Origin of the sequence: Wenzhouxiangella psychrophila (assembly GCF_042310375.1) — a bacterium.
Lineage (GTDB): Bacteria > Pseudomonadota > Gammaproteobacteria > Xanthomonadales > Wenzhouxiangellaceae > Wenzhouxiangella.
In genome coordinates, this window is the sequence record NZ_JBHJMQ010000001.1 from 195,001 (window position 1) to 425,686 (window position 230,686).

General features: G+C 62.3%; 184 protein-coding genes, 2 rRNA genes, 1 pseudogene and 1 riboswitch (2 of these 188 running past the window's edge). Of the genes and pseudogenes, 110 read left to right on the forward strand and 77 right to left on the reverse strand.

What is annotated here, in order from left to right; all coding sequences use genetic code 11:
- The 4 genes from ACDC66_RS00875 to ACDC66_RS00890 all read left to right on the forward strand — a co-directional run.
- Nucleotides 1-1,557 (forward strand): 23S ribosomal RNA (locus ACDC66_RS00875) (it extends 1,336 nt beyond the left edge of the window).
- 87 nt (nt 1,558-1,644) lie between these two features.
- Nucleotides 1,645-1,759: ribosomal RNA gene (rrf, locus tag ACDC66_RS00880) — 5S ribosomal RNA — on the forward strand.
- 297 nt (nt 1,760-2,056) lie between these two features.
- On the forward strand, nt 2,057-3,283 hold the full coding sequence (locus ACDC66_RS00885; protein WP_376694784.1) for a multidrug effflux MFS transporter: 1,227 nt from the start codon (nt 2,057-2,059) through the stop codon (nt 3,281-3,283).
- Between the two features lie 76 nt (nt 3,284-3,359).
- Complete coding sequence (locus tag ACDC66_RS00890) at nt 3,360-3,887, forward strand: TlpA family protein disulfide reductase (RefSeq protein ID WP_376694785.1); 528 nt, start codon at nt 3,360-3,362, stop codon at nt 3,885-3,887.
- A gap of 35 nt (nt 3,888-3,922) precedes the next feature.
- Here ACDC66_RS00890 and ACDC66_RS00895 read toward each other — a convergent pair whose 3' ends face one another.
- Complete coding sequence (locus ACDC66_RS00895) at nt 3,923-5,221, reverse strand: dicarboxylate/amino acid:cation symporter (protein WP_376694786.1); 1,299 nt, start codon at nt 5,219-5,221, stop codon at nt 3,923-3,925.
- Nucleotides 5,222-5,586: 365 nt separating this feature from the next.
- Here ACDC66_RS00895 and ACDC66_RS00900 point away from each other — a divergent pair, with 365 nt between their 5' ends.
- Nucleotides 5,587-7,281, forward strand: coding sequence for a glutamine--tRNA ligase/YqeY domain fusion protein (locus ACDC66_RS00900; protein WP_376694787.1), 1,695 nt, complete (start codon nt 5,587-5,589; stop codon nt 7,279-7,281).
- A 204-nt stretch (nt 7,282-7,485) separates the two neighbouring features.
- Here the strand turns inward: ACDC66_RS00900 and ACDC66_RS00905 are convergent, their stop codons facing one another.
- Genes ACDC66_RS00905 through aroK form a run of 4 tightly spaced genes read right to left on the reverse strand, consistent with a single transcriptional unit; the run spans nt 7,486 to nt 10,839 of the window.
- On the reverse strand, nt 7,486-8,166 hold the full coding sequence (locus tag ACDC66_RS00905) for a putative periplasmic lipoprotein (protein ID WP_376694788.1): 681 nt from the start codon (nt 8,164-8,166) through the stop codon (nt 7,486-7,488).
- Nucleotides 8,166-9,218, reverse strand: a complete 1,053-nt coding sequence (gene hemE, locus ACDC66_RS00910) for a uroporphyrinogen decarboxylase (RefSeq protein WP_376694789.1) — start codon at nt 9,216-9,218, stop codon at nt 8,166-8,168. Before hemE ends, ACDC66_RS00905 begins: the two co-directional genes overlap by 1 nt.
- Nucleotides 9,215-10,285, reverse strand: coding sequence for a 3-dehydroquinate synthase (gene aroB, locus ACDC66_RS00915; RefSeq protein ID WP_376694790.1), 1,071 nt, complete (start codon nt 10,283-10,285; stop codon nt 9,215-9,217). Before aroB ends, hemE begins: the two co-directional genes overlap by 4 nt.
- Nucleotides 10,282-10,839, reverse strand: a complete 558-nt coding sequence (aroK, locus tag ACDC66_RS00920; protein ID WP_376694791.1) for a shikimate kinase AroK — start codon at nt 10,837-10,839, stop codon at nt 10,282-10,284. The genes aroB and aroK overlap by 4 nt, the downstream gene beginning before the upstream one ends.
- Nucleotides 10,840-11,047: 208 nt before the next feature.
- Here aroK and xrtH point away from each other — a divergent pair, with 208 nt between their 5' ends.
- From xrtH to pdxH, 3 genes are read left to right on the forward strand one after another with little or no spacing between them, the layout of a single operon-like run.
- On the forward strand, nt 11,048-11,578 hold the full coding sequence (xrtH, locus tag ACDC66_RS00925) for an exosortase H (protein WP_376695136.1): 531 nt from the start codon (nt 11,048-11,050) through the stop codon (nt 11,576-11,578).
- Entirely contained in the window at nt 11,575-12,387 is an 813-nt protein-coding gene (locus tag ACDC66_RS00930; protein ID WP_376694792.1) for an SDR family oxidoreductase, read from the forward strand. Before xrtH ends, ACDC66_RS00930 begins: the two co-directional genes overlap by 4 nt.
- Nucleotides 12,384-12,980, forward strand: a complete 597-nt coding sequence (gene pdxH / locus ACDC66_RS00935) for a pyridoxamine 5'-phosphate oxidase (protein WP_376694793.1) — start codon at nt 12,384-12,386, stop codon at nt 12,978-12,980. The genes ACDC66_RS00930 and pdxH overlap by 4 nt, the downstream gene beginning before the upstream one ends.
- A 192-nt stretch (nt 12,981-13,172) precedes the next feature.
- Here pdxH and trmH read toward each other — a convergent pair whose 3' ends face one another.
- Nucleotides 13,173-13,775: a tRNA (guanosine(18)-2'-O)-methyltransferase TrmH gene (gene trmH / locus ACDC66_RS00940; protein ID WP_376695137.1), complete on the reverse strand. Its 603-nt coding sequence runs from the start codon at nt 13,773-13,775 to the stop codon at nt 13,173-13,175.
- A 73-nt stretch (nt 13,776-13,848) separates the two neighbouring features.
- Here trmH and ACDC66_RS00945 point away from each other — a divergent pair, with 73 nt between their 5' ends.
- Nucleotides 13,849-14,310, forward strand: a complete 462-nt coding sequence (locus ACDC66_RS00945; RefSeq protein WP_376694794.1) for a tellurite resistance TerB family protein — start codon at nt 13,849-13,851, stop codon at nt 14,308-14,310.
- On the opposite strand, the gene ACDC66_RS00950 is transcribed toward ACDC66_RS00945, so the two are convergent.
- From ACDC66_RS00950 to ACDC66_RS00965, 4 genes are all read right to left on the reverse strand, one after another.
- Complete coding sequence (locus ACDC66_RS00950) at nt 14,300-14,761, reverse strand: DUF4426 domain-containing protein (RefSeq protein WP_376694795.1); 462 nt, start codon at nt 14,759-14,761, stop codon at nt 14,300-14,302. The two genes, ACDC66_RS00945 and ACDC66_RS00950, sit on opposite strands and share 11 nt — an antisense overlap.
- A 200-nt stretch (nt 14,762-14,961) precedes the next feature.
- Nucleotides 14,962-15,501 carry a YggT family protein gene (locus ACDC66_RS00955; RefSeq protein WP_376694796.1) on the reverse strand — a complete coding sequence of 180 codons (540 nt, stop codon included), beginning with the start codon at nt 15,499-15,501 and terminating at the stop codon, nt 14,962-14,964.
- Nucleotides 15,501-16,313, reverse strand: coding sequence for a pyrroline-5-carboxylate reductase (gene proC, locus ACDC66_RS00960; protein ID WP_376694797.1), 813 nt, complete (start codon nt 16,311-16,313; stop codon nt 15,501-15,503). Before proC ends, ACDC66_RS00955 begins: the two co-directional genes overlap by 1 nt.
- A 232-nt stretch (nt 16,314-16,545) precedes the next feature.
- A complete protein-coding gene (locus tag ACDC66_RS00965; RefSeq protein ID WP_376694798.1) occupies nt 16,546-17,244 on the reverse strand; it encodes a YggS family pyridoxal phosphate-dependent enzyme in 699 nt (232 codons plus the stop codon).
- A gap of 95 nt (nt 17,245-17,339) precedes the next feature.
- On the opposite strand from ACDC66_RS00965, the gene ACDC66_RS00970 reads away from it, so the two are divergent.
- The 5 genes from ACDC66_RS00970 to ACDC66_RS00990 all read left to right on the forward strand — a co-directional run bounded on the left by ACDC66_RS00970 (nt 17,340) and on the right by ACDC66_RS00990 (nt 22,283).
- Nucleotides 17,340-18,377, forward strand: coding sequence for a type IV pilus twitching motility protein PilT (locus ACDC66_RS00970; protein ID WP_376694799.1), 1,038 nt, complete (start codon nt 17,340-17,342; stop codon nt 18,375-18,377).
- A gap of 33 nt (nt 18,378-18,410) precedes the next feature.
- Complete coding sequence (locus tag ACDC66_RS00975; RefSeq protein WP_376694800.1) at nt 18,411-19,538, forward strand: PilT/PilU family type 4a pilus ATPase; 1,128 nt, start codon at nt 18,411-18,413, stop codon at nt 19,536-19,538.
- 214 nt (nt 19,539-19,752) lie between these two features.
- A complete protein-coding gene (locus tag ACDC66_RS00980; RefSeq protein ID WP_376694801.1) occupies nt 19,753-20,445 on the forward strand; it encodes a response regulator transcription factor in 693 nt (230 codons plus the stop codon).
- Nucleotides 20,423-21,706 carry a sensor histidine kinase gene (locus ACDC66_RS00985; protein ID WP_376694802.1) on the forward strand — a complete coding sequence of 428 codons (1,284 nt, stop codon included), beginning with the start codon at nt 20,423-20,425 and terminating at the stop codon, nt 21,704-21,706. The genes ACDC66_RS00980 and ACDC66_RS00985 overlap by 23 nt, the downstream gene beginning before the upstream one ends.
- 232 nt (nt 21,707-21,938) lie before the next feature.
- On the forward strand, nt 21,939-22,283 hold the full coding sequence (locus ACDC66_RS00990) for a hypothetical protein (RefSeq protein WP_376694803.1): 345 nt from the start codon (nt 21,939-21,941) through the stop codon (nt 22,281-22,283).
- Nucleotides 22,284-22,310: 27 nt separating this feature from the next.
- Here ACDC66_RS00990 and ACDC66_RS00995 read toward each other — a convergent pair whose 3' ends face one another.
- Both ACDC66_RS00995 and ACDC66_RS01000 read right to left on the reverse strand, forming a co-directional pair.
- Nucleotides 22,311-22,835 (reverse strand): hypothetical protein, encoded by a 525-nt coding sequence (locus tag ACDC66_RS00995; RefSeq protein WP_376694804.1) that lies wholly within the window; start codon nt 22,833-22,835, stop codon nt 22,311-22,313.
- A gap of 188 nt (nt 22,836-23,023) precedes the next feature.
- Nucleotides 23,024-24,049: a hypothetical protein gene (locus ACDC66_RS01000; protein ID WP_376694805.1), complete on the reverse strand. Its 1,026-nt coding sequence runs from the start codon at nt 24,047-24,049 to the stop codon at nt 23,024-23,026.
- Between the two features lie 275 nt (nt 24,050-24,324).
- Between ACDC66_RS01000 and tkt the strand changes: the two genes are divergently transcribed.
- Both tkt and gap read left to right on the forward strand, forming a co-directional pair.
- Complete coding sequence (tkt, locus tag ACDC66_RS01005; RefSeq protein WP_376694806.1) at nt 24,325-26,334, forward strand: transketolase; 2,010 nt, start codon at nt 24,325-24,327, stop codon at nt 26,332-26,334.
- Nucleotides 26,335-26,655: 321 nt separating this feature from the next.
- A complete protein-coding gene (gap, locus tag ACDC66_RS01010; RefSeq protein WP_376694807.1) occupies nt 26,656-27,660 on the forward strand; it encodes a type I glyceraldehyde-3-phosphate dehydrogenase in 1,005 nt (334 codons plus the stop codon).
- Between the two features lie 348 nt (nt 27,661-28,008).
- On the opposite strand, the gene ACDC66_RS01015 is transcribed toward gap, so the two are convergent.
- Entirely contained in the window at nt 28,009-28,470 is a 462-nt protein-coding gene (locus tag ACDC66_RS01015; RefSeq protein WP_376694808.1) for a helix-turn-helix domain-containing protein, read from the reverse strand.
- Between the two features lie 355 nt (nt 28,471-28,825).
- Between ACDC66_RS01015 and ACDC66_RS01020 the strand changes: the two genes are divergently transcribed.
- From ACDC66_RS01020 to ACDC66_RS01030, 3 genes are all read left to right on the forward strand, one after another.
- Nucleotides 28,826-29,986, forward strand: coding sequence for a phosphoglycerate kinase (locus tag ACDC66_RS01020; protein ID WP_376694809.1), 1,161 nt, complete (start codon nt 28,826-28,828; stop codon nt 29,984-29,986).
- Nucleotides 29,987-30,014: 28 nt separating this feature from the next.
- The gene (locus ACDC66_RS01025; protein WP_376694810.1) at nt 30,015-32,387 is read left to right on the forward strand and encodes an NACHT domain-containing protein; all 2,373 of its coding nucleotides are present in this window, start codon (nt 30,015-30,017) and stop codon (nt 32,385-32,387) included.
- Nucleotides 32,388-32,987: 600 nt separating this feature from the next.
- On the forward strand, nt 32,988-33,764 hold the full coding sequence (locus tag ACDC66_RS01030) for a CPBP family intramembrane glutamic endopeptidase (protein WP_376694811.1): 777 nt from the start codon (nt 32,988-32,990) through the stop codon (nt 33,762-33,764).
- Between the two features lie 24 nt (nt 33,765-33,788).
- Here the strand turns inward: ACDC66_RS01030 and ACDC66_RS01035 are convergent, their stop codons facing one another.
- Complete coding sequence (locus tag ACDC66_RS01035) at nt 33,789-34,628, reverse strand: DUF6544 family protein (protein WP_376694812.1); 840 nt, start codon at nt 34,626-34,628, stop codon at nt 33,789-33,791.
- Nucleotides 34,629-34,951: 323 nt separating this feature from the next.
- Between ACDC66_RS01035 and ACDC66_RS01040 the strand changes: the two genes are divergently transcribed.
- Together ACDC66_RS01040 and ACDC66_RS01045 are read left to right on the forward strand one after the other, a co-directional pair.
- On the forward strand, nt 34,952-36,208 hold the full coding sequence (locus tag ACDC66_RS01040; protein WP_376694813.1) for an FG-GAP repeat protein: 1,257 nt from the start codon (nt 34,952-34,954) through the stop codon (nt 36,206-36,208).
- 65 nt (nt 36,209-36,273) lie between these two features.
- Entirely contained in the window at nt 36,274-36,519 is a 246-nt protein-coding gene (locus ACDC66_RS01045) for a YdcH family protein (RefSeq protein WP_376694814.1), read from the forward strand.
- A 126-nt stretch (nt 36,520-36,645) separates the two neighbouring features.
- Here ACDC66_RS01045 and ACDC66_RS01050 read toward each other — a convergent pair whose 3' ends face one another.
- A complete protein-coding gene (locus ACDC66_RS01050; protein ID WP_376694815.1) occupies nt 36,646-37,092 on the reverse strand; it encodes a hypothetical protein in 447 nt (148 codons plus the stop codon).
- 226 nt (nt 37,093-37,318) lie between these two features.
- Here ACDC66_RS01050 and katG point away from each other — a divergent pair, with 226 nt between their 5' ends.
- Nucleotides 37,319-39,481, forward strand: a complete 2,163-nt coding sequence (gene katG / locus ACDC66_RS01055; protein WP_376694816.1) for a catalase/peroxidase HPI — start codon at nt 37,319-37,321, stop codon at nt 39,479-39,481.
- 82 nt (nt 39,482-39,563) lie between these two features.
- Here katG and ACDC66_RS01060 read toward each other — a convergent pair whose 3' ends face one another.
- Complete coding sequence (locus ACDC66_RS01060; protein ID WP_376694817.1) at nt 39,564-41,639, reverse strand: bifunctional metallophosphatase/5'-nucleotidase; 2,076 nt, start codon at nt 41,637-41,639, stop codon at nt 39,564-39,566.
- 92 nt (nt 41,640-41,731) lie between these two features.
- A complete protein-coding gene (locus ACDC66_RS01065; RefSeq protein WP_376694818.1) occupies nt 41,732-42,640 on the reverse strand; it encodes a haloalkane dehalogenase in 909 nt (302 codons plus the stop codon).
- A gap of 91 nt (nt 42,641-42,731) precedes the next feature.
- On the opposite strand from ACDC66_RS01065, the gene ACDC66_RS01070 reads away from it, so the two are divergent.
- Entirely contained in the window at nt 42,732-43,025 is a 294-nt protein-coding gene (locus ACDC66_RS01070; protein ID WP_376694819.1) for a thiamine-binding protein, read from the forward strand.
- A gap of 44 nt (nt 43,026-43,069) precedes the next feature.
- Here ACDC66_RS01070 and ACDC66_RS01075 read toward each other — a convergent pair whose 3' ends face one another.
- Nucleotides 43,070-43,735, reverse strand: coding sequence for a DUF3047 domain-containing protein (locus tag ACDC66_RS01075; protein ID WP_376694820.1), 666 nt, complete (start codon nt 43,733-43,735; stop codon nt 43,070-43,072).
- Nucleotides 43,736-44,055: 320 nt separating this feature from the next.
- Between ACDC66_RS01075 and ACDC66_RS01080 the strand changes: the two genes are divergently transcribed.
- The gene (locus tag ACDC66_RS01080) at nt 44,056-45,936 is read left to right on the forward strand and encodes a choice-of-anchor D domain-containing protein (protein WP_376694821.1); all 1,881 of its coding nucleotides are present in this window, start codon (nt 44,056-44,058) and stop codon (nt 45,934-45,936) included.
- Nucleotides 45,937-46,001: 65 nt separating this feature from the next.
- Here the strand turns inward: ACDC66_RS01080 and ACDC66_RS01085 are convergent, their stop codons facing one another.
- Nucleotides 46,002-46,631, reverse strand: coding sequence for a DNA-3-methyladenine glycosylase family protein (locus ACDC66_RS01085; RefSeq protein ID WP_376694822.1), 630 nt, complete (start codon nt 46,629-46,631; stop codon nt 46,002-46,004).
- Nucleotides 46,632-46,739: 108 nt separating this feature from the next.
- On the opposite strand from ACDC66_RS01085, the gene ACDC66_RS01090 reads away from it, so the two are divergent.
- From ACDC66_RS01090 to ACDC66_RS01105, 4 genes are all read left to right on the forward strand, one after another.
- Nucleotides 46,740-47,282, forward strand: a complete 543-nt coding sequence (locus tag ACDC66_RS01090) for a HEAT repeat domain-containing protein (RefSeq protein ID WP_376694823.1) — start codon at nt 46,740-46,742, stop codon at nt 47,280-47,282.
- A gap of 42 nt (nt 47,283-47,324) precedes the next feature.
- Complete coding sequence (locus ACDC66_RS01095; protein WP_376694824.1) at nt 47,325-47,477, forward strand: hypothetical protein; 153 nt, start codon at nt 47,325-47,327, stop codon at nt 47,475-47,477.
- A gap of 116 nt (nt 47,478-47,593) precedes the next feature.
- Complete coding sequence (locus ACDC66_RS01100; protein ID WP_376695138.1) at nt 47,594-48,433, forward strand: DMT family transporter; 840 nt, start codon at nt 47,594-47,596, stop codon at nt 48,431-48,433.
- A 96-nt stretch (nt 48,434-48,529) separates the two neighbouring features.
- Nucleotides 48,530-48,916, forward strand: coding sequence for a DUF302 domain-containing protein (locus ACDC66_RS01105; RefSeq protein ID WP_376694825.1), 387 nt, complete (start codon nt 48,530-48,532; stop codon nt 48,914-48,916).
- 37 nt (nt 48,917-48,953) lie between these two features.
- Here the strand turns inward: ACDC66_RS01105 and ACDC66_RS01110 are convergent, their stop codons facing one another.
- Entirely contained in the window at nt 48,954-50,243 is a 1,290-nt protein-coding gene (locus ACDC66_RS01110) for a hypothetical protein (RefSeq protein ID WP_376694826.1), read from the reverse strand.
- Nucleotides 50,244-50,363: 120 nt separating this feature from the next.
- Entirely contained in the window at nt 50,364-51,230 is an 867-nt protein-coding gene (locus ACDC66_RS01115; protein ID WP_376694827.1) for a PA4780 family RIO1-like protein kinase, read from the reverse strand.
- Nucleotides 51,231-51,381: 151 nt separating this feature from the next.
- On the opposite strand from ACDC66_RS01115, the gene ACDC66_RS01120 reads away from it, so the two are divergent.
- Nucleotides 51,382-51,639, forward strand: a complete 258-nt coding sequence (locus ACDC66_RS01120; RefSeq protein WP_376695139.1) for a GlsB/YeaQ/YmgE family stress response membrane protein — start codon at nt 51,382-51,384, stop codon at nt 51,637-51,639.
- Between the two features lie 34 nt (nt 51,640-51,673).
- On the opposite strand, the gene ACDC66_RS01125 is transcribed toward ACDC66_RS01120, so the two are convergent.
- A complete protein-coding gene (locus ACDC66_RS01125) occupies nt 51,674-54,796 on the reverse strand; it encodes a ligand-binding sensor domain-containing protein (RefSeq protein ID WP_376694828.1) in 3,123 nt (1,040 codons plus the stop codon).
- Between the two features lie 514 nt (nt 54,797-55,310).
- On the opposite strand from ACDC66_RS01125, the gene ACDC66_RS01130 reads away from it, so the two are divergent.
- The 3 genes from ACDC66_RS01130 to ACDC66_RS01140 all read left to right on the forward strand — a co-directional run bounded on the left by ACDC66_RS01130 (nt 55,311) and on the right by ACDC66_RS01140 (nt 59,051).
- A complete protein-coding gene (locus ACDC66_RS01130; RefSeq protein ID WP_376694829.1) occupies nt 55,311-55,895 on the forward strand; it encodes an ECF-type sigma factor in 585 nt (194 codons plus the stop codon).
- A gap of 2 nt (nt 55,896-55,897) precedes the next feature.
- Entirely contained in the window at nt 55,898-58,513 is a 2,616-nt protein-coding gene (locus ACDC66_RS01135; RefSeq protein WP_376694830.1) for a tetratricopeptide repeat protein, read from the forward strand.
- Between the two features lie 169 nt (nt 58,514-58,682).
- Nucleotides 58,683-59,051 (forward strand): hypothetical protein, encoded by a 369-nt coding sequence (locus ACDC66_RS01140; RefSeq protein WP_376694831.1) that lies wholly within the window; start codon nt 58,683-58,685, stop codon nt 59,049-59,051.
- A 122-nt stretch (nt 59,052-59,173) separates the two neighbouring features.
- Here the strand turns inward: ACDC66_RS01140 and ACDC66_RS01145 are convergent, their stop codons facing one another.
- The 4 genes from ACDC66_RS01145 to ACDC66_RS01160 form a co-directional block, all read right to left on the reverse strand.
- Nucleotides 59,174-60,208, reverse strand: a complete 1,035-nt coding sequence (locus ACDC66_RS01145) for a sodium:calcium antiporter (protein ID WP_376694832.1) — start codon at nt 60,206-60,208, stop codon at nt 59,174-59,176.
- Between the two features lie 151 nt (nt 60,209-60,359).
- Complete coding sequence (locus tag ACDC66_RS01150; RefSeq protein WP_376694833.1) at nt 60,360-61,142, reverse strand: choline/ethanolamine kinase family protein; 783 nt, start codon at nt 61,140-61,142, stop codon at nt 60,360-60,362.
- Complete coding sequence (gene pnuC, locus ACDC66_RS01155; RefSeq protein WP_376694834.1) at nt 61,139-61,774, reverse strand: nicotinamide riboside transporter PnuC; 636 nt, start codon at nt 61,772-61,774, stop codon at nt 61,139-61,141. The genes ACDC66_RS01150 and pnuC overlap by 4 nt, the downstream gene beginning before the upstream one ends.
- Before the next feature lie 18 nt (nt 61,775-61,792).
- Nucleotides 61,793-63,913 (reverse strand): TonB-dependent receptor, encoded by a 2,121-nt coding sequence (locus tag ACDC66_RS01160; protein ID WP_376694835.1) that lies wholly within the window; start codon nt 63,911-63,913, stop codon nt 61,793-61,795.
- A gap of 76 nt (nt 63,914-63,989) precedes the next feature.
- A riboswitch (TPP riboswitch) is annotated at nt 63,990-64,092 on the reverse strand.
- Nucleotides 64,093-64,215: 123 nt separating this feature from the next.
- On the opposite strand from ACDC66_RS01160, the gene ACDC66_RS01165 reads away from it, so the two are divergent.
- Nucleotides 64,216-65,664, forward strand: coding sequence for a 1-acyl-sn-glycerol-3-phosphate acyltransferase (locus ACDC66_RS01165; protein WP_376694836.1), 1,449 nt, complete (start codon nt 64,216-64,218; stop codon nt 65,662-65,664).
- 34 nt (nt 65,665-65,698) lie between these two features.
- Here the strand turns inward: ACDC66_RS01165 and ACDC66_RS01170 are convergent, their stop codons facing one another.
- Nucleotides 65,699-66,568 carry a formylglycine-generating enzyme family protein gene (locus tag ACDC66_RS01170; RefSeq protein WP_376694837.1) on the reverse strand — a complete coding sequence of 290 codons (870 nt, stop codon included), beginning with the start codon at nt 66,566-66,568 and terminating at the stop codon, nt 65,699-65,701.
- Nucleotides 66,565-68,433, reverse strand: coding sequence for a hypothetical protein (locus ACDC66_RS01175; RefSeq protein WP_376694838.1), 1,869 nt, complete (start codon nt 68,431-68,433; stop codon nt 66,565-66,567). Before ACDC66_RS01175 ends, ACDC66_RS01170 begins: the two co-directional genes overlap by 4 nt.
- 208 nt (nt 68,434-68,641) lie before the next feature.
- Between ACDC66_RS01175 and djlA the strand changes: the two genes are divergently transcribed.
- The gene (gene djlA, locus ACDC66_RS01180; RefSeq protein WP_376694839.1) at nt 68,642-69,433 is read left to right on the forward strand and encodes a co-chaperone DjlA; all 792 of its coding nucleotides are present in this window, start codon (nt 68,642-68,644) and stop codon (nt 69,431-69,433) included.
- Between the two features lie 109 nt (nt 69,434-69,542).
- Nucleotides 69,543-70,358 carry an alpha/beta hydrolase gene (locus ACDC66_RS01185; protein ID WP_376694840.1) on the forward strand — a complete coding sequence of 272 codons (816 nt, stop codon included), beginning with the start codon at nt 69,543-69,545 and terminating at the stop codon, nt 70,356-70,358.
- Between the two features lies 1 nt (nt 70,359).
- Here the strand turns inward: ACDC66_RS01185 and ACDC66_RS01190 are convergent, their stop codons facing one another.
- A complete protein-coding gene (locus ACDC66_RS01190; RefSeq protein ID WP_376694841.1) occupies nt 70,360-71,649 on the reverse strand; it encodes a lactate 2-monooxygenase in 1,290 nt (429 codons plus the stop codon).
- A gap of 140 nt (nt 71,650-71,789) precedes the next feature.
- Between ACDC66_RS01190 and ACDC66_RS01195 the strand changes: the two genes are divergently transcribed.
- A complete protein-coding gene (locus ACDC66_RS01195) occupies nt 71,790-73,166 on the forward strand; it encodes a GntP family permease (protein WP_376694842.1) in 1,377 nt (458 codons plus the stop codon).
- A gap of 61 nt (nt 73,167-73,227) precedes the next feature.
- Here the strand turns inward: ACDC66_RS01195 and rraA are convergent, their stop codons facing one another.
- Complete coding sequence (gene rraA / locus ACDC66_RS01200; RefSeq protein ID WP_376694843.1) at nt 73,228-73,707, reverse strand: ribonuclease E activity regulator RraA; 480 nt, start codon at nt 73,705-73,707, stop codon at nt 73,228-73,230.
- A gap of 189 nt (nt 73,708-73,896) precedes the next feature.
- Here rraA and ACDC66_RS01205 point away from each other — a divergent pair, with 189 nt between their 5' ends.
- Together ACDC66_RS01205 and ACDC66_RS01210 are read left to right on the forward strand one after the other, a co-directional pair.
- Nucleotides 73,897-76,014, forward strand: coding sequence for a tetratricopeptide repeat protein (locus ACDC66_RS01205; RefSeq protein WP_376694844.1), 2,118 nt, complete (start codon nt 73,897-73,899; stop codon nt 76,012-76,014).
- The gene (locus ACDC66_RS01210; RefSeq protein ID WP_376694845.1) at nt 76,011-78,200 is read left to right on the forward strand and encodes a TPR end-of-group domain-containing protein; all 2,190 of its coding nucleotides are present in this window, start codon (nt 76,011-76,013) and stop codon (nt 78,198-78,200) included. Before ACDC66_RS01205 ends, ACDC66_RS01210 begins: the two co-directional genes overlap by 4 nt.
- Nucleotides 78,201-78,235: 35 nt before the next feature.
- Here ACDC66_RS01210 and ACDC66_RS01215 read toward each other — a convergent pair whose 3' ends face one another.
- Nucleotides 78,236-78,997, reverse strand: a complete 762-nt coding sequence (locus ACDC66_RS01215; protein WP_376694846.1) for an NUDIX hydrolase — start codon at nt 78,995-78,997, stop codon at nt 78,236-78,238.
- A gap of 231 nt (nt 78,998-79,228) precedes the next feature.
- Between ACDC66_RS01215 and ACDC66_RS01220 the strand changes: the two genes are divergently transcribed.
- A complete protein-coding gene (locus ACDC66_RS01220) occupies nt 79,229-79,963 on the forward strand; it encodes a ZIP family metal transporter (protein WP_376694847.1) in 735 nt (244 codons plus the stop codon).
- A gap of 34 nt (nt 79,964-79,997) precedes the next feature.
- On the opposite strand, the gene mgtE is transcribed toward ACDC66_RS01220, so the two are convergent.
- Nucleotides 79,998-81,383 carry a magnesium transporter gene (gene mgtE, locus ACDC66_RS01225; protein ID WP_376694848.1) on the reverse strand — a complete coding sequence of 462 codons (1,386 nt, stop codon included), beginning with the start codon at nt 81,381-81,383 and terminating at the stop codon, nt 79,998-80,000.
- A gap of 140 nt (nt 81,384-81,523) precedes the next feature.
- Here mgtE and ACDC66_RS01230 point away from each other — a divergent pair, with 140 nt between their 5' ends.
- The 3 genes from ACDC66_RS01230 (at nt 81,524) to ACDC66_RS01240 (ending at nt 85,510) form a co-directional block, all read left to right on the forward strand.
- On the forward strand, nt 81,524-82,276 hold the full coding sequence (locus tag ACDC66_RS01230; protein WP_376694849.1) for a nuclease-related domain-containing protein: 753 nt from the start codon (nt 81,524-81,526) through the stop codon (nt 82,274-82,276).
- A gap of 62 nt (nt 82,277-82,338) precedes the next feature.
- The gene (locus ACDC66_RS01235) at nt 82,339-84,393 is read left to right on the forward strand and encodes a prolyl oligopeptidase family serine peptidase (protein WP_376694850.1); all 2,055 of its coding nucleotides are present in this window, start codon (nt 82,339-82,341) and stop codon (nt 84,391-84,393) included.
- Between the two features lie 220 nt (nt 84,394-84,613).
- Nucleotides 84,614-85,510 (forward strand): patatin-like phospholipase family protein, encoded by an 897-nt coding sequence (locus tag ACDC66_RS01240; RefSeq protein WP_376694851.1) that lies wholly within the window; start codon nt 84,614-84,616, stop codon nt 85,508-85,510.
- Between the two features lie 92 nt (nt 85,511-85,602).
- Here the strand turns inward: ACDC66_RS01240 and ACDC66_RS01245 are convergent.
- Nucleotides 85,603-85,749 (reverse strand): annotated as a pseudogene (locus ACDC66_RS01245) (pseudouridine synthase); the annotation flags it as partial.
- A 386-nt stretch (nt 85,750-86,135) separates the two neighbouring features.
- On the opposite strand from ACDC66_RS01245, the gene ACDC66_RS01250 reads away from it, so the two are divergent.
- Nucleotides 86,136-89,576, forward strand: a complete 3,441-nt coding sequence (locus ACDC66_RS01250) for an Ig-like domain-containing protein (RefSeq protein WP_376694852.1) — start codon at nt 86,136-86,138, stop codon at nt 89,574-89,576.
- Nucleotides 89,577-89,720, forward strand: a complete 144-nt coding sequence (locus tag ACDC66_RS01255) for a hypothetical protein (RefSeq protein WP_376694853.1) — start codon at nt 89,577-89,579, stop codon at nt 89,718-89,720. It begins immediately after the preceding gene.
- A gap of 6 nt (nt 89,721-89,726) precedes the next feature.
- Here ACDC66_RS01255 and ACDC66_RS01260 read toward each other — a convergent pair whose 3' ends face one another.
- On the reverse strand, nt 89,727-90,254 hold the full coding sequence (locus ACDC66_RS01260) for a pseudouridine synthase (RefSeq protein WP_376694854.1): 528 nt from the start codon (nt 90,252-90,254) through the stop codon (nt 89,727-89,729).
- 166 nt (nt 90,255-90,420) lie between these two features.
- Between ACDC66_RS01260 and ACDC66_RS01265 the strand changes: the two genes are divergently transcribed.
- The 3 genes from ACDC66_RS01265 to ACDC66_RS01275 all read left to right on the forward strand — a co-directional run bounded on the left by ACDC66_RS01265 (nt 90,421) and on the right by ACDC66_RS01275 (nt 92,738).
- A complete protein-coding gene (locus ACDC66_RS01265; protein ID WP_376694855.1) occupies nt 90,421-90,885 on the forward strand; it encodes a hypothetical protein in 465 nt (154 codons plus the stop codon).
- Nucleotides 90,886-90,979: 94 nt separating this feature from the next.
- Nucleotides 90,980-91,966 carry a hypothetical protein gene (locus ACDC66_RS01270; RefSeq protein WP_376694856.1) on the forward strand — a complete coding sequence of 329 codons (987 nt, stop codon included), beginning with the start codon at nt 90,980-90,982 and terminating at the stop codon, nt 91,964-91,966.
- An 82-nt stretch (nt 91,967-92,048) separates the two neighbouring features.
- Nucleotides 92,049-92,738, forward strand: coding sequence for an ankyrin repeat domain-containing protein (locus ACDC66_RS01275; RefSeq protein WP_376694857.1), 690 nt, complete (start codon nt 92,049-92,051; stop codon nt 92,736-92,738).
- A gap of 629 nt (nt 92,739-93,367) precedes the next feature.
- Here ACDC66_RS01275 and yghU read toward each other — a convergent pair.
- Nucleotides 93,368-94,249 (reverse strand): glutathione-dependent disulfide-bond oxidoreductase, encoded by an 882-nt coding sequence (gene yghU / locus ACDC66_RS01280; RefSeq protein ID WP_376694858.1) that lies wholly within the window; start codon nt 94,247-94,249, stop codon nt 93,368-93,370.
- A gap of 179 nt (nt 94,250-94,428) precedes the next feature.
- Between yghU and ACDC66_RS01285 the strand changes: the two genes are divergently transcribed.
- The gene (locus ACDC66_RS01285; protein WP_376694859.1) at nt 94,429-95,433 is read left to right on the forward strand and encodes a class I SAM-dependent methyltransferase; all 1,005 of its coding nucleotides are present in this window, start codon (nt 94,429-94,431) and stop codon (nt 95,431-95,433) included.
- Nucleotides 95,434-95,693: 260 nt separating this feature from the next.
- On the opposite strand, the gene ACDC66_RS01290 is transcribed toward ACDC66_RS01285, so the two are convergent.
- On the reverse strand, nt 95,694-96,071 hold the full coding sequence (locus ACDC66_RS01290; protein ID WP_376694860.1) for a hypothetical protein: 378 nt from the start codon (nt 96,069-96,071) through the stop codon (nt 95,694-95,696).
- 82 nt (nt 96,072-96,153) lie between these two features.
- On the opposite strand from ACDC66_RS01290, the gene ACDC66_RS01295 reads away from it, so the two are divergent.
- Together ACDC66_RS01295 and pyk are read left to right on the forward strand one after the other, a co-directional pair.
- On the forward strand, nt 96,154-97,092 hold the full coding sequence (locus ACDC66_RS01295; protein ID WP_376694861.1) for an alpha/beta hydrolase: 939 nt from the start codon (nt 96,154-96,156) through the stop codon (nt 97,090-97,092).
- A 33-nt stretch (nt 97,093-97,125) separates the two neighbouring features.
- Nucleotides 97,126-98,550 (forward strand): pyruvate kinase, encoded by a 1,425-nt coding sequence (gene pyk, locus ACDC66_RS01300; protein WP_376694862.1) that lies wholly within the window; start codon nt 97,126-97,128, stop codon nt 98,548-98,550.
- On the opposite strand, the gene ACDC66_RS01305 is transcribed toward pyk, so the two are convergent.
- A complete protein-coding gene (locus ACDC66_RS01305) occupies nt 98,537-98,902 on the reverse strand; it encodes a hypothetical protein (protein ID WP_376694863.1) in 366 nt (121 codons plus the stop codon). The two genes, pyk and ACDC66_RS01305, sit on opposite strands and share 14 nt — an antisense overlap.
- A gap of 34 nt (nt 98,903-98,936) precedes the next feature.
- On the opposite strand from ACDC66_RS01305, the gene ACDC66_RS01310 reads away from it, so the two are divergent.
- The 5 genes from ACDC66_RS01310 (at nt 98,937) to ACDC66_RS01330 (ending at nt 104,267) form a co-directional block, all read left to right on the forward strand.
- The gene (locus tag ACDC66_RS01310; RefSeq protein ID WP_376694864.1) at nt 98,937-99,959 is read left to right on the forward strand and encodes a class I fructose-bisphosphate aldolase; all 1,023 of its coding nucleotides are present in this window, start codon (nt 98,937-98,939) and stop codon (nt 99,957-99,959) included.
- A 140-nt stretch (nt 99,960-100,099) separates the two neighbouring features.
- Entirely contained in the window at nt 100,100-102,409 is a 2,310-nt protein-coding gene (locus ACDC66_RS01315) for an NADP-dependent malic enzyme (protein ID WP_376694865.1), read from the forward strand.
- Nucleotides 102,410-102,557: 148 nt separating this feature from the next.
- On the forward strand, nt 102,558-103,331 hold the full coding sequence (locus ACDC66_RS01320; protein WP_376694866.1) for a class D sortase: 774 nt from the start codon (nt 102,558-102,560) through the stop codon (nt 103,329-103,331).
- Entirely contained in the window at nt 103,328-103,993 is a 666-nt protein-coding gene (locus ACDC66_RS01325; RefSeq protein ID WP_376694867.1) for a hypothetical protein, read from the forward strand. The genes ACDC66_RS01320 and ACDC66_RS01325 overlap by 4 nt, the downstream gene beginning before the upstream one ends.
- A gap of 73 nt (nt 103,994-104,066) precedes the next feature.
- On the forward strand, nt 104,067-104,267 hold the full coding sequence (locus ACDC66_RS01330; RefSeq protein ID WP_376694868.1) for a dodecin family protein: 201 nt from the start codon (nt 104,067-104,069) through the stop codon (nt 104,265-104,267).
- A 91-nt stretch (nt 104,268-104,358) separates the two neighbouring features.
- Here ACDC66_RS01330 and ACDC66_RS01335 read toward each other — a convergent pair whose 3' ends face one another.
- Nucleotides 104,359-104,517 (reverse strand): DUF3309 family protein, encoded by a 159-nt coding sequence (locus ACDC66_RS01335; RefSeq protein ID WP_376694869.1) that lies wholly within the window; start codon nt 104,515-104,517, stop codon nt 104,359-104,361.
- A 203-nt stretch (nt 104,518-104,720) separates the two neighbouring features.
- Here ACDC66_RS01335 and ACDC66_RS01340 point away from each other — a divergent pair, with 203 nt between their 5' ends.
- The 7 genes from ACDC66_RS01340 (at nt 104,721) to ACDC66_RS01370 (ending at nt 113,473) form a co-directional block, all read left to right on the forward strand.
- The gene (locus ACDC66_RS01340; RefSeq protein ID WP_376694870.1) at nt 104,721-106,220 is read left to right on the forward strand and encodes a diguanylate cyclase domain-containing protein; all 1,500 of its coding nucleotides are present in this window, start codon (nt 104,721-104,723) and stop codon (nt 106,218-106,220) included.
- 38 nt (nt 106,221-106,258) lie between these two features.
- A complete protein-coding gene (locus ACDC66_RS01345) occupies nt 106,259-106,651 on the forward strand; it encodes a PRC-barrel domain-containing protein (RefSeq protein ID WP_376694871.1) in 393 nt (130 codons plus the stop codon).
- A 99-nt stretch (nt 106,652-106,750) separates the two neighbouring features.
- Nucleotides 106,751-107,893: an acyl-CoA desaturase gene (locus tag ACDC66_RS01350; protein WP_376694872.1), complete on the forward strand. Its 1,143-nt coding sequence runs from the start codon at nt 106,751-106,753 to the stop codon at nt 107,891-107,893.
- Nucleotides 107,894-107,920: 27 nt separating this feature from the next.
- Nucleotides 107,921-109,372, forward strand: coding sequence for a M48 family metalloprotease (locus ACDC66_RS01355; RefSeq protein ID WP_376694873.1), 1,452 nt, complete (start codon nt 107,921-107,923; stop codon nt 109,370-109,372).
- A gap of 100 nt (nt 109,373-109,472) precedes the next feature.
- Nucleotides 109,473-110,069 (forward strand): PAS domain-containing protein, encoded by a 597-nt coding sequence (locus ACDC66_RS01360; protein ID WP_376694874.1) that lies wholly within the window; start codon nt 109,473-109,475, stop codon nt 110,067-110,069.
- 23 nt (nt 110,070-110,092) lie between these two features.
- Nucleotides 110,093-112,624 carry a chemotaxis protein CheB gene (locus ACDC66_RS01365; RefSeq protein ID WP_376694875.1) on the forward strand — a complete coding sequence of 844 codons (2,532 nt, stop codon included), beginning with the start codon at nt 110,093-110,095 and terminating at the stop codon, nt 112,622-112,624.
- Between the two features lie 195 nt (nt 112,625-112,819).
- Entirely contained in the window at nt 112,820-113,473 is a 654-nt protein-coding gene (locus ACDC66_RS01370) for a type III secretion system effector protein (RefSeq protein WP_376694876.1), read from the forward strand.
- Nucleotides 113,474-113,482: 9 nt separating this feature from the next.
- On the opposite strand, the gene ACDC66_RS01375 is transcribed toward ACDC66_RS01370, so the two are convergent.
- The 3 genes from ACDC66_RS01375 to ACDC66_RS01385 are packed head-to-tail and all read right to left on the reverse strand — an operon-like array spanning nt 113,483 to nt 118,139.
- The gene (locus ACDC66_RS01375; protein WP_376694877.1) at nt 113,483-115,153 is read right to left on the reverse strand and encodes a right-handed parallel beta-helix repeat-containing protein; all 1,671 of its coding nucleotides are present in this window, start codon (nt 115,151-115,153) and stop codon (nt 113,483-113,485) included.
- Nucleotides 115,150-117,435 (reverse strand): S8 family serine peptidase, encoded by a 2,286-nt coding sequence (locus tag ACDC66_RS01380; protein WP_376694878.1) that lies wholly within the window; start codon nt 117,433-117,435, stop codon nt 115,150-115,152. Before ACDC66_RS01380 ends, ACDC66_RS01375 begins: the two co-directional genes overlap by 4 nt.
- Complete coding sequence (locus ACDC66_RS01385) at nt 117,432-118,139, reverse strand: Crp/Fnr family transcriptional regulator (protein ID WP_376694879.1); 708 nt, start codon at nt 118,137-118,139, stop codon at nt 117,432-117,434. Before ACDC66_RS01385 ends, ACDC66_RS01380 begins: the two co-directional genes overlap by 4 nt.
- A gap of 325 nt (nt 118,140-118,464) precedes the next feature.
- Here ACDC66_RS01385 and ACDC66_RS01390 point away from each other — a divergent pair, with 325 nt between their 5' ends.
- From ACDC66_RS01390 to ACDC66_RS01415, 6 genes are all read left to right on the forward strand, one after another.
- Nucleotides 118,465-120,006: a TIGR03013 family XrtA/PEP-CTERM system glycosyltransferase gene (locus tag ACDC66_RS01390; protein WP_376695140.1), complete on the forward strand. Its 1,542-nt coding sequence runs from the start codon at nt 118,465-118,467 to the stop codon at nt 120,004-120,006.
- Nucleotides 120,003-120,974, forward strand: a complete 972-nt coding sequence (locus ACDC66_RS01395; protein WP_376694880.1) for a glycosyltransferase family 2 protein — start codon at nt 120,003-120,005, stop codon at nt 120,972-120,974. Before ACDC66_RS01390 ends, ACDC66_RS01395 begins: the two co-directional genes overlap by 4 nt.
- Nucleotides 120,974-122,041, forward strand: a complete 1,068-nt coding sequence (gene galE, locus ACDC66_RS01400) for a UDP-glucose 4-epimerase GalE (protein ID WP_376694881.1) — start codon at nt 120,974-120,976, stop codon at nt 122,039-122,041. The genes ACDC66_RS01395 and galE overlap by 1 nt, the downstream gene beginning before the upstream one ends.
- A complete protein-coding gene (locus ACDC66_RS01405; RefSeq protein ID WP_376694882.1) occupies nt 122,038-123,000 on the forward strand; it encodes a glycosyltransferase family 2 protein in 963 nt (320 codons plus the stop codon). Before galE ends, ACDC66_RS01405 begins: the two co-directional genes overlap by 4 nt.
- Nucleotides 123,001-123,161: 161 nt before the next feature.
- Nucleotides 123,162-124,112, forward strand: a complete 951-nt coding sequence (locus ACDC66_RS01410) for a polysaccharide deacetylase family protein (RefSeq protein ID WP_376694883.1) — start codon at nt 123,162-123,164, stop codon at nt 124,110-124,112.
- A 401-nt stretch (nt 124,113-124,513) separates the two neighbouring features.
- The gene (locus tag ACDC66_RS01415; protein ID WP_376694884.1) at nt 124,514-126,145 is read left to right on the forward strand and encodes a choice-of-anchor Q domain-containing protein; all 1,632 of its coding nucleotides are present in this window, start codon (nt 124,514-124,516) and stop codon (nt 126,143-126,145) included.
- Between the two features lie 14 nt (nt 126,146-126,159).
- Here ACDC66_RS01415 and ACDC66_RS01420 read toward each other — a convergent pair whose 3' ends face one another.
- From ACDC66_RS01420 to ACDC66_RS01430, 3 genes are read right to left on the reverse strand one after another with little or no spacing between them, the layout of a single operon-like run.
- Nucleotides 126,160-127,356 carry a GNAT family N-acetyltransferase gene (locus tag ACDC66_RS01420; protein WP_376694885.1) on the reverse strand — a complete coding sequence of 399 codons (1,197 nt, stop codon included), beginning with the start codon at nt 127,354-127,356 and terminating at the stop codon, nt 126,160-126,162.
- Nucleotides 127,357-127,358: 2 nt separating this feature from the next.
- Nucleotides 127,359-128,534, reverse strand: a complete 1,176-nt coding sequence (locus tag ACDC66_RS01425; RefSeq protein WP_376694886.1) for a DegT/DnrJ/EryC1/StrS family aminotransferase — start codon at nt 128,532-128,534, stop codon at nt 127,359-127,361.
- A complete protein-coding gene (locus ACDC66_RS01430) occupies nt 128,531-129,640 on the reverse strand; it encodes a GNAT family N-acetyltransferase (protein ID WP_376694887.1) in 1,110 nt (369 codons plus the stop codon). The genes ACDC66_RS01425 and ACDC66_RS01430 overlap by 4 nt, the downstream gene beginning before the upstream one ends.
- 107 nt (nt 129,641-129,747) lie before the next feature.
- Between ACDC66_RS01430 and ACDC66_RS01435 the strand changes: the two genes are divergently transcribed.
- Nucleotides 129,748-131,247 carry a right-handed parallel beta-helix repeat-containing protein gene (locus tag ACDC66_RS01435; RefSeq protein WP_376694888.1) on the forward strand — a complete coding sequence of 500 codons (1,500 nt, stop codon included), beginning with the start codon at nt 129,748-129,750 and terminating at the stop codon, nt 131,245-131,247.
- A 77-nt stretch (nt 131,248-131,324) separates the two neighbouring features.
- Here ACDC66_RS01435 and ACDC66_RS01440 read toward each other — a convergent pair whose 3' ends face one another.
- Nucleotides 131,325-131,447: a hypothetical protein gene (locus tag ACDC66_RS01440; protein WP_376694889.1), complete on the reverse strand. Its 123-nt coding sequence runs from the start codon at nt 131,445-131,447 to the stop codon at nt 131,325-131,327.
- Nucleotides 131,448-131,620: 173 nt separating this feature from the next.
- Between ACDC66_RS01440 and ACDC66_RS01445 the strand changes: the two genes are divergently transcribed.
- The 3 genes from ACDC66_RS01445 (at nt 131,621) to ACDC66_RS01455 (ending at nt 134,641) form a co-directional block, all read left to right on the forward strand.
- Complete coding sequence (locus ACDC66_RS01445; protein ID WP_376694890.1) at nt 131,621-133,066, forward strand: lipopolysaccharide biosynthesis protein; 1,446 nt, start codon at nt 131,621-131,623, stop codon at nt 133,064-133,066.
- Between the two features lie 118 nt (nt 133,067-133,184).
- On the forward strand, nt 133,185-133,403 hold the full coding sequence (locus ACDC66_RS01450) for a hypothetical protein (protein ID WP_376694891.1): 219 nt from the start codon (nt 133,185-133,187) through the stop codon (nt 133,401-133,403).
- Between the two features lie 35 nt (nt 133,404-133,438).
- Nucleotides 133,439-134,641 (forward strand): GNAT family N-acetyltransferase, encoded by a 1,203-nt coding sequence (locus ACDC66_RS01455; RefSeq protein WP_376694892.1) that lies wholly within the window; start codon nt 133,439-133,441, stop codon nt 134,639-134,641.
- Here ACDC66_RS01455 and ACDC66_RS01460 read toward each other — a convergent pair.
- The 12 genes from ACDC66_RS01460 to ACDC66_RS01515 are packed head-to-tail and all read right to left on the reverse strand — an operon-like array spanning nt 134,613 to nt 147,845.
- Nucleotides 134,613-135,353 (reverse strand): YdcF family protein, encoded by a 741-nt coding sequence (locus ACDC66_RS01460; RefSeq protein ID WP_376694893.1) that lies wholly within the window; start codon nt 135,351-135,353, stop codon nt 134,613-134,615. The genes ACDC66_RS01455 and ACDC66_RS01460 overlap by 29 nt on opposite strands.
- A 21-nt stretch (nt 135,354-135,374) precedes the next feature.
- Nucleotides 135,375-136,712: a nucleotide sugar dehydrogenase gene (locus ACDC66_RS01465; RefSeq protein ID WP_376694894.1), complete on the reverse strand. Its 1,338-nt coding sequence runs from the start codon at nt 136,710-136,712 to the stop codon at nt 135,375-135,377.
- A complete protein-coding gene (locus ACDC66_RS01470) occupies nt 136,706-138,004 on the reverse strand; it encodes a glycosyltransferase (protein ID WP_376694895.1) in 1,299 nt (432 codons plus the stop codon). Before ACDC66_RS01470 ends, ACDC66_RS01465 begins: the two co-directional genes overlap by 7 nt.
- Before the next feature lie 3 nt (nt 138,005-138,007).
- Nucleotides 138,008-139,126, reverse strand: coding sequence for a glycosyltransferase (locus ACDC66_RS01475; RefSeq protein ID WP_376694896.1), 1,119 nt, complete (start codon nt 139,124-139,126; stop codon nt 138,008-138,010).
- Nucleotides 139,123-139,941 (reverse strand): polysaccharide deacetylase family protein, encoded by an 819-nt coding sequence (locus ACDC66_RS01480; protein WP_376694897.1) that lies wholly within the window; start codon nt 139,939-139,941, stop codon nt 139,123-139,125. The genes ACDC66_RS01475 and ACDC66_RS01480 overlap by 4 nt, the downstream gene beginning before the upstream one ends.
- Nucleotides 139,938-141,227, reverse strand: coding sequence for an O-antigen ligase family protein (locus ACDC66_RS01485; RefSeq protein ID WP_376694898.1), 1,290 nt, complete (start codon nt 141,225-141,227; stop codon nt 139,938-139,940). Before ACDC66_RS01485 ends, ACDC66_RS01480 begins: the two co-directional genes overlap by 4 nt.
- On the reverse strand, nt 141,224-142,321 hold the full coding sequence (locus ACDC66_RS01490) for a glycosyltransferase (protein WP_376694899.1): 1,098 nt from the start codon (nt 142,319-142,321) through the stop codon (nt 141,224-141,226). Before ACDC66_RS01490 ends, ACDC66_RS01485 begins: the two co-directional genes overlap by 4 nt.
- The gene (locus ACDC66_RS01495) at nt 142,318-143,538 is read right to left on the reverse strand and encodes a glycosyltransferase (protein ID WP_376694900.1); all 1,221 of its coding nucleotides are present in this window, start codon (nt 143,536-143,538) and stop codon (nt 142,318-142,320) included. Before ACDC66_RS01495 ends, ACDC66_RS01490 begins: the two co-directional genes overlap by 4 nt.
- 10 nt (nt 143,539-143,548) lie before the next feature.
- A complete protein-coding gene (locus ACDC66_RS01500; protein ID WP_376694901.1) occupies nt 143,549-144,880 on the reverse strand; it encodes a hypothetical protein in 1,332 nt (443 codons plus the stop codon).
- Nucleotides 144,877-145,659 (reverse strand): CpsD/CapB family tyrosine-protein kinase, encoded by a 783-nt coding sequence (locus ACDC66_RS01505; protein ID WP_376694902.1) that lies wholly within the window; start codon nt 145,657-145,659, stop codon nt 144,877-144,879. The genes ACDC66_RS01500 and ACDC66_RS01505 overlap by 4 nt, the downstream gene beginning before the upstream one ends.
- Nucleotides 145,656-147,200, reverse strand: a complete 1,545-nt coding sequence (locus ACDC66_RS01510; RefSeq protein WP_376694903.1) for an XrtA system polysaccharide chain length determinant — start codon at nt 147,198-147,200, stop codon at nt 145,656-145,658. The genes ACDC66_RS01505 and ACDC66_RS01510 overlap by 4 nt, the downstream gene beginning before the upstream one ends.
- A gap of 9 nt (nt 147,201-147,209) precedes the next feature.
- On the reverse strand, nt 147,210-147,845 hold the full coding sequence (locus tag ACDC66_RS01515; RefSeq protein WP_376694904.1) for an XrtA/PEP-CTERM system exopolysaccharide export protein: 636 nt from the start codon (nt 147,843-147,845) through the stop codon (nt 147,210-147,212).
- Between the two features lie 317 nt (nt 147,846-148,162).
- On the opposite strand from ACDC66_RS01515, the gene ACDC66_RS01520 reads away from it, so the two are divergent.
- On the forward strand, nt 148,163-149,107 hold the full coding sequence (locus ACDC66_RS01520; RefSeq protein ID WP_376694905.1) for a PRC-barrel domain-containing protein: 945 nt from the start codon (nt 148,163-148,165) through the stop codon (nt 149,105-149,107).
- 90 nt (nt 149,108-149,197) lie between these two features.
- On the opposite strand, the gene ACDC66_RS01525 is transcribed toward ACDC66_RS01520, so the two are convergent.
- The 5 genes from ACDC66_RS01525 to ACDC66_RS01545 form a co-directional block, all read right to left on the reverse strand.
- The gene (locus tag ACDC66_RS01525; RefSeq protein WP_376694906.1) at nt 149,198-150,553 is read right to left on the reverse strand and encodes a hypothetical protein; all 1,356 of its coding nucleotides are present in this window, start codon (nt 150,551-150,553) and stop codon (nt 149,198-149,200) included.
- Nucleotides 150,543-154,262, reverse strand: coding sequence for a choice-of-anchor D domain-containing protein (locus ACDC66_RS01530; RefSeq protein WP_376694907.1), 3,720 nt, complete (start codon nt 154,260-154,262; stop codon nt 150,543-150,545). The genes ACDC66_RS01525 and ACDC66_RS01530 overlap by 11 nt, the downstream gene beginning before the upstream one ends.
- Nucleotides 154,263-154,586: 324 nt before the next feature.
- Nucleotides 154,587-156,116, reverse strand: a complete 1,530-nt coding sequence (locus ACDC66_RS01535) for a GTPase family protein (RefSeq protein ID WP_376694908.1) — start codon at nt 156,114-156,116, stop codon at nt 154,587-154,589.
- A complete protein-coding gene (locus ACDC66_RS01540; protein ID WP_376694909.1) occupies nt 156,113-157,345 on the reverse strand; it encodes a YcjF family protein in 1,233 nt (410 codons plus the stop codon). The genes ACDC66_RS01535 and ACDC66_RS01540 overlap by 4 nt, the downstream gene beginning before the upstream one ends.
- Before the next feature lie 135 nt (nt 157,346-157,480).
- The gene (locus tag ACDC66_RS01545) at nt 157,481-158,338 is read right to left on the reverse strand and encodes a matrixin family metalloprotease (protein ID WP_376694910.1); all 858 of its coding nucleotides are present in this window, start codon (nt 158,336-158,338) and stop codon (nt 157,481-157,483) included.
- Nucleotides 158,339-158,904: 566 nt separating this feature from the next.
- Here ACDC66_RS01545 and ACDC66_RS01550 point away from each other — a divergent pair.
- The 3 genes from ACDC66_RS01550 (at nt 158,905) to ACDC66_RS01560 (ending at nt 160,531) form a co-directional block, all read left to right on the forward strand.
- The gene (locus ACDC66_RS01550) at nt 158,905-159,084 is read left to right on the forward strand and encodes a CsbD family protein (RefSeq protein ID WP_376694911.1); all 180 of its coding nucleotides are present in this window, start codon (nt 158,905-158,907) and stop codon (nt 159,082-159,084) included.
- Nucleotides 159,085-159,167: 83 nt separating this feature from the next.
- Nucleotides 159,168-160,226: an NAD-dependent epimerase gene (locus ACDC66_RS01555; RefSeq protein ID WP_376694912.1), complete on the forward strand. Its 1,059-nt coding sequence runs from the start codon at nt 159,168-159,170 to the stop codon at nt 160,224-160,226.
- A gap of 59 nt (nt 160,227-160,285) precedes the next feature.
- Entirely contained in the window at nt 160,286-160,531 is a 246-nt protein-coding gene (locus ACDC66_RS01560; protein ID WP_376694913.1) for a hypothetical protein, read from the forward strand.
- A 64-nt stretch (nt 160,532-160,595) separates the two neighbouring features.
- Here ACDC66_RS01560 and ACDC66_RS01565 read toward each other — a convergent pair whose 3' ends face one another.
- On the reverse strand, nt 160,596-162,770 hold the full coding sequence (locus ACDC66_RS01565) for a PKD domain-containing protein (protein ID WP_376694914.1): 2,175 nt from the start codon (nt 162,768-162,770) through the stop codon (nt 160,596-160,598).
- Nucleotides 162,771-163,372: 602 nt separating this feature from the next.
- Nucleotides 163,373-164,563, reverse strand: coding sequence for an AI-2E family transporter (locus tag ACDC66_RS01570; RefSeq protein ID WP_376694915.1), 1,191 nt, complete (start codon nt 164,561-164,563; stop codon nt 163,373-163,375).
- A gap of 309 nt (nt 164,564-164,872) precedes the next feature.
- On the opposite strand from ACDC66_RS01570, the gene ACDC66_RS01575 reads away from it, so the two are divergent.
- The 4 genes from ACDC66_RS01575 to ACDC66_RS01590 all read left to right on the forward strand — a co-directional run bounded on the left by ACDC66_RS01575 (nt 164,873) and on the right by ACDC66_RS01590 (nt 167,758).
- Nucleotides 164,873-166,165: a cation:proton antiporter gene (locus tag ACDC66_RS01575; protein ID WP_376694916.1), complete on the forward strand. Its 1,293-nt coding sequence runs from the start codon at nt 164,873-164,875 to the stop codon at nt 166,163-166,165.
- A 185-nt stretch (nt 166,166-166,350) separates the two neighbouring features.
- Nucleotides 166,351-166,626, forward strand: a complete 276-nt coding sequence (locus tag ACDC66_RS01580) for an ElaB/YgaM/YqjD family protein (protein ID WP_376694917.1) — start codon at nt 166,351-166,353, stop codon at nt 166,624-166,626.
- A gap of 13 nt (nt 166,627-166,639) precedes the next feature.
- Nucleotides 166,640-167,086, forward strand: a complete 447-nt coding sequence (locus ACDC66_RS01585) for a phage holin family protein (protein ID WP_376694918.1) — start codon at nt 166,640-166,642, stop codon at nt 167,084-167,086.
- 516 nt (nt 167,087-167,602) lie between these two features.
- The gene (locus ACDC66_RS01590) at nt 167,603-167,758 is read left to right on the forward strand and encodes a lmo0937 family membrane protein (RefSeq protein ID WP_376694919.1); all 156 of its coding nucleotides are present in this window, start codon (nt 167,603-167,605) and stop codon (nt 167,756-167,758) included.
- A gap of 139 nt (nt 167,759-167,897) precedes the next feature.
- On the opposite strand, the gene ACDC66_RS01595 is transcribed toward ACDC66_RS01590, so the two are convergent.
- From ACDC66_RS01595 to ACDC66_RS01610, 4 genes are all read right to left on the reverse strand, one after another.
- Nucleotides 167,898-168,290 carry a hypothetical protein gene (locus tag ACDC66_RS01595; RefSeq protein WP_376694920.1) on the reverse strand — a complete coding sequence of 131 codons (393 nt, stop codon included), beginning with the start codon at nt 168,288-168,290 and terminating at the stop codon, nt 167,898-167,900.
- A 360-nt stretch (nt 168,291-168,650) separates the two neighbouring features.
- Entirely contained in the window at nt 168,651-169,367 is a 717-nt protein-coding gene (locus tag ACDC66_RS01600) for a Crp/Fnr family transcriptional regulator (RefSeq protein WP_376694921.1), read from the reverse strand.
- A gap of 104 nt (nt 169,368-169,471) precedes the next feature.
- A complete protein-coding gene (locus ACDC66_RS01605; protein ID WP_376694922.1) occupies nt 169,472-170,185 on the reverse strand; it encodes a Crp/Fnr family transcriptional regulator in 714 nt (237 codons plus the stop codon).
- 134 nt (nt 170,186-170,319) lie between these two features.
- Nucleotides 170,320-171,033, reverse strand: a complete 714-nt coding sequence (locus tag ACDC66_RS01610) for a Crp/Fnr family transcriptional regulator (RefSeq protein WP_376695141.1) — start codon at nt 171,031-171,033, stop codon at nt 170,320-170,322.
- Nucleotides 171,034-171,444: 411 nt separating this feature from the next.
- Here ACDC66_RS01610 and ACDC66_RS01615 point away from each other — a divergent pair, with 411 nt between their 5' ends.
- The 10 genes from ACDC66_RS01615 (at nt 171,445) to ACDC66_RS01660 (ending at nt 186,473) form a co-directional block, all read left to right on the forward strand.
- Nucleotides 171,445-172,674: an efflux RND transporter periplasmic adaptor subunit gene (locus tag ACDC66_RS01615; protein WP_376694923.1), complete on the forward strand. Its 1,230-nt coding sequence runs from the start codon at nt 171,445-171,447 to the stop codon at nt 172,672-172,674.
- On the forward strand, nt 172,671-175,787 hold the full coding sequence (locus tag ACDC66_RS01620) for an efflux RND transporter permease subunit (protein WP_376694924.1): 3,117 nt from the start codon (nt 172,671-172,673) through the stop codon (nt 175,785-175,787). Before ACDC66_RS01615 ends, ACDC66_RS01620 begins: the two co-directional genes overlap by 4 nt.
- A gap of 181 nt (nt 175,788-175,968) precedes the next feature.
- Nucleotides 175,969-177,255 carry an ATP-grasp domain-containing protein gene (locus ACDC66_RS01625; RefSeq protein WP_376694925.1) on the forward strand — a complete coding sequence of 429 codons (1,287 nt, stop codon included), beginning with the start codon at nt 175,969-175,971 and terminating at the stop codon, nt 177,253-177,255.
- Between the two features lie 138 nt (nt 177,256-177,393).
- Nucleotides 177,394-179,394: a hypothetical protein gene (locus ACDC66_RS01630; RefSeq protein ID WP_376694926.1), complete on the forward strand. Its 2,001-nt coding sequence runs from the start codon at nt 177,394-177,396 to the stop codon at nt 179,392-179,394.
- The gene (locus tag ACDC66_RS01635; protein ID WP_376694927.1) at nt 179,394-180,509 is read left to right on the forward strand and encodes a histone deacetylase family protein; all 1,116 of its coding nucleotides are present in this window, start codon (nt 179,394-179,396) and stop codon (nt 180,507-180,509) included. The genes ACDC66_RS01630 and ACDC66_RS01635 overlap by 1 nt, the downstream gene beginning before the upstream one ends.
- Before the next feature lie 69 nt (nt 180,510-180,578).
- Nucleotides 180,579-181,418 (forward strand): TraB/GumN family protein, encoded by an 840-nt coding sequence (locus ACDC66_RS01640; protein WP_376694928.1) that lies wholly within the window; start codon nt 180,579-180,581, stop codon nt 181,416-181,418.
- 185 nt (nt 181,419-181,603) lie between these two features.
- Nucleotides 181,604-182,854, forward strand: a complete 1,251-nt coding sequence (locus tag ACDC66_RS01645) for a choice-of-anchor Q domain-containing protein (RefSeq protein ID WP_376694929.1) — start codon at nt 181,604-181,606, stop codon at nt 182,852-182,854.
- A 157-nt stretch (nt 182,855-183,011) separates the two neighbouring features.
- Entirely contained in the window at nt 183,012-184,223 is a 1,212-nt protein-coding gene (locus tag ACDC66_RS01650) for a hypothetical protein (RefSeq protein ID WP_376694930.1), read from the forward strand.
- Nucleotides 184,224-184,281: 58 nt separating this feature from the next.
- Complete coding sequence (locus ACDC66_RS01655) at nt 184,282-185,961, forward strand: FAD-binding dehydrogenase (RefSeq protein WP_376694931.1); 1,680 nt, start codon at nt 184,282-184,284, stop codon at nt 185,959-185,961.
- A complete protein-coding gene (locus tag ACDC66_RS01660) occupies nt 185,958-186,473 on the forward strand; it encodes a GNAT family N-acetyltransferase (RefSeq protein WP_376694932.1) in 516 nt (171 codons plus the stop codon). Before ACDC66_RS01655 ends, ACDC66_RS01660 begins: the two co-directional genes overlap by 4 nt.
- Nucleotides 186,474-186,503: 30 nt before the next feature.
- On the opposite strand, the gene ACDC66_RS01665 is transcribed toward ACDC66_RS01660, so the two are convergent.
- Nucleotides 186,504-187,172, reverse strand: coding sequence for a c-type cytochrome (locus ACDC66_RS01665; RefSeq protein WP_376694933.1), 669 nt, complete (start codon nt 187,170-187,172; stop codon nt 186,504-186,506).
- Between the two features lie 162 nt (nt 187,173-187,334).
- On the opposite strand from ACDC66_RS01665, the gene ACDC66_RS01670 reads away from it, so the two are divergent.
- The 5 genes from ACDC66_RS01670 (at nt 187,335) to lpdA (ending at nt 194,527) form a co-directional block, all read left to right on the forward strand.
- Nucleotides 187,335-187,763: a membrane dipeptidase gene (locus ACDC66_RS01670; RefSeq protein ID WP_376694934.1), complete on the forward strand. Its 429-nt coding sequence runs from the start codon at nt 187,335-187,337 to the stop codon at nt 187,761-187,763.
- Between the two features lie 119 nt (nt 187,764-187,882).
- Entirely contained in the window at nt 187,883-190,558 is a 2,676-nt protein-coding gene (gene aceE / locus ACDC66_RS01675; RefSeq protein WP_376694935.1) for a pyruvate dehydrogenase (acetyl-transferring), homodimeric type, read from the forward strand.
- 55 nt (nt 190,559-190,613) lie between these two features.
- Complete coding sequence (locus tag ACDC66_RS01680) at nt 190,614-192,005, forward strand: dihydrolipoyllysine-residue acetyltransferase (protein ID WP_376694936.1); 1,392 nt, start codon at nt 190,614-190,616, stop codon at nt 192,003-192,005.
- Nucleotides 192,002-192,511 carry a retropepsin-like aspartic protease family protein gene (locus ACDC66_RS01685; protein WP_376694937.1) on the forward strand — a complete coding sequence of 170 codons (510 nt, stop codon included), beginning with the start codon at nt 192,002-192,004 and terminating at the stop codon, nt 192,509-192,511. The genes ACDC66_RS01680 and ACDC66_RS01685 overlap by 4 nt, the downstream gene beginning before the upstream one ends.
- 168 nt (nt 192,512-192,679) lie before the next feature.
- Nucleotides 192,680-194,527, forward strand: coding sequence for a dihydrolipoyl dehydrogenase (gene lpdA / locus ACDC66_RS01690; RefSeq protein WP_376694938.1), 1,848 nt, complete (start codon nt 192,680-192,682; stop codon nt 194,525-194,527).
- 53 nt (nt 194,528-194,580) lie between these two features.
- Here the strand turns inward: lpdA and ACDC66_RS01695 are convergent, their stop codons facing one another.
- A complete protein-coding gene (locus ACDC66_RS01695; RefSeq protein ID WP_376694939.1) occupies nt 194,581-195,849 on the reverse strand; it encodes an OmpA family protein in 1,269 nt (422 codons plus the stop codon).
- Between the two features lie 135 nt (nt 195,850-195,984).
- Between ACDC66_RS01695 and ACDC66_RS01700 the strand changes: the two genes are divergently transcribed.
- Genes ACDC66_RS01700 through ACDC66_RS01715 form a run of 4 tightly spaced genes read left to right on the forward strand, consistent with a single transcriptional unit; the run spans nt 195,985 to nt 204,926 of the window.
- Complete coding sequence (locus ACDC66_RS01700) at nt 195,985-196,962, forward strand: nitrilase-related carbon-nitrogen hydrolase (protein ID WP_376694940.1); 978 nt, start codon at nt 195,985-195,987, stop codon at nt 196,960-196,962.
- Between the two features lie 16 nt (nt 196,963-196,978).
- Nucleotides 196,979-200,275 carry an FG-GAP-like repeat-containing protein gene (locus ACDC66_RS01705; RefSeq protein ID WP_376694941.1) on the forward strand — a complete coding sequence of 1,099 codons (3,297 nt, stop codon included), beginning with the start codon at nt 196,979-196,981 and terminating at the stop codon, nt 200,273-200,275.
- On the forward strand, nt 200,275-203,055 hold the full coding sequence (locus ACDC66_RS01710) for a tetratricopeptide repeat protein (RefSeq protein WP_376694942.1): 2,781 nt from the start codon (nt 200,275-200,277) through the stop codon (nt 203,053-203,055). Before ACDC66_RS01705 ends, ACDC66_RS01710 begins: the two co-directional genes overlap by 1 nt.
- Nucleotides 203,052-204,926, forward strand: coding sequence for a CRTAC1 family protein (locus ACDC66_RS01715; RefSeq protein WP_376694943.1), 1,875 nt, complete (start codon nt 203,052-203,054; stop codon nt 204,924-204,926). The genes ACDC66_RS01710 and ACDC66_RS01715 overlap by 4 nt, the downstream gene beginning before the upstream one ends.
- 12 nt (nt 204,927-204,938) lie before the next feature.
- Here ACDC66_RS01715 and ACDC66_RS01720 read toward each other — a convergent pair whose 3' ends face one another.
- Entirely contained in the window at nt 204,939-206,117 is a 1,179-nt protein-coding gene (locus ACDC66_RS01720) for a DegT/DnrJ/EryC1/StrS family aminotransferase (RefSeq protein ID WP_376694944.1), read from the reverse strand.
- On the reverse strand, nt 206,044-207,249 hold the full coding sequence (gene neuC, locus ACDC66_RS01725) for a UDP-N-acetylglucosamine 2-epimerase (protein WP_376694945.1): 1,206 nt from the start codon (nt 207,247-207,249) through the stop codon (nt 206,044-206,046). The genes ACDC66_RS01720 and neuC overlap by 74 nt, the downstream gene beginning before the upstream one ends.
- Nucleotides 207,250-207,338: 89 nt before the next feature.
- Between neuC and ACDC66_RS01730 the strand changes: the two genes are divergently transcribed.
- Entirely contained in the window at nt 207,339-209,030 is a 1,692-nt protein-coding gene (locus tag ACDC66_RS01730) for a CRTAC1 family protein (RefSeq protein ID WP_376694946.1), read from the forward strand.
- A complete protein-coding gene (locus ACDC66_RS01735; protein WP_376694947.1) occupies nt 209,027-210,673 on the forward strand; it encodes a tetratricopeptide repeat protein in 1,647 nt (548 codons plus the stop codon). Before ACDC66_RS01730 ends, ACDC66_RS01735 begins: the two co-directional genes overlap by 4 nt.
- Here the strand turns inward: ACDC66_RS01735 and ACDC66_RS01740 are convergent, their stop codons facing one another.
- Nucleotides 210,674-211,960 (reverse strand): Nramp family divalent metal transporter, encoded by a 1,287-nt coding sequence (locus ACDC66_RS01740; protein WP_376694948.1) that lies wholly within the window; start codon nt 211,958-211,960, stop codon nt 210,674-210,676.
- Nucleotides 211,961-212,053: 93 nt separating this feature from the next.
- On the opposite strand from ACDC66_RS01740, the gene ACDC66_RS01745 reads away from it, so the two are divergent.
- From ACDC66_RS01745 to ACDC66_RS01770, 6 genes are all read left to right on the forward strand, one after another.
- A complete protein-coding gene (locus tag ACDC66_RS01745) occupies nt 212,054-214,210 on the forward strand; it encodes an alpha/beta hydrolase (RefSeq protein ID WP_376694949.1) in 2,157 nt (718 codons plus the stop codon).
- Between the two features lie 16 nt (nt 214,211-214,226).
- Nucleotides 214,227-216,110, forward strand: coding sequence for a DUF1302 domain-containing protein (locus ACDC66_RS01750; RefSeq protein WP_376694950.1), 1,884 nt, complete (start codon nt 214,227-214,229; stop codon nt 216,108-216,110).
- Nucleotides 216,111-216,123: 13 nt separating this feature from the next.
- Nucleotides 216,124-218,163, forward strand: a complete 2,040-nt coding sequence (locus tag ACDC66_RS01755; protein WP_376694951.1) for a DUF1329 domain-containing protein — start codon at nt 216,124-216,126, stop codon at nt 218,161-218,163.
- 71 nt (nt 218,164-218,234) lie between these two features.
- Nucleotides 218,235-219,320 (forward strand): WD40/YVTN/BNR-like repeat-containing protein, encoded by a 1,086-nt coding sequence (locus ACDC66_RS01760; protein ID WP_376694952.1) that lies wholly within the window; start codon nt 218,235-218,237, stop codon nt 219,318-219,320.
- A complete protein-coding gene (locus ACDC66_RS01765; protein ID WP_376694953.1) occupies nt 219,313-221,778 on the forward strand; it encodes an efflux RND transporter permease subunit in 2,466 nt (821 codons plus the stop codon). The genes ACDC66_RS01760 and ACDC66_RS01765 overlap by 8 nt, the downstream gene beginning before the upstream one ends.
- Before the next feature lie 74 nt (nt 221,779-221,852).
- Nucleotides 221,853-222,530, forward strand: coding sequence for a Dph6-related ATP pyrophosphatase (locus ACDC66_RS01770; protein ID WP_376694954.1), 678 nt, complete (start codon nt 221,853-221,855; stop codon nt 222,528-222,530).
- Between the two features lie 3 nt (nt 222,531-222,533).
- Here ACDC66_RS01770 and ACDC66_RS01775 read toward each other — a convergent pair whose 3' ends face one another.
- Genes ACDC66_RS01775 through ACDC66_RS01785 form a run of 3 tightly spaced genes read right to left on the reverse strand, consistent with a single transcriptional unit; the run spans nt 222,534 to nt 227,295 of the window.
- Entirely contained in the window at nt 222,534-223,343 is an 810-nt protein-coding gene (locus tag ACDC66_RS01775; protein WP_376694955.1) for a cobalamin-binding protein, read from the reverse strand.
- Nucleotides 223,344-223,389: 46 nt separating this feature from the next.
- On the reverse strand, nt 223,390-225,219 hold the full coding sequence (locus ACDC66_RS01780; protein ID WP_376694956.1) for an SLC13 family permease: 1,830 nt from the start codon (nt 225,217-225,219) through the stop codon (nt 223,390-223,392).
- 27 nt (nt 225,220-225,246) lie between these two features.
- A complete protein-coding gene (locus tag ACDC66_RS01785) occupies nt 225,247-227,295 on the reverse strand; it encodes a thioredoxin domain-containing protein (RefSeq protein ID WP_376694957.1) in 2,049 nt (682 codons plus the stop codon).
- A gap of 184 nt (nt 227,296-227,479) precedes the next feature.
- Here ACDC66_RS01785 and ACDC66_RS01790 point away from each other — a divergent pair, with 184 nt between their 5' ends.
- The 3 genes from ACDC66_RS01790 to ACDC66_RS01800 are packed head-to-tail and all read left to right on the forward strand — an operon-like array spanning nt 227,480 to nt 230,479.
- On the forward strand, nt 227,480-228,739 hold the full coding sequence (locus ACDC66_RS01790; protein ID WP_376694958.1) for a peroxiredoxin family protein: 1,260 nt from the start codon (nt 227,480-227,482) through the stop codon (nt 228,737-228,739).
- A 55-nt stretch (nt 228,740-228,794) separates the two neighbouring features.
- Nucleotides 228,795-229,649, forward strand: coding sequence for a prolipoprotein diacylglyceryl transferase (gene lgt / locus ACDC66_RS01795; protein WP_376694959.1), 855 nt, complete (start codon nt 228,795-228,797; stop codon nt 229,647-229,649).
- Nucleotides 229,646-230,479: a thymidylate synthase gene (locus ACDC66_RS01800; RefSeq protein ID WP_376694960.1), complete on the forward strand. Its 834-nt coding sequence runs from the start codon at nt 229,646-229,648 to the stop codon at nt 230,477-230,479. Before lgt ends, ACDC66_RS01800 begins: the two co-directional genes overlap by 4 nt.
- 35 nt (nt 230,480-230,514) lie before the next feature.
- On the opposite strand, the gene ACDC66_RS01805 is transcribed toward ACDC66_RS01800, so the two are convergent.
- Nucleotides 230,515-230,686 carry the 3' end of an MHYT domain-containing protein gene (locus tag ACDC66_RS01805; RefSeq protein WP_376694961.1) on the reverse strand. Its footprint extends 590 nt past the window's final position, so 172 of the gene's 762 nt are visible here — the last part of the coding sequence; its start codon lies beyond the right edge, outside the window; the stop codon is at nt 230,515-230,517.

A 230,686-nucleotide genomic window follows, 5' to 3' on the forward strand; every position in this document is an offset into this window, starting at 1 on the left:
CCTAAGGCGAGGCGGAAACGCGTAGTCGATGGGAAGCAGGTTAATATTCCTGCACCAATTGTTACTGCGATGGAGAGACGGAGAAGGCTATGTGCGCCGGGCGTTGGTTGTCCCGGTCCAAGCAGGTAGGCAGGTCCCTTAGGCAAATCCGGGGGATCAATGCCGAGACGTGATGGGGAGCCCCCTATGTGGGGCGAAGGTATTGATGCCATGCTTCCAGGAAAATCTTCTAAGCTTCAGGTAACAATTGACCGTACCGTAAACCGACACAGGTAGGCAGGGTGAGAATCCCAAGGCGCTTGAGAGAACTCGGGTGAAGGAACTAGGCAAAATGGTACCGTAACTTCGGGAGAAGGTACGCCTCTGGCGGTGACGAGACTTGCTCTCTGAGCTTCTGGAGGCCGCAGTGACCAGGTGGCTGCGACTGTTTATTAAAAACACAGCACTCTGCAAACACGTAAGTGGACGTATAGGGTGTGACGCCTGCCCGGTGCCGGAAGGTTAAGTGATGGGGTTAGTCTTCGGACGAAGCTCTTGATCGAAGCCCCGGTAAACGGCGGCCGTAACTATAACGGTCCTAAGGTAGCGAAATTCCTTGTCGGGTAAGTTCCGACCTGCACGAATGGCGTAACGATGGCCACACTGTCTCCACCCGAGACTCAGTGAAATTGAATTCGCCGTGAAGATGCGGCGTACCCGCGGCAAGACGGAAAGACCCCGTGAACCTTTACTATAGCTTCACATTGAACTTCGGTTATTCCTGTGTAGGATAGGTGGGAGGCTTTGAAGCGTGGACGCTAGTCTGCGTGGAGCCAACCTTGAAATACCACCCTGGGGTAACTGGAGTTCTAACCTCGAACCGTTATCCGGTTCAGGAACAATGTGTGGTGGGTAGTTTGACTGGGGCGGTCTCCTCCCAAAGAGTAACGGAGGAGCACGAAGGTACCCTCAGCACGGTCGGACATCGTGCGGTGAGTGCAAAGGCACAAGGGTGCTTGACTGCGAGATCGACGGATCGAGCAGGTACGAAAGTAGGTCTTAGTGATCCGGTGGTTCTGTATGGAAGGGCCATCGCTCAACGGATAAAAGGTACTCCGGGGATAACAGGCTGATACCGCCCAAGAGTTCATATCGACGGCGGTGTTTGGCACCTCGATGTCGGCTCATCACATCCTGGGGCTGTAGCCGGTCCCAAGGGTATGGCTGTTCGCCATTTAAAGTGGTACGCGAGCTGGGTTTAGAACGTCGTGAGACAGTTCGGTCCCTATCTGCCGTGGGCGCTTGAAACTTGAGGAAATCTGCTCCTAGTACGAGAGGACCGGAGTGGACGATCCGCTGGTGTTCCGGTTGTATCGCCAGATGCATTGCCGGGTAGCTACGATCGGCAGGGATAACCGCTGAAAGCATCTAAGCGGGAAGCCCATTCCAAGATTAGGTTTCACTGGACCCTTGAGGTCCCTGTAGGGCCCTGGAAGACGACCAGGTTGATAGGCTGGATGTGGAAGTACAGTAATGTATGAAGCTAACCAGTACTAATTGCCCGTGAGGCTTGGTCATATAACACCAAAGCCAATTGGAGAGTTGTTTACGCTCTCCTTGCGACGACACGACTGACGCTTTTGAACAGATTCCCGATTTAGCTTGCCTGGTGGCAATAGCGGCGTGGACCCACCCGATCCCATCCCGAACTCGGAAGTGAAACGCGCCAGCGCCGATGGTAGTGCGGCATTAGCCGTGCGAGAGTAGGTCACTGCCAGGCATTTATCCGGAAACCCCGGTGCTCCCCGCGAGCGCCGGGGTTTTTTTATGCCCGCACGGCATCCTCAGGGGCTGGCAGTGACCAACGGTCACGCGTGGCCGTCCTCCGCGACAAGGCTTCTTTCGCCTTTGGCTCAAGCCGCCATGCCGCTCCGGACTACGCTGCCAGGCATTTACGCTGTCGCGACCCTTCGGGTCGCGCGATTGTTTGAATTCATTAGCTGATCTTGCGAACTTCGCAACTCTCCTGTGATGGTGGATGTGGCAAGCTAATTGCTGATTCTCAACACTTCATTCCGTGTCCACCCTTCGCTTTGCCATACTTTTGGGCATAACTGTGGCTATCGGGCCGTTTGCGCTCGATACGTATTTGCCTGCATTTCCGGATATCGCCGCGGACCTGGGTGTGGACCTGCCGGCGGTGGGGCGTACGTTGAGTATTTACGTGTTCGCCCTCGGGCTGGCGCAGCTTGTGGCAGGGCCACTTTCCGATCGCTACGGGCGGCGGGTGGTCTTGTTCAGCGGGCTGGCTATCTTTGCCGTCGCCAGTGTGATGGTCGCCCTGTCCGATAGCCTCGGCGCGATGATGCTGTGGCGAATGGCGCAGGCGATTGGCGGGGCGTGTTGTGCGGTGTCCGTGCCGGCGATCGTTCGGGACCGAACCCATGGCCAGGCCTCGGCCAGCCTGTTTTCGCTCATCGGCATCGTGATGCTGGTGGCACCGGCGCTGGCTCCGGCGATCGGGTCGCTATTGCTCTATCAGTTCAGCTGGCCGGCGATTTTCCTGTTTCTGGCGCTTTACGCGTTGGTGGTGGCAGGCACCCTGCAGCGCTTCCTTTTTCGAAATCTGCCTGTCGCGGAAAAGACCCGAACCCCCGCGCGGACACTGGTGACCAACTACGTCCAGGTTGTCACCCACGGCACGACCATGCGTTTTATTGCCATCCAAACCCTGTCCTTCAGCGTGATGCTGGTATTCATCACGCACGCCTCGTTTATCTACCAGGACTGGTTCGGCGTGTCGAATCGGACATTTTCGCTGCTGTTCGCCGCTAATGTCGTCGCGATGGTCGCCGCCAATCTGCTCAATCGTCGACTGCTCCAGTCCTTCCACTCGACCCGGATCCTGCGTGCCGGTTGCATCATTCAGGCCGTTGCCGTGGTTTCCCTGATCGCCGTGCTCGCGACCGGGGGTGGACTCCTGTCCGTTGCGATCTGCCTGGTGGTGACAGGCGGATGTATGGGCGTGATCATCCCAAACAATATTGCCAATGCCCTGGAGTTCTTCCCTAGGCTTGGCGGGACGGCCAGCGCGCTGCTCGGTGCCACGCAGTTTGCGCTGGGCGGGCTGATCAGCGCGCTTTCGACCGTGCTCGTGGGTGCGACCCCCTTGCCCGTCGCACTGGTCATGGCCGCCTGTACGCTTTCGGCGCTCGCCTTTGCACTGGGTGCGCCGCGGGCCATGCGGAACGCCCTGGATATGCAGGCTAGCGAGCGCGAGACCATCGGTCGCGCCGGCTCGTAGGTACTTCCACTGATGGACATGCCACCCCGGCGATCCGGTAAGCTGAAGCTCGATTCCTTACCCATTCGGATATCCCATGCGAGCACTCGCTGCAGCCATCTGCCTGCTGGCCACCCTTGGGGTGCAAGCACAGGCGCCCGCCTCCTTCACCCTGGACAGTCTCGAGGGCGAGTCCTACACCCTGCCGGCCGAGCAGGAAGGCATTGGCATTTATCTCTTCTGGGCCAGTTGGTGCCCTTATTGCCAGGCCCTGATGCCGCATATCCAGAGCCTTCGGGACGAATACGGTGAAGCCATCACCGTTTACGCCCTGAATTTCCGCGACAAGAAGGACCCCGCGCATCTGATCGAGGAAAACGGTTTCGACTTCATTGTCTTCGCGGACGCGGACAAGGTCGCGGAGCAATGGGGTGTTCACGGCACGCCGGGTTTGTTTATCGTGGACCGCTCCGGCGAAGTTCAATTCAACCTCTACGAAGTCGTGGCCGAAAATCCTTCGGGCTACGAAGATCTCGGGCACGCGCAGAAGGCGGCGCGGCGGGCACCCTTCTGGGCTGCGCGGATCCGTGAAGCGCTCGACGGGTTGCCAGGCCTGGGGGAATAAATCCAGGCAACGCCCCGGAGGAGCCCTCGCGACGCCTACGTTTCCTGGCGCGCGGGCACTGCGCCGCTTCGCAGGTCATTGAAGCGATCCGTGTCCAGTTCGCCTTCGCTATTGGCCACAATGCAAGTCACGGTTGCGTCACCGGTGACATTCACCGCGGTCCGAGTCATGTCGAGTAGACGATCCACGCCCAGGATCAGCGCGATACCTTCGGTCGGCAGACCGACCTGGGCCAGCACCCCGGCCAGCAGTATGAGACCGACGCCCGGTACGCCGGCCGCGCCGATCGAGGCCATGACGACCATGAAGATCACCATCAGGTACTGCGTCAGAGACAAATCCACGCCGTAGTACTGGGCGATGAAGCCCACGGCAATGCCCTGCATGATGGCCGTGCCGTCCATATTGATGGTCGCACCCAGCGGGACCGTGAACGAGCTGATCCGGTTACTGGCGCCCAGGCGCTCCTGCACCGCCCTCAATGTGACCGGGATGGTTGCGCCTGAGGAAGCGGTCGAGAAGGCGAAGGCCATCACGTCGCGGAACTGGCGATAGAAGGTGATCGGGCTCAGGCCGGTGAAGGTCTTGAGAAGCAGCGGGTAGACCACGGCCGCGTGGATGATGAGCATGCCCAGCACCAGGAACACGTACTTCAGAACGCCTGCGAAAGTGCCCCAGCCCGTGGTGGCTGCCATACCGGCAATCAATGCGAACACCCCGTAGGGGGCGATCAGCATGACGATGCCGACGAGCTTCATGACCACTTCCATGAAGTCGTTGAAGAATTCGCCGATCCGCTTTCCGGACTCCCCGGCGAAGGACATGGCCAGGCCCAGCAGGATCGAGAAGATGATGATCGGCAGCATATTGCCTTCGGCCATCGCCTGCACCGGGTTGCTCGGCACCAGGTCGATGAGAACCTGTGCAAAGGACGGCGCCTCGGAAATCTCGGGCGTGTCCATGCCCACCGGGCTGGCGCCGACTCCGGTCTGGAACACCATGCCCGCCAGCAGTGCCAGTACGATCGCGATGCAGGTCGTGATCAGGTACAAGCCGATGGCCTTGGAACTGACCCGCCCCAGGCTCTTCGGGTCAGCCAGGGAAGCCACGCCGGAGATGAGCGACACGAACACGATCGGCACGATCAACATGCTGAGAAAGCGCACGAACATCTCGCCAACGACCTCGAAAACGCCGTTAACGAGCCATTTCTGGATCCAGCTTACGTCACCCAGAAAGAGGTTGATGACAAGGCCGGTCCCCAGGCCCAGAACCAGGGCGAATAGAATCTGCGTGCTCAGCTTGTGGTGGTCGAAGCGATATTCCTGGGTCATGCAATCGATTCCGGTATTTCGGGATGCGCAAACTGTAGCGTACCGGAACGGGGGGGTCCACCGTGGTTCGGGCAAACTTGTCGCCCCGGAAATCGCGTAGCGCAGGCAATGGAGGAAGGCCGGTTTCCGCCGCCAGGCGAAAGAAGGGCTTCCGTAATGCCGGTAGCGCGTGATTATCCGGAGCCTCGCACCGCTCGGGTGGCAGTGAGCATGACCGTGCCGGCGCAAATGTGCGAGGTCCCGGATCGGTGTCCGGGACGACGCTTCGCGTCGGCTCAGGGTTTCAGGAGCGGCAAAGCCGGGGCGGTACGGAGAATCCCTTGCTGCCGGTATAATGCGCGGCTCAGATCAAACGTGCCAATCCCATGACTAGCGATAGCCCAGCCGCGCCGACCAACTTCATTCGCAACCGGATCCGAAAGGAACTGGAGGCCGGTCAGTACGATGAAATCGTCACCCGCTTTCCGCCGGAGCCCAACGGCTACCTGCACCTGGGTCACGCCAAGTCCATCGTGCTCAACTTCAGCCTGGCCGAGGAGTTTGGCGGATACACCAACCTGCGCTTCGACGACACCAACCCGGCGAAGGAAGAGCAGCGCTATGCCGACGCCATCAAGGAAGATGTCGCCTGGCTGGGATTCGAGTGGAAGAACGAGTGCTACGCATCGGACTACTTCGAGAAACTGTACGAATATGCCCTGCACCTGATCGACAACGGCCTGGCCTACATCGACGGCCAGGACGCCGATGCCATTCGCGAGCAGCGAGGCACCCTGACCGAGCCGGGCACGCCGAGTCCCGACCGGGATCGCGACCCGGCCGAAAGCCGCGAGCTGTTCGAGCGCATGCGTGCCGGCGAATTCGAAGACGGCGCCTACGTGTTGCGCGCGAAGATCGACATGGCGGCAGCGAATATCAACCTACGCGACCCCGTGATCTATCGCATCCGGCACAAGGCCCATCCGCGTACTGGCGAAACCTGGTGTATCTACCCCAGCTACGACTTCGCCCATGGCCAGTCAGACGCCATCGAGCACATTACCCATTCCCTGTGCACGCTCGAGTTCGAGGATCATCGCCCGCTCTACGACTGGTTGATCGAGCACCTGCCGGTGCCCTCGCGGCCTTATCAGATCGAGTTCTCGCGGCTCAATCTCGACTTCACGGTTCTGTCCAAGCGCAAGCTGACCCGCCTGGTCGACGAGGGCCATGTCGACGGCTGGAACGACCCGCGCCTGCCGACCATCGCCGGTATTCGCCGCCGCGGCTTCACCCCCGAGTCGCTCAGGAATTTCTGCAACGAGATCGGGGTGACAAAGTCCGAGTCGATCATTCCCTTCGGCGCACTGGAACGAAACCTGCGTGACGACCTCAACGTGCGTGCTCCGCGCCGAATGGCGGTTCTGCGTCCGCTCAAGCTGGTCCTGACCAATTTCCCCGAGGGCGAGACCGAGTGGGTCGAGGCCGCCAACCATCCGCAGGACCCGGAGATGGGGACCCGCAAGGTTGCCCTTACCCGCGAGCTCTACATCGAGCAGGACGACTTCATGGAAGAGGCGCCGAAGAAGTTCTTTCGGCTCAAGCCCGGCGGCGAGGTCCGCCTGCGCAATGCCTTCATTATCCAGTGCGACGAAGTGATCAAGGACGAGGCCGGTAACGTGGTCGAGCTGCATTGCAGCTTCGACCCCGAAACGCGATCCGGCCAGCCGGGCGCCGACCGCAAGGTCAAGGGCACCATCCACTGGGTATCGGCCGACCACGCCGTCAAGACCGAAGTGCGCCTCTATGACCGCCTGTTCAAGGTGCCCCATCCGGCCGGCGACAAGGAACGTGACTTCGTCGAGCACCTCAACCCGGATTCGCTCGAGGTACTCGAAGACGCCCGCGTCGAGGCCGGCATCGACGATGCCGGGCCCGGCGAGTTCTTCCAGTTCGAACGCCTGGGCTATTTTGTGCCCGATCCCGAGACGTCGCCGGACAAGCCCGTCCTCAATCGCGCGGTGACCCTGCGCGATACCTGGGCCAAGCTGGAAAAACAACTGCGTTCTCAGGGCGGCTGAATGATGGCGGGCGGGCATCGGCGAGGGTGACCCGCCCGGGCGTCAGAGCGTTTCGCGCTCGTGGCGCACAGCAACTCGTCCGTTTAGATCATTCGAATTTCGGTTATTCGAATTTGTTTGGTACTTGGTACTTGGAATTTGGGATTTTCCGAGCACGGTTATTTTCCCAAACGAGGACGAACTCCGGATTACTCAATGCCAACCCTATAGCGGTTCCGCCAGCCGGCAGCCGCCGAAATCCGGATGCCCGCTGACGAAGTACACGTTGACCGCCGGGTCGGTGTCCAGCGGCGGTTCCAGTGACCACTCGGCGTCGCCGGACGTCGTCATGGCGTAGCCTGCGCCGCTCGGCGCCCAATCGCCGCGCTCATTGCCGGCATCGACCAGTGTGTAGTCGTCTTCCCATCTCTGCCGCTCCAGCCGATAGCTGCGGTCGACCCGCAGGAACAGTTCGAGCGGGCGGCCCTCGCAGGTGCCCGCCAGGTGGGCGCGTACCTTCAGCTGTGGTTTCCGATCTGAATCGGGCAGGTGGATGTAAATCCCGAGATTGCCGGCGGTGAAATGGTGATTGCCGTAGCCCTCGCGTTCGATGCGGATCGAATCGCCCGGCGCTGCAAACAGAGCCTCGAGTTCCTGCGCACGGTTGAAGGCGGAAGTGCTGTCACCGTGGACGATCACCGTCTCGGCTACTTCCAGCCCGCCGGGGGTTTCGGCATAGGTGATGCGGTGGCGGTAACCGGCGGCCTCGAGCTGCTCGCCGAGCGCAATCACCTCGGGGTGATCGGGCTGGTTGGAGAAGATGTGTACGGTAACGACATCGGCCGGCCGCGTGGCGCAGGCGGCCAGGAAGACCGCCAGCGACAACGCGATGAGCCGCCGCGCCATCACTGCTTGCGGCTGTACTCGCGCACGGTTTCGACCAGCACCGACACGTGTTCGGGCGGAACGTCGGGGGTGATGCCGTGGCCCAGGTTGAAGATGTGGCCGGGGCCGCTACCGAAGCTGTCGAGCACACGCTTCGTTTCCTCGGCGATGACCTCGGGGTTGGTCAGCAGCACCGCCGGGTCGAGGTTGCCCTGCAGGGCGACCCGGTCGCCCACGCGCACGCGCGCCTCGGACAGATCCAGCGTCCAGTCCACGCCCAGGCCGGTACAACCGGTCTCGGCCAGTTTTTCGAGATGCTGCCCGCAGCCCTTGCCGAACAGGATCACCGGCGTACCGGGGCAGCTTGCCTTGAGCTTCTCGACGATACGCTGCTGCGAGGCGAGCGAGAACTGCTCGTAGAGCCTCGGCGAGAGCACACCGCCCCAGGAGTCGAACACCATCAGCGCGTCGGCGCCGGCAGCGACCTGGGCGGCCAGGTAATCGGCGGTGGCGTCGGCCAGGTGGTTCATCAGCCGCCCGGCGGCTTCGGGTTCGGCCAGCAGCATTTTCTTGGCCCGTGCGAAGTCCTTGCTGCCCTTGCCCTCGATCATGTAGGTGGCCACAGTCCACGGACTGCCGGCGAAACCGATCAGCGGCGTGTCATCGGACAGTGATTCGCGGATCAGGCGCACCGCATCCATGACGTAGCCGGTATCGTCTTCCGGGTCGGGCATGGGCAGGCCGTCGATGTCGGCTACCGTTCTGACCGGACGCTCGAAGTACGGCCCCTCGCCCGGCTTGAAACCCAGCCCGCGACCCATGACGTGCGGCAGGATCAGGATGTCGGAGAACAGGATCGCGGCGTCAAAGCCGTAGCGCTCGATCGGCTGCAGGGTGACCTCGCAGGCGAGTTCGGGCGTGCCGGCCAGCTTGAGGAAACTGCCCGCCTTCTCGCGGGTGGCGAGGTATTCGGGCAGGTAGCGGCCGGCCTGGCGCATCAGCCAGATGGGAGTGCGCTCGACGGGCTCGCGCCGCAGCGCGCGCATCAGGAGGGAATCGGATCTCGGGGTCATGAACGTTCCAGTATTTCGCGGATGTCGTCCGCCGGACAGGTCTCCACGACGGCCCGCCCGATCTCCTCGAGCAGCACCACGCGAATCCGGTCGGCACGGTTTTTCTTGTCCAGTCGCATCAGGGCCAGCAGACGATCTCGATCGATGTCCTCCGGCAGCGTCGTCGGCAAACCGAGACGATCGAGCAGGTGCACCAGTCTTTCGGAAGTGCCCACCCGCAGCTTGCCCAGCAACTCGCTCAATCGCGCGCCCAGCACCATGCCGATGGCCACCGCTTCGCCGTGACGGTAACGCGTGTAGCCGGTAGCGGTTTCCAGCGCGTGGCCGAAGGTATGGCCGAAGTTCAGCAGGGCCCGCTCGCCGGCTTCGCGTTCGTCGGCGGCTACCACCTCGGCCTTGTGCGTGACCGAGGCGTGTACCGCTTCGAGCAGGGCATCGGGCATACGCCGGCTAAGTGGCTCGGCCCGGCTCTCCAGCCAGGAAAAGAATCGCTCGTCGCGGATCGCGCCGTACTTGACCACCTCGGCCATCCCGGCGCGATAGTCGCGATCGTCCAGGCTGATCAGTGTGTCGATATCGGCCACCACGGCGGCCGGCTGGTGGAAGGCGCCGATCAGGTTCTTGCCGCCGGGATGATTGACGCCGGTCTTGCCGCCCACGGCGGCATCCACCTGCGCCAGCAGGGTGGTGGGCATCTGGACGACGCGGATACCGCGCATGTAGCTGGCCGCGGCAAAGCCGGCCAGGTCGCCGATGACGCCGCCGCCGAGCGCCAGCACCGTCGCATCCCGTTGCGCGCCCATCTCGACCAGCTCGTCGAGCACGCGCTGCCAGTTGGCCACCGTCTTGGCCTCCTCGCCGGCGGGCAGCACCAGTGAGCGCCAGCGCCGATCCTCGTCGAGTACCCGGCCGATGCGATCGAGATAGAGCCCGGCTACGGTTTCGTCGCTGACCACCAGCACACGCCCCTCAAGGTGGCGCTGCCAGATGCTCGACATGGCCAGCAAACCCTGCCCGGCATAGACCGGATAGGTCCCGCCTGCGGTATGAACCTGGGTGACCTTCATGAAGCCCTCGCCTTTTGATGATGGTCGCGCACGCGCCGGGCCACATTGGCCGCCATGGCCGCGGGCGCGATGTCGGCCGAGCGGATGATCAGGTCGGCGCAGGATTCGTAAATCGGGTTTCGCCGCTCGGCCATTTCCACCAGTCGGCGCCGGCGGTCTGGCGCCTGCAGCAGCGGCCGCTGCTTGTCGCGTTCCAGTCGGCGAAGCTGTTGTTCGACGCTGGTTTGCAGGTACACAACCAGGCCGCGCTCGCTCAGTATCTTCCGGTTTCCCTCGTCAAGGACGCTGCCGCCGCCGGTTGCCAGTACCAGGCCGTCGCGCCGGCTCAGCTCGTCGAGCAGGGCCGATTCGCGCTGGCGAAAACCGGATTCTCCTTCGATGTCGAAGATGACGGCCACTTCCACGCCGCAGCGTGCCTGCAGCTCCAGGTCCAGGTCGATGAAGGCCATGCCCAGGCTGCGCGCGAGGCGTCGGCCCACGGTCGTCTTGCCCGAACCCATCGGCCCGACCAGGAAGATGCGATCGGGCGTGTCCTGCGCGGCCTTTTCCGTCATGCCGGAAGCAGGCTGGCGGACCGCCGCTCGGCGATGATCGGAATGTTCGATCGACTGTACATGCAAAGAGGAAACCGCCAGGAACAACCGGGTTTCAATGCTATCACGGCGACACGATTTCGACCCCGTGGCGGACCGCTTCTTCGCGCCCATGTCGCGGCGGTTTGGTACCATGACAGTCCACGCCTCGGATGGACCAGACCGGATCATGCTGCGCTTCTCGATTCTTTTCGTCGTCCTGCTGTTGGGCCTGTTCACCGTGGAGGTGCTGCAGCCCGTCCAGCAGCACGTCATATTGCCGTTCACCGCCGGCATCGCCAAAGTCAGCGTTTTCCTGATCGAGCTGTTCGACAGTGGTGTGGCCTCTTCCGGCAAGGTGATCCAGGACATCGAATCCGGTTTCGCCGTCAGCATCGAGCCGGGCTGCAACGGCGTCGAGGCGCTGATCATCCTGTTCGCTGCCATCTTTGCTTTCCCGGCGCCGTTCAAACACAAGCTAGTCGGGTTCGCGATTGGTTTCGTCGCCATCCAGGCGCTCAACCTGGTGCGGATCATCAGCCTGTTCTATCTCGGCCAGTGGAACATGACCTGGTTCGAATGGTTTCACCTCTACCTCTGGCAGGCGCTGATCATTCTCGATGCCCTGGTGGTGTGGCTGATCTGGCTGCGCAAGCTGCCGCCGCGCGACCTCGGCGGTGGAGACGATGACGGGCCGACACCGGAGCCCGCCCCGTCGTGAAGCGGCTGCTGATCGCCGGCTGCGGTGATCTCGGCATTCGCCTGGCCGGGCGGCTGGATCGCGACCAATGGCAGGTGAGCGGCCTGCGCCGCCGCGTCGAGGCCCTGCCGGAAACCATCATTCCCGTTTCCGCCGATCTGTCCGAGCCCGGAACCCTGGCCGCCGTCGCCGGCGACTGGGATGCCGTGGTCTACCAGGCCACGCCTGATCAGTACGATGAAGCCGGTTATCGACGCGCCTACTTTCAGGGGCTGGCCAACCTCTTCGAGCGGGTCCGCGCCCGCCGGCTGATCTTCGTTTCGAGTACGGCCGTCTACGGCCAGGACGAGGGCGAATGGGTGGACGAGGCCAGCGAGACCGAGCCGGCACGCTTCAACGGCCGCGTCCTGCTCGAGGCCGAAGCGCTTGCCGCGCGATCGGCGCCGGAAGCCGTGGTGGTGCGGTTTTCGGGTATCTACGGGCCCGGCCGCGACTTTCTCGTGCGCAAGGTGGCCGCCGGTGAGGCGAGCTGCCGCGAGAATCCGCCGCAGTGGACCAACCGCATCCATGCCGATGATTGTGCGGGCGTGCTCGCCCACCTGCTCACGCTCGAGGCGCCCGAAACGCTCTACTGCGCCACCGACAGCCGATCGGCACGGCGCTGCGAGGTGCTCGACTGGCTGGCCGGGCAGCTCCATGCCGCGGCCCCGTCGCGCGAGACAGGCAGCGGCGGACAGGGCAAGCGCGTGGCCAATGCCCGCCTGCTCGCCAGCGGCTACCGGCTGATTCATCCCGACTACCGCTCCGGTTACCAGGAGTTGCTGCAATGACCGAATTCATCGACATGACCGGCGCCATGGTCGAAAGATTCCGAAAGGGCTTCGACCGGGCCGTTGAGACCGGCATTCCCGAGCCCACGGCCATGACCCTGGCCACCGTCGACGAGCACGGCCGCCCGGCCGCGCGCACGGTGCTGCTCAAGGACATGGACGAGCACGGCTTTGTCTTCTATACCAATCTCGGTTCACGCAAGGGCCGGCACCTCCAGGCGCATGCCGATGTGTCGCTGGTGTTCTGGTGGCGCGAAACCGCCGAGCAGGTACTAATTGACGGTCATGCCGAGCCGGTCATCGACGCGGAAGCCGACACCTACTTCGCCAGCCGTCCCCGCGGCAGCCAGATCGGCGCCTGGGCCTCGCAGCAGTCGCGGCCGATGGAAAGCCGCGAGGAATTCCTCGAACGCTTCGCGTACTTTGAGAAGAAGTTCGAAGGCCGGGACGTTCCCCGCCCCGAGCACTGGTCGGGTTTCCGCGTCAGACCCCGCCGCGTCGAGTTCTGGTACGGACGGGAGTACCGGTTGCACGAGCGGGTGTGCTTTGAGCTGGTCGAGGGGGAGTGGGAGGAGTCACTGCTCTATCCCTAAGTGGAAGAGCAAATACGAAATTCGAAGCACCAAATCCGAAACAAATTCGAAAACCCAAATACGAAACGCGGCGGTCTGAAGTGTTTTTGTTTCGAATTTCGTGCTTCGTGCTTGTTTCGGATTTCGATATTCGTATTTCGGATTTCAGTGGATCGAGACTCTCCCTTGGCATGGAGTGTCTCTCGAGCTATTTCATCTCCCCTTGCGGCGCCTCTCCATCTCTCTCTCGATCCACTGTTCAGCAAGGCTCTTCCACGGTTCTTCCTCGAGCGAATGCGGCTTGTACAGGCCGGCGGCCTGGCGCTGGCGCTGGGCTTCGTAGAGGATCAGGGCGGTGGCGACCGAGACGTTGAGGCTCTGGGTCATGCCGGCCATGGGGATGAGGATTTCGCCGTCGCATTCGGCCAGGGCCTCGTCGCTGACGCCAAATTTCTCGGTTCCGAGCACGATCGCCGTCGGCTGCGTGTAGTCGGGCTGGCGAAAATCCACGGCCTCGTCTGAAAAGTGGGCCGCGTAAAGGCTGAAGCCCTTCTCTTTCAGCCCTCGGAGGCCCTCCACGGCGTCGTGGTGGCGGTGCAGTTTGACCCAGCGTTGCGCGCCCTGGGCGGTATGGTTGAGCGGCGGGATGCCGCCGGTGGGCGGTACGGCATGGGCTTCCATCACGCCCACGGCATCACAGGTGCGCAGGATGGCGGCTACGTTGTGGGCTTTGTGGACTCGCTCGAGAAAGACGGTCAGATCCGGCTGCCTGCCGGCGGCCACCTGTTCGATACGGGCCTTGCGTTCAGGAGTCATCACGCTATGTTACCCCTCTACTACCGAGTTCGTTGATCAACGATCTCGTTGGTGTGTGCGAGAATCTCTCACCATGACTGACTGGTTCGAACAACTGAGGGCCTGGGTTGCGCCGAGCGACGACGAGCCCATCGATCCCAAACTCATTGCGCGGGCGGCGGCGATCATCATGCTGGAGATGGCCGCCACCGACGAGCAACGCGATGATTCGGAGCTTGCCGTGATCCATCGCGCCATGCAGGACGCCTTCGGTATCGACGAGGCCGAACTGGACGAGCTGATCCGGGATGCCGAAGTCTTGCGCCGCGAGTCGGTCTCGCTTCATGACTTCACCCGCGATCTCAAGGCGCACCTGGACCGCGACGAGCGCGCCCAACTCGTCGAATGGCTGTGGCGCGTAGCCTGGGCGGACGGGCGTGTGGACCGATACGAAGAGCAGTTACTGCGCCGGCTGGCCGACCTGCTGGCCGTGCCTCATCCGGAGTTCATCCGGCGCAAGCATCTGGCCGCCGAGGCGGCCGGGATCAGTCCGTAAAGAACTGCTGCTGGAAGCTGAACTCCTGCGGCGGTCGATTGCTGCCTTCCGGTTGGACGCTGATGGTGAAGGTCAGCGATTCCTCGTCGTGAATGCGAAAGGTGCCGATGTAGTAGACCGCGTCGTCGTCCTCGACTTCCTGTAACTCGATTTCACGCCCCTGGCCGGTGAGGTTGGTCGCGCGGGCGCTGATCCTGGCGTGGGTCGGCGTGTCCATGCTGTCGGCGTTTTCAGCCTTGCGCAGCACGGCGATGTTGAGCATGGCGCGGCTGCCCGAGCGCTGGATGCCGTAGGCGCCGGCAACCTCGGGCGGCAGGGCGTTGGTATTGAGTGCGTTGTAGTGGACGCGATAATTGCCGATATCCTCGGCCTGCTGGGCCGGTGCCGTGGCGGGCGCCAGCAGCAGGGCAAATGCAGTGATGCAAAGGGCTGCAAGCTTGTGTTTCATCATTGGCGCCTTCGTCATTGAACTGCCTTCGATGCTACTCCCGCTCGCAAGGGGCCGGCAAGTGGGGCAATTACTTAGAAAGAATATTGAACCGCCAAGTTCGCCAAGAAAACATTGAAGCCACGGAATGCACGGAAAGACACGGATGAAAGCGCTTTTCCTTCCGTGAATTTCCGTGTTTTCCGTGGTTTAAGTGTTTTGACTCACACTCCCAGCAGGATGATCAAAAACTGGATGACGATGATGGCGATCAGGGGTGAGAGGTCGAAGCCGCCCAGCGGGGGCAGTACGCGGCGGATGGGGGCGAGTACCGGTTCGGTGAGCTGGTAGACCAGCGGCACGATGGGGTGGCGGAAGCCCTGGCCGACCCAGGACAGGATCACACCGACGATGATCAGTACCAGGTAGAGCACCAGCAGCATGCGAATCAGGCGCAGGACCGCCAGCAGCAACAGCACCGGCCATTCCATGGCCCAGCCGCCGAGGGCTGCCAGGATCACCAGCATCACCAGCTCCAGGATGTAGAGCCAGGTGATGCCGGCCAGGCTGACCGGGCCGACGCGCGGGATGATCTTCGACAGCGGTTTGACCAGCGGGTCGGTGACCCGGATCAGGGCCTGGCAGACGGGGTTGTAATAGTCCGCCCGCAGGGCCTCCAGCAGGACGCGCAGCATGAGTGCCGCCAGGTAGAGCTGGAACAGTGTTTCGATCAGGAAGGCGAACGCCTGGCTGGCTGAGCCCATCAGCCTTCTCCCAGTTCGCGGCCGCGCTGGACGGCGACCCGGACGGCTTCATCGACGATCCGCTCGAACTCGTTCTCGGCCAGGCTTTCCAGCGCGGCGGCGGTCGTGCCGCCGGGAGAAGTGACGCGCTTCCTGAGTTCTCCGGCCGGAACGTCGGACTTTGCCATCATGGTGCCGGCGCCGTAAGCGGTCTGCCGGGCGAGCTTTGCCGCTGTTTCTTCGGGCAGGCCGGCGCGCGTGCCGGCGGCGGTGAGCTGCTCGACCAGCGAGAAGAAATAGGCCGGGCCGGAGCCGGAGATGGCCGTGACCACGTCCATCAGCGCTTCGTCGTCGACCCACGCGACTTCCCCGGCGGCCTCGAGTACCTGGCTGGCGCGCTCGCGGTCGATTTCGGTCACGCCCTCGCTGGCCGCCAGTCCGGTCATGCCGGCCTGGTACAGCGCCGGGGTGTTGGGCATCGCGCGCACGATCCGGTCGTGCCCCCCGAGCGCCTTGCGGATGCGCCTGATGGGCATGCCGGCGGCCACGGAAATCACCAGGGTTTCGGCGTCGATGGCGTCAGCCACCGAGGCCAGCACATCGTCCATGACCTGCGGCTTGACGGCCACCACCAGCACGTCGGCGGCCCGCGCCGCCTCGGCGTTGTCGGCGTGCACCGTCACGCCCAGGTCGTCGGCCAGCGACCGGCGCTGCTCCTCGCTGGGGTCGGCCACGTGAATGGCCTCGGCCCGGGTGCCGCCGGCAACCAGGCCGCCAATCAGCGCGCGACCCATGTTGCCGCCGCCGATGAAGGTGATCGTTATGTTGTCCATGGCCTCTATTGTAGAAGGGTGTTGGTGGCGGGTGCCAGTAAGAAAGCCGTTGGCTGGTTGGCTTGTTAGCTTGTTGGCTGGTTCGGCAGCTGCCGAGTGGCGCGGGGCGGCTGCGCCGCGAGGTGAATGGTGGTTGTACCGCCTACCCGTTTGTCACCAGTTCCCTCGCGGTTTTGCCGGCCACCAATGTTTCCGGATGCCGAACAAGCGAACCAGCCAACCAGCCAACGATTTAGTCTCGCGGCCCAAAAAGCGCCGTCCCGATCCGGATCTCCGTCGAGCCCTCGGCGATGGCGGCTTCCAGGTCGGCGGTCATGCCTGCCGAAAGGGTGTCGGCTTCGGGGTATTTCTCCCTGAGCGCTTCGAAAAGCCGTCGCAGCCGGCCGAATACGGCGCGCTGGTCATCGAAGTCCTCGCGCGGGGCGGGGATGGCCATCAGGCCGCGCAGCTCGAGTCGCTCCGAGTCCGCGATCTGCTCGGCCAGTTCGGCGATCTGCTCCGGCGCGCAACCGGCCTTCTGGGATTCGTCGTCGAGATTGACCTGGATGAGCACCTTCAGCGGCGGCAGGTGGTCCGGGCGCTGGTCGGCGAGCCGCCGCACGATCTTGGCGCGGTCGATCGACTCCACCCAGTCGAAATGCGCGGCGATCAGCTTTGTCTTGTTCGACTGGATCGGGCCGATGTAGTGCCACTCGAGCGCCAGGTCGGCCAGCTCCCGGATCTTGCCCACGCCCTCGTCGACGTAGTTTTCGCCGAATGCGCGCTGGCCCAGTTCGTACAGCTCCCGGATCGCCTCGACGGGCTTGCGCTTGCTCACCGCCAGCAGTGCGACCGAGTCGGTGGAGCGGTCGGCGGACCGGCAGGCGGCGTCGATGCGCGCCCGGGTCTGTTCGAGGCGTTCGCGGGCTGTTTTCGGTGCGATTTGATTCATGGCCGAGTTACGCTAAGATCGGTGGGTGTGCTGGAAAGCTGGTTGCGTTTGCAATCGAGACCGGCAGGTCCGTGGCCATTGGCAGGGAGTTATTCATGGATATTACCGAGCTGCTCGCATTTACCGTCAAGAACAAGGCGTCCGACCTGCATATCTCCGCCGGCCTGCCGCCCATGATCCGCGTCGACGGCGACGTTCATCGTATCAACACGCCGGCGATCGAGAACAAGGAAATGGCCGAGCTCATCTACTCGACCATGAACGACCACCAGCGCCGTGACTACGAGGCCAATCTCGAGGTCGACTTTTCCTACAACATACCGGGCCTGGCGCGCTTCCGTGTCAATGCATTTCACCATCACCGCGGCATGGGTTCGGTCTTTCGTGTCATTCCCAACGACATCTGGACGCTCGAAGACCTGGACGCGCCCGCCATCTTCAAGGATATCGTGGAAGTGCCGCGCGGCCTGATCCTGGTCACCGGGCCGACCGGCTCGGGCAAGTCGACCACGCTGGCGGCAATGATGGACTATCTCAACAAGACCGTGCCCGGCCACATCCTCACCATCGAGGATCCGATCGAATTCGTCCACACCTCACAGCGCTGCCTGATCAACCAGCGCGAGGTCCACCGCGACACCCATGGTTTCAACCAGGCCCTGCGTTCGGCGCTGCGCGAAGACCCGGATATCATCCTGGTCGGCGAGTTGCGCGATATGGAAACGGTACGCCTGGCCCTGACCGCCGCCGAAACCGGCCATGTCGTCTTTGCCACGCTGCATACATCCTCGGCGCCGAAGACCATTGACCGAATCATCGACGTCTTCCCCGGCGATGAAAAGCCGGTGGTGCGTTCGATGCTTTCCGAATCCCTCCGGGCCGTCATCTCGCAGACCCTGCTCAAGAAGGTCGGCGGCGGGCGCGTGGCCGCACACGAGATCATGGTGGCTACCTCGGCCATCAAGAACCTGATTCGCGAAGACAAGGTCGCGCAAATGTACTCGGCCATCCAGACCGGGCAGAACGCCGGCATGACCACGCTCGACCAGTCGCTGATCGAGCTGGTGCGCCGCGGCGCGGTCAACAAGCAGGAAGCCGTGCGCAAGGCCCAGAACAAGTCGGCGCTGGCCTGATTCAGCGGCGCGCTTGAACATTAAGGAGACGGTATGAACAGCATCCAGGACTGGCTGCACAAGCTTCACGAATCCAAGGGCTCCGACCTGTTCGTGACCGTGGGCGCACCGCCCTGCATCAAGGTGCACGGCAAGATCAAGCCGCTCACGCGCGAGGCGCTGACCCACGAGATGGTGCACGACATCATCCAGTCGATCATGAACGCCGAACAGAGCGAGGAATTTCGTACCACCAAGGAGTGCCAGTTCGCCGTCTCGCTCGAGGGCGTGGCGCGCTTCCGTGTGTCGGCCTTTCATCAGCGCAACAGTGTCGGCATCGTCTGTCGCCGCATCGAAACCAAGATTCCCAGCTTCGAGGAACTCGACCTGCCCGAATCGCTTTCAGAGCTGGCGATGGTCAAGCGCGGCATCATCATCCTCGTCGGTGCGACCGGGACGGGTAAATCCACCACGCTTGCAGCCATGCTCGGCTATCGAAACATCAACGCATCGGGCCACATCATTACCATCGAAGACCCGATCGAGTTCGTGCACAAGCACCGCAAGAGCCTGGTCACCCAGCGCGAGGTGGGCATTGATACCGATTCCTTCGAGGTCGCGCTGAAGAACACCCTGCGCCAGGCGCCCGATGTCATTCTCATCGGCGAGATCCGCACGCGCGAATCGATGGAGCACGCCATCACCTTCGCCGAGACCGGCCACCTGTGCCTGACGACACTCCACGCCAACAACGCCAACCAGGCGATGGATCGCATCCTGCACTTCTTTCCGGAGGACCGGCACCCGCAGGTCCTGCTCGACCTGAGCTTCAACTTGAAGGGCGTCGTCGCCCAGCAGCTGCTGCCCTCGGTCGACGGCAGCCGCCGTCACGTGGCGCTGGAGATCCTGCTCAATACGCCGCTGATCCAGGAAAAGATCCGCAAGGGCGCCATCGAGGAGATCAAGGACATCATGAAGGACTCGCGCCACCACGGCATGGTGACCTTCGACCAGAGCCTGCTCGAGCTCTACCAGGAAGGCATGGTGACCTACGAGGAGGCGCTGCGACACGCCGACTCGCCCAACGACCTGCGCCTGGCGGTCAAGCTCAGCGAGGGCGGTGACGCCGACTCGCTCTCGGGCAAGATGGGCGATATGAACCTGGTCGACAGCGAGCGATAGGCTGCTCCTTAACACTTAAATGCCCGTTGTAACGGCATTTTCTGGCGCCTTTAACGCAGGATTAACGATTCCGGGCGTATTATTCAAACCGTTGGTGCGACGCGAGCAAGGTTTCAGCACTGACGGTTACGGGGCAATGTGGGCCCGGACGGAGTCGACCCCTCCGTCCGGGCATTTTTTTAACCGCATTTTCGAAAAGGGAACAAATCGGCTGATGCGGATCCTGATCATAGAAGACAACCGCGACATCGCCGCCAATCTGGGCGATTTCCTGTCCGACCACGACCACGAGGTCGACTACGCCTACGACGGCGTCACCGGGCTGCACCTGGCCGTGGTCAATGAATTCGACGCCATCGTCCTCGACCTGGCCCTGCCCGGCATGGACGGGCTCGAAGTCTGCCGCAAGCTCAGGGAAGACGGCCGCAAGGACACGCCGGTGTTGATGCTCACCGCGCGCGACCAGCTTGAGGACAAGCTCACCGGCTTCGAGTCGGGCGCCGACGATTACCTGGTCAAGCCTTTCGAGTTGCGCGAGGTCGAGGCTCGGCTTCAGGTCCTGGCGCGCCGCGGCCAGCGCGTCAAGCCGCGCGAACTCCAGGTGGGCGATCTCGAATTCAACCTCGAAACGCTCACCGTCAAGCGCGCCGACAAGTCCATCGACCTCAACCCCATCGGGCTCAAACTGCTCGAGAAGCTGATGACCGCTTCGCCGGCGGTGGTCACCCGACGCGAGCTCGAACACCACGTCTGGGGCGAAGAACTGCCCGACAGCGACAGCCTTCGTGTTCACATCCACAGCCTGAGGGCGGCCATCGACAAGCCCTTCGGTCAAGCGATGATCCAGACCCGTCACGGCATCGGCTATTGCCTGGTTGAACCGGATGAAGTATCGGCGTCGTCTTAGAAGCCGACTGATCTTCTCGTTTCTGTTGTTCGGCACGCTCCTGAGCGTGCTGTTCGCGGCGGCGGTGTTGCTGGTACAGAGCTGGCTGGTCGATGCGCTCATCTCGCGCACCCTGGCCGACGAAATCGACCAGTACATCGCCGACCTGCGCGAAGACCCCACGCTGGTCGAGCCCTTCTATACCCGCATCGAGGGCTACGTGACCCGCCCCGGGCGCGCCGATATCGTGCCCCAGCCTTTCCGCACCCTGTCCAGCGGGGTGCACGATGTCAGCACCGACGACGGCCAGTACAAGGCGGCGGTGCGCAAGGACGACGACTTCTGGGTGTTTCTGACCTACGACGTCTCCGAGAACCAGGAGCTGGCGCGTCGCCTGCAGATCGCCCTGGCTGCGGCCGTGGTGCTGTTCGTGCTGTTTTCGCTGGCGCTGGGTATCTGGTCGTCGAGCCGCGTCATGGCGCCGGTGACCGAGCTGGCCCGTCGCATCGAGGCGATGGACGAGCATTCGCCGCCCGGCGACCTGGCCCGGCACTTTCCCGACGACGAGGTCGGCCAGCTTGCCGCCGCACTCGACGACTACGCCCATCGCCTCAAGGACCTGGTCGAGCGCGACAAGGCCTTCAACGCCGATGTTTCGCACGAGTTGCGCACGCCGCTGGCGGTCATCTCCGGCGCCACCGAGTTGATGCTGGCCCAGCCCGAACAGGACGAGCGCACGAGAGAGCGCCTGCTGCGTATTGCCCGGGCCGCCCGCCAGTCCACCGACATCACCACGGCCCTGCTGCATCTGGTGCGGACCGAGCGCGACGCCGACGGCGAAGGGCGCGCCCACGACGTCGGCCAGATCGCCCGCCAGGTGATCGGCAACTACGAACCGCTGATCGGCGACCGCGAGCTCGAGCTGGTTGTCGACCAGCGCGAAGCGGTCAACGTGATCGCGCCCGAAGCGGTAATTGCCGTGACCCTGGGCAATCTCATCGGCAACGCCATTCGCTACACCACCGAGGGCGAGGTGCGCGTGCTGGTGGACGCCGGGCAGGTGAGTATTCTCGATAGCGGTCCGGGCATCGCCGAGGAAGAGCTACCGCATGTCTTCGACCGCCACTTCCGCGGCCGCCAGGCCAGCGGCACCAAAGGCTCGGGCCTGGGGCTGTCCATCGTCAAGCGCCTGTGCGATCTCTACGGCTGGCGCATCGAGTTCGCCAACCGCGACAAGGGCGGCTTGGCTGTCACGTTGCGGTTTTTCCCTGACCAGGGGTGACGCGAATTCCGTCGGGGCACCTTTCAGGCGCTGTTGGCTGGTTAGCTCGTTCGCTTGTTGGCTTGTTCGGCAGCCGTCAAGCATTGGGGGCGGCTGCGCCGCGTAGGCCTTTGCGGGTGACGGATACTATTGCCGAACCAGCGAACCAGCGAACCAGCTAACAAGCCAACAATCGAATCGAACCTCGCCCCCTACCCACGCAGCCTAAGGCTCACATCGCTACAATAGAGACATGGCAATCATCAACTGTCCCGGCTGCGGCCGGCGAATTTCGGACAAGAGCACGATCTGCGCCCACTGCGAACTACCGCTGGGTGAAATGACGCAAGAGGATGTCAGTCGGCACAAGCGCCGGCGCTGGCGCCGGCGCGTCTGGCAGTCGAAGAACGTAACTTACCTGGCGATGGCCGCGCTGGTGGTCGGCGCCCTGTGGTGGTGGCTGGCCGATCCGCAGGGGTGGACCCTGCCGCCGCCCTACCTGCCGGTCGGCCTGATCGCGCTCGGCGGCCTGGGGTACCTGGCCGGTCGCGCGTGGCTGTTCTGGCTCAGGTTGAAGCGCAACCGCCCGGAATTCTAGCGGCTTCCGGAGAAGCCGGCGCGCGCATCACTCGATGCGCTTGACCTTCAGACGGCGGTTCTGGCCTTCCACGACGAGCTGCCAGGTGCCAAAAAGGCCTGGCCGGATCTCGACCTCCGGTGATTCCATCGGCGGGACGTAGTGCGTGCCGTTTTCGTCCTGCTCCCAGACCATGCCGTTTTCCAGTTCGAACACCGTATCGCCTTGCCAGCCCTCGAAGGTGCCGACGATGCGGCTCTTGATCGGACGCTCGTCGTCGTCGTCGTCGCTGTCAGGCAGGCCGCGGCGATCCGCCGTGGCGGTCTCGCTGTCGCTGCCACTAGCGCGCCTTTGATTGAGCTCACGGGCTTCTTCCTCGGTCAGCGAGCGCTCGCGAATCCACTCGTTGAGCGCGGCCAGCTCGTCTTCGTTGAGCTTGTGCAGGCCGGTCTCCATGTACTCCTCGCCTGTCATGCGCTCCTCCAGCGAGGAGAAGTCGTCCTGTGCCGCTGGGGCGGTGCAGAAGGCGAGCGCGATCATCGCGATGCTGAAACGAATGACGGCAATGGGCATTTCTGGAATCTCCCGGTTCGATTCTTGATCAGGTTGGTGGGCGAATATTAACACCGTCACCGATCCTGCCCCATTGCAGCTCGTCGCTCGTGGCAACAAATCGGCGTGCAGTTAGTCGGGGCTGCCCGCGGGCGACAGGGGGCGAGCCCTGAATGGGGGCACGATGGATGACGGGGTTCGTCGTGCTCTTACAGGTCGTGCTTGTAGCGCACGTAGGGAATGCGACCGTAGACGCTTTCGAGCGGATCTTCAAGCGAGGCTTCGGCGCTGGGCTCGTCGGCCCGGGGGGCCGAGTCCATGACATTGCTCACGCCGACGGACAGCGAGGCGTTGCGTTGCGCGTGCCAGGAGAACTCCAGGTCGAAAGAGTTCAGGGTCGACGGTGCCTGATCGGCACCCATCCACAGAGGCAGTTCACGATGATGGCCGAGCATTTCCCCGCTGAAACTGCCGCGGCGCCATCCCAGCAGGAACTGGGCGCTGTTGCTGTACTGCATGTCATTCTGAAGTTCGCGTGGCTGGGCGGTCATGCCCAGCTCGGCCAGGCTCATGCGCTGGCGATAACGCGCCAGCTGCAGCCCGACCAGGAACTCACCGACGCGCTCGGTCTGGAGGCCGAAACTGACGTTGACGTCCAGGCCCTCGACGGCGCCCTCCGGGGTGCCGGCGGCGCGCTGGCGGGCAAGCAGCTCGGGGGCGAGATCGTAGGCGAAGGCGCGCTCGGCGCTGCCGTCGGCATCATCACCGCGAAAGGCGCTAATGCCCAGCTGCAGGCCGGGTGCGGCCATCCAGTCGCCGGAGACCTGCAGGAGGTTGACCGAGTCGCTGGGCAGGGGCTGGTCGACAAAACGACAGTCCTGCGCCAGGTAGGAATTCATGGTCATCGTGCCCTGGCTGCACTGGATGTGCGCCAGGCTGGCGGTGTTCATCTGCCATGCCTTCAGCGACCAGGAGAAAGCGCCGTCATCGCCGTCGTTATCGGCCGGGCCGCGGCGGTTCGACAGCGGCATGGCCAGCGACAGGCGCGGGGAATCGCCGGGCAATCCCAGCGGGGAACGATCGGCGATGACCTGGAGGACCGGCGCATCGGTCGAGGCCGGCGTGGCGGCGTTCTCGTCGGGCACAATCGACCACGGCACATCATCGCCCGTCTGGGCTTGGGCCCCGGCGGCGAGCAGCGCTGTCACAATTGCGATGTGCTTGAGGCGACCCATTTCCCTCGTATCCGATAGAAACGACCAGATTGCCCCTCTTTGACGTCGCTGGCCCGGTAAAGTTTTCGCTAATTTATAGTTTAGCAAAGCTTGGCGCAGGATGCACTCGCAAAAAATAACGCAAGTTCCCGGAATCCCCGCAATTGTTCGGGAATCGATCGCGCTTTGCCACGTTCCGGCGGCGGCGCGATGATCCGGTCTTGCCCCGCACCAGCCAGGGGACGGTAAAATGTGCGGCTTTCCCGCCCACATTACAAGCAGGCAGCAGAAGTTTCATGACCCAGCCCAGCCAGGATCGCCGCCAACTCGCCAACGCCGTACGGGCCCTGTCCATGGACGCCGTCGAGCGCGCCAACAGCGGCCACCCGGGCATGCCCATGGGCATGGCCGATATCGCCGAGGTGCTCTTCAACGACCATCACAAGCACAACCCAGCCAACCCCGACTGGTGGGACCGCGACCGTTTCGTCGTCTCCAACGGCCACGGCTCGATGCTGCTCTACAGCGTGCTGCACCTGACCGGCTACGACCTGCCGATGGAAGAGCTCAGGAACTTCCGCCAGCTGCATTCCATGACGCCGGGCCACCCCGAGCGCAAGGACGCGCCGGGCGTGGAGACCACCACCGGCCCGCTGGGGCAGGGCCTGGCCAACGGCGTCGGCATGGCGCTGGCCGAAAAACTGCTGGCCGCGCGCTACAACACCGACGAGCACACCATCGTCGACCACCACACCTGGGTGTTTGCCGGCGACGGCTGCCTGATGGAAGGCATCTCGCACGAGGCCTGCTCCCTGGCCGGCACGCTCGAGCTGGGCAAACTGGTCGTCTTCTATGACGACAACCAGATTTCCATCGACGGCGACACCGACGGCTGGTTCAACGACGACACCCCGGCGCGCTTCAAGGCTTACGGCTGGCACGTGGTCGAGGACGTCGACGGCCACAGCGCCGAGGCCGTCTCGGCCGCCATCGACCGAGCCGTGGCCGTCCATGACAAGCCCACGCTGATCTGCTGCAAGACCACCATCGGCTTCGGTGCCCCCAACAAGGCCGGCACCGCCGGCGTGCACGGCGCCGCCCTGGGCGAGGACGAAGTCGCCGCCGCCCGCAAGCAGCTGGGCTGGGACTACGAGCCTTTCGAGATTCCCGACGCCATCCGCGCCGGCTGGGACGCGCGCGAGAAAGGCGCGGCTGCCGAGCAGGAATGGAACGAGCGTTTCGAAGCCTACAAGGCCGCCCACCCGGACAAGGCCGCCGAGTTCGAGCGGCGCATGAAGGGTGAACTGCCGGACGACTTCGACGGCCTGGTCGAAAAGGTGCTGGCGAAGATGCAGTGCGACGACAAGAAGGTCGCCACCCGCAAGGCCTCGGGCGCCAGCATCGAGGCATTCGCCCCGCACCTGCCCGAGCTGATCGGCGGCTCGGCCGACCTGACCGGCTCGAACAACACCAACTGGTCCGGCAGCGTCGACGTGCTCGACGACGCGGCCAACGGCAACTACATCTACTACGGCGTGCGCGAGTTCGGCATGACCGCCATCGTCAACGGCCTGTACCTGCACGGCGGCTTCATTCCTTATTCGGGCACCTTCCTGGTGTTCAGCGACTACGCGCGCAACGCCGTGCGCATGTCCGCGCTGATCCCCACCGGCGCCATCCACGTCTATACGCATGATTCGATCGGCCTGGGCGAGGACGGCCCCACGCACCAGCCGGTCGAGCACACCACCAGCCTCCGCATGATCCCCAACCTGGACGTCTGGCGCCCGGCCGACAAGGTCGAAACCGCCGTCGCCTGGGCCGAGGCCCTCAAGCGCCGCAAGGACCCGACCGCGCTGGTGCTCACCCGCCAGGGCCTGCCGCACCTGGAAAAGGACGAGCAGCAGATCAAGGCGATCACCCGGGGCGGCTACATCCTCAAGGAGGCCGAAGGCGGCCAGCCCGAAGCCATCCTCATCGCCACCGGCTCGGAAGTCGGCCTGGCCATGGAAGCCGCCGAGCAACTGGCGCAGGACGGCAAGAAAGTCCGCGTCGTCTCCATGCCCAACCCCGGCCGCTTCCTCGAACAGGACGAGGCCTATCGCGAATCCGTGCTGCCAGCCGCCATCACCGCCCGCGTCGCCATCGAAGCCGGCGTCACCTACTACTGGTGGCCCTTCGTCGGCCAGCACGGCAAGGTCATCGGCATGGACACCTTTGGATCGTCCGCGCCCGCGGAGGATTTGTTCAAGGAGTTCGGTTTCACCACCGAGGCGGTTGTCTCCGCCGTCCGCGAAGTGCTCTAGCAGGCTTTGCGGGCGGTAGCCGTTATCACGCAGAGCCGCTGAGGAGCGGAGCCGCAGAGGAAAACAAAAGAGCGAGAAGGCGGGCTGAGGCCCGCCTTTTTCATTGCTGCTCAGTTGGAGTTCTCGGCTGGTTCAGAATCTGAGGCGTCTTCAGGAATCCCATTTTCTTTTTTCTCTCGCTGTTTTCCCTCTGCCCCTCCGCGGCTCTGCGTGGCAACCCCACGGCACCAAGCCCGAATAACCCCATAAGTTGGCCCGCAGGCCCGCACCGCAGTACAATTAGCGGATTCCCCAAATCCAAGACTTGCGGAGACTCCAGTCATGTCCATCAAGGTTGCCATCAACGGCTACGGCCGCATCGGCCGTAACGTGCTGCGCGCGCTCTATGAAGCCGATCGCACCAGCGAAATTCAGATCGTCGCCATCAACGACCTGGCCGACGTCGAAACCAACGCCCTGCTGACCAAGCGCGACACCGCGCACGGCCAGTTCCCGGGCGAGGTCTCGGTCGAGGGCGACCACCTGGTGGTCAACGGCGACAAGATCCGCGTGCTCGCCGAGCGCGACCCGGCCAACCTGCCCTGGGGCGAGATGGGCGTCGACGTGGTGCTCGAGTGCACCGGCATCTTCGCCAGCAAGGACAAGGCTTCGGCCCACCTGAAAGGCGGCGCCCGCAAGGTGCTGATCTCCGCGCCGGCCGGCAAGGACCTGCCGACCATCGTCTACGGCGTCAACCACGGCATCCTCACGGCCGACGACGACATCGCCTCCAACGCCTCGTGCACCACCAACTGCCTGGCCCCGCTGGTCAAGCCGCTGCACGAAGCGGTGGGCGTGGAATCGGGCCTGATGACCACGATCCACTCCTACACCAACGACCAGGTCCTGACCGACGTCTATCACAAGGACCCGCGTCGCGCCCGTGCCGCCGCCATGAACCAAATCCCGACCAAGACCGGTGCGGCCGCGGCCGTCGGCCTGGTCATGCCCGAACTCGACGGCAAGCTCGACGGCTACTCCATCCGCGTGCCGACCATCAACGTCTCGGTGGTGGACCTGTGCTTCATTGCCGGCCGCGATACCTCGGTCGACGAAATCAACGACGCGGTCAAGAAGGCGAGCGAAGGCGAGCTCAAGGGCATCCTCGGCTACAACACCGAGCCGCTGGTTTCGAGCGACTTCAACCACGACCCTCGCTCGTCCATCTTCGACGCCACCCTCACCAAGACCGCCGGCCGCCTGGTCAAGGTCTTCTCGTGGTACGACAACGAGTGGGGCTTCTCCAACCGCATGCTCGACACCGCGCTGGAGATGGCCAAGAAGTAAGCGTCCCGTGTCGTCCCGGAAGCCGCCAAGCGGCTATCCGGGACCTCGCGCTCACCAGATTGGCACGGCCTGCCTTATCGGCACCGATGATGTGCGAGATCCCGGATAACGGCTACCGCCGTTTCCGGGATGACAGTAGGAGATGTCGTCCCGGCCCCCGAGCCGGGACCTGCAAAAAAGGCCCGGTAAATCGCCGGGCCTTTTCGCATGCGGGTTTTGACTGGGCGTGGGAGCGATCTCCAGGTCGCGACAAACCATCAGCCGGGCAGTGCCCCTCGCGGCGAAGCCGCCCCGCACTGCTGCAAGGCCGCCGAACCAGCCAACAAGCTAACCAGCCAACCGGTACCGTCAGAGTTTCCGCCCGAGCCTCTTCTCCGCAATCCGCCGCTCCATGTTCTGGAAGGGCAGGCGAATGACCTCGTAGGCCATCAGCCCCTGAAACACCAGGCCCAGCCCGACGCCGCCGAACACGATGTACAGCAACGGCTTGTCGAATCCCCAGCTTGCAAAGAAAACGGTCGCCAGGATGAAATACACCACCACGCCGCTCAGGAAGTCCTTGACCCCCTTGGCGTATTCCATGGCCTCGATCTCGTCTCGCTTGATTTCTTCTTTTTCAGTCATGTCGTCTTGCTCCGAAGTGAAAGTTGAACAGTCCACCTCGAATACCGCCGCCAATGCCTTGGCCGTCTCCAGACTCGGTTTCTGCCCGCGCTCGAGCCGCTGAATGGTGCGTACCGTCACGCCGGTGAATTCAGCCAGCTGATCCTGCGACCAGCCGTTCCGGAGCCTGAGTTTTCGGACAATCATGGGCGGTTCCTTTGGTTTCGAGGTGGTCTCATCCTCGCTTCGGGCCGAGAAATTGAACACGACACCAACCCGAAATGTACCCGAAACCACCCCGACATGCCCCCGTGTCGCCCCGGCCTCCCCAATCTGTCGTCCCGGAAAGCGCAAAGCGCTTATCCGGGACCTCACGCGCCGAAATTTGGCACGGCCCGGCTTGGCCCCCGATGATGTGCGCGACCCCGGATAACGAATCCCGCCGTTTCCCGAACCCCGAACCCCGAACCCCGAACCCGAAACAACCCTTGAGCAACACCCCACCCCTCTCTAAACTGGCGCCATAAACGAGCCCCCAACAAGCCAACCAGGAAACCAAAAGATGAAAACCCTCGACCAGGTCGATATCCAAGGCAAACGCGTCCTCATCCGCGCCGACCTCAACGTGCCCATCCGCAACGGCCAGGTCACCTCGGCGGCGCGCATCGAAGCGGCCCTGCCCACCATCCGCCAGGCCGTCGACGCCGGCGCGGCCGTCATGGTCATGTCCCACCTCGGCCGCCCGGAAGAGGGCGGCTTCGATGAGGAATTCACCCTGGCCCCGGTGGCCGACAAGCTCGGCGAAATGCTGGGCAAGACCGTCGAACTCAAGCGCGACTGGATCGACGGCGTGGACGTCGACAAGGGCCAGGTCGTCCTGCTCGAGAACGTCCGCTTCCTGAAAGGCGAAAAGGCCAACGACGACGAGCTGGCCAAAAAGATGGCGAGCCTGGCCGATGTCCTGGTCTTCGACGCCTTCGCCACCGCCCACCGCGCCCAGGCCTCCACCGAGGGCGTGATTCGTCACAGCAAGGTCGCCTGCGCCGGCCCGCTACTGGCGCGCGAAATCGAGTCCCTGGAAAAAGCCCTGGCCGAGCCCGAGCGCCCGATGGTCGCAATCGTCGGCGGCGCCAAGGTATCCAGCAAGCTCACCATCCTCGAGGCGCTGATCGACAAGGTCGACCAGCTCATCGTCGGCGGCGGCATCGCCAACACCTTCCTGGTTGCCGCCGGCTACGACGTGGGCGGCTCCCTGTACGAGAAGGACCTGGTCGACACCGCAAAGGAACTGATCAAGCGCGCCGAGGACAAGGGCGCAGCCATCCCGCTACCTTCCGACGTCCTCACAGCCGAACGCTTCCACGAAGACGCCCACGCCACGCTGAGATCCGTCGGCCGCGTCCGCAAGGAAGAAATGATCCTCGACATCGGCCCCGAGTCCGCCGGCAAGCTCGCCGGCATCGTCCGCCAGGCCGGCACCGTCGTCTGGAACGGACCGGTCGGCGTATTCGAATTCGAGGCGTTCCACTCCGGCACCCAGGCCATTGCCCACGCTGTGGCAGCCTGCAAGGGATTCACGCTCGCTGGCGGCGGCGATACCATCGCGGCGATCGAGAAGTTTCATGTGGCGGATCGTATTGATTACATTTCGACGGCAGGTGGGGCGTTCTTGGAGTATGTTGAGGGAAAGGAATTGCCGGCCATAGAGGCACTAAATTCTTAATTGTTTCATTACGAGAATAGGGGCGAGTATGGATGTTGGCATAGATCAGAAATATAAATTCCTAAACTCTCTTTCGGAAGATGAGTTTAGGGAGAAGGTGGTGAGGCGGCTTTATCGCCGGGTCGGCTACTCGGATGGTCGCGATCTGGATGGCCCGGAAGAGCTGGGGAAGGACGCGGTGTTTTACGAGATAGATAGCTTTGGTGAGAAGCGCCACATGTTTCTCCAAACGAAGATTGGCAATATCAATATGGCAGCAAAAGCCAGTACAAACATTGCCAACATTGTGGCTCAACTTAGGACAGCGCTTGAAACCCCATTCAAGTGCATTTCAACCAAAAGCGATATCTATGCTAAAGAAGTAATCTTCTGTACGTCGGGCAGAATGAATGAGAAGGCAAGGGAATATGTCTTGGGGCAAGTTAGAGACGCCCGGCTTCGCTTCCAAGATCGAGACGACTTAATTCCCCTTATTGACAAGCATTGTCCAGAGATATGGATCGGTATTGAAACCGATCTATATCCATATCTACGTGCCCTATCAAACACTTTCGGTAATGTTGGGAATCTTAATAAATCAAAGAAGGGAAACCTGGTTGCGGCATTGGATTTTGATCAACAAATAGATCTTCACCTAATGAAGCGGACCGTCAATCCGCGGAGAAGGGTCGGCCAAATTAAGGATGTCATCGAAACTAGAGATTTCACCAGTACAAGTTTTATAGAGCATTTGCCATCTAGGGCGCTCATTACTGGTGACGCAGGAAGCGGGAAGACCGAGCTTGTTAAGAGGGTAGCCTATTCTCTGGCGCGCATGAGCGTAGGCAAAAGTAGAAATGCCAAGATCCCTCTTGTTGCCGAAGCGTGTGAGTTAGTCGGGGACTCGAATAAGACTCTTGAGACTCTCATGAACGACATAGCGAAGGATATATGTGAGTCTGATAACGATGTTTTTTCGTCAGAAGATCTAGATGAGGGGCGTTTAGTTTTTCTGATTGATGCCGTTGATGAGATCGGCTCCTCTCAGGATATAGATCTCCTGATGAAATCCATCGCAGATTTCATGAAGAAGTTCCCGAATAACAGCGTAATTGTGAGCAGTCGGCAGATTCAACACGTTCTGAGATCGCTTCGTGCACTGAACTTTGAGCAGTACGAAATAATGCCTCTTGAATTTAAGCAGGCTGAGAGGATCCTCAAGAAAATACAAAAGAAAGAAACCATACCTGCTTCCGAAACCCAAGAAACACTGCGAAGAATAAACTCCATCCATGGCATCGAATTGAATCCGTTATTGGTTTCCATATTCATTGCAACTAATAAACTTGTGAGGTCTGATGTCCCTGCAAACATTACGGAGCTCTTCAAAAAGTATACAGAGCTCATGTTGGGGCGATGGGATGAGTCGAAGGGCGTTGAGCAGCAGTATCAAGCGCCTTTAAAAGACAAGCTTTTATGTGGATTCGCGTTTATGCTCCACCGACAAAATCGGGTTGAGTTCCGTCGTCCTGAGATGGAGGCATTTTTCCTGGATGCATTGGAGCAGATTGGCCAGGAGGCTGATGCTTCCATTCTTTTGGAAGAGACGCTAATTAGGTCTGAGCTCTTTAAGGAAGAGCGAGGTAAGTTTAAATTTAGACATCATATGTTGCAGGAGTTTTTCGCGGGCCGAGGCGTAACTGGTGCGGCGGAGCTGGTCCCATTAGTCAAGGAGGAGTGGTGGCAAAACGCCGTGGTCTTTCACTTTGGTGAGAGGCCGCAGTCAGCAAAGCGTATAGTCGATACGTTGCTTGAGTCTAACGGGCACGCAACCTGGCAGTCTATTGTGACTATAGGCCTTGCGATTCAGACATGTTATATGTCAGATATTGCAGATAGAGTTGAGGTCTGGAAGTACTGCGTAGAATCACTATTCCCTATATTTGCCGATCGGTTCAAAGAGCTCGAAGAAGCACGGTATCCGACCGTTGACTTTATGATGGACTACTTGTTGACTCGAGATGCTGTTGCGCTGTCTGTTCTTAACAAGTCAATTGAAAATATAAATGAATGGCAACAAGAGGCGTCAAGTGATTCTGCGGAAATGGAGTCGCGTCAGTTTTGGGCGTGTGTCGGATTGCTTGAGTCGGGAAACGTGCGGGAAGCCTTGGAAAGGGTTAGAGGTGGAAGTATTTCAGATCAACGATATCTTCTTGCTCTTCACTTTGGCGCCAGGCTCGCGTCCGGGGTCCGCTATCTTGAGGCGTCGGAACGGAAGAATGCTGAGTGTCTTGCTGATGAAATTGAGCCGAAAATTCGCGACCTTATCCAAAAGGCTATACAAGAATTTCGGGGGAATCTCCTGGAGATTCGTAAGGGAGAGGTCAAAGCCATTGACGGCGAGGTCACAGGTTCTGAATAGGGAGCAAAAACCGGGAAGAGCCAGAGCGCCCACGATTCTTCCGGCGAACTGAACGGAAGGCAACCGGCTGGGCTTTTTAAGCTGCTGGTATTGAAGCCGAAGAGGCAGCGATTGGGTGATCAGTTGGCGGTCTACGGCCGACTTCGCGCAGGTGGGCACGTGGCTCGTCCGGATCAGTCGGATATACAGGTCAGGGAGCGCTACCAGGGGGCAGGCTGTTCGCCTTGCTCGTTCAAGGCGAACTCCTTGGAAACACCTTTCATCCACGCATGACGGCATTCCGCACTCGCTCCTTGCGCCTGTCGCGCAAACCGCAACTGCTCCATTGCCTATGCTGATGGCCGAGGTCTGCTGCTTTCAGCATTAGTGCTTCCACCTCTTTTGTGGTTGAAGGCCTTTCGTCTACAGGTAAACGATTGCGACGATTGCCCGCTTGCTCGAATTTGCGTACACGCTAGGGTAAAGCTCGTCGTATATTGTGACGAAGCGATCGCTTCCCCCACGACACGCAGGGCTTTCCCGATGCCAACCGAGCCAAGCTCTCCTCGCTCCAGAACGATTCCAGGCTCGGCTCTGGTTCCATATCTTGGTGTAGCGTTCTTGATCACCTGGTGTGTGATCGGCGCCTATATTCTGTTGCCGGACCTGGCCGCCGGAATGTTCGGCCCGATCAGCGGGTCGCATCCCCTGTACTTCCTCGCTACCTGGTCGCCGGCCATCGCTGCTTTCTGGGTGGTCTATCGGTATGGCGGTCTGCCGGGCATCCGCGCGTTTTGCTCCCGGCTATTGATGTGGCGCGGGTCCTGGCGCTGGGCGGTCTTCATCCTGCTCGTGCTGCCGCTCGTTTTCGTCGCCGGCTCGTTCATCAAGGGCGGGCCGGTGCTTGCGCCCATGCCGCCCGAGGGTGTGGGGCCGGTCCTGGCCATCCTGTTCATGATGCTCTTTCTCGGCCCGATCGAAGAATTCGGCTGGCGCGGTGTGATGCAGCCGGTGCTTCAACGGCACGTCGCACCGATCTGGGCGGGTCTCATCATCGGCGCGACGTGGGGGATCTGGCATCTCCCGGCCTTTTTCCTCGCCGGGGTCGTCTTCGCCGACTGGAGCTTCCTGCCCTTTTTTATCGGGAATGTCACATTGGGGGTGCTGGTCACACCGATCTTCAACAGCGCGCGGGGCAGTCTACTCTGGCCGATGCTGTTTCACTGGCAGCTGAACAATCCGTTCTGGCCGGACGCGCAGCCGTGGGATACATGGATTCTGGTGGCCGTGGCGGTCATCGCCGTCTGGTGGCACCGAGACACGATGTTCAGCCGCAAGGGCGCGGTGACCACCGTGATCCCGCCCACGCGCGCCGGCGAGCCACGACCCACGGGCTAGCTCAGCTGGCGGAGGATTCGCATGTCACGGTGTGCTTTTCGGAAAGCGGATGGCTGTCACCTCCGCCAGGAAGAAGGGAAAGTAGTCATCGGTGCCGTACAGGTTGCCGGCCTCGACGTGGAACGGAAGCCTGTAGCCATCCACCTCGCGGAAATCCGACATGACGGCCCCGAACGGCTGCAGCCGGTGGACCTTGTCCGGGTTGGCGTTGCTCCATCGCTGGAAAGCAACCTCAATCGGGCGGCCGTCTTGGTCGACCGTGACATTGACGGCCTGCTCGAGGTCGCCGTGTGTGACCGTAACGCGGGCGGTGTCCTCGTCCACGGCCGCCCATGTAACGTCCGGCCCGGGTAGTAGGGCCGCAGGCGACCAGATCATGGCCTCGCCCACATAGCGCCCGAAGGCCGAACGGGTATGGTCAGGATCGCCGCCAAGCCGCGCCACGGGAATCAGGCCAAGAATCCGAAAGCGCGTCCAACGCCCGGAATCGGATCCGGAGATCGGCATGCCGTCGCGCGTGCGCATCGCCCAGACGAAACCCCCGGGTGCCGCCAGGATCTGGTTCGCTGCCATTGGCTGGTAGCGGGGGTCCTGCTTGCTGCCGAGGCTGAACTGCCCGCGCATGTCGATCTCGACCACCGGCAGTATCGGCGTGCCCGGTCGAATCACATAGCCAAAATACCGGCGTGCCGGCTCGGGCAGGTCGGCGACCATCTCCGGATCAAAGCGCTCTGGCGTGGCGGGCTGTAGCGCCGCGAGCCTTTGCCATTCAGCGCTATCCGAGCGCCGATCCATCATCAGCAGGACCACCAGCGCCACGGCGCCGACGAGGAGACAAACCAGGATTGCAGCAACGATCTTCATCTTGGGTGCACCATCCCGAAGGCACGCTCGTTATAGTAGCGCTGATCCGTCCATGCTGCGGCGAGCGAAAAAGCCAGGACACTCACGATTTGTCCCGCGCATTGGGCCTCACTGGGTCCAGATGGGTGTTGGCAATTGCTGGAATTGAAGTTGAGGTGGCAGCTCTCGCTGCTGATGAGATGCTGAGTTCGCTCGCTTGGCTGAGATAATGGCTTTCGAGGATGCCCCTGACAGGATTCGATCAGGGCTCCCGTTAGTAGAGTGACCACACCTTCGGGGCCTTGCACCTCGAAGCTGATTTGTTCGCACACCCTGGAGACAACATGCCAATACGTCGACTGGCTGATGGCTGGTTATTGCCCGTTCTATCCTGCGCCCTGCTTGCCGGTTCCGGAATCTTTCTTGCGCCCGACGCTGTTGGCGAGTCACCGGTGACCTTCGTTGCACCCGAGGCTTCCGATGGCGACTTGTTGGGGACGGCGGTGGCGGTGGATGCCGGTCGCTTACTGGTGGGTGCCTCGTCCACCGACCTGGCGCGCGATGATGTCGGTGCAGCCTACCTGTTCAGTGCGGGCGGCGACGGTGCCGTGGAGTTGGCGGCAACGTTGGCGGCCGACGATGGCGAGCTGGCCGATGCCTTTGGCGCGGCGGTTGCCATCAGTGGCGATTCAATCCTCATCGGCGCGCCGCGCGTCATGTTGGGAGAGCTCAATGAGGGCGCCGCCTACCTGTTCGAGCGCGAGGGCGAGCAATGGCATCAGGCGGCCAAGGTTCACCGCGAAAGCCCCGGAAAGAACGACATGGCCGGCGTGGCCGTCGCGCTCGATGGCGCGCTGGCGGTGATCGGGGCGCCCGGCGCCGATGCCGCTGGCAGCGATTCCGGCGCCGCGCTGGTCTACGAGCGCAGTGCGGATGGCTGGAAGAAAGTCGTGGAGCTGACGCCGGAGTCCGCCGGCGAGCGCTTCGGCTCGGCCGTTGCCGTCGATGGGGATCGAATTCTGGTCGGTGCCAGCGGCAACGTGCCGGCCAAGGATTCCCCCGGCAGCGCCTACCTGTTCGAGCGCAACGGTGGCCAATGGCAACAGGCTGCGCGGCTGACGCCCTCGGATGGTGCCGGCGGCGACGGCTTTGGCGATGCCGTGGCCCTGGCCGGTGACCGTGCGCTGGTGGGCGCGCGTTTTGCCGACCTGGGCGGCAGCGACGAGGGTGCGGCCTACGTTTTCGAGCAAGACGGTGAGAGCTGGCGGGAGATCGCAAAGCTCACCGCGCCGGAACCGTCCGATCGTGACCAGTTCGGTCATGCCGTGGCGCTGGCCGATGACTTGGCCGTGGTGGGGGCACCGCGCGTGGATGAACCCGAGCGCGATACCGGCGCGGCCTGGGCATTCGCCCCGGGTGAGGAGGACTGGATACTGCAGAAGCGGCTGGCGCCTTCGACGCCGGGTGCCTACGACCGGTTCGGGACGGCGCTCGGTGCAGGCGGCGGTCTGATTGTCGTCGGCGCGCCGGAGGATATCCCGGAAGACGCCGAGGGCGAAGTGGTTACGGGAACGGCGACGTTGTTTGCGAACCCTCGCTGAAGTGGCGCGAAGTGTTACCTTGAGCCGGTGACGATGATCCCCTTCCCCGCTAAAGGCATCCTGCAATGACGCATACCCCGCACGAACTGGCCGAGGAATTTCCCGAGTACGCGGAAACGATCCACCAGCTGAAGGAAACGGATTCCCACTTCAGGAAGCTGGCGGACGAGTATCACACCGTCAATCGGCAGGTTCATCGGATGGAGACCGAAGTCGAGGCCGTCAGTAGCGACACCGAGAAACACGCCCGCGAACGCCGTGTGCATCTCAAGGACCAGATTGCGCAGTACCTGAATCGCCACGCGAGCTGACGGCTCGAGCAAACCGGACGGTCAGCATTCTGCGCGTCACCGCGAACGGCCGCCTCCCGCGATCGGCCGTTCGCACATTACAAATCGTAGGTATGTCCGCCGCAGTTTCCAACCCGACGGCCCGCGTCAGTAGGTGAGGACGTCCGTCTCCGGCTGGTCCATCAGGCCGGCGATTTCCGGCGGCTTGGCGACGGTGACGCCGTCGATCAGATCGGCTTCGGTGTACTCGCTGTTGGGTAGGAACAAGGCACATACCTGAACGGCGGTACCTTTTTTCATAAGGCCCATCAGGAGATCCTTTGGCGTCATGTCGCGCGGTGCCAGCGAGTCCGGCTGGTAGTCCTTGATCGCCAGTTGTCCAGCCTGGTCGCACAGCAGAACATGAATGGAATTGCCGCGGGCCTCGAGCGCGGTGGCCAGCACCAAGGCCATGCCCTGGGTCTGGAGCGAATCGCTGGAAAGAATGACCAACTTGTCGACTTCGGGCTGGGCCGGCTGCTCGGCAGCACCGCCAAAGCTGACGGCCAGGAAAGCGGAAAGGGTCAGAACCTGCAGGGCTCGGATCAAGGACATTGCATGCACTCCTTATCTAGAGGAACTATATATTAGCACATACTTATGTAATTGGAGGTTTCTATCGTTAAGAAACCTGGGATGCCTTTTACCTATCGCCATCATCTGAAAATCAGATTGGTCCCGGCTCCGCACTCCTGTATATTAGATCTACCTAATTTTACGCGGTGGACAGCTAGCAACGGCCTTACCGCCGCAACCGATACCCCGAACTGGAGAAGTGAAGATGGCGAATGAAGGCAAGTGCCCCGTAATGCACGGTGGCAACACGGCCGTGGGCAATTCCAATATGGAATGGTGGCCCAAGACCCTGAACTTGGACATCCTGCACCAGCACGACACCAAGACCAATCCCCTGGGCCAGGACTTCAATTATCGCGAAGAGCTCGAGAAACTCGACGTCGACGCGCTGAAGAAAGACCTCGCCGAGTTGATGACCGACTCCCAGGACTGGTGGCCGGCCGACTGGGGTCACTACGGCGGCCTGATGATCCGCATGGCCTGGCACGCGGCCGGTACCTACCGCGTGGCCGACGGTCGTGGCGGCGGCAATACCGGCAACCAGCGTTTTGCGCCGATCAACAGCTGGCCCGACAACGCCAACCTCGACAAGGCGCGGCGCCTGCTGTGGCCGATCAAGAAGAAGTACGGCAACAGGATTTCCTGGGCCGACCTGATCATCCTGGCCGGCAACGTGGGCTACGAGTCCATGGGCTTCAAGACCTTCGGATTCTCCTTCGGACGCGAGGACATCTGGCACCCCGAAATCGACACCTACTGGGGCTCGGAGAAGGAATGGCTGGCGCCGAGCGACAACCCGGAAGGCCGCTACACCGGTGACCGCGAATCGCTCGAAAATCCCCTCGCCGCGGTGATGATGGGCCTGATCTACGTCAACCCCGAGGGCGTCGACGGCAATCCCGACCCGCTCAAGACCGCGCGCGACATGCGCGTGACCTTCGAGCGCATGGCGATGAACGACGAGGAAACCGTGGCCCTGACCGCCGGCGGTCACACCGTGGGCAAGTGCCACGGCAACGGCGATGCCGCCAAGCTGGGCCCCGAACCGGAAGCCGCCGACGTCGAAGAGCAGGGCCTGGGCTGGAACAACCACGTCACCCGCGGCATCGGCCGCGATACCGTCACCAGCGGTATCGAAGGCGCCTGGACCACGCATCCGACGAAGTGGGACAACGGCTACTTCGCCCTGCTGCTGAATTACGACTGGGAGCTTAAGAAGAGCCCGGCTGGCGCCTGGCAGTACGAGCCGGTCGACATTGCCGAAGAGGACATGCCGGTCGACGTCGAAGACCCCTCGATCCGCCTGAATCCGATCATGACCGACGCCGACATGGCGCTGAAGGTCGACCCGGAATACCGCAAGATCTCCGAGAAGCTCTACAACAACCCCGAGTACTTCGACGAGGTGTTCGCCCGAGCCTGGTTCAAGCTCACCCACCGCGACCTGGGCCCGAAGTCGCGCTACATCGGCCCGGAAGTGCCGGATGAGGACCTGATCTGGCAGGATCCGGTGCCGGCCGGCAGCACCGACTACGACGTCGACGCCGTCAAGGCGAAGATTGCCGAGGCCGGTCTGTCGATCGGCGAGATGGTCGCCACCGCCTGGGACAGCGCGCGCACCTTCCGCGCTTCGGATTACCGCGGCGGTGCCAACGGCGCGCGCATTCGCCTGGCGCCGCAGAAGGACTGGGAAGGCAACGAGCCCGAGCGCCTCGCCCGCGTGCTGTCGGTGTATGAAAAGATCGCCGCCGATACCGGCGCCAGCGTGGCCGACGTGATCGTGCTCGGCGGCGGCGTCGGCATCGAGCAGGCCGCCAAGGCGGCCGGCCACGACGTCACTGTGCCGTTCGCGCCGGGACGCGGGGACGCCACCGACGAGCAGACCGACGCCGATTCCTTCCAGTACCTCGAGCCCCTGGCCGACGGCTATCGCAACTGGCAGAAGAAGGACTACGTCGTCACACCCGAGGAAATGATGCTCGACCACACCCAGCTGCTGGGCCTGAGTGCGCCGGAGATGACGGTGCTCGTCGGCGGCATGCGGGTGCTGGGCACCAACCACGGCGGCACCGCGCACGGTGTGTTCACCGACCGGGAAGGTCAGCTGACCAACGACTTCTTCGTCAACCTGACCGACATGAACTACCGCTGGGTGCCCAAGGGCAGCAACCTCTACGAGATCCGCGATCGCAAGAGCGACGAGGTCAAGTGGACGGCGACCCGCGCCGACCTGGTGTTCGGCTCGAACTCGATCCTGCGTTCCTACGCCGAGCTCTACGCCCAGGACGACAACCAGGAGAAGTTCGTCGAGGACTTCATCGGCGCCTGGAACAAGGTGATGAACGCAGACCGCTTCGACCTGGCCTGATCCACGATCCGGACAAATCTGCCAGACCTTCTACCCCGGCGCCGGTGACGGTGCCGGGGTTTTTGTGCTGGCACCTGGCGGCCTATCGTTGCTTCACTAGCTGTTCGATCATCCAGGCCCGTTCGCCTTCCGGCTGGGGCGGTAGCTGGATGGCTTTTTCCGGCGTACCGTGGAACTCGGCTAGGTAAGCCGCCAGGGCGTATTGCTCGGTGCCGGGCGTGACGAAGTCGATGGTCACGTTCGGATAGTCCAGCCCGACGAGATTGCGTCTTTGCGGGTCGCTGAGCCCGCGCAGGGGATAGCCGTCGCCGCAGGGTGACAGTTCCTGATCCTGGCGATCCGGTAGCGGCACGCACTGGGCGAGGAAGGCCAGCGAGATCACGCGGAAGCGCTGGTCGGGATCGCCCACCCAGTCGCCGCCACTGATCAGTTGCGTGATCGTGCCGTCGGGTGCCGCCACGGCCAGGTCGCGCACGCGCTCGCCGTTGCTGTCGGCACCCTGGTTGATATCGCCCTTTCCGGGTTTCAGCGGTTGCCGGGCCGGGCGCGACGGGTCGTAGGCCACTCGCAGCCCGGCAAACTGCGGGAACCAGCCCGGCGTGGCGCCGGGGGCGACGCCGGAGACGCCGTATTCCATGATGTCGTAGAGCTCGCCCGCGGTCAGGGTCAGGCCGACCAGCTCGCCGTTGAAGGCCAGGGCGGTTTCCAGGTCCAGGCGCGAGATGCTGCCTTCGGGGCGGAAGCGGTTGCCGGCCGGCGGCCCCAGCCGGACGGTGCTGGCATCCCGGCTGCCCGGCGGTACGCGCACTTCGCCGATCGGGCCGCGGATGCCGCCGCCGTTGCGGAAGGCCATCACCGCCTCGGGTTCTTTTTTGCGTCCCAGCCAAAGCGTGGATTGGGCCCACAGGCGGCCCAGGTTGGTCTCGCGCGTTCGCACCATGGTCCGGCGACCGTCCAGGAAGCGATCGGTGTAGCCGAGCACGTGGCCTTCCTTGGCCTCCAGCGTGCGCCAGAACGCGTCGCGGATGGCCACGACCTCGGGCATGGGTTCGGCGCCGCGGTCTTCGATCATCGATGTCTTACTGGCCCAGACACCCGCGCGGCTGTCATCGAGATGCTCGAGTTCGATAACGCCCTCGGCGTCGAAGCGGAGCAACAGACGGCCCAGGTATCGGTAGTCGCCGTCGGTGTTGACCAGCAGCACGGGTTCCTCCAGGGGGGATCGATAGACCACCGGATAGTCATCCACGGCCACGTCGCCGGGATGCAGCCGGCTATCGGAATCGGCCAGGATGGTGTTGGAGCCGCCGCCGATGACGACATCCACGTGTCCGAGTCGCTCGGCCAGGGCCCGCTCGACATCGAGCTGTTGCATGTGCGCGGCCAGGATGATGATGTCCACCCCGTCGGCTGCCAGGTCGTCCACGGCGTCCTGGATGATGCCGGCCAGTGCGTCGATATCGTCGGCGTCTGCCGGGCGGACACCGATCCCGCCGGTGGAGGTAATCCGGTCCAGGGTGGGCGTTGCCGCCCCGACCACGCCGATGCGGCGACCGTCGACTTCCAGCACGGCCGAGCCGGCCAGGCGGCCTTCGATGGCGTCGGCACCCAGCCCGTCCGAACTCACCAGCCCGGCCAGGTTCGGTTCGTCGGAGAAATCCAGGTTGGTCGCCAGCCAGGGAAAGCGCGAGCCCGGCCAGCCATCATCGTCGGGCTGGATGATCCCGGCGAACTCCTCGGGGCCGCCGTCGAGGTCGTGGTTGCCCACGGCGCTGACGTCCACGTCCATGGCATTGAGGAAGGCGATCTCACCGCGGCCCACGCCCGGCGAACCGATGGTCTCGGCCATGCTGGGATCGTTGCTGGCCTGATACAGCGGTCCGGAAACATAGTTGTCGCCGGAGCTGATCAGGAGCGTGCGCTGCGGCATTTCGGCGCGAAAGGCAGAAACCAGCGCGGAGAATTCCGCCACGTGCTCCAGTGCCTGCGTGCCGCCGCCATCGACGTCGGCGAAATGCAGCAACTGCAGCTCCAGCCGCTCGGCCGGCGCATCGTCGATCGGCTCGGGCCGGCGCTCGGGCTGACTGCAGGCGATCAGGCCGGCCGCCACTGTGGCTAGGGTCAGGGTACGAAACGCATCACGCAGGGAAAACGACATGCAAACCTCGGCCGGGGAATTCAGCGGGCCATTCTTTGATTTCGAAGCCCGAATTGTAAGCGCCAATCGGGCTCCTTTTCTGCTGCCGGTCTTCAGGCTTTCTCGCGCAGGAATCGCACCACCACATCGGCAAGCGCTTCGCCCTGGTCTTCCTGAAGGAAATGGCCCGCGTTTTCGATCGTCGGGTGTTCGAGGCCCTGTGCACCGGAGATGAATTTCTGCAGGTACTTTTCGGCGCCGCCGGTGACGGGGTCAGAGTCGCTGAAGGCGGTCAGGAACGGTTTCTGCCACTGGCTGAGCACCTGCCAGGCCCGGCGGTTGGGCAGGGTCTCGGGATCATCGGGGGTGGCCGGCACCAGCATGGGGAACTGGCGCGCGCCTTCCTTGTAGCGCTCGTCCGGAAAGGGCGCGTTGTAGGCCGCCAGGACGTCCTCCGACAGCGGAGCGACGGTGCCGCTCTTGATCACGCCGGCGATATGGAATTCCGGCGTCTCCTGGGAAAACTGCCGCCATTTCTCGAAGGCCGAACCGAGGTCGGTGTCGCCGGTGGGTAGAAAGGTGTTGGCCGCGACCACCGAAGCGAAGCGATCGGGATGGGCGGCCACCAGGCGCAGGCCGATCAACCCGCCCCAGTCCTGGCAAACGAGATGGATGTCCTCGAGCCCGGTCTGGTCCAGGAAGGCCTGCATCCAATCCACGTGGCGTGCAAAGGTGTAGTCGTTGCGGTCGGCGGGCTTGTCGGAGCGGCCGAAGCCGATCAGGTCCGGTGCGACGGCCCGATAGCCGGCGTCGGTAATGATCGGAATCATCTTGCGGTAGAGGTAGCACCAGGACGGCTCCCCGTGCATCAGCAGGACCACCGGCGCGTCTTTCGGGCCTTCATCAAGGTAGTGCAGGCGCAAGTCGCCGCCCTCGAAATCGTCCACGTGGATGTAATGGGGCTCGAAGGCGAATTCGGGGAGATTCTCGAATCGGTTTTCCGGGGTGCGCAATACGTCCATTGTTGATTCCTCACCTGAAGTCTGGGCGGGTGTTTATGCGAGCATACCGAATTCAGTCGTACTGATAATTCATTGCCGGAGATTCTGAACCATGGCCAGGACATTGCTGAGCTTGCAGGTGATCCCGAAAACGCCGGATGGCGAAAACGTGATTCCCTACGTCGACCGTGCGATTGCGCTGATCGCCGACTCGGGCGTCAAATACCGCGTCGGCCCCCTTGAGACCACCATGGAAGGCGAGCTGGATGAACTGCTCCAGATCGTCCGCAAGGTGAACGACGACATGGTCGCCGCCGGCTGTCCGAGCGTGATCTCGCAGGTGAAGATCTATCACAACACCGAAGGCGCTTCGATGGATGGATTGACGCAGAAGTACGACGAGTGATGCAGGACTGGCAGTGATTGGCCGGGTGTTGACGATTCGGCCGATTAAGGGGCGCCTTCAGCGAGATCGCCATTACCATCCGGTTCAAGCCATCGGATGGGCCCGTACCAGGCCGTGGCCGGCTGGCCGGCGTTGTCGCAGTCGGTCATGATCGCCAGTGCGTCGATGCTTTCCGGCTCGAGGTCGTGCAGTTGCCTGAAGTCCTCGAGCACGTTGCGCTGTTCGGTCACCCATTCGCCGAGTCGCTCTTTTCCCGAACGAATCGCAACCATCATGAACTGGCCGGCGAAGGCGTTTTCCCAGGTCGCGCCCGCGGGCTGCGCGCTGGCCCATACGTAGTTGATCGCGCGGCTTCGAAAAGCGGGCCAGCGCTCCGCGATGACGTAGACGCGAGCCGGGTAGTCATCGCCGTCTTTCCGTGTTTCATCGACACCGGAGTAAAGGGTGTCCACGCGCCAGCGCCATTCCAGCACCGGTGCGTCGGCCAGGCGGTGTTCGCGTTCCAGTACGAATCCGGACGCGGTGGATTCGCTGCAACTCGCCCGAACTGCCGCGTGCCCGGCGCCGGCCTCGTCGGCCGTCGCCAGGACGTAGTGCGTCTGGCCTTCAAAGGACTGCTCTTTCCAGCCGAGGATATCGGCCGGGTGATAGTCCTCAGCCGCCACGGCCGGCGACAGGACGGCGGCCAGATAGAGAGAAACGTATTTCAAGGCAGCTCGGGAATCTCAGGCTTCCCATGACGTTAGCATGCCGCGGCTGAGTCCGGAGAGTGCCAGAGGCACTCTCCGGAATGCCGGGTTTCGCCCTAGCTCCCTAGATTTCAGCCTCGAAACTGTCTTCGAACAGAAATTCAACCAGGCCGAAGTCAGGCAGGCGGGCCTTTCGTTCGACTTTGCAATCGCTTTTGTCTAATATTGCCGCCACGTGCTCCCAGTCACGGAGAGGCTGGTAGTCTTTTCTGCCTGCCTCCACGGTCCCTCGCGCTGGCCGTCGAATCGGGCGGTTCATTCGACAAAAAGGGGGATCCGTGATGTGGAACTACGTTCGATTCTTTACTGTGCTGCTCGTGGCGGGTTGTCTGACCGCCTTGCTGCCGGCCGACGCCAGGGCGCAGTCAGAAGTCGTGGTCCAGCCCGGCAACCTTTCGGGTTGGACTTTGGCCGTTTCTCCCCCCGACAGCGGCGCTTCCTTCGATTTTGTCAGCGGGCCGGGTGTGCCGCCGCTGGGATTCGGCAGCCTGGGTGCGGAGATTTCCAATTCCGGCACCCGGGTCGTCCTCATGCGCAGCAACGCGCCTTACTCCGGGCAGGCCGTTTCGGGGCTCAACTCACTGTCGATCACGACCTACAATGACGAGGCCGGAGGTTCCTCCGTGGCCGACGGCTGGTATGTCGATCTCTATATCGACAGCGAAAACAACGGCATACCGGATTGTCGACTCCATCAGGCGGCACCACAGCCAACCGGCGACACGTGGGCCACGTATGACCTGCTGGGCGGCACCTGGACCGGTTTCAATAACCTCACCGATCAGCCGGGCTGTGAGGGCTTTTCCGGCACGATTTCCGACTTTGTGGCCGCCTCTCCCAATTCCCTCTTCCTGGCTTTCCCCGATGCATCCGAGCCTGTCGTGCGAATCAGCGTCGGAAACTCCGATAGTGACTATGTCGGTTACAGCGGCAATCTTGATGCCGTCACGATCTCGCATATCGATCTCGAGAACCAAGTCTGGAACTTCGAGCCGCTCTACAAGGTTGGCGGTATCGTCTCCGGGCTGAACCCCGGATCGGAAGTGGAATTGGCGCTCAATGAAGCGCAGCTTCTCACCGTCGACTCGCCCGGGACGTTCGAGTTTCCCGACGGGTTCCTGATCGATACCGACTACGAAGTCACCGTCGAGACGCAACCGGATATGCCGCAGCAGATCTGCGCCGTGACTGAAGGCAGCGGCACTTTAGTCAGTGGCGATGTCGACGATGTTCAGGTCGACTGCACTACGGTGACGTTCACCGTCGGTGGCACGGTTTCCGGTCTGGCGGGGGACCAGGTGGTATTGCAGAACAACGGCGGCGATGATCAGGTTCTGACTGCCGACGGCAGCTTCACCTTCGCCGCGCAGGACGATGGCAGTGATTACGACGTGGCGGTGGCGATTCAGCCCGTCGACCCCGCCCAGACCTGTAGCGTCGCCGAGGGTGCGGGCACGCTCTCCGGTGAGGATGTGACCGACGTCGAGGTCACCTGTACGACCGACCAATTTACGGTCGGCGGCACCGTTTCGGGGCTGGAAGGTAATCAGGTTGTGCTGCAGAACGACGGCGGGGCAGACCTGGCAATTACCAGCGACGGCCCGTTTGCCTTTCCACCGCAGGACGACGGAACGGCTTTCGATGTAACTGTTCTGGCGCAACCGGATGGCCGGTTCTGTTCGGTAAACAACGGCGACGGCACGCTGGCCGGTGCGGACTTCGATGGCGCGATGGTCAACTGTGTGGCCATCGAGCTGAGCCTGAGCCTGAACGAGATCGACTTCCCCGAACTTCTCATTGGGCAAAGTGAGCAGCAGTCCCTGACGCTGCTCAATTCCGGCGCTGCCAACCTGGTAATCGACAGCTTCGGCGCACCAGCCGCGCCTTTTTCCGTGGACGACTCAGCCTGCAGTCCCCTGCCGCTGACCCTGGCGCCGGGTGAATCCTGTACGTTGCTCGTGAGCTTCTCGGCGACTCAGGCGGGTCGCTTTGAGGACGGGGTCGAGATCGTAAGCAACGCCGGCTCGTCACCCGATTCGATCGTTCTGCGAGGGAGCGTTCTCGCGCCGCTTCCGATCCCGGTTCTGACCTGGCCGGGCATTGCGGCACTGGTCTTTCTGACGCTGGCGATGGCGGCAAGAAGGGGTCGTTCAGCATACTGAGCAAGCAGGCCTGCGGTGCCGAAGTTCTGGTTCGCCGGTCAATCCGGCTGTACCGAAAAGCATCACTACATCGGTGCGTTCGAATAGTAGTGCCAGACGAAGATCGCTACCGCGCCGCGATAGGGTCGCCAGGGTTTGGCGACGGCGTCGGTTCGCTTTCGGTCCGGGCGTTTGCGCATGTTCTTGATGCGGTGCAGGCCGGCCTGTATGGCGAGGTCGTCGGCCGGCCAGACGTCGGGGCGGCCCAGCGAGAACAGCAGGAACATCTCCGCGCTCCAGCGCCCGAAACCCTTGAGCCGGGTGATCTGTTCCATGACCTCGTCGTCGGGTAGTTCGGCCAGCGCGGCCGGCACCAGCGAGCCCTCCTGGACGGCCTGCGACAGGCCGCGTGCGTAGCCGATTTTCTGCCGCGACAGGCCGAGTGAGCGCAGGTCCTCGTCGCTCATGGCCAGCACCCGCTCCGGCCGGAAGTCGCCTTCCAGCGCGGCTTCGACCCGGCCGAAGATGGTGGCGGCCGCTTTTGTCGACAGCTGCTGCCCGACGATGATTCTCAGAAAGTGCTCGAAGCTGGGCTCGCCCATGCGGCGCTCCGCGGGATAACCCACTTTCTCCAGCGCAGCGGCAATATGCTTGTCGCGCCCCGCGATTTCGTCCAGGGCGCTTTCGAGATGGTCAGACGTCAACTGAAATTGCAATTCGAGCACTCATTAATTGGTTGCCACGCCCACGATTCTATCCTCGGAGGCGGCAACGGATGTCCCGGGCGCGCTATGCTGAAGCCGAAAGCAGCAGGAGATTTTGTAATGTCGCCGTGGGTTTCAAAGTTGCTGCCCGTCGCGCTGGTCGCCGGCCTGCTGGCAGGCTGCGCTGGTGGTGTACCTGAACAGCAAGGGGAAACCGCACCCGCGCCACCGGCGGATGAGCCCGCGGAGGATGTGTCGAACACCGCTTCTAAGCAGGGCCGCGACGCGGCGACACCGCTGTTCGATAGCGAGGAGGACGAGGTCGACTATTACATTAGTCGACTGCCTGATCGCGATTTCGTCGAAACCTACGGCGGAGAGGAGCATCCGCGGCCCTGGTATATCGCGGCGGAGCGGTTGGGGCAGATCGGCGAGCCGGCCATTCCCGCGCTGGTCTCCAGGCTCGACACAGAGGATGAGTACGAGTTGATGCTGGTGCTCTATGCACTGATGCTCGCCTCCCAGGACCCGACACTGATGGCTGAAACCGGTAGCGACTATGTCGAGTTGGGCACCGTACTGGACCCGCGCTACAACGGCGAGAACCTCGCCATTGCCCGTGCCTGGTGGGAGCGCCATGGCTGGCGCTGGCAGGAAACGTGACCGTTTCACGTTTGGATAAGGACGCACACCCGGGTAACCCTCATGCCAGAGAGCAAGCACGACGAAGGTCGAGAGACCGCCGAAGCATCCGAATCCTCGCGCGACGACGCGCCGCCGCAGCATGGCGGCACGGATAGCTATCTGGATCACGTCCGGTCCGTGTTCTCTTCTCCGGACGAAGCACTTCTGTTCTGACAGCGGCCACGGTGCTTTGCCAATTCACCTGATGAGTTCGGTCCTCGGTATCATCTCCGCATTGTGATCTCGACGATTACGAGGATACCCATCGCATCTGCTCGGGTTGCGGCATGATGCGTCCGGCACTCGTCTTGCTCCTGAGCGTTGTCGCGCTGGTCGCGTTCGCGGCCAATTCCATTCTCACGCGTGCGGCGCTGTCCGGCACCTCGATTGATCCGGTCAGTTTTACCGCCGTGCGGATTGCATCGGGCGCCGTGATGCTGTGGCTTGTCGTTCGCTTCCGTGCCCCGGGCGCTGAAGGCCGCGGCAGTTGGGCTTCGGCGCTGGCCCTGTTCGGTTACGCCATTGCCTTCTCGCTGGCCTATCGCTCGTTGACGGCCGCGACCGGTGCATTGCTGTTGTTCGGTGCGGTGCAGGTCACGATGGTTTCCTGGGGCCTGGTTCGCGGCGAGCGGCTTTCCGTCCTCCAGTGGCTGGGTGTGCTGCTTGCGCTGGCCGGGCTGATCTGGCTGCTCTTGCCCGGTCTGTCGGCGCCGCCGCTTCTCGCCGCCGGCCTGATGCTGGCAGCCGGCTGCGCCTGGGGCATCTACACGCTGCGCGCAAAAGGTGCTGGCGACCCCACGCGGGTGACGGCCGCAAACTTTGCACGTGCGACCTTGCCCGCCGTCGGCCTGGGCCTGCTGTTTGCGGGCGACATGTCGTGGGATGGCCGCGGGCTGGCGCTGGCGGTGGCATCCGGTGCGGTGGCCTCGGGGATGGGCTACGCAGTGTGGTACGCGGTGTTGAAGCATATCGGCACCCATACGGCGGCGGTATCCCAACTGACCGTGCCGGTCATCACCGCCATCGCCGGCGTGCTTTTGCTGTCCGAGCCCCTGAGTTGGCCGACGGTGGTCGGCGGCGCCTTCATCATCGGCGGCATTGCCCTGGTGACGCGCCCGCGCTCGGGGTAGCTTGATCGGGTCGGTTCCCGGAGGGGCGTAGAACCCTTGCAACCCTGGGTGCGATGGCGCACAGAGTTCGGGAGGCGGGCCGTTCATGCTTGATTGATGAGCTATGAAATCAGCAAGACGCTGGATACGACGCCGACCCGGGCGCGCGAACGCGCGATGGAAGCCCTGTCCGAAGAGGGTTTCGGCGTGCTGACCGAGATCGATGTCCAGGCCACCATGAAGAAGAAACTCGATCGCGACATGGCCTACTACACGATTCTGGGCGCATGCAATCCCGAAATGGCCTGGCAGGCACTGAGCCGGGAGCCGAAAATCGGAACGATGCTGCCGTGCAACGTGATCGTGCGCGAGCTCGAAGACGGCAGGGTCGAAGTGTCCGCTGTGGATCCGCAGGCCTCCATGCAGGCGGTGGAAAACCCGCAACTGGCAGAGATTGCCGGTGAAGTCAGAACAGCACTGCAGCGAGTCATTCACGCGCTCTGATTCGTCCGCCGGCGCGGGAGCCATGGTGGCAATCGTGTTACATGTCGCCCTGTTGCTGTTTCGTTGCCGAGTGCAGCGCGGGCGGCAGGGGAATCGACCAGTGCTCGCTGCGACTGGTGTCATACAGCGGCACCTGGAGCGTGCGTCCTTCGGGACCAAAGCCGATATCGCGCGCCGGGCTCTTGAGGTCGTCGGGCCGATCAGCAAGCAGTTCGGCGGGCGAACGTCCGTCCTCGGCATGGCGCCGCATCCAGGCCAGGGTGCCGAGGACGCGCAGTTTGGCGCCGTAGTCCTGCAGGCGGTGGCGGTAGTCGGTATAGCTCGGCAATGCAATCGAATTCATCATGCACCCGATGGGGTTTCCGACACAGGCAAAGCGAAGCATGCCCTGATGCGATGATTCGGGTATTTCACGCCGGTCGGCGCGCAGCCGGTCGCGTTCGGGCTCGCTACAGAACGACCGGAGTTGTTCCGCGCTCATGCCCACCGTCGCTTCGGTGTCGAACAGCAGCGGCCAGGACAGTCGATCGAGGTAGCTGCTCTTTTCCACGGACTCCGGCAGGGATCTGATGCTGTTGGCCGACGTGTTGAATTCGCCATGCATCGCGTTGCAAATGGACACGTCGACAAGGGTCGGCGGCGCCAGGGCGTCGTTGCATGGTTCGGGAAGCGGCATATCGACCGGCATCTCCGCAAGCATGTTCGCAAGCATTGAACCGTTGTTGTCGGACGAATTCGCAACGCTGATCAGGTTGGTGATCAAGTTGTCCGAATGCGCGCCCAGACGACGCCAGGCGGCGACATCCTGGCATGTGGCTGCCACCGCTTCCTGCGTTTGTCCCTGTGCGAACGCGACAGCATGCCGGGTCCGTAGCAGGAAGATGTTCTGAAAGCTCGGAAGCGGCGTATCCATGCGGTACGGGAATTCAAATCGCACGTAGTCATAATCTCGGAGCTTCTCGACTCGGTCGAGGAGCGTCTGATTGCGATCGAGCAGTGCGGAATACGCTTCGATGTCTTCACGGACCCGCGCCAGGCAGTCGTCCCCGCGAGGTCTGCAGAACATTTCCCGGTCTTCGGCGGTAGGTGTCAGGTCAGGGTAATCCTCGGCGACCGACTCGATGCCCCAGGACTCGCCTTCGTCAGGGTCAGGGTTGGCCGGTTTCTCGGAGAAACGGCGAATATCCTCCGCCATCACGGCCTTGAGACGGTCGTTTGGCACATCACGCTCGAGCGTCCACAACAACGCAAACGCGTTCTCACCGGGAAAGTCGGGGAGCTGTTCCATCTCGGCAACCGCCTCGCGCTGCGCCTCGGTCGGATACACCGCCCGAGAAATCGCCCAGGCGGCGGCCACCAAAACCAGCAACACAACAATAAGAGGAAAACCCCATTTCAGCGTTGTCCGAAGCTTGCCCATGAAACTGCCCGCGAGTGAAACCGATCGTTACTCTAGCAAATCATCTGATTCGTCTTCCCGCAACCGCTCCAGCCGCTCCTTTTCTTCTTCCCGGGCGGCGTCGATGATGGCCATCAGTTCGCCGAGATTCACGTCATCGGTCGAGGGGTGGTAGGTGCCGGTCAACGCGCTGTCGGCATCGAGATCGCCGGACGCGTAGCGCGACCACATTTCCTTGCCGTATTCGGTCGCCAGCAAATCAGGTGCGAACTTGCCGAAAAAGCGTCTCATGCGATCGACGTCGCGCACGAGCATCATGGCTGCGCTGTTGTTGGCCGCGGCATTGACCGCCTGCGGTAGGTCGATAATGACCGGGCCGTGGTCGTCGACCAGCACGTTGAATTCCGAGAGGTCGCCGTGAATCAGTCCGGCGGCCAGCATGCGCACGATTTCGGCAATGATGCGGTCGTGGTATTCGCGTGCCTGTTCTGAATTGAGTGTCATGCCGTCGAGCCGCGGCGCCACGTTGCCTTCGGAATCAACGATCAGCTCCATCAGCAGCACGCCGTCGACGAAGCCATGCGGTCGCGGTACTCGAACGCCGGCGGCCGACAGGCGATAGAGTGCGTCCACCTCGGCGTTCAGCCATTCCTTTTCCTGTTCCTTCTGGCCGTAGCGAGTGCGCTTGTTCATCGCCCGGGCACGCCGGCTGTTGCGTACGTTGCGGCCTTCCTGGTACTGCGCGGCCTGCTTGAAACCGCGCACATTGGCTTCCTTGAATACCTTGGCGCAGCGCTTCTGGTCGCCGCAGCGGACCACGAAGACATCGGCTTCCTTGCCGCTTTTGAGCGGGCGCAGCACTTCGTCGATCAGACCGTCCTCGGCCAGGGGTTTCAAGCGGGCGGGAATCTTCATCGGGAGCGATTATGACATCCATCCAACGAGAAGCCACGACATCTGCAAAGTTTTGCTGCTGTCCAGCCGGATTGCGTCTGCCCCGTCATCGGAGTACGGTGAAACCGGGGTTGCAGGTATTGCATCTGCATATTTAATCGTGACTCGGGAGATTGGCATGGAAGGTATTCTGATTTGGCTCATCGTAGGCGGCATCGCCGGTTGGTTGGCAGGCCTCATCGTCAAGGGTGGTGGTCAGGGCATCCTGATCAACATCGTTGTCGGCATCATCGGCGCGATCCTTGGCGGCTGGCTGTTCGGTGAGCTCGGCATCGCTGTCGGAACGGGCATACTCAACGCCATCGTCACGGCTGTCGTCGGCGCGGTGATCCTGCTGCTGATCGTCGGTGTGATCCGCGGCAAGGCCTGACAATACGCTTCAACCCCTGCCGCTGAATCGTGGGTCAGGGAGTCGGCGAAGAAGAGACGGCTTCCAGGATGTCGCGGTCGAGCAGGTCGGACAATGGCTTGCCCGCGGAAAGTTCATCGAGGAAGTCGCGGCGGGTATGCTGCCCGGGCAGCAGACCGTACCAGCCATTCTTTCCGGCCGCCTTTGCCGCGTACAAGGCGCGGTCGGCCAGCTCGACGCTGAGCTCCCAGCTGCTCGGTTCTGTCGCCGATCCAACGATGGGCCAGGGTGCATAGCCGACACTGCAGGTCACGCTGAGCGCTTCGCCGCCGGCGGTTAGCAACGGTCTTTTCGATACCGCTCGACAGATGCGTTCGGCCAGGTCGGCGCCCATCGCGTGATCGACGTCGTTGACCACCAGCAGGAACTCCTCCCCGCCCCAACGCACCAGAATATCCTGTTGTCTGCAGAATCCGTCCAGCCGTTGGCCAAACGCCACAAGCACCTGGTCGCCCACGGCGTGCCCGCGCCGGTCATTGATCATCTTGAAGTCGTCGATATCGATCATCAGGAACAGAAGCCGCGGGCGCGGGCTTGGGTCCTGCCTGCTTTGCTGCTTTTCTACCCAGTCGAGAAAGTCGCGCCGGTTGGACAGGCCGGTCAGCGGATCTCGTCGGGTAGCAAGGTCGAGCTTTCGGTTGCTGCGATGCAACTTCTCGTTGAGTTTTTCGAGCTCCGCCGTGCGCTTTGCAACCTGCTGGTGGAGAATCTCGACCTGGCGGCGCTTGTGATGCATGTTCAGGCGCACCCGCCAGGCGATCAAGGCCAGTAGAAACACCAGGAGCAGCCCGTATAACGCGTAGGCCGCCGGATGGCGCCACAGCGGCGGCACCAGGACCATGATCATTACGTGTTCGTTGCCGAAACGGCCATCCCGTCCGGCTGCCTGAAGACGAAGACGATACCGCCCCGGTGCGAGATAGTTGACGGAGAATTCCGTTTTCGCCCCGTTGACCTGCACCCAATTGTCATGCAATCCGTCCACCCGGTAACGCAGCCGGGCGGCGCTGGGCGCATTGAAGTCCAGCGCGACCATTCGCAGCGCGAAAATGCGCTGACGGTGGTCCAGGCGAATTTCGCCGGCATAGGGCAGGGAAGCATCCAGTCCGGCGAATCGTTCCAGCAAGCCGATTTCGCGGTGCGTCACGGTGAGTCCGTCAAGGACCGGCCTCGCCGCCGGGCTGTCGAATGAAAAGGCCGTGCTGTTTACGGAATCGACCCCGTCTACCCCGCCGAAATACAGTGTGCCGCTGCCGTCTTGCCATGCGGCCCCGGCATTGAATTCCTGGTTCGTCAGGCCGTCCCGGCGTCCCAGTTGCTGCACCTGCCCGCTACGCGTGTCGACGACGCCCAGGCCGTTGTTCGTGCTCATCCACAGGCGCCCCTCGCGATCCGGCAGGATTCGGTAGATGACGTTGTTCGGCAGGCCGTCGGCGTCGGTGACCCGGCGCTCGAGTTCGCCGCTGCGATCGAGCCGCAACAGGCCGCCGCCGAAAGTGCCCAGCCAGATGCGGTCGCCTTCGACGTGAATGGCCCAGACCGACTCGCTGGCCTGCTCACGCGTTCCGGCAAAGAAGTGCTCGGGTTCCCCGTTGGGTTGGAATCGGAAGACGCCGTCTTCATTGGTACCGACCCAGACGCTGCCGCGATCGTCGATTTCCAGCGTGGTCAGGAATCGCTGGCGCAGCGCTTCCGGTACCAGCTCGGGGCGCAGACGGCCATCGACAACAACGGCCAGGCCGGCGCGTGTGGTGATCCAGACACGACCTTCGTGCTCGGCCAGATCGGTAATGCGCTGATCCGGCAAGCTGTCGGACACGATGGGGTAGGGCGCATCGGGCGGTTGCCAGCGCCACAGGCCCTGGTGGGTGCCCAGCCAGTACGCGCTGCCGGACTCATCGGCGGCGAGAACGCGCACCGGCACGCCGGCAAGTGCGGGAAGTTGCCGCCATTCTCCGTCGCCCGCTGCCTGTACGAACAGCCCGCTGTCGGTGCCGAGCAAGCCGCGATCGTCATCGCGCCGGATCGCACGAACACTGCCGGATGGCCATTGGACCGGGTCGAACGAGGCGGACCGGTCACCGGCCAGGACGGTTTCGGACATCGGCAGGACTCGATGAAGTCCATGGGTGTAGGTGCCGATCCAGAGCACGCCGGAGCTGTCACGATAGAGTTTCAGTACGGCGCTGTCACCGATATCGATTTGCCAGCGTGAATGTTGCGACGGCGAGCCCGGGTGCCATTCGATGATTCCGCCCTTGCTGTCACCGATCAGCAAGCGCCCGTCATCTTCCGCGTACAGGGTTGAAATACGAGCTTCTAATGCATTCGAACGGGCCAGGTCCGAGATCACCGAAATGCTTTCGGGGTGGATGTGCACCAGTTCGCCTTGCCCCGTGGCAAGCCAAGCCGTACCGTCCGGCGCCCGCGTGAGCGCCACGCACACCGCTGATTCCGGCAAGTCCGGGCGCAGTCGGCGACCATCGCTGAATTCCAGCCGGCAATTCCGGTCCGCTACAAGCCAGTCGGCATCGTTGGACCTGACCAGCCCGATCAGGCCATCCCGGGAAATGAGATTGCTGACGCTGCGCTCGGCCAGGTCGATGCGATCGACGCCGGCCGCCGTAGCCACCACGGCAGACTGGCCAGAGGGCAGAACCGCAAGGCCGGTCACCCGGGCATGAGAAAGGCCTTGTTCCGGCGTGAATCGCCAGCGTTCCAGGCTGGCGAGATCGATCACCTCGACGCCGGCATCGTTGCTGCCCATCCAGAGCCGTTCGCGGCGGTCGACTGTCAGCACATCCATCGTTGAGCTGACGAGGCTGTCGGGATCTCCCGGTTCGCGTCGCAGCACGTCGAAGCGGTGTCCGTCGAAACGGTGCAGTCCTTCCTGGGTGCCAAACCACAGAAATCCCTTGGAATCCTCGGCCAGGCTGATTACGCTCGACTGCGCCAGGCCCTGATCGAGCCCATAGGACTCGACCGCAAGCGCCCTTTCCGGCGGAAGCGCGACGTTGTCATCGGCCAAAACGTTGAAGCCCGTCCCCGCCAGCAGGCTCGCAGCCAGCAAGAACCGGATGCCCAGGGCGGCCAGGCAGGCGGGGCACGGCAACCGCATCCCGTTTATCGGAATCCTGGGGATGACGTCGGAGCGGTGCGGATTCATCCCCCGCAGTTTACCGTCTGGGGAAATCCAGAGCACCCACCATTTACAGCCCCGCCCCCAGAGCAATCTTGAGCTGTTCTATTGCAGTTCCTTTCGGGCGCCGCCTCCGGTTCTGCTTGAGCGCAATCTCCAGTCTGGTTGGCAGCCGATGTCGCAGTGCGGCATCAGCTGCTTGACGCTTGACGATTCAGCTTGCAAACGCAAAAAGAACGAAAAGCCCGTAAATAATAACCAGCGCTACCGCGCGTCTTGCTGTGAGGTGATCTTTCGGTATTAGCATCGCCATTACTCCTTCGCCCCTGGAAGCCAGTTTCCCCTTCAGAGAATTTGCAATCCCGAGAATCAGCAGTCCTTGCGTCGCCTTGCAAACTGTGGTTACTCTTACTAACGCCAAAGGTGGGCATCAGCCGCCATTCCAAGTGGGCTGCATGTTGGCATCTGACTCCTGTAGCAACAGGAACTGGCGATGGCAGGCACAAAAGAAAGTATTGGCGAACTGATCCAGGCTCATCGTTCAGGCGACTCCAGAGCCCTGGAACGGCTTATCGAAAAACTGTATTTCGAGCTCAGAGAACTCGCGCATGTCCAGGTCAGGAGAAATGCCCACGACAGCATTCTCGACACAACTGCGCTGGTCAACGAGCTTTATTGCAAGCTGGCCGAAAACGAAGAGCATGACTGGCGCGACCGTCAACATTTTTTCGCAACTTGCGCCACGGCCATGCGTCACCTGCTGGTTGACTCAGCCCGCCGAAAACAGCGTGACAAGCGAGGCGGCGGCGCGTCTGCTCTAACGCTGAACGAAGACCAGATAGCCGCCGGCACCAGCCCGGAATGGATTATCGAGCTCGATCGGCTGATGGATGAGTTGGCCAGGCGAGATTCCCGGCTGGTGCAGGTGTTTGAATGTCGGTACTTCTGCGGCCTATCCGTCGCCGAGACAGCACGAATCCTGGAATTGTCCGAACGTACCATCGAGCGCGACTACGCTCGCGCCCGAGCCTGGTTGCGTCAAGCTTTCAAGAAGCCGCCCGGGCAAGTCGGAACCTGAGCATGGTTACGGAACGTTTCGGTGACTTTGATCGGGCCGATGGGATTTTCAGGCGCGTGCTGGAGTTGCACCCCAGCAAACGTGCGGCTTTCCTTGAAAAGGAGTGTGGTGATGACGAGGGCCTTCTAAGGTTGCTCAGGCAACTCCTGCATGTTGCCGAGTCTGATGATCCCGAGATGGCTTCAGGCGGAGGTCTCGCGGGAATTCTTCTGGAAAACCCGGAGTCGCATGAATCGGCAAGACGTGGTGAACGATTCGGCCAGTGGCAGGTAACCGAGGAAGTAGGTCGAGGCGGTATGGCCGTAGTTTATCGCGGTGAGCGCGCCGATGGGGCATTCAGACAGGACGTTGCAATCAAGCTCTTGCGGGGGAGGCGCTCGGAAGTGGTTGAGAATCGCTTCAAGCGAGAGCGGATCTTCCTCGCACGCCTCAATCATCCGAGTATTGCCCGCCTGCTTGACGGTGGTGTTACGGAGTCCGGGCGTTCCTACATCGTCATGGAATACATAGAGGGCGAGCGTATCGATCGCTATTGCGATGAGCGCAAACTATCCATTGATGCGCGACTGCGGTTGTTTCTCCAGGTCTGCGATGCCGTTCAATTTGCGCACCGGCAGCTGATTGTCCACCGTGACATCAAGCCCAACAACATCCTCGTTACCAGCGACGGAGAAGCAAAGCTTCTCGACTTTGGTATCGCAAAACTGCTGGCAACCGACGATGAAGCTGTCAGCACTACACAAACGCTGCTGGCCCATCAAATGTTGACGCCACAATACGCCAGCCCCGAGCAGATCCTGGGCGAGCCGATTTCCACCGCAACGGATGTTTACGCACTGGGGCTTCTGCTCTACGAGTTGCTCTCCGGTCATCGCGCCAGAGTGATCGAATCAACGAATCCGAAGGCCATAGAACAGGCCATTTGCGAGACACGACCACCATCGCCGAGTCGAGTCTGTGGTGACGATCGTCACTGGGCGGGCGCTGGTGCATCGCAAACAGCCCGTCAGATTGCCGGGGCACGCGCGCTGACCCCGGCTCGGCTCAAGCGAAAGCTGCATGGCGATCTCGATAATATTGTGCTGATGGCCCTCAGGCGGGAGCCTGCACGGCGTTACGGCACGGCTGAACAAATGCTGGACGATATCCGGCGTTACCTGGAAAAGCGTCCGGTTCGAGCTCGCCCCGACAGCGTGAGCTATCGACTGAATCGATTCCTGTTCCGCCACACGGCTGGTGTGGCCATGGCAACAGCGTCCCTGGTGATTGTCGCTGGTGTCGTCGCATACTACGCTGGACAACTTGCTGACGAACGCGACCGCGCAGAGCTGGCGGCCGCTGCTTCCCTTCTCGAAGCCGCCACGGCTGAACAAGTGGCCGACTTTCTTATCGATCTTTTTGAGGCGGCTCGGCCGGAGGAGGCGCGGGGTGAAGAAGTGACAGCCCGCGACCTTCTTACGAAGGGCGCCGAACAGGTGCAATCACTCTCGGATCAGCCTGAAGTCCAGTCGCGCTTATTGAGTGTAATCGGTAAGACATACCACCGATTGGGAATGTATCAGGAAGCATTGCCGCTGTATGAGCAGGCGCTGGATGTCAATCAGAGAACATTCGGAGCCGAGCATCCGAACGTTGGAGACGCTCTCAATGATCTCGGGGTGCTTTCGAGAGATCGTGGCGACCTGGGCGGCGCCGAGGAATTGTTGCAAAGTGCGCTCGCCATACGAGTAGAGAGCCTGGGAGAAGTCGATGAAAAGGTTGCTGAAACTCGTGACGAGCTTGGCCGATTACTCCAGAGTCGGGGCGATTACGAAGGATCCAGGCGGCAGTTTCAAGCCGCGCTGGAAATCCGCCGGAAACTCTATGACGAAATCCATCCCAATATCGCACTCAGCTTGAACAGCGTGTCACTTGCCCTTCGTATGCAGGGGGATGGTGATGCGGCCGAACCCTACCTTCGAGAGGCGCTCGAGATATATCGGCAGCTTTACGGGGATGAGCACCCATGGACAACAACCCTGAAGGCCAACCTTGCTCTTCTGCTGATGGATCGTGGCCGCTGGTCCGAGGCGGAACAGATTCTGAGCGAGGTAATTGCCTTCGATCGTCGTGCCATGGGCTCAGAGCATCCGGAGCTTGCGAACAGATTGAACTTCCTGGGCAGCGTCTACCGTGAGCAGGGCCGTTACAGGGAAGCCCATACATTGTTCGAGGAGGCGCTTGAAATAGGGCGCGCCAACCTGGAGCCGGGGCATCCGCGTTTGTCGGAGTTTCTGATGAATCACGCCCGTGTGTACCTGGCTGAAGGAGCCCCGGAAGTTGCAGCGCCCATGCTGGCTGAAGCGGTGAGGATACGTCGAGGTGCGCTTATAGAAGGCCACTGGAGAATTGCTGATGTCGAAGGCTGGCTGGGCCATGCGCTTTCCAGTATGGGCCGGCACGAGCAAGCAGATCTACTATTGAAGAACAGCTATTCAACGCTTTCCGAAGAGCGCGGAGAGGATGATCGGCGAACGCAAGACGTACTTCGGCATCTCGTTAGACACTACGAAGCGTGGGGTCGTCCGGAATTGGCCGACACCTATCGTGAGCAGCTCTTTGAGCAGGGCGCCCCCTAGGACGGCTGGATACCATCCCGTCAGGCCGGGATAAGCACGGTGGTCGAATCCTGCCAGTCGGCGGAGATTAATATGCTTGTAGCAATCCCCTGGGGTTTATGCAGCACTTTAGTGCTCACCAAGTTTATTGTTAACATCTCTTTACTCCAAGATACAAGCTCGATCAAGAATGCAAAAAAGTTGTCTTTCCCTATTCCTCGTTATAGTTTTCTCAGCGTGTGCCACCACTGGTTATTTCAACGGCGTTCCGCTCGATGGAATTGAAGTCGGATCGACCACGGAGAAGGAAGTCAAGGCGTTGTTCGGCCCACCCAATGACCAGGAAATGCACGATTCATTCTCCGGCAGCGAAACCATGACCTACCGCAATGTCAAGGTTACCAAGGTGGGATCGAATCGCAACTTGTCAGCCTATAGCGGCGAGGTTAATGCGGCGAAGCGCAAGTTGCACAAGAAGCTGCAGTTCTGGTTCGACAAGGAGGGCGTCGTGACCGATTTTGAACTGCAACAGCGCAGGGAGCGTCCCGGAGTTCGCTGAGCCTCAATTTGTGGCCGCAGCAGGGCGCGTACCAGCGATTCGGGTCGGCAGAGGAGTAGCCGCTCAGCAGTATGCTGAGAGGTCTCGGAGCCGTAGAAGTCTGCAGGTGCTGTCTGAGGTCTTCAGCCTCGCAACAGCAACAAGGTTACGCCGAACACGTAAAGCACGATGAGTACCACGCTTTCGACACCGATCACGCCGGGGCCGCGCTTTTCCCGACGGATAAGCCCTAGCAGGAGCACCGCCGACATCAACAGGGTCAGCGTGGTCCAGAAAACCACGGAATCGGACATGGTGTGGTAGATCGATCCCTTTCGATAGGCAACGTCGGAGGCGGCGGTGAACAGCGTATCGAAAGCATTGCCGCCGATGATCCCGCCTACTGCCAACGTCAGTGCACCGCGACGGACCGCCGCGACCGAAGTCACGAGTTCTGGCAGGGAGGTTGCGATTGCAGTGAAGAGGACGCCAACTGCAGTCGCGCTTAACCAGGTCTGTTGCGCGATATTGGAGGCGGACTTTTCCATCGTCCATCCGGCGATTCCGAGCGCCAGCATCAAGACCAGGAACCGCAAAACCAGACCTTTGAGAGCGGGGACCTTGTTCAGGTCCTCGGGTTCGTCGCGGCGCGTTTCGGGCGTGAGCGTCGGTTTCCACATGGGCTTGGCGCGCATGCCGCCGGTAATGGCGATACCGTAGATGTAGACGCCGATCAGTAATGGAGTGAGCGGATGGATACCCCAGACCGTGAAATCCGGCAGGGTCGGTCCCAGCAGGATCATCGCCAGTAACGCGATCAGCAGCGCGTTCTGCATCATGTTCTGGGCCGACGCCGCCGCATGCTCGAGGTTGGCTTTGCGATACACCACATCGGCAACGACCAGGAAAGCCGTCTGCACGGCAATGCCGCCCACGGCATTGCCCAGGGCCATTTCCGGCAAGCCGTTCCAGGCTGCGGTCACCGACAAGACGCTGCCGGACAAAGAGGTGGCGGCACCTAGCAGCACCGCGCCGGAAATGGCCTCGCCCAGCCCGGTCCGATCCGCGAGCTGATCCACGACGCCGGTGATCCATACGCCGCAGACACCGATGACCGCCGTGCATGCGGTAAAAACGATCAGGCTCTGAAAAAGTGTCCAGCTCTCGAAGTCAGGCAAGATCAATCAGTCTCCATTTGCGAAGAGGGAAAACCCGGACAGCCAAGATACCAAATGCTCGTTTCCCGTCACGATCGACGAGTTCCACTTCGAGAGTAGCGGTACGGAGAAATCGAAGGCGCGCTGATCCTGATACGAAGGGTGACCGGCATCAAGGGTGGTGGTTGCCGCCCTGGATCATCAACCGCTCCCAAAGGCTGTTGATCCAGCCCATCATTTCCGCGACGAACGGTTCGGTTACGGCCGCCGGGTCCACCGTCCAGATGTCGATTTCGGAATGGCCCGGTGCAGCGTATTCCCAGTCGATCAGGTACAGCCCGTTATCGGTTTCCAGGATGTTGTCGGGCACCAGGTCGTGATGAACCAGGCGGGCTGACCAGGGCGACGCGTCGAAGGCTTTCAGTCTCGTTTCGAATTCCTGCCATGCTTTTCTCAGCCCAGTATCGACCGCTCCGGCCTGTTCGAGCTGTCGCCAGTAGTGGCACAGGTAGGCGTGATACCGGCGTTGGGGCCAGTCCGGCGTCATCTGGTGAAGACGTTCGATCATCGGCCATAGTCGGTCGAGCTGTTCCGGATTGTCCAGATCGTCCTTCGTCCAGGTTCGCCCCGGCAGAAAGGGAAAGATCACGAAGCGCTGCTCGGGATCCCAGTACCAGACTGAACGACCGATACCGGCATCGGCGGTCCACGCGAGAATCTCGCGCTCGAGCTCGCGGTCGATGCCCAGCCGTGCCGGCTCGGGATGATTGATCCGAAGCAGCAGATCACCCTTCAGGCCGGGAGCGCCGAGGCGATAGTTCTCGTTGGTCCGCCCGGATTCGATCGGTTCGATCAGGCGTGGCCGATCGGTCAGGCCCAGGTCCCAGTCGCGCCAGGAATCGATCAGGTGATCCAGATCCGGACGCCCGGTCCGATGGTCGCTGTTGCCGCTCATGCTCGCGTCTCGTGCGCGGTGCTTTCCTGGCGCCGATAATCCCGATGCCAGCTAATCCAGCCGAATACCGAAATGATCAGATAGGTTGCGTGTAGCAGCGCGGTCAACTGCATGCCGCGGTCGATGAACAGAAAAATCGCCAGGCTGTTGATCACCATCCAGTAGGACCAGTTCTCCAGCACCTTGCGCGCCACCATGAAGGTGGTCACCACCGCGCCCCAGGTGACGAAGGAATCCAGCCAGGGCCAGGCTGCCTGGCTGTAACGCGTGAGCAGGTAACCCGAGACCAGCGCGCAGGCCGCGATCACGCCCAGCGCCAGCGCGTGCCGTGACAATGGCCAGCGCGTGATCGGCAGCGCTCCGTCGCTGCCCTGTCCGTGCCGCCAGTTCCACCAGCCATAGACGGCCATGATCATGTAGTAGCCGTTGAGCGCCGACTGCATCAGCAGCTGCACGTTCCAGAACAACACGGTAAAGATCGCCGTGCTGACGAACGCAGCGATCCAGCACAGACGATTCTGACGCACGGCCAGCAGCAGGTAGGCGACCGCCAGTACGACGGCCGCCAGTTCCCAGCCCGACATCGCCGCCCAGCGCTCGGCGATCTGCTCGAGCCAGCTCTCAGGGATCATGTCGAACGCTCCGAATGATCAGAAGGCATAGCTGGCCGATACCCCGACGACCCGCGGTTCGCCGAACTGGTAGTAAGGCTCGGTCGCATACCCCTTGCGCGGGTCGTTGCCGAATGCGCCGAAGCCGCGCGTGCGGATCTCTTCGTCGCCGAGGTTGCGACCCCAAAGTGCCACTTCCCAGCGCTCGTGCCGGTAGCCCAGACGCGCATTGAAGATCTCGTAGGAGTTGGAACGGGCGCTGTGTCGACTGGAGAAGAAGAAGGAATCCTTGCCTTCGGCCTCGACACGCAGATACCAGCGATCGGACAAATCGAAGATCGCGCCCAGGCCGAACATGTAACCCGGCGCATGCGGCAACTCGCGACCGTCCAGGTCGACCGGCTCGCCGGTTTCGGGGTCGGCGTCGACGTGGGAGAAATTGAGGAAGTCGACGAACTGCGATTCCAGCACGCCCAGGCTGGCGAAGGCGCGCACGCGATCGTTTACGCGCCAGTCGAGTTCGGTTTCCAGGCCGTAGGTGGTGCCGCCGGTGGCGTTGGTCTTGTACTCGACGAACTGGCAGGGGCAGGAATCGCCCTCGATGGGTTCAACAAGGGACTGTTCGGTCTGGACCTGGTCGCGGTCCTGGAAGAACAGCGCGGTCCGCAGGTTGGCGCGGCCGTCGAACAGGCGCGTCTTGACGCCGAGCTCGTAGTTCCAGAGCGTTTCGGTGTCGAAGGTCCGGAACTGGTTCGGGATGATCGAATCAGCGTTGACGCCGCCGGCCTTGTAGCCGCGCGAGGCCAGCGCGTACCAGAGATCGCCGCGCTCGCTGCGGTATTCCAGCGCCAGCCTGCCGCCCCACATGGCCTCGTCGGGCCGGAAGGCCGCGCCGTCGCTGTCGCTATATTTGACGTCGCGCCATTCGCGCCGGAGGCCGGCGACGAGTTGCAGCCTTTCGCCCACGGGGATGTCGAGCTGGCCGTAGACGGCACGGCTCTCGGTGTCGTAGTCGAACAAGAAATCCTCGGCCAGGAAGGTGTACGCGCGCCGGAGGTTCTGCGACTGATCGCGCGAATAAGCGCCGACCACCCAGTTGAGTTCACGCGGTGCGTTGCTCGATACCGCCCGGACGTCCAGCGTGGTGTTGCGGTCGCCGCGGACGTAGTTATCGAAGGACGAGTAGCCGGGGAACACGCACTCGAAGACATCGCAAAGGCCCTCGAAGGCCCAGTCCTCGTCGTAGCCGTATTCCATGTCGGCGTCGGTGTGGCTGACCAGCGCCTCGATGTCGAAGGCGGCGTGCGCGCGCCAGTTGACCCGGACCGAACCCGCCATGGTTTCCTGCCGGTCGTGGCCCGGCTCGTCGGACAGGGTGGTGCGGGTATTGTCCAGCGAAAAGGCGTCGTAGCCGTTGTCCACATCCACGTACAGTCCGGCCAGGTCGACCTGCAGGTCCTGGTGGGGCTGCCACTGCAACTTGGTCCGCAGGGTCTGCTCGTCGACGTGCTGGTTGTCGTCGATGCCGAGAAAGTCGTTCTCCTGGAAGCCGTCGCTCTGGTGGTTGGCGTAGGCCACGCGGTAGCCCAGCGACTCGCTGATCGGGCCGGAGACCACGCCCTCGAACGAGCGCATGCCGTAGTTGCCGGCGCCGAGTTCCACGCGACTGGTCAACACCTCGTTGGGGCTGCCCGAGACCATGTTGATCAGGCCGGCGAGGGCGTTGGCGCCGAACAGCGTGCCTTGTGGTCCGCGCAGGATCTCGATCTGCTCGATGTCGAGCGTGGTGGCCGCGCCGCCGAGCCCGGTCATGTCGATGCCGTCGACCAGCAGGCCCACCGACGCGTTCATCGGTTCGACGAACTGGCTGCGCGAGCCGATGCCGCGGATCTGGAAGAAGCGCCCGCGCGAGGCACCGGTGGAGAAGTTGACGTTGGGCGCGGTGTTGAGCACGTGCTCCAGATGCGAGGCGCCGCGCTGGCGCACGGTCTCGCCGTCGATCACGCTGATGCTGCCGCCCAGGTCGAACAGGCCGCTGCCGTAGAAGTCGGCGGTGACCACCATGGGTTCGGTTTCCCAGGGCGGCAGGTCGGATTCGGGTTGCGCGGCGGCGGCTAGTGGGACCGCCATCAAAAGGGCAGTGAGCGTTGAAATTTTCATACTGAGTCTCCGAAGTTCAAGTCAGTGGAGACCCGGAATGCGCGGGGGATATTGTCGAAAGCCGCCCCGATTACGGGGTGCTTTTTCGTTCCTGTCCCTACGCCGGCATTAACCGGATCAGGTTCAACGGGTCCACCCTTGCGGGTGTCTCAGGCGTAGTGCCGCCCCGAGGAATCAGCGCAATTATAACTTGCCGCAGGTTCCGATGCGGCTGTTGGTCGAAATATCAGGCGTCTTGGACACACGCGAGCAGTGCCGTATGGTCTCGGTGCCTGCGGCCCAGAACCGCTATGCTGGACGGCATGCGGTTGTATCGCGGCCTGATCCGGTTCCTGCGCGTGGTCACGCACCTGTATTTCATCGAGGTGCGTTCTTCCGGACGCAGTCATGTTCCCGCCGAGGGTCCGTTGATCCTCGCGGCCAATCACCCCGGCTCGGTGCTCGACGCGATCCTGCTGAGCACGCAGGTCCCGCGGCCGATTCGCTACCTGGCCCGCAGCGGTCTTTTCCGCATGCCGCTACTCGCCACGCTGTTCCGGTCCCTCGGTGCCATACCGGTCTACCGGCCGCACGAGACGGCCGATGCAAGCGAGCGTAACCGGGTGACCTTCGCCCGGGTTCACGAGCATCTGGAAGTCGGCGGCTGTATCGGGGTCTTCCCCGAAGGCCGAAATTCCCCGTGGGCGAAGGTCGGGCAGTTGCGCACCGGCGTGGCGCGCATGGCGCTGGGCGCCGAGGCGAACAACGATTTCGCGCTGGGCCTGGTGATCGTCCCCGTTGGCATCAATCATGATCGGCGCGACCTGCTGACCTCGGACGCGCTGCTTCGCTTCGGTAAGCCGATTTGCGTTGCCGACTACCGGGACACGTATCAGGATGATCCCGAAGCGGCCGTGCAGGCATTGACCGACGAAGTGCAGCAAGTGCTTCGGCGCCAGGCCCTGCACATCGCCGACCGGCGGCTTGAACGCATGGTTTCCGACCTGGAAGGGGTCTTTTCCGCCCGGCTGGCCAGGCTCCTGGAAGACGGCGAGACGTCTTCCAGGGAGGAGGTCGAACCGTCCCTGGCCAAGCGCTGGGTGTGGAGGATGCTGCGCTGGTACCACCGCTCCAGCGTCGCTGCGGGTCGCGCCCTGGAACAGCGGATCCTCTCGCGTCAATTGATCAGCACGGTACTGTCCCGGGCGCTCGAAAATGAACCACGATCGGTGGTGGCATTGAGAATCCAGCTCGAGCGCTACAAGGACCACGTGGGTCAGAGTCGTCTGAGAGCGGCCCTTCAGCAGAATTTCGACCAGCCGATGCTTGAACGCTGGATTCGTCTGCGGATGACGATCTTTGCCGTCGCGATGGCGCCGGTGGCGATATTCGGCCTGCTGCACAACGCCGTGCCTTATCTGATCAGCACGTTCCTGCCCCGACTCTTTCGCGACGAGGCGGTTCGCACATTTGCCTTCTTCGGTGTGGGTGTGCTGGCGTTTCTTTCGAGCTATGCCGCCCTGGGCTACTGGCTATGGCGTTGGGCGGAATTCAGCCTGCCCTGGACCTTGGCCTACGTGGCCGCATTGCCGCCGACGGGTTTCGTTGCGCTCGGCTATCGCCGCACCATCATGGCCTACCGCGACAAGATCCTGGTACGTACCTTCGCCTTCGACCAAGCCCAGCTCGTCGAGTTGTTGCGACGCGAGCGCGAGTCCCTGTTCAGTCGTTTCGAGGGTTTGAGCAAGCGCTACGGGGGCCAGGGCGGGTAACGCTTGGGACATTGCAGGCCTGTTCAGGGGCTTTCTAGTCTGATCGAGCGACCCGGAAGCCTCGATACTTGATGCGCCCGTTCTTGGAATCGTATGCTCTTGTGGCTGAACGAATACTGCGTCCGCCCATCGACCAGGAACCGCCGCGAAGCACGGCTGAGCCGCAATCGCCGCTTTCGGTCCAGGCGCTGCCATCGTCGGGAGCGCCGCTGAAGTTCTGGTTCCAGCAGTCTTCAACCCACTCCCAGACGTTTCCGTGCATGTCGTACAGTCCCCAGGGGTTGGGGGCGAAGGTCTCGACCGGTGTCGTCTGTTGACGGTACGATCCTCCGGGACATCCGGGTGCAGGGGCACCGCCCTGAAAATTCGCCTCGGACGTTTCGATACAAGTTCCGGTGTTGTAACGGGTGACGGTGCCGGCCCGCGCGGCATACTCCCATTCTGCTTCCGTGGGTAGTCTGTAAGCTTGCCCCGTTTGATTACTGAGCCACTGCACATACTCCTGAGCATCATGCCAGCTCACGTCAACGACCGGCCTGTCGCCTCGTCCCCATCCCTGGTCGGACGGTGAATGGCTGCAGCCGCCTTCGTTGAAACAGGTATCCCACTGAGAGAACGTAACGGGTGATCGGGATATCGAAAAGGCCGGGACGGAGACTTCGTGCACCGGGCGTTCGGTCCAGGAACTTTGTGGTTCGCTTGACGGAGCGCCCATGTCGAACGTACCGGCGGAAAGGTCGACCATGACGGGGCAGAATACGCAGCCACGGTCGGCGTCCATATCCAGATCGTTCGCTTCAGCCGCGAGCGGCCTGCCCAGCAAAACAGCCAGCACGATCAGTATGCCGACAAGCAAGCGATCGGTGTTTTTCATTGCATCATTTCTTCCGGCAGAGATCTTCATGGCTGAATCGCTTCAAATTTGTCACGGAACAGGAGTCCCTCCACATCGGAAAGTCGGAGTCTGAACACGGCATCGCCGTCGGTAGCGAAAATATCCGAGCCCCGGGCCGTGATCGTTCCATCATATGCTGTGGCCAGACCGGGAATGCGAATCCAGTTCTGGCCGTCATCGTCTGTCATCCATGCGGATTGATTTCCTCCATGAATCACAATCCGGCCCGACGCCAGTGCGGTCAACTGCTTGCCGTACCAGTAGTAATCCTCCATTGGCGTTCCCGATAGGCTAATTTCGACCCAGTTCAGGCCTTCATCCGCTGACCTGAACAATCGATAGGTGGCATCACCTTCCGGGGCTATGGCCCACAAGGACTGACCATCCCATGCCATGGCCACGGGTTGTCCCGAGGGAGTGTCAGAAACTGTGTTGACGCTCCCGTCAACGGGTGACGCAATTTCCAAATTCCACTCGGGTGTGGTCAGAAATACTCGAGGCGGATCGATCACATTGGTAGCGTCATTGACGAGCAGCCTTCCATCGTCGTTGAAGAAATTCCAGTTACTGCCACCATCTTCGCTCCAGTAGGCGCCGCCGAAGCCGCTTCGGTAGACGATGCCCGACCTGTCGACGGCCAGTCCACCACTGACGGGATCGGGCTCGGTGGAAGTGAAACTGGCAGCGTCGTTGGTTGAACGAAAAAGTTCATCGTCCTGGATCAGGAATAGATTTTCTCCATAGCCGCTGAAGCGTTGCGCTAGTCCGGGCCGGGTGCCAACCTCCGTCCAATTTAACCCCCGATCCTCACTATGCATGAAGATGGCCTGGTCGGGATTTGTTTCCCTCAGTGTCATCCACAAGTTCTGGTTCGAGTCGAGGGCGAGACCGATGACGTCGTCCTCGGCACTGACTCTTGTCCAGTGCGGCTCGAATGGCTCCTCCGGAATCGGCTCGATATCAAGGAACCAATCCAGGGCCATATCGAGCCCGGACCAATGCGTCGTGCAGTGAGCGCCTTCGCGATCGAGGTCGCCTCGAGTGTCCAGGCCGATGGTGTACTTGTAGTAGCCGTAGCCTACGTGCGAAGGCTCAAGCAGGAAGTCATCCGTGGACGAGTTGATTAAAACCTGCATGTTTTCACGGAAGGAGGCGGGCGGGTCCCAGGTCGGATCCGGCGAATTGTAGCAACCGCATCCACCATAGAATCCTCCACCATAGTGCTCCCCGTACACTTGCATGAAATCATGCAGGAAGCAGGTGCCTTGGGAGCCGCCCGCAAAATAGATCGACTCATGGTCGACGGTGAAGTGTTCCTCGAGGCCGTCCCTCAGGAATTCATGGAGCAGCAGGGCGTCTTCCGACGAGTACCACTGCCTGATCTCTTCCTGCGGCGGGTTTCGCGTCTCCGGCGAGGCGACAACAATGGGAATCAGGCTCAGTGCATGGGCCCTGGATGCAATGCCCGGAAAGAAAGCATCCACGACATCCTGCTGACTGGAGGTGTTATTGCCGTGGAAATAGACGAGGATCGCCTGTTCATTCGAGAGATCAATATCGCCTGGAAGTTCGAACTTGTAGAGTATCCTCCGTCCTTGCGAGTTGACGAAGGTGTCGGTCTGGATGCTGCCGCCGCGGGTGGGAACGTAATCGATGACCTCGGGGGTGATGGGGTCGACCACATCGATCATCGGGTCGGATAGCGACTCCGGAATGCCCTCTTGTGGGTTACCGGTGCCACTGAGGCCCTGCCGGTCGACTGAAAACGCTGCCCCGGCCAGCGTCGTTCCGAGACCCAGCAGCAAAATGGTTCGCCAATTTGTCATTACATCCCCTTTCGGATGCGACTGCAGGGGAGGAACGTTGGCGCTCACGGATATGAGAGCCTGGCTTGAGATTCTCGCAACCAGGATGGTCCGGAAAGCAGCCAGTCAACGTGCCGGATGCCACAGTCGATACACTTGAATTCCCTCTTACATAACGCTAGCACAGTGGCTGTGCTGCCGCAATTGGCGGACCCAGTGATCCGAGGCTGAGGCGGTGTTGGCGCAGAGGTCATCGTTCTCAAGTATCATTCGTCTCATGTTTCTATTTATTCTGATCGGCGGCATGATCGGCTTGTTTGCCGGTGGTTTCGGCGGGCTGCTGCTGGGCGCTGCCATGGGTTACGGCGTCGGGTACCTGATGTCGCGCGTGCTGCTGCCGCACGGGCTGGGCGCCATCCAGCGACAGTTCCTCGACTCGACCTTTGCCGTTATGGGCGCCCTGTGCAAGGCCGACGGGCAGGTGACGCGCGACGAGATTCGCGTGGCCGAACAATACTTCGGCAAGCTCGGGCTGTCGAAGGAACAGCGCCAGACCGCGCGGGATTCGTTCAATCGCGGCAAGGAGGAAGGCTTCGACCTGGCCGCCGAGATCGATCTTCTGCGTGGCGTCGTCCGCAACAACCAACCTCTGTTACAGCTTTTCCTGCAGGTGCAGCTTTCGGCCATCGCGGCCGACGGCGTTCTGCACGAGGCCGAGCACGATATGCTTTTGCGTGTGGCACGCCTGCTGGGCTTGTCGGAAATGGACCTCAAGCGCCTCGAAGCGATGCTGCACGGTGTCTCCGGCGCGGGCACGGGAAGTAGTGGCGCGGGAGGCGGCCAGAAACCGCTCGAGGACGCATACACAACGCTGGGCGTTGAACCTTCCGCCAGCGACGCCGAGGTCAAGAAGGCCTATCGCCGTTTGATGAGCAAGTACCACCCCGACAAGCTCGCCAGCAGCGGCATGCCCGAAAACATGCGTTCGGTGGCCAAGGAGCGGGTACGAGAAATTCGCAATGCCTACGACCGGATCAAGGAACAGCGTGATCGGCAGCAGGCGGCGTAGTACCCTCGATACAGCTTAAGCTCGGTCCGCCGCAATCCTTGCTGTTGGCCCTCGATAGGAGGCCGATGCTGGTAGATCGAGGTGGTTTCGCGAGGGGAGATCCATCATCGTGATTCGACTGCTCATCACACTGATCGTCGCTTACGGCATCCTGGTACTGCTGGTCTATCTGCTCCAGCCGCGCCTGCTTTTCATGCCGAACTTCCAGGGCCGCGAGCTGACCGCAACACCCGAGCAGATCGGCCTGTCTTACCATGATGTGACGCTGTCGACCGACGACGGTGAAACCTTGCACGCCTGGTGGCTACCGCACGATCAGCCGCGCGCCACGCTGCTGTTCTTCCACGGCAACGCCGGCAATATCTCGCACCGGCTCGACAGCCTGGAGATCTTCCATGAACTCGGATTGCAGGTGTTCATCATCGAGTACCGGGGCTACGGTCAATCCAGCGGCAAGCCGTCGGAAGCGGGCCTGTATCGCGATGCAGAAGCGGCCTGGAACTGGCTGACTCAGAGCGAAAGCTTGAAGTCGGAGCAAATCATCCTGTTCGGCCGTTCGATGGGCGGCGCGGTGGCCAGTGAGCTTGTCAGCCGAGTCGATGCCGCCGGCTTGATCGTCGAGTCGGTTTTCACTTCGGTACCCGACATTGCCGCCGAGCTTTACTGGTGGCTGCCGGTGCGATTGCTCTCCCGCCTCGAATTCAATACTGCCGACTACATCCGCCGGACCGACCTGCCGGTACTGGTCGTGCACAGCGTCGATGACGAGATCATTCCCGTTCACCATGGCCGTCGTCTTCGAGAGTTTGCTGGCGATCGTGGGATGATGCTGGAGATCCGGGGAGGTCATAACACCGGCTTTCTGGAATCGCGCGACCGCTACCGTGAGGGGCTCGATTCGTTCATCAGCGAAGTGGCCAATTGAGTTAACTCTTAGAGCTTGCCGCCAACAGGCAGTCATTGCCGATTTCTTCGCTCGATCGACAACCAGCCAGCCCCATCGTGAGGTCGAAGTCCGCCTTGAAGTTTTGCAGGCACTCGCGAACGCCCGCCTCTCCCGCGATGGCGAGCGCGTAGGCATATGGGCGGCCGATGCACACCGCGTCCGCACCCAGGGCCAGCGCCTTGAAGGCATCCGCGCCACTTCTGATACCGCTGTCGAACAGGATTCTCATGCGCTTGTCCACGGTTGCCGCGATTTCGGGCAGTGCTTCGAGCGTGGCGACGGCACCGTCGACCTGGCGTCCGCCGTGATTGGACACCACGATGCCGTCGATGCCGTGATCGACGGCCCGTTGCGCATTTTCCAGATCGAGTATGCCCTTGAGCAGGATCGGAAGTTTCGTCCTCTCGCGCAGGAAAGCCAGTTCGTCCCAGGTAAGCGAAGGCCGTGAGTAGGTCTCGACGAAGTGCTGCACTGCGCGGCGGGCCTTGCCGCTTTTCAGGTTGTTGAATGTCGAGCCCGGCACGTTGCGCGCCTGGGCGAATGCGGTGGCAATGCTATGGTGGTTCAGCGGCGCCTCGGGCGGTCTGCCGGTGTCGGGCCGCTCTCCTGACTGCTGCATGAAGACCGGGTCGCTGGTGTACTGGGCAATGCCCTGGCCTCTGAGAAAGGGAAGAAACGCCAGGTCGAGATCACGCGGTCGCCAGCCAAGCAGGGTCGTGTCGAGCGTGACGACAATCGCCGAGCAGCCGCAGTTTTCCGCGCGCTCGACGAAGCTGGCGACCACGTCGTCGGACTTGCTCCAGTAAAGCTGGAACCAGTGCGGTGCTTCGCCCATGCACGCGGCTGTCTCCTCCATGGGTACGGAGGCCTGGTTGGAGAAGATAAACGGCACACCCTCGGCCGCGGCTGCGCGGGCGACGGCCCGGTCGGCCTGGGTATGTGCCATCTCAAGTACGCCGATCGGCGCCAGCAGAAAGGGCGAGGGCAGGCGGGTACCGAACAATTCGATTCCGGTATCACGCGTTTCGACATCCCGAAGGTACTGCGGCACGATGCGCCAGGCATCGAAGGCCGATCGGTTGGCGGCCATGGTGCGCTCTTCGCCCGCGCCGCCGGCGATGTAAGCGAAGGCTTCCTCGGTCAACCGGCTGCGCGCCTGCTCCTCGAGCTGACTGGCCCGCGTCGAGATCAGCGGTCGCTTTCGACCGCTGCCAGCGAGGTAGATGGCCTTTTGTCGCTCGGTGCCTTTTGATTGCGATGGATCGGTCATCTTCTGAGTCTCCCTGGCGGTGAGCAGTGGCAAATTGCCTTTCAATGCCGGACATGTATGATGCCAGAAGCCCATCGTGAGCGCCGTGTCCGGGGATTCGACGCTACGGTTTGCGTTGGGAGAATTGAGGGAGTTCATCCATGACTGGAAACATCGGACTGCTTCTGGGCCTGGCCGCGCTGATCTTCATGGCCCTGCGCGGTATCAATATCCTGGTGGCGGCGCTGGTTGCCAGCTTGATCGTTGCATTGACCAACGGCCTCGGGCTGGCGCCCACCTTGCTGGAGCACTTTCCAACCGGTCCGCTGGGCGCATTCACTTTTGCCGGGCAGTTTTTCGTATTGTTTCTGACCGGGGCGATCTTCGGCAAGATGATGGCCACCAGCGGCGCAGCCGCCTCGGTGGCAAGTTCGATCGTCGGCTGGCTCGGCGTGAAGCGGACCGTTCTGGTGACCGTGCTTGCATGTGCCGTGCTCACCTACGGCGGTGTCGTTCTGTTCGTCGTCATCTTCACCATGTATCCGCTCGGTATCGGCCTGATGCGCGAGGCCGACCTGCCCAAACGCCTGTTCTGCGGCGCAGCCGCTTTGGGGGCGGGCACCTTCACGATGACCGCGTTGCCCGGTACGCCTTCTATTCACAATGTGATTGCCGCCAGCGCGCTGGACACCGACCTCTTCGCCGGCATCCTGCCCGGGCTGGCTGCCGCCGTGGTGATGTTCGCAGCCGGCCTCTGGTATCTGGAAGACCAGTGGCGTCGAGCGTGCGAACGCGGTGAGGGTTATGTCAGCAATGCACGCGACGAGGAGATGGAAAAGCTGGCGCCGAAGCTGGAGCATGCACCGGGTTGGGGGTTATCCATCCTTCCGTTGGTCGTGGTGCTGGGAACAATCCTGGTGCCGAGACTGGCCACCGGCCTCGGGCTGGTCGATGCTGAAACGGCGCTCATCGGACCACTGTTTGCGTTCGCCAATGCCCAGCCGATCATCTGGCCCAGTCTCGCACTGGTGCTGGGTTCTGTCTTCTGCGCGGTCTTTTTCAGTTCGATGCGCCAGCGCAGTCTAGAAGCGCTGGGTGCGGGCGCCAACGACAGCATCATGCCGCTACTCAATACGGCGGCGGTGATCGGCTTTGGCGGTGTGGTCGCCCAGACCGAAGGGTTCGCCACATTCGCCGGCGCCGTCATCGACCTGGAGTTGCCGCCGTTGATCTCGGTGGCGCTGTCGATCAACGTCGTATCCGGCATCGTCGGTTCGGCTTCCGGCGGCCTGCAGATCTTCATGCAGACATTTGCCGATAGCTACATTGCCATGGGGATCGAGCCACAGGTACTGCACCGCGTCGCCACGGTGGCCTCCGGCGGTCTGGACTCGCTGCCGCATTCCGGTGCGGTGATCGCCATGCTCACCATCATGGGGCTCAAGCACCGCGAGGCTTATCGCGACATCTTCGTCGTTACGGTACTGATCCCGATCCTGGCAACCGTGGCCGCGATCGGGGTGGCTGCGTGGGCATGAGGCCGAAACGGATACATGACCTGCTCACGTCGCTGGCGGACTGGGCGTGTCAGCGTGATCTTCAATCAAGTGCGCGTTCAGCGACGATGACACCGTTGGCGTCTGCATAGACGTAGTCGCCCGGGCGGAATGTCACGCCGCCAAAGCTGACCGGTATATCGACCTGGCCTTCGCCACGGCGCACGCTCTTGCGCGGCACGCAGCCGAGCGCGAATACGCCGAAGTTGATGTCGCGCAGGATCTCCACGTCGCGGCAGGCGCCGTTGATGATGATGCCGGCCCAGCCGTTGTCGCGGGCGTTGGCGGCAATCATGTCGCCGATCAGGGCGTGGCGCAGCGAGCCGCCGCCGTCGACCACCAGTACGCGGCCGTTGCCCTCGGTGGCCAGCAGTTCCTTGATGCGAGAGTTGTCCTCGAAACACTTGACCGTGGCGATTTTGCCGCCGAAACGATCGTGGCCACCGTAGGATTGCCAGTTCAGGCCTGAAACGACCTGTACATGGTCGGCATGGTCATCGCAGAGATCGGGGGTGGAGCGCATTGCTGGATCCTGTAAGAGCCGGCGGGCATTATGGCACCCGGATGCCTGCATTTGAATTCCACCCGCACGCCGGTATGATGCGGGAAACGCTGTTGGGCGCATGACAGGGCGCATTGGATTTACGAATCGGATGCACGAGGGGCGCCTTCGACGGGGTTTGAACGACTGGCACACGGGGACTCTCGCTACATGCAAATCTGGAAGGAACTCCAGCGCCGAAACGTGTTTCGTGTGGCGGTTGCGTACGTTGTGTTCGCCTGGCTGGTGGTGCAGGTTGCCGAGACGCTGCTGCCGATCTTCGAGGTGCCGGATGTTTTTCTGCGCGGCGTGATACTTGTGCTGGTGCTGGGTTTCCCGCTGGCGATCTTCTTCGCCTGGGCCTTCGAGCTGACGCCGGACGGCGTCAAGCGCGAGAAGGAAGTCGATCGCCAGCAGTCCATTGCGCCTCAGACCGGTCGCAAGCTGGATTTCGTCATTATCGGCGTTTTGGTGTTGGCGCTGAGCTGGTTTGCCTGGGACAAGTTCTTCGCCGCCGCACCGTCGAGCGAGACGGCTTCCGTGGGCGGTGATCCATCCATTGCCGTGCTGCCCTTCGCCGACATGAGCCCCGATGGTGACCAGGAGTACTTCTCCGACGGCCTGTCCGAGGAAATCCTCAACCTGCTCGCCCAGATCAAGGAGCTGAAGGTGATCGGCCGCACCTCGTCGTTCGCGTTCAAGGGGCGCAACGTCGACCTGCGCGAGATCGGTGATCAGCTCGGCGCGGCCTTCATCCTCGAAGGCAGCGTGCGCAAGTCGGGCGATCAGCTTCGCATCACCGCCCAGCTCATCGAGGCCGAGGACGGCAGCCACCTTTGGTCGGAAAGCTACGACCGCCGGCTGGAGAATGTCTTCCAGATTCAGGACGAGATCGCCGGTGCGATCGTCGATACGCTTGAAGTCAGTCTGACCGAGGAAGAGCGGCCGGCGGCCGAAGACTACGGCACGGATTCGATGCTGGCCTATGAGCGATTCCTGGAAGCGCGGCGCCTGATTCGGAAGCGCACTCGATCCGACCTGCTCTCGGCCCGTGGCTTGCTGGACGAGTCCCTGGAGCTCGATCCGCAGTTTGCACCGGCGCTTGCTGCCCGGGCCCAGGTCGCCCTTTTGCTGAACGATACACGCGGTGCTTATGGCGATGTCCCGCTGGCCGAGTCGGTAGGCGAGGCGAAGCCCCTGATCGATCGCGCACTCTCCGCCAATTCAGATCTCGCCTCCGCACACGCGGTGCTTGGGCTGATGCACCACCATCTTGGGGATTGGAAGTCGGCCGCTGCGGCCCTGGATCGGGCGCTGACGCTCAATCCGAGCCATGGCGATGCGCTGAACTGGCGCCTAAATGCTTTGGAGACCGCCGGCAAGGTGAACGAGTCCATCGACGTGGGGAGGCGAGCCATGGAGATCGATCCTCTTAACCGCGCAGTCCGATTTAACCAGAGCTATTTCTTTGCTCTGGCTGGCCGTCCCCGGGAGGCCTTGGACATTGCGGTCTCGATCCAGAGCGATTTCCCCGAGAGCCCTATCGGCTATGTCGCGGAGGCCGACGTACTCCGTCGATCCGGTCGCTTGGCGGAGGCCGTTGAGCCCATCGAAAAGGCATTGGCTCTTTCGCCGGAGTTCAGGCCCGTACAAGGGGCGGCGCAAACCGTGTTCAATGCCCTCGGCGAGCACCAGCGGGCTTTGGAAATCGGTGGTGATAGCGCGACAGGTGCACTGGTGGCCCTTGGGCGGTCGGATGAAGCAGTCGCGCAAGCGCGAGATCGATTCGAAGAGAGCCCGGACGTTTTTATTCGTGTCGTAGGTTTACTTGGCGCGCTTGCGGCGGCCGAGCGTCATGAAGAGCTTGTTGCCTTGTACGATGCGCGTTTTGGAACAACTGCTGCCATCGAAGCTTTCTTCGGCGAAATCTGGGCATCTCGGGAGATGGCGATTTTCGTGTGGGCCCTGAAATCCGAGGGGCGCCAGGAAGCACTGAAAGACCCGCTGGCTAGCTGGGGCAGGCGGCTTGACCAACTGCGCGAAAACGGCCATGGATCGCCCCGCTTTGTGATGATCGAGGCCGACTACGCTGTCTTGAGTGACTTGCCTGAAGAGGCCATCGAAAAACTGACCCGCGCCATCGATGCCGGTTACCGCGATCCCAGATTGGCTTTCGATCCCGTTTTTTCCGAACTTAGCAATCATCAATCCTTCCAGGCCCAGGTCGACCGCATGATCGAGCTGATCAACGCCGAGCGCGCCAAGCTCGACCTGGAGCCGCTGACGTGAGTTTGTGGAACGAGCTCAAACGACGCAATGTGTTCCGCGTGGCGGCGGCGTACCTGGTGATCGCCTGGCTGATCGTGCAGGTGGCCGACGTGATGGCCGATGGCTTCGGGTTTCCGGAATGGTTTATGCCGATGCTCTTTGTGTTGCTCGGGCTGGGTTTTCCGGTGGCGTTGGTTTTTTCCTGGGCCTTCGAGATCACGCCCGAGGGTGTCAAGCGCGAGCGCGATGTCGACCGGGAGAGCTCGATTGCGCCACACACCGGCAAACGCCTGAACCTGGTCACGATCGGTGCGGTCATCCTCGCAGTGCTGGTTCTGGGCATGGACCGGTTCTGGCTGGCGAACAGGATGCCACCCGATACTTCGAACCCAACCGATCAGACCGCCTCGGTCGAAGACACTGAAGACAGCGATCCAGAAACGGTCGAGTCGAAATCCGATTCGACCGAGAACTCTATTGCCGTGCTGCCCTTCGCCGACATGAGCCCCGATGGTGACCAGGAGTACTTCTCCGACGGCCTGTCCGAGGAAATCCTCAACCTGCTCGCGCAGATCAAGGAGTTGAAGGTCATCAGTCGCACCTCTTCATTTGCGTTCAAGGGCCAGAACATTGACGTGCGCGAGATCGGCGAGCGCCTCGGCGCAGCGCATGTGCTTGAAGGCAGCGTGCGCAAGGCCGGCGAGCAGCTTCGCATCACCGCCCAGCTCATCGAGGCCGAGGACGGCAGCCACCTCTGGTCGGAAAGCTACGACCGCCGGCTGGAGAACGTCTTCGCCATCCAGGATGATATCGCAGGGGCCATCGTCGAGGCGCTGGAAGTGAGCCTAACCGGTAGCGAGCGCAGGGCCGCCGACGAGCACGGCACCGACTCGATGCCGGCCTACGAGCGCTTCCTCGAGGCCCGGCGCCTGATCCAGCAGCGGAGCCGATCGAACCTGGATGCCGCGCGCGGGCTGCTCGACGAGGCGCTCGAGCGCGATCCGGATTACGCTCCGGCGCTGGCCGCTCGGGCGCAGGTGGCGCTGCTGTTGAGCGATACATTCAGCACCTATGGCGAAATCCCGCTGGCCGAAGCGGTTGCCGAGGCCGAACCGCTGATCAAGCGCGCGCTGAGTCTGGATCCGGAATTGGCCACGGCGCACGCCGTTCGCGGGCTTATATTCAGTTTGCTGAGAGAGTCCGATCGGGCATCGGAGGCCTTTGCACGGGCGCTTGAGCTCAACCCGAGTCACGCTGACGCACTGAACTGGCGGATGCTTACATTGGGATCTGCCGGGCGACTGGAGGAGCGGATCATGGTGGGTCGCCGCGCGGCCGAGATCGACCCGCTCAACCGGGTCGCTCGCGCCAACCATGCCGCAAGCTATGCATCCGCCGGAAGGACGGATGAGGCGCTGGAGACGGCGGCAAGCCTTCAGCACGATTTCCCGGACTACGCTTTCGGGCACATGACCGAGTCCTATACGCTGCATTCCTCGGGCCGGCCGGCCGAGGCCCTGCCGGTGGCGGAACGCGCGCTGGAACTGGCTCCGGACAACTCACAGGTCCAGATTCTTTACGGAGATTTTTTCTATGTGCTGGGCCACTACGACCGCGTACTAGCGTTGCCCGAGGCTAATCACGGCGCCGCGCTGATTGCGCTGGGCCGGCCGGACGAAGCGGTGGACGCGGCGCGGGCTCGTTTGGCCGAAGCGCCCGACGCTGTAGTGCGCCTGGAGGACTTGCTACAGACGCTGTCGCTGGCCGGACGCCACGATGAAGTCCAGGCGCTCTACACCGAGCGTTGGGACAGCCCGGTGGCGGTCGAGGAAACCTTCGGAGCCGATACCGAAACCTCGGAGATGGCCCCCATCGCCGCGGCGCTGCGGGCCCGGGGTCGCGATGAAGAACTTGCCGCCGCGCTGGAACACTGGGGTGAGCGCCTCGAGTTCATGCGCGAGCATGGCTACGCGTTTTCAGGTTTCGTCCTCAACGAGGCCCGTCACGCCGCGTTGAGCGGCAACCGTGCGCAGGCCATCGAGACGCTGACCCGCGCCATCGACCTCGGCTACCGCGACCCGCTGCTCGCCCGCGACCCGGCCTTTGCCGAACTCGCCGACGACCCCGACTTCCAGGCCCAGGTCGACCGCATGATCGAACTGATCAACGCCGAGCGTTCCAAGCTCGACCTGGAGCCGTTGACTTGAGTTGTTGATCGAACTGGGGCGTCCCGATAGACGCGTCAGCGGCGGCTCGAATCGGCCATGAACACTTCGTAAGTTTCCGGGGCATCCATGTAGCCGGCGAGCGTTTCATCGGGCAGCGGTGGCGTGGCCAGGGCGGCCTTCACGACGCGCCGGTTGAACGGGGAAGTGGCCTCGCGGGCCAGGTATTCGTCGACCGGCATCCACAGGGCCTTTTCCAGTTCGTCGTTGTCGAGCCGGATGTCGAAATTCAGTGGTGAGAGTCGGCACACGGCGTAGATGTTGGAGGCGCCGAACTGACCGCGGTGGTGATGGCGCATGCCGATCAGCCCGTGGAATTCGGTGCGGATGCCGGTTTCCTCGAAGACTTCGCGAATGGCCGCATCGGCGAGGTGTTCACGGCGCTCGAGCATGCCGCCAGGCAGTTTCAGGTGTTCGGGCCGTTCGATTCGGTCGCGCTTTTCCAGCACCACCAGGATCTGTCGGTCCTCGGAGATCACCAGGCCGCCGGCCCCGATGCTGTGGGTGCAGGCCTCCGGAATGTAGGCGGTTTCGACCAGCCGCCGGACCAGCATCAGCGTTTCGTTGCGGCAGTGGTGCAGGCTGAAACCGAGGTCGAGGGCCTCGGGCAGCAGTTCGCCCCGGCGGGCGGGAATCTCCAGCCACACGAGCTTGAGGCCCTCGCGGGTCCAGGCGGCGAGCGCCGTGGCCACGGCATCCCGGACTGCGCTGCGGTCATCCGGCAACTCCCTGCCGGAGACGAATACCCCGCCGTACTTGTTTCTGCTGGCCTGAAGCATATCGAGTGATTGTAAGGCCTGCTGACGGATTGTCAGGGCTTCAGTGGATCCACTCGACTCGAACTGGTTGTGATCTTGTTCTCAATGGCGCGCCAGGGCAGTCCCGTTGACGCGTATCAATGCCCGCATGCCCCGTACCACCTACATTGAACAGAGTTCGAACGTTACCGTCCGGCTGCCGTGAACTTCCGCAGTCCAGCGGGGCCTTGTCGAAGAAGTGGAGAGTTGTTGATGGAACACACGTTCTGGATCGCCTTCGGTGCAAGCGTCCTGGCGGCGCTGGTGACTGCGACCGGCATCATCACGATCCGGCGGTTCGAGTCCTGGGGCCGCCGATACAACATTTACTTCGTGTGCTTTGCCGCCGGCGTTCTGATCACCGTTTCGTTTCTTCACATCATTCCCAAGTCGTTCGAGCTGAGCAACAGCGCGCCGACTTTCTTGCTCGTGGGCTTCGTGTTGATGCATCTGTTCAACCGTTTCATCACGGCTTTCGTCTGCGAGCGCGAAGGTGAGAGCCGGGCGCGCTATGGCATCGGGCTGGTGCCCATGCTCGGCATCGGCTTTCATTCCTTTATCGACGGCTTCGTCTATTCCATCACGTTTACGGTCAGTTTCCTCACCGGTGCCCTGGCGGCCACCGGGATGGTGCTGCACGAATTCCCCGAAGGCATCGTGACTTACCTTCTGCTTCTGCGCGGCGGTTTCTCTGAGCGCACGGCCTTTTTGCTCGCCTTTCTTGCTGCTTCTCTCTCCACGCCACTGGGTATGCTGGTTTCGTATCCGTTTATCAGCCGTATCGACGAGACGCTGCTGGGCACATTGCTGTCTCTCTCGGCCGGAGCGCTGGTCTACGTCGGCGCGACGCATCTGCTACCCCAGGCGGAACACGAAAGCCGGCGCTTCAGCCTGCTCGCGCTGGCGGCCGGCATTCTGGTTGCAGTCACGATCGTGTTATCCAAGTAAGGTTTCGAACCCCACGGCCCCTTCGGACCGATCACTAGAGCAGGATCAGCGACGCCAGGCCCAGGAAAGCGAAGAAGCCGACCACGTCGGTCACGGTGGTGACGAAGGGTCCGGAGGCCAGGGCCGGGTCGATGTTGAATCGCTCCAGCATGATCGGTATCACGATACCGCCCAGGGCCGCGGCGACCAGCGTGAGCGCCATGGCCAGCGCGATCACGGCGCCGAGCATGGGTATGCCGAACCAGAATGCGGCGACCAGAGCCATGACGACGCCGAAACCCACGCCGTTGATGGCGCCCACCGTGATTTCTCGCCAGCTCACCCGCAGCGCGTTGCGGCGCGTCAGCTCGCGCGTGGCGATGGCGCGCACGGCCACCGTCATGGTCTGGGTGCCGGCATTGCCGCCCATGGAGGCGACGATCGGCATCAGCACGGCCAGGGCGACCATCTGGTTGATGGTTTCGGCGTAGAGGTTGATGACCATCGAGGCGAAGATGGCGGTCATCAGGTTGACCATCAGCCACACGGCACGCCCGCGTGTTGTCTGCCAGACGGTGTCGGCCAGGCTGGAGTCCTCGTCGACGCCGGCCATGCGCAGGATGTCTTCTTCGTGTTCCTCGTCGAGCACCGTCATGGCGTCGTCGATGGTGATCATGCCGGCCAGGCGACCGTTCTCGTCGACCACCGGAGCGGAAATCAGGTGGTAGTGGTTGAACCAGTAGGCGACGTCCGAGGCGGCTTCGGTGACGCTGATGGTGCGGAAGCTGGGCTCGGTGATCTCGGTAAGCGGCACCTGCCGTCGCGAGGACAGCAATCGGCCCAGGGTGACGTAGCCCACCGGGTGCATCGCCGGCGAGACCAGGATGACGTGATAGAACTGGTCGGGCAGGTCGTCTTCGTCTTCGCCGCGGATGAAGTCGATGGCCTGGCCCACGCTCCAGTCCTCGGGTACGGCCACCAGTTCGCGCTGCATCAGGCGCCCGGCCGAGTACTCCGGATAGGACAGCGAGCCCTCGACGCCGATGCGGTCCTTGATCTCCAGCGCCTCGAGCAGGCGCGACTGCTGTTCTTCCTCCAGGTCTTCGACCAGTTCGACGACGTCGTCGGAGTCGAGGTCGCGGATGGCGTCGGCGACGACTTCCGCGGGGAGGACTTCCAGCAGCGGCTCGCGCACCGACTCATTGAGTTCGGACAGAACCTCGCCGTCGATTCCGTCGCCCCACAATTCGACCAGGGCCACGCGTTCGGACTGGTTGATCTGCTCGATCAGGTCGGCGACGTCGGCGGCGTGGAGCGGCTCCAGCAGCTCGTTGAGCTGGTCGGCATTCTGCGCTTCAACCGCTTCGATCACCGACTGGATATGCTCCTGCTCCAGGCCGTCCGTGGTTTCTTCCTTTTCAGGCGCTGTCTCTTGCTGCACAGGCTTTCTCCTTTTGGTGGCGGCCGGAGACGCGCTCCGATCAATCTCGAACCCAAATTATTGCAGGTCTGCGTCGAGCGCATGAAGAAACGAGGCAGGATCGATGACGGTGTCGGTCGTGCGCCGGGTAAACTGGGCACATGGCTGATACAAGTCTTGTCGTCGATTATCCGCCGCTCAAACGCCACCGCGAGGAGCTACGCGAGCAGCGGCGATTGCGCCGTCGTCGCCTGATGATCGCGGTGCCGATCGCCGGCCTGACCGTTGCCGCGGCTGCCGGCTGGAGCGCGCCGCTGGCGGTGATGCTGGCCGGTGTCGCCGCGCTGGTCATTTTCTTCCTGGCATTGCCGGGATCGAGCTCGGTCGACGCGGGACAGCTGGCCGGCGTCGAGGGGGAAGCAGCCGTGCTCGAGCAGCTGAAGCGACTGCCCGACGACTTTCTGATCCTCAATCGCATCCGCCTGCCCGATGAAACCCTGACCAACGGCGAACGCGAGCTCGATTTCATCGTCGGCGGCCCGACCGGCTTGTGGGTGGTCGAGGTCAAGAACACGCCGGGCCATGTGCAGGTGCGCCCGGGCGAGAAACACTGGCCGCTGGCACGACGGGCAGGTTGCGGCAGCCGTCCGAGCTGGAACGCCATGCCCAGTCCCATCGAGCAGGCGCGCGCTCAGGTCGCCGCGCTCGAGCGCTGGCTGCTGAAGAACGGCATCAACGCCCGGGCGCGTGCCGTCATCGTCCTGGCCCATCCGGAGGTCGCCATTGCCGACGCGGATGCGGCCGAAATGCCGGTGCTGGTGCGCGACCAGGTGGTGGCGTTCTTCAATAGCCAATCGAAGCAGACGATTGCGCCTTCGGTGAGCCGGCGACTGGCCGACCTGCGCCCTGGCTGAGGCTCGCCCCACGATGTCTGGGGTAGACTGGCCGCCCTATTTCACTCAGTGGAGAGCGCTTGATGCCCCGTGTCCTTCGCCACTTTCTATTATTTGTTCTTGCGGTTCAGCTTTCGGCGGTTTCGGCCCTTGCCGACGAAGCGACCGGCCGCCTGGGCTCGGCCGACCTGTTCGATCTGCAGTACGCCAGCGAAGTACGCATTTCGCCCGACGGCGGGCGTGTGGTCTACACGCGATCCATCCACGACATCATGTGCGACTGCGTGCGCTCCAACCTGTGGATCGTCGACAGCGACGGCGACAATCACCAGCCCCTGCTTTCCGGACGGGGCAGTTATTCGTCGCCGCGCTGGTCGCCGTCGGGCGACCGCCTGGCCTACGTGGCCAAGGACGAGAACGACAAGACGCAGCTCTATGTGCGCTGGATGGAGACCGGCCAAACGGCGATGGTGACCAACCTGGTCGAATCGCCTTCGTCGATCGCCTGGTCGCCGGACGGCCAGTTGATCGCATTCACCATGCACGTGCGGGCCGAAAAGCCGTCGCTGGCCAAGCCGCCCGAAAAACCCGAAGGTGCGGACTGGGCCGAGGACCCGGTGGTGATCGACAGCGTGGTCTACCGCTTCGACGGCCGCGGTTATCTCGAGCCCGGCTTCGATCACGTCTTCGTGGTTTCCGCCGACGGTGGCCCGGCCCGGCAGCTCACCGCCGGCGATTTCAATCACGACGGCCCGCTGGCGTGGATGCCCGATGGCTCGGGCATCGTGTTCACCTCCAACCGCTCCGAGGACTGGCAGTACGAGCTGACCGAGCGCGACCTGTACCGGATTTCGGTCAAGGATGGTGAGCTTGAACAACTCACCGAGCTGCCGGGAATCGAAGCCTCGCCGGCCGTCTCGCCCGACGGCGAGACCATCGCCTTCGAACGCGACGATCACCGGGGCCGGCAGTACACGATCAACGCGCTGGGCCTGGTCGACGCCGACGGCAGCAACTTGCGCGTGCTCGGCGAAGACCTCGACCGCTCCATCGAAGGGCCGAAGTGGGCCGACGACGGTGATTCGCTGTACTTCCACTACACCGACCGCGGCTGGAACAAGGTCGGCCGCATCGACCTCGACGGCGACATCGAAACCGTCGTCGACGGCATCAACGGCACGACCATCGGCCGGCCCTACAGCAGCGGCGATTACGCGGTGGCCGACAACGGCGTTATGGCCTACACCCTGGGCACCGAGAAACATCCAGCCGATGTCTGGGTGAAGCCCAGGCGCGGCGATGCGCGCCGGCTGACCGAGCTCAACGCCAACCTGCTCGACCACCGCGAACTGGGTGAAGTGCACGAGATCGTCTACGAATCGTCTGTCGACGGCACCGAGATCCAGGGCTGGTACCTGACGCCGCCGGACTTCGACCCGGAAAAGACTTACCCGCTGATCCTGGAGATCCACGGCGGCCCACATCTGGCTTACGGCCCGCACTTCTCCGCCGAGATGCAGCGCATGGCCGCCGAGGGCTACGTCGTGTTCTACGACAACCACCGCGGCTCGTCGGGTTATGGGCGCGAGTTCGGCATGCTGCTCGAATACAAGTACTCGTCGGAAGAAGACTTCGGCGACCACATGTCGGGCGTGGACGCGATGATCGACAAGGGCTTCGTGGATCCGGATCGGCTGTTCGTCACCGGCGGTTCGGCCGGCGGTATCGCTGCCGCCTACACCATCGGCCTGACGGATCGCTTCAAGGCCGCGGCGGTTGCCAAGCCGGTGATCAACTGGATTTCCAAGACCCTGACCGGCGATTACTATCCCGCCCAGATCTCGCAACAGTTCCCGGGGCTGCCCTGGGAGGAATTCGAGCATTACTGGAAGCGCTCGCCGCTGTCGCTGGTGGGCAACGTCACCACGCCGACGCTGCTGATCACCGGCGAGGAGGATTACCGCACGCCGATCTCGGAGACCGAGCAGTACTACCAGGCGCTCAAACTCGCGCGGGTGGACACCGTCATGGTGCGCCTGCCTGGAAGTCCACACGGTATTGCCGGCCGGCCCTCGCGCCTGATCGCCAAGATCGACAATATCCTGGCCTGGTTCGAGCGCCATGACGAGAAAGAGTAAGGGTGTCGTCCCGGAAGCCGCAAAGCGGCTATCCGGGACCTCCCACATTGCATCTCGGCAAGGCCTGGCTGAGTGGCCGCCGACAGGTGCGAGGTCCCGGCTCGTTGGCCGGGACGACAGAGCCAGGCGGCCATCCCGAACCTTGTCGTCCCGGAAGTCGCGAAGCGACTATCCGGGACCTCCCGCGTTGCTGGCGGGCGCGTTGTGCTCACTTGTCCTGATGGCCACTGCCTGGGCCTCGCCCGATGAGCCGGCGGCGGTCTGTCCCGAACCGGATGTCGCCCTCGTGCTGGGTTCCGGGGGTGCGGCTGGACTGGCGCATATCGCCATGCTGCGCGTGTTCGAAGAGCAGGGCATCCAGCCGCGAGTCGTCGCCGGGTCGAGCATCGGCGCGATCATCGGCACCCTGCACGCCGCCGGCATGGACGCCGACGAAATGGAGACGCTGTTTCGCGAGTTCGGGGGTTCCGCGCTCAATCCTTTCGCCGGCCTGTTCGGCGGCAGCGTAGCGCCAAGCCTGCGGGAACTCATCGAGATCGACCTGGGCAACGGCAGCCTGCTCGATTCCAACCGCTTCGTCGATTTCGTCGGCGAACGCATGGAAGCACGGACCTTCGCTGACCTCGACGTCCCCTTGTCCATCGTGGCCACCGATTTCTGGTCCGGCGAGCCCCGGGTGATCGACGCCGGCGAGCTGCTGCCGGCCATGCGCGCCAGCATGGCCGTGCCCGGCGTGTTCGCCCCGGTGCGCGAGGGCGAAGACCTGCTGATCGACGGCGGTGCTTCCAACCCGCTGCCGGTCGACGTGGTGGGCGAGCACGACATCGTCGTGGCCATCGACGTCACCGGTTCGCGGAAGCGCAATTCGGGCGGAACCCCGGATATCAGCGACCTGCTGTTCAGCAGCTTCGAGATCATGCAGCAGTCGATCATCCGAGCGCGACTGCGCGAATACCCCGCCGACATCTACATCAAGCCCGGGCTCGACGACATCCGCATGCTGCACTTCGACCGAGTTGAAGAGATTCTCGAACGCTCCGAACCGGCAGCCGAAGAACTGTCAGAACGCCTGAAAGAATTGATGGACAGTCGCTGCAAGGAATCAGGCAAAAGCTAAGCGCACTGCTGAGACGGCACGCAAACACGTGTCGTCCCGGAAGCCGCAAAGCGGCTATCCGGGACCTCGCAACTTTCGGCCGGCAGACGAGCTTAATCGATCCTCCGCCACTCCCCCGGCGCCAGGCCTTCTACCGACCACTCCCCAATCGACCACCGAATCAACCGCAGGGTAGGGTGCCCGACCGCGGCGGTCATGCGCCGCACCTGCCGATTTCGCTCCCTTATTGCGGATGACAATCGAGGGAGGAGTCGGTAATATTCCGCCCAACGCCGATTTAGTGAATTCTAATAGAGGGCTCGTGCCGCACGGGGTTCGAGTGGATGTGGCTGCTCCGCATTCCAGTCAGTCCAATGCCATTGTCGATGCGAGTCCTGCTCTGGTCCAGTTGGCCCAGGCTTCGCCATCGGCTATGGGAGGCTCGAAGGTGCTGACGCCTCTGCAGCACTGAAGTGGCCTGATCTTGTTGTATTGATCGAAGGTCGTCGCCTGGGCCTGATCCCTTCTGCGCTCATGTCGCAGTGCGATGCGCTGATCGAGAGAGGTCGTCTTCTGCCGGGGATGGCTTTCTCTGGATGTCATGCCGTGCGGGAACGGGTTGGCGAGACCAGAAAGGGAGTTTTGCGTGAAAATAAAAAAAATCGTGATTTTCGGGCTGTTCGCCCTGGCCATGTCGACTGCCAAGGCCGTCACTCTCGTCGAATACGATATAAGCTCGGCTTCTGGCGATCCAGTCAGTCTGACGGGTGTGAGCGCCAGTGGGGTCACGAGTTCCCCGTTGAGTCGTTCCAGTGGTGTGACCGAAGATGCCTTCTGGGACACCAGCGTCGATCTGCTCGGCGCCGCCGACTGGCCGATGTCGGCATCACTGGATACCGGCAAGTATTTCACGTTCACGGTTACACCTGCTGCCGCGAAAATGGTCAGTTTCGATACCCTGACCTTCGCCCTGTTTCGGGAAGAAAACACGTCAGAACTTGAATTCCAGGGCCCCAGGCAGTGGGAGGTTCGGTCCAGTGCGGACGGCTTCGCATCGACTCTGGGTTCCGGAGCGTTGGTTCAGGGTGGTGAAGACGATTATCGAGTCGTTCAAACGTTTGTTTCCCTTTCCGATCTTTCCAGTCAGATTCCGGACACCACGGATCCCGTGGAATTCCGGATCTATCTGTTCGAGCGGTCCGGCAGCGAATCTTTGTCCTATGGTGGACTGAGCAATGGCGCCGACAGTGCAAGTGTGGATGTGGTGGACTTCCAGTTCGAGAACTCCGGCACGAATCTCGTTCTCACCGGCAGCATCGTCGACAGCAATAGCCCACCCAGCTTTACCCACGGCGAGAGCACATCCCTGACTGTTGATGAAGATGCCGCACCCACATCCATCGACTCCCAGCTGGCGGTCGATGACAGCGATTCCGACCAGACGCTGACATGGAGCCTGTCCAGCGCCCCGTCGAACGGCACCGTTGCCGGACTCAGTCCCAGTCCAACGGCTTCCTCCGGTGGCACGGACATACAGCCTTCGGGCATCACCTATGAACCGAACGCGGACTTCAGTGGGTCTGACAGTTTTGAAGTCCAGGTTTCCGACGGCGAGGACGTCGACACCATTACCTTCAATGTGACGGTCGACAACCTGGCGCCCGTATTCAACTCTTCGGCTACGGCGTCGTTCGCGGAGGATGGTGTTGGCACAGTCCTGGACGTAAACGCCGACAACGGTGGTGTCGGCACAAATGACAGCGGCGTGAGCTACTCGATCACCGGCGGCGTCGACGCTGGTGCGTTCAATATCAATGCCAGCACAGGCGAGCTGACCTTCCAGAGTGTCCCGGACTTCGAGAATCCGATCGACAGCGACGCGAACAACGCCTACGAGGTCCAGGTCACCGCTGACGACGGACAGGCGAGCAACAATACGTCGGTGCAGGCGATCACGGTCACGGTCACCGACATCAATGAACCTCCGACACTCAGCCTTGGTGCCGCCAGCGGCTCGCTCGACGAGAACAACACGCCGAACAATGTCGTCACCGCGATCACGGTCGATGACGACGGGCTGGGCACCAACAACCTGTCGCTCAGCGGCGCGGACGCCGGCTCGTTCCAGATCAACGGTAGCAACCTGGAATTCACCGCCACGGCGGACTTCGAGACGCAGAGCAGCTATTCGGTCACCGTCGAGGTGGATGACACCGCCGTAGGCAGCACGCCCGACGATAGTCAGACCTTCACGCTGACGATCAACGACGTCAACGAGGCGCCGACCATCACGCTGAACAATACGGTGACCACGCTTCCGGACGACACCGACACCACTGCCCGGGTGAAGGTCGCCGATATTGTCGTCGACGACGATGCCCTCGGCAGCAACACGACGTCGCTTGCCGGGGCCGATTCGGGGGTATTCGAGATCGACGGCACCGAGCTGTTCCTGTCGGCCGGCACCGCGCTGGACGCGACGACGGACAGCGACCTGTCGGTCAGCGTTCAGGTCGACGATACCAGCGTGGGCTCGACGCCGGATGACATGGCGCCGCTAGACATCAGCGTCACCGACGCCACACCGCCGGCGGTAACAATCACCAGCTCGGTCAACGACCCGACCACCTCGGATCCCTTCCAGGTCACCATCACCTTCACCGAGCCTGTCACGGGTTTCGTCGTCGGCGACATCGATGTTACCAACGGTTCGGCGAGCAACCTTTCGACCGGTGACGATGCCGTCTTCACTGCCGATATCTCCGCGGCGGCCGACGGCAGTGTGACCGTCGATGTGCCCGCAGGCGTCGCCCAGGACGCCGCCGGCAACGACAATCAGGCCGCAACGCCTTTCTCCGTGGTCTTCGACGGCACCGCCCCGGTCCTGCAGTCGATCGCACGCCTGTCGCCGACCGATGAGGTCACCAACGCCGATACGCTCACCTTCCGTGCCACCTTCGATACCGACGTGCAGAACGTCGATCCGGCGGACTTCACGGCGACCGGCACGACCGCGGCGCTGGCGGTCTCGGTGGTGACGGCCGACAGCGTGTTCGATCTCACCGTTTCCGGTGGCGACCTCGCCGACCTGGATGCGACGGTGGGTATCGATCTGGCTGCGGGGCAGGACATCGTTGATGCGGCCGGCAACGCACTGCCCGGCAGCGAGCCCGCGACCGACGAAACCTACACGGTGGACAACACCGCGCCCTCGGTCACGGTCGATTCGCTGATCACCGCCGATACCACGCCGCCGCTTACCGGTACTGTCGACGACAACGACGCGACGCTGGAGCTGACCGTCGACGGTCAGACGATGGCGCCCACGAACAACGGCGACGGCACCTGGGCGCTGGCCGACGATACGCTATCGGCGCTGGCCGACGGCACCTACGACGTGGCCGTGACCGCGTCCGATCCCGCCGGCAACGAGGGCAGCGACACGACCACCGACGAGCTGACCGTCACGCCTGACACCGACGGCGACGGCGTCGCCGACACGGTCGAGGATGCCGGGCCGAATGGCGGCGACGCCAACAATGACGGTACGCCCGACGCTGATCAGTCCGACGTGACCAGTCTGCCCACGGCCACCGGTCGCGGTTACATGACGGTGTCTGTCTCCGGCGCCTGCAGCCAGCTTCAGCAGGTGGCCGCCGTTGCCCCGGGGTCACTCCCGGATGATCCGGCCGGAAACCCGTATCCCTTCGGCCTGGTCGAGTTCGAGCTGCCCTGCGAGGCCGCGACCGTCCAGGTGATCTACCACGAGGCCAGCACGGCAGACTTCCTCAACAGTACCTACCGCAAGTATGGCCCGGTCACGCCGGGCGATGTGGCGACAGCCGACTGGTACGACTTTTCGGATTACGCGAGCCTGTCCGACAACACGTGGACGCTGGACCTGGCCGATAACCAGCTGGGCGACGATACCGGCGATGACAGCTTGATCGTCGATCAGGGTGGTCCGGCCAGGGGGCCTGCACTACCGGTTCCGATCGATCAGCCCTGGGCGCTTTGGTTGTTGATCGGTTTGAGTCTGCTGCTGGCGCGTCGCGGTCTGCCGCGCGCCAGCAGCACGACTCGATAGGTGTCGCCGGCGCCGAGCCTTCTGGACCTCATCGAGATCGACCTGGGAAACGGCAGCCTGCTCGATTCAAACCGTTTCGTCGACTTCGTCGGCGAGCGGATGGAGGCGCGCAGCTTCGACGACCTCGCACTTCTCGGCCGGTAGAAGACTTCAATCAACCCGCCTCCACTGGCCTGGCTCGAGCCCCTCAAGGGACCACTCCCCAATCGACCACCGAATCAACCGCAGGGTAGGGTGCCCCACCGCCGCCGTCATCCGCCGCACCTGCCGATTGCGCCCCTCGCGCAACACGATCTCCAGCCACACATCGACCACGTTTTTCCGATACCGCACCGGCGGATCGCGCGGCCACAGCCCTTCGGGTTCGGGAATGCATCTCACCTCGGCGGGCCGGGTCCACCCGTCCTTGAGCTGGACACCGCGACGAAGCTGCTCCAGCGCTTCCTCCGTCGGCTCGCGCTCCACCAGCACCCGGTAGGCCTTTGGCAACTTGAACTTTGGCGAAGCAATGCGTGCCTGCAGCTTGCCGTCGTCGGTCAGCAGCAATAGGCCCTCGGAGTCCTTGTCCAGCCGCCCGGCGGGATACACGCCGGGCACATCGACGTAGTCGGCCAGCGTGGGACCCTCGCCGGTGAACTGGCAGAGTACGCCGAAGGGTTTGTTGAAGGCGATCAGCATGTGGGAAGGATAGCCGCTACAGTGGTTGGGTGCAGTCCGGTGCCCCCTGGAAACGTTGAATCGCGCGGATTGAACGGGCAATATCGGAATCAGGCAATGGCCATACAGGCGTGTTACTAGGCGAAATGGCTCCACATTAGAATCCAATCCAGAATGGGAGACTCCCATGCAAAAAGCCACATTCCTCTGCATTCTCATCGCCACCTCCCTCGCAAGTTTCGATTCATCTGCCTGCGATCGCGATACCGGCGAAAGAAAGCAGCACGCATTTATGTATTGGCAGGGTGACCTGGCGCATGCCTGGACCGCTTCACCGGGTGCTGTCGAAAGAATCAGCCTGCCAACTGGCTTCGAGCTAGGCGTCGAGCTGGACAGTCCATCGCGGCAGCAATACATCGAGCTGTCTGAGCGAATTGAGCATGTGCCGGAGATGGTTGAAATCAGACTGCTGGATCTGTCCAACGATGAACCCAAGCAGCTCTCCAGAACCTATGGGGCAAGCAACTCAGTCCAGGGATTCGGGATACGCGGCGGAGCCAACAAGGTTGACGAATTGGGCGAGCCGGGTATCCGCCTGACGCTTATCAGGCCGGTTTGTCTTGAATCAATCCCTGCGTCCGAGCCCCAGTGATGCCAAGAATGCTGCTCAAATATATTATTGTCCGCGGGGGTTGCACCGGATGCGCTATCAAGGGACCGCATTACCAAGACATCCCGCGTCGACCATGACTTTGACAAGACTTGCCACCCTTGCAGCACTCGTGCTCCCATCTTTCCAGGTTCTGGCTGAAGAAATCTTGCCAGCCCAATTCGAGCACAATCGGGTCTTCTTGTCCGCGGCTGCGCCTGACGGGGAAGAGGTCGTTTTCTATACGGATACCGGCGGGGGCTTTAATGCGGTAACAGAATCCGTGGCCGCTGGCTACTCATTAGCTCATGGGGGAACTGCGGAATCTGAAAATGGAGAGCTCGATCTGGTTCAGTTCCCGGACTTTGCGGAGAAATCCGGGATTCCGATTCCGGCTCCCGATCGTTGGCTTGGCGGAAACCTCGCAGTGGTCCCCGATAAACGCCTTGAAGCCGACGGATTCTTGGGAAGCCGATGGTTTGCCGGCAAGATTTGGGTGTTCGACTATCCGGGAGAAAAACTTTCCCGCCTCTCGACATTGGACCTTCCGGCTGATTTTGAGGAGATGCCGCTAGGTTTTCGTGCAGACGATGCGGGCATTCGCGATCTCAATTTTCCTCGCGTAACCATACAGATCGACGGCGAGCCGCTGGATGTGCTTCTGGACACCGGGGCCACGGCGCTTCTTACGAAAAGCTCCGCTTCGGAATACGGGCTGTCACCTGGAACGCGGGTTGGCACAAGCTATATTGTCCGGTCAAAGTACGAGCGGTGGCGCACTCGCCACCCCGATTGGAAGATCGTCATGGACGGTGAGGCAGTTACAGGCCAAGCCATGCCGATGATAGAGGTGCCCGAGGTCAAGATCGGACGCATCAGTGTCGGGCCGGTCTGGTTCTCCGTCCGCCCTGACGAAACGTTTCTGAACTGGATGTCTCAAATGATGGATAAGCAGATAGTAGGCGCTGTTGGGGGATCAATGCTGCAATATCTGCGCATGATAGTCGACTACCCCGCAGCAAAGGCATACTTCCAGTTTCCGGCGGATGAGGGATCCTCCGAACAGTCCGGGCGGGTGAGGTAGGTGCCCTCTTTGAAGGGCAAGTTGGTGGCTTGTCGTGGCCGCTGTCTAGGTCGAGGATCCGGCTAGGTTTCCGGGCTGGCAGATGAGGAGCACCCTCCCACTGATCCCGCTGTTGGTATTTTTGCTGAGCGTTCTCGCCTACGAGGGCGCCACCTGTGCCGACGGCGAAGGGGTAGCCCTCTTCGCTGCGATCGCCGAGTCCGATTGCGCCGCAGTAGAATCGCTGCTCGATGATGGCGCGAATGTCTCGGCCCGGGATGACATCGATGCCACGCCCTTGATGCGGGCGTTGGAGAACAACCTCCCCCGGGATTGCGTGCTCACCCTGCTTCAGGCCGGTGCCGACCCAAACGCGATCCATGGCTCCCTGAAAATCTCGGTGTTAATGGTCGCGGCCTCCTACAGCACCGCAGAGGTCGTGTCACTGTTGATCGAGTCAGGAGCAGAGGTTGATTTTGCTACGCCCGATGCGTGGACGGCATTGATGTCGGCCGCTCGGAACAGTTCTCGGCCCGGTGTGATCGGCGAGCTGGCGGCGGCAGGAGCCAATATCAATGCCCGGGACCAGTATGGCGTGACGCCCCTCATGAGGGCGGCCCAGGCCAACCCGAACCCGGAGATCATCGAAACCCTGGTCCAACTGGGGGCGGACCCGACGATACAGACTCCTGCTGGTCACACCGCCTACGACCTTGCAAAGGGCAATGGCCGGGGGCGGGAAGTCCTTGCGCTTCTCGTGCCCGAGTCGCTCGAAAGCGGCAATGTGGACTGAGCGCTCGCCCTCTCGCGGGCGGGTATCTGGAAAGGAGGTTCGATGAGCGCGCCTCAGAATAAGATGCGCGGACTTGCCAGGTACAATCGCGGGTTCAACCTGTCGCTGTTCAATAAGGTGGCATAGCTCGATGATGAAGAGCGCGATCAGCAATTTTACTAGCCCAGTGATTGATCTTCGCTTCAGTCCCCTGGTGAGGTGTGCTCGAGAATGAAGAACTTGATTTTCGAATATTACTTCCAGGTCTCTTCATCAATCATCTTGGGAGGACTGGTTCTGATTGGTCTTGGTATGCTTATCTGGCCTGTGGGCAACCGATGGAAAGATAGTTTTTCGTACTAGTAATTTATATTGCCATCGTCGCATTAGGTATGTCGGGGAATATCAAACACCTAAGTCCCATTGGGTTCATTCATGCGGCCACAGCGTTTTCTATCGCCTGGTTGGCGATCAGGTATTACAAAAATAGAATCGCTTACCTTTTACTCGTGCCATGCTTTTTCATAGGCGTAGTGATTCTGTTCAATCTTTCCTCGGAGGACAGGGGGCTTGAATTAATGGGGCGCTGGACAACCCCATCAGATCCAGCGATGACCGGTCGCTTGAGATGACCGGGCTCGCTACCCACCTCAGTCTTCCGTGTCGCCGATCTTGTCCTGCGTCCTTTTCTCGAAATCGCTGGCGTCGTGTCGCTCGCGGAGCTGGTTCTCGGGTTCACCGAATACCGAGTTGACCATCCGCCCTCGCTTGACGGCCGGCCGCTCGTCGATTTCCTTCGCCCACCGCATGACGTTCTCGTATTCGTGTGCCTGCAGGAACTCGGCCGCTTCGTAGACGCGGTTGAGGGCCAGGCAGCCGTACCAGGGCCAGATGGCCATGTCGGCGATGGTGTAGCCGTTGCCGGCGATGTATTCCTTGTTGGCCAGTTCGCGGTCGAGGACATCGAGCTGGCGCTTGACCTCCATGGTGAAGCGGTCGATGGCGTATTTGATCTTCACCGGGGCGTAGTTGTAGAAGTGGCCGAAGCCGCCGCCGAGGAAGGGCGCCGAGCCCATCTGCCAGAACAGCCAGTTGAGCGTTTCGGTGCGATCGTTCGGATTGCCCGGCAGAAAAGCGCCGAACTTTTCGGCCAGGTAGAGCATGATCGAGCCCGATTCGAATACTCGCCTCGGCGGATCGACGCTGTGGTCGGCCATGGCCGGGATCTTGGAGTTGGGGTTGAGCTCGACGAAGCCCGAACCGAACTGTTCGCCCTCGCCGATGCGGATCAGCCAGGCGTCGTATTCGGCATCGTCGAAGCCCTTCTGAAGCAGCTCCTCGAACAGGATGGTGACCTTGACGCCGTTGGGCGTGCCCAGCGAATACAGCTGGTACGGGTGCTTGCCGACCGGTAGTTCCTTTTCCTCGCGGGGGCCGGCAGTGGGGCGGTTGATGCTGGCGAACCGGCCGCCGTTGTCGTCATCAGGTTCCCATTTCCAGACTCTGGGCGGTTCGTAGTCGTCCTGGCTCATGCGACGTGCTCCTTGTGTCGGTGTCGCAGACTAATGTGGGAGCAGCGCGCGCTGCCGTCAACTTCTGTCCGGTAGGTAATTGTGCGTAGTGACCGGGGTGAGAGCGTGAAATCCGCCCGTTTGCCGTGCCGGGTCGCTGTGTCGATAATGAGGGTTCACCTGAACCCGGAGGTTTCGTCATGAAGCATCTGATTACTGTATTGCTGGCGCTCGCCCTGTTCGGTTGCGGTCCCGCACCCGACGAGGGCATGGACGACCAGGCCGATGCTTCCGAAACGGCCATGGATGAATCCACGGAGCAAGATGACGCCATGGAGCGCGCCGGGGAAGCGTCGATGGAAGAATCCATGGACGAATCGATGGACGCTTCAATGTCGAAAGACACCGACCGACTGGACCAGGTGCTCGAGGCCCAGCCCGAAGAGGTCAGGGCGCGCTTTGATGCCCGCCACCCGCGCGAGACGCTCGAATTCTTCGGGATCGAGCCCGGCATGACCGTGGTCGAGGGCCTGCCCGGTGGCGGCTGGTATACCCGTATCCTCGTACCCTACCTGGGCTCTGACGGAAAGGTGATTGCCGCCAACTACGCCATGGACATGTGGCCGCATTTTCCCTTCGGTACCGAAGAGTTCGTGGAACAGATGCGCCAGTGGCCCGAAATGTTTCCGGAAGAGGCCAAGCAATGGTGCGATGATGACTGCGCGCCGGTCTCGACTTTCTATATGGGTTCGCTGCCGGACGAGCTGGCCGGAACGGCCGATGCCGCTGTCTATGTCCGCCTGCTCCACAACCTGGCCCGCTTCCAGAAAGACGGCATCGACGACTACCTCGACGATGCGCTGGCCGATGCTTTTGCCGTGCTCAAGCCCGGCGGCACTTTCGGCGTTGTTCAGCACGAAGCGCGTGCAGGGATGCCCGACGAGTGGGCCGACGGCAATGCCGGCTATCTCAAGAAATCATTCGTCGTCGAGCGTGCCGAGGCTGCCGGTTTCGAGCTGGTCGATGAGAGCGATATCAACAGCAATTCCGACGACCGGCCCAGTGCCGACGAGGTCGTCTGGCGCCTGCCGCCCTCGCTGCGCGTTCCCGAGGATGCCGAGAATGCCGAAGCGCTGAAGGGGCAGTACGAGGCGATCGGCGAGTCGAACCGGATGACGCTGAAATTCCGCAAGCCGGAGGCATGACGCCGTCGATCACCGGGCCGGGCGGGCAGGCCTGACATGCCCGCCGCGGACCATGAAGATCATCTGGGGCTCGCGTGATCCGGTCGCCGTGGCCGGCGTCGGCGAGCGGCTGGCAGCGACCATCCCAGGCGCTTAACTGGACCGCCTTGCAGACAGCGGTCATTTTTCGATGCTGGAAGACCCGGTCCGCATTCCCCGGTCGGTTGCTTCATTCATCGAGTGATCGACTGCTCTCGGTTGAGCGCGAGCACTGTGCCGAGCTACCGACGCAACAGTACTGTCACTGCACTGGCAATCAGCGACAGCAGGCTGCTCACGATGAGCAGCCCGGTGCTGATCAGCCAGGCCTGCCAGAGGAAATCCGTGGTTCCGGAGAAGCGGGCATTGCCGAAGATAGCGAGTGAAACCGGAAACCAGGCAATGGCTACCAGGAGCAGAAATCGGGTGAGCCCGCGGTGAAGCGGCCGATTTGCGGTGCGGGCCGCGAGCCCGGCAAAAGTAATCAGGCTGGTCCAGAGCAGGAGATTGACGACCGGGGCGTGCAGAATGCTGACGCCGGTAAAATCCGAACCCATCAGGCCAAAGCCCAGGGACAGTATCAGCACCTGAGCGAGCAGGGCGAGTAGCCAGGGTTTCATGCTTGACATGCGCTGTGTAAAGGTCACTGTGAGTGTATCAAGCGGGCTATGCTTTCGGTCGGCCTGTATCTGCGAGGCAGCAATGAGTCATACCCAAGGAAACGACATGAAGAATATCCTGCCTGTCTTTTTCGTGCTGTTGACGGCCATGCCTGTCCAGGCTGGCGGGGCAGCCTCCGAGGCGCAGCAGCTGGAGCGCGCCGATGGCGGAACGGTTCACTGGTACCTTGATCGTCGTGGAAAGACTGGCGAGCAGGGCGTTGTCTTTCTTGCCCAGGGCTCGGGCTGCACCAGTCCGGTTCATGGCCAGGCCATGAAGGCCGCGGCTTCCCTCGCACCGGAGCACGCGATCGTCAAGATGGAAAAGGCGGGTTTGCCGCCAGGGCACCGGCCCGGTGAAGATGGCTGCCCGGCGTCATTTCATGATCAGCACACGCTGACCGGCTGGGTCGCTGACCTGGAGCGGGTGGTCGGATTATTGCGCGAGTCATCGTGGTGGAACGGCGAGCTGGTGCTTTTTGGCGGTTCGGAAGGGGGTGCCATGGTCACGCTGGCGGCTGCCGAAATCCCGGAAACCCATGCGTTGGTTGTCCTGTCGAGCGGGCTTGGCATGACCATGGCCGAAACCCTGACTTCGGTCGTTCCGCCCGAATTGGCCGGGAACCTCGAGCGCCAGTTCGAGGAGATTCGCGCGAACCCCGATTCCAGCGAGGTCTGGAGCGCGCATTCCTACCGCTGGTGGCACGAGGTGCTCGATCGTGATTTCACGGCTGACCTGCTGGCTCTGGATGTTCCCATTCTTCTTATCCAGGGCGGGCGCGATCAATCAGTGCCGGTTGCTTCCGGGCGCAATATAAAGAACGCTTTCGAGCAAGCGGGCCGAACCAATCTCACTTATCGCGAGTACCCGAACCTCGATCACGGCATGACCGATGCGGATGGTCATTCCAGGCTCGATGATGTCATTGCCGATTCTGGCGAATGGCTGAGTTGCCAGCTGACTGATGAGAAAGACCGATGAGAATGTCATGGAAGCAGCGCTACACTAAGCGGTATGACTAGAAGAACCAAGATCGTTGCCACCCTGGGCCCGGCCACCGACGAGCCGGACGTACTCGAGCGCCTGATTACCGCCGGCTGCGACGTCGTGCGGATCAACTTCTCGCACGGCGATGCCGAGACCCACGCACGCCGCATCAAGATGGTGCGTGCCGCCGCGCGGGAGCTCGACACCGACGTGGCCGTACTGGCCGACCTGGCCGGCCCGAAGATCCGGATCGATCGCTTTCGCGAGAGTTCGGTCAACTTGAAGGCGGGCCAGGATTTTGCCTTGTATGCGCGCGAGAATCCGCCGGCCGGCGACGAAAACGGCGTGGGCGTGGCTTACCTGGGCCTGGTCGACGACGTGAAGCCCGGTTCGGAGCTTTTACTCGACGACGGGCTGATGGCCATGCGCGTGGAGCGTGTCGACGGCGACACCATTCACTGCACCGTGCTGACGAACGGCAAGCTGTCCGACCGCAAGGGGCTCAACCTGCGCGGCGGCGGGCTCTCCATTCCCGGCCTTTCCGAAGCCGATGCGCGCGATATCGAGCGCGCCGCGGAGTGGCAGGTGGATTACCTGGCCGTGTCCTTTCCGCGCGGGCCGGAGGATATGCAGCGAGCCCGCGAACTAATGGAAGCCGCCGGCGGCCACGCTGGCCTTGTGAGCAAGATCGAGCGCGCCGAGGCGATCGAGAATCTCGAGGCGATCATCGAAGCTTCCGATGCCGTGCTGGTCGCCCGCGGCGACCTGGGCGTGGAGATCGGCGACGCCGAGCTGCCCGGCCTGCAGAAGCGCATCATCACCGCCTCGCTGGCGGCCAACCGGCCGGTGATCACGGCCACCCAGATGATGCAGTCGATGGTCGAGTCGCCCATCCCGACGCGCGCGGAGGTGCTGGACGTGGCCAATGCCGTTATCGATGGCACGGATGCGGTGATGCTGTCGGCCGAGACGGCTATCGGCCGGCACCCGGTGACGGTCATCGAGGCCATGCGACGCATCTGCAAGGGCGCCGAGCGCCACGTCGAGGCCCACGTGCCGATGGGCAAGCTCAACGTTCAGGCTGAGCGCATCGACCAGGCAGTGGCGATGGCGACCATGGTGACCGTCCACAACCTGCCGGTGAAAGCGATTATCGCGCTGACCGAGTCGGGCTCGACCGCGCAGTGGCTCAGCCGCGTGCGCTCGCCGGTGCCGATCATCGCGCTTTCGCCGAATCGCGCCAGCCTCAGGAAGATGCGCCTGTTCCAGCACGTACGTCCGCTGCTGTTCGTGCCCGAGAACGTGCCCACGCCCAGCCAGGCCCGCGCCGCCCTCGAGCACGCCCGGCGCGCCGGCGTGGTCGAAGCCGGCGACCGCGTGCTGATGACCCTCGGCGACGAGCAGGGGGTGATGGGCGGTACCAACACCATGAAGATTCTCACTGTCGAGTGAGGCGGGCGCTTCCGGGAAATTCAAAACCTTTTGAACGCAAAGCCGCGAAGCAGCAAAGGACGCAAAGAAAAAAGAAAAGAATAAAGAAAGAGAAGTGAATTGAAAGAGTACCGGTGCTAGGGCCAGTCCCCCGGATCCCTCTCATTGCGGTACTGGTGGCGAACAGGGATTGGGCGAAACCCTCGGAGTAGGGAAGGACTGCCTGGCTAGCCAAAGCCCGACCTGTTTTTTTAAACTTTGCGATCTTTGCTGCTTCGCGTCTTTGCGTTTTAGAGATTTTATTGCGGGTTCCGGCCAACTGGCGGATGAACTTGGCCCCGTGGCTGGCTACAATAGCGGTCTGACTTCTCATTCACCCTCCAACCGCGTAGCAGGGGATTTTCAAGATGACCGACAAACTCGAGCAGCTCGTTGAAACCGCACAGGCGATGGTCGCCCCCGGCAAGGGCATCCTGGCCATCGACGAATCCACCGGCACCATCAAGAAGCGCCTGGCCGCCGTCGGCGTTGAATCGACCGAGGAAAATCGCCTCGACTACCGTTCGATGATGCTGACCACCCCCGGGCTCGGGGAGCATATTTCCGGCGCCATCCTGTTCGACGAAACCATCCGGCAGTCGACCCCCGACGGCAAGCGTCTGGTCGAGGTCATGAACGATGCCGGCATTCTGCCGGGCATCAAGGTCGATAAGGGCGCCAAGGACCTGGCCGGCTTCGAGGGCGAGAAGATCACCGAGGGCCTCGACGGCCTGCGCGAACGCCTGGCCGAATACGCGGAACTGGGTGCGAAGTTCGCCAAGTGGCGCGCAGTGATTACCATCAGCGACGACACCCCCTCGCGCGCCTGTCTGGACGCCAATGCCCACGCCCTGGCGCGCTACGCGGCGCTGTGCCAGGAAGCCGGCATCGTGCCGATCGTCGAGCCGGAAGTGCTGATGGACGGCAACCACGATCTGGACACCTCCTACGACGTCACCGAGGCCACCCTGAAGGCCCTGTTCCGCGAGCTCTACGAGCAGAACGTGCTACTCGAGGGCACGATCCTGAAGGCCTCCATGGTCATCTCCGGTTCGGATGCCAGCGACCGCGCAAGCGCCGAGGAAGTGGCCGAGGCGACCATCGACTGCCTGCTCAACTCGGTTCCGGCGGCGACGGCCGGCATCGTTTTCCTGTCCGGCGGGCAGGGTGACGTGGAAGCGACCGAGCATCTGGATACCATGAACAAGATGGGCAACCTGCCGTGGCCGCTGTCGTTCTCCTACGGTCGTGCGCTGCAGGCCGAATGCCTCAAGACCTGGGCGGCCGACCCGAAGGGCAATCGCGAAAAGGCCCAGCAGATCCTCGCCCACCGCGCCAAGATGAACGGCCTTGCTGCGATGGGTGAGTGGAGTGAGGACGAAGAAGGCTGATTCGCCTTCTTCGCGGGGTTCAGGGTTCGGGGTTCAGGGTTCGGGGGTGCCCGGGCCTCGATGATCGCTGATGCCTGGATTCTGATTGCCCGGCTCCGACGAGGGGCCGGGAATACCACCACAGACCAACGAAGCCGCCCATGACCGACCAAGACAAGTTCCGCGAAGAAGCCCTCGAGTACCACCGGCAGTTTCCGCCGGGCAAGATCAAGATGGTGCCGACCAAGGCGCTGACCACGGCCAAGGACCTGGCACTGGCCTATTCGCCGGGGGTGGCGGCGGCATCGGAGGAAATCGCGAAGGATCCGCTCAAGGCGCTCGACTACACCGCGCGCGGCAACCTGGTGGCGGTCATTTCCAACGGCACGGCCGTGCTCGGACTGGGCGATATCGGTGCGGCGGCATCCAAGCCGGTGATGGAAGGCAAGGGCGTGCTGTTCAAGAAGTTCGCCGATATCGACGTGTTCGATATCGAGGTCGACGAGCGCGATCCCGACAAGCTGATCGAAATCATCGCCAGCCTCGAGCCGACCTTCGGCGGCATCAATCTCGAGGACATCAAGGCGCCGGAGTGCTTCAAGGTCGAGGAAGCGCTCAAGGAGCGCATGAACATCCCGGTCTTCCACGACGACCAGCACGGCACGGCGATTATCGCGGCCGCCGCCCTGGTCAACGGCCTGCAGCTCGTCGACAAGAAGATGGAAGACATCCGCCTGGTTGCTTCGGGCGCGGGTGCCGCCGGCATGGCCTGTCTGGACCTGCTGGTGACGATGGGGGTCAGGCGCGAAAATATCGTCGTATGCGACCGTGAAGGCGTGCTTTACGCTGGCCGCGAGTCCTACATGGACGATCGCAAGGCGACTTATGCCGTCGAGACCGAAGCGCGCACGCTGGGCGAGGCGATCGAGGGCGCCGATGTTTTCCTGGGCGTGTCGGCACCGGGCGTGCTCACGCCGGAAATGGTCAAGACGATGGCCGACCGGCCCATCATCCTGGCCCTGGCCAACCCGGTGCCGGAGATCATGCCCGATCTGGCGCGCGAGGCGCGTCCCGATGCGCTGATTGCAACCGGCCGCTCGGATTTCCCGAACCAGGTCAACAACGTCCTGTGCTTCCCCTATATCTTTCGCGGTGCGCTGGACGTGGGGGCGACGGCCATCAACGACGAGATGAAGATGGCCTGCGTGCACGCCATCGCCGAACTCGCGCAGATGGAAGCTTCCGACGTGGCCGCCCAGGCCTACGGGGGCCAGGCGCCGAAGTTCGGGCCGGACTACCTGATTCCGCAACCGTTCGACCCGCGCTTGCTGGTGCACCTGGCGCCGGCCGTGGCGAAAGCGGCGATGGATACCGGCGTGGCCGCGCGTCCGATCGAGGATCTCGACGCCTACACCGAGCGGCTCTACCAGCACGTCTTCCGAACCGGTTTGTTGATGAAGCCGGTATTCGACGCCGCGCGCAAGGATCCCAAGCGGGTGGTCTTTGCCGAGGGCGAGGAGGAAACGGTCCTGCGAGCGGTTCAGAGCGTGGTCGACGACGGCCTGGCGAAACCGATCCTGATCGGACGGCCCAAGGTGGTCGACATGCGTATCGAACGCGCCGGCCTGCGGCTGAAGCCCGGCAAGGACTTCGAGCTGGTCAATCCGGAATCCGATCCGCGCTTCAAGGAATACTGGCAGACCTTCCACGAGATTACCCAGCGCCGCGGCGTCACGCCCGATTCGGCCAAGGCCCTGGTGCGCACGCGCACGGCCGTGATCGCAGCGGTGATGGTGCACCGCAACGAGGCCGACGCGATGATCTGCGGTGTGGTCGGCCGCTACCAGAAGAAGTTGCAGTACATCAACGAGGTGTTCGGCACCCGCGATGGTAGCGGCACGCTGGGTGCATTGTCGGCCATGACCAACGAGAACGGCGTGTGGTTCGTCTGCGACACCCACGTCAATCCCGACCCCACGGCAGAGCAGCTTGTCGAACTGACCCTGATGGCAGCCGACCGGCTTCGGATGTTCGGCATCACACCGCGTATCGCACTGTGCTCGCATTCGAACTTTGGCAGCCACGTCAATCCGTCGGCCTCGAAGATGCGCCAGGTGTTCAACATGCTGCGCGAGCGCGCCCCCGAGCTGGAAGTCGAAGGCGAGATGCGTGCCGACGCGGCACTGATGCCGGCCATTCGTGACCGGATCTTCCCCAATTCGCGTCTCAGTGGCGAGGCCAATCTGCTGATCATGCCCAACCAGGACGCCGCCCATATTGCCTTCTCCATGGCGCGGGTGATCGGTAAGGGCGTGACCATCGGCCCGATGCTGATGGGCATCGGCCGCCCGGCGCATGTCCTCACCCCGTCGGCCACCGTTCGCCGCGTGGTCAACATGACCGCCATTGCCGTGGTCGATGCCCAGCAATACCGGCGGCAGCAGCGCGCCAGCGGCGAGCTGTTCGACTGAGCAGCTCCACCCCTCCCTTAGACAACTGATCCTTTCGGGTCCCGCAGGCATGTCCCGGCGTCGCTCATGGGTGCGCTGACGAACAGACAGCCGATGGCGGCGACCTCAGTATGGGCACCTATTGCAGATAGCAAAGGAATGCCCCGTAATGAATTGGTCCAGCCCGAATCTTCCGCAACAATCTCGACGCATGGTCGACCGTTCGACGGTGGCCAATTCCTCGGGGCGGATGATCCTGGAGCTGGGGCTCTGGATCATCGGCATCGCGCTCATCGCGGCTTACTTTCTGGCAACCACCAGCCTGGAGAGTGAGCGCAAGCAGGGTCTCGATCTTTTCTCCGATGCACGCGCAGCGGCATCGGTGAGCCATCGCCTGGAAGATATCCCGCTCCCCGGCCAGACTCTGTCGCCCGCAAACGGGCAGGACGTCCTACCCCAAGCGGCAGTGACGAGGATCACCGATAACGACGAGCTGCCGATTGCCGTATTGCGAATCGACAAGGTGGCGCTGGAAGTGCCTGTCTATCCGGACCTGAGTGAAATGAACATGAGCCGGGGTGCGGGCTGGGTCGGCGGTACGGCTGCACCCAATACGGGCGGAAACATGGCGATCGCCGCCCATCGTGACCGCTACTTCCGTCCGCTCAAGGATATCGAGGTCGGAGACACCATGGAGCTGGAGAGTCTTACCGGCCACGGCAAATATCAAGTATCCCGGATCGCCATTGTCGACCCGGATGACGTGTCGGTTCTCGATGACACCGCGAATTCCACGCTGACGCTGGTTACCTGCTACCCCTTCTATTTCATCGGCAACGCGCCGCACCGCTACATCGTGCAGGCCACTGCCGTTGATCAACTCGAGAATGCTTCCACGCTGGATGCCGTTCTCATCGCACCACCACCAGGAGAAACACCATGAATACCCGATTGAATGCATTAGCCACGACTTCGGCAGCTTTGCTGCTGGGTCTGGCATGGACTACCAGCGCAATGGCCCAGGATGATTCTCAGGACATGCCACGTCCGGAAGTCGATCGCGCTAGCTGCGAGGATGTCGATTGGCACCGCAATTTGCTGCGTGACTACCCTTGGGTCGCCGATGCCTGCCAGGAAACCATCATCGTCGATGGTATGAAATGGGCCCGATTCGAGGCCGAGTTTCTGCAGCAGCATCCAGATGGCGCAATCACCTCGAATTTCAAGAATGATCGCGGCCGTTCACTCGGCACTGTCCGGTTGATGCCGGGCGAAGATCAGCAAGTGATGCTTGACGGCCGTCCTTACCAATTCTCCGAGTTGCGTCGCGGACAGGTACTGAACTTCTATGCCCCGGACAACATGTATGCCTTTACCACGGAGCCGGGCGCACCAGAAGACGAGCATGTCCAGATTGTTAAGCCTGATACCGATGATGATCAATCATCACAGATGGCACAGGCAGAACCACGAGCTGATGAGCGGCCGGACAGGCTGCCGGCAACCGCTGGACCGCTGCCGATCATTGCCCTGGGCGGATTGTTTTCGCTGCTGGGTGGTGCAGGCCTGACCATGCGTCGGCGCTTCAAGACACCGAATGCCTGATAGCCGGGCACTGCAATAAACGACCGGGCGATCGCATGCCGATCGCCCGGCTCTTTTTACAAAGGATCTTCCCATGACCGTAGCCAAGATTATCGAAATTTCGAGTGACTCAAAAACCAGCTTCCAGGATGCGATGGAGTCCGGCATCAAGCGTGCCGAGCGTACTGTAAAGAACGTAAGAGGTGCCTGGATTTCCGAACAGAAGCTGACGATCGAGAGTGGCAATATCACCAACTATCGAGTGATCATGAGAGTCAGTTTTGTAATCGAATAGAGAGGATAAATTCTTAAAAAAAAGCATGGGCGCTTGAGCGCCCATGCTTTTGCGTACCCCACTGCCGCCAGATCGGTTTAGCCGGAATTCGTCAGATCCTGCCCATCAGGAACAAGACGAGCAGAATGACCAGGATGACCCCGATAATCCCGCTCGGTCCATAGCCCCAGCTCCGGCTGTGTGGCCAGGCGGGGATTACGCCGATCAGGACCAGCACCAGAAGGACCAGCAAAATGGTTCCAAGGCTCATTCGAATTTCTCCAACCTGAGTAGAGGAACCTACAGTGCCGATGTGTGAACAGGCCTTCTGTGCGGTAACGAACATAGAAGCATGTGAAGGCCAATTCGAGCTTCTGACAATGTGACTCTATGGTGCGGCAGCGAACTGAACATGCCCTGTTAGCGGCATTACGCTGCATGATCAGTCAGGAGCCATGTTGCAGGAAACACGCCATGTCAGATCAAAAGCTCAATCATCAGGCGGAACGTCGTGCGCGGCGGCCGTTCGAAACCCTGGATGACTGGGAGAATGAAGGTGGCAGTCTTTGCGAGGCCGCTTTGGCAAATCCGTCATGGAATGACCCGGGTGCCGGTTTTTCGGCTACGAATGTTGCATTACTCGAAGCCCTGCCGCTGGGCATTCTGATCACCAACAGGGACGGTGAGATCACCTACAGCAATCCGGCCAGCCAGAAGCTCTACGCAGCCACGGCCTCCGAGTTGCTCGGTGCATCCTGGCGACAGGGCATTGATCCGCGTGATCAGGCAGCCGTGGACGCCCGTTGGCAGGGTGGCGAAAAGGACAGCAGCCCCGGAAAGTTCGAGGTGCGCATGGTCACCGGTTCCGGCCGAAGAATCTGGACGAGGCACAGCATTGCAAGTCTAGGACCTGAAGGCGCACCGGGCGACCATATTCACATCATTGAAGATATCAGCAGGATCAGAGCGGCCGAGCGGGCCAGGAACGCGACTCTGGATGTCCTTTCCAGGGAGCGCGAACGTGCCCGTGTGACGCTGGAATGCATCGGTGATGCAGTGATCAGCACGAACGCCAGGGGCCAGGTCACCTACCTCAACAACGTGGCCGAGCATCTGACGGGCTGGACCAGGGAAAAAGCAGAGGGCCAGCCGCTGAGTAGGGTGTTCAGGGTGGTTGATGCAGACACCGGCAAGGTCATCAGTAATCCGGCCGAGCTGGCCATGGAAAGTCTGGAAATCGTGCAAATGCCGGCAAACAGCCTGCTGTTGCGGCCCGACGGCAGTGAGATGGCTATTGAGGATTCTGCCGCTCCGATTCTTGACCAGAGTGGCCGGCTGACGGGCGCGGTCGTGATATTTCGTGATCAAAGACTGTCCCGGGAGAACACGACAAGGATGGCGCACCTGGCGCGCCATGATGCCTTGACCGGACTGCCCAATCGGGTCGCATTTGCTGAACACTTCGATCAAGCAATCAGGCTGGCCCGACGTCACAACAAACGGGTTGCACTCCTGTTTATCGACCTGGACCAGTTCAAGCAGATCAACGACAGCCTGGGCCACAAGGCGGGTGACCGGTTGCTCAGGGACGTGGCCCGTAACCTGACGGCCTGCGTACGAAGCACTGACCTCGTATGTCGCCATGGCGGGGATGAGTTTGTCGTGCTTCTCAGTGAAATCAAGGAGCCTGCGGATGCCAGCAGGGTTGCCATAAAGATGCAGATGGCTGCCTCCAGGCCCCGGCAAATCCTCGGTAGCCCGATCTGCCTGGAATTGAGTGTCGGCATCAGTCTCTATCCTGATGACGGCGCCGACATGGATACGCTGATACACCAGGCCGATACGGCAATGTATCACGCCAAGCTCGATGCTGAGAAAGGCTACTGCTTCTACCATGTCGGCATGCAGCCAAGGTCTCCGGAGCTCGCCAATGTGACCCGGCATGCTGGCAACCATGACGTTGTCAGGCGATAAGCCGGCATAGCGCGGACAGTATTCAAGCGGAGAGTTTCATGAATGAACTCGATCGAGGGGCCACGGATTCCAAAGCGCTCTTGCTATCGGCGACAACACTGACCGGTGACGAGGTGCGCAACCGCTATGGGGAGAAGCTCGGCCACGTCAAGGATTTTGTTCTTGATATGGATAATGGAAGAATCCGCTACGTGGTCATGAGCTTCGGTGGTTTCCTGGGGATGGGCGATCGATTGTTCGCCGTCCCGTGGAGCGCGCTTGATCTCGATGCCGAAAACCAGTGTTTTCTGCTCGATGTCGGGATTGAACGCCTCAAGGCGGCGCCGGGGTTCGACAAGGATAACTGGCCCGATATGGCCGATGAACAGTGGGCCGGGAAGATTCGCTATCACTTTCGACGCCTCAAGGACGGATCCAGATCGGCGCTTTAGGGCATTAGAAACGACTCTGTCTGCTATCGAACAGAGTCGGGCGCCAACTGCATGGTTCAATGGCTCTGTAATCCACTACGTGGATCGGAGACCGAAGTCATGCATACGAGCAAACCGCCGCTGGCCACAGCCAACGTAATCTATTTCTCTGCCGTCCACCTGCTCGCTTTGGTGGCTGCACCTGTTTGGGGCGTTCTTGTAGGCTTCAGCGCCTGGGTCTGGCTGACCGCAGCGCTGATCTGGTTGTTCAGCGGGTTATCGATTACCGCCGGCTATCATCGACTCTGGTCGCACCGCAGCTATCGGGCGGCCTGGCCGCTCAAGCTGTTCTTCGTCATCTTCGGCACGTTTGCCTTGCAGAATTCCGTGCTGGTCTGGTGTGCGAGGCATCGAGTCCACCACCGCTTTGTCGACGATGTCGAGCGGGATCCGCACTCGATTCGAACCAGCTTCTGGCACGCTCACATCGGCTGGATGTTGCGTCACTGGTCGACCAGCGACGTCGACTTCGAGCAGGTCTGGGACCTGGAGCGCGACCCGCTGCTCAAATGGCAGCATCGTTACTACTGGCCCCTGACATGGACGCTGAACCTGGGTGTGCCGCTGGCCCTGGGCCTTCTCGTTGGTGAAGTGATCGGTATGGTTCTGCTGGCCGGCGCCGCCCGGCTGGTGTTCAGTCAACATTGCACATTCTTCATCAACTCGCTGGCTCACAGTTGGGGCAAAAGCCACTACAGCGACGACAATACCGCCCGCGACAATGGCTGGCTGGCGCTACTGACGTGGGGCGAGGGCTATCACAATTTCCACCACGCCTTCCAGGCCGACTATCGCAACGGCACGCGTTGGTGGCACTTCGATCCGGGCAAGTGGCTGATCGCGGCTTGTTCATTTGTTGGCCTGGCCGGCAGCCTCAAGCGCACTCCGACGTTCAGGGTCCGGCGGGCTCGCGTGCAAATGCAGTTCCGAGACCTTGAAAGGCAACTGGCCTCGAGCGATGCCGCGGAGACCTGGGCCCAGACCATCGAGCGCGAGTACCAGCAGTTCATGGACACCGTGGGCCAGTGGCAGGCTGTCCGGGCTGAGCAATTGCAGGCTGGAACCGCGGCGCTGCGGGAGCGATGGAACAAACATGCTTTCAGGAGCCGCGTTCGGGAACTGAACCAGCGCCTGAAAGCCCAGGCCCGTCGCCTGGCTAGTCTGCAACAGGATTGGCATGCCGGTAGCCGAGGCGGTGCCTGAATCGATTACGGAAAAGGTGAATCCATCATGAAAATTCCATTTAGCCAAACGACGCCGGTGCTTGCTGTCCTGGCGGCCGTATTCATGCTGCTGCAGGGCTGTGCTGTCAATCCGGTCAGCGGTGAGCGCGAGTTCGTGCTGGTCAGCGAGGACCAGGAAATCGCCATGGGTGCGCAGGGTGCCGAGAGCGTTCGTCAATCCGTCGGTCTGGTGGACGATACGGAACTGCAGACTTACGTTCAGGGACTCGGCATGAATCTGGCCGTGGACTCGGAGCGTCCGAACCTGCCCTGGTCGTTCGCGGTGATCGATGATCCAACGCCCAATGCGTTCGCGTTTCCCGGCGGCTATATCTTCATTACTCGCGGTCTGATGGGGCTGATGGGCAACGAGGCCGAACTGGTGAGTGTTCTGGGCCATGAGATCGGGCACGTCACTGCACGTCACTCGGTCGCCATGATGACCCGGGCCCAGGTCGCCCAGATCGGACTGGGCGTCGGCAGCATCCTCAGCCCCGAGCTGGCCGAGTTCAGTCAGGCCGCCGCCAGCGGGCTGGGGCTGCTGTTTCTGAGTTATGGGCGCGATGCGGAACGCCAGGCCGACGACCTCGGCTTCGGATATGCGTTGAATCACGGATACGACGTGCGCGAGATGCCCAATGTGTTCGCATCGCTGCAGCATGCCGGTCAGCTCGCCGGCGCCAGCCCCCTGCCCAACTGGCTTGCCAGCCATCCGGACCCGGCCGAACGAATCCAGCGCATCGAGGCCCGGTTGGGCAAGCTGGAACAGCCTCTGAGCGGAACGCGCATCGGCGAGGATGCGTACGTGAGCCAGATCGACGGCACGGTGTTCGGGGTGAATCCGCGCCAGGGATACTTCGAGGAAAATCGCTTCATGCACCCGGATCTGGCATTCCGGATGACCTTTCCCGAGGGCTGGCAGCCCCAGAATCTTCCCCAGGTGGTTCTGGCCGGGAGCCCCGACAAGGACGCGGTGGTACAGCTGACGCTGACTGCCGGCACTCCGTCTGAAGCGGCTGAGCAGTTCTTTGGCCAGGAAGGTCTGGAGTCCGGCGACATGAATCGACGGCCGATCAACGGGTTGAGCGCCATACGCGGCCGCTTCCAGGCCCAGACTTCCAATGGCCAGATCGGCGGCATGGCGGCCTTCATCGCTCACGGTGAGCACGTCTACCGGCTATTGGGGTTTACCCGCGCAGAGCGGCTCGAACACTACGAGTCAGCCTTTCGCCAAAGCATCGGCAGCTTCGCAAGGCTCACCGACCGCAAGGCACTGGCCAAGCAGCCCGATCGAATCGCCATCGTTCGCACGCCCCGGGCCATGACGCTGTCTTCGTTCAACCAGCAATTTCCGTCGGTCATCGACATCGAACGCCTGGCGCTGATCAACCAGCTTTCCGGCCCCGATGCGACCATTCCGGCCGGAACCCCGGTCAAGCGTATTGTCCGGACTCCCTAGTGGCCTCGTGAGTCAGCAGTCCATTCAGCAAGTCTGGTTAACCAACGATTCATGCCCCTGGGATAGAATGAATTGGGAACCAGCATTTTTGGGGTAAACCATGACTGACACCAGGCCAACCGGGCCGGAACAATTACGTGCCGATGCCGAAGGGCGGCTGCGGTCCGGCACGGCGCCGTCCACGGCAGGATGGGCGGTGGAGTCCGAGGCGCTGTCGTTGCTGTACCGCCTGGCAAGCAACCCGGAAAGTTCCGCCGATGCGCAGAAGCTGCTGCATGAACTGCAGACTCACCAGGTCGAGCTGGATTTGCAGCATGCCCAATTGGCAGAGAACGAACACGAGCTGGCTCTGCAACTCGCCCATTTCCAGGCGCTCTATGATCATGCACCGGCAGGCTACCTGGCGCTGGGGCGGGATGGCCGCATACTTCAATGCAACCGGGCCGCAAGCGGCTTGTTCGGACTGGACGTGGGTCAGCTCGAGGACCATATGCTGACCAGCCTGCTGAGCCCGGAAAGCAAACCGGCGGCCCTGGCTATCCTGGAGAACGCGGGAACCGGCGACAGCATTACGGAGGCTGTCCGGGTACGGGCGCTGGATGCCCGCCCGCTTGGTCTGGTAGCCGGCATTGCCCCGGGCGAGGACGCCATTCTGGTGCTGGTATTCCCGGAAGCCCCCGCCCAGCCGGGAGGTTGACCTGAAATCCCGGCTGTTGAGCAGTGGCTGATCAGGCCGTCACCGGTATCGTCGGCATTGGCGCGTCGGCCGGCGGCCTGGCGGCCCTGGAGCAGTTCTTAGCGCATGTGCCGGCCGACAGCGGCCTGGCCTATGTCGTCGTCCAGCACCTCGCTCCCAACGAGAAAACCCTTTTATCGGAGTTGCTGCAACGGGTCACCACGCTGGCCGTGCATGAGGCTCGCCAGGGGGAGCTGATCAAGCCGAACGGTGTTTACGTCATCCCGCCGAACACGGAGATCCGGGTCGTCGAGGATCGCTTGCGCCTGGCCAGCCCTACCGAGCCGAGGGGCTTGCGACTGCCGATCGATGTGCTTTTTTCTTCCCTGGCCAGTGCCCGCGGGGAAAATGCCATAGCCGTTGTCCTGTCCGGAATGGGATCGGACGGAACCCTCGGTCTGCAGGCGGTCAGGGCGGTTGGTGGCCTGACGGTCGTGCAGACTCCGGAATCGGCCCAGTTCGACCCGATGCCCAGAAGCGCAATCGCCTCCGGCTGCGCCGACATCGTGGACGAGCCCGGGGCCTTGCCGACACGTATTCTGGATTTTGTTTCACAAGTCCGGACCACGGCTGATGACGATTCAGATCCGAGCCGATCGAGCTCGAGACAGGATGCCCTGCGCGCCATAATCGAGCTGTTGCAGCAGCGAACCGGCCACGATTTATCGCTCTATCGCACCAGTACCCTGTTTCGCCGGATCGAACGCCGCCTGGCCATTCATGGTTTGAGCGCGCTTTCCGAGTACGCTGATCTGCTGGCCCACAATCCGCAGGAAGCGGATCTGCTGTTCCATGAAGTCCTGATCGGCGTGACCGGCTTTTTCCGGGATCCCGGATTCTGGACACACCTGACCGATGTGGCCATACCGGAACTCCTGGGCAGGAAGGAGACGTCCCTGGAACTGCGCCTGTGGTGTGTTGGTTGCTCGACCGGTGAAGAGGCCTACTCCCTCGCCATGACCATGCTCGAAGCCATAGATCGCCAGTCACGCCAGTTCCAACTGCAGATTTTTGCCACTGATCTCAATCCGGATGCGATTGCGCAGGCGCGTCGCGGAGAGTATCCACTCAGCATCGCGTCAAGCGTTGGCGAACGTCGCCTGGCGCGATTCTTCAGCAGGCATGAGAGTTACTACCAGATCAACAAATCGATCCGCGACCGAATACTCTTTGCGCAACATGACGTGATCCTGGATCCGCCCTTTACCCGACTCGATGTAATTTCCTGCCGCAATCTGCTGATCTATTTCGATCCACAGCTACAACGGAGACTGCTACCCTTGTTCCACTACAGTCTGCGTCCGGGCGGCCTGTTGTTACTCGGGAATTCCGAATCCGTCGGCCGGCTCGGCCACCTGTTTCGCCCCCTGCAACCGAAGCTGCGGCTCTTCCAGCGCCAGGATAGCGCCATGGGCAGGGGGCCTGATTTTCTCCTCGATTCCTATCCGCCGCTTTCGGGAAAAGCCAAGGAGCTCGACGTGAAAAAGCCCCGAACTCGCAATCATTCGAGCGAGAGCCTGCAGGCGGCAGCCGACCGGCTGTTATTACAGGTGTATGCGCCGGCTGCGGTCGTGCTGAACCAGGATGCCGATATCGTCTACATCAGTGGCCGCACCGGCAAGTACCTGGAACCGGCGGCCGGAAAGGCCAACTGGAATATTCATGCCATGGCCCGCGAGGAGTTGAGACGACCCCTGGCGACGGCCATCAAGAAGGCGGCCGCCGAGGGCTCTCAGGTCAACCTGCATGATCTGGAAGTCAGCGCCAACGGCAGTTCGCAACGGGTGGACGTGACCGTCCAGGCGCTGCAGGAGCCGGCCAGCCTGCGGGGATTGACCATCGTCGTTTTTCGTGATCTGCCGGAGCTTGCCGCAGAGCCGGCCTCCGGCAAGGGCAAGGCTGCGCAAACCAGGCGGGCCGCTGAACAGCGCCATCTGGACGAGATCCATGCCCTGCGCGAGGAATCCCGCGTTTATCGTGAAGAAGCCGAGGCGGCACAGGAAGAACTGCAGTCGACCAATGAAGAGTTGCAGTCGACCAATGAGGAGCTGACCACCTCGAAGGAAGAGCTGCAGTCCATGAACGAGGAACTGCAAACCATCAACAGCGAGCTGCAGAGCAAGGTCGATGATCTCCTGCTGGCCGAGAGTGACATGCAGAACGTGCTCAACAGCATCGAGATCGCAATTCTGTTCCTGGATCGCAACCTCGATGTGCGCCGCTACACCGATCGTGCCGCGGAGATCATCAACCTGCGCGAAACTGATATCGGCCGTCCCCTGAGCGATCTGACCAGCAGTCTCCAGTATCCGGACTTGCAGCACGATGCCGCTGAAACCCTGCGTAACCTGCAGCCGTCGGAGAAGCAGATACAGGCATCGGACGAGCGCTGGTTCGCCGTTCGAATCCTGCCGTACCGACGCCTGGACGATGTGATCGACGGGGTCGTGATCACCCTGGTCGACATAACCAAGACAAAGGAACTGGAACAGAGCCTTCGCCACCCTGGGGATTGACTGCCTGAGCGTCGGCCTGGCAAAGCATCGGTTTCGACCCGGGTTTTAACCGTGAATCCGTGACCCACCTCCCACTTCCGTGGATTCAGCACGGAAAATACTTGACGCCAGTAGCGGGCACGGCGGAATATGCCGGCAGCTATCCGACTTGCTTTGAGTCTCGGGAGAAAGGCAATCAAGAGTCTTAGGGAGCCGTTGAATCACCCTGCCGCCAGCGGGCGGTTTGTCGGTTTTCTGGTCATCCTGGCGTGGGCAGTGTCAGTGGCCCATGCCGGTTATGACTACCCGGCCCGTCCTTACCTCGAACAGAATCTGACCCTTGCGGCCGAGCGGTTTCCCGACGACCTGCCCCTGCAGCGCTGCTGGGCGGCGGCCAACGCGGTCTGGGAGTTCACCCAGGAACACTTCAGCCCGGACCATGCACAGGCCTGGCTGGCACCCTGGTGGCAGGGTGGCCAATGGCGCAAGCTTTGCGATGGCGAAGGACTGCGCAACGCGAAATCACGCCACTGGGGCATTACCTGTCCGTATCGGTCCTGCCCGGAAGGTGAAGGCCCCTACATCAGCATCAATCACGACCGCATCTACTCCGGACAGCGGCCCGAACCCTGGCTGCACGGGCGCTATTACTATGTCATCGCGCACGAGATGGCGCATGCCATCGGCCATTACTACGGTCACCCCAAATGGGCCGATGACCACTGGGCCGACGGCGTGGCACGCACCTTTGGCGCCGCGGTCTCTTCGCATTCGCCCTATTGTCGTTGTGATTCGGTTCACTCGAATTTCGAACCGCAGACCGCCCTGGAGACCCAAATCATGCCGCCACGGGCACCGATCAGCGACTGAAAGGGACCATCACTGCTCGAATCGATCCTGAAATATTCGGTCGAATTCGATCGGCACTTCTCCCAGCAGCTCGGAGACGGCAGAAAATTCAGACGTGTTGCCGAGGCTGTCGGTCGCCGTGGCCACCAGGAATTGACCGGCTTCGATCTGTGTTGAACTGAATGTCAGCGTCGTGTTGCCGGCAGCCGGGTAGCTGTCTTCGATGAGGAACAGTCGTCCCTGCTCGCGTTCGCCATCAGCCAGGAAAAATTCGATGACCAAGGGGAAGTTGTCGACCTGGTCGGGCACGGAATAGGTGATCGAGACGGTACCCTCTTCCTTGAACGTGCTGCTCATCACCGGTCCGGGCTGCAGATTATTCGGGCCGGTGTCCTCAGGCTCTTCTTCAAGATCCTCCTTGAAGATGATGCCGTGAGGCTGGTTGGCGTACATCACATTGCGCTGGATCCGGTTTCTGTCAGACATCTGCCGCTCCATGTAAATCCCACCATCGTCAATGCCACCATTGCCATTGAAGGCAAAGACGTTGGCATCCTCCGCGTCTGGCCCGCCAATCAAGGTTGATGCGCCCCGAATGATGTCGATTCCCGCCAGTGTGTTGCCCAGATCGAGCACTCCGTTACGGTCGGTACCGAAATAGTTGCCCTGTACCACCGTATTCTCGGTCGGCTTGAGCTGCGGTTGTCCAACATTGTCCAGACCATCACTGTCGATATACAGTCCAGCAGTGCCGTTCAAGCCGATAACGTTGCCGTAGACGGTTTCTCGATCCTGAAGCACACCGATTAGGTTATCGTCGGCACCCGGGCCACCGAAGATGGCGATACCGGCCAACTCATTGCCCAGCGGGCTGGTGCCGTCGGCGGCGATGCCGATCTGGTTGCCCAGTGCGGCGTTGTTGACCGGCATGTTGTCTTCCGGCAGATCGCCGCCACAGTCGGTGTAGCCGCCAAAAATCTGCACGCCGTCTACACCATTGGCTCCGATCAGGTTGGCGAGTAGCGGATCGGCGCCACCGATCACGTTGCCGGCACTGTCGCACGCTAGAAAAATGCCGGAGACCAGGTTGCCCGGACCCGGCAGCATGCCGGTGCTGTCGGTACCGATGGCGTTGCATTCGATTCGATTTTCATTCGAGCCGACCAGCATGATTCCATGCTCGAAATTGCGAATGTTCAGTCCTCTGATTACGCTGCCATTACTGCCTGATGCAAGGTGCAGGCCGTAACTTTCGGTGGTGCCGCTACCCTCCAGGGCAATGCCATAGGCAGGCCGGTTGATGATGTCAGATTGACAAACGCCTGCGCTGCCCGGCTGGGTAGACGCATCCAGGATCACGGGGCTGGTAATCAGCGGCAGACTCTGTCCGCCGAGGGTGTCGATACTGATCACGCACAGATCGTTCGGACATCCGGCAATGTCAAAGTTGATTTCGGACGGGGTTGGCCCCGCATTGTTGACCTCCTGCAATGCCGCACGCAGTGTGCATTCGGGCTGCGCGTCGATCTGATTGCCGGTGGCGCATTGTCCGTCGAGTGCGGCGTCCGCGTTATCGGCGATTGAATTGACTGTAAAAGTCTGCGCCAAGAGTGGTCCGGCCAGCATCAGGCCGGCGAACAGCACAGCCGGGCCGAGCCTGCGGATGAGGCGATGTTGAAGTTGTTGCGAGTCAAGTGTCATGGTTGAATGTCTCCCGTTTTAGCTTCGAAGCGGTCCTGAAAGAGTTCAGCGCGGCAGTTGAAACAGGCCAGGGCGAAATCCTGCCGCGCGCTGCTGGGTTGCCAGGGGGTGAGTGCGTCGCCGGCGATCTCCGCCGCGGACACGATGATCGTGATCGCACCCCGGTGTTGGTCCGGGCTCAGGTAGACCGCTTCGAGATTGTTGCGCTCGTCGGGTGTCCCCCCGGGCGCCGACCAGCCATTGGTGCCGACATCGTTGCCGACATAGTTCAAGCCATCGGCCTGAACCAGAAGATCGAGGTTGTTGACCCAGGCCGGCGTGCTGCCCCCCAGGCCATGGCCCGGCGCGTCGGTCCAGGCCAGCATGATGCGAATGGGTGCAGCTGGATCGGCTGCAGACAGGCGAAAGCGCCTCGCCTGTCCGCTGGCCGTCAGTACCGTTGCCTGGTCATGGGTAAAAAGCGGGGAACCCGAGTCCATGACAGCTTGCAGGTCAAGCCGCCCGTATCCCTGGAATCGATCCGGGCGGTGCCCCATCGGGTCACCGTCTGCGTTACGGCTCCCGGCCAGGTCGCGAGCGGCTCCGACAAAGACCGCCTTGGCCAGTGCCGGGGAGGGGGGCGCGCCCTTCTCGGCGCTGAACTTTTCGGCCCATACGGCAATCGCCCCGGTAACGATGGGTGAAGCGTGGGAGGTGCCGCAGTAGTTGAAAGCGTGGGCCGAATCCGAATCGGTAATGGCGCCGTCGGTGCTGCAGCCCGGTGCGACCAGGTGCGGCACCCGACGGCCGTCACAGGCCGGGCCGTGGCCTGAATTCTCTGACAGGCTGTAGATATCCGTCCCCTGCGCGCCGGAGCCGTCCAGCAGCCAGTTCGATCCCACCGCCAGAAGATTCTTCGCTTCATCGGGTGCGCCCAGTGAACTGGGGGCGCAGGCACCATCGCCATCGCCGTTCCCGTTCATGATCGACCAGACCGCCAGTATCGGGTGCTGGCCGGGCCGGTCGGGATCCGCGTCACGGGTGATCAGGTCGACCTGGCGGGTCGGTATGTCGTAGCCCTGCGGCGTGTCGCTCGCCCCCCAGGAGTTGTTGGCCAACAGGGCACCGCTGCGCGCGGCGTCCTCGTAGATATTCAGCATGCCATCCGGGGCCAGCCCACCCGGTCCGTCGCTGTTCTGGAAGGGAGTCCAGATCTGGCTGACCAGCCCGGCACCCGGCGCCATACCCTGACCACGCAGGAAGCCGTGCAGCGTGATTCCGCTGGCGCCCGTTCCCGCCAAGGCGCTGGCCACGTGGGTGCCGTGATCGCCCGGCGGCTGTTCGTTGCAACTGGCGTTCTCACCCAGGCAGGGCAGCATGCGATCGGCCAGGTCCAAGTGGGTGGCCAGGACGGGACTGTCGATAACACTCACAATGACGCCGCTGCCGTCGAACCCGGTTTCGCTCAACCAGTCGGCATAGCCACTGAAGATAATGCCGGTGTTGTCGATTCCGCCGGCCACCGACTGGTTGCTCGTCTCACCACGCGGGGCGGCATTCGGTGGAATGGCCTGCACGGTGTAGACGAAGGGCAGTGCGGCCAGGTCGAGATAGCGGTCGCCGGCCAAGGCCATGTGGACGACATTGAAGGTGGCGCCCGACGGGGCGCTGCTGATGACTTGACCCAGGCGAGACAGCTCCGCAAGGACTTCCTGCGTCTCGGCTTGGGAACTGGTCAACAGCATGGTGTCCTTGATGTCCGGACCCAGCTGGCGCCACTGAGGCTGAACCTTCCAGGCCGGCAACATCGGGCCGAGCCAGCGTAGCTCCGTGCGCTGGCCGACTGCGGCGATCTCTTCCTGGCTGGCCCAGACCACATGACTGAACGGGTGCAGTGGCTGGGTCAGCTCGACACCGCTTGCGCGGACGCTCTGCAACCATTCAGGCCTGACCGGGCCGCCAAACTGGACCAGGTAGAAATCGCCGGCCGGGTCGGGTTGGTAGTCCGTCCATGGGCCGACGGCTCGCGCCGACACGAGCGGGTCGAAACGCTCGCCGCCCAACTGCAACGTAAAGGGGTCGGCCGGCGCGCTGATCATCAGACCCTGTTGTTTCATGTCGACCATTTCGGACGGACTCAGCTGTCCCCAGGCGAAGGCACCGTAGTCGGCAAGCGCCAGGTCCGAACTCAATCGGGCTTCGTCCGGGTCGGTAATCAGCACCCTGACCCACGTCGGTTCGGCGCTGCAGGCGGCAACGCTCCAGGCCAGTAGCAGGCCGATCTGAAGGAAGCGATTAATCATTGGGTGGCGAACTGTCGCTGATAGGAGTTCAGGGCCGCCGGGTAGCACTCGCAGGCGACCGACTCCAGGCCAGGGCGCGACAGTACCTGGATAAGACCCCGGGCGTAGCGGATCAATTGCTTTTCCTGAAGTTGACCGGCCGCGATGGTGACGGCACTCCGGCGCACGCCCAGCATGTCGGACAGGAACAGGTGAGTCAGAGCAAGGGGGGTGCCCCGGGCACGATCGTCCATCATCAGCAGCCAGCGTGAAAGGCGGGCGGCGACTTCATGAAAGGCATTGCAGGCGGCGGTCTGAGACAGCTGTTCGGCGAGTACGAACAGGTAGCCGTCGACAACGCTCTTCAGTGCTGAGCCATGCTCGAGCTCGCGCCGGAATCGGCTGGCCGAAATCTCCAGGGCGACGCCGGAACCCTGGACAACGGCCTGCATGGGGTGGCGTTCTACACCGAGGGCCAGGGTGGCGCCCAGCATGCCCTCATATCCGATCATGCCCATTTCCAACGGCCTGTGACCGTCAACCTGGGTGGTGACAGAGATGATGGCCGTCGTTGGAAAGAGCACACGAGATACCGGCGCACCGGCTTCGGCGATCACTTGATCGAATTCGAGGTCGACCGAATGACCTGCAGACAGCAGCGAACGAGCGGCTGAAGCCGGGAGTCGATCGATCAAAAGATTGGTGTCGGGCACTGCGGTTGACAAGGGTATGAATCTCCAGGGGCATGGAGCCTTCACCTACCGGAAGCGGTCAGGTGTTTCAGCTTCCCTGCGTTAACCCATGTTCACTTTTGAGAGACAGAACGTCTGTTCGCCACAACACATTGCATCGGATGCATGCAGTCCGATTTTGCCCTCCCACAAATGGACAATTTTCCCACTGGAGACGAGTTTCGTTCTGTACGCCAGCACACTTATATCCGGCTGTCCAATTTTGTTTACTTGCTGGGTTCGCAAGCGCACAGATGAATGCTTCGCGATGCCGGACTATCACTCTCCCGACGGTTAATCAGAGGCAGGAGTGGAAAGCATGTTCAAAAGTTTCGAGCCGGTTTCAGCGACGACAAGCGAACGCGATGCACCACGTGTGCATGAGCATTCGTATCGTCCAACCAGGCTTGCAACGCGGCTTCAGATCCATCATGGCCAGATCGGCAGGCTGTTGCGCCAGCAAAGCCTGCGCTGGTTCGGTGTTCTGGCGGTCGTTGAGGTGATCCTGCTTCTGCTTGCGCCCTGGTTGGCGATTCAGACACGCTTTTATTCCGACGCGTCCACGCTGGATGCCGCCCGGTCTCTGCTGCCGCTTCACAGCGGTGTATTCGCCGGTGTGGTCTGGATCAGCATGATGGCCTTGGGCATGTACCAGCGTCATGGCCGCGAGATCAAGGGTGTAGTGATCGGGACGCTCACCCGCCTGGTGCTCGCAATGGCTGGCGGTACGCTGGTCTTGATGGTGCTCTACTTTCTTGCGCCGGGCATGGAGGTCGGGCGCGGTGTGCTCGCATTGTCTCTCCTCTATGCGTTCATCCTCCTGATCCTCTCCCGCGCGACGTTCTCCAGGCTCGCGACCGGCGGCCGCCTGCGCAGGCGTGCTCTCTTTCTCGGCACGGGGAAAAGAGCCTCGGAACTGCTTGTCGATGCGCACCTGGAAGAACAGTTGAATTCGGCCAACATCGTTGGCTTTGCCGCCGTCAGAAACGAAGATCAGTCCAGGTCGTTTGGCCTCGACCCGGAGCGTGTGATAACGGTCAACGGGTCGCTGGTGGACACGGCATTCGAGCAGCAGATTGATGACATCGTCGTTGCCTCTGACGACATGCGCAACTGCTTGTCCATGGATGAGCTGATGAGCTGTCGGCTGGCCGGCATCAATGTCTTGCGCCTGGATAGTTTTTATGAACGTGAGATGGGCCGGGTGATGCTCGAGGGCTTGTTGCCTTCATGGTTCATCTTTACACCACGTTTCAACGGCACGGTAATGCGTCGTTTCATCCGTCGCGTGTTCGATCTGGCGGCGGCTGCCGGAATCCTGATGCTTGCGTGGCCTTTGATGGCTCTGGTGGCATTGGCTATCTGGCTGGAGTCTGGCGGCAAGGGTTCGGTACTTTACTTCCAGAACCGGGTTGGTGAAGGTGACAAGGTCTTTGCCCTGGTCAAGTTCCGCAGCATGCGTACCGACGCGGAGAATGACGGTATCGCGCGCTGGGCGCAAGCCGGTGATGATCGAGTCACCCGTGTCGGGTCCATTATCCGAAAGCTCCGACTGGATGAACTGCCGCAACTCTACAATGTGTTCAGCGGCAGTATGAGCATGGTCGGGCCGCGACCCGAGCGGCCTGAGATCGTGGCCGAGCTGAAACATGTTATTCCCTATTATGGATTGCGTCACAGCATCACTCCCGGCCTGACTGGGTGGGCCCAGTTGCGCTACCCGTACGGGGCGTCGGTCGAAGATGCGATCGAAAAACTGCGCTACGACTTGTACTACATCAAGAATCAGAGCCTGCTGTTCGACCTGCAGATTCTGCTCCAGACCATCGAGGTCGTGCTGTTCCGGCGCGGTAGCCGATGAGTGCGCCACCAGAAAATTCCATCTCGAGGGAAACCTCACCGCTGGTCTCGGTAATCACCCCCGTATTCAATGGGGCTGCCTGGCTGGGAGAAGCGCTCGACAGCGCACTGGCTCAGTCGTTTCGTTCTCTTGAAGTCATCGTCGTCAACGACGGGTCGACCGATGACAGCCTGGCCATTGCGCGTGCCAAGGCCCGCAAGGACGACAGGATAAGAATCATCGATCAGGCCAACGCCGGCCTGCCGGCCGCCCGCAACCGGGCCTTGACTGCCGCTCGCGGCGCCTACCTGGCCCTGCTGGACGCCGATGATGCCTGGCTTCCGAATCACCTCATGGCGGCCATGCAGGCGTTTGAACTCGATCCCGACCTGGGCCTGGTTCACTCGAATGTCCATCGCGTCGATTCCGACGGTGCCTTGATCGACGTGCCGGTCAGGACCTGGCACAAGGGTATGGACGCCTTTGAAGCCCTGGCCTTACGTCATGAACACGTGTGTTGTCCTACCGCCGTATTCTCTCGCCTGGCCCTGGATACGGTGGGTGGATTCGATCTCATTTTCACCGGACTGGGCTGCGAAGATCGTGACCTGTGGCTGCGCATTGCCGCGCGCTTTCGAATTCGTTACCTGAACCAGATCACCGCTCGCTATCGACTCCATTCGGGCAGCATGAGTGCCGACAATGAACGCATGGCGCTGGCCCGCCAGATGCTGGTGGCCAAACTGGCCGAGTCGGAGCGTGGTGCGCGACTGGTGTCGCGAATGGAGGCGATGATCGACAGTGACCTGGGGCTTTGCCTTTCCGGAGAAGGCCGCTTGCTCCAGGCAATCGCGCAGCAATGGTGTGCCTTGCGCCAGTATCCCCGCGAACAGTTGATCCAGCGCCGATTCGTTCGGTCCTTGCTGGCGCCTTGTCTTTTGCTGTTACCCAGATCCTTTCCCCACAGCCTTCGAGGAGGACGAACCTGATGAAGCGCAAACCAACCCTTCTCGTGACCGGCGGTGCCGGCTATATCGGTTCCCATGTCGTCGCGCAACTCGGAGCGCGCGGCGAACGTATCGTGGTGCTGGATAACCTCAGTACAGGGCGTTCCGAGGCCGTGCTGCACGGACGCCTGGTGGTGGGGGATATCGGCAACCAGCGCCTGCTGCGCGCCCTGTTTCGCGAATACCATATCGAGGCCGTGCTCCACTTTGCCGGACGTATCGTGGTGCCGGAATCGGTCGAAAAGCCGCTCGAATATTATGACTGCAATACCTCGAAGGCCTGCACGCTGATGGCCGAGTGCAATCGGGCCGGTGTGAAACAATTCATCTTTTCGTCGACGGCCGCGGTTTACGACGACCTGGCCGGTGCCCAGGCGAAGGAATCGAGCCCGACCAAACCGGCGAACCCTTATGGCCGCTCGAAGCTCATGACCGAGTGGATTCTTGGCGACCTGTCGGCGGTCTCGCCCATGCGTCATGTCATTCTGCGTTACTTCAACGTGGCCGGCTGCGATGACCTGGGCCGGATCGGCCAGGATTCGCCGGAGGCGACTCATCTGATCAAGGTCGCCTGCCAACATGCCGTGGGCTTGCGACCCGACCTGGAAATCTTCGGAACCGACTATCCGACGCCGGATGGCACATGCGTTCGTGACTACATTCATGTCGAAGACCTGGCCACCGCCCACCTGAATGCCCTGGACTATCTGCGCGCAGGCAATGCCTCGCTTACCGCAAACTGCGGCTATGGTCATGGATTCAGTGTGCGCGAGGTCATCGCCACGCTTCGCCGGGTTCACGGCCGCGCGCTCAAGGTCCGCGAATCGGGCCGACGGGCCGGCGACACGGCCAGTCTCGTGGCCAACAGTGACCTGATTCGGGAGCGGCTGGGTTGGCGACCGTCGCATGACAACCTGAGCCTGATCCTGGCATCGGCACTGGACTGGGAGCGACAGCGCCTGGCAAGGTCGGCGATTATGCCCGCTGTACCCACCCTTGTCGTATCGGGCGGACGCAGTCAGGCCGCGAGGCCAGGTCACCATCAGTGAGCGCAGAAAGTACAAGCCAGGAAGATGGCTCGCTGCCGCTGGTCAGCGTGATCATTCCCGCTTTCAATGCGGCCCGGTTCCTGCCGCGGGCGCTGGCTTCAGTGGCTGCGCAAAGCTATCCGGCCGTTCGGATCGAGACGATTGTCGTCGACGATGGATCAACCGACGACACGCTGACGCTCGCCCGGGCGCTCGAAGCAAAAACACCCGGAATGCAGGTCTTCAGTCAGCCCAACCAGGGCGTGTCGGCGGCGCGCAATCTGGCCATTGCGGCCAGCTCGGGCGAACTGATCGCCTTTCTGGATGCCGACGACCGGTGGCTGCCCGACAAGATCGCGGCCCAGGTCGAGGTCTACCGGACCAATCCGGCCGTAGGCCTGATTCATTGCGGATTCGGGTTTGTCGATCAGGATGGGGTGGCCTTGCCCGATTGGCCGCGTCAGTCGCGCCTGGATCAGGGCGATATTCTGCTGGAATTCCTTTGCGATTTCTTCCTGATCACTTCTGCCGTGATGGTTCCCAGGAGCGTGCTGGACGCGGTGGGTGGGTTTGACGAATCCCTGAAAGTTGGTGAAGACAACGAGTTGTTCTTGCGTATCGTCAGCGCGTTCCAGGTCGGCTGTGTCCCCCGCTTTCTGCTGGAGCGCACGGTGCGGCCGGACAGCCTGAGTCGGCAGGACTTCGACCTGGACGCCAGCGTGGACCTGGCCACGATCGAGCGCTTCCTGATCCGGCATCCGGCCTTTGCTCGTCGACATCGGGAGCGGATCAATACTCACCTTGCCAGCTACTTGTATGGCTTCGGCTATCGGCTCCTTGATGAAGGCCGGGTCAGCCAGGCCCGCCGCATGCTCAGACGCTCACTCGGGCGGCGCTGGTCGGTGCCTGCCACGCGCAGCCTGCTGCGCAGCTACCTGCCCGAGGCAGTGGCTCGTTCCGGGCGGGCCATCCTGCGATGATTACGCGCCCGAAACTAGCCGCCCGCCCACCGCTGCAGGAGCTTCAGCCCAGTTCGAACCCCCTTCACCCCAACGCTTTCGGAAGTCGCTGGCGCGGCGCCCTGGCGCGTTCTCGACTGATTCGCGCCATGCGCCCATGGACCGGTCTGGCCACTTGTCTGATGTATCACCGCGTTTGTCCGGATCCGACCGATGCGGAGGAAACGGATCGGAGCTTTGCCCCCAATGGTGACTTGAGCGTTACAGTCAGCGCCTTTGATGAACAGATGGCTTTCGTCGCACGACACTTCAATTGCCTTTCACTGCCGGACGCTGTCGAGAAACTGGCCTCCGGAAACCTTCCGGCGCGCAGTCTGATCGTGACGTTTGATGACGGTTATTTGGACAATCTCACCCTGGCGCTGCCGATCCTTCGCAGGCACGGCGTGCCGGCAACCATCTATGTAGCCACCGGCCTGATCGGTCAGACCGACTTGCCCTGGTGGTATGAGCTGGAGGACTTGATCGGCTCCGGTGATGGAATTCATATCTATTGGCACAAGCAGCACCTGCATTTCTCGACGATCGATGCGGCCTCCAAACGTCGTGCTTTCACCATCCTCAACCCGATGCTCAAGCGCATGAACCCGGCCGATCAGGCCAGCTTCATGGAACTGCTGCGCGAAGGTTCAATCAAGCGCCCCCGGCAGAAAATCCAGCTGCTAAACCATGATCAGCTGATCAAGTTGGCGGCTGATCCACTGATCACGATCGGTGCGCATACCCATGATCACCTGGCGCTCACGAGCCTCAACCCCATCCGCCTTCGCCATGAGATGATCCGCTCGAAGGAGCTGTTGGAGGAGTGGCTGCAGCGACCGATCGAACATCTGGCTTATCCGTTCGGTGGGCAGGCGCAGGCATCGACGCGTGAATTCAGCGCGGCTGCCGAACTCGGCTTTTCCTCCGCTGTGACGACACGGCTGGGGCATTTTCAGAACTTTCACAAGAATCATCTCCTGGCCCTGCCTCGCATTGGCATCGGCTACCAGGATTGCATGGCCCGTTTCGAGTGGAAGCTCAGCGGTCTGTATTGCATGACCAGGCGGCCGGTTAGTCGGTTTGTCTGCTAGGTTTCGGGGTTCGGGGGTCGGGGGACACATCTTTATGGACTATCTGCTGCTTCCCAATATCGGGCCGTTTTGACGGTCCGGGGAGATTGCTGAAAGCTGCCTGATTTGGCAGCAAATTACGGTGTTTGTCAGTGTTATTCACCGAACATTGTGATTCCCCTCCTGTTTCTTCCCCGAAAGCACGAAAGACCTCGCTACGATTCAACGATCCGGCAACGTCGGATGCGGTTAATTATTAACAAGTTCAACACCATACTTTCTCTCGAGGATCGGTTGGTCGATGGTCAGCCTGGATGATGGCTGTTTGTCGCCCACCCGAATGAGGTTCGCTTCAACCCACGAGAGCAAGCTTAATGATGTGTCAATCCAGCGTCCAAACCCGCGTAATACGCGGGTCAGTCATGTTTATTGTCTTGTTTTTGTTCACGACTGCGGCTGCAGCCACGAACTGGTATGTCCGCAGCGATGGCGGAAACGCCAGTCAATGCACCGGGCTGGCCGACGCCGCCTACTCAGGCAGCGGCAGCGGCCAGGCCTGCGCCTGGAACCATCCGTTCGTGGCCCTGCCACCGGATGGGTCCGCGGCGCGTATCAAGGGCGGCGATACCCTGCATATCGGAAGCGGCGACTACATGATGGGCCGCGGTGCGCCCAACACCGGGAACTGCTACGAGAGCGGATCCTACGAATGTTATATGACCCAGATCCCGAGCGGGCCTTCGCCCTCCCAGCCCACCCGAATCCTCGGTGCCGGACATGACAAGGGCTGTACCCAGGCTCCCGAACTCTGGGGCACTGAACGCGCCTGGATGGTGGTCAACCTGGAAGGCAGTTCCAATGTCGAACTGTCCTGCCTGGAAATCACCGACCGCTCGAGTTGTATTCTGTCGCATTGCAACGGCGGCAACTGTGAAGGAGAAGTGGCCGCCTGCAAGTCTTCGGGATCGGCGCCATTTGGCGACTGGGCCACGACCGGCATTTCTGCCCGCGATTCCAGTCAGGTCGTTCTCAAGGATGTCAATATTCATGGCCTGGCCAATCGCGGCATTCATGCCGGCCGCATCAGCGACTGGACGATCGAGCGCACCCAGATCAATGCCAACGGCTGGATCGGCTGGGACGGCGATCTCGCAGCAGGAGAGGGCAGCTCCAACAGTGGGGCCATCAGCTTCCTCGAGTCGGAGATTGGCTACAACGGCTGCGCCGAGCGCTGGCCCGGCGGCGAAATCTTCGGTTGCTGGGGTCAGAAAGCCGGTGGTTACGGTGACGGCCTGGGCGTCGGCGAGTCCGGAGGTCACTGGATCTTCGAGGACAGTACTGTCCACCACAACACTTCCGACGGTATCGACTTGCTCTATCTCAATGATCAGGGTCAGGTCACCGTTCGGCGTACCCTGGTCGATTCGAATGCCGGCAACCAGATCAAGGTCTCGCGTTCGGCCTTGATCGAAAATTCGGTCGTGGTCGGCAATTGCAGCTACTTCAGGGACGAGGGCAACATGCTCGACGGTGACCATTGTCGTGCCAGCGGCGATACTGTCTATGTCGGTCTGAGCAACAATTCGAAGACCGACCTGGTCAACAACACCATCGTCAGCCAGGGCAACTGCGCGATCAGTGGTGGCGGTGGCAGCACCGCCTCGCAACTGAACCTGGTCAATAACGTGATCATCGGCAAGGACTACTGGCTTGATCCGAGCAAACTCAGCTGCCTTTACTACTCCGGCAGCAGCGAGCAGATCACCTGGACGAGGAATCTCATCAGCAACGTTCGTAACGGCGCCTGTCCGGGCGACAGTCGCTGTGACACCGTGCCAGGCATCGTCAGCTCGGCGCTGGACAGCTTCGACCCCGCCCCGCGGTCGACCAGCCCGCTGATCGATGCGGCCAACCCGGTGCTCGCGCCTTCCGAAGATTTTCGGAGGCTGGCACGCCCGGCGGGCAACGGACCGGATATCGGTGCCGTCGAATATGCCGCGGGGCAGCATGCCGAGGAGCCCTCCGATCGGATCTTCGGTAGCCGCTTTAACTAGGTTTGCCGGTGCGTTCATTCAGTTCTCTGGCAGTCAGGATGGACAGAATGCGGAACTGCAGTAGTGTCTACCGTGCGTTGTCCCACATAACGTCGAATCCACTTCTTGACCAGGGTTCGTCCGTGGGACAGGCGGACGTCGCCGTTGACCGCGCTTGCGCCACGACCACGGCGCTCAAACAGCCGCCGGCTCACCAGCCGGCGGCTGTCCTTGACCCAGTCGGCCTTGTAAGCTTCTTCACCGCGAAGGAAATCGTAGCGGGTCAATCCTGACCCGATGGCATCGGCAAAGGTCTCGCCAATCAGTACCAGGCCCACGCTGCGCGAACGCCAGGCCGGGTCCATGCCGGCCTGGTAGTAGTAGAAAGTTTGTCCGTGGATCAGCGCATACACGCTGGCCACCGCCAGCCCATCCACCCAAAGGGTATACAGGCGAAGCTTGCCGGAGGCCATCAGCCGAGACATCGCATCACGATGAAAGGCTTCTACCCGGGCTCCGGCGATTCCCGAAGAACCGCCGTCGTCGTGCCAGCGCAAGCGATGGAGGCGAAAGAAATGCTCGAGGGCCGGTTGCAGCGTATGCTCATCCCGGCAGATTTCGATGCGGAAACCGGGCTGGCGCTCCAGCCATTTACGTCGTCTGGTGTAGTTCTTGAACCGGCTTGTGTGGCTGATGAAGTCGGCCGCCGATAGTCCGGAATCGAAGTCCTGGACAGGGCAGAGGAGCCCCTCATCCGAGCGCATATCGAACTCGTCGCCCAGCGCATCGAGCAGTTCCTGCGCGGTGGTCGAGCGCTCGTCCATATCGCGCAGTTCGAGCAGATCCCAGTCGCTTTTTCGGGTCACCAGGGCGGCTGCAAAGGCTTGGTTTGCCGCCCGCTTCCAGCCGGGCTCGATGAGGGCATCCAGGTAGTCGCTGCCGACCTGATCGTCGCCGATAAAGCGTAGCCGGGAAATTCGTCGGAATCCTACCCGTGCCGTCTCCAGGCTCAGCGCCAACAGGCCACGCATCACGCCGTCTTCATCGCGGGCGAGCATGACGAACAGCTCGCGATTTCCGGCGAGGTGCTGCCACCACGGAATCAGCCAGTCCCAGGACACGAACAGATCCGCGTTACTTGCTGCGTGCAGTTTCCGCCACTCGGGCTCGAGCTCGGTCAATGCCTCCGGCTCTTTGATGACGCTGACCTTCAGGAGCAGGCCCGGGCTCATCTTCAGCTTCCGGTCACGACGGACGGGTCGAGTTCGGGTTCACGGCCAAGCAATGCCTGCTCCACCTGTTCGGCGATCCAGTTCATGGTGGCCGGCGACAGGTCCTGGTGGCAGGGGATTTCGACAATATGTCGCCGGGCGCGCATGGCTTCCGGAAACTCGGCCGGATCGCAGGCCGGATGATGTATGCCCCAGAAATCCACGGCGCGTATTCCCCGTTTGCTCAGGGACTCGATAATGGCGGATTTGTCACTGACCCACAGCGGGTAGAACAGTGGGCATACACCGGGATTCAGGCGTTCGAACAAGGGTGGTGCGAGAGACTTGAGCCGATCATGCAGCAGCATGTAATTGCGTCGACGGGTGGCCACGATGCGATCGGTTGACTGGCGTCCGGCAATGGCCCGTGAGAGGGGCGATATTCCCAGATCAGAATCCTCGGGATTGAAGTGCATGGTGCCGACGGCGATCCGTTCGACGCCGGACGTACGAACGACCCCATGGGCCATTCGTCGTATGCCGGCCCTGAGTAGACGGCCCGTGCGCCCCGCCCGCATTTCCAGGTTGAGCAAGAGAGATGACAGGGTCAGGCTGACGACCGAGGCCAGTGGCGGCGCTCGCACCGGTATGCATTCGCCATGGCGCGGCCGGTTGAACTTGAGCGCGCCGCCATTGGGCACTGGCAGGGTCTTGTACAGGCAGAAGATGCTGACGTCGCCGCGAAGCCCCAGGTCGGACACGCCATCGCATGAAAGCAGGGATAGCGCGCAATCCTCGATCAGGACGAGGCCGTGGTCGTTGGCCAGCTGACGCATCTGCGCTGCTGGGCCGGGAAAACCGGCGTAATGGATCAGGTAAAGCGCTTTTGTTCGCGGTCCGATTCGCTGCTCGAGATCTTTCAGGTCAACCTGCCACTGGGCATCCACCCGGTAGAACGCCGGGCGTGCTCCGGCCGCCACGACAGCCTCGACTTCGACGCCGTGATGATAGGCCGGCATCAGCACCTCGCCATCGACAAGGTCAAGCAAGTGGCAGGCTTCGAAGATGGCGTTGCGGGCGAGAAAGTACCAGCACACATCGCCGCCGCAGAAAGGTGGCCGGCTGTTGGCCTTGCGTCGCCCCAGCAGCATGGCCGGATACAGTGTCGGGGTATCGGGAATCAAGCGAGAGTGAATCATCGGTGTTTGCTCCTTGTCATCCTGCGCAGGCGTGGTAACAGACGGAATTTGAGTGCGTGCAAGAATCGGCCGCCGGCGGACCTGCGGAACACGAACAGCCAGTCCTGGGCATGGGTTTCCGGATGCCAGTCCCGTTTCCAGGGCATGTCCTCGCCCAGGAACTCGAACCGGGTCAGGCGTCGGGCAATCGCATCCCGCAGGACCTCGGCCATCAGCAGCTGGCCGGGGCTGTAGCGGGCAAGCGACTCGTCGTAAGCCGGCTTGAGCAGCGCATAGCTGTTCCGGTGCTCCAGGCCGAACTGAAAGGCGATCAGGCGTTCATCCAGGTAGAGCGCCCACAGCGCCAGCCGGCCCTGAGGACCAAACACCCGGGCCAGGTCGGCATAGAAGCCGCGGGTCTCGACATCCTGGGCCATGGCGGTCCCGGCCCGGCCCTTCCAGCCACGAAGCTCAAGCTCGATGCCCGCCTCGACCCGTTCGGCCGAGTCTGAACAGCGTTCGGCGCGCACCTCGCCCAGCTTCTCCAGCGCCCGGCGCCGGCGGCGCAGGTTGGCCCGGAAGTGCCTGGAAAGCTGCCCTTCCAGCTCGGCCCAGGTGGCTGGCAGCATGAGGCAGGGCGATTGCATCGCACACCAGCGTCCGACCGGCAAACCGAGATCGCCGGCGACCTGCTCCATTGCGCTCACACGACCCTGACTCGGCAATTCGGTCAGGATCATCACATCCCAGTCACGCTGGCCGGCCAGGTAATCGAACAAGGCGGCGCTGGCGGGTTCCGGCTCATCGGCAATCAGGTCGAATCGGCCCGAATGGGGGTTGGCCGCACCGCGCAACTGCCGCAGCGGCAGCCCGTGCAGACGTGCCCAGCCATGTATCAAGGGCAGGGCCGCAACCAGCCGGCCGGAAGTGTCGCGCAGCAGAAGGATGCGCCACTTGCCGGTGGCAAAGTGATGCAGCCAGGTCTCGATGAATTCATGGCGATAGAAGACCTGATCATCCGTGCGACTGACCAGCGCATTCCACTCGGACCTCAGGTCAGAGAACGTGGCAGGCGATGTAATGACCTCCACTTGTGAGTACGGCGACGGCTGCCGCTGCGGCATCATCAGCACTGTGTTCGCCAGCGCACCAATGCCGCGACCGGATTGTGCCAGACTCGCCCCAGATCACTGACCCGCCCGCTCGAACATTCATTCCAGGAAACATCCTCGACATGCCGGTTTTCCCCATCGTCTCGCTTTTCCTCACCCTGAGCCTGCTCGCATCCGCAGGCGCGGCCGAAACCTGGCACGTCCGCGTCGACGGCGGCAGCGTCGAAGAGTGCACGGGGCTGGTCGATGCCCCCTACGGCGGCACCGGCACGAAGCAGCCGTGCGCATGGGCGCATCCCTTCATTGCCCTGCCACCCGGCGGCCCGGCCAGAATCGCCGGCGGCGATACCCTGCACATCGGTCCCGGGCACTACATGATGGGCCTGGGCGCACCGGCAACCGAAGCTTGCGCGCGCGACTATCCCTGGGAATGCCACATGACCATGATTCCCAGTGGCCCGGCGCCGGACCGACCCACCCGGATCCTCGGCGCCGGCTTTGAAAGCGGTTGCGAATCGGCGCCGGTGTTGTGGGGCACCGAGCGTAGCTGGATGGTGATCAATCTCGAAGGCAGCAGCCAGGTCGAACTGGCTTGTCTGGAGGTTACCGACCGCAGCAGCTGCATCGAGTCGCATTGCCACAACGGCTTGTGCGAAGGCGAGGTGCTTGCCTGCGAGCGTAATGAGCCGCCCTTCGGTCGCTGGGCGCCCACCGGCATCTCGGCGCGTGATTCCGATAATGTAGCGTTGCGGGATATCGACATTCACGGCATGGCCAATCGCGGTATCTTTGCCGGCCGTCTCAGTGACTGGACGCTGGAGCGCGTCGCCATTCGGGCCAATGGCTGGTCCGGGTGGGATGGTGACATCGGTCCCGACAGCGCCAACAGCGGCACACTGACCTTTCGCCAGGTCGAAATCGCCTTCAATGGATGCGCCGAGCGCTGGCCCGATGGCGAAACCTTCGCTTGCTGGGCGCAGGGTGGCGGGGGCTACGGAGACGGTCTGGGTTCGGGTGCCACCGGAGGGCACTGGGTGTTCGAAGACAGCCGGGTCCATCACAACACGTCCGACGGCCTCGACCTGCTTTACCTGACCGATGGCGGCCGGGTCACGATCGAACGTACACGGGTCGAGGGTAACGCCGGCAACCAGGTCAAAGTGTCCCGTGCCAGCCGGATCAGCGACAGCGTGATCATCGGCAACTGCGGGCATTTTTCCGATCAGCCCAATATGCACGACTCCGATCACTGTCGCGCGTTGGGAGACGCCGTCTACGTTGGCTTGAGCGACGGGGCTCAAACGCACTTGACCAATAATGTCATTGCCGGTCAGGGCAACTGCCTGGTCAGCAGTGGGGATAGTGATCGCTACTCGCGCCTGCTGCTTGCCGGCAATCTGATGATTGGCAGCGACTATTGGCATGATCCGAAAAAGAGAACCTGCCTGTTCTATGCCGCCTCGCCTCAAGGCGCGGTGGACTGGCAGGCCAATGTCATCGACCAGGTTCGCGACGGTCTCTGTCCGGCCGGCAATCGCTGCGGCGCGAAAGCGATCCGTGATGACGGTCGTCTCGATCGTATCGAACTGTTTGAGCAAGGTCAGCTCCCTTTCGGTCAGTGATCAGATTGATGCCGTACGGTGAATGCCATCTGTTCGATAGCGCACAGAACCGGAATTGAAGCCGGCAGATGATGACGTCACTGCACCGGCAGCGACAGCCAGCAGGGACGATTGGTCCGGCTCCAGCGCCCCGGGCGGTAAACGGCAATGGCCAGAAAACCGAACTCGTATGGCAGTGGCGCTTGGGTCTTGTGGATCATGAACGGAAGCCTCGCAAGGCTGTAGGTTTCTGTCTCACATACTGCCGGCCGCCACCCCCGGAAGTCTGTTCGATGGAAAACATAAGCGCGGTTGCCAGGGAAGCTGTTCAGAGGCGCCATACCGGTAAAGGTGCCGCTTGAGCTCGCCCCGCCCAGGCGCGACGAGCGTGCTCGTGCATTACCTGCGGTATCTGGGCGGGAACCTGATGGTCATTGCCGCAGGTTTCGTCTCGTTCCCGGTCATGACGCGGCTGTTGGACAACCACCAGTTCGGGATCCTGGGCTACTACGAGGCCTGGCTGCTGGTCATTGCCGGACTGCTCAAGCTGGGTGCGCAGCACGCGATTCTGCGTTTCTATCCGCATCAGGGTGGGGTCATCGCCCTGAGACGCTTTCGCACCGACTACCTTTTGCTGCCCTTTGCCCTGTCGATGTCGCTGTGGCTGGTGTGTGCGGCCAGTGTCGTGCTGATGATCGATCGGTTTCCGGCCGACGATCAACCCATCCTGTGGGTTCTGATCCTGACCCTGCCACTGCTGATCTGGTCGAGTTTCGTCGAAGCGGTCATGTACGCCCTGGAACGCTCGGACATCTCCCTCTGGCTCAAGATCGCCTGGCGCTGGAGCGAACTGGCCCTGGTGCTGCTGACCATCGCGATGATCGAACGCAGTGCCCTTGGTGTGTTCAGTGCGCGCCTGGTCGTGCTGATCGTGGTTGCCGCCTGGCTGACCCTGTGGTTCCGCCGCTGGTGCCGCGGTCGCATCACCCGGCCAAGCCGCGCACCGGTTGTCGCCGGCCTGGCCTTTGGTGTGCCGATGATGTTCACCGAGCTGGTTTCGGTTTTGTTCGGTTTCGCCGACCGTATCCTGCTGCGAACGTTGACCGGCAGCTTTACCGAAGTCGGCATTTATACCATTGGGTACGGATTGGCGATGGCCGTTGCCGCGGTGATGGGCAAGACCCTGGACGAAGCCTTCCTGCCGACCGCGTTGCGACTCTACAAGGCCAGCGGTGCTCAAGCCGTGGTCGAGCTAAAGCGCGACATGCTCGATGTCTGGGTGCTCGCCGTGGGGCTGGCCACTGCGCTGCTGTTGTGTGTCGGGCAGGATCTCCTGATACTGCTGGCCGGAAAGGACAAGGCCGCTTCGGCCCCGGTGTTCGTGGCGATCGCTATCGGCATGGTCTGGAACTCTCTGTTCACGATTGCCCAGTACGGTCTTCTACTGCAGCGCCGGGCGTTGCGAGTACTGGTTATCATGCTGACCGCGACCGTGCTGAACCTGTTGCTGAACGTGCCCCTGATTCTGGCCTGGGGTGTGACCGGAGCCGTTGTTGCCACCCTGCTCAGCTATGGTTTCCTGGCGCTTGTCCAGTTGTGGCAGTGTCCGTCCGAACTACGCTACCTGCCGCCTGTCGCCCGCCTGGCCAGCGCTGCGTTGTTTGCCCCGATCATGTTGGGGCTGCTGGTCCAGATTGAATATTTTGGCGCCGAATCACCGTTTGCAAGACTACTGGCCGGTACCGTGACGGTCTTGCTCCCTGCGCTGGTGCTGGCTGCGATGGACGGGAAGCTGCGCGCAGGAATCAAGCGGTTCCTGGCCGCGATGAGCAAGTCATGAACCTGAACCTGGAGATCAGCATGATGTGGTGCAACGTACAGAACGGCTCATGGCGTGTCCCTAGTGTGATGGTTGGGCTGGCAATCCACCCCCATCAATCCATACCCGAGGAATAACCATGACTACCGAGCACAAAACCGACAACAAGCGTCAACCCCGACAACAAGCGCAGAAGGACAAATCCCATGGCGACCATCCTGAGCAACAGGCGCACCAGGACAAGTCCTCCAAAGGCTATGACACCATGACGGACACAAGACAACAGGAAAATCCGGGCAAGGGCAAGATTGCCACCAGTGAGCCCGGTGGATCAAAGCGTGAAAGCAAGCGAGCCTGACTTGAAGCCCTTGCCCAGGCGGGGGCTTTTTTGCGATGGATAAACCCGATTTCATGCAATCCGCGTCATACCTTGGGAACGATCAAGCATCTGAAACCCTGGTTTCCCAGGGTGGGCTTGTCATTTCAGTATTCAATGATGCCTCGGCTTTCGAACGACTTCGTCCGGAGTGGGAGGCATTAAGACAGCGGGGTGAAGACCAGGATCCCTTTCTGAGTTGTGACTGGTTCGCTGCCTGGTGGCGAGCCTTTGGCGGCCATCGCAGGCTATACCTGGTCACGGCCAGTGATCGTGGCCGTTTGCGCGCGGTTCTTCCGCTGATGCTGGAAAGAACATGGCGCCATGGCATCCCTTTGCGCAGACTGGCTGCGATCGGAAACGATCATACGCCTCGCTTCGACCTGGTTCGGGCCGATGACGATAAGCATCTTCATCGTTCAATCTGGAACCACCTGATGACGCTCCAAAATGAGTGGGATGTGCTCGATTTTCCCCGGCTGAGCGCCGATTCGATCACTACGGACCACTTTGTCAGGCTGGCCATGGAGCAGGGCGTGAAATACCGTCTCTGGCAGAAAGCACCCCAATCACCATGGATCGATATCCAACCCTCTTGGGAAGATTATCTTGAACTACGCAGTTCCGGCTTCCGCAAGGCACTGCGACGCAAGATGCGGCGCTTGGCTGCGCTCGGAAACGTCGGCCTTGAAACAGTGATCGGCGGCGATGCGCTTGCGCAGGGAGTGGCCGACGGCCTGCATATCGAGGGCGAAGGCTGGAAAGGCTCGAATCGAACAGCCATCTCGTCGCAGCCGGCGATCAAGGGCTTCTACAAAGAGCTTGCGGAGGCCATGGCGGCCAGGGGACAGTTGCGCCTGCACTTCCTGACCATCGACGATGAACGCATTGCGTTCGACTATTCGATCATTGCGAATCGATGTCTCTATTCTCTCAAGGCCGGCCACAGCATTGCTCATGCCCGATTTTCGCCCGGCACCCTTTTGCTTGGGCTCATTCTTCAAGGAGCCCACGAAGAGGGCCTTGTCGGAGTGGACCTGCTGGGTGATTCAGACGAATTCAAGATGCACTGGACCGATATCACCCGCAGGCACCCTTGGCTGCATTGCTATTCGGGCTCCATTCGGGGGCGCTTGTCCCATGCCATCAAATGCAGATTGTTGCCGGCCCTTCGGAGGGCGCCGGGTGCTTCTACCTTTCGTCGCGCAGACGGTAGCTGACTTCACCAATAATCTCGTGCAGAGCAGACTCGCTCTTGGCCAGTGATGACGATTGTGGCAGCAGGGTTGTCCAGCCAGTCACGGCCAGGTAATGACGATTCAGCGCCAAGGGGCACACCTCGAATCCGGCTTTTTCAAAAGCAAGCATTACGCGCGGTAGATGGAGCGCGCTGGATGCAAGCATGATGCGGTTTATCGACCCCGGCAGCAGCTTACGCACAGCCCGAGCACTATCCCAGGTATTTGTCGAGACCGTTTCAAGTTGTAATGGCGGGTGCTCGGGAACGAGAAGGTTGAGGAATGTGCCGACCACCTCGGCCTCGGGGATACGGAATGGTCCGCCGCCTGAAATGATCAAGGGCAGGTTCGGCGCTTTGTCGATCGAATCGAGCTCCTGCCAGGCAAATATCCGGGCCAGGCTTTCTTCTGTCAGCGCACCGAAGTCTCGAGCCGTTTCAGCCGGACGACGCAGGCCGCCGGACATCAGCACCGTGGCCTGAACACGGTCGCAGACCGGGGCCGTTTCGGCTGCCTTGGTTCGGTGTTCGATCACCAGTACCAGCAGATTGGCCCCCAGCGGGGTCATCAATGCAAAGGCCGGCAGAATCAGTAATAGACCAAACAGGGCCAGACGTCGCCGGGACCCGAAGGCGGACACAGCCAGTAACAGCATGCCGACCAGCAGCGGTACAAGTGGCGAGTACCAGGTCATGGGCGATCTTCGTGCATGGGGTCAAAGCCGCCCGTCGACCAGCTCGCGCGGCAAGATCGAACGCACGTCATACAGTACGCCTCCGGGAACGAGATGCTGTTTCAGGTCGTTTTCGCGATTCAGGAATTGGTGGTGTGCCACGGCCATGATTACACCGTCGTAGGCTCCTTCGGGTGCTGTGTCGAGCATGTTCAGATCATGGGTTTCGCGGACTTCTTCTGCGCTGACCCAGGGGTCGTGTACATCCACGGACAGATTGAATGATTCCAGCTCCCGGATGACATCGATCACGCGGGTGTTGCGCAGGTCGGGACAGTTTTCCTTGAAACTCAGGCCCAGCACCAGCACACGGGCGCCGGGGCGGTAGACGCCGGCCCGCGCCATCAGCTTGATCAACTCGCCGGCGACAAAGATACCCATGCCGTCGTTGACCCGGCGTCCGGCCAGGATGACTTCGGGATGGAAGCCGATCGACTGGGCCTTGTAGGTCAGGTAGTACGGGTCGACCCCGATACAGTGACCGCCCACCAGGCCCGGGCTGAACGGCAGGAAATTCCATTTCGATCCAGCCGCGGCCAGCACGCTTGCGGTATCGATACCCAGTCGATTGAACAGAATGGCCAGTTCGTTGACCAGGGCGATGTTCAGATCGCGCTGGATGTTCTCGATCACCTTGGCCGCCTCGGCGATGCGGATGCTCTCGGCCCGGAACGTTCCGGCCGAAATGATGCTGAGATAGAGTTGGTCCACGAAGTCGGCCACCATGGGGGTGCTGCCGGAGGTGACCTTCACGATGTCGGCCAGCCTGTGCGCCCGATCGCCGGGGTTGATTCGCTCCGGGCTGTAGCCGCAGTAGAACAGATGGTCCGCTTCATCTGGTGCGGGATCCGAACCTCTCTGATAGACCAGCCCCGAACCTTGCTCCAGCACGGGGACACAATCCTCTTCGGTGGCCCCGGGATAGACGGTCGATTCGAAGATGACCACATCGCCTGCCTTGAGGTGACCGGCAATCAGCCGGGAGGCGGCCAGCAATGGGCCCAGGTCCGGCCGCTTTGCCTGGTCGATGGGCGTCGGAACCGCAACGACGTAGACCTGGCAGTTGCTGAGCATTTCCGGATCACTGGTCAGAACCAGCTTGTCGGCCATATCGATTCGATCGCTTTCGACTTCGTGGGTGAGATCCACGCCGTCGTTGAGCTGGTCGACTCGCTTTCGGTTGCTGTCGTAGCCGATCGTTTTGAAGTGCTGGCCGAAATGGACGGCCAGCGGGAAGCCGACATAACCCAGGCCGATGACCGCCAGGCTGGCCCGGCCGGCCCGAAGCTCGGCCAGCCGCGTGGTGATGTCGCTCAACATTGTTGCTGTTCCCCGGGTTCCTGTTCAGTGTTTCCATGGGCCCGGCCGTGGGGCCGGCCCTCTTTCCGGTGCTTTGAATCGACGCTGCCATCGGGCTGCGCCTGCAGCAGGGACTCGTAGGCCGCCAGCAATCGCTCGCCGATCACCGTCCAGCCATAGCGTTGTTCGGCCAGCTGACGGGCCCGCTGCCCCAGGTTGCGCCGAAGTTCGGGATCGTCCAGCAGCCGGTCGATGGCGCGAGCGAACTCGGCCGGGGTATCGGCCAGGCAGGCGCTGTCCCCATCGACCAGGCCAATACCCTCTGCACCGATCCGGGTACTGACGATGGCCTTGCCCAGTGCCATGGCTTCCAGGATTTTCAGCCGCGTTCCGCTGCCGGCGCGCAGCGGCACGATGAACACCGCGGCGCGCTGAACCCGGGCTTGCAGGTCATCGACAAAGCCGCTGAAACTCACTCGCCCGGCCGCGGCCCGTGGCACGGAATGATTCTGGTTGCGGCCAATGATCTCTAGGTGCAGGCCCTTCCGGTTTCCCAGCAGCGGCAGGATTTCGGCGATGAAATACTCGACGCCGTCGCGATTCGGGAACCAGCCCATGTGTCCCACGAACACCAGCGCACCGGGCTGTTCGTCTTCTGGACTGCCCGGCCTGAATGCCTCGAGATCCACCCCGTTGGGCACGATGTCCACCCGACAGCCCGGCGCCAGCGCCTGCAGGCGCCCGGCATCCTCCTGCGAGCACGCAAGCACCCGACTTGCGCGGGTGCAGGCCGAGCGTTCGAAACGTTCCAGCCCCCGGTGCTTGAGCCGCAGCAGCAGGCGTTTCAGCGGCTGCGTTTCCATGGCAACACGCTTGTGCGCCAGCAGGCTTTCGACGTTGTGCTCGTTGAGTATGGTCGGGATGCCGTCGGGTACGCGCTCGAGCAGGCCGGCCACGGCCAGGATGTCCAGATGCACCAGGTCGGCCTGATGCACCAGCTGATCGAAGCGTTGTTGCAGGGCAGGCGGTCGGTAGCGCAGGTCGAGCAGGGTTCGCCCCGGCAGCAGTCCGCGCAGCGCCAGGCCCGCGACCCGGTGCGGCAATCCCAGGGCCGGCAGATCGATCTGGTGGACGCCATCCAGGTCGATGCCGGGTAAGTGTTCCGGCAGCGGCTGTTCGTCCGGGCGCCGCAGGCTCAGGAGGGTGACTCGATGATCCCTGGCAGCGGCTCGCAGCAGGTGCCAGGCGCGCAGCTGATGGCCCTCGGAGGGCGGATACGGCAAGCGGCTGGTGACGAACAGGATGCGCGCCATGACTTAGTCTCGTCTCCACAGAGCGGACTGGTCCGGTCGGAGCAGAAACCGAGGTAGCGACAGCAGGGCTGCCAGGTTGAGCAAAAGAAAGCTGCCGGCGGCGGTGGCAAGCGGCACCCGACGGGCCGCACCGGGGGCCAGCAGGGCTGTGGTCGCGATCGCATAGGCCAGCAGCTGCGCGACCAGTGCCCAGTGCATCCAGGGGCTGGTCGAGAGCATCGAAGCGATCAGCGCCAGCAGCAATGCCCAGGGGGCCAGCAGTCGCGCCAGTTTGTGCGACAGCCAGGGAAAGAACACCGGATTGCGCCGCGGGTTCAGCAGCCAGGGCGCGGCCGTCATCAGCTGCCAGTTGCCGACCAGGGTTCTGAGCTTGCGCCGGAATTCCACGGCCGGGTCGACGGCTTCGGGCTCCAGGGCCAGCGCCTCCGGTACATCGACGATTCGAAAGCCGCGTTTGAGCGCGTGCAGCGGAATCCAGACATCGTCCAGCAGCAAGCCGTCGGGCAGCGTTTGATACAGGGGGGTGCGAATGGCATAGATGGAGCCGCTGGCCGCATGGGCCCAGCCCAGCTTCGACTCGGCCTGGCGCAACGCGCTTTCGATGCGCCAGTAAAGCCCGCTGTTTTCGTTCCCCGGCAGCACCAGATGACCGGCCGCCACGCCGACCCGTGTATCGGCAAACGCGCTCACCAGGGCCGCGATGGCATTACCGGAGAAGGCCTGGCGGGCGTCGGCGAACACGGTCAGCGGCGTTGCCACCTGGTCCATGCCCGCGTTCAGGGCGGCGGCCTTGCCAAGCGACCGGGGCAGGCTCAGAACCCTGACGCGTGGGTCTCCACCGGCCAGCGCGGCTGCCGAGGTGGCATCAGTGCTGCCGTCGTCGATGACCAGTATCTTCAGGCTTGACGCCGGATAGTCGGACTCGAGCAGGTTGGTCACCCGCGCGCCAATCCGCCCGGCCTCGTTGCGCGCCGCCACGACCACGGTCACATCGGCGAACCTGGCCCCCTCCGGCAAAGGGGGTGTCTCGCGCTTGCGCGCCAGCCCCACCGCAAGCGCCGGATAGCCTGCGAAAGTCCAGCCGGCCAGCAGTAGTGCAGCAATGAAGATGATTTCCATCATTGCACTAGCACCCGGCGCAGGCGATCGTAACCGCGGTCGCCAAGCAAGCGCCTGGGCAAGCCAAGCAGGCGATGCCGTGCGCATAGACGCCAGACCGCCGGTCCCTGCCAGCGGACCAGTTGTTTGAATGCTTGCCTGTCGGTCTGGCGCGAGATCACGATCCGATCGATCAGGCCACCGGCCGGCGTTTTCAGGTTGTTGCCCGGCCTGGAACCGAGCACGCTGCGGTAGCCGGCGGCATACGCCGCCTCGATCTCGCGTTGACCGCCGCGTCCGCCGGGCAGGGAAAGCAGCGAGACCGGTCGCCCGGTGAGCTGTTGTAGAAAGTCACGGCTGCTGGACAGCTCGATCGCCAGCGTGGCCGGGGACAAGGTGTTGAGAAACTGATGCGAAAGCCCGTGCGAACCGATGACCATGCCGGCATCGGCCAGCTCACGTATCCCGGCGCGCGAGATCATGCCGGGCTGACCGACAAAATTCCGGGTAATGAAAAAGACGGCGGTCAGACCTGATTCCTGGAGCATCGGCAGGGCCCGCTCGAGGTTGCTGACATCCCCATCGTCGAAGGTGACCAGCACCATATACCGGCCCGCCGGAGCTTCCGGCGCCACCAGAGCCTCACCCGCCACCGGCGACCAGCCCGCCAGGTGAAGTTCACGCAGGGTTTGCATCTGCTCGGCGAACTGCCCGGGTCTCAGACTGTAGCGCGGATCGAAGCGGCCGCGATCGGCACGTGATTCATGGATGCCGTGATACATCAGCACCACCAGGCGGCCCGGGGGTGGGGACAGCGGCGGGTCGGTCGACGCGCTCATCCGGCTCGCTCCAATTCTTCGGGCTGGGCATCCAGCTCGGCATAACGCAATTGCAGGCCACGCAGGGCCAGGCCCAGGTACAGCCAGAAATGAGCAATCATCGGGTAATGCGTGAAGCGATCACCAAAGACGTTGCCGATCATTAGCGCGATCCAGGCGCCGGCCAAACCCAGCATCAGGCCGCCGTACCAGCTGCCGGGTTCGGCGATGGCCAGCCCTCGCCAAAGAAGTCGGGTGACACTCCAGATCAGCCCGAGCAGGATCACTGCCCCAAGTACGCCTTTTTCCACCAGTTCGCGGAGGTAGAAATTGTGCACATCCATTTCGTGAGAGCTGAATTCGGCATGGTGAAAGTTATGCAACCCGACGCCGATGAGCGGGTTTTCCTGAAAGTGGTGGATAGCCTCTGCCCAGAACACGAAGCGAGAGTCCGTACTTTCGTCGCGCAAGTCCTCTTCGATCGAGATGCTGTCGAATCGCTCCACCGCGGCCGGCGGCATGAACAGGGGCAGAATCAGAAGCACGGCCAGGGCCGGCAGCAACAGCTTCATCCGGGCTTTGGAAAGCAGCAGGACGACAGCCAGGCCGGCCAGGATGGCGATATAGGCGGTGCGCGAGTAACTCAGCACCACGCCGATGGACGCCAACACGGCAGCCAGTGCATACACCGCCCGCCAGCCCTTGCCGACCCGGGCACCGATGAGCAACCCGAACGCCACCAGGCATGCGGTGACGAAAAAGGCCGCCATTTCGTTGGCGCCCAGTTCCATGAAGGTCGCGTTGATACGCATTTGGTCGCTGTAATGCCAGCTGCTGACAGCGGCATTCTGGTCGCGAAGAACATAAAAAATGTAGGGCAGCGGCAGCAGCGAGGCCACATACATGCGGTGCAGGCCGACCCGGTCGGTCACGCTCATCTGGGCGAGAAAAACGAAGGCCACGGCGATAAGCTGGTCCTTGAGGGCATGGCCGTGGCCGGTCGGGTCGGCCACATTGTCCAGGCCGTTCATGAAGGCCAGCGCGCAGCCGGCTATATAGATCATGACCCAGCCATTGACGCCTGCACCGCGCACCAGTCCGCCGCCGCAGCGCAGTGCCATCAGGAAAGACGCAATGAGCATCAGGTTGAGAAAGTTCAGGCCGCCGCCGAAGTCGGGCGCGTACTGCAGGTAGACGTTCTGAAGCGGTATCAGGACCACGAACAGGTACAGCGCCCAGTTCTGGGGCGCCGGCGCCGCGTAATCCGGGGCCGCGACCGTATTCGACTCGACCGCGGTCGTGTTCACCCGTTCACCGCCGAGCGGTAGATGCCGCTGTAGCGGGTGGCCATGTGTGCGCCGGAATAGTGCCGGCTGACACGACGGTGAGCCGCCATCAGCGGCAGCCCGGCGGCGGGCAGCTTCAACAGCGCCTCGGTCAGGCCGGCCTCATCCCCCGGGGGGACGGTCTGGCAGCCGGGTATCCCGTCAAGCAATTCGGGAATGGCGCCGGTGGCCGAGGCAATCACCGGACAGCCGCAGGCGAGCGATTCAAGTACCGTCAGGGGCATGCCTTCTTTCAGGGAGGGCAGGACAAACGCATCCAGGCGCGGATACCAGTGCTCGAGTCCATTCATGCTGCCCGGCAGCCGCACCTGCTCTTCCAGGCCCAACTGCCTGACCAGTGCCTCGAGTTCGGCCCGCTGCGGCCCCTCGCCCATGATTTCCAGATTGAACACATGCCCCTGGTCGCGGCAGGCCGCGACCACGCGGATGAGCATCTTCAGGTTCTTCTCCGGCGACAGGCGCGCTGCGGTGCCGAGCAGCAGGCGGCCGGGGCCGGCGTGGCTGTTTCGGCGCGGCCGAAAGCGGGCGACATCGATGCCGTTGTTGACCCGGCAGATCAGCGCCGGGTCCAGGCCCTGTTCGGACAAGCGCTCGGCAATTGCCGGCGATACGGCGCAAACACGCTGAAAGCCTTGCAGCATCCGGGCTTCCAACCAGTGGTACAGGCGCAGCCTGCGACGGTCGTCCAGCCAGCCGTGCAGCGTTGCAATACGGGTGACCGGGATGCCGGCCGAGGCCAGCCCGCCGTAGACCACCGATTTGTAGTCGTGGCAGTGCAGTACGGCCTGGTTGCTTTCGGTATCGGCGCGCAGGCGCCGGCGCAGGTCGAGAACGCAGGCCGGATCGAAAGGACCGCGGCAGGGCAGGGCTGAGACGGGCAACTGGCGCGATTGGCCCTCAAGCAAGAGATCGGGTGGGTCCCGCCCGACCGGCGCAAACACCAGCAGCCGGGTTTTCGGGTAATGTGCAGCCTGCTGACGGCACAGTTCCAGGACCATCTGCTCGGCCCCGTAAAGCCCGCTGCTGGAACGCAGGTGAGTGATTGCATACCTCAACGGACGATCTCCGGCTGGCAGTCCCGGTAGAACGAAGAGAATCTGGCCAACATGCCCGGCAGGGAAAAATGCGCGACTGCCCGCGTGCGGGCCTGGCGCCCCATGGTCCGGCCCAGTTCCGGGCGGGTCAGAAACTCCCCCATTGCCAGGGCGATCTGATCGGGCGCCCGCGGCGGTACCAGGAATCCGGTCAAGCCGGGCTCCACCAGTTCGGTGTTGCCGCCTACCGCCGTCGCGATGGTCGGCAGGCCACAGGCCATGGCCTCCAGGATGGCGTTCGACAGCCCCTCGGTGCTCGACGCCAGGACAAATGCATCGAGCAACGGCAGGAGGCCGGCCATGTTCCGTTCTTCGCCATGAAAGATGACCCGGTCCGTCAGATTGTGCCGGGCGACCTGGTCGCGCAGGCCGGATTCAAGCGGCCCGTCGCCGATCAGGACCAGGCTGGCCTGCGGATGGACCCCGGCCACGCGGGCGAATGCGTCGATCAGATCCCGGTGCCGCTTTACCGGCACCATGCGGGCTGCACAGCCGAACAGGTACTGCTCCGGGGGCAGGGCATGCAGCTGTCTCTGTGCAATCCGCTCCGCATCGCTCGAGGGCAAGAAGTGCTCGCAGTCCACGCCATTGGGCAGGCAATGGGTCCGTCCCGGATCAACGCCTTCGCGTTCGACCAGCCGAGCCAGGATGGCCCGCGCCGGGGCGATGAACAGGTCGAAGCGATGATTGAGCAACAAGAAAAGCAGGCGCAGCATCAACCCCTTCTGAAAGCCGGTATCGCGACGGTTGCTGATGCGCAACGGGCCGGTGGGCAGCAAGGCGCACAACAGGTCGGATTTTTCATGCTGCGACTGGACCAGGTCATAGTCGCCACGCCCGACCCGGGCGCGCAGTTCACGCCAGACTTTCCAGGCCGAAACGCCGTAAATGGCGCCGACCGGACGATATTCGAGCCGGAGATTACTGCCCGAGATCGGGATGGGCTGCCGGTCCAGGCAGGGTTCGGCCTGATCGAGCTGGACGACATCGACCGAGAATCGATCCGGATCCAGCCCCTGCAGCAGATAAGCCAGGAAACGCTCGCTGCCGCCGCGCAGCACCAGGTCGGTATCGGTAACCACCAGGATGCGCAGTCGATCACCACCCGCCTCCAACGAGGATCGGCTTCCGGCCTCCATTACCGGGGAAGTCACCGGCAGTTCCAGTGAGGCGCTCATCGGATGTTGATCAGTAACCGGCATGGTAGGTCAGGTAAACCGCAAGGATGTTCTCGCGGCTGTCCTCACCCCTGATGTTGCTATCGCGTTCATGGCGAATGGCGCCGACGCGGCCGGACCAGCGCGGGTTGAACTGGCGCGCCAGAAACAGCGATGCCCGGGCATCCTCGTCACGCCGATTCTCGTCCCGGAATTCGCGCCGGTCCAGGCCAAGCTCGCCTTGCAACGCCATGGTTGGCGACAGGCGCCAGCTCAGGCCCAGGGCAATGCCCCGTTCTTCGTTATCGAGCAGCGGATCGAGCTCGAACTGGTAGTCGCGCCATCCTGCGGTCAGTGAACCGTCCAGACGACCGAACCGGTAGTGCCATCCGAGCGACAGACTGTCGAGCACATAGAACTCATTGCCGATCGGCAATCGCCGGTTGCTGGCTATCGGCAGGTCGAGTTGCTCGATGTCGGCGGCAAGCTGGCGCACGCTGTCGGACAGTTCGTGCCCGGCGCTGGCCACCAGCATGTTTCGGTCGCTGATGGTCCAGGCCAGTCGCAGGCGAACCAGGTTGCCCTCGAGCTGTTCGCCGCTATCCAGGTCGATCCGGCTGCGACCGGCGGCAATATCCAGGTCGAGTTCCGCGCGCGTGGTGCGGTAGCGTCCGACCAGGTCGAGCCGCTCATAGTCGGCGGCTTCAAACTCCTCGTCGCGATAACGAACCTCGGTTCCTTCAACGCCGACCGAGAAGGTTTGACCGGGCGCGATCCGACGCAGTGCCCGGGCCGCCAGCATCAGTCGATCGCTGTTGAAGGCATCGGTGTCCTGAGCATAGCTATGGATGTAGCGCGCGTCGAACAGGCCGCTCAAGGGCGCTGCCGGCCGCAGAGCCCAGCGTGGCCCGGTACTGAATACGTTGGTCTGCTGGCGGTTCTCGGGGGTGTCCTCGCGGGTCAGATCAAGCGGCGATCCGCTGGTCACGTTCTCGACGATCCAGTCCAGGCTTTCATGCACCAGGTGCCAGTTCAGCCGTCCGGCCAGGTTGGCCTGGGAGTCACTGCCGAAGGGGCCGCTGAGGGGCTGCCGGTGTTCGGCGTCGCCGGCCACACGCAAGCTCATGCGACGGCCGGAACGCGACAGATCCAGGATCACCCTTGGCACGAGGGCGGTTTCGCTGCTCCCGGGGGGACTGGTGCGCGCCCGGTTGTCGCTGTGCTCCAGGCCCAGCTCGAAGTCCAGCTGATAGAGTTCCGGCTCCGTGACAGAATCCGTGTCCTGAGCGTGCGCGGCTTGGGAACCGGCCGCCAGCATCAGGACGACAATCGCGGCCGGGTAGACAAGGCTTGAATTTTTCATGGCAGATGGTTGAATACGACCCCGGCCAGGCGTTCCCGGGGGAAAACTTTCGTGGCCCGACGGATCGTCTCGGCTCGATGGAGGGCTTCACCGGCCACGATCACGACCAGGTCGGCATGCTCGGCCAGGATTCGCGCATCGGGCGACCCCAGGGCCGGTGGCGCGTCGATGATCAGGCTGCGATCTTCGTAACGCGTGCTGATTTCCCGGATCAGCGCGTGCATGCGGACTGACGCGAAGTACTCCAGGCCGCGCAGGGAGCCGCTGCCGGCCGGAATCACCCTCAGGCGCGGAATGCCGCTGTGATGGATGATTCTGGCCAGGTCCTGATCGCCTTGTCCGAACAGGTCCAGCAGGCCCGTGGACTTTTCGGTCAGAGAGAAGTTACTGGCCACGGCCGGCCGTCGCAGATTGCAGTCCATGAGAATGGCGGTGCGGGCCTCATCGAAGGCAATCGAGACCGCCAGGTTGCGTGCCAGAAAGCTGGTTCCACATTCAGCGCTCACGCCGGTGACCAGAATGACCGGGTTGCGACGGGCGCTGCTTTGCAGCACGTTGGCACGCAACTCGCGAAACAGGTCGAGCTCGCGGTAGTCGGACAGGCCGGCATGGATCATGCGCCGCTCGACGAGTTGCTCCGGTTTGAGTTCCTTGCCTTGGGGCATGCGCGCGATGGACTGCCGTGACGAAACCAGATCCTGTTCGGCATTCGCTTCGGTACTGCCGCTGTCTGAATCAACCAGGTCCGAATCGATCATCTTGTGAAATTCGGTTTTCATCCGCTTATCGTCAGGCGCATCCAGCCTGCTCCAGCAAAGGCCAGCAGCGTCAGCGCCACGGCCAGTATCGACAGGCGCACCCGCAGCCACCATTGACGCCGATCAGCGTCGGTCCAGTAGCGCGGCATGGCGACCAGCAATGGCAAATCGGCGGCCCGCTCGAGCGACTCGGGTGAGCGCACCCGGGGATCGAGCCGAACCAGTAACAGGATCAGCCCCAGGGGCATCGCAAAAGCAGCCGTCAGGCCACCCGCGGCAATATGCAGGAAGCGAAGGCCCGATGGACGGGCGGGTTCGATGGCGGGTTCGTGAATGCTGAAGGTCAATCCATTACCCGTTTCATCCATGTGCATGGACAGCCGGGCGTTTTCGAGTCGGTTGAGCAGGTCGGCGTAGATTTCCTGATTGACCTCGTGGTCGCGACTGAGCTCGGCCAGTTCCATGTCGCTGTCGGCCACGCGACGACCCCGCTCGATCTCGTTGGCCAGCAAGGCCTCCCCGGAGCGAATGCGTGCGTCGTAACCGGCAATCTCGCGACTCACGCTGGCCTGGGTACTGCCCAGTTCCTGGTGCAGGGGGCTGTGCAGCGTGCGGCTGCTGTCCTCGCCCCGGCGAATGCGATCGCCCGCGGCGGCCATCTCTTCCCTGAGTGCTTCGATCCGGTGGCGGGTACGAACAACGTCCGGGTGGCGCGGGGTCAGATCCAGCATTTGAGTGTCAAGCTCACTTTGAAGGCGCGCGATCTGCGCGCGAAGCTGGTTCTGATAACTGTCGAGCTGCGTATCGGAGCCAAGTTCCCCCAGCTGGCCCTGCAAGGCGAGCATCCGTGAGCGTAGCTCCTGTTGTTCCATCTGCCAGTTTTCCAGGTTGCGTCGTAATTCGGCCACCCGCGCGTTGACTTCCATGCCGGAGCCGGGCTGGGCGTCCGGCCTGGTCTCCAGAAACTGCTTCAGGCGGCTCTCGGCGTCGACCAGTCGGTTGTGGTACTCGTCGACCTGGCCGGCGATGAATTCATAGGCTTCACGACTTTCTTGCCGCTTGGCCTCCGCGCTTTCAGCCATGAACCTTTCGGCGAAGCTGGCGGTGACCTTCTGGGCGCGGCCCGGCTCAGTATCCCAGTACTCAATCTGAATCAGGTTCTCGCGCGGTGACCCGATTGATGTTCTGCCCTCGATGTTGTCAGCCAGGCGGTCACGTTCGGCCTGGTCCAAGTCACTCACCGACCAGCCACCTGCTTCCAGAGTCTGGTCCATGACTCTGCGGCTGAAAACAACTTCGCGGGCTATGGCCGCGCGGTCGTAGACGCTGGTGGCCACTGCCCGACCCTCCATCAACTGGCGGATGATGTTGTCTTCGGAAACCAGGATGGTGGTTGAAGCGTGGTACTGCTTGGGCCAGGAATAGGCAATCCCCAGACTGATCAGTGCGATCACCACGAACAGCATCACCAGTGTGAGCAGGCGGCGCTGCATTTCACGCAGACTGGCCGGGATGAGTTCGATCAGAGGCAAGGGCTGGGTACTGCCGGGTAGCTGATTCATGGCTGGTTCCTAGAAGAGTCGTTGGGGTACGACGACGACATCACCCGGTGCCAGCAAGTGGTTGGCACTCAAGTCACCTTCTTCGAGCATGCGCTGCAGGGGCAGGTCGTAGGTGGCAAATGAGCCGTTGCCCGTTTGGCGATGCAGTGAACTGCGATTGGCGGCGGCAAACTCATTCGGGCCGCCGGCGGCGAGAATGGCATCGAGAACCGTCATTCCCTGGCGATGAGGCAGGGAGACCGGTGTACGCACCGCTCCGGTTACGCGGACCCGGGAGAGATATTCATGGCTTCGCAATTCGGCGACGATAACGGTCACCTGGGGTTCATGAACGAATTCCTCCAAGGCCTGGCTCGCCTCGGCGGCCACATCCGTCGGACGCCGACCACCGGCCTGCACGTCACCGATCAGGGGAATGGTGATCATGCCGTCGGCGCGAACCGGCACCGTGACACCCAGGTCGGGATGGTTCCAGACACTGACCTCGATCATGTCGTCGACACCGATCAGATAGTCCTCCGCCGGCATGGCGGTCTCGACCGAAGGCGCGGAGTTCTTCGTAGACTGGCCCGCGCAACCACCCAGCACCATCAGAATGGCTAGGGAGAACGGGACCAGCAAACGGCTATAGCTTGAATGCAACATCAGACAACCCTCCGGTAGTCGCTCGGACAGGGAAAACCATCCCTGACCGCTCTGGGAAAAGTGATATTTCTCGTGTCGATAATCTAGCGCCGGGACTGATTCCTATCTGTGCGCAAGCGAACATTGGGCGGCGGTTACTTTCGATCTGGTCAGTCGCTCCTCAATGGACGGATGAACCCGGTCATGTGTCTCAACGAACAGACCCGGCGATTACAGCGATCAATACTGGCTCCCTATTGGCAGCCGGATAGATTCTGGTTGTCCGATGGGTGCTGGGTGACAATTGGGTCACCCCGGAAAAAAACCGGAGAATCTTTATGAACACATTAACTTCCCTTAAATGCGCAGCTGTTCTGTTGCCGGCCCTGGCACTGGGTGTGCCGATGGCGAATGCTCAGGATGAAAAGCGCGACGATCCTCAAGACTCGGCAAAAACCAGTTCGGCGTTCGGCTCGAACCCTCAAGATCAGCGCGCTACGACAAGGGCGCAGGCGAGCCTTGACAAGGATTTCTTTGAAACCAGGCCTGCCCGTGGCTATCACTCCGATAGTCTGATTGGTCAGCAAGTCATGAGCCGGTCCAACAACAAATCTGTCGGCGAGATCAGCAACCTGCTGCTGGACGAAAACGGCCATATCGTCGCAGTGATCCTCAGCGTCGGTGGCACTCTTGGCATGGGTGAGCGTGATGTCGCGATCGCATGGAATCAGATCGAACGTCGTGTTGATGGTGACAAAACCACTCTCATGGTTAACCAGACCGAGCAGGCCCTGAAGGACGCGCCGGATTACTCTAGCGAAGTGAAGGACTCTAGAGATACGACGTACTCCAGCCAGGACCCGCAACGTGCCGAGAAACGCCAAGATGCCAACCGCCCGGCGAAGCCTGCGACTGCGTCAACCGCGTCAGACAAGAACAAGTCGGATGCGAGCGAAATCGCTCATAGCCAATTCCTGGCAGCTATCCCCCCTCGTGGCTATCACTCTGACAATCTGATCGGTCACGAAGTGACAAGCCGAAGCAACAACGAGTCTATCGGCGAAGTAAGCGACCTCGTGCTGGACGAGAATGGCCAGGTGATGGCGCTGGTCATCAGTGTCGGCGGCGTCATGGGTCTCGGTGAGCGTGACGTGGCAATCTCCTGGGATCAGATCGAACGTAGTGTTGATGGTGATGAAATCACTCTGACAACCGATCTGAACGCAGAGAGCCTGAAAGATGCTCCGAAGTATTCTCGCGAAGATAAGAAGTCTCGCCAGTAATACGAAACCGCCTGGTCACCATTGGTGACCGGAATTGCCGCCGCCGCGTAAAGCGGCGGCTTTTTTTGGCTTGTGTTAGTGAATCCCTGATCAATCATTCGATTCAAAGCGATCGTGGAAAAGCGGGTCGTCACCAACTTCAGCACTCAGGGCGACCGTGGTGATCCGGTTTCTGGAATCGGTAATTTCCAGCACGGCATTCTCGCTTCCAACCCCACCGGTGAAATTGATCGCGACCTCGCGCTTGCTGCCCGGTGCCAGGCTGACCGGACCGGGCAGCTGGTTGGCCAGGCTGAACTCGTCGCTTCCGCTGATCCCGATATCCTTGATGATGACGGCCTGGTTGCCTCCCGAATGGCTGATCGTTACCAGTCCGGTGGCAGAGTCAAACACGATCGAGGCCGGGGCGCTGATCGCGCCCACGCTAATCGGTACGCTGGTCGGGGTGGTTTCTCCAGCAAGGAACAGGGCCTCGGTGTCAAGCACGGCGCCACCCGGTCCGCCGCGGAATGGTGAACCCGCGGCCACGTAGAAGCCGCCGTTGGAAACGATCGCCTGGGCGGCGTGACGGGGCGTCAACATGTCGGCCAGGTTGCGCCACTGTCCCGTCGTCGGGTTGAAGGCCTGAACCTCGGCGTGAGCCATGTCCTGTGAGCCGCTCTCGCCGCCGGCAATGACGATCTCATTGCCGATTTGATCGGTGGCGGCGGCCGCTCGTGGTGGATTCAGGTTGGCGTCCGCCGGCAGCGTCTGCCAGGCATCGGCGGCAATGTCATAGACATCAATCTCGGGAATGGTTGGTTCGAAAGCGCTGATTTCCCCGGTTCGGCGTCCGCCGATTACGTAAATGCCCCCTTCATGCAGAGTCGCGAAAAAATGGTCGCGCGGATGCGGAATATCGGCCAGGGGTGTGAATCTGCCGGCGGCCGGATCGTAGACATCCACCATGGCGGTAACCGGGCCCAGGTGGCCATTGGTGTTACCGCTGATCCAGTAGATCAGCCCGTCATGTACGACCGTGCCGCTGCTGCCGCGCAGCCGGTTTGACGGAATGGCCGGGCCGATGATCCAGACATCAGCCAGCGGATCGTAGATGTAGACATTCGCGACCGGATCCTCACCGGGATAGGGGCCGGTCATCGCGCCCACGGCATAGATCAAGCCGTCCAGTTCAACGGCCTGAAAATGGTGTAGCTGGATCGGTGAGATGGCGCCGCTGGCCCAGCTCCCATCGCTGCCTTCGAACGGGTCGTAAACCCTGACCGCATCGGACTCACGCCCGCCCAACACGTAGAATGCCTCGCCGGCCTGAGCCGAAGCACCCTCGTGGCGAGCTTCACCGAACGCGGTGTTTCTGGTTTGCCACTCGCCGGTGCCGGGTTCTTGTGCCGCCGCAACTGCGGCGCAGAACATGGCGATAATGGCAAGTGCCGGTTCAGCCCTCATTGGCTTCAAAACTGTCGTGGAAGATTCGAGTGGCGATCATGACCGAGTCGCTGTTGTTGTCGGGGTTGGGGTCAGTCGACTCACCTGAAGGGGCGACCTCACTCGACATGCTGATGCCTTCCGTGACGAGCGCACTCGGAGCAGTGGCCTCGATCTGGTAGGTCACGCTGGCGCCGGCCGGAAGATCAGCCAGATCGTCAATTTCGCCGACGCCCGACCCGGTACAGCTGGCCGCAGCATCGGGCTGGCATGTCCATTCGACATTGTCGAGCCCGGCCGGCAGTTCGGTCGTCACCAGGGCTGAAACGGCATCGCTCGGACCCGTATTGGTGACAATAATCAGGTACAGCAACGCCATGGTGTCGGTGTCGACGGCGACCGCGTCTCCGGCGATCGCGAGGGTCAGGTCGTTAACGATAGCCACCGGCGTTGTAGTCTCGACGGCAACCGCTTCATTCAGGCTGTCTGCATTGGCTGAGGCCGCGAATTGCAATGAGCCGGTGACGCTGCTCGAAACATCGACGGTCACGGTGACCTCAATGCTCCCATTGGCCGGAATCTGGCCGATGGTGCAGGCAGGCTGACTCACCGACTCCTGCTGGCAACCATCGATTGCGAGCAAGACGGTGTCCGGAGGCAAGGTGAATGTCAGGGCAACGTTCTCGGCCTGGGCGTTGGCCAGGTTGCCTACGGCGAGTGTGTAGTCCAGTGGTTCGCCGGCGACGGCGGGGTTCGGGCCAGCATCGATGTTCAGATCAATCGCGATCAAACCCTGGCCCTGAAGCGAGACGGCGGTGTCTCCGGCGCTTGAAGGAATGTCGACCTGCGCGTCTCGCGCACCGGTCTGGGTTGGTTGGAACTGGACGGTGAAACTGCAGCTCTGGCCGGGGTCCAGCTCCACGCCCGAGCAATTGTCCGCTGCCACATCCAGGCTGAAGTCACCAGCGTCACCGGCGCCGATGCCCAGGGTGCCGAGCACCACGGGCGCCGGCCCGGAATTGGTCACGCTGATCAGCTCCGGTTCGGATGCCGACCCGACCACGATCCCGCCAAAATCAAACTGGCCCGGATCGGGCACCGGAATCGATGCGGGCTCGGCACCCTCTCCATTCATTGAAACCTGCAACGGGCTGTTGCCACCATCGTGCGACAGAGCCAGGACAGCCTCAAAAGCGGTCGCGACATCCGGCGTGAAGCTGACCGAAACCTCCTGCGTGGCGCCTGGCTCCAGGGTTTGCGGCAAGGCCAGGTCAGTGATGAATACCTGATCTCCGGTGATGGCGGCATCGTTGATTTCCAGCGCCGTTTCTCCGGAGTTGCCCAGAGTTACCGTTTGGAAAGCGGTGTCACCCACCAGCGTTTCCGGGAAAACGACGGCCAGCGGGTCGGCATCAAGGTGACCGGGGGCGGGAAAATCATCACCAGTGCCCTCATAAACATCAACAAATTCCCAGTTCACCGGAAACGGATCAGCGCCACTTGACGTGGAGATGATGCCGACCGCCAGACCGTTGGTCGCATCGCTCAGCCAGCTTGCGGGCATGGCGATGGGCCGGCCTGCCGCCGTGCGGGGTCCGGGGGCACCATCCCTGGCGATCGCATAGCTGGCCGCGACAGTGGACGCGGCGGGGTCAATGACCAGGAAGAGATCCACGTAATCGGCGCCGAGAATGTCCGCGCTGACTTGCTGGCCGTTAAAGTCACCCTGGGTTTCACCGGCCAGGAGCAGGCCGCCGTCTCCGCCATTGGCATTCGTGACCAGTTTGATGTAGTTGTCCTGATCGCCCTGGCCAATCTGCAGGCCCATGGATTGGTTGTCCTGCGGGGGCGCCCCGGCGAATGGAGACAGGATTCGCGTTTGTGCAGTGAATACCCCCGAGCCGCCATGGACATCCACCCCGAAGTGGAAGGCGTTTTCCTGCGTATTCAGCTGTGCATCACCCGGGGTGACCACTTCCACGGTAAAGATCCCGGCCGCACCGCCGGGAATCAATTTGTCGGGATTGAACTGGTCGAACACGCTGACGGGACTGGTCGGGTGGGCCATGAGCCCGGTAAAGCCCGGCGCTTTGTACGCGGCCATGCCGCCCAGCGTACCGACGACGTCACTGACCCAGGCTAGTCCGTGCGGCAAGGGATTGCCACGACCGTTGGCTGCGTCGAAGTCGAACAAGTCGGTGTCGTTGGAAATGCCATCACCGTCAATATCGGAATCATTGAGGTCGGATACGAAATCCTGGTCGAAGTCAGGCGGTACCTGGGCCGGATTGCAGGGGTCGAGGCCATTGTCGATCAGGTCGCCGTAGGTATAACCGTTTGGGCTTGTTGCGTCCGGATCGAGCGTGTCCGGGTCGCACTCCGAGAAGTCCTGGGGCTCGAAGACGGTAATGTCGCCGTTGAAGAATTGCCCAACCCAGATGGTGCCGGGAAACGGCTCGTCATCCCCCTGCGCGGTGACCCCCAGGGGTCCTTCCAGGCTTGTGAACAGGTCGTTTTGCTCGATGACCTGGTCGCCACTGCTGTTGAGGCTGAATCTCATTACCGTGCCATCGTATGCGGTCGCGAGGATGTTGCCGGTCATTTGCCCTTCAAAATTGGAGGCCGTGTATTCGGCCAGTCCGTTGGTGGAGGCGCTGTTCACGGCGAGGGCCCCGTCCTCGACTCCGGGAATCAGGAACTCGCATTCGACAGGGTTCTCGAGACCTTCGGGAATCGGGGATAGGCCATCGAAGGTGTTGCTGCGGTTGGCCCGCGTCGGATTGGGGTGTCCGCCGTAATAGCCTGGGCCGGTTATCAGGTGGAGGTTATCGCCATGGGTTGCACTGCCTGACTCGTTTGGATCGTTGGTACAGGTGCCGCCCGGACCCTCGTTGACCGGAAGCCCGCCCCAGCCCTCATTGGAATCGTTATCAAAGGTGTAGAGTCGGCCCGCCGTGGTCAACAGCACGTCGTAGGCGTTTCGGAAACCGGGCGAATGGACCTGGACGGGGCCCCCGGGGACAATCATGGCCTGGTTGTTACCGGCCTGACCGCCGAACACATCGCCCTTCAGGGTGGGGATATCGTAGGTCTGCTCGCCAATGGCATCGAGGTCAATCGAAAGGATTGCCGCCGACAAAGCGTACTCCGGGAGATATTTGAAACTGAAGGACGGCGCGCCCATGTTCGTGTGCCCACCCAGGGCCAGGTAGAGGGTGCCGTTTGCTGCATCCAGCGCCAAGCCGTTGGGGAGGTGATCGTGTGCCGAGCGCGGCAGGCTCCGGACCAGGTCCAGCTTGGTCCACTCGGTACCCGTCCAGGTCAGCCTGGAGACAATGCCGGAATTGGTATCGGCCTGCGGATCGTCGATACGGGGGTCGCTGCTGCTGACATACAGAACTGGATTGTCTGCCGTACCGGCCGTGATCATGCCGGTCACATTGCGAATGGTAGAGGAAAACGGCGTGCCGTCGTCATTGTGATTGGGTATGGTCTGGATCAGGTCGATCACTTCGGTCGCGGTAACCGAGTAATCGCCGGTCTCGTCATCACGCTCGATCGTGAACGCGTAGATCGGGCCATCAAGTTCTGCTACATACAGGCGCCCATCGGGCCCGAATTCCAGCTGTGTGGGCAGTAACCGCGACGTGATGTTCTGGGAGGAAAACGAGATGGGCGACGGTTCCTGGCCGCTGATCTCTTCCGCGGCCACGAGCGCGAGGCCGAACATGGCTAAAACTACACGGGCGAAGGCTGTGAACCTCCGAGGCGTCGATGCCCGATTGCTGATCATGCGTGCTGCTCCAGGATGTTACCAACGAGGTCGTTAACTCACCACGACAAGTACCAGCCTTGGCAGCACAGGCATTTATGATGACTGGCATGCGGGCGGTATTGTCCTCATGCCAGCTATTCTTGATTTTCCGGAGTCGTTGGTCGGTGCGACAGCGAACAGAGGGCGGTTGACGCGGGCAAACGCGGTCAGCTCGAGGCTGAGAAAGTTTTCCAGAAGGTCGGGATTTTGATCGAAGTGGGGGTTCTGACCAGATGCTCCCTAGGATGGCTTGAGATCGCCCGGAATTCTCATCAGGATTCGCCCGGCGTTGCCCAACTGACGCCATAGCAGATCCCAGTTCTCCTCGTTCTTTCGGGCACGCAGGCAGCGCAGCAGCCGAACCCGGTTGGCCGCATCCTGTTGTCTGAGGATCGCCGCATTGAGAGCATCATCGACATTGTAGGTCTTGCCTTCAGCCAGGCAGACGGGGATCACCCGGGTAACATCCACATCAAGATCCTCGGCCACCGCAGCCAGCGCCGAGACAATCTGGCCGGACTTGGTGTCGGCCGGTGGGGCGAGTACATAAGGCGGGTTCCATTCGCGCACCGGGCGCAACCTGTCGATGTGCGTCATCACCACCAGCAGCGGTGGTGAGCGCCGCTTCGGGTCGTCCAGCATGGCGCGCAACTGGTCCAGGCGCTGGCGCTCCTCTTGGCGATCGGGGCGATGGGCAGCGGTCACCCACAGAATCAGGTCGGCGTCGAGGGCCGTCTTCTTCAGCATCCGGCTACCGAACAGCGCGCCGTCAAACCCCGGTGTATCAAAGATCAACCCCTGGGTCTGGTCGTTGCGCTCGAGCCGATAGCCGACGATATCGGTGGTGGTATCGGGCAGCAGGTCGACAGCGGCGGTCACTTCACCGAACAGCGCGTTGATCAGGCTGGATTTACCGGCATTGGCGCGGCCCAGCAGCAGAACACGCAACGGTTCATGCTCGTCCTCCTGACTCACGCCGTGTTCCTTCAGGCGCGTATCCGGTGCGTCCAGCGGGGTTTGATCTTCCAGTCGGGCCAGGCCACCGTAGAGGTCAATGGCATGGTAGCCAAGCTTGCGAATGTATTCGCGAAGCAACCAGGTCTGAACACGTTCGGAGCCATGGTCGAGCAGCTGGCTGCCAACCGCGCGGCGCAACTCGGCCACCGCGGCTGACTGCGGTGCGAATATGACCCTCGCGGTGCGGTACCAGCTTTCATGTCGCTTGAGCAACGCACGCAGGCTATTGGCCCGGGCTATGGTACCCAGGGTCAGGCGGTGGCTGAACGGGATATTGCTGACGACCTCGTCGCGCAGTTCCCGGGCAGCACGCTCGATGATGGTCAGGGTATGCGGAAGCGTCATTTCCAGCAGGGGCTGGGACCTGTGCGGATGAAAATGACCGGCCACCGTGATCAAGACATGGCGCGCCAGGCGTACGAGGGTTGTGCCCTCGTTGAGCGGCCATTCGGCCACCGTAGCTTCTGAGGCCAACCGTTCGATCTCGACCCAGCAGTCATCCGCTTCAGCAGTCCAGTGAGCACCGGCCCGGGTTGTTGATTGCGGCAGGGCGCGTTGCTCGCGCACCACGGCGACCCGGTTGATCGCCAGGCCCATGCCGGAAGCCAGCGCAGCCGCCAGTAGCCACCAGAGCAAGAACCCCGATTGCCACATCCAGAACGTGGCGAAAACCGGCAGTACGACCAGCGGCAACACTGTGATGCCCACAGCAATGACCCGCAGCCAGCCGAATTCCTTGACCAGGTCTTTCATGACGGCGGGACTTCCCGCTGCCGCTGACGAAGCAGTTGCCGGCCCTTGTGCAGGCCGTCGCGATAGGCCTTCCGCAAGGCAGTGGCGTCGATGGCGCGGCCTTCTTGCTTGCGCCCCAGGTAGGCGCAGGCTGCCTTGCCCAGGGCAAATGTGATGGCACCGCTGGCACTAGCGCCCAACACCGCTCCGGCGGTCTGGCCCCAGACAGGGATCAGCTTGACCAGACTTCGCCCGGCAAGGCGTGCACCGTAGGCGGCTGCAAATCCGGAACCCAGCAAGCCCAGGAATTCGGCACTGCTGCGGGCCGACCAGCGCTGCCCGTAAAGACCGGCCAGGCGGCGCAGCAGTCCGGCCTGCAACGCCGGCACCAGCGCCAGGTCAACGACCGGCAGGGCGCCGACGGTGCCGGCAGCCAGGCTGAACCCGACAATGTGGGGATGGGCGGTGCGGCTGTAGAGGTCACTAATCTCGGAATCGGCGCGCAAGCGTGCTTCCAGGCCGAGTGATGCGGCTTCCTCGATCGCCTCCCACAATGCGTCGAGCCCGTAGTCGGTTGGATCGAAGCCATCGTCCGGCAGGGTGAAATCGATCGGGACCCACAACAAAGGCCCCTTGCCCGGAAGGTCGGCGAAGAACTCACGCTGGGCGAGCAGCAGACGACTCAAGTCTTCCGACACGGCCGCCTGCCAATCATCATCCCGGAACGGATAGGGCAGGACATGGCCGGATTGTTCATCGTCATAGCCATGGTGCAGGCAGGTCTGGGCAATGACGACGGGCCAGTCCGGGTTGCGCTTTCGGACTTTTCTCAAGACCTCGCGCACGGGCTTCGGCCGCGATTCGGCGGCCCGAACCACGACGATCAGCAAATGGGACTGCTCCTCGCACAGGGCGATATCCTCGGAAGGATCATAGCCCACTTCACCCAGACCGCGGGTATCGAGAAACCGAACGACCGGTACTTCCTCCGGAAAGTCGTAGATGCTGGCCGTACGGGTACAGGGCCGAAAACCGTCGCCGATTTCCGCGCGCGAACTGCCAGTCAGGGCACGAACAATCGACGTCTTTCCGGACTGGGCCAGGCCCAGCAACCAGAGGACCGGCGCCGGCTCGCGTTCGGCAGCCTTGTTCAGCGCGCGCGCCAGTTGCCCGGCATCGACATTCGGCGCGCTCAGTGCCCGGTGTAACCGATGTCGAAGCCCGGTCCAGAACCCGCGATCGTTGCTCATGTTCCATTTGCCGGAAGGTCTGATGCTCATCGTAGCGCATACGCCTACGAAACCGGAACGCGGACCAAGCCAGCGGTATGGCGTTATCCAGTGATGCTCACAACCTTTTACGTTTTCGTGCCCGGGCGCGCTGCGCTAGTCCTGAGTGCCTTCATCAGCATTCTGTGGCAATTCGACGTGGTTCCAGGGCAGGGCGACATTCATCTTGCCAATGCCAAGGAAGTCGCCAACGCCGTCCATCATGGCTACGACACTCCCGATCCGGTAAATGACCGCCTCGGTCGGCTCATCGGGCCGACGGCTTTCGATGCTATTGGCCAGACCTCTTTCATTTTCGGCGGGCCCGTAGAGCTGCTGGATACCGCGCAAATCACCGGGCTGCAGATCATCGAAGTCCTCGGAGTAGCGAAACCCCATCACCTGACCGGATCGCCCGGGATGGTCGAGGCCGAGGGTGTGACCGATCTCGTGAATCAGCGTATAGCGGATATCGTAGATATCCTCATTGCCATCAAAACCGACCTTCCACCCATGCTCAGGGTTCAGGCACACCAGTGCTTTCTCGATGGTGCGCACTCCCTCTTCCGTGCCGGGCGCGTAGGATACGTTGGCGAATGCCTGACCACGCGGCCGGCCCTGGGCACCGAGGATGATGTCCGCGTCGCGGACATCAGCGACCTCGTAAAATCTCAGACCGGCCGCGCGCTCCCATACCCGAAACGCAGCTTCGGCTTCGCGTGCCAGCGTTTGCCGGGAGAGATTCTCCCCAAGCAGTGTCTCAATCGGCGCCAGCTCACCGCAGTTGCGCGCGTCGTTGAATCGAAGTGTCTCCCCGGCAAAGGCGTAACTGACACGGGCGCCGACGCCCAGCCTGTGTTCTCCCCACTTTACTTTGTAGCCGTCGAGCTCGAGCAGACGATACTCACCTTCGCTGGCATGGGCGGATAGCGGTAATGCAAGTGACAGAAGGCCGGCCACTATCAGCGTCAGCATAGACAGGCCTGTACGGGTGATTGATCGCACTACGGTCTCCCTGAATAAACAAGTGACAGCACGAGGATCGGCACTGGAGAAGCGGGCTTGCCTGGTGCTCGTATCTCGACGGCCAGGAAATTCCGGGTCAATCAGTATCAATAGCTTGATTTCCCTGTTACGTACGTCCGCCCGCTCCAGACTCCCCCGCATGTTGTTAATGCGGTGAATGTGCTTATCCAAAGCGAGTGAAAATTATCCCATCCGCGTTGTTTGGAAACCATGTTTTGAGCATTGGATGAATGTCGAGTTGAGCGCGGCCTGTCACGCGGATTTCGGCCAACGGTGAGCTGATTCTCAATGTTCGGTAGTGGGCAGACCGAAATCCACCGGCGGGCGCTGCCCTGAGCGGTCCCTCCAGCGGGATGCTTTTGCCGGAGATTCGTTGGAGGAAGTGGATCCGATTGTGTTCGAAAACGCACAGACCAAACCTGCAAGACGCGGCCATGATCAGGCCTCACCCTGCAGCTTTCCGAGAGCACGGTCAGAGGCAAGGCCAATGGAACCGCTTATCTGGAGATCAGTTCATGAACAAGAATCAGGTTAAAGGTCGCGCGAAAGAGGCCAAGGGAAAGGCAAAGGAAGTTGCCGGCAAGGCAACTGGCGATAAAAGTACAGAGTACAAGGGCAAGGCCGAGAAGCATGGTGGCAAGGTCCAGGCCAAGTACGGAGATGAAAAGAACGAAGCCAGGAAAGAAAAAAGATAAATCAATGCAGGCTTCATCAAGGATAACCGGCTGCAAATAGCTGCGGTTCTGTGGGGCCATGTGTCAGGAAACAAACGGATCGAATGCAACCAATACTCGTAACCGGTACCGCCGGATTCATCGGCTCGCATGTCGCAATGAGGCTACTCAACGACGGCCATAGGGTAATCGGTTTTGATAACCTCAACGATTATTACGATGTCAATCTAAAGAAGGCGCGGTTGGCGCGCTTTGACAACCATTCCGCGTACACTCATATTACCGCCGACCTGTCTGATCGCAAGGCGGTTGAGGATTGCTTCGCTGTCCATCGGCCTGGCCGCGTTGTCCACCTGGCCGCACAGGCCGGTGTTCGCTACGCTGCGGAGAATCCGCATGTCTATATCAGCTCCAATGTCACTGGTACGCTTCATGTACTCGAGGGCTGTCGGCACTCCGGTGTAGAGCATCTTGTCTTTGCATCGACCAGCTCAGTCTACGGGGCGAACACAAGCATGCCGTTCAAGGAGGGGGACAGCACCGAACACCCGCTTACACTGTATGGCGCCACCAAGAAGGCAAATGAGATGATGGCGCACTCCTATGCCCATCTCTACGGGGTTCCCAGCACGGGGCTTCGTTTCTTTACCGTATACGGTCCCTGGGGGCGTCCGGACATGGCGCTTTTCCTGTTCACAAAAGCAATTCTGGCCGGTGAGGCGATCCAGGTCTTCAATCACGGGAAACATCGCCGAAGCTTCACCTATATCGACGATATCGTCGAAGGCATTGTTCGCATCCTGGATCGGCCTCCCAGGATTGATTCCAATTGGGATAGCCAGTTCCCCAGCCCGGCATCCAGCGGCATTGCTCCGTATCGGATCTATAACATCGGTAACCAGAACAGCGTTGAGCTGCTACGTTATATCGAAGTCCTGGAAGATTGTCTCGAAACAAAGGCCGAGATGAATATGCTGCCCATGCAGCCCGGCGATGTGCCCGACACCGAGTCAGATGTCACGAGTCTGGCGGACGCAGTCGGATATATTCCCAAGGTTGATGTAGAAGAGGGTGTGGCCAACTTTGTCGATTGGTATCGAAGGTATTACGGCTCAGTTCCTGAATTGGTGAAGATCCCACCTGCTGCCTCGACGCATGGTTAGCTCGGTGAGTTCTGATCAGCGCAGGAATGGTTTTAAATATAGCGAGCCAGAGCTACATCATGCTCCTTTCCTGGTACCTCGAGCAGGATCCGGTGAAGGATCGATACTGCTTCTCCACCTTCTACCGATCCTGGCACGGGAGCCCGAGCCGGCAGGACAGCGAGATCCTCTACGCCCTGGCGCGACCGGCCTCGACCGGCCCGGGACTGCGCGTACAGATGCACGCCGCCATCGGAGAATCGCTGTCGCAAGTCTATGTGACGCCCCTGATTTTCGCGCTCCTTGATCGATCAGACGTTCCGTGATGTAAAAAACCCGCACCAGGTGGTGCGGGCTGACATCGTGAAAAAAACTCTGGTTATCAGGGGGTCAGAAGTGTACGGTCACGCTATTGGAGCAGACGCTGCGGCCGGCCTCGCAGATTTCATATTGCAGGCTGCCGCCGCCTCTGAGGTCGGTCTTGTCAATGGTTGAACCCGAATCCGCGATTGTCGCTACACGGTTGCCTTCGCGGTAGAGGTCAACATTTGACGAGGTCGCGCCGGTCCAGGTGATTTCGGCAGTCCAGCGGCCTTTTACCCGGTAACCCGTGCCGTCAACGGATATCCCGGTATCGTCACTACCAGTATCGTCATCGCCAGTATCGTCATTGCTGGTGTCCTGGACGCTGACGGTCTGGCTTGTCGAACTGTTCTGGCCGATATCATCGGTTACGGTCAGCGTGACGGTGTAGCTGCCGTCGACACTATAGGTATGGTCGATCGCCGCACCGGAAGCGCTGTTACCGTCGCCCAGCTCCCAGGCGTAGCTGAGGGCCGAATCGCTACTGTCGCTGGCGAAACTGCACTGCAAGCTGCTGCAGTCGTAACTGAAGCCGGAAGCTGGAGGGTCGCTCGGCTCGCTGGGCTCATTGACCGTCGTATCATCCTCCACGGTGCCCCACTCTATGGCGCCGATATCCGGGCCATTGCCAACGTCACGTGCGAGGTTGTGGAAATCATCCCCAGGAGCCAGGTTGACGTCGGCATAGTCAATCACGAGACTGTCTGACAGTGGCTCGGCATCGAAGCTTGAAAGGCTGTTGTCAGCGATTCCCGGCGAGCCATAGCACAGGCTGCTGCCGGGGCAGTCGCCGTGGCGAACACCGTCGATATAATTACTCTCCCATACAAGCTCTTCGTCGCTGCCGGAGTAATAAAGGCAGCTCTGCTTGCTTGCATCCAGGAAGTATGGTTTGCCGATGATCAGGTTGTTGACCATGCGCAGTCGTGACGTGCTGGCCCCACTACCGCCACTGATCACACAATTGCCCTGACTGACGATTGTGTTGTTGATCAGATCGGTTTGTGATGAATTGCTCAACCCAACGTAGATCGAATCCCCCAGCGCTCGGCAGTGATCACCATCAAGCATGTTCGGGTGATTGACGAAATAAGAACAGTTGCCGACGACCACTGAATTTTCAATCAACGCTGTGCGTGATGTCTTGATCTGATTCCCTGCATTGCTATCAACCAGGGTTCGGCGAATGGAAACCTGTCCTTCGTCACTGAGATAAAGAAGGTCGATGCCATCCGAGGTGTTGTGATGGATGGTGCTGTCTTCAAACACCCAATGCCCGCCGGTGGTTCCGGTTCCGAGGCCATCGCCCCAACCACCGCCTTTCTGGCCCCAACAACCAAAGACCTCGCCACTGTCCCATCGCTCGAGACAGCCGTTCCAGCCGATGACCGATTCCTTGAATGTGATGGTCCCACTGTTGGACGTGTCGGAACCGATATTACCGTCCCAACCTGCCCAACCGTTGGCCCGGATCTCGACTCGTTCCAGCGTCCAGTCGGTGATGCGGCCGGCATGGACGCCACGATTGGACAGACCGTGAATATCCAGGTCACGCATGAAGACATTGCTTGAATCACGGCCCGAAACGCCTGTAGATGCCCAATCGCCGTAGGGTGCGGAATCACGGTTACAGGCGGCGACTTCCCCACCGCACTGCCCGCTGTTGCAGTGGGATTCGGCACAACTACCTCGGTCGGTGATGTCAAGACAGGCCAGCTCAACGTTCGAGCTGCCCTCGAGGTTCACGACCATCCATGCCCGCTCCGTACCCCACAGTTCCGGAGCCTGTTCACATCCGTCGGCGTGACCCTGCCCCAGGATTCGGGTGGGCTGGTCCGGCGAGGGGCCGCTGGGGATCGGTGGCATGACGCATTCCCATGGCCAGCTCTGACTACAGTTGTCCGCGCCGGGCGCGCCGTAGCCCATGCGGTAGTTCCCCGACCCTATGTCGAGTGTGTCGCCACCCTGGATTCTCGGCACGCCAAGCGGCGGCAAGGCCATGAATGGATGGTTCCATGCACAATCCTGGCTGGTGCCGCTGCCCGGGTAAGGCTTATCGGATAGGCCGGTGCACTGGCTGGTATCGCCGCCGTCGGAACGAACGTAGTAGTTAGCCGCAGAGGCTGCCGGAATTCCAACTACAAAAAGCAGGCACGCAAGTGCAAACCGGGTCCGAATGGACCGTGGACTGATTGGTGTCATTTTAAAAATTCCCTGACTGATAGCTCCGCCCGTTCCGGGCTGGCCCGCATATCCAACATGCGGGGAATACAGTTCACTAAAAGCGAGCGAAAAGTATCCCATCCACTTTGTTAAAAAATACAGCCGTATAGCGTTGGCTGTATGTTCAACCGGGAGCGCGCCTTCACAATCCCCTAAAACAACGGTGAGTTATCTCCCAATGTGCGCTAGGAGACCATTTGGAATCAGCTCCTCGAGCCCTCTGAGCATGGGCTCTTGCCACGCTGTCCCTAGTACCGTTAATGAATCGGTTTTATAGGTCTAAAGAACGTTCTACGAAGGCCCCGGGAGTTTCAAGATCAGCCAGGAATACTGATAGATGGAGAAAGCTATATTCGGCGGTCCCAGCCAGCATCCGCGTCGAGCTGCTCGAAGGCTTTCTGTTGAAAGATTATGCGCAGGAAAAGCGGGCAGGAGACCGGGATAGCCAGCAGCGTGAATCAACCAGGGAGGCAGGCTCGATTGCCCGATGCATTAAAGGTTTTGGCGATGTCGACTCAGAATCCCGCCTGGCAGTCGATTGATTGGGTGTGACTGTTTATCTGATCGTGTCTGGAAAAACGTCAGTTATTCGTTTCCCGGTCAGCGGACTCCCTGGCCCCCGCGCCTTGATCCGTGCCGGCCGGCACCTCGATCCTGCTCGCATCATGAGTGGATGTCATGCTTCGGGAGAGGCTGGCTTTTGCCTGACTCCATACCGCGACAAGAAATGCAGTGAGGGGGACGGCCAGTACCATGCCGGTAATGCCGCCGAAGGCCATTCCCCAGAAAAACACGGAGATCACGACCAGGGCAGGGTGCAGTCCCGAACGATTTTCCATGATCTTCGGTGTCAGTAGCCAGCTTTCGATGAGTTGCACAACGGCAAATACGAGCAGGCTTAAGGCGGCCAGCGGGAAGCCGCCGTATGTTTGCGTATAGGCCAATGGCAAGACGATAAGTAGTCCGATCAACGTCCCGAGGAATGGGACGATATTCAGAAGGCCCAGGAGAACACCGATCAGTATCCCGCCCTTCAATTCGATGATCGTAAAGCCGATGGCATACATGATGCCCATGATCAATGCAATAACAAGCTGTCCCTGAAAGAATCCCGTAACCTGGGCGACAAAGACGTCAATGAAGTACATCGCGTTCTTCTGTGCGCGGGTACTGAATACCGAAAGTACATTCGTGACCCGGGCATGAAGCTGTCCTCCGGACAACAGCGCAAAGAACAGTAAAAGAGGCACGAAACTCAAGCCCGCGACAACCCCTGCAAGCGATTGCAACGTCTTGCGGGTATTCTCGATTCCGGGCATTGCAGCCTTGAGGTCTCCGTCCTGAGCGCTCTCCATGACCACTCGTGTGAGGCCGGGGAATTGCTCGAGCATGTAGTCCCGCCCTCGTTCGAGGGTTGGGGGTACCATCTCTGCGAATAGAACCAGCTCACGGATCAGGGCCGGGAGGATTATGATGACGACCCCGGCGATTACAGCCATAAAGAGGACAACGACGACAAACACGGCAGCGAGCCGCGGTAACTGCATCCATCGCTCGAGATGGTCGACCACGGGATACAGAACAAGGGCCAAGATGCCCGCCACGGCTAAAGGCATGACCAGGCTGTAGAAGAATGAAAGGACCATGCTCAATGCCCAGATGATCCCGGCGATGAGGACGAACAGTGCAACGATTGCAGACAGCACGGCGGTCGCCCTGAAAAGACGGCGCTCCACTGAACCGAACAGGGATGTTCCGGGTTCTGCACTCACTAGGTCTGTTCCCGCAGACGTGTAATCCTGGATTTCACTGGCGATACCCACCGGTACTCAATGTGAATACTGTCCGCAATTGGCGTTCCCCAACTGTTCGTTGCCACACACAACGCAGACCGCGGTTCACTGCAAGGCGCCCTGGATGCCTTGTGTGAGAGGCGTCGGGACTCCGCCCGGGCGCGTTCCTCGTGATGACGCCGGGCGCTCTACCCTGTGTTCGCCACCGCACAGAGGCCGCCGATCGACACATGCGAGGCTGCCCAATCCTCTGGTGCCAGTGCCTTTACCCCGTCGGAAAAGTGAGCGATGACGATTGCCACCTGGTTCATATTTATCGGGCTGTTGCTGCTGCTGGTGGGCTTTACCTACCATAATCTGCGAAGCTTGCCGACGACGTCCGCAATTCTGTATTTACTCGCCGGATGCCTTGTCGGGCCCATGGGCTTGGGTCTGTTTCATTTCAATCCGTTGAAGGAATCAGCCTTACTCGAAGTTCTGACGGAGATTGCCGTGCTGGTATCGTTGTACTGCGCCGGCGTAAAAATGCCATCCCCGGTAACCCTGAGGCGCTGGCAGAGTCCCTTGCAACTGGCGATTGTGTCTATGGCGATTACCGTGGGGCTGGTAACGCTGTTTGGCCATTACTGGCTTGGCTTGCCGCTTGGGGCTGCCGTGTTGCTGGGGGCGGTGGTCGCTCCGACTGACCCGGTGCTGGCAACTGAAGTGCAGGTCCGGCATGCCGACGATTCCGATCACCTCCGTTTTGCACTGACTTGCGAAGCCGGAATAAACGACGGTAGCGCCTTTCCTTTCATCATGCTCGGGCTCGGCTTGCTTGGACTGCACGACCTTGGTGAGTCGGGGTCCCGCTGGCTCTTCATGGACGTGCTATGGGCCAGTGGTGCTGGTGTCGGTATCGGTATCCTGATGGGATACGCTGCAGGCTGGCTCGTGTACCGGTTGCGCACGAAATTTGTGGGAACCGTGTTTCTTGAAAGCTTTCTCGGCCTGGGGCTCATTGCGCTCGCTTATGGCATCTGTCTACTGGTGGGTGCGTGGGGGTTCCTGGGTGTGTTCAGTGCAGCAGTAGCCTTGCGACAGACCGAGCTGGGCTTGGCCAAGCGGGGCTCTCTAACCACTACGGTCCAAAAGCCGACTGGTGATCAAAAGGCTGAAACGAAGGCTCATGCGCATGTGAGTGACAGCTCCCTGATATTCAATGAACATCTGGAGCGACTCGCGGAGATCGTGCTTGTGCTCTTGATTGGTGGTTCGCTGTTCTGGGATTCGTGGAGCTGGCGGGCTGCCGGTTTCGCCGCGTTCCTGTTCCTGATTGCACGTCCCTTAAGCGTTCACCTGGGTCTGTTGGGGAGTAATTCATCCATGCGCGTGCGCAATCTTGCCGGTTGGTTCGGTGTGCGTGGTATTGGCTCCATGTACTACTTGATGTACGCCATTCAACATGGCCTGCCGGAAGAGATTGCGTTGGAACTGCTCCACCTGACCCTGGTGGCGGTTGCCTTGTCAATTCTCGTACACGGCGTCAGTGTGAAACCCGCTTTTGCTCTCTTCTGGCGGCCGGGGTCCTCCCCAAAGTAGGTTAGGGCTATCTTCTTTTCCTGTGGGCTGCCACCTTTTCTCGGGGCGGGGGTGTCGCAACGCACAGACGCGTAAAGGCAGTGTACTGACAATGTCTACTGCTTTCTGGCGGCAATCGATTCCGCTTTCGTTGAAAGTGCTGGGTGACACTGAGGTTGCCCGGGAGCCTCCTTGGAGTAACAACCATGAAATCGAACGCAAAAGAACGTGTAGCACATGAACGTGTAGCACATGAGAGAGTTGATGCCGTAGCCGCCGGTGCTCATGAGGCGGTCGATTGGGCAGCTGAAGCAACCAACAATGCAACAGACAGCCTGAGCGAAACAGGCCACGAAATCAAGGCAACGCAGGAAAAGTGGTTGGCTGTGGCACGCGAATACGTGCAGGAAAATCCGGCAACCTCTGTTGGTATCGCGGTCGCCGGCGGCTATCTCCTCAGTCGCATCTTGCGCAGGCGCTAGGGTAGGTTCCTGAATGCCGCGCGATTCCGGTGATCGATCGGATTACGACGCAACCTCCTCTTCCAGAAGGTCCGGGCACGAGTCCGGACTGCTGGAAGTGGTCAGGCTGCTCGATAGAGAAGTACGTGAGGTTGTATATGATCACCTATTCCTTGCCGCCCTGGAAGCACGACAAGCGGGGGAGAGCCTGGTCCGGATCATTGCCATGGGACTGATTACCGCTTGCCTGCTGTCAACCGCCTGGCTGGCGCTGGTCAGCGCCGTGGTCATTGTGCTGGTCCAGCACTCGCTGATGACGGCTACCAGTGCATTGATGCTGGTCTTCGCTGTCCATTGCCTGGTTGCCATGCTTCTCGTTGCAGCCATTCGAAAGCGCAGCAGGCACCTGATGTTTCCGGCCACAATCAGTCGGCTCGAACCAGCACCGTCTTCTGACCCGGATGGCGAGAGGTCCCCTTGACGGTGCAGCGGAACAGATCGCACGGGAACGACAGCCAATCCCTGGCTCGCCAGATCAGTCAGGTGGCAAACCGTCTCGATCGGCGAAAGAAAACCGCAAAGTCGCTTGGTTTGTTACTCGGGTCCCGGATTCGCTCCGGGCTTGCCTCGCCGGGTGGACTGTGGTTTGCCGGGTGCGCAGGATTTCTGGCCGCCGAATGGATTCATAGGCCGGAGAAGCAACCGCCACTGCAACTGCGTCCGGCCGGTGAGCAAGCGACCATGCCGCCGAGTAGCTCGCCAACTGCGGCCATGTCGAATTCGGAATTGCTACTCAGGATTGCGCTGGATCTGGGAACGTTCTGGGTAAAGGCAAATGCCGGGGGTACCCGTCCCGACGGAAGGCGCTGAAGCGGACTTCGCCGGTTTTTCCAACGATAACGCCCCTGGTGTGTGACAGCGTACAGATACTCGCCGACTAAAGAGTCATGCTCTACGTGAACTTCTCAACCGGTTGCTACCGGAAGGAATAATAATCATGCTATTTACTATTGCCGTTGTTCTCGCCGTACTCTGGCTCCTCGGATTCGTTTCCGGAACCACGATGGGCGGGTTGGTTCATATTCTGCTGGTGCTCGCAGTGATCGTGGTGTTGTTCCAGTTGATCAGCGGACGCCGGAGTGGGGTCGGGTAAGGTACCCCGCAATCATGGGCCCGGCCACGCGACCGGGCTTTTCCCCGATAGCTGTTCAGTTATCCGCCCGACTTATTCAGAGGTTCCTCAATCAGGCCCGGAATCTGATTTCGGGCCGGCAAGTTCGCTGGCCGGGTTTTCATTCCGGTGCATCGGGTCGTGATCCGCCGTCGAGTTGCTTCATCGAGCCGTGAATATCGCACGGCGGACGCAGCTTGTCTCGATCCAGCAAATCGATTGAGTGATCTGCATGGATCGAGGAATGGGCGTCATTGAGCGCCTGGCCAAGCAGGAGCACGGTCTCCAGAAGTTGTGCGTTCTTATGCAAGAGATCTTCGATTTGGGTGAGAGCTGTCTGAAGCTGAATCCGTGGATCCGCGCTTGCGAGACAGCTGAACCGCTCAGGCTGCGCTCGTGATTGCCATCGCGCCCTTGAAAACTGCGCGACCTGCTTCCCCACGATTCCCATGAGAATCTCGGGCTGGATTTGCCGCGTGGAGTGCTTGTGACCGTTCATCGTGTATGTAGTCATCCCTAAATCCTCAGCGATACCTGACTGTCGGACTCCACAAAATGATCGTTCCCGGGTTGCGTGTCTGTTCGAGACCGAACAATGGCTTATTTGGGTGCGATGACGCGCCCGATGCTTGGATTCTTGCGTCCAACAGGAGATTTCGCTGGGAGTTCTCGCTGCAGTGTGCGGTAGCGCACAGAGTATAGGCGGGCTCGGATCTAGGCTAATTGCTTATTGGTATGCCCATTTCTTCACAGGGCGGAATTGCACTGATTGTCTTGATGATGATGGTGATTGCTGTTCTCTCCATTCGGCATTCAAACTGAATCGGAGATGGTCGTTGCAATTCTGAAGTGAAAACCCTGGCCGTTCTTGCGGTCAGGGTTCTTTTATGGCCTGGAGCTCGGAGCCGAACTGGCGCTGATAAGCAGCCAGGGTTGCCGGATAGCATTCGCAGGCAACCGATTCCAATCCGGTCCGGGACAGTATCTGGATGCGACCGCGGGCATATCGGATAAATTGTTTTTCCTGCAGTTTGCAGGCCGCGATGGTGACCGCGCTTCTGCGCACGCCCAGCATGTTCGCCAGGAACAAATGGGTCAGCATCAGGGGGTGCCCCCGGGCGCGGTCGTCCATTGTCAACAGCCAGCGGGCCAGGCGAGCGGAGACTTCATGGAAGGCGTTACAGGCAGCGTTCCGGGCCAGTTGTTCGGCAAGAACAAACAGGTAGCCATCGATGACGCTTTTCAACGCTGGACTCGTCTCTAGCAGGCTATGGAACCGCGAGGCCGAAACCTGGAGTGCGGTCCCGGAGCCCTGGACGACCGCCTGCATGGGGTGGCGGTCGACGCCCAGAGCCAGCGAGGCGCCCAGCATACCCTCGTGACCGATCATGCTCATCTCCAGTGGCTCATGACCTCCGACCTCGGCCATGACCGAGATGATCGCGGTGGTCGGGAAGAGCGCCTGGACAATCGGCGCGCCGGCTTCAGCGATCGCCTGGCCGAATTCAAGCTCGATCGGCCGGGACGCCGCCAGCAGCGACCGGGCGGCCGCAGTGGGTAGTCGATCGATCAATTGATTGGTTTCAGGCATCGCAGCATCCTTTTGATGCCTCATGCTCGCTGCCAGGGATGGACCCGTCTGTTCGCTTCGACACGCTCGATTTCGAGCGCAATCCGGGCAGGGTTCGGGTCGGGCTAGAGATGTTCGGCGAAAACCGTCAGCCGGTCGGTTTCTTGCTTGACCACGGCGTAGCATTCGCAGGAGAGTTCCTCCAGCTTCGGGCGGTCGAGCACGGTGATGTGTCCGCGTCGGTAGCGGATGACACCCAGATCCTGAAACTTGCGGGCCGCTTCGGTCACGCCTTCCCTGCGCACGCCCAGCATGTTGGCGATCAATTCCTGGGTCATGGTCAATTCGTTGGTCGGCAATCGATCGAGGGAGAGCAGCAGCCAGCGGGCCAACTGCTGGTCGATGTGGTGATGCCGGTTGCACACCGCGGTCTGTCCCATCTGTGTGATCAAGGCCTGGGTGTAGCGCAGCATCAGCATGCGCGTGGCGGCATCATTGTGGAATTCGCGCCTGAGATCGCTGGCCGGCAGCCGGTAGGCCGTACCGGCGCCCTGGACCACGGCCCGGCTGGGCGTGCTGTCGCCACCCATGAACACCGCGACACCGACGATGCCATCGTGGCCGACGATCGAGATCTCGGCCGAGTGGCCGTCGAGCATGACGTAGAGCAGGGAGATGACACAGTCGGCCGGGAAGTAGACGTGCTTCTCATCCTGCCCGGCGGCAAAAATCTCCTTGCCCAGCGGCAGCTCGATTTCACGCAGCAGCGGAAACACCCGTTCTTTCACCCTTTCGGGCAAAAAAGCGAGCAAGTCATTTCGCTCCGGTCCAGTCGTCATGGCCACCGCCTGATGCGGGCAACTCACCTGAGCAGAGTAACCCATTGCCCAACGCCCATTCCACGCTAGCCGGTCTTGGTCGAAGCGAGGATGATCTGGATCAAGAAATCATCCATACAGTATGCACGAATTTTCTAAAGGTTCTTCGCGTAGGCTGCAAGGCGATCGGTTTCTTCCTTGACCACGGCGTAGCACTCGCAGGAGAGTTCTTCCAGCTTTACCCGATCGAGTACGGTGATCCGCCCGCGCTGATAGCGGATGACACCCATCTTCTGCAGTTTGCTGGCCGCCTCGGTCACCCCTTCCCGGCGCACGCCCAGCATGTTGGCGATCAATTCCTGGGTCATCGTCAACTCGTTGGTCGGCAGGCGATCCAGGGAGAGAAGCAGCCATCGGGCCAGTTGCTGGTCGATGGAGTGATGCCGGTTGCAGACCGCGGTCTGGGCCATCTGGGTGATGAGGGCCTGCGTATAGCGCAGCATCAGCATGCGCATGGCGGCATCGTTGTGGAACTCGTGTTTGAGATCGGATGCCGGCAGCCGGTAGGCCGTCCCGCCACTCTGGACCACGGCTCGGCTGGGCGTGCTGTCGCCGCCCATGAACACTGCAATGCCGACGATCCCCTCACGGCCCACAACCGAGATCTCGGCCGAATGACCGTCGAGCATGACATAGAGCAGGGAGATGATGCAGTCGGCCGGGAAGTAGACGTATTTCACATCCTGCCCGGCGGCATAGATCTCCTTGCCCAGCGGCAGCTCGATTTCGCGTAACAGGGGGAACACCCGATCCTTTATCGGTTGAGGTAAGAGCGTGAGTAATTCGTTGCGCTCCGGGCCCGTGGTCATGCCCGACTTCCACTTGTTGGCCTGCTGGGCCAGGTCGGCGCGTAATTCGTTTCGATCCGATCCGGACGTCATGGCTGAATTCCCCGTCTCCGCTTAAAGTTCACCCCCCATTATGTCGCAGTCAGCGCCGACACTTATGTGCGGTACCGAACAGCCAATCCCGACTGGCCGGAAGATAGCCCGAGATTTCATCCGCCGCAGGGGTCATGGCTATCATCCTCGCGATGGAGGCTCAACAGTATCACCGATAGCTCGAATGAGCCCGACAGGCAAAATGATTTGCATTGACGAATCATTTTCGGGATTCTGATAGTTTCTGTCGAAACCTTCACGCCCGGATGCTGTCGGGGCAGAAGATGCCTGGCCACTCGGCCACTTCAAACAACAAGCCAAATAGAGGGCGGTCATTCCGTGAATTCCGAAATACCCGCGGTCAAGGACGACAACCGGCGCGGCCTGATGCGAACGCTGGTGATCTGCGCCGTGCTGATTGCCGCCGGCGCGGCCGTGCTCTTCGTGATCTACAACACTGAGCCGACGGCGAGCCGCGATGGCGCCGTGCGCCAGTCGGCCTCGCTGGTGGACGTGACCCGGGGCGAATATGGCACGTTCCGGCCCACCATCGAGGCCATGGGCACGGTGCGCCCGGCGCGCGAGATCTCGCTGAGCGCGCGGGTCGAGGGCGAGATCGTCGAACTGGGCGATTCCTTCGAGCCCGGCGGTTTCGTCGACGCCGGTGAAATGCTCGTGGCGATCGACGACGCTGACTACCGGATCGCCGTCGAACAGCGCGACAGCGCGCTCGAGCAGGCGATCGCCGAGTTGGAGATCGAACGCGGCGAGCAGCAGGCGGCGCGCTCCGACTACGAATCCTTCAACCGGGACCTGCCGCCGGAACGCCGGGCCCTGGTGCTGCGCGAACCCCAGTTGCGCGCCGCCGAGGCGAACGTCGAGTCGGCTCGCGCCGATCTGCGGCAGGCCGAACTCGATCTGGAACGCACGAGTGTCGAAGCGCCGTTCGCCGCCCATATCCTGGGTCGTGAGGTCAATGTCGGTTCTCAGGTCACTCCGGGCACGGTGCTGGCCCGCCTGGTCGGGCTCGATACCTACTGGGTCGAGGCGACCGTTCCGGTCACGCGCCTGGGTTGGCTGACGATTCCCGACGGCGAGGAACCGGGTTCCGATGTGGAAATCCGCAATCGCAGCGCCTGGCCCGAGGGTGTGTCCCGTCGGGGCGAGGTGTTTCGCATGGTCGGCGAGCTCGAGGGCAATACGCGCCTGGCGCGCATCCTGGTCTCGGTCGACGATCCGCTGGCCCGCGACGCCGGGCCGGGGACGCCGCCCCTGATGATGGGGGAATACGTGCAGTGCCGGATCGAGGGTCGAGAGATCGCCGATGTCGTGCGCATCGAGCGCCAGTACATCCGCGACGACGAGACGGTCTGGCTGATGGTCGACGGCCGTCTGGTGATTCAGCCGGTTTCAATCGCCTTCCAGGACGAGACCTACGCCTACGTCGATGAGGGTCTGAGCGACGACGACCGCGTGGTCACCACCCGCCTGGCGACCGTGCGCGAAGGGCTCAGGCTGCGCCTTGACGAAGATGAGGACGCCGTTACCGCAGGAGACGTCGAGGCATGAATTCGACGCCGTCCGGCCCGGGCCCGAATCCGGGCGGCCCGATCGCATGGATGGTCAACCATCCGATCGCGGCCAATCTGGCGATGATCATCCTGCTTGCCGGCGGGGTGTACACCGCCATCACCATGCAAAAGGAAGTCCAGCCGCGCTACGAGCTGGACTATGTCGACGTCAGCGTCTCCTATCCGGGCGCGGCGCCGGAGGAGGTCGAGCAGGGCATCCTGCTGCCGGTCGAGGAAGCCGTGCGCGGCGTGCAGGGCATCAAGGAACTCACGTCGACGGCGCGCGAGGGTTCGGGTTCGATCAGCCTCGAACTGGTCGGCGGCGTCAACCGCATGCGCGTCTACCAGGATGTCGACCAGGCGGTGGCCCAGATTCGTACCTTCCCGATCGATGCCGAAGAGCCCGAGGTGCGCCTGCGCTCGTGGCAGCGCGATGTGATGGAGATCGGCCTTTTCGGCGACATCGATACCTGGTCGTTGCGCAATCTGGGCGAGCGGGTCCGCGACCAGCTTCTGAGCAAGCCCAATATTACGCAGGTCGAGATCGGCAACGTGCCGGCCTATCTCACGCACGTCGAGATCCCGCAGCGCACGCTGCGCGAGTACGGTCTCACGCTCTCCGAGGTCGCCGACATCATCGAGCAGTCCAGCCGCGACGTGCCGGCCGGCGCCATCGACACCAGCCGGGGCGAGATCCTGCTGCGGCTCAACGAGCGCAAGGTGTGGGCGCGCGAGATGGGCGACATCGTGATCGCCAGCTCCGAAAGCGGCGCGCCGCTGACGCTCGGCGACATCGCCGAAGTGCGTGACGGTTTTGACGAGGTGGGTTTTCACTCGCAGTTCAATCGACAGCCTTCGCTCGAGATCGAGATCTTTCGCGTCGGCACGCAGTCGCCACTTGAGGTGGCCGAGTCGGTCGAGGAAGTGCTCGACGAGCTCGATCACACGCTGCCGGAGGGCGTGAGCTGGCGAATCGATTCGAACCGGGCCGAGGAGTTCGGTGATCGTCTCAAACTGCTGCTCAAGAACGGGGCGCTGGCAATCATCATCATCGTGCTCATCCTGGCGCTGTTCCTGGAAGCGCGCCTGGCCTTCTGGATCATGATGGGCATGACGATTTCCTTTGTCGGCGCCATCAATTTCCTGCCGAGCCTGGGCATCACCATCAACATGATTTCGATGTTCGGGTTCCTGGTCGCGCTTGGCATCGTCGTCGACGACGCCATCGTCGTCGGCGAGAACGTCTACGAGCATCGAGAGCGGGGCTTGAGCATGATCGACGCGGCGACTGTCGGCGCGCGCGAGATGGCCTGGCCGGTGACTTTCAGCATCCTGACCAACATCGTTGCCTTCCTGCCGGTGATGTTCATCCCGGGCATCATGGGGCAGTACTGGTGGCCGCTGCCGGTGGTGGTGGTGACCGTGCTGGCGCTGTCCCTGCTCGAGGCGCTGTTCATCCTGCCTTCGCACCTGGCGCATATCCGCGAGCGTTCGCACGCCGCCGTGGGCGAGCGCCTGCACAAGGTCCAGCGCGGCTTCGCGCGCGGTGTGAGCAACTGGATCGAGACTCGCTACCGACCATTCCTGGAGCTTTGCCTGCGCAACCGCTACATCACCCTCACCGGCGCGCTGATGCTGCTGGCGGTCACGGGCGGCTACGCGCTGAGCGACCACCTCGGCATGATCATGATGCCCGAGCAGCCGGCCGATGAAATCGAGGCCGGCGTGCGCCTGCCGGTGGGTACGACGCGCGACGTGGCCGCCGACATGGCCGCCCAGATCACCGAGGCCACGCACCGGATGTTCGAGGACAACGATCTCTACGAGGCGGCCGAGGGCATCAAGACGAACGTGCGCGGTAGAACCTTCATCGACGTCGAGATCGTGATGTTGCCGCCGGCCGAGCGCGACATCAGTACGCAGGAGGTCATCGAGCTCTGGCGCGAGCAGATCGGCGACATCAAGGGTGTCGACCAGATCACCTTCGAGGCCGAACGCGGGCCGGGCAGCTGGCGCGATGACATCAGTATCGATCTCAGTCACAACGACATCGAGGTGATCGAGCGGGCTTCGGCGGAGCTGGTCGAGCGCCTGGAATCCTTCGGCAACACCCGCGACGTCAACGACAACTACGAGGCCGGCAAATCGCAGCTCGACTTCACGCTGCTGGCCGAAGGAAGGGCACTGGGTCTGACGCCGGTGGCGGTCGGCCGGCAGTTGCGCGGTGCCTTCTACGGTGATATCGCCCTGCGCTACCTGCGCGGCACGAACGAAATCGAGGTGCGCGTCAAGCTGCCGGAGGAAGAGCGCGAGGACATCCGCACACTCGAGAACTTCATGCTCAGGACCCCCGACGGCGTCGAGGTGGCCCTGGCCGACGTGGCGCGGGTCGAGGAAGGCCAGTCATTCACCTCGATCAACCGCCGCGATGGGCGGCGCATCATCAACGTCGGCACCGACGTCGAACCCAAGAGTGCCATCAGCCGGGTCCAGGCGGCGATCGACTCGGAGGTCATGCCGCAGCTCCAGGCGGATTTCCCCGGACTGACCTGGACTTACGAGGGCAGTAACCAGGAACTGCGCGAGTCCACCGCGGCGCTGTGGGGCGGCTTCGGGCTGGCCCTGTTTGCCGTCTATGCATTGCTGGCAATCGCCTTCAGCAGCTACGTCCAGCCCTTGATCGTGATGCTGGCCATTCCCTTCGGCATCGTCGGCGGGGTCATCGGTCACATCCTGCTCGGCTACGACCTGTCGCTGGTGAGCATGCTCGGTGTCGTCGCCGTCTCCGGCGTGGTCGTCAACGGCGCGTTGATCATGGTGCATTTCGCCAATCGCCAGCGCTCGGAGATGTCCGCCCACGACGCCATCCTCAAGGCGGGGACGCGCCGTTTCCGTCCGATCGTGCTGACCACCGTGACCACCTTTGGCGGTCTGGCACCGATCATCTTCGAAACTTCCCTGCAGGCCGTGCATCTTGTGCCGATGGCTATTTCGCTTGGCTTCGGTATCGTCTTTGCCACCTCGATCATGCTGGTGGTCGTGCCCTGCTTCTACATGCTGCTCGAAGATATCCACGAAGCCTTGCAACGTCGTCGCGCGGCGTCGGTCTGAGTCTTGAAGGCCCCGCGCCGGATCTTCCCGGATCCGGCGCGTGATGACTCACTGCCTGAAAATGCCGGTAATTTTCGCGATTTATCGCTAAAAACCCGTATTTTTCAAAACTTTGATATGCGTGTGTTAGGTTTGAACGCATCCAAGGGGTTACTCACTCGCTTCTGAAGGAGGCATCAGCATGGTTCAGCAGAATCCGACCACACCATCAGAGACCGGTGTACGGCCCGGTGGGTCCGGAACCAAGGACAAGAACCCCGACAAGGGCTATATCGCCTTGCTCGGCTGGAGTCTCAACGCCATCGATGCCATGGCCCGATTCGATCGGCGCTACGTCGTCGTCGCTCCGTCGTGGGCGGCCGACTACGCCCGTGAGCATGATGTTCCGTTCATCGAATGGGACTTCGAGCGACTCAACGAGCGCTCCCTGGAGATTGCCGAAACCCTCAAGAAAGAGGGTGTGGACGTCTCGATCCCGCTGTTCGAGGAGACGGTCGAATGGGCCGGCGCCATCAATTCGGTCCTGATGGACAAGCCGCGCCTGCACGGCCAATCCGTGCTGTTCCGCGACAAGGCCCTGATGAAGCGCCGCGCCCATCTCGGCGGCATCCGGGTCGGGGTGTTCGAGGAAGCGCACGACCGCGATGATGTCTATCGCTTCCTGCGCCGCGTCAACCAGACGCTGCTCAAGCTCGACGGCGACCCGAACGATCCGATTCACCTCAAGGCTTTCGACCAGGCCGGTTGCCTGGGGCATCGGGTGATTCGCATGCCCGAAGAGATCGAGTCCATTCCGGATACCGATTTCCCCCTGCTTATGGAATCCCACCTCGATGGTTGGGAGTTTGCCGTTGAGGCCTGGATTCACGACGGTGAAATCAAGTTTCTCAATATTTCCGAGTACGTCACGCTTGGTTATTCGGTGTTCGTGCCGGCCACGCCAGAGCTGGAAAGCTGGCGGGAAGCCATTACCCGGGAAGTCGAGAAGCTGATCAAGGCCTTCGATATCAAGTTCGGGCTGATCCACCCCGAATACTTCGTGACCGCCGACGGCACGATGTACTTCGGTGAAGTCGCGTATCGGCCGCCGGGCTTCAAGGCGTTCGAGCTGATCGAGCGAGCCTACGGTTTCAATGCCTATCAGGCCACGGCCCTGGTGTTCGATCCCAACTCGACCAAGGAAGAAGTTGAAGCCTTTTTCCCCGAGCCGGTCAAGGGCGCCAAGGGCTACGCCGGATGTTTCGGTGTATTCCCGCGTCGGCGCGTGGTCAGCCAGCTGGCTTTCCCGGAAGAGACGGCCGAGCATCCATACTTCGAAAGCCATGAACTCTATCCCCTGCAGGAGGAGGTCGTGGCCGAGCGCGAAGCCTTCGGCACACACTGGGGCCTGGTCTATTTCTTCGGTGACGATCCGCACAAGATGCGCGACCTGCTCAAGCACCAGGAAGACCTGGACTTCTATACCTGACGGGGACGGAGATGCCTCGCATGCGTAGCGAGGCGATCCGCTATGATCGGGAACCCGGGCCGCGGCTTCATTGAGACCGAAGCCACGGGCCCGCGCCCGTTTCGCCCGTAATCTATTGCACGTATGGAGTACCAGCGCTTGCAAGAATCATCCCGCAACGAAGACCCGGATCTCAGCCGCCTGAGCGAACAGTTCGACCATGCGCTCGAAAGCGTCGCCCGCGTCACCCCGATTGCCAAGGCCGGCCAACTTCCGCGACTGTTCAATGCCACGCTCCGGCTGCTCAGGCGACCGGGCGGTGCGGCCATGCTGTATGCCCATGCCGGCCGGCTGGACGAGGCGGGTGTTTTCGAGGGCAGCGACTGGAATCATCCCGAGCGCCTGCAGCCGGAACTCTCACGCGGTTCCTTGACGGGGTCCGCCGATGCGCTGGCGGTCGAAGCCCTCAGCCGGCTTCGCATGCTTGCCATTGCCGAGGGTGACTACCAGCATCCGCTGGTCAGTGCCGAGGCGGCGCGCCATTTCCTCCAGCGAGGCCTGGTGCTGAGCCTCGACCTGCTGCTGGCCGATCATTCAGAGGCCGGCCGGGCCGGCGGCGGCCACCACGAAGCCGTCCAGAATCTCCTTTCATACGAGCTCGAACACCTGGGCGGAAAGAACCTGATCGAGGCGCTGGTCGCCGAGGCCGATCATATTCTCGAGCAGCGCCCGATCGATGTGGCCGGCGTGCGTCAGTTGCTCGAGCACATCGATCGCCTGTTTCGGCAAGCGAACGTGTCCGAAGAGTCAGCGGCTCTCGAGCGCGGCCGGCTGCTGCTCGATGCAAGTCGCGGCCCGACGGAGTTGAGCGATGCTTCGCCGGAGGCCAGCCTGGAGAAGTTTCGGGCGTTGTCCCCGGTGCAGCAGGACGGGGAATTGGCCGCTCTCGGGCACTCGATGAACGAAACCGGGCTGGTCTGCCCGGCCCACGGCGCCATTCTCAGGTTCCTGGCCGAATCCGGCAGTGACGAGCAACTGGTGCTGGCGATGGGGCTCGATGCGGTCGGCGCCGACAGCCTGGATGCGTTCAATGCCCTGGTGCGAGCTCTGATCGTCGAGGCGGTTCACCCGGCCACCGCCCAGTGCATCGTTGCGTTGAGCAACCTGCTCGATCGCGGCACGCTGTTCTTCCCCCCGGTCCCGCCGGCGTTGTGGCGGTTGACGCAACTCGATCCGCTACCGGATGTTGCCGAGCACCTGCGCAAGGAGTTCGGGCATGACGATCCGCCTTCCGGCCGCAGTCTGCTGCTGGCTGGTGTCATCGGTGTGCTTGGCCTGCCGCTGGGCGTGAGTCAGGGCAACAACCCCACCTGCCAGTCGGCGCGCGCCATCAGCCTGTGGGCCCAGGTTGACCCGGGTTTTCTGCTCGAGCTGGTGATGTGGGCCGCGCGCGATGACGAGATCGATCTGCTCTTCGAGGGTGACCTGATCCGTTCCAGCGAACTGAGCGAAGGATTGATCGAGGACTTCCATACCGAACTCGATACCGTTTCACTCGTTCTGGTGCCGCACCTCGACAAGATCTACTGGGAGATGGGGCGTCGTATCGTCGGCCGCGGCGAGGACGGGCACCGCTGGATCAATCCCGAATTTCACGGCTGGTGGGTGCACCGTGGTTTTGCCACCACCATTGACTACGCCACCGGGGCGGTCAACGATTTCGCCGGCTTCATCCGGCAATTTCACGCTGCCTACCATCCCGGCTACAACGGCGGCGCAGAACTGATCTATCCGCAACCGGCCGGCATCGTCGCTACCGATCCTTTCGGTAATTTCATCGGGCTCCACGCTATCGCTATCCAGCGCGTTGCCCTGGATCCCGAAGGCGTCATGCGCGTTTACTTCTACAACCCCAACAACGAGGGCCGGCAGGACTGGGGCCAGGGCATCGTGACCTCGACCCGAGGGCATGATGAGGTGCCCGGGGAGTCCTCGCTGCCCTTCGAGCAGTTCTGCGCCCGTCTCTACGTCTTTCATTTCAACGAGCGCGAGCTCGGTGATCCCGAGGCGGTGCCTGATGACACAGTAGACGCCATCGCAGAGCAGGTGCGAGCAAGCTGGGCGGCCGATAAAGCCTGGCAGGAAGTCGTTTCGAGCTGATGAACGCTCCGGTGGCAATCGTCTACCACGACGAGATGCTTCAGCATCAGCCACCCGGCCTGGAGCCGGAAATGCGTGATTATCACGCGCGCCAGCTGCGTGCCCGGCTGGGAGAGCTGGTCGCCAGCCAGATCTGGCGCCATCCCGAACGGCCCGAGCGGCTGTCCTCGCTGGTCGAGCTTGCGCGTGAAGTCGACGACGGCAGACCGTTGTGGCTCTTGCCCGAGCGGGCCGATGAAGCAACCGTCCGTCGAGTCCATACCGGCGGCCATATGGAGCGCCTCGACAAGCTCAGGGGCCGCAAGCGCATGCTTTCGATCGACTCCACGGCGGTTTCGCCGGGCAGTGTCGATGCGGCATTTCGTGCCGCCGGTGCGGTCTGCACGGCCGTCGATGCCGTGTTCGATGGCCGGGCGGCTACGGCCTTCGCCCTGGTGCGTCCTCCGGGGCACCATGCCAACGCCGCGCATTATCAGGGCTTTTGCCTGATCAACAACGTCGCCGTTGCGGCGCGGCACGCGATGGCTGTGCACGGCGCCGAGCGCGTGCTGATCGTCGACTGGGACGTGCACCACGGCAACGGTACGGCCTCGATCTTCGCCGACGACCCGGACGTGCTTTTCTTCGATATCCACCGTGCGTCACCCTGCTATCCCGGCAGCGGGGCGCTGGAGGATGTCGGGCGGGGACGCGCGCGCGGCACGACGCTGAACGTGCCGTTGCCGGCCGAGACCGGCGACCTGGCGGTTCTTGAGGCATTCGAGCGCATTCTGGTCCCGGCGGCGCGCCGATTCCGGCCCGATCTGATCATGGTCTCGGCGGGTTTCGACGGCACCAGCGAACACCTTGCCTGCAAGTTCAGCAGGGCGCTTTATGCACATCTGACCGATCGCCTGCAGAAGCTGACCGATGAACTGTGCAATGGCCGCCTGGTCCTGGCACTGGAGGGCGGCTACCACCTCGAACCCATGCGCGAGGCGCTGGCACATTGCCTGCGCATGCTCCGCGATCCCGGTTGCGAATTGCCGCCTTTGCAGCGCAGCCGCATTGGTCTTCCCGCCGTGCGCGAAGCAGCGGATTTTCTGGCCAGGCAGTCTTCTTTGCTTAGAGACTGAATTCCGGTCTGGCTTGGACTCCATGTTCGGGCCCGCTATAGTGTTGCCCCGATCCGTTGAGACAAGAAAATGCATACGTTGAAGTCATTCCTGGCGTTAGCGCTCATGGCCACGATCTTCTTTGTGGCTGCTGTGTATGCCCAGGTTCCCGACAGTTTCATGCGCCTGGCCGAGGACGCCGAGGGTGACCCGCAATCCCTGCAGGTTGGGTTGGCACACTACCGTGATAAGCAGGGGCGAACACTTCATCTGGTCGGCGCCATCCACGTGGCGGATCGATCCTATTTCAAGGATCTGCAGCGGCGTTTCGACGATTACGATGTTGTGCTCTACGAACTGGTGGGCGATCCCGACGGCAAGGGGGAGCGACCGGCCGGTACGGGACTGAACCTCGTGGGGCTGCTGCAGGGCGGCATGAAGGATGCGCTGGGCCTGGCTTTCCAGCTCGAGGAGATCGATTACGACCGGCCCAACTTCGTGCATGCGGACATGACGGCCACGGAATTCAGCGACAGCATGACCAGCCGCAATGAATCCTGGATGGGCACGTTCATGCAGATGTGGGCGGCATCGGCGGTAACCCAGGACGCTGCGAAGCAGCAGGCGCAGTTGCTTAGGGTGCTGTTTGCCAGCGATCGCCAGTTGGCGCTCAAGCGCATGATGGCCGAGTCGATGATCGACCAGGCTCGTGTCATGGAAGTACTGGCCGACGAGGACGGATCAGTGCTGATTACCGAGCGCAATCGCAAGGCCCTGGCGGTGCTCGGGGACGAACTTGATCAGGGAGCGAGTAACGTTGCGCTGTTCTACGGCGCCGGACACTTGCCCGACTTTCATCGGCGCCTGAGCGACGAATTCGGATTCGAACTGCAGAATATTGAGTGGCTCGATGCCTGGCAACTGAAGTGATTAAAGATTCGTGCCTCGTCATGCTGGCAGCGGGGGCGCTGTTGCAGGAGATCGGCGGCACAATTCGCCGATGACTTCACGCTGTTGAAAATGATCGGCCACAGCGGATTTTTGCAATCTTTATCCGCCATAAGGTACCTTGACGTCGCTTCGCCAACGGACTTATCTGATAGAGGGAGACATTCATGCGGTATTTCCTGGTTGCCCTGCTTATGATCTCGGGCATTCACGGCCTGCAAGCGGCCACCTTCAACGTCAATAGCACGACCGATGCGGTCGATTCCAACCCGGGTGACGGTATCTGCGAAACGTCAAGCGGCTCGGGTGACTGCACATTGCGTGCGGCGGTCATGGAAGCCAATGAGGCAGCCGGGCCGCACACAATCGAATTGCCCGCCGGTGATTTCGTACTTTCCATCGACGATCCGGCAAACGACGATGCGAGTGCGGGTGATCTCGATGTGCTTGAAGAAACCACGATCAGAGGGAGCGGTGTCGAGAATACGCGTATAGACGGTGACGATACCATTCGGCTTTTTGAAGCATCCGATGTACTTCGGATCGAAGATGCCACGCTTCAGAACGGCTTCGCTGGCTCCAGTGCTGCCTTTAGAGGTGGCGCGGTACTGGCATCGGCGGATCTTGTTCTCGATCAGGTGCAACTGATCGGAAATCGCGCCAATACCGGCGGCGCGATCTATACGTTTGCTGATTTCGAGATTCAACGAAGCCTGCTTCGCGAAAATGTAGCTGGAGATTTTGAGGTGGTCAATCAGCGGGGCCACGCCATGGTTGTTAATCTTGGTGCCACGGGCACTATTACTGCAACGGAAATTTCAAACAATGGGCCGGCGCCGGGAACCGGAGGCAATTTTGCTGCAATTTTTTTAACAAGTTCAGCCCTGCTGAATCTGGTTAACTCATCCGTGGTGGATAACGTGGGTGTGGGTGTCAGGGTCGAGAATGCGAATCTCACGCTCAGTCACAGCACCCTTGCGGGGAATGAGCGTTATCAGCTCAACACTTTTTCTTTCAACGATGACAACACGATCGAGATCTTCGGAAGCTTGTTTCAGGACTCTCCTGCAGGATTTAGTGCGTGTAGCGCGGACGCAGACGTACAAACCTCGCTGGGCTACAACATCAGTGATGATGACAGCTGCCTGTTGACGGCAACGGGCGATCTGGAGGACACGGATGCCGAGCTTGGCCCGCTGCAGGACAATGGCGGTCCCACACTCTCCCGAGCACCGGCATCGGGCAGTCCGGCAATCAATCTGGTTCCGCCGAGCTCCTGTATTGACCAGGAAGGTTCTGCGCTGACCCTGGACCAGCGCGGTGAGCCGCGACCTTCGCCGTTTTTCACCAACTGCGATGCTGGTGCGATCGAATTCCAGTTTTCGGAGCAAGTGTTCAACGACCGTTTCGAGTCCTAGCAATATCCCCTTGACTGGCGCGGGCCGGATGGCTCGCGCTATGAGCTCCATTGCAAGGCACCGGTTATGCGCTTTCTCTTTATTGGCTTGACGTTGTCCATGGGTGTGCAGAGTTATTCGCCGGTTTGCTTCGGGTCGAGCCATTTGAGCAAATGCAATGACATCAAATAACAGGTCGGTCTTGCCCACGCGATTTCGTTATCGACTCAGCCCGGTCAACATGCGCCGGGGTTTGTGGGTCGTGCTGGGATCACTGGCCGTTCTGTTCGTTGTCGCCGAACTTGTTTCCGGCGATTTTTTCGCGGAAATCCTGGAGGACCTTCAGGGGCAGCCGGCCTGGGCGGTTGCGCTGGCGTTGGTGGCCACCCTTGCATTGATCGTCCTCATCGCCCGGATCGTTTCCATGTCAAAGGACGCCCGGCTGGTGGTCGATACCGACGGTGTCCGCTGTTCGCCACATCCCCACCACGGACCGAGAACCTGGTTGCGCCACGACTGGCAGTTGCCGTGGTCGGCCATCGAACGGGCGATCGTCCAACGGCCCGGCCCGAAGGCGCACCATGTGCAGAATTGGGTCAACACGACGCTGACGCTGGAGACCACGCAGGGCCGGCATGACCTGGCGCTGCTGCACTGGGACCCGGTCGGCGATCCGCTGGACCGCCCCGACTTGTTGGCCATGCGGCCGGGCAAGCAGCTGCACGCGCTGACCGAGACGCATCCGCTCGTTCAGCACCTGGCCCAGCGCGATATCGAAGTCGAATTCGAATCATTGGGCGTGCGCGGGCGCTGGGGCATGGGCAAGCCCGCTGGCGATCGGCCCGCTCCGAAGGATGGCGATGCGCCGGTCGACATTCTGCAGTTCAAGTCCCTGGTGGCCATGCTTTCGTTGATGGGCGCCATCGGCGTGGCCGCCGCATTGCACTTCACGGTGTTGCCGCCGGTACGTGCGCTCTGGTCGCCGAACTACGGCTTGCTGGTTTTGGTCGCGAGCGCGATCTTCGTCGCCGGTGCGCTGCTGGCCAGTGCCGCCCCCGTTCGGGAGCGCACCATCGTCGCGCTGTTGCTCGGCGTGATGAGCGGTTTGTTGTTCCACCCCCTATCGGTACGCTGGCAAGCGCTGAGCGGACCAACCGCGGAGCCGGTCGACTACATCGTTCAGGCGCCGGGACAGTTCCAGCCGGTCGATGCGGGATATCCCGCGCTGGACTTGTCCGACCTGAACGTCCCCGAATACTGGGCCAGTCTCTCGGCCGGTGATGTGTATCCCTTCGACCTGCAGGCACTCGGCGATGAGCGCCACGTCCTCCGGCTTGATTCGCTGTTCGAGCGCACGAGGGAGTTTTATCGACGCCAGGACGAACAATAGCGGCAAACGGCTCGTGACGTCCGTCGTGCGGAGTAGCGTTCCAGCTTGACAGTGTTTTATGCCGCGCGCCTATACTGCCGGCATGGAAGCCGATGCGATCGTGGTTGGAGGTGGCCTCGCGGGCCTGGTTGCAGCCTGTGAGTTGTGCGATGCCGGCAAGCGGGTGATCGTGCTCGAACAGGAGGGCGAGAACAGTCTTGGCGGGCAGGCTTTCTGGTCGCTGGGCGGGCTGTTTTTCGTCGACAGTCCCGAACAGCGCCGGATGCGAATCAACGACAGCCCCGAACTGGCCTGGCAGGATTGGCTGGGTTCGGCACAGTTCGACCGCGCTGAGGACCACTGGCCGCGCAAGGTCGCCGAAGCCTATATCGAGTTCGCCGCCGGCGAGATGCGGCCGTGGTTGCGTTCGATGGGCATGCGCTGGTTCCCGATCGTGGGCTGGGCCGAGCGCGGTGGGGCCCATGCACACGGCCACGGCAACTCGGTGCCGCGATTCCACATCACCTGGGGGACCGGGCCGGGCGTCGTGCGTCCTTTTGTCGATCGATTGATGGCGCACGTCGGTTCCGGGCGCGCCGAATTGCGTTGCCGACATCGTGTGACCGAACTGCACACGAGCGGCGGCGCCGTCTCCGGGGTCAGCGGCGAGGTTCTCGAGCCGTCCAGGGTGGAGCGGGGTGAACGTTCGGGCCGCGAGGTCATCGATTCGTTCGACTTGAAGAGTGACTGCGTCATCGTGACCTCCGGTGGCATCGGCGGCAACCACGACCTGGTTCGCGAGAACTGGCCGGTCGAACAGCTCGGCCCGGCGCCGAAGCACATGGTGGCCGGCGTACCGCATCACGTCGACGGCAAGATGATCGGCGTCGCCCAGGCAGCCGGAGCGGCGGTGATCAACGCCGATCGCATGTGGCACTACACCGAGGGCGTGCACAACTGGAGTCCGATCTGGCCCAATCATGGCATTCGCATCCTTCCGGGCCCGTCGTCGATGTGGTTCGACGCCAACGGTGAACGCCTCGAGGCACCCTGCCTGCCGGGCTTCGACACGCGCTCGACGCTCAAGCGCATTCTCTCGACCGGATACGAGCACTCCTGGTTCATTCTCGACCGCGACATCATCCGCAAGGAATTCTCACTGTCGGGCTCGGAGCAGAACCCGGACCTGACCGGCGCCAAGTGGTCGCTGGTGTTCAAGAACAGGAAGGGCGGACGCGTACCCCCGCCGGTCCAGGTATTCATGGACAAGGGGGAGGACTTCGTCGTCGCCGATAACCTCGACGAGCTGGTTGCGGGCATGAATCGCCTGGCCGGTGATGCGCAACTGGATGCCGGGCGCATCCGGGCGCAGATCGAGGCCCGCGACCGCGAGCTTGCCAATGCGTATTCCAAGGATGCCCAGGTGACCGCCATCCACGGCGCCCGGCGGTATCTCGGCGACAAACTGATCCGCACGGCCAAACCACACCGCATCCTCGACCCGGCCCACGGTCCGCTGATCGCCGTTCGATTGAACATCCTCACGCGCAAGACCCTCGGCGGGCTGCACACCGACCTAGACTCGAGAGTTCTCGATGCTGAGGGCAATCCCGTGGAAGGTCTTTACGCCGCCGGTGAATGCGCCGGTTTCGGCGGCGGTGGCTACCATGGTTACAACGCCCTCGAAGGCACGTTCCTGGGCGGCTGCATCTTTTCCGGGCGCAATGCCGGGAGACACGCGGCGGGGCGCAAGTCGTGACCGACGTCGTGATCGCGCGTGAACGCGCCTCGGACATCCCGATGATTCACGCTGTTCATGCCGAGGCATTCGAGACCGACGCGGAGGCCCGGCTAGTCGATCGCCTGCGCGAGCAGGCCGAACCGTTTCTCTCACTGGTCGCGCGATTCGGTGACGTGGTGGTCGGCCATGTCCTGTTTACCCCCGCTCGCCTGGCCGGAAAAGGCAAGGCCGGTCTGCTGGGATTGGCGCCGATGGCCGTGCTGCCGGCTTTCCAGCGACGCGGGATCGGAGGCCGGCTGATCGAGCAGGGCCTGAGTGCCGCGCGTGATCTGGGTGCCCGGGGGGTCGTGGTGCTTGGTCACGCGGACTACTATCCGAAATTCGGCTTTCAGCCAGCAGCAGAGTTCGATTTGTCAAACGAGTTCGGTGCCCCTGCCGAGAATTTCATGGCGCTTGAACTGGTTCCCGGTGGTCTGGCGGAGGTCTCGGGCCGGGTGCATTACCACCCGGCGTTTTCCGCATCCACCTGATTTCGGCGCTCGCGCCCCGGGCGGGATTGCTCAGAATCCTTCGCCTTCGCCGTCGGATTCGTCGTCGCCTTCCCCGTTGCCGTCGTCCGCTTCGGATTCGCCGTCTTCGGCTTCCTGCTCGTCCCCGGTTGTCGGCTCCTCGCTCTCCGGGCCTTCCCCGGGAGCCTCCGATTCCGCTTCCGGCTCGGATTCGGGTTCAGGCGGCTGGACGAGCTCGCGGTACTCGCCTTCGGTCAGGCGCGAGGCGTCCTGGAGGAAGGCCGCAATCTGCCAGACCTGCTCGTCGGAGACGCGGTCTTCGTCAATACGGGGCATGGCCGACATCTTGATGCCGTTGCGAACGACCCAGAACAGTTCGGCCGGGTCGGGCTGGCCGCGGGTCAGCGCCGGCGGGCGGGGATCAAAGCCGTTGCTCGGTTCCCGCCCGGGCCGGCCATGGCAGCCCGCACAGGATTGGTCGTAGGCGATTGCGCCGGCCGCATGCATGTCTGCGCCGTCCAGGTCGGGAACTTCGATATCGGCCGCCCGGGTTTCGATGGAGCGGTGGCGCAGCGTTTCCAGGTACCAGTTGGTCCAGGGCGCGTGGCCGGTGCCGACGGAAATGTCGTAGTGTCCGCTGTAGGCGTAAGCTATCGCCGCACCTATGACGATGACCGCCAGGATCAGTATCGTCCGTATGAATGTCCCGATTGTTCTCATTTTTCTATTCCCTCCTCAAAAGGCGTGAACCCGATCATACCAAGCGCGCTGCCCGATGCCGGGAGGTGGAGACCACAGACCACAGACCCGGAGAATCGGATTGACGAACCGCCCCGGCTCGCGGCAAGCTCTCGCCTCGACCCCAACCCGAGCACGGAATCAATGTCGCGAGTACCTATTGCCGCATTGCTGCTGACCGCAACCGTCGGAACATTCGGCGCCGAAACCCCGGAGTCCGAATTACCCGAACTCGAGCGCGCGCACCGGCTGCTGGAACGACATGTCCTGATCGACGGCCACAATGACGTGCCCTGGCAGGTGCGGGAGCGATTCGACCGGCGCTTGAGCGAGCTGGACTTCGCCGGTGACGCCGCAACGCTGGAGCCGCCGATGCATACCGACCTGCCGCGTCTGCGCGAAGGACGGGTGGGGGCGCAGTTCTGGTCGGTCTATGTCGATCCGGATTTTTCCGGCGACGAAGAACTGGCCGCGATCGCCGGCGACAACATGTTGCGAGTATTGCGCGAAGCCGAAGCAGTTTCCGGTCGCCTGCGATCCGAACGCGGTCCTTCGGAAGCGCGATACGAGTGACGGTCTGCCCGGCAGTACGCCCGGGTATGGGGGAGCGTAGTTTCGAAGTCGGCTTTGTTAACGCAGTCTCGTTACAATAGCCGTTCTCGATAATGGATTCGGCCCAGGAGAGGCGAGGCATGGTGCAACAGTATCCCCACCCCGACGACATCGATTCACAGGAGACCCAGGAGTGGCTGGAGTCGCTTGCAGCAGTCGTCGACCGTGACGGCCCGGAGCGGGCGCACTTCATTCTCGAGCGCCTGGTCGAGCTCGCCCGCCGCTCGGGGGCGCACCTGCCGTTCGACCTGACGACGGCCTATATCAATACCATTCCGCCGCACCGCGAGCCGAACATGCCCGGCGACGGCGCGCTGGAACGGCGCATCCGTTCGATCATTCGATGGAACGCGATGGCCATGGTCGTGCGCGCCGCCCGCCGTGGCGGCGAACTGGGTGGCCATATCGCCAGCTTCGCCTCGGCCGCCACGCTCTACGACGTCGGCTTCAATCACTTCTTCAAGGGGCCCGATCACGAGGACGGCGGCGACCTGGTCTACATCCAGGGCCATTCCTCGCCGGGCATCTATGCGCGCGCCTTTCTCGAAGGTCGAATGACCGAGGAACAGCTCGACGGCTTCCGCCAGGAAGTCGACGGCGAGGGGGTCAGCTCCTATCCGCATCCCTGGCTGATGCCGGAGTTCTGGCAGTTCCCGACCGTTTCGATGGGCCTGGGGCCCATTATGTCGATCTACCAGGCGCGCTTCCTGAAATACCTGACCAACCGCGGTATTACCGACGCCGGCAAGCGCAAGGTCTGGAGCTTTATCGGTGATGGCGAGATGGACGAGCCCGAATCGCTCGGTGCGCTGTCACTGGCCGGCCGCGAGAAGCTCGACAACCTGGTGTTCGTGGTCAATTGCAATTTGCAGCGACTCGACGGGCCGGTGCGGGGTAACGGCAAGATCATCCAGGAGCTGGAGGGTTACTTTCGGGGTGCGGGCTGGAATGTCATCAAGGTTATCTGGGGCTCCTACTGGGATCCCTTGCTGGCGCGCGACACCAAGGGTCTGCTCAGGCGGCGCATGGAAGAGGCGCTCGACGGCGACTACCAGAAGTACAAGGCCAACGACGGCGCCTACGTGCGTGAGCACTTCTTCGGCGCCTACGACGAACTGAAGGAGATGGTCGCCGACATGTCCGACGAGGACATCTGGCGCCTCAATCGCGGCGGCCACGATCCGCACAAAATCCATGCCGCTTATCAAGCCGCCACCCATCACGAGGGTCGGCCTACCGTCATCCTGGCCAAGACCATCAAGGGCTACGGCCTGGGCCAGTCGGGCGAGGGACAGAACATCTCGCACCAGCAGAAGAAACTCGACGACCAGGGCGTGAAGTACTTCCGCGACCGCTTCAACGTGCCGGTTCCCGACGACAAGCTCCCCGAGGTGCCTTATTACCACCCGGGCGAGGATTCCGAGGAAGTGAAGTACATGAAGAAGCGCCGGGAAGAGCTCGGCGGCTTTCTGCCCCAGCGCAAGGTCGAGGAACAGAAGCTTGAAGTGCCCGGACTCGAGGCATTTTCCAAGGTCATGGAGTCGACCGGCGAGCGCGAAATCTCGACGACCATGGCTTTCGTGCGCTGCCTGACGGTCATGTTGCGCGACAAGAACATCAAGAAGCACATCGTGCCGATCATCTGCGACGAGGCGCGCACCTTCGGCATGGAAGGCCTGTTCCGCCAGATCGGTATCTACGCACCCTTCGGCCAGCTGTATGAACCGGTGGATTCCGATCAGCTCGCGTACTACAAGGAAGCAAAGGAGGGGCAGGTGCTGCAGGAAGGCCTGACCGAGGCCGGCTCGATGAGCTCCTGGATTGCGGCGGGAACCAGCTACGCTTCGACCGGCGTTCCGATGATTCCCTTCTATTCCTTCTATTCCATGTTCGGCTTCCAGCGTATCGGCGACCTGGCCTGGGCGGCCGGCGACATGCGTGCGCGCGGCTTCCTCATCGGCGGCACATCCGGCCGGACCACGCTCAACGGCGAGGGCCTGCAGCACGAGGATGGCCACAGTCATGTCCAGGCCGGGCTGATTCCCAACTGCGTCTCTTACGACCCGACCTTCGCCTACGAGCTGACGGTGATCCTGCAGGATGGTCTCCGGCGCATGTACGCCGAAGGCGAAGACGTTTATTACTACATCACCGTGCTCAACGAGAACTACCAGCATCCCGAAATGCCGGAAGGGGCCGAAGAAGGCATCCGCAAGGGTATGTACCTGTTCCGCGAGGGCGATGGCGGAAATGACAAGCTGCGTGTTCAGCTGATGGGGTCGGGCTCGATTCTGCGCGAAGTCATCGCCGCTGCGGATATCCTGGAAGAAGACTACGGCGTGACCTCGGATATCTGGTCGGTGACCAGCTTCAACGAGGTGCGCAAGGAAGGCTACGAGGTCAGCCGGCGCAACCGGCTCAATCCCGACGAGTCGCCGAGGACCCCCTGGATTACGGGTCTGCTCAAGGATCGGAAGGGCCCGGCCGTGGCGGCCACCGATTACGTTCGCGGATTTGCCGACCAGGTACGCGAGTTCGTGCCGCAAGACGAGTACATCGTTCTGGGGACCGACGGCTTCGGCCGCTCGGACACGCGCGAGAATCTGCGCCGCTTCTTCGAGGTCGACCGCTACAACGTCGCTTGGGCCGCACTGGTCGGCCTCAATCGCCAGGGCAAGTTCGACGACGACAAACTGGTCAAGGCCAGGAGTGCGCTGAATATCGACCCCGACAAGCCGTTGCCGACGACGGTGTGATTCGGCTGGAGCCGGAAAAAGCCACCGGTACCCACATTCAAGCAGAGAGCCTGCAATGAGCAACAAAACGGAAATCAAAGTCCCCGACATTGGCGATTTCGACAAGGTGCCGATCATCGAGGTGCTGGTGTCCGAAGGCGACCAGATCGAGAAGGAACAGTCGCTCGTGACCCTGGAGTCGGACAAGGCCACCATGGAAGTGCCCGCGACGGCGGCCGGGAAGCTGGTCGAACTCAAGGTCTCCGAGGGGGACGAAGTCGGCGAGGGCGACGTCATTGGGATCGTCGAGGTTTCCGAAGGCGCCGGGGAATCGTCTGATGATGACGACTCCGATCAGAAAGATGAAAAGGGTTCAGGGTTCAGGGTTCAGGGTTCAGGGGAGTCTTCGGATGACTCCGGTGAATCCGATGAGTCCGACGACTCCAGCAAGGAAGACGAAGCCCGCCCGGAACCCGGAACCCCGAACACCGAACCCGCGTCGCGCAGCGACGACCTTCCGGCGCCTCCCGTCCCCTTCGACGCCATGGACCAGGATCTGTCGAAGCTGCCGCACGCCTCACCGGCGGTGCGCAAGCTCGCGCGCGAACTCGGCGTGGACATGACCGGCATCAAGGGTTCGGGTCGAAAGGGCCGCATTACCGAGGAAGACCTCAAGGGCCACGTCAAGCAGGCGATGGAGTCCGGCGGTGGCGCTGCGGCGGGAACGGGGCTGAACATCGCCGAGCCGCCGAAAGTCGACTTCTCGAAATTCGGCGAGATCGAGGAAGAAAAGCTCTCGCGCATCAAGCAGATATCCGGGCCCGCCCTGCATCGCAACTGGGTGTCGATTCCGCACGTCACCCAGTTCGACGAAGCCGACATCACCGAGATGGAAGCCTTCCGCAAGGAATCCAAGAAGCAGGCTGAGGAGGCGGGTACGAAGATGACGCCGCTGGTGTTCCTGATCAAGGCAGTGGTTGCGGGTTTGAAGGCCTTCCCCCATTTCAATGCCTCGCTGTCGAACGACGGCAAGACGCTGATCAAGAAGAAGTACTTCCACATCGGTGTTGCCGTGGACACGCCCAACGGTCTGGTCGTCCCGGTGATCAGGGATGCCGACCAGAAAGGCCTGATCGAACTGGCGCAGGAGCTGACCGACCTGTCGACGCGTGCGCGCGACGGCAAGCTCAAGGGCGACGAGATGAAGGGCGGTTGCTTCTCGATCTCGAGCCTGGGCGGTATCGGCGGTACGGCATTTACGCCCATTATCAACGCCCCGGAGCTGGCGATTCTGGGCGTGTCGCGTTCGGAGACAAAGCCGGTCTGGGACGGCGAGCGGTTCCAGCCCCGGCTGATGCTGCCGCTGTCGCTGTCCTATGACCACCGTGTCATCGACGGCGCGGATGCGGCGCGCTTTGCTCGCTACCTGGCCGAGCAGCTCGAGGATCTCAGGCGGCTGCTGCTTTGAAACAGCAGCGCACCGGCTTCGGCATGATGCTGGCCGCCGCGGTCGGCGTGTTGCTGTTGCTGACCTTCGTGTTCTCGGGCCTGGTCGAGGAGCGCCGCAACCCGAATCAGCAAGTACAGAGCCAGAGTATCAATGGCGGTATCGAGGTCGTACTGGAGTCCGATCGCCAGGGGCATTTCATTGCGACCGGTGCGATCAATGGCCAGGAGGTGACCTTCCTGGTCGATACCGGCGCCACGCTGGTGTCGGTTCCGGAGGGGCGGGCCGACGAACTGGGTCTCGAGCGCATGGCGCGCATCGGCCTGGAAACGGCGGCCGGCCCCGTCACCGGCTGGATGACGCGCATCGACGAAGTGCGCCTGGGTGATATCGTCCAGCGTGACGTGCGTGCCGCCATCAGCCCGGGGCGTAGCGACACGATCCTGCTGGGTATGAGTTTTCTGCGGGAGCTGGAGATTAGCCAATCCAATGGGCAACTGCGCCTGGTTGCTGCACAGGGAACGTAGGACAGGACTGATAGGTTTCGTGAATGGTAAGTAGTAAAAAGTAAATAGAAAAAAGAAAAACAACCGCGCGGCGTCTGATCCGGTTTAATCGATTAACGATTTACCATTTACGATTCACGAAGCATCGGGTGATACCACCTGATCGAAATGAACACCTGAGAGCTTGCTATGAGCAACAAAAAAGAAATCAAAGTCCCCGACATCGGCGATTTCGACAAGGTGCCGATTATCGAGGTGTTGGTCGCCGAAGGCGACGAAGTCGAGGTCGAACAGTCGCTGGTTACGCTCGAGTCTGACAAGGCCACCATGGAAGTACCGTCGCCGGCAGCTGGCAAGCTGGTGGAGCTCAAGGTCTCGGAAGGCGACGAGGTCGGTGAGGGTGACGTCATCGGGGTCGTGGAGGTTTCCGAACGCGCCGGGGAAAATTCGGGTGACGGTGACTCCGACAAGGATGATGATAAGGGTTCAGGGTTCAGTGTTCAGGGTTCAGGGGAGGCTTCGGAAGAGTCTGATAATGCCGATGAATCTGGTGGCTCCGACGACGGTGAAGAAGCCCGCCCGGAACCCGGAACCCGGAACACCGAACCCGATCGTGATCCCAAGGATCACGATCACGATTTCGACCTGGCCGTGCTCGGCTCCGGGCCCGCCGGTTATACCGCGGCATTCCGGGCGGCCGACCTGGGCCTGAAGGTCGCCCTGATCGAGCGCTATAATTCGATCGGCGGCGTGTGCCTGAACGTCGGCTGCATTCCGTCCAAGGCGCTGCTGCATGTCGGGCAGGTGATCGACTCGGCTGCACTCCTCGCTGATCATGGCGTGTCCTTCGGCAAGCCCGACATCGATATCGACAAGTTGCGCGAGTTCAAGAACGACGTCGTCGGTAAGCTCACCGGCGGCCTGGCGGGCATGGCCAAGAAGCGCAAGGTCGAGATCATCCAGGGCATGGGCCAGTTCAGCGGCGAGCACGAGCTGGCCGTCGAGCATGACGGCGAGGAACGCACCGTCAGCTTCAACCAGTGCATCATCGCGGCCGGCTCCCGCGTGATCGAGATCCCCAACGTGCCCTGGGACGACGACCGAGTCATGGACTCGACCGGTGCGCTGCAGCTTGCCGACGTGCCCGAGAAGCTGCTGGTCATCGGCGGCGGCATCATCGGCCTGGAAATGGCCTGCGTCTACCGCGCACTGGGCTCGAAGGTGACCGTGGTGGAAATGATGAAGCAGCTGATGCCGGGCGCCGATGCCGACCTGGTCAAGCCGTTGCAGCAGCACCTGAAGAAGCAGGGCGTCAACTTCCACCTGGAAACCAGGGTCGAGAAAGTCGAGGCCGGCGACAAGGCGCTTACCGCCCAGTTCGACGGCAAGGACGCACCCGATTCGGCCGATTTCGACCGCGTGCTGGTCTGCGTCGGCCGTCGTCCCAACGGCGACCAGCTTAATGCGGAGGCCGCTGGCGTGGACATCGACGACAAGGGCTTCATCGCCGTCGATGGACAGATGCGTACCAACGTCGGTCACATCTTCGCCGTCGGCGATATCGTCGGCCAGCCCATGCTGGCCCACAAGGGCAGCTACGAGGGCAAGGTCGCCGCCGAAGTCGCCGCCGGCGAAAAGCGCGCCGCCGATGCACGGGCGATTCCATCGGTGGCCTACACCGACCCGGAAGTCGCCTGGGTCGGCCTGACCGAAGCGCAGGCGAAAGAAAAAGGCATCGACTACGGCGTGGGCAAGTTCCCCTGGGCGGCCTCGGGCCGGGCACTCGGCATGGATCGTTCCGAGGGCTTCACCAAGCTGATCTTCGAAAAGGAGAGCGACCGGCTGATCGGTGCCGGCGTCGTGGGCCTGCACGCCGGCGACCTGATCGCCGAACTCACCCTGGCCATCGAGATGGGCTGCGATGCGGCCGACATCGGCCTGACCATCCACCCGCACCCGACCCTGTCGGAGTCGGTGATGATGGCCGCCGAAGCCTACGAAGGCACCATCACCGATCTCTACATGCCGAAGAAGTAGACCGCGTCAGCCGGGGCAGCCAGGCGGTCCCGGCCAAGCCGGCCCGGCCGGTTTCAGAGCAGCCGCTCGAGCCTGCCCTTCCAGGCGCCGCGGTCCTCGTCCTCACCGCAGTAGCGCCAGTAGGCCTCGAACCGGTCGCGCTCGGCCGTCTCGAATTCCAGGCGCAGATGCCCCCAGTGATCGCGACCGTCCTTTTCGCTGTCGCAGCTTCGGCGCGAGTCGTCCTCGATCCAGTAGCCTTCGAACACGGTGTCGCTGACGAACTCGCCCAGCACGGCGCCGTTGTCGAGCGTGTAGTCGCCCTCGATGGTGCCGTCGACGCGGCGCAATTCCATCACACCGTGTTCGCCTGCGTCCCACACGCCCAGAATGTCGACGGTCGCGCGTTCTTCGTTGTTTGCTTCGGGCGTGCTACGCACGGTCAACTCCACGCGACGGTTCCGCGCCCGGTCCTCGGCCGTGTCGTTGCTCGCGATCGGGCGGGACTCACCGAAGGCCTCGGTTGTGATGGCGTCTTCTCCGAAGCGGCCCGATTCGATGAAGAAATCGGCTACCGAGCTGGCGCGGTTTTCCGAAAGCGTCTGGTTGCTGGCTTCCGGACCAACACTGTCGGTATGGCCAGCGACCTCGATATGTGTGCCGTCAGGATGCTCGATGGATGCGATGACTTCCTCGAGTGCCTCGTGGGCGCCGGGCTTGAGGCGGTGCTCGCCGGAGTCGAACAGTACTTCGCTGTCGAGGGCGATTCTAGTGGCTGAACCGATGGCGCCGATGGCGTCGACGTCCGCGCCCGGAGTACGGCTGTTGCAGGCCTGCTTGAGGTCCACCAGGCGGACGTAGCGGTAGGAGCTGCCGGGCTCGACATAGGGTGCGATATCGACCTCGGCCTTGCCGCCGGCGATGCGCCCGACCCGAATCCAGTCCTCGCCGTCTTCGGAAATCGCCAGGGCAGTCGCTTCGGTGTCCGGCCCGACTTCGAATACGTACAGGTCTGGGCCGGCGATGTCGATCAGATTGTTGTCCGTCATCGCCACGACCAGGTCCCCGGTGCAGCCCAGGGTGAGGAAGCCGGGATCACCGACATCGGCAAAGTCGGGAACATTGAGGACGGCCTCGGGTCGTGCCGAGGCATCGCCGCCGTCGGGATCGCCGGCCTCGAAGGAAACCACCTCGTCGGCAAAGGAGCGATCGCCCATCGGGAAGAAGACTTTGCCACCATGGCCGTCGGGGTAGTCGCGGCCGCTGTCGGGCGCCTGGGCTGCAACCGGGGCGGCGAGCGTGAACAGCAACAACGAAATCGTGATTCTGGTGGCGTGGTCCATGTCGACTCCTGGGGATGCGTCTGGTTACTACTCTAACGAGAACGGTCAGAATTCCTGCCGGCCGGGCTTCCACGATCAGTATCGAGCCGACGGGTGATATCCTTGGCGGGCCTTATCCACTGTGCATGTCATCCCGTGTATTACGCTGCTGCCTGCCAGACCAATTTTCCGGCACCCGCCCACCGTCACGAGATCGGCGAACGGGTCCGGCGCATGGGTGAGATCATCGAGCAGACCGTGATCGGCTACGAGCCGTTTTTCGATGTGCGGCTGCTGGTCTTCCCCGAGTTCGCCCATGCCGTGCCCATCCACGACGACCCGAAGAAGCTGCTTGATACCGTGGCCGTCGAACTGCCCAACGAGCACACCGTCAAGTACGAGAACCTGGCGAAGAAGTACGGCTGCTACATCCAGACCGGCACTTTTCTCGAGCGCGACGACGACTGGCCGGGCCTGGTGTTCAACTCGACCCTGCTGATCGGGCCCGAGGGCATCCTGTCGAAGTATCGCAAGATCAACACCTGGATTCCCTGGGAAGTGCATACCAGCCCGCACGACTTGCCCGACTATGCCGACGACCCCTTCCCGGTGGTCGACACCGAGATCGGCCGGCTCGGCGTGGCGATCTGCTACGACTGGCTCTTTCCCGAGACCATCCGTGAGCTGGCCTTTCGCGGCGCCGAGTTGCTGGTTCGCGTCTCCGCCTACATGGATCCCTGGGGTACGCAGCAGCCGACCGACTGGTGGACCCTGGTCAATCGCACGCGCGCACTCGAGAACACCGCCTATGTCGTGGCTTCCAACCAGGGCGCGGAAATGCACCACTACCCGCCGTTTTCCTGGCCCGGCGGCTCCATGGTGGTCGACTACGACGGTCGTATTCTTGCGCAAGCCGATCCCGGTGCGGGCGAGAAGGTGGTTGTCGCCCCGATCGATATCGGCACACTTCGTGCCGAGCGTGAGCGCCGACGGGGCCACGACACGCGCGCCCATTATCGGGCGGAAATTCACGATTACGCCCGGCAGCAGCGGCTGGAACCGGCGGGGGCGGATGCGATCAGCATCGAACAGTCCAACCGGAGAATCGCGGCCGCAAAGACCCGTTTGCCTTGAGATTGCCTGAAACAACATGAATCGATTCAAATTCCTCCTGTCTTTCGCGGTGATTCTTGCCTTGCTCATCGGCGGCTGCCAGCCGCAGGAGTCCGAACTGCCGCCCGAGGCCATCGAAAAGAACAACCGCGGCGTCGGCCTGATGGGCCAGTACAAGAATGAGGAAGCCCGACAGGTTTTTGCCGAGCTCGCCGAGAGCCATCCCGACTGGCTGGCGGTGCGGGTCAACGAAGCGATTGCCACGCTCAATCGCCAGGAGGAGGGCGACGAGCAGCGCGCGCTGGCCCTGGTCGGCGAAGTGCTCGAGATCGATGCCGATCATGTCCGGGCCAACTACGTGGCTGGATTGATGCGTTACTACCTGGGTGAGTCGCAGCGCGCGCTGGCGCATTTCGAGCGGGTGCTCGAGGCATCACCCGAGGACGCGCACGCGGCGTACTTCACCGCGCAGACGCTCGCCCAACTCGGCAGGAACCAGGACGCGCTTGACCTGTACGAGCGCGCCATCGAACTCGACCCCTACCTGCGCAGCGCCTACTACGGCGCGGCGCTTGTCATGCGGCAAACGGGTGAGCCCGAAGCCGCCCGCGAAAAGCTGGAAGCCTACCAGCGATTCGCCAACAATCCGCGCGCCCACCTGGCCGAATTCCGTTACACGCGCATGGGGCCGCTGGCCGAGGCCCGGGCCGTCTCCGGTTCGGGCGAACCTTCTTCCACGAGTATGCCCGAAGGCCCCGTCCTGGCCGAGGCCACGGACGGCATTCGACTGCCGCAGGGAAACCGCCGGGCAACGCTTACCACGGCTGATATCGACGGCGACGGCCAGCTGGATCTGTTCATTGCCGATCCCGACGGGAGCCTGGTGCTGCTGCAACGGGACGGTCGGTTCGAACGCGTCGAAGATCATCCGCTGAGCGGTCACGAGGGCGTCCTGGCCGCCGCCTGGGGTGATATCGACAATGATGGTGTGCTCGACGTGTACCTGTGCGGTCGCGGTGCCAACCGGCTCCTGTCCGGCGCAAACGACTGGCAACCGGCGGCTGGGCACGACGATGTTGCCGATGCGGGAACCTGCGCGGATGTCGGCCTGTTCGACGCCGATCACGACGGCGACCTGGATATTTTCGTGGTCAATGCCGACGGCCCCAACGAGCTCTACAGCAACAATCTCGACGGCAGCTGGCGTCGACTGAGCGAGACATCGGAAGCGAATCTGGAAGGTCACGGACACGGCGGCATGGTGCTGGCCGCCGACCTCGACGGTGATCGTGACGGCGATATCGTCGTGCTGCACGAAGACGCTCCGCATCAGGTGCTGGTCAACGATCGACTCTGGCGCTATCGCGAAACACCGGCCTTCGACGCCTTTCGGCAGCATGCCTCGCGGGCGCTAACCGTGGCGGATTTCGAGGCCAGCGGCCAGCCGGCGCTGGTTTCGATCAACGACGAGGGCCGGGTGTCGCGCTGGCTTCCCGACTCGGACGGCCTTTGGCAGGCCGCGGATCTGGCACAGGTCGCGCTCGAAGCACCCGAGACGGTCGGCCTGGCCGCGCTGGATATCTCGGGCAACGGCCGTCCCGAAATCCTGGTTCACCATGCCGACGGCTTCGAGGTGCTGGCCTGGCGCGAAGGCCCGGTCCGCCTGGAAACGCTCGTCTCGCATTCGGCCGCGCTCGTTGCGCTCGCGCCCGTCCTGGTCGACCCCGATCGCGGCCCCTCGCTGATCGGCCTGGTCGGCGAGCAGGAGGGCCGCCGGCTGCGTCACTGGGCGCCGGGCCCGGGACGGGGGCACTTTGCCGCCCTGGCGCCGACCGGTCGTTCCGAGCGCGCCGAGGGCATGCGCTCCAACGCCTCGGGCATCGGTACGGGTATTGCCGCGCGCATCGGCAGTCGCTGGGCGCTGCTCGATACCTACGATCGGCACTCCGCGCCGGGCCAGAGCCTCCAGCCGGTCGCCGTCGGCCTGGGTGAGCATGAGCGTATCGATTTCGTGCAGCTGCACTGGAGCGACGGCGTACTACAGACCGAGATGGGACTGGCAGGAGGGGAGCTCCACCGCATTGCCGAGACCCAGCGCCAGCTCGCCAGTTGCCCGGTGCTGTTCGCCTACAACGGCGAGGGTTTCGAGTTCGTCTCCGACCTGCTCGGCGTGGCCGGCATCGGATTTCTGCATGCGCCCGGCGAGTACTCCGACCCGCGACCCTGGGAATACTTCCGCTTTCCCGAAGGCAGCATTGCGCCGCGCGACGGTCGCTACGAGATCCGGATCGGGGAACCGATGGAAGAAGTCGCCTATCTGGACGCGGCACGGCTGCACGTTCACGATCTGCCGCCGGGCTGGTCGCTGGCGCTCGACGAGCGCATGCACACCGGCGGCGGTCCGGCTCCGACCGGCGACCCCGTCTTCTACCGCGACGAGACACTGATGCCGGTTGAGCGTGCCGTCAACGAGCGCGGCGAGGATGTGACCGAAGCGTTGCGAGAAGTTGATTCCGAGGCGGCCCCGGTCGGCGAGCGCGACCGGCGCTTCCTCGGCCGGCTTTCGGGCGAGCATGTGCTCACGCTGAATTTCGACGAAGTGATCAACCCGGCCGACAGCCGTCCCGTTCTGATCATCGACGGCTGGGTCGAATACCCGTATTCGCAGACGGTCTTCGCCGCCTGGCAGGCCGGGGCCGACTACCGTGCACCGACCCTGGAAGCGCGCGCTCACGGCCGCTGGCAGACCGTCCATGAGCACTTCGGGTATCCGGCCGGCATGCCGCGCGAGATGTCACTGCCGCTCGATGCGCTGCCGCTCGGCACTACGGCGCTGAGGCTGCGCACCAATCTCGAAGTCTATTTCGATCGCATTGCCGTGGTGCAGGCCGAAACGCCGCCGGGGAACGCGCTCGCACACACGCTCGAGGTCGACCGGGCACGGCTGGCGCGCAAGGGCTTCGCCCGTCGCCAGACCCTGGATCAGCGACGGCCGTACTACGATTACGCCGACCGACAGCCGTTCTGGGACACCAAGGCGCCGACCGGTTACTACACCGCGCTCGGACCGGTCGAGAACCTCGTGACCGAAGCTGACGAGGCCTTTGCGGTCATCGGGCCGGGCGAGGAAGTGCACTTCGAGTTCGCGGCGCCGAGCGAGCCGCCCGACGGCTATCGGCGCGAAATCGTGCTGGAGGTTCGCGGCTATGCCAAGGACATGGACCTCTACACCCGAGACGGCGAAACGGTGGGCCCGCTGCCGGGGCACGCCGACAACGCCTCGCGCGAAGCGCTGCACCGGGATACACTCACGCGTTTCCGGGGAGGTTACTGATGACCCAGCGCAAGCGTCCGCGCAAGGCGGTCGGTCCACGCCTGAAGCGGCTGCTGGTCGCGGTGATGGCGCTGTTCGCGCTGCTGCTGGTCAATTCCGTCTACCTCGGCGGTGTGACCCTGTCCGAGTACTTGTCCGGCGAGACCTTCCAGGACTACACCTACCAGTTGATGTTCCTGTTCCACCTGGTCTTCGGGCTGTTGCTGGTCGTGCCTGCGCTGGTCTTCATCGGCCTGCACATGCGCAATACCTGGCGCCGGCCGAACCGGCGGGCGGTCTACGCCGGGCTCGGCCTGTTCGCGGCGGTGCTGATCCTGCTCGTCAGCGGCATTCTTCTGGTGCGCTTCGACTTCTTCCAGATCCGCAGCGAGACGGTGCGCACGATCGCTTACTGGGCCCACGTCATCGTGCCGCTGGCCTGTATCTGGCTGTTCGTCCTGCATCGGCTCGCCGGCCCGCGCATTCGCTGGAAGTCGGGGCTGGTGGTGGCCGGACTCGGCGGGTTGTTCGCCCTCGGCCTGGTCGCGCTCCAGGCCCAGGACCCGCGCCAGTGGAATCGGCCGGGTGAATACGGCGAGGCCGATTTCGAGCCGGCACTGACCCGCTCGGCCACCGGCGACTACATTCCGGCCGAGACCCTGATGATGGACGGCTACTGTGCCGAGTGCCACGCCGATGTCCATGGCCAGTGGCAGAACAGCATGCATCGCTGGGCGTCGTTCAACAATCCGGTCTACCTGATGTCGGTGCGCAATACCCGCGAGTTCGCGCTCGAGCGCGACGGCAACGTCGAGGCCGCGCGTTTTTGCGCCGCTTGCCATGACCTGGTGCCGCTGCTGTCGGGTGCCTTCGACGATCCGGACTACGACGACGTCAATCACCCAACGGCGCATGCCGGAATCACCTGCACCTCCTGTCACGCCATCACCAACGTCAACAGCCCGCGCGGCAACGGCGATTTCACCGTCGAGGAGCCGGTGCATTATCCCTTCGCCTTCAGTGACGAGCCCGTGCTCGAGTGGGTCAACGCGCAGTTGATCAAGGCCAAGCCGGCCTTCCACAAGAAGACCTTTCTCAAGCCGTTGCACGAAGAGCCCGAGTTCTGCGGTACCTGCCATAAGGTCCACCTGCCCGAGCACCTCAACGACTACAAGTGGCTCAGGGGGCAGAACCACTACGATTCCTTCCTGCTCAGCGGTGTTTCCGGTCACGGAGTGAGCAGCTTCTACTACCCGGACCAGGCGCGCGAGAACTGCGCCAGCTGCCATATGCCGACGGTCGCCTCCGACGACTTCGGCGCCCGGCTGCGTGAAGGCGCGGAAGGCTACACCGTCCGCGACCACATGTTCCCGGCCGCCAATACGGCGGTCCCGAAGATGGTGGGCCTGCCAGATGAAGTCGTCGAGAAGCACCAGGCCTACCTGCAGAACGCCCTGCGGGTCGACATCGCCGCACTGCGCACCGAAGGGCGCATCGACGGCGAGCTCATCGCACCGATCCGCCCTGAAGTGCCCGCGCTCGTTCCCGGCCGCGAGTACCTGCTGGAGACCGTGGTTCGTACCACAGGTATGGGCCATCATTTCACGCAGGGTACGGCCGACTCCAACCAGGTCTGGGTGGAGATCGAGGTCGAGCACGACGGGCGCATTATCGGTCGCAGCGGACGCATGGAAGGCGAAGAGCACCGGGTCGATCCCTGGTCGCACTTCATTAACGCCTACGTGCTCGACCGTGAAGGCAACCGCATCGAGCGACGCAATCCCGAAGACATCTTCGTGCCGCTCTATAACCACCAGATTCCGCCGGGCGCCGCCGACCTGCTCCACTATCGACTCGAAGTGCCCGAGACGATGGAAGGTGAGCTGACGGTTCGCGCCCGGGTGCACTACCGCAAGTTCGACGTCGCGCTGATGAAGCATGTCGAGAACCCGCCCTTTGATCGCAACGACCTGCCGATCACGGTGCTGGCCGAAGACGAGGTGAGCTTCCCCGTGGGCGAAGAGGCCGGACCGGTCACGGTCGCCGAACGCGGTATCCCGCAGTGGCAGCGGCTCAACGATTACGGCATCGGCGCGCTGAGGAAGCCGCAGCGGCGCCAGCTCAAGCAGGCCGAAGAAGCGTTCAAGCACGTCGAGGCGCTCGGCAATAGCGCCGGCTCGCTCAACCTGGCCCGAGTCTATCTTGAAGAAGGACGCCTGGACGAGGCGGCCGACGCACTCCGGCGGGCGGCCGGTCATGATGACCCGCCGCCGCCCTGGTCGATGGCCTGGTTCAGCGGTCTGCTGCTGTTCCAGGAGGGTCGCTTCGAAGCGGCCCTGGAAGCCTTCGAGGCCCTGGCGGAAACGCGCTTCAACGAGGCGCGACAGCGCGGTTTCGACTTCTCGCGCGACTATCGCCTGCTCAATCGCATCGGCCTGACCTGGCGGGAACTCGCCAGCCAGAGGAGCGGCCAGGCAAGGAAGCAGGCCATGCAGTCGGCGCGCGAGTGGTTTGGACGCACGCTGGAAGAAGATCCCGAAAACGCCGCGGCGCACTACAACCTGGCACAGATCGAAGACGAACTGGGCAACACCGAAGATGCGTCCCGGCATTCCCGGCAATACCAGCGCTACCGCGTTGACGACAATGCACGTGACCGCGCGATTGCCGCGGCCCGCCGCCGCGATCCGGCGGCCGACCACGCGGCGGACCCCGTGGTGATCTACGACCTGCACCGCGACGGGGCCGGGGCCTACAGCCAGGCGGTTGGGGAAGTCATCGAGCGAATCGAACAGCCATGACCGACAACCACCGGGATTTCGAATACGAGAACGAAGACCTCGAGCAGGACGACGCCATCATCGGGCGTGTCTTCCGCTGGTCGATGGCGATCATTGCCGGCGTGTTGCTGATCGCTGCCGGCTGGTTCGGCCTGAATTACTGGTTCGAGCACTCGCCGGAAGCGCCCGTGGCTGAGACCGAGATCGAACTCGATGGATTGCTCGATCAAGCCGACTTGCCGCAACCGCCGCCGGGCCGATTTGTCGACATCACCGAGTCGGCCGGTATCGACTTCGTCCACTATAACGGCGCTTACGGGGATCGCATGCTGCCCGAGACCATGGGCGGCGGCGTGGCCTTCTTCGACTACAACGACGATGGCCATCCCGACCTGCTGTTCGTCAACGGCGATCGCTGGTCGTTTGCACCCGAAACCGACGCGCCCCGCCCGAACGCCCTGCGGCTCTACGAGAACGACGGGTCCGGGCAGTTCCGTGAAGTGACAGCCGAGGTCGGCCTCGACGGGGTTCACTTCCAGGGCATGGGGGTGGCCGTGGCGGACTATGACGGCGACGGGCGAAAGGATATCTTCGCCACGGCGGTCGGCCGCAATCGACTGTTTCGCAATACCGCCGACGGTTTCGTCGAAGTGACCGACGAGGCCGGCGTTGCCGGTGAAGATGCTCGCTGGAGCACCAGTGCGGGCTTCTTCGACGCCGACAACGACGGCGATCTCGACCTCTACGTGGTCAACTACGTCGACTGGTCGCGCGAGATCGATATCGAGGTCGACTACCGCCTGACCGGCATCGGCCGCGCCTACGGCCCGCCCATGAACTTCGCCGGCACGCGCGACTACCTCTATCGCAACAACGGCGACGGTACATTTACCGAAGTGGGTCCGGAGGCCGGCATTGACGTGCGCAACCCGGCCACCGACGAACCGATCGGCAAGGGCCTGGCCCTGATGCCGACCGACATCGACGGCGACGGCTGGCTGGATGTCGTGGTCGCCAACGACACGGTCCAGAACTTCGTCTTTCACAACAACGGCGACGGCAGCTTTACGGAGGTCGGCACCGAGTGGGGCCTGGGATTCGATCGCAACGGGCATGCCACCGGCGCGATGGGCATTGATGCTGCCCGGCACCGCAACGATCGCGCTATAGCGGTGGCCATCGGCAACTTTGCCAACGAGATGAGTTCTTTTTATGTCTCCGAATCACCGCAGCCGCAGTTCGCCGACCGGACCATCGGCGAAGGTATCGGCCCGGCCACCCGCATGGCCCTGACCTTCGGCGTGTTTTTCTTCGACTACGACCTCGACGGCCGGCTCGACTACCTGCAGGCCAACGGGCATGTCGAAAACGAGATCAACCAGGTCCAGTCCAGCCAGCACTACCGCCAGTCGGCCCAGCTGTTCTGGAACTGCGGCCGCGCCTGCCCCGGCACCTACCGGCCGCTCTCACCCGAACGCATCGGCGACCTGGCCAAGCCCATCGTCGGCCGGGGAGCGGCCTACGCCGATATCGACGGCGACGGCGATCTCGACGTCGTGCTCACCCAGATCGGCGGCCCGCCGCTCATGCTGCGCAACGAGCGCGACAGCAATCATCACTGGCTGCGCGTTCGTCTCGAAGGGCGATCACCCAACACCGACGCCATCGGCGCTCGCGTAAAACTGGAAGCCGGCGAAACGACGCAGTACCGAACGGTCATGCCCGCGCGCAGCTATCTTTCCAGCGTTGAGTTGCCAGTGACCTTCGGGTTGGGCGAGACCGATAAGGTTGATCGCATCACCATTACGTGGCCCGACGGCAGCGAGTTCGAGCGGACCAATCCGCCGGTTAATCGGACGTTGGTCATTCAGAAAGCCGCGACCCGTCCCTGATCGACAACCCCATTAAAGGATGTCCGTAAACCGGCGACAGATCCGGTCGACATCTTCCGACCCCAGCTCGGGATACAGCGGCAGTGCGATTGACTGATCGCCGGCTTGTTCGCTGACCGGCAGCGCGCGGCCGTCGTGTTGCTGGTCGTGATAGGGCAGGTGGTGGACGGGTTCGAAGTAGACGCCGCAGTCGATGCCTTCGGCCGACAGCGAGGCGATGAGGCGGTCGCGGTCGGCCCGCGTTCCGTCGCGCAGGCGAAGGGGGAAGGTGAACCAAGCGATGGTTTCGTGTTCGGCCGCCGGCGGAAGCAGCTGCAGGGCTGGATGGTCGCCGAGGTTCTGACAGTAGCGTTCGGCGACGGCCCGTCGCCTTGCTAGCGATTCTTCCAGTCTTTGGAGCTGCACGCTGCCCAAAGCGGCATGGAGTTCGGACAGGCGCGCGCTGAAGCCGGGCAGGCCGGCATGGCGGGTTGCCGTGACAGTGTCGCTGCCTTGGTTGCGGAGCTGGCGGCAGCGGGTGAGGAAGTCGGGGTCGTTGCCGACGATCATGCCGCCTTCGCCGGTGGCGATCGGCTTGTTGGGATAGAAGCCGAACACGCCGGCGTCGCCCAGCCCGCCCACTGCGCGCCCCTTGTAGGATGCGCCTATGGCTTCGCAGGCATCCTCGACCACGAACAGTTCGTGATCGCCGGCAAGCGCCAGCAGTTCGTCCATCGGCGCCGGGCGCCCGAACAGATGCACGACCATGATCGCGCGCGTGCGGTCGTTGATCGCCGCTCCTGCGCTGGCCGGGTCGATGTTGAGCGTGTGCTCGTCAACGTCGACCAGCACGGGCTTCGCGCCGGCGCGGACGATGGCATTGACCGTGCCGACGAAGGTGAAGGCCGGTGCAATGACTTCGTCGCCGGGACCGATACCCAGCGCTTCCATGGTGATCTGCAGGCCGACGGTGCCCGAGTTGACGCCGACGCCGCCGGCCGAGCCGGTGAGCCGGGCCATGCCGGCCTCGAAGGTTTCAAGCTGACAGCCGCGGCTGAGTATGCCGCTTTCGACGACCTGTCTCAGCGCGGCTGATTCAGCCTCCCCGAGTCGGGGGCGGGCCAGCGGTATGCGGCGCTCAACCATGGTGATCGAAGGCCGGGCTGTCGCCGTCGACCAGGGGCAGGGCGCGGCGGATACGCAGGTTTTCATCCAGCGGCGTCTCGCGCAGGACGCGGGCGATCAGTTTGGCCGCCGTGCCCTCGCCGTAGGGATTGCTCATGCCATCAAGCGACTGCCGGAAGGCATCGGATTGCGCGCGGCGCATGCCTGTCACGATGGCGCCGGGCTCGGCCGGGACGTCGATGATGTTGGCCGCGCGCTCGCGCCCGCGCTGGCGGATGCCGACGTTGACGCAGGGCAGGGCCAGCGAGGGCGTTTCCATGATGCCGCTTGAGGAGTTGCCGACCAGCATCCGCGCCTGCATGAGCAGGCCCCAGTAGTCGAGCGTACCCAGGTTGACGAACAGGTCGCTGTCCTCGTGCTGCCGGCAGTGGCTGCGGGCCATTTCGATGATCGGGCCGTGGCCGGCATCGGCGTTGGGAAAACAGAAGACGGTGGGTGCGGGGTCGCGATCGAGCGCGGCGAACAGCGCGCGGGCCTCTTCGGCGGTGTCGTCGAGCCAGGTCGTCGGGTGCATCGCCACCACGCGCGGTCGCGGTCGAAGGTGGATGCCGAGACGCGATTCGAGGACTTCACGCTCGGGCAGATTGCTTCTGACCAGGTGATCGAGCGAGGGTGCCCCGGCGCGGTAAACGCGCCAGCCGGGTACGCCCATGGCCATGACGCGCCGCCGTGCCTCGACCGTGGAGACGAAGTGCAGGTGGGCCATCTGGGTAAGGGCGTTGCGTACGGCATCGTCGATGGCGCCTTCGCTGATCTCGCCGCCCTCGATATGGGCTACCGGAATGCGCAGGGCCAGCGCAGTGGCCGCCGGTGCGAGCATTTCGTAGCGATCGGCGATGACCAGCAGCAGGTCGGGTCGGAGCCGGCCGAGCAGGTCGGCCAGGCCCAGGGTGGTCAGGCCGATGGTTTTGGCCATGGCGATGTCGGAGTCGGAGTCGAGCAGGCTTTCGACGCAGGCCTCGACCTTGAAGCCGTCCTCACGGATACGGTCGACCGTATGGCCGAACTTGGGCGAGAGATGGGCGGCGGTGGCGACGAGGCGAAGGTCGACCTCCTCGGCGGCATCGAGCTCGCGCAAGACCCAGTAGAGGTGGCCGTAGTCGGCCCGCGAGGAACTGACCACCGCGATGCGTCGCGGGCTGGAATGATCTGATTGCAAGCGTTGTCTCCGGGTGGCAGAATGCGCGGCTTCGTTGCTGTCGGCAACAGTTTCTCTTTTCCTGACCGTGGCTCGGTTAGAGTACCCGCATGGTAACTATGCTTGCGCGAGTTTTTGTCGTCGTCGGGTGGCTGGCCGTCTGTTCGGGTGCCGGCGCGCAGGGCGACTGGTTCCGCGACGTCGCCGCCGAGGCCGGGGTCGATTTCACCTACCGTAACGGCATGCAGGGCGAGTTCTACTTCCCCGAGATCATGGGCGGCGGCGCGGCGCTGTTCGACTACGACGGCGACGGTCTCCTGGATCTCTACCTGGTCCAGGCCGGCGCCATCGGTCCGGACGTGGCGGCGGCCGATCGCGAGCACGGTGATCGGCTCTATCGCAACCGTTCGGCCCGTAATGAGAACGGCGAGTGGGTGGTCCGCTTTGAAGATGTCACCGCCGAGGCCGGCATCGACGCACGCGGCTACGGCATGGGCGTGACCGTTGGCGACTACAACGCCGATGGGCACCCCGACCTCTACGTACTCAACTTCGGCGACAACCAGCTCTGGCGCAACAACGGCGACGGCACGTTTACCGACGTGACCGAATCGGCCGGTGTCAACGACCCGCGCTGGAGCGTGAGCGGATCGTTCGCCGATCTCGATGGCGATGGCTACCAGGAGCTGATCGTCGTCAACTACGCCGACTACGATCTGGATTCGCACCGGGAGTGTCGCGCCTCCGGTAGCGGGCGGCCGGACTATTGCTCGCCGTCGGCCTACCCTGCCGCGGGTGACCGTCTGTTCCGAAATCTCGGCGATGGTCGTTTCGAGGACGTGACTGATGCGGCCGGTATGGGTGAGGTGAGTAGTCACGGGCTGGGCGTCATCGCCGCCGATCTCGATGGCGACGGCAAGCGAGACATCTACGTGGCCAACGACGGCAGCGCCAATTTCTTCTGGCTCAATCGCGGCGACATGCGCTTCAAGGACGATGCCATGCTTGCCGGTAACGCGGTCAATGGCGACGGCGCCGCGGAGGCCGGCATGGGCGTGGATGCGGCCGACTACGACCACTCCGGCGCCGAGGATATTCTGATTACGCATCTCAAGCGTGAGACCAATACGCTCTATAGAAATGACGGACAGGGCTGGTTTACCGATGTTTCGGCCGCCTCGGGGCTGGGTCCGCCGAGCCTGCCCTACACCGGGTTCGGTACCCGCTTCGTCGATTTCGATCTCGATGGCTGGCTGGATGTTTTCGTGGCCAACGGGGCCGTGACCGAGGAAGCCGACCTGGCCGCCGCCGGCGACCCGTTCCCCTACCACCAGACCAACCAGCTCTTCATCAATCATGGCGAAGGGCAATTCAAAGACGCGACGGACCGGGCCGGCGCGGCCCTGCGACGATCCCGGGCCAGCCGCGGCGCCGCCTTCGGCGACATCGATAACGACGGACGTGGTGACATCGTGGTGGTCAATACCAACGAAGCGGCGGAGATACTCGTCAACCGGCTCGATGAACGCGGGCGCTGGATCGGTTTGGTGCCCATGGTCGATGGCCGGGCCGCTTCGGGCGTACGCGCCTGGCGCCTGGCCGAGGGTGATCGACGCGTCCTGCGGCGCTCGCGCCGCGACGGCTCGTACGCTTCGGCCAGCGATCCGCGTATCGTATTCGGACTCGGTGAGATCGAGGCCGATCAGGCGTTCGAAATGGAGTGGGCCGACGGCACGAAGGAAACTTTCGGCGATCTGCCGGTCGGACACTACCACCGGATCAACAAAGGCAGCGGTCAATGATTGAGATGACGACAAGCGGAGCACGATTCCTGGCACTGGCCGGCGCGAGTGCAATGGCACTCGGCCTGGCCGCCTGGTCGGATCACGTTTTGGCTCAGGGCGATTCGAGTGAACTCGTCGAGTTGCCGCAATTGCAACTCGATGATGTCGCCGAGCCCGTGCGCGAGGCGCTGGTCGAGGCGCGTGAACGCGTCGAGCGTGCGAGCGGCAGTGACAGCAACGAAGTCGCCCTGGCCGAGGCCTACGGGCACTTCGCCGATGTCAGCCTCGCCCACGAACTGACAGCCCAGGCCAGGGCAGCCTATCGCAATGCCATTGCCCTGCGCCCCGATCGCCAGGAGTGGCACTACCTGCTCGGCCTGCTCGAAATCGGCGAGGGCGATCTCGCCGCCGGAATCGCGTCACTAAATCGCGCCATCGAGCTCTATCCGCGCGATCATGCCGCCCTGATTCATCGTGCACGTGCCCACCTGGAAGCCGGCGATTTCGACCGCGCCGAACGCGACTTCCTGGCCGCGCAAGAACTGGTTCCGGACTCGCCGGCGGTACTGGGCGGCCTGGGGCGCGTTGCGCTCGAGCAGGGCGAGCCCGAAGCAGCAGTGGACCATCTCGAGCAGGCGCTCGAGCAGGCGCCGGAAGCCGCCGCCGTTCACCAGGCCCTTGGCATGGCCCATCGCGAACTCGGCAACGCCGACCGCGCCAGGCAGCATCTGGAGCAGGGTGGGGAGGCGCGTGCGCCGATGGATGACCCCACGCTCGATCGCATCCGCCGGCTATCCCGTAGCCCGCAGTTCTTTCTTGAAGCCGGCTTGAGCCAGGCCGATCGGGGCAACTTCGAGGCTGCGGCCGGATTGCTCGAACGGGCCCGTGAACTCGACCCCGAAAGCGACAACATCCTGAGACAGCTTGGTGAAGTACAGGCGCGGCTGGGCCGGCTCGACGCCGCCCGCGAATCCTTTGCTGAACTGGTCGCACGTTCCAGCGTGAATGCCGAGGCCTATTTGTTGCTCGGCCAGGTTGAGGAGTTGCGTGGCGAATTCGACGCCGCACTGACCGCCTACCGAGACGCGCTCGCCATTGACGAGAACTACCGCGAGGCCGAAGAGGCAATCGCCTTCGCCCGGTTCAACCAGCGTGAATTCGAGCTCGCCGCGGAGCAGTTCCGGAAGCTGGCCGAAAGCGCCCCGGATCCCGCCGGCGAGGCCCGCCACGTTTACTGGCAGGGCATGATCGCCCTGGCGCAGGGGCGCTGCGACGAAGCCGCCGAGCGGATAAACCGTGCGCGTTCGCTGACTGAAGACGAGAACGCCGACGTGCTGACGGCGCTGGCGAGGATGCGCGCGACCTGCCTGGATGCTGGCGACGAGGCGCTTGACGAAGCGCTGGAGTGGGCGGTCGCACTCTACGATGCACAGCCGGATATGGAAACGGCTGCCACGCGAGCGATGGTGCACGCCGCCCGCGGCGAGTTCGACGATGCCGTCGATTTCCAGGCGCAGGCCTTGTTCGAGGCGCTCAAGCGCTACGGTGAAGTCGAGGCCCGTCCCGACCTTCAGGCTGAAATGGAACGCTATCGTGACGAGCGTCCGGCCGAGCGTCCGTTCGGGCCCGAAAACCCGGTGTTCTCTCCCGGCATGGGCTGATCACAGCAGGCGCCAGCCGACCCAGATCACGCAAAACAGCACCAGGAAGCCCAGGCCGGACCAGGCCAGGGCAAGCAGACCGCCGCGTGGGCGATGCTCGGCGGGCACGTGTTCGCTGGTGAGCAGCTTGATGTTGAGCCAGGCGATGACCGGCGCGGCCAGGAACGACACCGTCGTTGCGAAATCGATCAGGGCGGTGAATCGCTGGCCGAAGTAATGGATGACCAGCAGTGCGCCGATCGAGGTCAGTAACAGGGCGCCGATGTAGCGAGCGCGGTGCTTGTGCTCGCTCGAGCCCTCGTCCGTGGCGATGCCGCTGAGTTCGATGAGCGCGCGCAGCGCCCTCGGATAGGCATCGGTGACCGCCAGGGTGGTCGAGAACATGGTCGTCAGTGCCGCGACGGCAATGATCGGACGCGACCACTCGCCCAGCGTCAGCGCATAGAGATCCACCAGCCGTCCGGAAAAGGCCACACCCGATTCGGGCAGCGCTTCCTGGCTGCCGTGCAGCATCAAGGCGCCGAGCAGCAGGAACAGCACGGCCAGCAGGGTCGCGCCGGCATAGCCGATCTGGAAGTCGATGATCGAATCGCGCACGCTGGGCAGGTGTCCGGTCTGTTCGGCGCGTTCGAGCGTCCACAGCGAGTGCCAGGCGGCCACGTCCAGGGGGATCGGCATCCAGCCCAGCAGGGCGAGTACGAAGGCGAAGCCGGTCGCCGTCCAGACGGCATCGAGATTGGCCGCCGGGTTGAGCGCGCTCCAGTCCGGGCCGGAGCCGAACGCCAGGGCGACTGCCGACAGCGTCGAGACCGCCAGGGCCGCCATGATGATCTTCATCAGCAGGTCGAGGCCCCGATAGCGCCCGATGGTCAGAACCGCGAGGCAGCCGGCCAGCACGCCCGCAGACAGTTGCGTGATCGAAGCATCAAGGCCGAAGACGAGTCCGGCCAGTCCGGCTGCAACCACGGTGACGCCGGCCTGGATGATCAGCATCGTGCCCAGCGTGATGACGACGAACAGACCCAGCGCCCAGCGGCCCAGCCGGCGATAACCCACGAGCAGGTTCTCTCCCGTGGCGGCTGCGTAGCGTGGGCCGAACTCCAGAAAGGGGTACTTGAAGATGCAGGCGAGTAAAACCAGCAGCAACAGGCTGGTACCGTACTCGGCGCCGGCACGCGTCGACTGCACCAGATGAGAAACGCCGACAGCCGCTCCGGCCATCAATAAACCCGGACCCAGTGCGAAAAGCAGTTGCCGGAAGCGGCTGCTTGCAAAAGTAAAGAACATGTTCATATCATACAGGCAGAGCCAGTCGGTACTGCGCCATACTGCACAGTATTGATCAATACATAAAACATCTCTGCTTTGGGGAGAACTCAGATGAACTCATGCCGATTTCTGGCGCTCGCACTCGCGCTGCTATGGCTGGTCGGCTGCGGTGGCAGTTCCAGCGTAGACCGTACCGAACCGCAAGAACCCGCTGAAAAACCGGGTGGTGAACCCGTCGACGGTGTCATTACCGCGGTGTTCGATCCTGCCGGGGGCGAAATCCCGTTCCCCAACAGCCTGTTGCTGTCGGGCACCGATGACCTGACGCTGAATATCCCGGTCGAAGATCCGACCGATTTCAGTGATCCGACGGTTGCGCTCAACGCGCTCGACGGGTTCAGCACGGTCGCGCCCTGGACCTTCAGCTTCACCGCCGAGATCGATCCGGACAGCGTGGTGCCCGGCAGTAGCGTGCGCTTCTACGAGGTAACCTTCGAGCAGGGCACGGCCGCGGTGAACGGTGTCAACCGTGAGCTGGTTCCGGGTGAGGACTACGTGGCTACGGTCGCAGGCTCCGACCCGAGTGGCCAGACGATCGCCGTCGTGCCGCTCAAGCCGCTGCAGGAAATGACCGGCTACATGGCGGTGCTGACCGAGGGGATCCAGGACACCAGCGGCAACCCGGCCACGCCGGCGCAAGCCTACTTCCTGGCCAAGCGGCCTGATCCGCTGGTCGACGGGGACGGCAACAGCACCGATCCGCTGCTCGACGACGCAACGGCCCAGGCGTTGGAGCCGCTGCGCCAACTGATTAGCACCCACGTGGCCGCCGCCGGATCGCAAGGGGTGGCCGGCGAAAGCATGGTCGTTTCCTCCACTGCGACCACGCAATCCATTACTCCGGTTCTTCAAGTGCTGCGCTCGGCCATCGGCCCGACCAGCAGCCAGGTCGCCCAGGCCTGCAGTGGGCCGGAAAGCTGCCTGACCACGGCGGATGTCCTTCCGCCCGGCGCTTCCCCGGGGATTGCCGACATCTACCTGGGCGTGGTCGAACTGCCTTACTTCCTCGGTCTGCCGACAGAGGAGAATCCGACGGCTCCCCTGACCGAGTTCTGGCAGGCCGCACCGGGCAACTATGTGCCGCCATTCGATCAGTTCGGTCTCAATCCGGAATCGACCAATGTCACGGTTGCCAACCCGCTACCCGTAGAGACCGCGCGCCCGATGGCGCCCATGCTGCTGACGGTACCCAACGAATCGTCGGGCCAGACGCGACCGGCCTCCGGCTGGCCGGTGGTGATCTTCCAGCACGGCATCACGGGCAACCGTTCGCAGATGCTGGCCCTGGCCGATACCATGGCCTCGCAGGGTTTCGCGGTCGTCTCGATCGACATGCCGCTACACGGCATTACCGACCAGACCAGTCCGCTCTATGTCGAGAACACGCCGTTTGGCGAGGTTTCGAGCGAGCGCACCTTTGACCTCGACCTGCGCAACAACGAAACCACGGCACCCGGACCCGACGGCATGATCGACAGTTCCGGCGCCTGGTTCATCAATCTCCAGAGCCTGCTGACCTCGCGCGATAACCTGCGCCAGGCGCAGATCGATCTCTCGACCCTGGCGCTGAACGTGCCGGAGATGGATATCGATGGCGACGGTGTCACCGACCTGGATGGTTCCAACATCAACTTTGTCGGCCTCTCGCTCGGCTCCATGGTGGGTACGCCCTTCCTGACCGTCGAGCCGACGGTCGGCAACGGTGTGCTGTCGGTTCCGGGGGGTGGCATCGCCAACCTGCTGTCCGGTTCGCAGACCTTCGGGCCGGTCATTCGGGCCGGCCTGGAATCGGCCGGCGTCGAGCCATTCTCGCCCGACTACTTCCAGTTCCTCGGCGCGGCCCAGACGGTGATCGACTCGGCCGACCCCATCAACTGGGGCGAGCTTGCGACTGCACAGAACTCCATCCTGCTGCAGCAGGTTGCCGGCGATGCGGTCGTGCCCAATGCTGTCGAGGGGGCGCCGCTTTCCGGCACCGAGCCACTGATTCGAATCATGGGCCTGGATGCGATCACGGAGACGACGCAGGACCCGATGGGTATTCGCGGTGCCGTGCGGATGCTTCAGGGTGGCCATGGCTCGCTGCTCGACCCGAGTGCCGGGCCGGAGGTTACTGCCGAAATGCAGGGCCAGGCAGCCAGCATGATCGCCTCCGGTGGCGCGGCCGTCGTCATTGGCGATCCGTCACTCATCCAGACCGACGATTGATAGGGAGAATCCGAACATGAAACGCCAACAACCAAACACGAGTCGGCGCGGTCTCGGGCTTCGCCCCGGCATCCTGGCCGGCGCCATCGGTCTGGCCCTGGCAGCCCAGCAGGCGCAGGCCATCGACCTGAGTACCGACGGGGTCGACATCTCGCTCGATTCCACCATCAGCTACGGTGTCGGCATGCGAGTGTCTGACCGCGACGATGACCTGATTGCCAAGTCCCAGTTCGATCCGCTGGTGTCCCAGCGTCCGCTGGAACAGCAGATCGCCACGCCGGGCCGTTTTTCGGCCAACTCCGACGACGGCAATCTCAACTTCGATCAGTGGGATCCGATCTTCAACCAGGCCCGGATTACTTCCGAGCTGTCGGTCGACTTCGGCAATTTCGGCGCCTTCGTGCGCGGCAACTACTTCTACGATGTCACGCTCACCGACATGGACGAGTTGCCCGACGGCGCCAAGGACCAGGCAGCCGAGCGCGCACGCTTGCTCGACGCCTACGTCTACGGCGACTTCCCGCTCGGCGATCAGATATTGTCGATGCGACTCGGCCGTCAGGTGGTCAGCTGGGGTGAGAGTACGTTCCTCGCCGGCGGCATCAATGCCATCAACCCGGTGGATGTCACCGCCCTGCGTACAGCCGGCGCCGAACTGAAGGACGCCTTCCTGCCGCAGAACATGCTGTGGGGCAGCCTGGACATCACGCCGAACTTTTCGGTGGAAGCGATTCTGCTGGGCGAATGGGACGAAACGGAAGCGGAGCCCTCGGGCACCTTCTTCGCCACCAACGATTTCGCCACGGCCGGTGGCCGTTACGCCATGCTCAACTTCGGCCTGGTGCCGCAGCCCGTCAACAATCCGGACCTGTACGAAACGGTCTGCCGCAACGGCAATTTCGGCGCGAGCGATCGCGAGCTGCCACTGCAGCTCATCGGCGCCGGTTGTGCCGCTTCTTTCCCACGGGCGACCGACAACAAGCCGGACGAGCACGGCCAGTACGGGCTGTCATTCCGGTACTTCGCGCCGCAGTTGAACACCGAATTCGGTTTCTACCACCTGCGCTATCACAGCCGATTGCCGCTTCTGTCGGGGCGCGCGGTGACCAACGCGGCCCCTTCCTCCGGCTCGGTGATCGTGGAGTACCCCGAAGATATCGACATGTGGGGTGTGAGCTTCAATACGACCGTCGGCGGCTGGTCGCTGGGCGGTGAAGTCAGCTACCGTGAAAACCTGCCCCTGCAGATCGACGATGTCGAGTTGCTCTACGCGGGTCTTTCACCGTTGAACGCGGCGATTCCGGAGCCCTACAATCGTTTCATCAGCCAGCTCGGCGATTTCGAGCCGGGCGAGTACATCCAGGGCTACGAACGCCGTGAGGTGTCGCAGGCCCAGTTCACCCTGACCAAGCTGTTCGGGCCGGGCAATTTCCTGAACGCCAACCAGGTGGCTGTCGTCGGTGAGTTCGGTATGACCCGTATCTGGGACCTGCCGAGTGAAAGCGAGCTGCGATTCGAAGGACCGGGCACCGATACCTTCGGCGGACCTTCGCGGCAGACCGGGGGTAACTCCCGCAGCCCGGTCACCACGACCAGCGGTTACGCGACCGACACCAGCTGGGGCTACCGACTGCTGTTTGCGCCGACCTATAACAACGTGTTCGGCACGGCCTGGAACATGACGCCGCGCCTGGCGTTCAACCACGATGTCGATGGCGTTACCCCCGGGCCGGGCGGCAACTTCATCGAGGGCCGAAAGCAGGTCACTGTTGGCTTGAACTTCAGCTACCTGTCGCGCTGGCAGGCGGGCGTGTCGTACACCAATTTCTTTGGTGCCGGAGACAATAACCTGCTGGGCGACCGCGACTTCGTCGCGGCTTCCCTGAGCTACTCATTCTAGAGCGGAGGTCACAATGACAGACACAATCATCAAACCCGGACTGACGATCTTCGCCGCCATACTGGCGGGTTCTGTTCTCGTCGGTTGTGGAACGGCCCCCGTGGCCGAGGAAGAGCCGGCTCAAACGGAAGAAACCTCGATGTCCGATCGCTTCGAAACGGAGCAGGAGGCTGAAGAGGCCGCTGCTGCCGAAGCCGAAAGGCAGGCTGCCGAGGAAGCGGAAGCCGAGGCCGAAGCCGAACGTATGGCTGCCGAAGAAGAGGAGCGCCGCCAGGCTGAAGCGGAAGCCGCTGCGGAGGCGGAACGGATGGCGGCCGAGGAGGAAGCACGTCGCCAGGCCGAAGCCGAAGCGGCGGCCGAGGAAGAGGCCCGTCGCCAGGCGGAGGCAGAAGCTGCCGCCGAGGCCGAACGCAGGGCAGCCGAGGAAGAAGCGCGCCGTCAGGCCGAGGCTGAAGCGGCTGCCGAAGAAGAGGCGGCTGCAGAAGAGGAGGCCGAGGGCATGGCGGCCGAGGAAGAGGCCCGTAGCCAGGCAGAAGCGGAGGCAGAGGCAGAAGCCGAGGCTGCAGCGGAGGCTGAGCGCATGGCCGCTGAGGAAGCTGCCGAGCAGGAAGAAGCTGCTTCGGAAGCTATGCCCGAAGAAGACGAACCGGCACCGGCCGACGAGGCGGAAACCGGGATGGCCGCTGTAGACTCGGATGAAGTAGTGGATGCCACCGAAGTGATGATGGGTCGGGCCGACCTGGATGTAATCATCCCGCGTACCGAGGAGAACATCGCGCGTCTCGGCGAGGATCTGACGCCCATGGGCTCGATTCGGGCCGGCAATGACGACGGCACGATTCCGGCCTGGGACGGCGGTCTGACCCAGGACGACTGGCCGGACGGTTATCAGTCCGGCGATCGTCACCCCGACCCGTATGCTGATGAAGAGCCGCTGTTCACCATCACGGGCGAGAACTACCAGGAATACGCCGACCGCCTGTCGGTGGGCCAGAAGGCGCTGTTCGAGCGCTACCCGGATACCTACTACATGAAGGTCTATCCGACACATCGCTCGGCTTCGTTCCCGGAACGTATCTACGACGCAACCATCGACAATGCCAGTACCGGTCGACTCGTGGCCAACGGCGAAGGCGTCGAGGACGTCTACGAAGGCTTTCCCTTCCCGCTGCCCCAGAACGCTTTCCACCTGATCTGGAACCACAAGCTCAAGTACAAGGGCATTGGCGGGGCGCGTTACAACAACCAGGTCGTGCCGACCACATCGGGTGCCTACCAGCTCGTCAAACTGCGTGAAGAGCTGCTGGGCCTGTACTACAAGGAAGGCATGACGATCGAGGATACCGACAATATCCTGCTCTACTTCTTCCAGGAAGTGGAGTCGCCGGCGCGCCTGGCGGGCAATATCCTGCTGGTTCACGAGACCCTCAACCAGGTCAGGCAGCCGCGCCAGGCCTGGATCTACAACCCTGGCCAGCGTCGCGTGCGACGGGCGCCCAACGTGGCCTACGACAACCCCGGTACCGCTTCCGATGGCCTGCGCACGAACGACATGACCGACATGTTCAACGGGGCCATGGATCGCTACAACTGGGAAATCGTGGGCAAGAAGGAAATGTACATCCCGTACAACTCCTACCAGGCTCACAGTGGCGACCTTTCGCCAGACGACCTGGTTCGTCCGGGCCACCTGAACCCGGAACACATGCGTTACGAGCTGCATCGTGTCTGGATCGTGGACGCCACCCTGAAGGAAGGTACGCGCCATATTCATCCTCGCCGCACCTTCTACCTGGATGAGGATAGCTACCAGATTGCGCTGACCGACCACTACGACCAGCAGGGCAATCTCTGGCGCGTCTCGGAGGCCCATACCATCAACTACTATGAGCTTCCGACCTACTGGTCCACCATGCTGTCGCACATGGACCTGCAGTCCGGCCGCTACGTGGCGAACGGCCTGGACAATAACGATCCCGTTCCGAGCTTCAACGTCGAACTCAGCCCGAGCAATTACACGCCGCAGGCACTGAGAGTTCGGGGTCGACGCTGAGTCGAGAGAGAAACCGCTAAACCCGCGGGGCCGGCCATTGGGCCGGCCCTTGCGTCTCGGAGTCCAGTTACATGAGTCAACTCAAGCACCTAGCGCTGATGTTGTTGTTTCTGCCCGTGCTGCTCCAAGCCCAGGAACAGCCCGGTGAGATTCAGCCCAAGGAGGCCGAACGCGTACCCCTTGCCGATGAGTCGCTGATTCTCGACATCACGCGCGCCGGCGAGCGATACGTGGCCGTGGGCGCCCGCGGTCACGTGCTGCTATCCAACGATGGGAGGGAGTGGGAACAGGCGGAGTCGGTGCCGGTGCGTTCGACCCTGACACGGGTGGACTTCGTTGGTGGCCGGCTCTGGGCGGTCGGTCACGACACTGCCATCATTTACAGCAGCGACCTGGGCCAGACGTGGTCCCTCCAGCATTTCAAGCCGCTGTGGGACGGCCCGATTTCCGAACAGCCCCTGCTCGATGTGCATTTTTTCGATGCCAGCCGTGGACTCGCCGTGGGCGCTTACGGCTTGATCATGCGTACCGATGACGCGGGTCGAACCTGGACGGCAACGCACATGGAAGATGTTCTGACCTCAGAGGCGATCGAATGGCAGACGCCCGATGCCGAGGATGAAGCCGCTGACGACAATGGGGAAAGCGAACCCGCCGATGAATTCTACGACGCTTCCCAGGATTTCGATCGCGGCTGCTACGAGTTCATGGAATGCCATCTGAACGCCATCCTCGCGCTCGACGATCAACGAGTGATGCTTGCCTCCGAAGGCGGGTACGGCTTTCGCAGTCGCGACGGCGGCGAAACCTGGGAGAGTTTCCGCTTTCCTTATCCGGGTTCGATGTTCGGGCTGGTCCCGACTTCGGGCGGCGTGATGGCATTCGGCCTGCGCGGTAACGTGCAGATAAGCCGCGACTTTGGTGACACCTGGGAACAAATCATTTCGGGTGTCGAATCCACGCTGCTCGGCGGCGGCATCGATCCGGACGGTTATCCGGTACTGGTCGGTGCGGGTGCCACCGTGTTGAGATACAACCCGCATACCGGGACGTTCCAGGCGTCTCAGGATCGCCTGGGCAGCGATTACGCGGCTGTCGCGTTCGCCGAGGACGGCAGCCTGATTCTGGCCGGAGAGGGTGGATTGAGAAATGAGTGATTCGACAACTTTGACCCGCCGCATCGCAAACGCCGTATTCAGCGTCCGGCCCCTGATTCTTCTGCTGTTCGTTCTCGGGACGGCGGCGATGGTCTATTACAGTCTGCAGCTTCGCGTCGATGCCGGTTTCAAGAAGCAGCTGCCGCTCGAACACGAGTACATGCAGACCTTCCTCGATTACGAGGAGAATTTTGGCGGCGCCAATCGGGTGATGGTCGCCCTGATCGATCGCGATGGCGACATGTTCACCCCGGAGTTCTTCAGGCAGTTCGAGGAACTCAGCGAAGACGTGCTCTACGTCCAGGGCGTTGATCGATCAACAGGGCGTTCGATATTCACGCCCAACGTCCGGTTTGTGGAAGTGGTGGAGGACGGTTTTGCGGGCGGCAATGTCATTCCGGCCGACTTTTCGCCCACCCCGGAAATGCTCGAAACCGTCCGGTCGAACATCATCAAATCCGGCGAGGTCGGTCGACTAGTCGCCGAGGACTTCTCCGGCGCCATGGTCTGGGTGAATCTCCTTGAAGAGAACCCCGAGACCGGCGAGAAACTCGATTACCAGGCGGTTGCAGCCGAATTGGAGGAAATACGCTCGGAGTTCGAGAGCGAAGACCACGTCGTTCGCATCATCGGCTTCGCCAAGATTGTCGGCGACGTGGCCGATGGCGCCCGTGGCGTGGTGATGTATTTCGGCGTCGCTTTCCTGATTACCGCCTTCCTGCTGTTCCTTTACTCGCACTCGGTCTGGTTGACGGTCCTGCCGCTGGTTTGTTCGGTTACGGCGGTTGTCTGGCAGCTGGGCCTGCTGAGCCTGTTGGGCTTCGGTATCGACCCGATGAACATTCTCACCCCCTTCCTGATCTTCGCAATCGGGGTCAGTCACGGGGTTCAGATGATCAGCGGCTGGAACGCCGAGAAACTGTTTGGTGGTTCCTCGCCGATCGGTCTCGTGCAGGAGGGTATTCCGCTCGAGCAGGTTGAAACCGTATCCAGCCTGGAGGCGTCGAAGGCCGTCTTCACGCGGCTTCTTGCCCCCGGCGCCATCGCACTGCTCAGCGATACCATCGGTTTTCTGACCATCCTGCTGATCAGTATCCAGATCATCCAGGAACTTGCCATCACGGCCAGCATCGGTGTTGCGGTGATCATCCTGACCAACCTGGTGCTCTTGCCGGTCCTGCTTTCCTACATCCAGCTGCGCAACGAAGACAAGAAGCGCCGGAAGCAGTACGAAAACAGCCAGAAGCCGAGCATGATCTGGGACTTCATGGCCAAGTTCACGCATCGTGGTGTGGCCGTCACGGCTGTAATAATCGGCGTTGTCCTGTTTGCCGGAGCCTGGATGAAATCCCAGGACATGCAGATCGGGGACTCCGAGCCTGGCGTGCCCGAACTGCGCGAGGACGCGCGCTACAACCGGGATGCACGGGCCATCCAGGAGCGATTTTCACTCGGCACTGACGTGATCAGCATCATCGCCCAGACCGAAGCCAGTGCCTGCACGGAATCGCACGGGATCGTCGACTCGATCGATCGTTTCGCCTGGCACATGAGCAATGTCGAGGGTGTCCAGCGCGTGATCACGCTGCCGATGGTCGCCAAGCAGGTCAATGCAGGCTGGAACGAGGGCAATCTGCGCTGGCAGATCCTGCCCAGGGACAGATACGCACTGGCCTTGACCACGCAGAACATTCCGACCGACAGCGGCTTGCTCAACCGGGATTGCAGCGCCATGCCGATCATGGTCTTCACCGAGGACCACAAGGCCGAGACCATCGATCGAGTCGTCAGTCGTGCTCACGAATTACAGGACGACATCGAAGTCGATTCGCTGGGATACACGCCCGGGGGCGAGCCTGCCCACGGGCACTGGCCCGAGGAGGGCGAGCATCCGCCGCTGATTTTCCGGCTCGCGACCGGCAATGTCGGCGTCATGGCCGCCACCAACCAGGAAGTCGCCGCGGCGCAGACCCCGATGCTTCTCTACGTCTACAGTGCGATCGTCGTGCTGTGCTTGATTACCTTCCGGACCGTACTCGGCACCCTGTGCATCGTGCTGCCGCTGGTGCTGGTCAGCTACCTGGCCTATTCGCTGATGGCGTTCATGGGCATTGGGCTGAAGGTCAATACCCTGCCGGTGGTTGCGCTGGGTGTGGGTATCGGCGTGGATTACGGCATCTACATATTCAGCCGCATGAAGAGTTTCATCGATGAAGGAGTCGGGCTCGACGACGCTTACTACCGCACCTTGCGCCTGACCGGCCGCGCGGTGTTCTACACCGCCGTGACCCTGGCCGTGGGTGTCGGCACCTGGCTGTTCTCCGACCTTCAGTTCCAGGCTGACATGGGCCTGTTGCTGGCTTTCATGTTCATCTTCAACATGATCGGCGCGATGCTCCTCCTGCCGGCCCTGGCCCGCGTGCTGCTGGGCTGGCGGGAAGGCCGCAAGGCGGCCTGATGGTTTCCAGGGGTCTGTGGTCAGGAGTCTGTGGTCTGTAGTGTCTGACCACGGACCACGGCCCCGCGAAGCCAATGAGCGAAGCCATACCGATTGTCGTCCTGTCCTCCGGCGGCAAGGACAGCCTGTACATGCTCGACACCCTGCGGAAGGATTCCGCCTGGCGCGTCGAAGCCCTGGTCACCACCGTCAATGAGACCAACCGCCGTGTAGCCATGCACGGTACCTCGGAGGCGCTGCTCGAAGCCCAGGCGAAGTCACTCGGCCTTCCCCTGACGGTCGTCGGGCTCCCCGAGGGCTGCGACAATCGCGAATATGAAAAACGCCTCGCCCGAGGCCTTGCGGTCCATCGCAAAGCGGGCGTTGAACACGTCGCCTGTGGCGACCTTTTCCTGGATGATATTCGGCGCTGGCGCGAGCGGAGCTTCCGACGCATGGGATGGCAGCCGGTCTTTCCGATCTGGCAGACGGCAACCGATCGTCTGGCACAACAGCTGGTGGATGAACGCTGGCGGGTCGTGATCACCTGCATCGACACGCAAGTCCTGCCCGAATCGCTACTGGGAAAACACATCGACGCCGATTTGCTGAACAGCCTCCCCGCCGGTATCGACCCCTGCGGAGAGAATGGCGAATTCCACACCTTCGTCTGTGACGGTCCGGGCTTCGACGTGCCCATCGAAGTCGTGCCGGGGGAGCGCGTATTGGCGCACGAGCGCTATCTAATGATCGATCTCGAGCCGGCGGCCTGAAGACTAATCTACTTTTCGGACCAGTTCGCAGACGTACTCGATACCTTCCACGATGCGGGGAGTCGGGCGCACCAGGCGCTCGGGATCTACTGACACGAGACGGGTCCGACCTTCCTCCACCATTCGCGTGTCGCGCCAGACGGAGAGGGGATCATCGGCCGGTTCGTTGATGCCGGCAATGATCAGTTCCGGGGAGCGGCTGATGACGGCCTCCCGGTCAACCGCGGTGGCTTCGGTGTCGAGATCGGCAAAGAGGTTACTCGCGCCGCAGGATTCGAACACTTCGGTGATGACGTGTCGTCCGCCAAGCGTGAAAAGCGGGCGTGCCGAGACCTGGTAGAAAATCGAGACATCGTGCTCGCCCCGGTTGAGGCTCTTCGAGGATGCCAGTTCCCGGCGATAGGCATCGGCGGCCTCGCGCGCCGGTTCCGGGGCGTCGAGGCGCGAGCCGATTTGCTCCAGTGCATCGCCGATGTCGGCAAGATTTCTTGTCTCCACCCAGAGCACCTCGATGCCGAGTTCCTCGAGCCGGCTGGCAACCGCCTCCGGCGTGCCGCCGCGCCAGGCGAGCGCCAAGTCAGCGTCCAGCCCCAGGATTGTCTCCATGTCGAAACGATAGGCGTCGCCGATGCGCGGCAGTTCCCGCGCCGGCTCTGGCCAGTCGCTGTAAGCTACCGCGCCCACCAGCGCATCGCCCGCCCCGGCGGCAAAGGCCAGCTCCGTCAAATGCGGTGCCAGGCTCACCACCCGAGGCTGATCTTCTGCGGATACGCCGGCGCATACAATCAGCAGCGCCCACGCGAGCACTCGCATGAGTCTGAATGCCCCCGCCTGAACCCTGAACCCTGAACCCTGAAACCTAAATCTGATACGCATACGCCAGCGTCAGCGTCAGTACAACCCAGAGCACCAGCATCAACGGCAAGCCCACGCGCACGAAGTCGTTGAACTTGTAGCCGCCGGCGTTCATGACCAGGAGGTTAGTCTGGTAAGCCATGGGGGTCGCGAAACTCAGATTGGAGCCGAACAGGACGGCCAGCACGAACGGTTCGGCGGGCAGCATCAACTGCTGCGCCAGGCTGATAGCGATGGGGGTGCCGATGACGGCCGCGGCGTTGTTGGAGACGACGTTGGTCAGGGCGGCCATGGCGAGCATCAGCAGGCCCAGGATGGCCCATGAGGGAATACCGAAGCTCAGCGCCAGGAAGATCTGCGCGAGCCAGTCGGCGCCCCCGGTCCGCATCAGCGCCGCGCCAAGTGCGAGCGAGGCGACGATGATCATCACCACCTGGATGGACAGGGCGTTCATGGCCTCTTTCCAGTCCAGGCAGCGGGTGAGCAGCATGGCCAGCACGCCGGCCACGGCACTGATCGCGATCGGCAGGATGCCGAAGGCGGCAACGACGACCACCGCGGACATGATGGCGAGCGCGATTGGTGCCTTCGAGGTTTTCGGAAGGTTGACCGATCCGTCGAGCACGAGCAGATCGCCCCCGTCCTTGACCTGGGCCAGTCGGGAGTCGGAAGACTGTACCAGCAGCACGTCGCCGGAACGCAGCACCGTGTTGTCCAGACCGGTCGAGCGGGTCTGGTCCTCGCGGTTGTAGCGATGCAGGGCCAGCAGTCGCAGGCCGTAGCGCGACAGCAGTCGCGCTTCCGAGATGCGCGAACCCACCAGCCGCGACTGCGGGGTGACGGCCACTTCGGCAATCTTCTGGTCGCCGGGTCCAAGCGGATGAGCGTCATCGACCTCAACGTCGCCGGAAAACAGCCGGCCGCCCAGCAGGTGGGCAAACTCCCGCAGGTTGTCGCGGGTGTCGGTGGTGGTGATGCGGTCGCCCGCCTTGAGCAACACGTCAGGCAGCGGGGTGACGAACACGCCGGGTCCGCGCTGGATCTTTTCGACCTTCAGGTTGCCGCTGCAGCGTTCGATGGCCTCGGCCAGCTTCTTGCCGACCACCTCGCTGGACTTGCCCAGGCGGATCTGCGCGGTGTAGAGGCGCTTGACCGTGGACTGCAGCGGCACCTCGCGGTTGGGAATGAGCCTGGGGGCGATCAACCACAGGTAAACCACGGCGACCGCGCCGGCAATCGCCGCCGGTACGATGAAGTCGAACATGCGAAAAGGCGCCACGCCCATATCGGCCGCCACGGCGACCACAAGCAGGTTGGTCGAGGTCCCGATGGTGGTCGACATACCGCCGACGATACTGATCAGGCCGACCGGCAACAGCATGCCGGAGGGCGATTGCCCGGTCCGGATGGCCACACCGATGAGGATCGGTAACAGCATGACCACGATGGGCGTGTTGTTGATGAAGGCGCTCAAGACCGCGCAGACCAGCAGCGTCGCCAGCATCGACAGGGCCGGCGCCTTGCGCCAGCAAATGGCCAGGCCGCGGCCAACCGGTTCGAGGGCGCCGGATCGGATCAGCCCGTGACCGAGAATCATCAGCGAACACACGGCGATCAGCGCCTGATGACCGAAGCCGGCGTAGAAGTCGGTGGGGCTGAGCTCGCGCCCGTCGGGGGCAATGTAGGGAAAAACCTGGAAGCCGACCGTGAGCATGGCCAGCACCACCAGCGAACTGGTCTCGAGCGGAATGCGGTCGCGCGAGAACAGCACCAGGGCCAGAAGCACCAGCAGCAGCACGCCGAGTGCGTGATAGTTGGGCAGGGCGAGACTCATAGGTTGCCGATTTTACGCACAAACGCCTCAGTCGGCGCCCTCGGATAGTTGAGCCTGCAGGTCCGCCAGCGCGTGGACGGGCGTCAGGCAGCGTTGGCCCATACAGACCATGACCACGCCCCGCTCGCTATCGACCAAGTATTGAAGCTGTTCGGGTAGATCCTCGGCAGCCAAATCCGGCGGCAGACGGTAGACCTCGCAATCGTCTCGCCCGGCCAGCTGACGGTGCCAATCGGCGACCGGATCTTCCGGGCCGGCCAGCAACACCTGCGGTCGCGGATGCTCGAGGCCGTGCCAGGCGCGCAGCAGCGTCGCGTGGGCAAGCGCCGAGCGCTCGATATCGCCCCGGGCGGCCTCGATGGCCCGCCGGGCGGCGTCGAGCAGCGCCGTGTCGCCGAGCAGGTGCCCCAGTCGGGCCAGGCCGAGCGCCGCCTGGCCGGCGCCGGCCGGTGTGGCGTCGTCGGCGTGGGCCAGCGGCCGGGTCAGCAAGGTCTCGTGGTCACTCGGCGTCAGGTGCAGCGCACCGCTGGCCGCATCGGTGAACTGGCTCATGATGCGGCGCGCGATGCGCCGGGCCAGGTTGAGCCAGCGCGTCTCGAAGCGCCAGCCAAGCAGTTGCAGGCAGGCGAGTAATACATTGGCGTGCTCGTCGAGCAGGGCGGTCTGCGCGCTGCGCCCATTGCGCCAGACGGCCCGCGGCGGTTCCTGGCCGAACAGGTTCACCGCCACAGCGTCGAGTGCGCGTGCAGACCGTTCGAGCCAGTCCTCGTGCCCGAGAAGCTTTCCGGCCAAAGCTAGGTTCTCGATCACCAGGCCGTTCCAGCTGGCCATCATCTTGTCGTCGAGACCGGGGGCCGGGCGCTCCTGCCGGGCGGCCAGCAGCCGCTGGCGCGCGGATTCGAGACGGGCGTCGATTTCGTCTTCATCGAGGTCTTCTTCCACCAGTTCACCGCGCGAGCGGGCGATGACCAGGTGCCAGTGCTCGCCTTCGAAATTGGGCGGTCCGTCCAGCCCGAATCGGGCGCTGAACAGGTCATGCTCGGCCGAAGTCAGCGTTTCGGCCACCGCCTTGCGGCTCCACACGTAGTAGGCACCCTCGCCATCCTCGCTGTCGGCATCCAGGCTGGCGGCGAAGCCACCGTTGTCGAGTGACATTTCCCGCTCGAGCCATTCGACCAGGCGCTCGCATACGGCGTGGAAGTCCGCACGCTTCCAGCGCGCGGCCGCATGGGCGTAGAGGCCCAGCAGGAGGGCGTTATCGGAGAGCATCTTCTCGAAATGCGGGATCTCCCAGACCGCATCGACGCAGTAGCGGAAGAAGCCGCCGCCGAGGTGGTCGTGCAGCCCGTGTCGGGCCATGGCACTGAGCGTGTCGCCGAGCATTTGCGCCGGATGCTCACCGTCGACTTCGGCCAGCGCGGCAAGCAGCGGCGCCTGCGGAAACTTCGGCCCGCCGCCGAAGCCGCCGTTGTCGGGGTCGAAGCGCGCGCCGGCTTCGGCACTGAGCGAGTCCAGGGCCGAGTCCAGGTCGGCGTCGCCGGCCGGGGTGGGCGTGGCGACCGCCTGCAGGGCTTCCTGTACCTGCAGGTGCTGGGCGCGCAGCTCATCGCGCCGGGTCGACCAGACCTGGTGAATGCGCTCGAGCAGGTCACCGAAGGCGATCATGCCGTATCGCGGCTCGGGCGGAAAATACGTGCCGGCGAAAAACGGTGCGTGTCCGGCCGGGTCGAGAAATAGCGTCAGCGGCCAGCCGCCGCCGCGACCGGTCAGCAGCTGGTGAGACAACTGGTAGATCTGGTCCAGATCCGGTCGCTCCTCTCGGTCGACCTTGATGTTGACGAAATACGCGTTCATGCGCTCGGCGATCTCGTCGTTCTCGAAGCTTTCGTGAGCCATCACGTGGCACCAGTGGCAGGCGCTGTAGCCGATCGACAGCAGGATGGGCTTGTCGAGCGAGCGCGCCATGGCCAGCGCCTCGCGATCCCAGGGCTGCCAGGCCACGGGATTGCCGGCGTGCTGCAGGAGATAGGGGCTGAGGGCGTCGCCCAGGCGGTTTTCCGGTTTCTGCTGGCTCATGGCGTCATGGTAAGCGTTCGCGTTTCAGGTTTCGCGCAAAATTGCGAGGTCCCGGATCGGTGTCCGGGACGACGCTTGGCGTCGGTTCAGGGTTCAGGGGTGAGCTCGAGAACCCACTCGGTCGCGGTTGGCGGGGGACTGTGATAGTTTCTTTCCGGCGACTGGTGGCACGAGGAGGTCTTGAATGAAGGCAATGGCGATATCCAGCGCGATTATTGGCGCGGCGTTGGTGGGTCCGGTGCCCATTGCGGCAGTTGGCGAAGACGGTGAGCGCCTGGTGTTTGAGACGTCGGAACCGGAATTGATTCCACAGCCTGACTGGGCGCCGGGACTGCTCTCGGAATCGCAGTATTCGGATTTTGCAAAGGCTCAGCGCGAGCGCAACGCGGATCACATGGTTATCGTTGATGAGCTGCCCGATACCGACTCACCCTTGATCGGCTATGGCATCAATTTCGTATTCGGTGAGCTCAACCGGGGATTCGCCGTGTTCGGCACGCCGCAGGCCGGCTATCGGCTCTATGCCGACGTGGATGGAGACGGCAGTCTCGCCGACGAGGAAGGATGGCGGCTCGAAGGGACCGACGGCCGCTACTCAGTGCGTTTCGAAACGGTCGATGAAGGGCAGGCGGACGGCAAGCCCGTCGAGTTTCCGGTCAAGTCCCGGTTCGTGATCTTTCCGGCGGCCGGCGAAGACGACGATCGACCGCGCGGGGTGTGGAATTCCGAAACGATACGACGCGGCGAGATTCGCGTGGACGGGCAGAGGGTACCGTTCGAACTGCACGGCCGTTCCGGCCGATACGATTACCCCGATCGGTCGATCTGGTTCGACCTCGACGCCGACGGGCGCGGCGGCGAGTCGCGCGAATCGCCGGAGCGGTTTCGGGTACTCGACGATTACGTCAATATCGGGGAGCACACGTATGCATTCAGTGTGGATCCGTTCGGACGCCACCTGTCGCTGATTCGGCAGGACGAGGCAAGGGCAGACCGGCCGTCCCTGAGCGAAGGCGCCCCGGCACCAGCCTTCCAGGCGAGTGCAGTCGACGGCGGCTCGGTCGATCTCGCCGACTACCGAGGCGATATCGTCCTGCTGAATTTCTGGGCGCAGTGGTGTGGCCCTTGCCTGAAGGAGGCACCGAGGCTGGCAGACATACATCAGCGCTGGGGTGAGCGTGGCCTTGCGCTGGTCGGCATTACTAACGATCCGGAAAGTGCCATCGAGGAATTCACCGCCGAGTTCGACCATTCCTTCCCGCAGGTCGCCGAAGCCTTCGAGGGCCCGATGCATCGCGCCTACCGGGTTGCCGCCTATCCCACCAAGTACCTGGTCGACCGCGATGGTGATCTCCTGTGTGGCGGGCCGGGACCGTCTTTCTGGGACGACTGCTGGCCGCGGGCCCTGAAAAAGCTGGATGCGGATCATCGAGCCGACCCCTGACGGTCGGAGAGCGGAGATCCAATATCCAGGCGTTCATCTGCGATAATCTCCGACCATGAATCAGTCGGAGTTCTACTTCCACAGCATCGACCCGGTCGCCTTCGAGATCGGCGGCTTCGCCATCTATTGGTACAGCCTGATGTACCTGGTGGCCTTCGGGGCGTTCTGGCTGCTGGGGCGCATCCGGGCCCGGCGCGAGGATGCGCCGATGGAGCCGCACCAGGTCGGGGACTTCCTGTTCTGGGGCGTGATCGGCGTCATCGTCGGCGGCCGGCTCGGCTACGTGCTCTTCTACGGTTTCGACCAGCTCATGGCCGATCCGCTGTTCCTGTTCATGATCCGCGACGGCGGCATGAGTTTCCACGGCGGCCTGGTCGGCGTGCTGGTGGTGCTCTGGGCCTACGGCCGCCACCTGGGCTGCGGATTCATCCGCCTGGGCGACTTCGCCGCGCCGCTCGTGCCCATCGGCCTGGCCGCCGGCCGGATCGGAAATTTCATCGGCGGTGAATTGTGGGGGCGGACTTCGGACGTGCCCTGGGCGATGATTTTTCCGCAGTCCATCCGGGGTGCGGGGCAGACTTCGCAGGCGCTCTACGAGCAGTACCTGACCGGCGCACTGGACGAGTTCGCGCGCCATCCTTCCCAGCTCTACCAGGCCGCGCTCGAGGGGCTGGCGCTGTTCGTGGTCCTGTGGCTGTATTCGGCCCGGCCGCGACCCACCGGCGCGGTGGGCGGCGCCTTTCTCGCCGGTTATGGCGCCTTCCGCTTCATCGCCGAGTTCTTCCGCGAGCCCGATGCGCATATCGGCTTCGTCGCCCTGGACTGGATGACCATGGGGCAGATTCTCTCCCTGCCGATGTTCCTCGCCGGCGTTGCGCTGATGGTCTGGGCCTACAGGAGCCGTACATGAACAACTACCTCGATTTGCTGAGCCACGTCCGGAACAACGGGACGCGTAAGGCCGATCGCACCGGGACCGGCACATTGAGCGTGTTCGGCCACCAGCTGCGTTTCGACCTGTCGGATTCCTTTCCGCTGGTGACGACCAAGAAACTGCACCTGAAGTCGATCATCCACGAACTACTGTGGTTCCTGCGCGGCGAGACCAACATCGCCTATCTCACCGAGCACGGGGTCAAGATCTGGGACGAGTGGGCCGACGAGACCGGCAGCCTGGGCCCGATCTACGGGGCGCAGTGGCGCGCCTGGCCCACGCCGGACGGCCGGCATATCGACCAGCTCGAACAGGTCATCGAACAGATTCGTCAGCGGCCCGACTCGCGCCGGCACGTGGTATCGGCCTGGAATCCCGCCGACCTGCCCGACGAGTCCCTGTCGCCGCAGGACAACGCCCAGGCCGGCCGGATGGCGCTGGCGCCCTGCCATTGCCTGTTCCAGTTCCACGTCGCCGACGGGCGCTTGAGCTGCCAGCTCTACCAGCGCTCGGCCGACTGTTTCCTGGGCGTGCCCTTCAATATCGCCAGTTATGCGCTACTGACGCTGATGGTTGCGCAGGTCACCGATCTGGAGCCCGGCGAGTTCATCCACACCTTCGGCGACGCCCACATCTACCTCAACCATCTCGAGCAGGTCGATGAACAGCTTTCGCGCGAGCCCTATCGGGCGCCGCGCATGCACCTGGTCAACCGCAGAGAGCGGTTGAGGGACTTCGTGTACGACGATTTCCGGCTCGAGGGCTACGAGTGCCACCCGGCCATTCGCGCGCCGATTGCGGTGTGACGATGCAGGCTGACGCTGATTGCCGAATGCGCGCTTCAGGCACCTTCGAGCGATTCGAGATCATCGACACTCGATAGCGTGCGAAACACGGCCAGTGCCGCGCCGATGAACAGCGCCATGGTTGCCCACAGACCGGCAAGAAATCCGATGGCATTCTCCGTCCAGGCGCCCTGGAAGTAGTCGATTCCGGCCCCGGCTTCTTCGATC

Excerpts from the sequence above, each read along its gene's own strand:
- ACDC66_RS01015 (WP_376694808.1), bottom strand. The coding sequence starts at position 28,470 with ATGATTGTCCGAAAACTCAGGCTCCGGAACGGCTGGTCGCAGGATCAG.
- ACDC66_RS01095 (WP_376694824.1), top strand. The coding sequence starts at position 47,325 with ATGCCAGAGAGCAAGCACGACGAAGGTCGAGAGACCGCCGAAGCATCC.
- ACDC66_RS00995 (WP_376694804.1), bottom strand. The coding sequence starts at position 22,835 with ATGCCCATTGCCGTCATTCGTTTCAGCATCGCGATGATCGCGCTCGCC.
- ACDC66_RS01395 (WP_376694880.1), top strand. The coding sequence starts at position 120,003 with ATGAGTGCGCCACCAGAAAATTCCATCTCGAGGGAAACCTCACCGCTG.
- ACDC66_RS01565 (WP_376694914.1), bottom strand. The coding sequence starts at position 162,770 with ATGACACCAATCAGTCCACGGTCCATTCGGACCCGGTTTGCACTTGCG.
- ACDC66_RS01505 (WP_376694902.1), bottom strand. The coding sequence starts at position 145,659 with ATGAAAACCGAATTTCACAAGATGATCGATTCGGACCTGGTTGATTCA.
- ACDC66_RS01165 (WP_376694836.1), top strand. The coding sequence starts at position 64,216 with ATGCGGTTGTATCGCGGCCTGATCCGGTTCCTGCGCGTGGTCACGCAC.
- ACDC66_RS01510 (WP_376694903.1), bottom strand. The coding sequence starts at position 147,200 with ATGAATCAGCTACCCGGCAGTACCCAGCCCTTGCCTCTGATCGAACTC.
- ACDC66_RS01670 (WP_376694934.1), top strand. The coding sequence starts at position 187,335 with ATGTCGCGAGTACCTATTGCCGCATTGCTGCTGACCGCAACCGTCGGA.
- ACDC66_RS01115 (WP_376694827.1), bottom strand. The coding sequence starts at position 51,230 with ATGAAGATTCCCGCCCGCTTGAAACCCCTGGCCGAGGACGGTCTGATC.
- ACDC66_RS01550 (WP_376694911.1), top strand. The coding sequence starts at position 158,905 with ATGAACAAGAATCAGGTTAAAGGTCGCGCGAAAGAGGCCAAGGGAAAG.
- ACDC66_RS00990 (WP_376694803.1), top strand. The coding sequence starts at position 21,939 with ATGGCAATCATCAACTGTCCCGGCTGCGGCCGGCGAATTTCGGACAAG.
- ACDC66_RS01715 (WP_376694943.1), top strand. The coding sequence starts at position 203,052 with ATGACCGACAACCACCGGGATTTCGAATACGAGAACGAAGACCTCGAG.
- ACDC66_RS01330 (WP_376694868.1), top strand. The coding sequence starts at position 104,067 with ATGACCGTAGCCAAGATTATCGAAATTTCGAGTGACTCAAAAACCAGC.
- ACDC66_RS01765 (WP_376694953.1), top strand. The coding sequence starts at position 219,313 with ATGAGTGATTCGACAACTTTGACCCGCCGCATCGCAAACGCCGTATTC.
- ACDC66_RS01760 (WP_376694952.1), top strand. The coding sequence starts at position 218,235 with ATGAGTCAACTCAAGCACCTAGCGCTGATGTTGTTGTTTCTGCCCGTG.
- ACDC66_RS01465 (WP_376694894.1), bottom strand. The coding sequence starts at position 136,712 with ATGTTGAGCGACATCACCACGCGGCTGGCCGAGCTTCGGGCCGGCCGG.
- aceE (WP_376694935.1), top strand. The coding sequence starts at position 187,883 with ATGGTGCAACAGTATCCCCACCCCGACGACATCGATTCACAGGAGACC.
- djlA (WP_376694839.1), top strand. The coding sequence starts at position 68,642 with ATGTTTCTATTTATTCTGATCGGCGGCATGATCGGCTTGTTTGCCGGT.
- ACDC66_RS01600 (WP_376694921.1), bottom strand. The coding sequence starts at position 169,367 with ATGCCTGAAACCAATCAATTGATCGATCGACTACCCACTGCGGCCGCC.
- ACDC66_RS01500 (WP_376694901.1), bottom strand. The coding sequence starts at position 144,880 with ATGAAAAATTCAAGCCTTGTCTACCCGGCCGCGATTGTCGTCCTGATG.
- ACDC66_RS01375 (WP_376694877.1), bottom strand. The coding sequence starts at position 115,153 with ATGACACTTGACTCGCAACAACTTCAACATCGCCTCATCCGCAGGCTC.
- ACDC66_RS01610 (WP_376695141.1), bottom strand. The coding sequence starts at position 171,033 with ATGACCACGGGCCCGGAGCGCAACGAATTACTCACGCTCTTACCTCAA.
- ACDC66_RS01230 (WP_376694849.1), top strand. The coding sequence starts at position 81,524 with ATGGCTGATACAAGTCTTGTCGTCGATTATCCGCCGCTCAAACGCCAC.
- ACDC66_RS01215 (WP_376694846.1), bottom strand. The coding sequence starts at position 78,997 with ATGCTTCAGGCCAGCAGAAACAAGTACGGCGGGGTATTCGTCTCCGGC.
- ACDC66_RS01105 (WP_376694825.1), top strand. The coding sequence starts at position 48,530 with ATGAGCTATGAAATCAGCAAGACGCTGGATACGACGCCGACCCGGGCG.
- ACDC66_RS00955 (WP_376694796.1), bottom strand. The coding sequence starts at position 15,501 with ATGGGCTCAGCCAGCCAGGCGTTCGCCTTCCTGATCGAAACACTGTTC.
- ACDC66_RS00890 (WP_376694785.1), top strand. The coding sequence starts at position 3,360 with ATGCGAGCACTCGCTGCAGCCATCTGCCTGCTGGCCACCCTTGGGGTG.
- ACDC66_RS01665 (WP_376694933.1), bottom strand. The coding sequence starts at position 187,172 with ATGAGAACAATCGGGACATTCATACGGACGATACTGATCCTGGCGGTC.
- ACDC66_RS01235 (WP_376694850.1), top strand. The coding sequence starts at position 82,339 with ATGCCCCGTGTCCTTCGCCACTTTCTATTATTTGTTCTTGCGGTTCAG.
- ACDC66_RS01720 (WP_376694944.1), bottom strand. The coding sequence starts at position 206,117 with ATGAAAACCTGCGTATCCGCCGCGCCCTGCCCCTGGTCGACGGCGACA.
- ACDC66_RS01460 (WP_376694893.1), bottom strand. The coding sequence starts at position 135,353 with ATGACCTGGTACTCGCCACTTGTACCGCTGCTGGTCGGCATGCTGTTA.
- ACDC66_RS01435 (WP_376694888.1), top strand. The coding sequence starts at position 129,748 with ATGCCGGTTTTCCCCATCGTCTCGCTTTTCCTCACCCTGAGCCTGCTC.
- ACDC66_RS01655 (WP_376694931.1), top strand. The coding sequence starts at position 184,282 with ATGCCGCGCGCCTATACTGCCGGCATGGAAGCCGATGCGATCGTGGTT.
- pnuC (WP_376694834.1), bottom strand. The coding sequence starts at position 61,774 with ATGATCCCTGAGAGCTGGCTCGAGCAGATCGCCGAGCGCTGGGCGGCG.
- ACDC66_RS01415 (WP_376694884.1), top strand. The coding sequence starts at position 124,514 with ATGTTTATTGTCTTGTTTTTGTTCACGACTGCGGCTGCAGCCACGAAC.
- ACDC66_RS01040 (WP_376694813.1), top strand. The coding sequence starts at position 34,952 with ATGCCAATACGTCGACTGGCTGATGGCTGGTTATTGCCCGTTCTATCC.
- ACDC66_RS01160 (WP_376694835.1), bottom strand. The coding sequence starts at position 63,913 with ATGAAAATTTCAACGCTCACTGCCCTTTTGATGGCGGTCCCACTAGCC.
- ACDC66_RS01070 (WP_376694819.1), top strand. The coding sequence starts at position 42,732 with ATGGCCAGGACATTGCTGAGCTTGCAGGTGATCCCGAAAACGCCGGAT.
- ACDC66_RS01450 (WP_376694891.1), top strand. The coding sequence starts at position 133,185 with ATGACTACCGAGCACAAAACCGACAACAAGCGTCAACCCCGACAACAA.
- ACDC66_RS01060 (WP_376694817.1), bottom strand. The coding sequence starts at position 41,639 with ATGTCGTTTTCCCTGCGTGATGCGTTTCGTACCCTGACCCTAGCCACA.
- ACDC66_RS00895 (WP_376694786.1), bottom strand. The coding sequence starts at position 5,221 with ATGACCCAGGAATATCGCTTCGACCACCACAAGCTGAGCACGCAGATT.
- ACDC66_RS01785 (WP_376694957.1), bottom strand. The coding sequence starts at position 227,295 with ATGAGCCAGCAGAAACCGGAAAACCGCCTGGGCGACGCCCTCAGCCCC.
- ACDC66_RS01000 (WP_376694805.1), bottom strand. The coding sequence starts at position 24,049 with ATGGGTCGCCTCAAGCACATCGCAATTGTGACAGCGCTGCTCGCCGCC.
- ACDC66_RS01345 (WP_376694871.1), top strand. The coding sequence starts at position 106,259 with ATGAATGAACTCGATCGAGGGGCCACGGATTCCAAAGCGCTCTTGCTA.
- ACDC66_RS01420 (WP_376694885.1), bottom strand. The coding sequence starts at position 127,356 with ATGAGCCCGGGCCTGCTCCTGAAGGTCAGCGTCATCAAAGAGCCGGAG.
- ACDC66_RS01440 (WP_376694889.1), bottom strand. The coding sequence starts at position 131,447 with ATGATCCACAAGACCCAAGCGCCACTGCCATACGAGTTCGGTTTTCTG.
- ACDC66_RS01260 (WP_376694854.1), bottom strand. The coding sequence starts at position 90,254 with ATGCTGATCGCCTTCAACAAACCCTTCGGCGTACTCTGCCAGTTCACC.
- ACDC66_RS01695 (WP_376694939.1), bottom strand. The coding sequence starts at position 195,849 with ATGGACCACGCCACCAGAATCACGATTTCGTTGTTGCTGTTCACGCTC.
- aroB (WP_376694790.1), bottom strand. The coding sequence starts at position 10,285 with ATGAAGGTCACCCAGGTTCATACCGCAGGCGGGACCTATCCGGTCTAT.
- ACDC66_RS00900 (WP_376694787.1), top strand. The coding sequence starts at position 5,587 with ATGACTAGCGATAGCCCAGCCGCGCCGACCAACTTCATTCGCAACCGG.
- ACDC66_RS01335 (WP_376694869.1), bottom strand. The coding sequence starts at position 104,517 with ATGAGCCTTGGAACCATTTTGCTGGTCCTTCTGGTGCTGGTCCTGATC.
- ACDC66_RS01495 (WP_376694900.1), bottom strand. The coding sequence starts at position 143,538 with ATGAGCGCCTCACTGGAACTGCCGGTGACTTCCCCGGTAATGGAGGCC.
- yghU (WP_376694858.1), bottom strand. The coding sequence starts at position 94,249 with ATGAGCCAGGACGACTACGAACCGCCCAGAGTCTGGAAATGGGAACCT.
- ACDC66_RS00985 (WP_376694802.1), top strand. The coding sequence starts at position 20,423 with ATGAAGTATCGGCGTCGTCTTAGAAGCCGACTGATCTTCTCGTTTCTG.
- ACDC66_RS01575 (WP_376694916.1), top strand. The coding sequence starts at position 164,873 with ATGACGATTGCCACCTGGTTCATATTTATCGGGCTGTTGCTGCTGCTG.
- ACDC66_RS01735 (WP_376694947.1), top strand. The coding sequence starts at position 209,027 with ATGATTGAGATGACGACAAGCGGAGCACGATTCCTGGCACTGGCCGGC.
- pyk (WP_376694862.1), top strand. The coding sequence starts at position 97,126 with ATGACTAGAAGAACCAAGATCGTTGCCACCCTGGGCCCGGCCACCGAC.
- proC (WP_376694797.1), bottom strand. The coding sequence starts at position 16,313 with ATGGACAACATAACGATCACCTTCATCGGCGGCGGCAACATGGGTCGC.
- hemE (WP_376694789.1), bottom strand. The coding sequence starts at position 9,218 with ATGACCCCGAGATCCGATTCCCTCCTGATGCGCGCGCTGCGGCGCGAG.
- tkt (WP_376694806.1), top strand. The coding sequence starts at position 24,325 with ATGACCCAGCCCAGCCAGGATCGCCGCCAACTCGCCAACGCCGTACGG.
- ACDC66_RS01205 (WP_376694844.1), top strand. The coding sequence starts at position 73,897 with ATGCAAATCTGGAAGGAACTCCAGCGCCGAAACGTGTTTCGTGTGGCG.
- ACDC66_RS01035 (WP_376694812.1), bottom strand. The coding sequence starts at position 34,628 with ATGAAGATCGTTGCTGCAATCCTGGTTTGTCTCCTCGTCGGCGCCGTG.
- ACDC66_RS01755 (WP_376694951.1), top strand. The coding sequence starts at position 216,124 with ATGACAGACACAATCATCAAACCCGGACTGACGATCTTCGCCGCCATA.
- ACDC66_RS01050 (WP_376694815.1), bottom strand. The coding sequence starts at position 37,092 with ATGTCCTTGATCCGAGCCCTGCAGGTTCTGACCCTTTCCGCTTTCCTG.
- ACDC66_RS01535 (WP_376694908.1), bottom strand. The coding sequence starts at position 156,116 with ATGAAAGACCTGGTCAAGGAATTCGGCTGGCTGCGGGTCATTGCTGTG.
- ACDC66_RS01135 (WP_376694830.1), top strand. The coding sequence starts at position 55,898 with ATGGTTACGGAACGTTTCGGTGACTTTGATCGGGCCGATGGGATTTTC.
- ACDC66_RS01125 (WP_376694828.1), bottom strand. The coding sequence starts at position 54,796 with ATGCGGTTGCCGTGCCCCGCCTGCCTGGCCGCCCTGGGCATCCGGTTC.
- katG (WP_376694816.1), top strand. The coding sequence starts at position 37,319 with ATGGCGAATGAAGGCAAGTGCCCCGTAATGCACGGTGGCAACACGGCC.
- ACDC66_RS01045 (WP_376694814.1), top strand. The coding sequence starts at position 36,274 with ATGACGCATACCCCGCACGAACTGGCCGAGGAATTTCCCGAGTACGCG.
- ACDC66_RS01190 (WP_376694841.1), bottom strand. The coding sequence starts at position 71,649 with ATGACCGATCCATCGCAATCAAAAGGCACCGAGCGACAAAAGGCCATC.
- ACDC66_RS00905 (WP_376694788.1), bottom strand. The coding sequence starts at position 8,166 with ATGGCGCGGCGGCTCATCGCGTTGTCGCTGGCGGTCTTCCTGGCCGCC.
- ACDC66_RS01770 (WP_376694954.1), top strand. The coding sequence starts at position 221,853 with ATGAGCGAAGCCATACCGATTGTCGTCCTGTCCTCCGGCGGCAAGGAC.
- ACDC66_RS00945 (WP_376694794.1), top strand. The coding sequence starts at position 13,849 with ATGACTGACTGGTTCGAACAACTGAGGGCCTGGGTTGCGCCGAGCGAC.
- ACDC66_RS01315 (WP_376694865.1), top strand. The coding sequence starts at position 100,100 with ATGACCGACCAAGACAAGTTCCGCGAAGAAGCCCTCGAGTACCACCGG.
- gap (WP_376694807.1), top strand. The coding sequence starts at position 26,656 with ATGTCCATCAAGGTTGCCATCAACGGCTACGGCCGCATCGGCCGTAAC.
- ACDC66_RS01150 (WP_376694833.1), bottom strand. The coding sequence starts at position 61,142 with ATGAGCGGCAACAGCGACCATCGGACCGGGCGTCCGGATCTGGATCAC.
- lgt (WP_376694959.1), top strand. The coding sequence starts at position 228,795 with ATGAATCAGTCGGAGTTCTACTTCCACAGCATCGACCCGGTCGCCTTC.
- ACDC66_RS00975 (WP_376694800.1), top strand. The coding sequence starts at position 18,411 with ATGAACAGCATCCAGGACTGGCTGCACAAGCTTCACGAATCCAAGGGC.
- ACDC66_RS01625 (WP_376694925.1), top strand. The coding sequence starts at position 175,969 with ATGGTTCAGCAGAATCCGACCACACCATCAGAGACCGGTGTACGGCCC.
- ACDC66_RS01025 (WP_376694810.1), top strand. The coding sequence starts at position 30,015 with ATGGATGTTGGCATAGATCAGAAATATAAATTCCTAAACTCTCTTTCG.
- ACDC66_RS01270 (WP_376694856.1), top strand. The coding sequence starts at position 90,980 with ATGACTTTGACAAGACTTGCCACCCTTGCAGCACTCGTGCTCCCATCT.
- ACDC66_RS01170 (WP_376694837.1), bottom strand. The coding sequence starts at position 66,568 with ATGAAGATCTCTGCCGGAAGAAATGATGCAATGAAAAACACCGATCGC.
- ACDC66_RS01790 (WP_376694958.1), top strand. The coding sequence starts at position 227,480 with ATGAAGGCAATGGCGATATCCAGCGCGATTATTGGCGCGGCGTTGGTG.
- ACDC66_RS01775 (WP_376694955.1), bottom strand. The coding sequence starts at position 223,343 with ATGCGAGTGCTCGCGTGGGCGCTGCTGATTGTATGCGCCGGCGTATCC.
- xrtH (WP_376695136.1), top strand. The coding sequence starts at position 11,048 with ATGCTGCGCTTCTCGATTCTTTTCGTCGTCCTGCTGTTGGGCCTGTTC.
- ACDC66_RS01470 (WP_376694895.1), bottom strand. The coding sequence starts at position 138,004 with ATGGCGCGCATCCTGTTCGTCACCAGCCGCTTGCCGTATCCGCCCTCC.
- trmH (WP_376695137.1), bottom strand. The coding sequence starts at position 13,775 with ATGACTCCTGAACGCAAGGCCCGTATCGAACAGGTGGCCGCCGGCAGG.
- ACDC66_RS00950 (WP_376694795.1), bottom strand. The coding sequence starts at position 14,761 with ATGATGAAACACAAGCTTGCAGCCCTTTGCATCACTGCATTTGCCCTG.
- ACDC66_RS01605 (WP_376694922.1), bottom strand. The coding sequence starts at position 170,185 with ATGACGACTGGACCGGAGCGAAATGACTTGCTCGCTTTTTTGCCCGAA.
- ACDC66_RS01265 (WP_376694855.1), top strand. The coding sequence starts at position 90,421 with ATGCAAAAAGCCACATTCCTCTGCATTCTCATCGCCACCTCCCTCGCA.
- ACDC66_RS01740 (WP_376694948.1), bottom strand. The coding sequence starts at position 211,960 with ATGTTCTTTACTTTTGCAAGCAGCCGCTTCCGGCAACTGCTTTTCGCA.
- ACDC66_RS01020 (WP_376694809.1), top strand. The coding sequence starts at position 28,826 with ATGAAAACCCTCGACCAGGTCGATATCCAAGGCAAACGCGTCCTCATC.
- ACDC66_RS01480 (WP_376694897.1), bottom strand. The coding sequence starts at position 139,941 with ATGAGCGCGTCGACCGACCCGCCGCTGTCCCCACCCCCGGGCCGCCTG.
- ACDC66_RS00965 (WP_376694798.1), bottom strand. The coding sequence starts at position 17,244 with ATGAATCAAATCGCACCGAAAACAGCCCGCGAACGCCTCGAACAGACC.
- ACDC66_RS01390 (WP_376695140.1), top strand. The coding sequence starts at position 118,465 with ATGTTCAAAAGTTTCGAGCCGGTTTCAGCGACGACAAGCGAACGCGAT.
- ACDC66_RS01750 (WP_376694950.1), top strand. The coding sequence starts at position 214,227 with ATGAAACGCCAACAACCAAACACGAGTCGGCGCGGTCTCGGGCTTCGC.
- ACDC66_RS01640 (WP_376694928.1), top strand. The coding sequence starts at position 180,579 with ATGCATACGTTGAAGTCATTCCTGGCGTTAGCGCTCATGGCCACGATC.
- ACDC66_RS01410 (WP_376694883.1), top strand. The coding sequence starts at position 123,162 with ATGTATCACCGCGTTTGTCCGGATCCGACCGATGCGGAGGAAACGGAT.
- ACDC66_RS00980 (WP_376694801.1), top strand. The coding sequence starts at position 19,753 with ATGCGGATCCTGATCATAGAAGACAACCGCGACATCGCCGCCAATCTG.
- ACDC66_RS01355 (WP_376694873.1), top strand. The coding sequence starts at position 107,921 with ATGAAAATTCCATTTAGCCAAACGACGCCGGTGCTTGCTGTCCTGGCG.
- ACDC66_RS00970 (WP_376694799.1), top strand. The coding sequence starts at position 17,340 with ATGGATATTACCGAGCTGCTCGCATTTACCGTCAAGAACAAGGCGTCC.
- ACDC66_RS01340 (WP_376694870.1), top strand. The coding sequence starts at position 104,721 with ATGTCAGATCAAAAGCTCAATCATCAGGCGGAACGTCGTGCGCGGCGG.
- ACDC66_RS01620 (WP_376694924.1), top strand. The coding sequence starts at position 172,671 with ATGAATTCGACGCCGTCCGGCCCGGGCCCGAATCCGGGCGGCCCGATC.
- ACDC66_RS01195 (WP_376694842.1), top strand. The coding sequence starts at position 71,790 with ATGACTGGAAACATCGGACTGCTTCTGGGCCTGGCCGCGCTGATCTTC.
- ACDC66_RS01730 (WP_376694946.1), top strand. The coding sequence starts at position 207,339 with ATGGTAACTATGCTTGCGCGAGTTTTTGTCGTCGTCGGGTGGCTGGCC.
- ACDC66_RS01650 (WP_376694930.1), top strand. The coding sequence starts at position 183,012 with ATGACATCAAATAACAGGTCGGTCTTGCCCACGCGATTTCGTTATCGA.
- ACDC66_RS01800 (WP_376694960.1), top strand. The coding sequence starts at position 229,646 with ATGAACAACTACCTCGATTTGCTGAGCCACGTCCGGAACAACGGGACG.
- ACDC66_RS01380 (WP_376694878.1), bottom strand. The coding sequence starts at position 117,435 with ATGATTAATCGCTTCCTTCAGATCGGCCTGCTACTGGCCTGGAGCGTT.
- ACDC66_RS01140 (WP_376694831.1), top strand. The coding sequence starts at position 58,683 with ATGCAAAAAAGTTGTCTTTCCCTATTCCTCGTTATAGTTTTCTCAGCG.
- ACDC66_RS01645 (WP_376694929.1), top strand. The coding sequence starts at position 181,604 with ATGCGGTATTTCCTGGTTGCCCTGCTTATGATCTCGGGCATTCACGGC.
- ACDC66_RS01540 (WP_376694909.1), bottom strand. The coding sequence starts at position 157,345 with ATGAGCAACGATCGCGGGTTCTGGACCGGGCTTCGACATCGGTTACAC.
- ACDC66_RS01545 (WP_376694910.1), bottom strand. The coding sequence starts at position 158,338 with ATGCTGACGCTGATAGTGGCCGGCCTTCTGTCACTTGCATTACCGCTA.
- ACDC66_RS01635 (WP_376694927.1), top strand. The coding sequence starts at position 179,394 with ATGAACGCTCCGGTGGCAATCGTCTACCACGACGAGATGCTTCAGCAT.
- ACDC66_RS01430 (WP_376694887.1), bottom strand. The coding sequence starts at position 129,640 with ATGATGCCGCAGCGGCAGCCGTCGCCGTACTCACAAGTGGAGGTCATT.
- ACDC66_RS01130 (WP_376694829.1), top strand. The coding sequence starts at position 55,311 with ATGGCAGGCACAAAAGAAAGTATTGGCGAACTGATCCAGGCTCATCGT.
- ACDC66_RS01555 (WP_376694912.1), top strand. The coding sequence starts at position 159,168 with ATGCAACCAATACTCGTAACCGGTACCGCCGGATTCATCGGCTCGCAT.
- ACDC66_RS01310 (WP_376694864.1), top strand. The coding sequence starts at position 98,937 with ATGACCGACAAACTCGAGCAGCTCGTTGAAACCGCACAGGCGATGGTC.
- pdxH (WP_376694793.1), top strand. The coding sequence starts at position 12,384 with ATGACCGAATTCATCGACATGACCGGCGCCATGGTCGAAAGATTCCGA.
- ACDC66_RS01530 (WP_376694907.1), bottom strand. The coding sequence starts at position 154,262 with ATGTTCGGCCTCGCGCTCGTGGCCGCGGAAGAGATCAGCGGCCAGGAA.
- ACDC66_RS01325 (WP_376694867.1), top strand. The coding sequence starts at position 103,328 with ATGAATACCCGATTGAATGCATTAGCCACGACTTCGGCAGCTTTGCTG.
- ACDC66_RS01275 (WP_376694857.1), top strand. The coding sequence starts at position 92,049 with ATGAGGAGCACCCTCCCACTGATCCCGCTGTTGGTATTTTTGCTGAGC.
- ACDC66_RS01360 (WP_376694874.1), top strand. The coding sequence starts at position 109,473 with ATGACTGACACCAGGCCAACCGGGCCGGAACAATTACGTGCCGATGCC.
- ACDC66_RS01305 (WP_376694863.1), bottom strand. The coding sequence starts at position 98,902 with ATGAGAAGTCAGACCGCTATTGTAGCCAGCCACGGGGCCAAGTTCATC.
- ACDC66_RS01065 (WP_376694818.1), bottom strand. The coding sequence starts at position 42,640 with ATGGACGTATTGCGCACCCCGGAAAACCGATTCGAGAATCTCCCCGAA.
- ACDC66_RS01520 (WP_376694905.1), top strand. The coding sequence starts at position 148,163 with ATGAACACATTAACTTCCCTTAAATGCGCAGCTGTTCTGTTGCCGGCC.
- ACDC66_RS01295 (WP_376694861.1), top strand. The coding sequence starts at position 96,154 with ATGAGTCATACCCAAGGAAACGACATGAAGAATATCCTGCCTGTCTTT.
- ACDC66_RS01285 (WP_376694859.1), top strand. The coding sequence starts at position 94,429 with ATGAAGCATCTGATTACTGTATTGCTGGCGCTCGCCCTGTTCGGTTGC.
- ACDC66_RS01710 (WP_376694942.1), top strand. The coding sequence starts at position 200,275 with ATGACCCAGCGCAAGCGTCCGCGCAAGGCGGTCGGTCCACGCCTGAAG.
- lpdA (WP_376694938.1), top strand. The coding sequence starts at position 192,680 with ATGAGCAACAAAAAAGAAATCAAAGTCCCCGACATCGGCGATTTCGAC.
- ACDC66_RS01220 (WP_376694847.1), top strand. The coding sequence starts at position 79,229 with ATGGAACACACGTTCTGGATCGCCTTCGGTGCAAGCGTCCTGGCGGCG.
- ACDC66_RS01580 (WP_376694917.1), top strand. The coding sequence starts at position 166,351 with ATGAAATCGAACGCAAAAGAACGTGTAGCACATGAACGTGTAGCACAT.
- ACDC66_RS01780 (WP_376694956.1), bottom strand. The coding sequence starts at position 225,219 with ATGAGTCTCGCCCTGCCCAACTATCACGCACTCGGCGTGCTGCTGCTG.
- ACDC66_RS01290 (WP_376694860.1), bottom strand. The coding sequence starts at position 96,071 with ATGAAACCCTGGCTACTCGCCCTGCTCGCTCAGGTGCTGATACTGTCC.
- ACDC66_RS01320 (WP_376694866.1), top strand. The coding sequence starts at position 102,558 with ATGAATTGGTCCAGCCCGAATCTTCCGCAACAATCTCGACGCATGGTC.
- ACDC66_RS01455 (WP_376694892.1), top strand. The coding sequence starts at position 133,439 with ATGGATAAACCCGATTTCATGCAATCCGCGTCATACCTTGGGAACGAT.
- ACDC66_RS01100 (WP_376695138.1), top strand. The coding sequence starts at position 47,594 with ATGCGTCCGGCACTCGTCTTGCTCCTGAGCGTTGTCGCGCTGGTCGCG.
- ACDC66_RS01350 (WP_376694872.1), top strand. The coding sequence starts at position 106,751 with ATGCATACGAGCAAACCGCCGCTGGCCACAGCCAACGTAATCTATTTC.
- ACDC66_RS01745 (WP_376694949.1), top strand. The coding sequence starts at position 212,054 with ATGAACTCATGCCGATTTCTGGCGCTCGCACTCGCGCTGCTATGGCTG.
- galE (WP_376694881.1), top strand. The coding sequence starts at position 120,974 with ATGAAGCGCAAACCAACCCTTCTCGTGACCGGCGGTGCCGGCTATATC.
- ACDC66_RS01560 (WP_376694913.1), top strand. The coding sequence starts at position 160,286 with ATGCTCCTTTCCTGGTACCTCGAGCAGGATCCGGTGAAGGATCGATAC.
- ACDC66_RS01585 (WP_376694918.1), top strand. The coding sequence starts at position 166,640 with ATGCCGCGCGATTCCGGTGATCGATCGGATTACGACGCAACCTCCTCT.
- rraA (WP_376694843.1), bottom strand. The coding sequence starts at position 73,707 with ATGCGCTCCACCCCCGATCTCTGCGATGACCATGCCGACCATGTACAG.
- ACDC66_RS01595 (WP_376694920.1), bottom strand. The coding sequence starts at position 168,290 with ATGACTACATACACGATGAACGGTCACAAGCACTCCACGCGGCAAATC.
- ACDC66_RS01705 (WP_376694941.1), top strand. The coding sequence starts at position 196,979 with ATGAATCGATTCAAATTCCTCCTGTCTTTCGCGGTGATTCTTGCCTTG.
- ACDC66_RS01525 (WP_376694906.1), bottom strand. The coding sequence starts at position 150,553 with ATGAGGGCTGAACCGGCACTTGCCATTATCGCCATGTTCTGCGCCGCA.
- ACDC66_RS01240 (WP_376694851.1), top strand. The coding sequence starts at position 84,614 with ATGGCCACTGCCTGGGCCTCGCCCGATGAGCCGGCGGCGGTCTGTCCC.
- ACDC66_RS01090 (WP_376694823.1), top strand. The coding sequence starts at position 46,740 with ATGTCGCCGTGGGTTTCAAAGTTGCTGCCCGTCGCGCTGGTCGCCGGC.
- aroK (WP_376694791.1), bottom strand. The coding sequence starts at position 10,839 with ATGACGGAAAAGGCCGCGCAGGACACGCCCGATCGCATCTTCCTGGTC.
- ACDC66_RS01590 (WP_376694919.1), top strand. The coding sequence starts at position 167,603 with ATGCTATTTACTATTGCCGTTGTTCTCGCCGTACTCTGGCTCCTCGGA.
- ACDC66_RS01080 (WP_376694821.1), top strand. The coding sequence starts at position 44,056 with ATGTGGAACTACGTTCGATTCTTTACTGTGCTGCTCGTGGCGGGTTGT.
- ACDC66_RS01680 (WP_376694936.1), top strand. The coding sequence starts at position 190,614 with ATGAGCAACAAAACGGAAATCAAAGTCCCCGACATTGGCGATTTCGAC.
- ACDC66_RS01425 (WP_376694886.1), bottom strand. The coding sequence starts at position 128,534 with ATGATTCACTCTCGCTTGATTCCCGATACCCCGACACTGTATCCGGCC.
- ACDC66_RS01475 (WP_376694896.1), bottom strand. The coding sequence starts at position 139,126 with ATGATGGAAATCATCTTCATTGCTGCACTACTGCTGGCCGGCTGGACT.
- ACDC66_RS01515 (WP_376694904.1), bottom strand. The coding sequence starts at position 147,845 with ATGTTGCATTCAAGCTATAGCCGTTTGCTGGTCCCGTTCTCCCTAGCC.